The sequence below is a fragment of the Faecalibacillus faecis genome (genome assembly GCF_003024675.1).
GTDB lineage: Bacteria > Bacillota_I > Bacilli_A > Erysipelotrichales > Coprobacillaceae > Faecalibacillus > Faecalibacillus faecis.
This window is the reverse complement of the sequence record NZ_PYLP01000003.1, coordinates 1-230,686: the sequence shown is the minus strand read 5'-3', so window position 1 is coordinate 230,686 and position 230,686 is coordinate 1. Positions and strand designations below refer to the sequence as shown.

Here is a 230,686-nt window from a genome sequence, read left to right as displayed (position 1 = left end):
AGATTTTCTTTTAAAGTATCAATAGCTTCATCACTAATAAGTTTGGCACCACTTGTTGCCACCATCACAGGATCAACAACAATGTTTCGTGCATGATATTGTTTTAATTTTTCACTAATCGCTAAGATAACCTCTTTTTGTGAAACCATACCAATTTTAACGGCCATCGGATAAATATCTGTAAATACACTATCCATTTGACTTGCGACAAAAGAAGCATCCACATCATAAATCGCATCGACTCCTGTTGTATTTTGAGCCGTTAATGCAGCAATAACAGACATAGCATAAACACGATTTGCAAGCATTGTTTTTAAATCTGCTTGAATTCCTGCGCCACCACTACTATCACTTCCAGCAATAGTAAGACATGTTGGCATTTTATTAGAAACAATTCTTTGAATTTTATCTTTTAATAGGCTGCTTGCTTTTTGAATGTCTTCACTTCCAAAGATACTTGAAACAATCGCTACACCATCAAGATTAATTCCCATAAATTCTAAAACATTAACTTGATTGATTCCACCTATGGCAACTACAGGAATATCAACTTTTTGACAAATTTCATTTAATGTATTCATCGAAACATCTTGTGCATCATTTTTTGTTTGTGTTGAAAAAATAGCACCTACACCTAAATAATCTGCACCATCTTCATAAGCTTTCTTTGCTTCTTTCATATTATGGGCAGAAACACCAATGATTTTATCTTCACCTAAAAGTTTTCTTGTTTCTTTTAAATCTAAATCATCTTGTCCAATATGAACACCATCTGCATCAATTTCTTTACATAACTTTACATCATCATTAATTAATAAAGGTACATGATATTTTTGACATACTTCTTGTACTTCTAAAGCTTCTTGCTTAAATTCTTCATGTGACATTTCTTTTTCTCTTATTTGTATCATCGTCGCACCACCAAGAATCGCTTCTTCTACTAATTCACAAAGTTTTCTTCCATTTAAATAATGTGAATCAGTTACACCATATAACAATAAATCTTTTTTATCTAACTTCATTATTCATCCTTCTTTCTTTGTATTCCTCTTTTATTTCCAAGGAAATAAAAAGAGAGTCCTGATGAACTCTGTTAACGTTTATTTTCCTACGTTGGCATTATCCAAATCAGGTTATGGGTCTAAGTCTATCCTTACTCTCAGCAAAAGCTACCCGTTTCTTCTATTATAATTTTTATTTTAAAAATTGTCTATTTCTAATCATATTATTCTTCGTTTTGTTCAAACTATAAAAGGAGGTGTTTTCATGAAATTATGTATTACCGCAGGTAATTATCATATTTTTAAATTAATGATTAAAAATCATAAAGATTCTCGTATTCAATTAAAAAATATTCATCCTTTAGATTTTGATCTTGTTTTTGATGTTTATACATCTCTAGACCAAAAAACGGTTATTTCCATACTTAGCCATGAATTACGTTATTCCCCTTTTATGTATCTTTGTCCTGGTTTTAAGGTCATTCCTTTTAAAAAGAGAATTCCCCATGGTACCAAAGAACCAACTAAACCATTGAAACTTTCTTTTAATTGAATAATTTATATTAAAAAACAGTTTGAGATAAGTATCTATTTCAAACTGTTTCTTTTTTAATTAATAATTCTTAAAACATCGTCCTCATTTGTTACATTAAATATATTTAATGTAAGTTCATTTAGTTTTTCTAGCGATGTATTTGTAAGTTGTTTTTCTAAAGGTCTTGATAAGGTCCCTAGTTTTACTTTAAGTAGGTCTTTTAAAGTGTCTGATTTTCCTTTTTCTATCCCTTGATTTTCAAATCTTTGGCTTCGTAGGATTATAATGTCTGTTTAATAGATTTTTTAATTTGTCAGAGAAATCATGACTAACTGTTGTTTGAATATATGGCTTAATATATTTTGCTTTGATATTGTTTTCCTTCATGATCGAATAAACATATTTTTGACTTACCTTTTTACCCTTTTTGTTCAGTAGTTCTGTTATTTTTTGTAATCCATATATTTCATACGATTCCTTATGGATTTTCCTTAAAAATACGATCAATCCAATATTTTTGATTATCTAAGCGTTGTGCTTTACCACTATAACGAATCATTTGATAATTCTTTGTCATCGCACAAAGAGCAACATGATTATTTATTTTTAATTGTTTATAAAAATCTTTACCTCTTGCACTGCAAAAATAAAGTTTATTATTTTCTATAAGCATGACATCTATAATACGTACTTGAGGAAATCCTTTTTCATCTACTGTCGCAAATGAAACATCTTTGATTTCTCTCAATATATGTAAACATTCTTGTGCATTCATTTTCATACCTCCAATTCGTTTTTTATTATAATTTTATTTTGTAATATGAAAAGTACGCACAATATTGTGGTATAGTTACCAAAAGGAAACCATTAAAAAAAGACATGTTGCCATGTCTTATAAAAAATGAGTATTTAAAATAATCTGATATTTTAGTTTTAAACAAAAATAGTATTGGTAGTAACATTACCCATATATAAAATCCATGTGGTTTATGTGTTTAAAATAAATTTCATTATTTTCATCATTTTTTGATGTCATTAATGAATTTTTTTATTATGATTTACTTATAATCCTATAGAAAGAAAAAGGATAATAAACCATCCCGACCAAAGTTTGATTCATTATCCTGTCCATAAGAACACTATGATAATAATAGAATTTCACAAAAAAATCAATACAATTAATCAGAATATTTATTCTTCTGTCATTAGTTCCCTGGATTTTTCTTCTGTTCATTGTCCAAAGTGCAATGAATCCGGTCTAAAGGTTCATGCTTATTATTATAGAGCTTTTAAAAATAGTTCAATTAGAATCACCAGATTAATATGTCCTCACTGCGGTTCAACTCATGCAGTTCTTCTTTCTCCTATGATTCCTTTTATATCTTCTGTTTCATATGATGATATGATTAGTATTATTGTGCACAAAAATACCGATGCTGAAATTGATAATTCTCTCATTTCCTATTTCCACACCAGATTTGTAAACTGCTTTGGAGATTACTATCATATCTGTCTGTTCAATTCCAGAAATCTCTTTTTATCTTTCGTTACCACACATGATTTGTTTATTATTCCTCCCTTTTCATCTATTCCTGAATCATAAGGAGGACTTTCACTATGGAAAGCATTAATAACGACTATATTCTTAAACTATTTAACCTGGACAATAGAAAAATCAGCTCTATTGAAGTCCATCATCAGTTTGATGGCGTACATGTTCATGTGCTTTTGGCTGTCGAACCCTACAGGTGCCCTGTGTGTGGTACTGAAACATCAAAAACTCATTCATATACACACAAGAAGATTACGCATTCAATTCTTAGCGGGATACCTTGCTTCATCAATTATAAGGCCAGACGATATATCTGCCCCGAATGCTCAAAGACATTCTATGAGCACAATCCATTTACCACTGAAGGCATGAAGATTTCACTAACGACCGTATATAATGTCCTTAATGATCTAAAAAAGCCTAATGAAACATTTACTGCAGTCGCTCATAGATATCATATATCTCCAACTGCAGCCGCCTATATATTTGACAGACACGTCAATATATCAAGAAGAAAACTTCCTGAATGTATATGTATAGATGAAGTCTATGCATTTTCATCATCAAAAGGTGATTACGTATGCGTTCTTCTTGATTTTAATTCTCAGAATGTCATCGACCTGCTTCCTTCAAGAAGAAAGTATGATCTAATGAATTATCTTTCTCTTATTCCTCGTGAAGAAAGACTTAATGTTAAAGTCGTCTCTACTGACATGTGGGAAACATATAGAATAGTAACGAAACTCATGTTTCCTAATGCAGTCAATTCATTAGATAAATTCCACCTTGTCCAGGAATTCAACAGAAGACTTGAAAGAATCAGAATCGATGCAATGAACAGAGTCAAGCCTAATCCGAATTTCAAAGAAATAAACCACTCCTCCTGTGAAGTTACGAAGCACAGAGAAATGCAGAAGCAGTACTATGTATTGAAGAAATTCAACTGGCTTCTTCTCAAGAATGACGATAAGATATCTGATCCAGACATGGAGAAGAAATACAATCGTGTTCTTGAAGGATATTACAATTACTATGACCTTGTCGAGTATATGATCAAAACAGACAGTCAGCTCGAGGAGGCCCTATATCTTAAGGATGAACTTAAAAGATTCTTTGATAAATCCGATACAGATACCGCAAAGGACAATCTTAATGAACTTATTAGAGAATTCAAATCGAGCAGTATTCCAATCATGAATGAATTTGGGAATACAATGGTGAGATGGAAAAATGAGATTATAAACTCATTTATAAAAGTCAATCCTGAGAAGACAAAACGAGTTAATAATGGAATCATTGAAAACAGAAATAAAACCATCAAGAATATAAAGCATAATTCTAATGGCTATAGAAACTGGGAACGATTTAGAAATAGGGTTATGTATGTGTTAAATGATGACGCAACATATTATATGTATCCAAAAAAGAAGGACTAGATTTGCATCTAGTCCCTAATTGGTATTATAAACACCTTGTGATTAAGTTTTAAATTGTATGTGGTCATCTGAACCACAAATTGTCTTATTGGCCGAAACAATCTCAACCACAAGTTATTTTAAATTACCTAAAAAATTATTTATTTTGCGATATGTTTATTATTTGATAAGTCTATTTTTTGATCGTATTCTGATTGAACAATACCTTTTTTCTTTTGATACTTTGTCATAATTGTATATAAGACACAATAAAGAATAAGAGCAGCTATTACACCAAAGATAGCGCCTGAAGTATCAATCAAGCAATCCGTGAAAGCACCCGACCTTCCCGCTACAAAAGTTTGATGAAATTCATCAGTAAGAGCATAACCAAAGCTTGCTATAACAGCAATAGCCATTCTTAAAATCATCTTCATATTAAAAGTAAATAATACAATCATAATATTAATTGCGAGCACAAAATAAATAGACATATGTGCACACTTTCTTAAAAAAAGTTCAATCATTGAATAATGTTCGGGAGCAATAGTCATCATTAAATCTTTTCCCGTAAACTGATAAATTAGATGATTGATTAATTTGACACATGAATCTGATAATTCATGTGAAGAATTTCCATCATCCATAGAGAATCTAAAGATAACAATCATCCAAACAATTGTCATAAAAATCGCAATATAACGTAATATTCTTTTTAATTTAGGATTCACAATTTTCTCCTATAACGATCCTTTCCCATAAACTACACTTTTTATTGTCTTATATAAAATCGTAAAATCTAACCACACAGACCAATTATGATAATAGTAATCATCTAGCTTACAACGATAATCAAAGCCTACGTCACTTCTACCATTGGCTTGCCACATTCCTGTTACCCCCGGTTTACATTTAATAATTGAACTATAATATTGTCCCATATCTTCTTTTTCTCTTGGTAAATAAGGACGTGGGCCAATAAGCGACATTTCTCCTTTTAAAACATTGATAAACTGTGGCCATTCATCTAAAGATGTTTTTCTTAAAAATTTTCCAACCGGGGTAATTCTTGGGTCATTAACAAGTTTTTTATTTGTAAGATATTCTTCTTTAATTTTTGGATCTTTTTTCATTAAATCTTCAAGAATCTTTTCAGCATTTGGTACCATTGATCTAAATTTATAAATTTTAATCATTTTTCCATTTTTACCAATACGATTTTGACTAAACATAATATTATCAAAATCACCACTTTTTACATATTTATACTTTACAAAAGCCATGAGAGGTAATAAAGTCAAGCACCCCGCAACACCTGCACAAATATCAATTAACCTTTTTAGAATATTTGCGAGTGCCGACATTTCACTATTGGCTGTCGCAATAAGTAACTGTCCATCAAAATCTTGTACTTCCGATGAAAAAGTCATCGTTCCATTAACATCTGGTAGGTATTTTATTGTTTCTACTTTTCCATAAATATCTGACATAACCTTATCAATTACTTGTTCATTGGCTTCAGGTAGCGCTACAATAATTTGTTCAATTTTTAATTTTTCTATTGCCTCATCCAATTCCTCGTAACTATAAAGAAAACTATTTTTTATAATATTCTCTTGTTTAAAATCATAAAGTTGATTTGTCCAATTCGCATCAACATACCCTTCTACTTTCGTAAGTGCAAAACGATTATTATTAGAAATCTTACCAAGACGGGCTGCTTCATATCCTGTGCCAATAACCAACGTTCTTCTTGCAAATTGGTCTCTAAAAGCAATTCTTATATAACGATCTGCAAGCAAACAAATAAAAAACATAGCACCAACCATAATCGTTAAATGCATTCTCCGATCATATCCTGTGGAACGAGGTACAAGTACAAGTAAAGCTATATAAAAACAAAAACTTGATTTAACAAGTGCTCTAATTTCATCCCATATTAAACAAGTACTTAGTGAATAATGTCCATATATAAACAAAAATAAAAAATAAAGAATACCTGATCCTACAATTAAATCTATATCCATATGAAAATATAAACATATAAAATAATACATAATTACTTCGATAATAAATAACATAAACGGCATAATTTTTCTATTCATATAAACACCCCTTATATAAATTGATTATACAGTATTCTTTTTATTATTTCTATCTTTTATCATTTATAGTATAATGTCCATATATAAATAATAGGAGGGCATACGATGAAACATTTCTATGTGGGAATTAATAATTTTATTTATAAGCATCCTTTTATAAAATCTTGCGTTCATTTTTCATCGCTCTTTTGTCCATGGATGGTTGCTATTTTTTATTCATTATTTTTATTAAAGATTGTTATAGAATCCCCTAACGGTTTCTTTTACTTATTTAGTAAACCTATGATGGTTTTAATATGCACGGCTTTATTAAGAATTTTTATTAATAGGCCTCGCCCTTATGAAAAATATTCAATTAAACCTATCGGTGATAAAAGACAAAGCGGACATTCTTTTCCAAGCATTCATGCCAGTCTCACTCTCTCTATTGCACTTACCGTTATTAAAACTGGACCAAATATGGGATTATTATTATTTGCTTTAGCCTTTACCATTACAATTACCCGTTTACTTACAGGTGAACATTATTTAACCGATATAATTGCAAGTATTCTTATTGCTTTAGGTATTTATTTTATATCATAACCGCACCTAAAAGACGTGGTATGCACTCGCCCTAGAAGAGCGCGTTGTTGACAAAGTCTTCACTTGCTGAAGCCTAATAGCTGTAGTGCCTTTACTGGCTAGCCCTTAAAGGGCTTTTATTTTTTGTCTTTTTCCCAAGCCACTCATAAACAGGTCTATAAATTCTTTCATACTCATTTGATCATATCCTGCAATTGAGTTTGCATATATTCCATCTGTTTATTATTTTATTTTGCGGTATTATATTTTTTAATGTGTTTAATTAGCAGATTACACTAGTAGCCTTTTCTTTCCGTTTGATTTTGGTATATAAACTCTTTTGCCCGGTTGAGGTCTATATTTCTTTTCCAATATTTCCTTTTTGATTCTTTCTTTATTGTTTTGGAAATATATATCAATTTCATAAACGGTCATTTTATCAACTCCAGCTACACCCTTATTGCTCTTGACCCTCTTGACTGCTTCATTTAGACTTTCGTCATCTAATATCACTTCAATTAATCTCATGTCGTTGCTCCCTTCACTCGTAAATATATTTGAATTCATTCCCTCTATCTTCATCTTCATGGAATTACGATTTTCAATTATGAGACTATCCTCGATTTCGAACTGTTCAAACATTGCTTATGATAAGTAAACATCATATAAACATTAGGTCCTTCAGTATTGTGTGTCCTACCTACTATGACCTCAGCTAACTTCTTGTGACAAACCTTTTCCGACCAACGGTACCATTACTGTTTTTAAAGTTTACTGGAATTCGTTGTTCACAAGACCTCCCGGGGTAATTCACTAATCCTTTTTCTTTCACAACGTCTTGATTTACTGTCTTGGTTTTACGTTTACCTTTTGGACTTCGATTTGTAGTGCAATCTCATCCACCATTTATCCTTATATCAAGTTTCTGTTCGTACGCTCAAAAGAATCACTACACCACTTCCTCCATCCTTGCCATCACTGACAACGACTTGTGGTTCATTACACTTGGCGGTAACTACCTGTGGTTGGTTTATCTCCAACTGAATAAGCACCATGCCCGGCACACATAAAAAAACTGTTACGAATTAAACTTCGTAACAGTTTTTTAGTGAAAGACCATTTTTATCATAGTTGTAACTAACCGAAAAATTTTTTTGATTCTCTTGAAATTACTAATGTTATCTACTCAACATAAATTTTAATTTATGTGAATAGTTGTCTTTTATTTTTTATTCTCCACCATCTAATCCTTTAACATCTTTTTTAGATAGCTTGTCTCCTTCTTCTACACGATCAATTAATTTTTTAATTCTTTTTACCTTACTTTGATATGGTTTCATAACATAACATGCAGCGCCATGCATAGAATATGTATCTTCTGTGGTATACCCATCACCATCTATTTGAACATTAAATAATTCCCATTCAGCATTATCATCTAATTGCATATTAATTAATGATTTAATTTCTTTTGATGACATATTTGTTTCAAAACATCCTTCAATTGCTGAAAGAATATTTTGGAAATTAGTAATGATTTTTGGTGACATTGCTTTTTCTAACATTGCTTTTAATAAAGCTTGTTGATGTTGTCCTCTGACAAAATCTCCAGCCGCAAATGATTTTCTTTCACGAACGAAGCATAATGCCTTGTCTCCATCCATTTCCTGTTTTCCTTTTACGATATGGTAGTTACCATGTAATGTTGTAAATTCACGATCAGAGTCAACTGTTACACCACCAAGAGCATCGATAATATTTGTAATTCCTGCAAAATTTGTTCTTGCATAATAGTTTATTTTTAAATCCAAGAAGTCTTCGATTGTAGAAATTGTTTCTTCAACACCATAAATTCCCGTATGTGTTAATTTATCCATTTTTCCATTTTTATGAAGATTGATTTGACAATCTCTTGGAATACTTGTCATTAAAATTTGTTTTGTTTTTGGATTGACTGTAACTAACAAGTTAACATCTGTTCTCGATACAGTTGAAACACTTCCATAAGTATCAATTCCTGTAATATAAATAGTAAATGGTTTTTCTGTTACATCTGTAACTGCTGTGGTAACAGCTTTTGCTTTCTTTTCAAATTCATAAGTTTTAACAATACGTGTTTCATCATCAAAACCTTCATGATTAACTTCTAACATCGATTTATATTGTTCACCTACAACAATAACATCGACTTTACCTGTATATAAAGCATCTGATAATTGTGAATACGTATCAAAATTTGTATATTTTTGTGTATCGATCGTATCTTCCATTTGTGCTAATGCTTTATTTAAAGTTGATTTTTCTTTTTCATAAGATCTACCAAATCTTTTCCCTTTAAGATCTTTTAAAGCGGCACTTCCATATTTACCATCTTTTAAAACAATAACATTGATTGCGTATTTTTGCGTTGTTGTTTGAACATTATTTAAAAACGTATTCCCTCTTGCCGCAAATGTAGAACCAATGATTAATACAATAGAAACAAGTAAACTTAATACCTTAGAAATAATAATTCTTTTACTATGTTTATTTTCTTGTTCTTTTTTCTTACCTGATTGAATAATTCCCCAAAAAATAGCAATTAAAACAACTAAAACAGCCATCAAAAGTGCAAAGTATTTAACAGGTAATAATTGTGTTAAATAGACAAAATATAAAAATACACCTGATGCAACAACTTGTAATGTCAAAATAAGTGCTCGAGATGTCATGAACTTCATAAATTTATTTTGTTTCATAATTATCCTCCATATACTCGGTTAATTCTTGATTATCATAGCACAATCGACATTTTATAGCAAATCTTCATCATATTGTAAATAGCAACCTTGGATATATTTTTGGGGTTCTTTTTTCAAGAAAAGTTTACCATCATATTTTTGACAAATTCTCTTGATAATCTCAAGCCTTTTTAAACATTCACTATCCCATTTAAAATTATTTGTGCAGTTATTTTCAATCTTTATAATAATATGATATTCCTCATTTTCTATTTTGTAATGGATCGATTTTTGATTTGTTTTAAAACTAATATAAAAAGCATTTTCTAATAAGCTTTCTAAAATAATTAACAGGTCATAAGATGTCATTCCTATCTTCATATTTTGAGGATATGTCCCATAGAAATCTACTTGTTTTTCTTTAGAGAGTTCCATATATTGATTCATTGCATAATTTACCGCTATATGATTTGTATGAATGACTTCCTTAGGAAGTTCATCTGATATTGACTCTATTATCTTTCCTAATTCTTCATTGCTCTTATGCTCTTTAACAGCATTGATTAATTTTCTATAATCATGAACGATTTTATTATACTCTTGCATTTTTTGACAAATAACATCCACTAAAGTTTCTTCATATTGTAATGCTTGAATATGAATTTTTTCATTCATCAAATTTTGATAAAAATGTGTCATTTCTATACATACAACATAAATTAATATAATAACCAGAAACGATATAAAAAAAACATATGTAACAAGTATCGCATTCAATTCATTTTTCACATAATCATTAAAGATGAAGATATCTAAAAAAATAATTCCAACCAATACTGTCGCAATAAAATGCCACATATAGCTGCTCAATTGAAACTCTTTATCTAAATACTTTTTCAAATATAAATATTCAATTAATAATATGACAAATACCATAAACCCTATTAAATAACCAAAATAATGATTATTACAATATTCACTATACTTCAAAGGTTCATGATTCATTAAAAAGATACAAAGTTCATTAATAAAAAACAAATTAAAATTTATCCATAAAACCTTAACAAATAAACTACGAAATCTTCCCTTATAAAAATGTCTTGCATAAATACTACTTACTATAATTGTAAAAAGAATTTTAAAATACAAAAAAGAATGATTAAAAACAAATGCACTCACAAATAATATGAGAACAAGTAAGCTATTTCTTATTCTCATATCTTGATTATTCTTTAAAAAAATATTTAAATACATCACATAAATAACACTTTCAAAAAAAGCATATAAAGTATCCAATAAAAGAATCATTGTATTTTATACTCCTGATAAGCATTTTTTACCTTTGTTTTATATTTATAACTTAAAGATAACTGTGTATTATCAGCTAATATAATATACATTTCTTTAAGATTTATGTGTTTAATATAGTGCATGTTAACTAATATTCCATAAGAAATAGTAATAAATGTATTATTCTTTATCTTCTTTTCAATATCCTTAAATGTTGAACGAACCTTATATTCCTTATTACTATGAATAATAACGTAGTTTTTCTCTGTATGTATATATTGAATGGTTTCATAAGGAAGCGTCAAAATTTGATTAAAACTGCTGACAATCAAGCAACGATGATCTTCTTCTAGCCTTTTTAATAAACGTCCTACCTTATTAGACATATCTTCCTTTAAATTATTCTTTCTTACAAAATCAAAAATATTATAATCAAAACTTTTATAAACAACATGATCGTATTTAGTAATAATAATTTTCAAATATTTCATTTGTTTAGTCTGTTCAAAAAAATCAAATGCTGTCATTTGATCCATTTCATAATCAACATAAACACAATCATATTTTCTAATCTGTTTAATTAATTCATTTGGATCTATAAAATAATCCGTTTCTATTTGTGGGTAATCTTGAAAACATGAACTCAATTTCTTTAAAAAATCAATTTCATCATCTAGTAAAGCTATTTTATATGTCATTTCATGCTATGTACTAATTTCACATACTCTACAATCGTCTTATAAGCCTTTCTTGTTTCTTTGTTTTTCATAAACTCTTTTGGCATGTAAGTATGATCTTTAGTAGCTGCCTCTCTTTCATCTAATGGTATAGGTGTATTGATAAGACCTAAAATATAATCACTTGAAACATTAAAATATTTAGCTAGTGCAACAATCATGTAAGTTTCTGGGGTATTTCTGTTTTGTTCATAAAATTGGATTGTTTTTAATGATACTTTTAACTCCTTTGCCAGCTCCTTTTGTGTCATTTCTTTTTCCAATCTTAAATACTGTATTCTTTCTCCTATCATATTTAATCCTCCTTGAGAGGATTATAATTTGTGAATGACCGATTTCTTTATTAGTGTTATTCTACATAGTATTATATATTTTTTTATCCCAAAAAATGCAACGATTTTCCCACTATTTCTTCAATTTTCCCAGAAATATTTTTACATATTTCCTACTATCATCTTTTCTTTTTATCTTTTATAATAGAAATATGGAAAAATATTATACAACTGGACAATTTGCGAAAATGGCAGGTGTCACTTTAAGAACAATTCGATATTATGATAAAATAGGTCTTTTAAAGCCATCCTATATTTTAGAAAACGGCTATCGTCAATATTGTAATAAAGATTTAATCACACTACAAAAGATTCTTGCTTTAAAAGAACTCGGTTTTTCATTAGAAGAAATCTATCCTCTTATTATTGATAATGATAAAGAGAGCTTTAAAGAATCTTTAAAGCTCCAAACATCGTTGATCAATCAAAAAATGAATCATCTTAATAATCTAAAAACAACGATTAAAAGCACTGAAAAGATTTTAGAGCATGAGCAGATATCTTGGGAAAAAATCATTGAACTTATTAATTTAACCAATAATGATGAAAACATCATTCAACAATATTTTAATAGTCAAAATTTATCATCCCGCATTTATCTGCATGATCATTTTTCTATCAATAAAGAAAGTTGGTTCGAATGGTTATTTCACCAAATAGACTTTTCTCATGTTTATCAACTTTTAGAAATTGGCTGTGGTAATGGAAAGCTATGGGAGTATAACTCTTATAATTTAAGAAATCGTGAAATCTTTTTATCTGATATAAGTGAAGGTATGTTAGAAGATACAAGAAAGAAACTTGGTAATGAGTATAATTATATTGTTTTAGATGGACAAAATATTCCTTTTAAAAATTGTTTTTTTGATACGGTTATTGCAAATCACGTTTTATTTTATCTTCAAGATTTGAATCTTGGTCTATCAGAAATTTCTCGTGTTCTTAAGGATTATGGGACTTTCTATTGTACGACTTATGGTAGAAATCATATGAAAGAAATTATAATGCTTGTTAAAGAGTTTGATTCACGAATCCAATTATCTAAAAATAATCTTGTAGATCATTTTGGTTTAGAAAGCGGAAAAAATCTTCTAAGTCCCTATTTTAAACATATTGAATTAAAAAGATATGATGATTATTTAATTGTGGATGATGCCAAGGCCTTGATGAATTATATAATGAGTTGTCATGGGAATCAAAAAGAATATTTAGGTTATCGTTTAAAAGAATTTCAAGCTTATCTTGAAAAAATTATTGATGAAAATAATGGCATTAAAATTACCAAAGATTGTGGTTTATTTATTTGTAAAAAGTAGTCATACTTTAGATGTGATTACTTTTTTTATTGATAAAATGTATAAATTTTGTATTTTTTATTGACACTTACGTTACGTCATGGTTTATTGTTTAAGAGTAAACAAAAGGAGGTACTTCTATGAAAGGTATCGTATTAGCCGGAGGATCAGGTACAAGACTTTATCCTCTTACACAAGTAACAAGTAAACAATTATTACCAATTTATGACAAACCAATGATTTATTATCCTTTAAGTATTTTAATGGATGCAGGAATTAAAGATATTTTAATTATTTCTACACCTGATGATACTCCTCGTTTTAAAGAATTATTAGGTGATGGACATCAATTTGGTATTTCACTTCAATATAAAGTGCAACCATCTCCTGATGGATTAGCTCAAGCCTTTATTTTAGGTGAAGAATTTATTGATGGTGAAGCCTGTGCCATGATTTTAGGAGATAATATCTTCCATGGTCATGGTTTATCAAAACGTTTAAGAAGAGCTGCAAATAAAGAAGATGGTGCTACTGTTTTTGGATATTATGTTGATGATCCTGAAAGATTTGGTGTCGTTGAATTTGATGAAGAAGGGAAAGCTGTTTCTATCGAAGAAAAACCAGCAAATCCTAAATCAAATTATGCAGTTACTGGTCTTTATTTCTATGATAAACACGTTGTAGAATACGCTAAACAAATTAAACCATCAGCTCGTGGTGAATTAGAAATTACAGACTTAAATAAAATCTATCTTGATAAAGGTAATTTAGATGTTGAATTATTAGGTCAAGGATTTACTTGGTTAGATACAGGAACTCATGAAAGTTTAGTTGATGCTACAAACTTTGTGAAAACTGTAGAAACACATCAAAATAGAAAGATTGCCTGTCTTGAAGAAATTGCCTATAACAATGGATGGATTTCTAAAGATGAATTAAGTACTGCTTATGAACTTTATAAAAAGAATCAATATGGTAAGTATTTAAAAGATGTCATGGACGGAAAATTTATAGATCAATAAAAAAAGGAAGTATAGAAAATGAAAGTTATTGAAACAAAAATTCCAGGTGTTTTAATTGTAGAAACAGATGTTTTTGGAGATCACCGTGGGTATTTTACAGAAACTTATTCAAAACCTAAATATGAAAAGTTAGGTATTACCGTTGATTTTGTACAAGACAATATGTCATTTAGTGCACAAAAAGGAACTTTACGTGGTTTACATTGGCAAAACCCACCTTATGCACAATCTAAATTAGTATCTTGTACTAAAGGAAAAGTTATCGATGTTGCAGTAGATATTAGAAAAGGAAGTCCAACATTTGGTGAGTGGGTTTCTGTTGAATTAGGTGCTGAAAATCATCGTCAATTCTTTATCCCTCAAGGTTTTGCCCATGGATTCTTAACTTTAACTGATGATGTTGAGTTTAGATATAAAGTGGATAATGTGTATAATAAAGAATCTGAAGGTGGTATGCGTTATGATGATCCAACAGCCAATGTTGATTGGGGATCATTATTAAATGGTATTGAACCCGTTTTAAGTGAAAAAGATCAAATAGGTCCCACTTTAGAAAATTCAAATAATCAATTTGTATATGAAGGAGATAAATAAATGAAAATTTTAGTAACAGGTGGTGCAGGTTTCATTGGTGGAAACTTTGTACATTATATGGTTAATAAATATCCAGAAGATATGATCGTTAACTTAGATAAATTAACTTATGCAGGTAACTTAGAAACTTGTAAACCAGTTGAAGGTAAACCAAATTATAAATTCGTTAAAGGTGATATCGCTGATAGAGAATTTATCTTTGATTTATTCAAAAAAGAAAAATTTGATGTTGTTGTTAACTTTGCAGCTGAATCACATGTAGATAGAAGTATTGAAGATCCTGAAATCTTTGTTAAAACAAATGTTATGGGAACAACTACTTTATTAGACGCATGTAATGAATTTGGTATTAAAAGATATCATCAAGTATCTACTGATGAAGTTTATGGTGATTTACCATTAGATAGACCAGACTTATTCTTTACTGAAGAAACACCATTACACACATCTAGTCCATATAGTTCATCTAAAGCTTCTGCAGACTTATTTGTATTAGCTTATCATAGAACTTTTGGATTACCAGTAACTATTTCTAGATGTTCAAATAACTATGGTCCTTACCATTTCCCAGAAAAATTAATTCCATTAATTATTTCTAGAGCATTAAATGATGAAGAATTACCAGTATACGGTACAGGTGAAAACGTACGTGATTGGTTACATGTCTATGATCACTGTGTAGCTATCGACTTAATCATTAGAAAAGGTCGTGTTGGTGAAGTTTATAATGTTGGTGGACATAACGAAAGAACTAACTTAGAAGTTGTAAAAACAATCTTAAAAGCTTTAGGTAAACCTGAATCATTAATTAAATTTGTATCTGATAGAAAAGGTCATGATATGAGATATGCAATCGATCCAACTAAATTAGAAACTGAATTAGGATGGAAACCAAAATATACTTTTGATACAGGTATTCCTCAAACAATTGATTGGTATTTAAATAACAAAGAATGGTGGGAAAACATCATTTCTGGTGAATACAAAAATTATTTCCAAAACATGTATGTAGATAAAGGACGCGTTGAAGAATAATTATTAGAATCGACTTATTCATTGAGTAGGCCGATTTTTTATATTAATTTATGTATTCCATCAGATTTCATACTTTCATCCCTTTATATTTCTTGATTTTACTCCTTCACATTTTAAGAAATCATTCCATCATATTTTATATTTACATTCCTACATATTTTAAATATCTATTCCATTATTTTTGTAAATTTAATTATCATCTAATATAAAATATATTCAATTATGCAAAAAAAGGTAAGATTTTCGCTTACCTTGCATTTTATAAATTTTTAATATCTTGAACGACACGTTGTAAATCTTCTCTGATTTTAATAGATTGTGGACAAAGTTTTTCACATTTACCACATTTCTTACAAAATTCAGCTTGTGCATCTCCTAGATTTGTATAACGTCTTTTAGCTGTATCTTTAAGACCTAACATACCGTATTCATTCCATAACTTGAAGTTACCTGGAATATCAATACCAAATGGACAAGGCATACAATATCGACATCCTGTACATCCATTTTTAGTTTTCGCTTTAATCATATCAGCTACTTTTTCTACAAGTTTTTCTTCATCTTGATCTAATGGTTTAAAATCTTTAAAAGTAGCTAAGTTATCTTCTACTTGAGCATAAGTTGACATACCACTTAAAACAACTTTAACATTTGGAAGTGAAGCTACAAAACGTAAAGCCCAACTTGAAATGCTAACATTTGGATTATAGTCAGTAAAGACTTGTTCAATATCATCTGAAAGGCTAGCAAGAGCTCCGCCTTTAATAGGTTCCATAATAACTAATGGTACATTCTTTTCTTCTGTAAGTTTGTATCCTTTCATTCCTGCTTGGATATCGGTATCAATGTAATTTAATTGAATTTGGCAGAAATCCCAATCACGATAATTAATGATTTCTTCAAAGACTTCATAATCATCATGGAATGAAAAACCAAAATTTTTAATTCTTCCTTGTTTCTTTAATTCTTCACAATAAGGAATGATATTTAAATCAATGACTTTTTTCCATGTATCTTTATTTAAAGAATGTAATAAATAGAAATCAACATAATCGACATCAAGTCTTTTCATTTGTTCTTCAAAGATTTCTTTTGCTTGTTCCAATGAATCAATTTTAAAAATTGGTAACTTTGTCGCAAGATAAAAATCTTCTCTTTTATATTTCTTTAAAACTCTACCTACAAATGGTTCGCTTTCGCCATCATGATAAGGATAAGCTGTATCAATATAAGTCACACCACTTTCAATAGCATGATCTAACATTCTTTCTGCTTCTACTTCATCAATGGTGCCATCTTCCTTTTTAGGAAAACGCATACAGCCAAATCCTAATAATGAAGGATTGACATTAAGTTTATCAATCTTACTATATTCCATCCTTTTATCCTCCCTAAATTAACCTACATTTATTGTAAACCCTAAAGCTTGGTTTATGTCAAGATAGATTTAAAAAAGGATTTTTAAGAAGATTGATATATTTTAATTTTATTCATTTGTTCAATTATTTTATAAAGAATCTCTATATTATCTGTAAACTGAATCGACTTCGCATAGTTATATTTCTTACAATAACTTTTCCATAATTTGTGCATTGTTGCATCTGTAGCAATATTTGCTAGTATAACATTATATTCTAATAATAAATTTTTCGTATTTCTCTTTTCACAAGTTTTATCAAATGCTATCTTTATAATGGTTGTATAAAATTGTGACATCATAAAAATCTCTCATTCTTGTATTCAATATACTTCTAGATAGAATTGTTTGTAATTTTTCAGCAAGTAAAGTTTCTAAATTATATGACCATAAATTAATTGTTCTATTTTCAAGCAAAAGAGGATAATGGTAAACAATTTCCTTAGGTGTAATAACATCTCCTGTAGAAATATCAATTTTAATTGGTACCACTATTCTTTCTAGCCTAGCATTCATGTGTATACGTATCCCCGGATAATCCATATTATCCATGATATTTGATATTTCTAGTAATTCAAATTCGATATTATCTTCTAATTTAATATCTTTTATTTCCGTAATAATTTCATATATTTTTTCTTCATTCAAATTAAAATTCCTAATAGTAGTATCAATATCCATAGTAGAACGCAGTGAAATACCAATCATAGATGTAACAAGGATTCCTCCTTTTACAATAAAACAATCTCTATATTTTGAAAAAGCAATTCTCTCTAAAAATCTTTCCATCATGTATATACGTAATAAGGTAATTGGATCTGAATGATTCTGCTTAGCTATATTTTTTATTTTTCCTTTTATTTGTGCTGATGATAGATACATTACAAAAGTACCTCCATATATTGTCGAACTATTTTATCAATTCTAAAAGCTTTAGCATATTCCATCAATTTATTTAAATCTTTATCTTTTTTACTAACATATGTTTTGAGCACCGAATTAAAATCTTGAATTTCAAAATTACTTCTACTCCTTACCAAATCACATATCGTTCTTTCTAAATCATACATAGGGACTGTGTGTCCAAAATTATTAATTACCGTTGTTTTCCCTAAATCTAATAAATCTTTTTTTACAGTATAAATTTTATATCCTGAATTAGTTAACGATGAAGGATTATAACCAGTGTAAATCGTCATTGTATGAACAAGTGGTTCACGATCTACTAAACCATAATAATATAAAGCATCATCATGTGAGATGATTCCTCTAGGGCAACGTAATGACAAAGTATATGATTCATCTTCTAAAGTTTCTTGGGTGATATACATTCCCGGTCCAATTTTTTCCATATGATTTATTTTTATATAATCATAAATTGCTTGTCTTGAAACATCTCTTTTTTTTACGTTTTTAACAATTAAAATACCACTATCTATATATCCATCAATTTTGTTCATAAATATCGCCCCCCTTTACTTTACAATCTCGCTAATATTATATTTAATATTAGCAAGATTGTAAAGTGGTTATAAACATTTTTTCGAAACAACACATAATAAATACCTTTCAAAAAAACATGCAGCACCAATTACACAAACTTTTTCATCAAACTGTACATTAGATTGGTGTAAAGGATAATCGCCACGTTCATCCATAAATCCAGCATTTAAAAGCATATAAGCTGTCGGTATTTTTCAGCAATAATAGCAAAATCTTCTGATGCAATAGCTGTACTATTAGGTATTCCTTTTAATCCTTCAATTCCTATTTGTGACATATATTCTGCCATTTCTAAAGTTAGCTGCGGATCACACATAAGCGATGGTACTGTTGAAACCATTTCAATTTCAACTGTTCCACGATAGGTATCTGCAATTTTATGACATACTTCCTTCATACGACTTAATAAATTTTCTCTTGTTGAAACATTATTTGTTCGTAGTGTTCCTTGTAAAATTGCACTTAATTCTATTTTTTCTTGCGCACTTTTTTGTGTGCCTTTTGTTTTAAAATAGCATTACATCATTCACATTTTTTTTATACCAAAATTATCACTTATTTCTCTCTAAGTTTTCGAACCTACTCTACAAAAATAATTATATATCGCTTATTACCACCGTCAACTTCTTTTATATCCCCTTATCAAAAGTTAAAAAATTCATTTTCACTAATAAATCATCAAATTAAAAGGCACCAACAATTCCTATTTATCTAGGTTTATTAGTGCTCTTCTTAATTTTTTCATGTCCAACTTATTTATTGGTTTTGCTTTCAGCTTTTATATAATCACAATCGCTTTATTTTTTCTTCTTTTATATTATTGATAAATGAGTTCAAAATAACATAAGGTATATAAATTTTTATAAGGAAGGAAATATACCTTAGTCTAATTCTTCACCATTTGTTGTAATAACTTTTTTATACCAATAAAAAGAATCTTTTTTTATTCTTTTTAAGCTACCTTTACCTAAATCGTCTAAATCAACATATACAAAACCATATCTTTTTTTCATTTCTCCTGTTCCAGCAGAAACAATATCAATACATCCCCATGGAGTATAGCCAAGTACATCAACTCTATCGATTTCTATTGCTTTTTTTAATTCTTTTATATGATTTCTAATGTAAGAAATACGATAGTCATCGTGAATTTCATTATTTTTTAATATATCATCATTTCCCATTCCATTTTCTACTATAAATAATGGTTTTTGATAACGATCATATAATTCATTTAAAACAAATCTTAATCCTTCTGGATCAATTGGCCATCCCCAAGGTGTTTTTTCTAAATATGGGTTTGGTGATGCTTGTTGTCCACCAGTAGTTGTCGTATTAGGAGAAAAACGATCAAATGCAGTTGTTCGATAATACGAAAATGCAAGATAATCAGATGTATTTTCTTTTAACCATTTTTCATCCTCAGGTTCCATCTTTAATTTAAAATTATATTCATCAAAAATAGCTTGTGCATAATTAGGATAATATCCTCGACAAGTAACATCACTAAACATCAATGCTTTTCTTCTGAATTCATATGCTCCAAATACATCATCTGGATGACAAGTCGCAGGATAAATTCCAGAAAGTGCACACATTGTACCTAACATAAAATGTGGATTAATCTCTCTTGCCATTTTATTTGCCATTGCGCTGGCAACTAACATATGATGAATTGATTGAAACTTAATTCCCGCATCTTCTAATGGTGTTTCTCCTTGATTAGAATGAGCTCCAGTTTTACGATGATTCGAAGCTAATCCAAGTGTCCAATAACCACCCAATACATTTATTTCATTAACGGTAATCCAATAAGTAACTTTATCTTTCCATCTTTCAAAAAGAACTTTTGCAAATTTTAAATAAAAATCAATTAATTTACGATTGATCCATCCACCATATTTAGTAGCTAAATTTAAAGGCATATCAAAATGTAAAATTGTTACTAATGGTTCTATATTATGCTTTTTTAATTCATCAATAACATTATCATAAAAATGTAGTCCTTCCTTATTAGGTGTTTCATCATCACCGTTAGGAAATATTCTTGTCCACGATATCGAAAGACGATACGTTTTAAATCCCATTTCTGCCATTAAAGCAATGTCTTCCTTGTAGTGATGATAAAAATCTGTAGCTTGATGGCTTGGGTAATAATACCCTTCTTTTAAGAAACCAACATATCCATAAGGAATGCATTCTCCCATTTGGATTGTCACTTCATCACCTTGATCATTCTTACAAAAAATACGTCTAGGTTCATCCTTAGTTCCATTAGTTATTAAGTCGTGAACAGCAATTCCTCTGTCACCTTCCTGCCATCCACCTTCATATTGATTAGCGGCAGTAGCACCACCCCATAAAAAATTCTTTGGAAAACTCATATTTCATTTACTCCTTCTTCGTTTTACATTAATTAAACAATTTTTAAAGAACAAACTATTTTATTTTTGTTCAAGTTTGACTTGTTTATTAGACATCAAAACAAATGGAACCCAAATAATAAATGTAACAATTAAAATAATAGCTTGAACAATAATTCCATGAATTCCATAGCTAATAAATCCTGTTACAAATACTGGTAACCCTGGTGGACAATCAAGTACTCCACAAGTTAAAAACCCTATATTTGTAGCAACTACAGCAATAAATGCTGCAATAACTGAATTAAGTATAAATGGAATTGCAAAGATTGGATTTAATACTAAAGGTAAACCGAAAACTACTGGTTCATTAATACCACAAATACCAGGAATTAATGAAAATTTTGCAATAGATTTATGATCTTCACGTTTTGAAAAAATGAAAATTGCTATTAATAATGATAGAGTAATTCCTCCTCCACCAACAACAACGAAACTAGTCCAAAAACCTCTTGTTAAAATATTTGTTGCAACTCCTCCAGCTTGTACAGCAGAAATGTTTTCTGCAAGTCCAGCAGCAGATAAAGGACCTCTAACTCCTTCAATAACCATACCACCATGAATACCTAAAAACCAGAATAATTGATTTACTAATGCAAGAACAAGAATACCACCTGTTGTATTTGCTAACGCTTGTAACGGAAGTTGAATAATATTGTAAATCCAAACATTTAAATAATTACCAGTGAATGTATTAAATAAACATCCCCCAACTGAAAATGCAGTAATAATAATGAAAATAGGGATTAAAATATTAAATGAACGAGCAATTCCTGTTGGAACCGAATCTGGCATTTTAATTTTAAAAGCATCAATGTTAGTCAATAATCCAAAAAATTTTACAGCAACCATTGACATAATCATTGAAACAAATAGTCCTTGTGCTCCAATAACACCTGCACCTAATCCATTGACCACAACTGGATCTTTTAAACCTTCGACCACTGTACTTATTGTATTTGGACATACAGCTAAATAACTTAATAATCCAATTAACCCACTTTCTAATTGTGGTAAGTTTTCTTTTTCAGCAAGTTTATAACCAATTAAAAATGCAATTGGTAATGACATACAAGAAATAGTCACAAAATTTATCGCTGTAAATGCTGGAGATAAATTTGATAACCATGGAACCCATTGTGCCAAGCCATTAGCTCCAGATACTAATATATTTAACATACTACCAAATGAACCAACAATAATAAACGGTACAAACATCGTAAATGCTTCTTTAATCGAACCAAGATATTTATTTGTTTCGACTTTTGAGCTTATTGATAACAAAACATTTTGTAATTTATCTTTCATTTTTATTTCCTCTCTCTCTAAAAAATATAAGAATTTATTTCTGCAGATCTATCTATATCTTTCATATGTAATTATAAAACCTCTATTATAGAACTCAATGTATATAAATTCCATTTTATTGTGGAACTTTTCAAAATACAGAAAAAGAATTGATAAATTACCAATTCTTTTTCTATATTTTCAATTCAATATCATTAAATATTTTTATAATTTCTTCTTGGTCTTGTTTTTTTATAATTCTTTTTATATAGTTAGAATTATCCGCAAAATAAGAAAGCTCCTTATATAAATCTAAGATTTTTATCCCTATATTTTTACCAATAAGCGGTATAATAACAAGTTGTACTTTTTTCTTATTCCATAAAATAGGTTTTGATAAAATACCTATAATAATTTTTGTCTTTGGTTCATCAACACAACAAGATAAGATGGCGAGCATATTTTCTAATTCATAGTTTCCTATACAATCCTCTTCAATCAAATTTTTTGAAATACTTTCATTTCCTAAAGTATTTTTTATAATATAAGAAAGAACTCCTTCCTTTGTTTCTTCATTAATATTTTTTATTATTAAATTCCTCTTAATTACTTCTTGCATATGAAAACTATCTTGATCATCCAAAAAGGAGAGTATTCTTTTTTTATCATTATTATTTAAAAAATAATTAACTTCTATTACTGGTATAGGCAACTTATTTTTTATCGGTGTGCTCGTTATAAGAAAATCAACATCTTCAAAATCATAACTTTTAATTCCAATATAATCAACCGTTTGAATTTCATTTATAAATTTTCCGTACATTTCCTTTATCTGATACGCTAAAGTACTTGATGTTCCTCTTCCTACACCGCACATTACAAGAATGTTCTTTTTATCTTTTATTTTCTTTCTAAGAAGAGCAAGTTCTAAATGTAACGCGATATATCCTATTTCCTCATCACTTAAATTATTTCTATGATAATCTACAAGATGACTACATGCAGCAACAGCTAATTGATAAGCCAATATATTTTGTTGTTTTATTTTATCAATAAGCGGATTACGAAGAACTACATTATATCTTGAACGAACCTCTAATGGAATAAGATGTAAAAGTAAGTAATCTCTTAATTCATTATCATTAGAAAAATCAATGTGCCATTGTGATTGAATATTAACTAACATAGTATTTACAATTTGATTAACATCAAAATCTTTGATAATACGATGAATACTTTCATCAAAATTTCTAATAATTCTCTTTGATGCTAAATGTATTGAAAGAGACACAATTTCTTGATCACTCATCTCAATTCCTAAGTGTTTATGAATTTGTTTTGCTAATTCTACAGCAACAACACTATCAGTCCAACGAGAAATATCAATAATCATTTCTTCTGTAGCTTTCAATAAAATACCTTGTTTAATTCTTTTTAATGATACAAAAATAACAATAATAAAGTTTTGAACAGATACTTCTGACATTGAAATTTGATATTTGACCATTACATTTTCAAGAATTTGACTAATATTTTGAATCATTAACAAATCATTAGAATTAAACTGATTTCCTGGAAAATCATCGCGTTGATCAATATAAGAAATATATATTGCTGCTAAGCATAATCTCTTGTTAAATTCTCTTCCTTCTACTCTCATTCCATAATGTGGTTTTTGTACTAATTTTAAATCATATTTTGACAGTGATTTTCTAATTCCCTTTAGATTTTGCGATAATACAGAAGCAGAAACAAATAGCATTTCACATAATGTTTCTGATTTAACCCAATCATTAGACTCTATCAAATATTTTTGAATCCAATCTTCTCTTTCATTAACACTAAAAACAAAAGAATCTTGTAAAGAGCGATAGGAATTACATAAATTAATAAATTCATCAACATTATTAATAACTAATTTTAATCCTTGAGATGTTTTGACATCAATATAATTCTTTGTTGATTTCATGTCTTCATTTATTAATTTAATGTCTTTTAATATTGTTTTGGTACTTACATTACATAACGCACTTAGATTTTCTGAAGTCACATATTCGCCGTTCTCTTTTAAATATTTTAATATTGTGTAATTTCTTTCATTCATATTGCTATTATAATATTTTATCTAGAAATTTGTCTACTCATGCTTTTTAACATATTAAAACCAATTAGCTATAATATATACTTTTAATAAGAAAAGACACATCTAATCAATGATTTTTATACCTAAATAAGTACTATTTTAAGTATATTTATCATCAATAGATGTGTCTTATTTTGATGTGTTAATCACAAATTTAAAATCAAAAAAACGTTGATTTTATTGTTGTTTTATTTGTTTCTTGGCTTCATTTGAGGGAATAAGATAACTTCTTGAATAGATTCTTGTCCAGTTAATAACATAACTAATCTATCAATACCCATACCCATTCCACCTGTTGGTGGTAAACCATATTCTAGAGCTTCTACGTAATCTAAATCCATTTCGTTTGCTTCGTCATTTCCTAATTCTTTTTCTTTCAATTGATCAGCAAATCTTTCATATTGATCGATTGGATCATTTAATTCAGTAAACGCGTTAGCATATTCGTTTCCACAGATAAATAATTCAAAACGTTGTGTGAAACGTGGGTCTTCTAAATTCTTTTTAGCAAGTGGTGAAATTTCAATTGGATGACCATATACAAATGTTGGTTCAACAATTGTTTCTTCTACATATTTTTCAAAGAATTCATTGATAATATGTCCATAACCAAAGTGAGCTTCTACTTCAATACCATGTTCTTCAGCTAATTTTTTAGCATCTTCAAATGACATATGTTCATTGAAATCAATACCCGTTTTTTCTTTAATAGCTTCTGTCATAGAAACACGTTTAAATCCTGGAGCTAAAGAAATATGATGTCCTTTATAATCTAATTCATAAGTTCCATTAACTTCCATAGCAGCATTAGAAATAATACCTTCAGTTAAATCCATCATACCTTCAAGATCACTAAATGCTTTATAAACTTCAATAGTAGTAAATTCAGGGTTATGAGTCCTATCCATACCTTCATTTCTGAATAAACGTCCAATTTCATAAACAGCATCCATACCACCGACAATTAATCTCTTTAAAGATAATTCAGTAGCAATACGTAAATAGAAATCAGTATCTAATGTATTATGATGTGTAACGAATGGTCTTGCAGCTGCTCCACCTAAGATTGGATTTAATACAGGTGTTTCAACTTCTACATAGTTTTTACTATCTAAATAATGTTGAATTGAACGAATGATTCTTGGTCTTGTAAACGCAATTTTTTTAGCATCTTCATTCATGATTAAGTCAACATATCTTCTTCTATATCTTTCTTCAATATCACTTAAACCATGGAATTTTTCTGGTAAAGGACGTAATGCTTTTGTTAAATGTGTATATTCACTTACTTTAATTGAACATTCTCCAGTATTTGTCATAAATACTGTTCCTTTAATTCCAATGATATCTCCAATATCACCTTTTTTAACGATTTCATAAGCTTCTTCACCAATAGTATCTTTTCTTACATATAATTGGATTTGTCCATCTCTATCTTGAATATGCATGAAACATACTTTACCTTTACGACGTTTAGTCATAATTCTACCAGCTACAGATACTTCAACAGCCATTTCTTCTAATTCTTCATGTGTTTTTTCACCATATTGTTCTTTAATACCTTTTGAATAAGCAGTTACATCAAATCTTTGACCAAAAGGATCAATCCCTTTGTCGATAAGTTCTTGCATTTTTTCTCTACGAACAAGTTCTTGTTCACTAAACTTTCTTTCTTCCATAATTTCCTCCTAAAATATAAAAAACTCTCCATCCCATGGGACGAGAGCTAAATCGTGTTACCACCCAAATTCATTAATAGGTCACCCTATTAACCTCAATAACTATCTATTAATAGTCTTGCCTATAACGTGGCTTACGTCATCCTATCAAAAACATCCAAGATGCAGCTCCTAGTCTTTATTCATAATAGTTTCATTATCTTTTCCACCAACCAAGACTCTCTTTAAATGAAGGGCTATTATTACTTGTCTATTCATTGCCTTTATTTCTACTTCGTTATCTTAACTTAATTCAAATTTATTGTCAATATAAGCGATAAAATTAGTTTTAATAATGAAAAAATGTACTAGGTGCATTTTATTCATGAATCTTATTATTTAATTCTTACAAAATCAAGTTCAAAATGTTTAGCTCTTGATCCTGAATAACCCATATCTAATAATGAAATTTGTTTCATTTCTTCTTCATTTAATTCAAAATCAAAGATATCTATATTTTCTTTAATTCTTTCTATACGCGTCGATTTTGGTTCTCCATAAGCTTGATATACTGATTCTTCACATTCTTTTTATCTGATCAACTCCTACCATTGGCATTTTTAATTCTTTTTTCATATTTATCCCTAAAATAAATGCCACCTCGCTCTCTGACAGTGGCAAGGTGACATTTAGTATCTGATGGTATTTTATTGATCTTTTTAATCAAAACAAGTAATAATATTTTTCTTGTGCATCTATCACAAATATATAAATATTTCTATTTGTGCTCTATACACGAAAGTTTTTTCTTTAAAGAAATCGTTTGAATGATTTTATAAACAATAATGATAAACAATACAAAACATACAAAACTAAGATAAGTATAACCACCCCAGTAATATTCGTCCGTATTTCTTATTGGATAAATGATCCATTCTAAACAAATAAATAAAACTGTTAAAAAACCTGTTATAAAATAATTAAATATAATTTTATTTTCTATCTTTTCTTTCATCTTCATCACCATTATTTCTTGGGAAATAATTTTATCCATATCCACCATCTACATGTTTCCATTTCCCATTATTATTTCTTATCAATATCCACTGATAATCCTCATAATCACAATTTGAATTTAAGCCTATTTTCCATGCAAAATAATTTGTATGAAAGTTTGTTTTTAAAACAATTGCTTCCTCTCCTTGATATTGTTTTGCATAGCTTGTAAACAAAGCTTTATCATCACCAGCATAATAAATTTCCTTTAAAGTACAGCCTTTCCAATCTTTTGAAAATTCTTTTTTGATAACATCTATTGCCTCTTGAATTTCTTCTTCTGTATAAATATCCGAATAAATCGTTCTTACTTTAACTTCTTTTCTTTGACAACCCACACACATGATAAGTAATAAACAAAGAATAATTTTATAAAACTTTTTAGTAACCATGATCCACTTCCTGCCATTCACCTTGATGATTTCTTATAAGAATCCAAGAAAAATTTTCATAGGTACTATTTGGATTTAAAGAACCATCTCCAGCTGTTTTATCTACATTAAAAGTTGATTTTAAAACAATGGCTTCTTTACCTCCATATTGTTGTGTTATTTCTTTAAAGCGTGCTTCGTTATCTCCGGCATAATAGATTTCTTTTAAAGTACATCCTTTAAAGTTATCATTAAAATGATCAATCACAAGATTTATAGCAGAAGTAATATCATCATAATCATAAATAGAAGATGGTACTTCCTTTTGAACAATATAATTCTTTTCACGTTTTTCAATACGAACAAGCATATTAATATTTGTTTGAATGACGTATTCATAATTATCATCAACATATGCTTTATAATCACCACCACTATAATGAGAAGGAAGGATAACTTCTGTAAGTGGCAATTGTTGATTCATTAAAATATCTTGGGAATGTTTGATGATTTCTATTGGATCTTTTTCAATTGTTGATGTAATACTATCGGTAAAACCGTATTCTTTAGAAACATATTGGATAATTTTATGATTTTTATCATATGTGACATCCAGTCTTAAGGTTGGGTTATCTTTATCGTTATTGAAATTAAAATAGTTTTCTTTTTTATCTTCATAGACATAACCATTTTTCATAAGTTCATCTAATACTTCTTGAGGAAGAAGTTCTTTTAATTCTTTAATTGTTTCTGCTTCACTTAAAGTACTAAAGCGTAAGTATTTATTCTTTGATTGGTTTAATTCTGTATTAATTTCTGTACGTTTTGCTTTGCTTTTCTTAACAAACATTTGTCCTTTTTTATTAAAAGTAATTTCTATTTCAAAAAGTTTACTTTCTTTAGATTTATAATTCACTTCTATTCTAAAATAATCTGAAACATCTTTAAAACTTTCTTTATCAAATACATCTTCATCTGGCTTCCAAATAACTTTTAAATCTTTTTTTGTATGATAATACTTTTTATAAAGCTTATAAGAAAGCGTGGTTTCATTTTCATATACTTTATTACCTAATTGTATTTCTAAAGGATAATTTCCTTGAACAATACGTATCGACTCAATTGCATCACTTTCAACATCTACAGTAAAATAACTTGTTGTAAGATAACCATTCAAATAATAATTTCCTTCATAACTTTTTAAATCTAACTGTGATTGTTTAAATTCCACATTTTTAGAGAAATACTTTTCTTCATATTTCTTTTTTAATTGAACTTTATCTGCTATATCAACTATATCAACTCGATCATGAATTAAATAATAATCCATAGGTGTTGATTCCTTGGTAAGCGAAGTATAAGTTTGATTATAAGCAATGACTTCAAAAGTATCTTTATTTATTTGTTTGCTTTGTAAAACACAAACAAATAAAAGAAGACAACAAGAAAGAATCAAAATAGGTTTTAGATAATGATGTTTATAAGATTTTTTTTGATCAAGTAAATGTTCATCAACATGAACATGATCATAATAGTTTTCAAATGATTTATTTTTCATCAGACTCTATCTCCTTCCTTAATTTATTTCTTGCTCGATTAAGCAAAACACGAACATTGTTTTCTTTAATATGTAAGAGTTTTGCCATTTCTTTAGTTGAATATCCTTCATAATAAAATAAATAAAGAACCGCATTATATTTTTTAGGAAGTTTATTTAAATACGGTGTTAAATCAATTTCTTTCTTTTCAAAGATATAAGCTTGTTCATCTATTTCTTCTACCTTATTATTCCAAAACGATTTTAAAGATGTTTTACTACAATTAAGTGTCACTCTAATAAACCATGCTTTTTCATGTTCTAAAGATTCAAAAGTGGGTTTTCCTTTAAGATAACGATACATGACATTTTGAAAGATATCATCCGCTTGATCTTTTTGATGACATTGGCTAAAAGCAAGACGATAAACCAGATCTTTTTCACGTTGAATGACTTCTTCCATATTTAAAACCTCCCTTCATTAGTAATACTTTTTAAAATAGTTATTTGTTACAAAAATTATAGCATTTTTATAAAAAAGTACCTTGGTACTACCAAGGTAAATGTTTTATATTTAGTTTTTCATAATTTATATTTTGACTTTGATAATAGTGGACTTGATGATATTCGTTATCAAGAATTTTAATAATATTATGGTTAAGAATAACAATAATAACGATTGCTTTTCCTTTTTTATTACTAATATAAAATTCATATTGTTTATCCTGATTATCATGATTAATATAAGAAAAAGTTGGATCAAATGATCGTTCAGTTTTAATGGTTTTGATCTTTTTAAAATCATTAATATTTAAATAATCACAAAGTTGAATGATTTTCTTTTGTGTTAATAAATCTTCCTTTTTAACTATTAATGATGAAGGCTTGCGATAAGCAAAATCAAAGGAATGTCCTACATAATAATCACTACATAATCTTTAGATTATATTTTGATAATTTCTTTTATAGTCTTGTTGTTTTTGTACGTTGTACATTCCTATTAAACAAAGAATAAAAGACAGACAAACAATACAGATGATAGAAATATATTTTCTTTTTTTCTTTCTTTTTTGAATAATATATTCATTGCTTTGAAGAAGTTCTTCATAGTCTAGTTTTAAAATAGACGTTATCTTAGCAAGTAAAGTAATATCCGGATAACCTCTTCCTGTTTCCCATTTACTGATTGTTTTATTACTGACATTTAATAAATCAGCTAATTGACTTTGAGTGTACCCTTTTTTAAGTCGTGCATTTTTAATAGTTTGTGCAAATCTGACGTTATCCATATGCTTTCCCTCCTACTTCAACTATACATGAATCAAATTAAAATAGAAAGAAAAGAGCTATCTACTGATTGTAGACATATGAAATGTTTCCATTTTGGAAACATTTTTAATTTTATGAGTGAATACTTTTATAATGCTCGTTGAGGTGAATAAAATGAAGAAAAAAACGATAAACAGTGAGCTAGTATATCTGTTTGCTATAATCATTTTATCTTTTTCAATAGACTTAATGACTATTGCGAATATGGGATTATCTGCTATAAATGGACCAGCCTATATTTTAAGTAAAAAGATTGACTTACTTACATATGGTCAAGCAGAGTATATTGTTGAAGGAATTGTATTTATTATTTTTTGTGTTTTGATGAAGAAGTTTAAAATTACCTATTTAAGCTCTTTTATTACAGGTATTTTGTATGCTACGATGGCTGATGTTTGGAAAATAATTTTTCCTTTCTTTCAAAATCAATATGAAATATGTTTTCAACTACGAATCATTTATTTTCTTATAGGTTTTATCCTTTCAGCAATAGCCATTGCATTGTTTTATAAGTCTTATTTATATCCACAAATATATGATTTTTTTGTACAAGAAATGTCAAAAAAATATCATCTATCTTTAAAAGTTTTTAAAACTGGATTCGATTGTATTTTCCTTATTTTATCTTTCATTATGTCATTCATGCTGTTTCATGGAATCGTTGGTATTGGTATTGGAACAATGCTTGTTGCTTTATTTAATGGAATCTTGATTGATTTTTTTAAAAATTTTTTTGATAAACATTTTGTATGCATTCCAAAGCTTACAAAACTAGCAGAATATTTAAAATTATAAAAAAAACTATAAAGAAATTCTTAGTTAACCTGGATTTCTTTATAGTCTTTTTTATTCAGTAATCATGCCTTTATAGTTCATACCATAAAGTTTTGCAAAACGACTCATTGTATATTCACCAGCCACTAATTGTTCCTTAGTAGGTGCATATCCTTGGAAAACAAAATACATATCTTTTCCTTGAAGTAAGCTTTCATCTACATAACCATAAAAACGATCTAAAACATTACGAATAGCTCCTGACATACTATGCCAATAAAGTGGTGAACCAATAACAATTGTATCTGCTTGTTTCATTTGTTCAATAACTTCATCTAATTGATCATCTTCAAAGTTTTGACCATAACTGTAGATTTTATAATCAACTAGATTTAATGTTTTAAATTCTTGATCTTTTAAGAATTTTTTAGTAAGTCTTACAGTATTTCCATTTTTATTAGGACTTCCATTAATAAATAAAATACTCATTTTTATATCTCCCTATAACTTATATATAATTGTGTTTCATTTCTAATAATTTTATAGTGTTTAATAATATTAATTAATAAATTAATTTGATATTCTTCGATATCACCTATCAAATAAAGTTGTTCATTTGATAATAAGGGTTCAAAAGAATAATCATTAAGTTGTAATAGATTTATGATTTCATCTTTTTGTTTGCTTAGACAAACAATAATTGCTTTTTGCATTTTTTCACCAACTTTATTTATAAAATATATCTAATTTTTCAATTGCTTCTTTTACAACACTTTCTTTGTAATACGTTTGTATATGGGTTGCATCTTTAAGATAATAAAGTTCTTTTTCTTTTGTCGTAATCGCTAGTTCAAAAGCTTGTTCACTCATATAATTTGTATCAGCATGATCTCCAGCCATCATTAATAATGGTTGATCAAGAAGATACATAAATTGAACTGGATCATAAACCATTAAATCCATCAAGTTTCTTTGTAAAAAACATGAGTGACTATTAGGATGAAAATGTGTTTCTACATAATATTCATAACCTTCACGATACATTTCAATTGGTAATTGATGCCCTACTTCTGGTTTCATCTCTGTCATATTCGCATTATAAATCAAAGTATCTTCATTTAATTCTTTTTCTCGAATAGAAGCAACCTCATGAAGTCTTTTTAACACGGTATCAGCTTGACTGTTTTGAAAGCTTTCACATCTAACCGCTCCCGTATTAAACATAGAGACAGTAGCTATTTTCTTTAAACGTTTATCCATTTGTCCACATGAAAGCATATAGCCTCCACCACCGCAAATACCTAAACCATAGATACGTTGTGAATCAACGCCAGGAAATGAGAAGATAGCATCAATCATCCCTCTAATATCTTCTATGCGATAATAAGGAATATCTTGTTGTCTTGGCATTCCTTCACTTTCACCAAAAAACATGCAATCAGAGACAATTGTAATATATCCTTTTTCAGCAAGTCTTTGTCCATAAAGTCCAGCTGCTTGTTCTTTAACTGCTCCATTAGGAACAGCGATAACAATAGCAGGATATCGTTTATCTTTACTATAGTTTTTTGGTGTATAGATATTAGAAGCAATTTTTATGCCATTTAATTGATAAGTAATTGGATGTATTTGAACTTCATTTTCTTTATTTTCAGTTATTGCATTTTCATAAACCAATCCAAAAGGATTAGAAGAAAAGGGAAAAGCTTCCCTTTTATCTAATTGAATCATTAATGACCTCCAAATACTTTAAATTCCATTGTATTTAATTTATCATCAATTGTTTTAACTTCTTCTTGACCTAATTCAACATTACCTGCTTCAAAGTTAGATTGAAGTCTATCAAGTTTTCTTGATCCTGGAATTGGAATAATGAAATCATATTTATTAATCATCCAAGCAAGTGACATTTGTGCATTTGTTGCATGATGTTTTTCACCAATTTGAGAGACAACTTCTAATAATTCATTTGTCTTTTTAATTCCTTCTTCACTGTATTGAGGCATATCAGGTCTAAAGTCTTGTTCACCACTACCGAAAGCTTTTTTAGATTGATAAGCACCTGTAAGAGCTCCATTAGCAAGAGGAGAGAAAGCAACATAAGTGATTCCTAATTCTTTACATACAGGCATTAAATTTTCATGCCATCTAGCCATCATTGAATACCTGTTTTCAATAACAGTTACAGGACATACAGCATGAGCACGTCTTAAGTATTCTTCATTTGTTTCAGAAATACCCCATGCTTTAATTTTTCCTTCTTCAATTAATTCTTTCATCACACCAGCAACAACTTCTGGTTCTACTTTAGGATCAATACGATGTTGATAATAAATGTCAACATAATCTGTTTGTAATTTCTTTAATGATCCTTCTAAGGATTTTCTAATTGTTTCTGGTGAACTATCAAATTCAAGGTGATCACCCATATGTTTAACACCAAATTTAGTACATAAGATAATATCTTTTCTAAATGGTTTAACAGCTTCACCAACAACTTCTTCGTTATAAGCTGTACTTCCATCAGGATTAACTCCTGTATAACATTCAGCTGTATCATAGAAATCATATCCCATGTCATGTGCTTTTCTTAAAATTTCTACTGCTTCTTCTTTAGGCGTTGGAAGTCCACTGGCATGAGTTAATCCCATACATCCTAGTCCAATCGCATTAACATACATATCTGTTTTTCCAAGTCTTACTCTTTTCATCTTTCTACTTTCCTTCCTCATAATCACATGAAGCTGATACTTCAGCCCATTTATCTAATTCTGCAATTTTTGCTTCTAAAGTTGATTTAACTGCTGTTACGGCTGCTTTACCTAAAGTTAAAATTTCTGGTAAATCATCATTATGCACAACATCTACAATGACTTTACCAGCTTTATCTGGATCACCTGCTTGTTGATGTTTGTTTTCAAAGTTACCTGGTCTTGATTTACCCACGACTGCTTCATAATCACCAATTTGAGCTTTTGTTCCTTGTAAAGATTCACCATCATAGAATCTTGTTCTAAAAGCTCCTGGTTGAACAACCATTGCTTTAATTCCTAATGGAGCAAGTTCTTTCATTAAACCATTTGTAAGTAATTCTAAGGCTGCTTTACTTGAAGCATAATATCCTGAACCTACAGCGGATCTTGCTGCTGCAATCGAAGTCACATTTAAAATATAGCCTGATTTTTGTTCTCTCATTTTAGGAAGAACGGCTTTAATTAATTCAATTGGTCCAAATAAATTAGTTTGATATAAAGTTTGAACTGCTTCGATTTCTCCTTCTTCTACAGCACTACGATAACCATATCCTGCATTATTAACAAGAACATCAATTGTTCCAAATTTATCGTATGCTTCTTTTACAGCGTTTTTAATACTATCTTGACTACATACATCTAAAGAAACAGCTAAAGCCGTTTCTGGATAAGCTTCTACAATATCCATCACTTTACCTTTATTTCTTGCCGTAACAATTGCTTGATCCCCACTTTCTAAAACAGCTTTCGCAATTCCTTTTCCAATACCACTTGAACATCCTGTAATTAACCATGTTTTCATTTTTTAGTTTCTCCTTTTTACACACATATTTTATTTTTTTATTACTTAAAAGTACAATACCAATAAAGAAATGTGCTATAATTTAAACGCATAGTAGGAGGTCATTATATGATAGAACTTAATCAACTTGAACAACTTATTTATATTGCTGAAAATAAAACAATTTCTAAAGCTGCCAAAGAATTATTAATTTCACAACCAGCCCTTTCACGCTCTATGCAAAGATTAGAAAGTGATTTAGGAGTAGAACTCTTTGATCATTATAAAAATAAAATTGTTCTTAATAAAAATGGTGAATTAGCTGTTAAGCATGCTCAAAAAATCATTAAAAGTATTCAAACAATGATAAATGATGTACAAGATTATGATCAATCATTTCATCGTATTTCTATTGCAACTTGTTCTCCTGCACCCATGTGGGATATTGAACCTTTAATTAAAGAACTTTATCCACAAATAACAATTCAAACAGCCGTTATTAACAAAAAAGATTTACTTACAAAATTAAAAGAAAAAGAGTATCACCTTGTGATTACTCCTGAATATATTGATGATTCTCAATATTTTTGTATTCCTTATGTTGAAGAAGATCTTTTATTATCATTACCATTAAATCATCCTCTTGCAAGTAAAAAAGAAATTAAATTTCATGATTTAGATGGTCAAACCATGCTTCTTTATTCAAATATTGGTTTTTGGCATGATTTACATATGCAAAAAACCCCAAAAACTAAATATCTCTTACAAGAAGAACGCCTTACTTTTAATGAAATTGTCAAAGCATCAACACTTCCTTCTTATACTTCTAATCTTTCTATTAAAAGAGAGGGTAAGATGTCTGATCGTGTAATTCTTCCCATTAATGAAGAAGAAGCCCATGTCACTTATTATGTTGTGATGCTTAAAAAAAATAAGAAAAAATATAAAGATCTCATTGATAAGATTGAGCATTATTATGATTATTAAAAAAGAACAGTGCATTTTTATTTCTTACACTGTTCTTTGCTTTCTATAATAACATCTAACAAATCATTTATATGATTAATTTGTTCATTTGTAATTACTTTTGTTTCAATCGGTTTCAATAATTTACTTATATTTTTAAAATTATATCTAATTTGCGGCATAAGTAAAACTAAGTCATAATTACCTATTACTTTACTACAATCTTCTGTATGAAATGCTTCAACTTCTATGTTCAGCTGCTTTTTTTCAATTTCTTCTTGCAAAACATGACAGATATTTTTTGCTGAAATTGAAAACGAACAAATAATCGCAACTCTATACATCTTTTTCTAAAATATATAATGCATCTCTATTAAAATATGTCATTTTAATAATGCTTGTCTTTCCATTAATTGTTTGAAGTGGTGAAACATATCTTCTTGTTAAATCAATTGCAATTGCTTTATAGTTTGACAAATCTAAATTTAATTCAATGTCAATATTATGTGGAACATATAACACAATTTTATCATCTTTTCTAGCAATTCTAATTTCTGGATTTTCTTTTACAAGTAGTTCTTGTATAGCTTTTAACCCATATAAATCATAAGTTTCAAATATATATTTTATATAACCATAATCCCAAGCACCATCAAAACATAAAGCTTGTTGCCAACATTTAGGAGTCGCAAATCCTTCTCCCAACGAAGCTTCAAATCCTTTATTTGTAGTATGCCAACTATAGATTCCTGCCGCTCCATAAGTAATTCCAGCACTGGCTCCAGAAAGTAAAGACATCCATGCAGCTCTAATGATATCTTCTTTACTCCATCTTCCATACATTTGTCTGGAATATCCCATATCTTCATAACATGGTTCACTATTTATTACTGGTTTACCTTTATATTTATCTGCCATTTCTTCTGCAAGTAAGTAAGGCATTCCTAAGTTTTGAGCATTATGACCACTTTGATAAAAACATAAATCCAAATATGAATAAAGATTATCTGGTATATATGTATATCTTCCTTTTATGTGTGTTGTATATAAACAATTAGGTGCTAATTCTTTTATTTGTTTAGCACATTTAACATAATATTCAATACATTGTTCCGTATTAAAATCAGTATCTCCACTAATAATATAAAGTGGTTCATACTTTGTAAATGTTTCATGAATAATATTTATATAATTGTCAATACAATCTATTGGCATAAGACCTTTTGAATAAAATTGACTTGCCCATGTATCAGGAACAAAATTACACCACATTATAACAAGCGCTAATTCAAAGCCTTTTTCTTTAGCACGTGCGCACATTTTATCTGCATGCTCAAAATAAGATAAATTTAATTTTTTATAATTATATTTTCCATCAATAACTTCAAAAGGTTCATAACATAAATCTGTGGCGGATGCATCCCATTGAGGGAGGATGTTGATTTGTAATGTGTTAAAACCTTGTGATTTACGATAATCTAAATAATAATCCCAATCATTATCTTTAATATTTGTAAATGCAGACCAGCATGTATCTGCTAGGTAGAAAAATGGTTTCCCATTTTTCATTAGAATATTATTTTCTATTGTAAGTGACATAATTTTCCTCCTATTTATTTTCTGTTGTAAATACTATTCTGCGGTAGCTTCTAAACTTTGTTCTTGTTCATATCTTTGTTTATCAGAAACTTTAAAGAATGGATACCAAATTAAACATCCAATGAAAATACATACAACTTGTAAAATTGCAGCTTGCCAACCCCCAGCAAGTAATGGTTTTAAGATAATTGGCATACACCATGGTACTTGTACACCTGTAAATCTTGGTACTAAACCTATGTACATACTGAAATAAGCAACTAATGTTTGTACAACTGGTGTTAGAATAAATGGTATTACCATTAATGGGTTCATAATTAAAGGATAACCAAATACAACTGGTTCATTAATTGTGAATAACCCAGGAATAATACCTAATTTCCCCATTGTCTTATTTTGTTTTGATTTAGCAAATAATAAGATAACGATACATAATGATAAAGTACCTCCTGCACCACCAATTCCACTAAAAGTATCATAGAATGTATTACATAAAATATTTGGTAAGGCTTTACCAGCAGCATATGCTTCTAAGTTAGCTGTTGCCATAGGTAAATATACAGCAGTAATTACACCACTAATAACATTTGATCCATGAATTCCAAAGAACCATAAAAGCATTTGTACTAAAATTAAAACCACTAAAGACCATACACTTCCACCTAAAGAATTTAAAGGTGTCACAATAACTGTATAAACTAACTGTGTAAATGAACCATAAGGAGTAAATGAGAATATTGTAGCCACAACAATGAAAATTAATCCTACTAATATTGCTGGAATTAATGCTGTAAATGTATTAGCAATCATTGGTGGTACACCATCTGGCATTTTAATTTTTAATTTATCAACATTCATAAATGCACAATAGATTCTTGTAGCTATCAATGCAGCAATCATTGCACCGAATAAGCCTTTAGCACCCATAAATTCCATCATCAATCCACTATCTTTTGTTAGTGGTGTAGTAATAAAAAATGCAAAAACTGAAATTAATCCTGCTGGAATTTGATCACATTTAAAACTTCCAGCTAAACGATATCCAATTAAGAATGCTGCATAAATTGATAAACAGCTTGTTGTTACTGTTGATGCAGTTAAGAAATAAGTTTTAACTCCTATTTTTTCAATAAATTGTAAATAAGGATCAAATGGGAATACCCCTAAAAGACATCCAATTGAACCAATAATCAAGATAGGTAATGTCCCCATCAACCCTTTAGAAATAGCATCCAGATAAACATTTGATGCAACCTTAGATGATAGTTCCAAAGCTTTATTAACATATTTGTTATCCATTTTATTTTTCCTTCCATCTCATACATATTCTAGTAGTGTTGCAACTCTCTACAACCAAAAGTATAATGAAAGTGGTTTCATCGGTCAATACTCAAACTAAATTTTTATTTAAATTTTAACTAAATATTTTACTTATTTATTTAGTACTATCACGTTCTATTATTTCAGTACTTACCATTATTTTTAATGTATTTTCATTTTCAGAAAATTTCTCTATCAATCTTTTTACTGCAACTTCCCCTAGATATCTTTTATTTACTCTGACAGTTGTTAATGATGGTGTTGAATAACTTGCAAATGAAATATCATCAAATCCTGTTATTGGGACATTGACATTAAGCTCTTGCATAGCTCTTATAGCCCCCAATGCAATATAATCATTAACTGCAGCGAAGGCATCTGGCATCTCATCTTCTCCCTTTATAAGTTCTACTAAGTAATCCTTAAAATCTCTATAACTATCATCTATCGTTGGTTGAACAAAGGCTTCTAATTCTGGAACTACATTTAATCCATTATCCATCATAGCTTGTAAATAACCCATTTTTCTTTCTTTAAAGTTATTTATTTGATTAATAGAATTAATCAATCCAATTCTTTTATACCCTTTTTTAACTAAATAATTTGTTATTTCATACATCCCATCTCTATTATTAATAGATAAAAAATCACATTTTTGATTTGTATAAGCATTATCGATAATAATATAGGGTATTCTAAAATTTTCAAATCTTTCAACATCTTCTAACTGCATTTCTGTTCCTAAAAGAATTAATCCATCACTTTTTGAAACATCATCAAGTTGTTGTATTTCTCCTATCTGATCACTATCTATATATATAATATTTAATCTATAATCTTGTTTCGTTGCCTCATTTTCTAAACCTCTAATCAATTCAGAAAAAAAAGGTGTGTCTCCAACAACTCGCTCTTTTTTACTATAAATAACAAGTGTCAAAATACCTGTCCTTTTTCCAGTTTTAAAATAACCTAATTTTTCTGCCACTTCTATAATATGATCTCTTTTTTCTTTACTAATAGATCCTTTTCTATTATTAAGTGCATTGCTTACTGTTCCAGGAGAAACTCCTGCTTCTTTTGCAATTGCAGCTACTGTTACTTTTTTCAATATAATCACCTCTTCTTTGATTATATCACAATAAACAAATAACTAAATATTTATTATCTTTATTTACCTTTAAAATAAAAAAAGATATGATATTTTTAAGATTTCACTTTTTAAAAATTATCATATCCATTATTTCCTAATCTAAATCATTTCCATGAGATTCGATTACTTTTTTATACCAATAGAATGAGTCTTTTCTTCTTCTTGATAAATCTCCTGTCCCATCATCGTATTTATCAACATGCACAAAACCATAACGTTTTGCTGTTTCTCCTGTGGAAGCTGATACTAAGTCAACACATCCCCACATTGTATATCCCATTAAATCAACACCATCTTCATTCACTGCGGCGTCCATGGCTTTAATATGATCTCTTAAATAATTGATTCTATATGTGTCATGAATTGAACCATCTTCTTCGATTTTATCAAAAGCACCTAAACCATTTTCTACAACAAATAATGGCATTTGATAACGATCATAGAGTCTGTTTAATGCATTTCTAAGCCCTGTTGAATCAATTTGCCATCCCCAGTCAGATGCACTTAAATAAGGATTTTTTAAACCAAGCGATAAGTTTCCACCACCTGCTCCTTCATAATCTTCTGGATTATAAGCAGCTACTTGTGATATATAGTAAGAGAATGATAAGAAATCAACAGTACCTTCTTTAATAATTTCTAAATCTCCATCTTCAATTGGAAGTGTAATTCCTTCTCTTTCAAATTCTTTTAAACGATAAGATGGATAATATCCTCGACATTGTACATCTGTATAGAAAATATTATTATGTGTATTTTTCCATGCGGCTAATGTATCTTTTGGATTACATGTCATTGGATAAGTTAATGTATAAGCAAGCATACATCCGATTTTAAAATCAGGGTTGATCTGATGACCTAATTTAACAGCTTTAGCACTTGCGACAAATTGATAGTGTGCCATATTGATCATAGTTTGTTTATCTTTAGTAAGCACACCACCTTCCATCCATGGTGACATTTCTATACAATTGATTTCATTAAATGTAAGCCAATATTTAACTTTATTTTTATATCTATTAAAAACAACTTCACAATATCTTACATAACAATCAATTGTTCTTCGATCAGCCCATGAATTCCAGGCTTCAGTTAAAGCAAGCGGTGTTTCATAATGGGATAATGTAACTAATGGTTCAATCCCATATTTTAAACATTCATCAAAAACATCATCATAAAATTTTAATCCTTCTTCTAATGGTTGTTCACCTTCCATACCTCCATTAGCAAAGATTCGAGACCAGGCAATCGATAATCTAAAACATTTAAATCCCATTTCAGCCATTAAAGCAATATCTTCTTTATAATGATGATAAAAATCAGTAGCTTCATGATTAGGATATAAACAATCATCAAAACATTCAAAATGATCTACATCTTCATAATCAGCGCCTACAAACATCGGTGCTTTTACTCTTTCTCCGGATTTATTAACAAAAGTAATACAACGAGGTTCTGTGTGTGTTCCATTTGTGATAACATCATCACTTGATTTTCCACGTCTTCCTATGTTCCATCCACCTTCATATTGATTAGCAGCAGTGGCACCACCCCATAAAAAATCTTTTGGTAAACTCATTTATTTTCCTCCTTTTATCTTTATTTACACTATATCATGATTTGTTCAATAAACTTAATATTTTCATTTTTTTAACCATTTTTTTGTAAAAAAAAGAGATGAAAATTTCATCTCTATAAGTGTAAAACACGTTCCTTGATTTCTTGTGTTCTTCCTTGGTTCCAAAATTGAGTTCCAATATAACCACAAGTACGTCTAGCAACAGACATCATATCTTGGTTTTTATTTCCACAGTTTGGACATACCCAAATAAGTTTACCATTTTCATCTTTTTCGATTTGAATTTCTCCATCATAACCACAAGCCATACAATAATCACTCTTTGTATTTAATTCAGCATACATAATGTTATTGTAGATATGTTTCATAACTGCTAGGACAGCATCAATATTATCTTGCATATCAGGAACTTCTACATAAGAAATAGCTCCCCCTGGTGATAATTTTTGGAATTGAGATTCAAATGTAAGTTTATCAAAGGCATTGATATGTTCTGTTACATGGATATGATAACTGTTTGTAATATAGTTTTTATCTGTAACACCTTTGATTTTTCCAAAACGTTTTTGTAAACATTTTGCGAATTTATAAGTTGTTGATTCAATTGGTGTTCCATAAAGTGAGAAATCAATGTTTTCTTTTTCTTTCCATTTTGCACATGCGTCATTTAAATGTTGCATTACTTCAATCGCAAATGGTGTTGCACTTGGATCTGTATGTGATTTACCTGTCATATATTTAACACATTCATATAATCCAGCATATCCAAGAGAAATTGTTGAATAACCACCATATAATAATTTATCAATTGTTTCACCTTTTTTTAGACGAGCTAAAGCCCCATGTTGCCATAAAATAGGTGCCACATCACTTGGTGTTCCTTTTAAACGTTCATGTCTGCACATTAAAGCTCTATAACATAAATCTAATCTTTCATCAAAGATTTGCCAGAATTTGTTCATATCTCTTTTTGATGAACAAGCCACATCAACTAAGTTGATTGTAACAACTCCTTGATTGAAACGTCCATAGTATTTTGGTTTACCATTTTCATCAATATAAGGTGTTAAGAAAGATCTACATCCCATTGATGGATAACATTGACCATTTCCATTTTGATCAACTTTTAATTCTTTCATGACTTTTTCTGAAATATAGTCAGGAACTAAACGTTTTGCTGAACATCTTGCTGCAAGTTCTGTTAAATAATAATATTGACTATCTGGTTCAATATTGTTTTCTTGTAAAGCATAGATAAGTTTTGGGAATGCTGGTGTAATATAAACACCTTTTTCATTTTTAACACCTTTCATTCTTTGTTTAAGTGTTTCTTCAATAATCATAGCAAGATCATCTCTTAAACGTCCTTCAGGTACTTCATTTAAATACATGAAGACAGTAATAAATGGTGCTTGTCCATTTGTTGTCATTAAAGTAACAACTTGATATTGAATTGTTTGTACCCCTTTAGTAATTTCTTTTTTCAAACGTTCTTCAGCTAACGCATTAATTTTTTCTTCATCTAATTCAATTCCAATAGCTTTGAATTCTTCTTTAACTTCACTTCTAAATTTTTGCCTACTTACATCAACAAATGGTGCTAAATGAGATAAAGTAATACTTTGCCCTCCATATTGAGAACTCGCCACTTGTGCAATAATTTGTGTTGCAACATTACAAGCAGTTGAAAAACTCTTTGGTTTTTCAATCATTGTTTCTGAAATAACTGTTCCATTTTGTAACATATCTTCAAGATTTACTAAATCACAGTTATGCATATGTTGCGAAAAATAATCAGCATCATGGAAATGAATTAATCCTTCATCATGTGCTTTAACGATATCTTCTGGAAGTAAAATTCTTCTTGTTAAGTCTTTACTGACTTCTCCAGCCATGTAATCTCTTTGTACGCTGTTTACCGTTGGATTTTTATTAGAGTTTTCTTGTTTTACTTCTTCATTGGCACATTCAATCAAACTTAAAATTTGTTCATCTGTTGTATTAGATTGTCTAGCTAAAGCTCTTTGAAAACGATATGTAATATACTTTCTGGCAACAGAAAAAGCATTTAATTTCATTAATTCATCTTCTACTAAGTTTTGAATTTCTTCAACACTTAATGCTCTTTTGATTTTTTGACATTTATATTTGATATCATTTGTAATATTATCAATGTCTTCTTCTGAAAGTCTGTCTGTTTCAACTACTTCTTTATTAGCCGCAATAATAGCGTTGGTAATTTTTACTTCATCAAAAATTGCTTCTTGCCCATTTCTTTTTATTATTTTCACGCCAAATATCCCCTTTCGTATTTTTTATGTATTTGTATTATAGCCAATCAAAAAAAAAAAATATACTTTTATGCTCTATTGGCCCATACTTTTTTTTCGAATTATTTTACTTAAAATAATTCGACGTCCAACCCATTCTATCACAAATAATATTGATTTTATAGTTCTTTTACGTTTTTACAAAATAAAAAAATCCAATGTTTATATAAACAACGGACTTTGTAAAAAATATATTTATGATTTTTATAAATTCTAAAGAACATATAAGATAATACATAAAAAATGTAAGATAGAACCAACTAAAATCCATAAATGCCAAATACTATGCATATATTTAATCTTATTTTGTAATACATAGAAAATAACACCAATTGTATAAGCAAGTCCTCCTGAAACAAGTAACCAAATACCATTCATTCCTATTGCTTGTGGTAAGAGATTGATTTTAAAAATAATACACCAACCCATCACTAAATAACAAATCATTGAAAAAGTTTGATATTTTTTAATATCGATTGCATTTAACGTAATTCCAATCACTGTCATGATCCATATGACTGCAAATAAAATCCAAGCCCATTTAACATCAACCTCTCTTATTGAACAAAGTAAAACCGGTGTGTAAGTTCCCGCAATCAATACAAAGATACTGCAATGATCCATAATTTGGAAAACTTTCTTTGCTTTAAGCTTAGGTGATAAACCATGATAGATAGCTGACATTGTATAAAGAAGAATCATCGAAATTCCATAAACAATCCCTGAAAATAAGCCATAACCATCATGACAAAAGATAATACATAAAACTAATGCGGCTATTCCCATCGCCCCACCTACAATATGAGTTACCATATTAAATATTTCTTCACCCTTTGTATAAACAGGTAAAACACGATCATCTAATTTTGTTCTTTTCATACACATTACCTCTTTTAACTATCTTATGTAGTATTTAATACTATATCTTGTAATTTACATATATAATAACAATCTCCTAACCCTCTGTCAAGTGATGAAATTATTTATTTTCTTGTTTTCATTTTTATTCTATAATAGAAAAGTAAAAAGGAGAAAAATTATGAAAAAAATCGCAAAATTTGAAAAAGTATCATATAACCAATTTAAAAATGATTTCATGGATTCATTTCCTCAATATAATGAAAAAGAAGTAGAAGAAATCTATCATTCCATCCAACTTCCAAAACGTGCCACAAAAGGATCAGCTGGATATGATTTCTATAGTCCTATTGATTTTGAATTAAATCCAGGACAAACTATTAAAATTCCTACAGGTATTCGTGTACGTATTGAAAATGGTTGGGTATTAGGTTTATATCCTCGTAGTGGTTTAGGATTTAAATATCGTTTGCAACTTAATAATACAGTAGGTATTATTGATAGTGATTATTATAATAGTGATAATGAAGGTCATATGTTTGTAAAGCTTACAAATGATAGTAATGAAGATAAAACACTTTCTTTAAAAGCTGGACAAGGAATGGTTCAAGGGATTTTCTTTGAATTTGGAATTGTAGAAGATGATGATGTCACTGAAGAAAGAAATGGTGGGTTTGGTTCAACAACAAAATAATTATGTTTATATTGTAAGGTGTAGCGATCAAACCCTTTATACTGGTTGGACAAATCATTTAGAAAAACGTATAGAAGCTCATAATGCAGGTAAAGGCGCTAAATATACAAAGGCTAGAAGACCGGTAGAACTTGTTTATTTTGAAACTTTTGATAATAAAGGTGATGCTATAAAAAGAGAGTATCAAATTAAACAATTAAAAAGATCCGAAAAAGAAAAACTCATACTAAGAAAAAAGAAGATCTAACTCGATCTTCTTTTATTCATTTACTGTAAAAATGATTTGAGCAAATCTTGCAAGTCTATGCTTATCTTTATTTTTACCTTCTATAATAAAATGTAGTTGATCTTTATTTTTTAAATCAGTTGGAAGGTTAATACTTATAACATTATTATTTATATGTGTATCAATACATTTTTTATATGAAGAAGCATCTTGATAATATTTGATAAAGTAATCTACATTTTCTTGCATTTTTAAATGAAATTGTATTTCTTGTCCTTTTGTTACAAGGAAATCTTTGGATTCTTCAATTTCAACTACTGGTGGTTGTTCATCATTAATATTAGAAATACACCAATTAGCTCTTGCAGCAAAATCATTTTGAATATGTTCAACATATCCCCACATCGATTCTGTATAAACTGTTTTTCCATGAATATCTGTATAAGCATCATCTACAGGGTTCCAATAATTTAATAATTCACCCTTACTATTTTTTAGCGAATTATCTTTTTCAAATCTTCCTGATAAACTACCATAAGAGAAATTTTCTAAACCACGTAATCCCCATGGAAATAAACAAAAATAAGTTGGTGAATCTCCTTCAGATAAGAAATCATAATGAACATGCTCTCCCATTCCAGCTTTTATACCCCACCAATTTTTCATTAATTCTTTATTAACACCAAATTGGCATCTTTCGGGTTCTCCTTCATAATATTGTCCATCAGCCCATGTTGCATATTTATCTAATAACGCCCCATGATGTAAGATATTTTTCTTAAAGAAATCTGCTTTCAAATTTTCTTTACTATTACCTTCTGGCATCATATTCCAAGCATAGCCATAACTTTTCATTTGTAAACATTTGACAAATTGTATATTTGGATAAACTTCGGCAATATAATCTCTATAAGTATTATCTTGTTCACCACATGCTGTTATAACAACTTTCTTTTCAATTTTATTCTTTAAATCTTGCCAACAAGATGAATCCTTATATTCTTGTTCAATATCAAATAATGCTCTAGCTATTGTATTTGTTCCACCCCATACTTGAATATACAGCGTTCTTAAATCATCATCTAATATTCTTTCTTTTATAAGTTTTGAACCTTCAGTAGGGTTATCCATTTCTCCCGGATAACCAATATTTCCTACTTTGATTATTGAACGCAAATAATGTGGTGTAGGATAGTTTTTATCATGACAAATTAAGTTTTCATAAACTGATTCATAATTATCAATGACTTCATTCATCCAAGCTGTTCCTGTCCAACGGTAGACGTTATCATAATCAGGTTTATCTTCTGGGCCTTGTGTTCCCCTTTGACCAATCCAATGAAAAACAGAAGATGTTTGTATAATACCTTGAATTTCAATATCATTTGCATAAAGAAGAATATGACGTAACGAATTTTGATCATCTACTTCTGCATCTTGTGTAATTATTGTTCTTATTTTTTCCATATTACTTTTTTACCTTTAACTCAATAATATTTTCTTGTTCTTCTTTTTTACCATATTCCATAGGAATAATTTGATCATACGCTACTGTATTAGTAAGAATGACAGGAATAATATCATCATATCCTGCATCTGCAATTTCTTGTAAATCAACCTCTACTAATAAATCACCTTTTTTTACAGCTTGTCCTTGTTGTACTTTAACATCAAAACCTTTTCCATTCATATTTACTGTATCCATTCCAATATGAATAAGAATTTCTGCTCCATTGTTTGATTTAAGACCAATAGCATGTCCCGTTTTAGCAACCATGATTACTTTACCATCAACTGGTGAAACAACACGTCCACTCTTTGGTTTAAAAGCGACACCATCACCCATCATTTTTCTTGCAAATGTAGGATCTTTCACATCTTCAAGAGGAAGCATTTCTCCTTCTACAATGCTTGATAGTGTTTCATCTTTTAAAGTAATTTCATCATTTAATTGAGTATTTTCTTCTTTTTCTGAGTTTTTATTTAACATTGAATCATTAAATCCAAATAAATAAGTACAGATTGCTGATCCAAAATATGCAATCGCACATGCAATAACAAATCCAACAAATCCAGGACCAATATAACCTGGTAACGATAGTAATGAAGTTCCTAAAACTGTTGGTATCGCTGTTCCAGCAGCAGCTACAATCATTCCCGCAATTCCAGAAAAGATTGCTCCGATAATAAACGGTTTTTTATATGGTAATGTAACACCATAAATAGCTGGTTCTGTAATTCCTGCAAGAACGGCAGAAAATGCAGCTGAACCGGATAATTCTTTTAATTTTTTATCTTTTGTTTTTAAAAACACACCAAGTGTTGCTCCCGCTTGTGCCATATTATTAGGTCCAGTAATAACAAATAATGTATCTTTTCCTAAAGTTGCAATATTATTCATAACAATAGGAAAGAATCCCCAATGTAATCCAAAAATAACAGCCATAGGCCATAATAATCCAATTACTCCACCAGCTATAATCGGATTAATTCCAACTAATCCTGTATACCCTGAGGCAAGTAATTTACCAAATTGATCCATAATTGGTCCAATAACTAAAAATGTTGCAGGAACCATAATCATTAATTCTAATAATGGTGTTAAAAATAACTTACATACCTCTGGTAAAATCCTCTTCAATAATTTTTCAAATTTACTCATAACATAAATTGAAATGATAATTGGCATGACAGAAGATGTATAACTTACTAATGTTACTGGAATATTTAAAAATGTAAGTTTTTCTCCTCCAGAAAAAGCAGCTGTCATATCTGGATAAACTAATGACATTGCTATAGCCATAGCCACAAATGGACTACAGTTGAATTTTTTTGCAGCTGTATATCCTAAAATAATTGGTAAGAAATTAAAAACACTATCCGCGGCTGCATAAAGAATACGATAAGTTCCCATTTCTGGTGTTAACCATTTAAAAGTCGTACATAAAATAAGTAACGCTTTTAACATCCCTGCACCACACATAACACCTAACATTGGTGAGAAGATTCCAGAAATTGTCTCTAACAATGTATTTAATACGCCCTTTTTCTCACTTTTTGATTCATTTTGTATATCTGAATTAATATGTGAACACTTTAAAACAGCATCATAAACTTGATCTACTTTATTTCCAATAACAACCTGAATTTGTCCACCTGCTTCCATGGCAGTAATAACACCTTCTGTTTGTTTTAAAATATCAAAATTTACTTTATTTCTATCAATAACTTCAAATCTTAATCTCGTTGCACAGTGAACTAAAGAAATAACATTTTCATCACCGCCCACATTTTCAACGATTGTTTTCGCTAACAAAGTATAATCCTTTGCCATAATCTTATTCCTCCATGTTTTTTACTTGTTAAGTTAACTTACACTATTATCATATAGAATATTTGGTTTATTTAAAATACCACTATCCTACTATAACACTGTCAAAATCCTACTTTTCATGTTAAGATTAACCCGGTGATAAAAAATGAATAAATTAGAGTTTAGAAACAAGGTTATTCCTTTAACAAATAGAGAAAAATATTATAAAACACATCCAAGTCATACAGGTGATTATGTTAAAAACATAGATTTATTAGATAAAAATTATTCTTTTCAACTTACAAAACAAGATAAACTTGATTTAATAAATGGAAAACATGCTATTTTCTATGACAATCAAAAGATAACAGATGATGTATTGAATTTACCAATTTTTTGTACAAAACAAACACGCTTTTCTTTTATCCCTATTCATATTAGAAACTACATAGAATTGAAATATGTTTACTCTGGCCATTGTTATGCAATGGTTAATGACAAAGAAATTATTTTACATACTGGTGATATCTTATTATTAGATATTAATTCAAAGCATACAATTCTTCCACCTTCAGAAAACGATATCATTTTTAATTTTCAAATGAATCGATCATATTTTAATGAAGCATTTATTTCTAAATTTACATCTTCCAATCCAATTACAACATTTCTAACAAATATCATAGATCATACGGCTAAACATGAAGATTATGTTATTTTCAAAAACAGAGAGGATGATTATGAAGATATAAATAATTTAATTGAAAGTATTTTATGTGAGTATTTAGATCCTTCTTTATTCTTAACAACTATTATAGATTCTTATTTCTTACTTCTCTTTGTTAAAATGACACAAAGATATCAAGCCAATATGGAAGAACATTTTAGAAACAAAAATAAAAGTTATATTACAGAAATCATTCAATATATTCAACATCATTATCAATCATGTTCCTTAATAAAAACAGCCAAATGTTTTGGCTATAACCCTGACTATCTTTCAAGAATGATCCATCAATCAACTGGTCTATCTTTTAAACGTTTAATCAATTATTATCGAATGGAAGCTATTAGTAATCAGTTAATTAATACAAACAAACCTATTTATCAAATAGCGCAAGAAAATGGTTTTTCTAATTTAAACTATTTCTATAAACAATTTTCTTCACAATTCGGTGGCTTACCTGCTGATTATCGAAAACAATATCAAGAAAGCAAAAAGAAGATCTAAACTGATCTTCTTTTATGCTTTTTCTTCACTTAATTGATAAATCACTAAACCAGCAATAACAATCAAACAACCAAAAATCTTTGAAACAGAGAACATCTGATAAACAAAAGCATCAATCACCATGCCACTGATAAGCTGCCCAATAAAGCATAGTAAAGTAAGAATAACAGGAGATATTCTAGGAACAATAATATTTAATATCAAGATATTAAAAACCCCTATGATTCCCCCTAAATACATCATCAAATTCGTTTTATCTAAAGAAATATTTATATGTTGAACACCAACAATCATAAGCACAAGCATTAAAATCAAACTTGTCATAAATCCTGTAAAGTAATTATAAAACGTTCCTTGATAAGCACCCATTTTCTTAGAAAGTAAACCATTAACACTTCTACTTAAAACAATTGTAACTCCTGATAGAATAGAAAATATAATAGAAATCATAATAACATCACTCCTATTCCTAAACAAACAATGACTAATCCTATAATCTTTCCTTTATTTAATTTTCGAATAGATGTCGATAACCATCCTTTATTTTCTAATAATAAAGATGTCATCATTTGTCCTAATAATCCTAGTGCTGTCATTAAAGAAGCACCAATCTTTCCAATTGCAAAGACATTAAAAATAACAGTTAAAACGCCAATACATCCTCCACAATACATATATAAAGGAATTTGTTTTTTAAAACAAATTTTCTTATTTTTGATCTTCATAATGATTAAAAAAGTAACTAAACCAACTAAATGAATGATAACTGTAGACAAGTAGACTCCTGTATAATCTGATAATTGTCCATTAAATACATTCATTGTCGTTACAATAATCCCACATAATGTAGCTAATACAAAATTCATCAAGATCACCTCCAGAAAGAATTATAGTGATTAAACTTGATTATAAATACGACATATGTCATATTTGTAGTGGTGATTTAGATGAATTATTTAAATGAATTAAAAAAATTAGAAATTCTTCACGCTGATAATAATCAATATATTGAAATAATAGAAATAAATAAGGATGATTATTTATTACATCAAGGTGAAAAGCTTAATCATATTTATATTCTTTTAAAAGGAAAGGTCAAAGTAAATCATATCAACGCCAATGGAAATAGTATGTTATGTGGTTTTAATAGTCCCTATTCTATTATTGGGGAGTTAGAATTTATTACTCATTCTTCTATTATTAATAATGTGATTGCTTATGAAGATTGTATATGTGCAACCATTTCTCTTTCTAAATATCATGAAATATTAATAAATGATGTTTTCTTTATGAAAACCATCGCTAAAAATCTTGCCAGTAAGCTTTCTAAATCAAATCAGAATCAGTCTATTTCATTAAATTATCCAGTTGAAAATAGATTAGCGGCTTACTTTATTGTTTCTCATAAAAACTCTATTGTTCAAGATAATTTTGTAGTCGTTGCTGAATTGATAGGTTGTAGTTATCGTCAACTCCAACGTGTTCTTCAATTATTTTTAGATAAGAAATATATAAAGAAAATTAAACGTGGTACTTATCAAATTATTGATTTAAATGCTTTAAATCTATTAGGTGAAGATGTTTATCAGTTTTAAAAACCTTGGCAATGCCAAGGTTTTACTCTAAGGTAATATGTCTTTTTACTTTTTCTTCAGGATAAATATTATTTCTTCTTTTACCTGTCATGTCTAATACTTTTACACGGAAGACTTCTGTCATGGTAGCGACTTTTTCATTGAATTTAAAATCTTCTTCATGATAATGCCTCATTAAGATTTTTAACGCATTAATCTTATTTTCATCTTCAACAAATTCTACAATACCATGTCCAATGACACTTTCATAACCCATTGTGCATGACATTCTTTCATCATACATAATAATATTATGTTCACAATCCATTTCAAAAGTAACTTTATTATTTTTTCTTATTAAATCAAGTTTTGTTCCTTCTTTAGCACTATGGAAATATAGATAAAGTTGTCCTTCTTCTACATTTGTTCCAAAGTTTAAAGGAACGATATAAGGAAATTCATCATCAAATAGTGCTAAACGACAAGTATCACACTTTGCAATAATTTTCATCATTTCATCAAAATCAGTAATTTCTCTATCTTTTCTTCTCATACTATTTTCTCCTAGTCAATAAGATTAAAATGTTTTAATCCTTTTAAAATTCCTTCTTTTTCAACATCATCACAAATATAACATGCATGTTGTTTTACTTCATCACTGCCATTTTCCATCACAATAGGATAACCTACGACATCTAACATTTCAATATCATTATGCCCATCACCAAAAGCCATTAATTCTTCTTTTTGATAACCAAAATGTTTCGAAACAGCTTGAATAGCCGCTGCTTTCCCACCTGTTTTGGGAACAATATCATAAGCATAGTCATGCCATTTTGTGACTTTGACATGTTTGGTATTTTTTATAATTTCTTTTATTCCTTTTTCATCTACATAAGGATCTACTTGGTAAATGTTATCTATATTGATTTGATTACTTATTGGTGGAATCATTGTTGAAATAGATGCTTGAGCATCTATGACTCTTTTATTTACATGAGTAATATACATTTGATTGCTTTCAATAAATAAACAAGGATAATTATTTTCTTTTACAATCTTTACAATTTCTTTTAAATCCTCTTGAGCTATTTTATTATCATAAATAATTTGTGAACCTATTGTACAATAGCCACCATTTAATAAAAGATAGCCATCAAATTCAAACTGTTCAACAAGTTTTAATTCTTCTAGCTCTAACATATGTCTTCCACTGGCTATAAACAATTGAATTCCTTTTTTCCTTACCTGTTTTAATCCTTCAATCACTTCTTTTTTTATAGAAGGTCTTTTCCCTGAAATCAATGTTCCATCAATATCTAAAAATATCGCTTTAATCATTTTTCTACCTCTTCAACATATTCTAATTAATACTATATCATATTACTCTTCCATCTTATCAAATTTTGTTTTCTTAAAATAAATAAAGATCATTACTAAAGAAATCATTGTAGATAATGGGGCTGCAATTCCCATATGGAATAATGTTACGTTTGGTATTTTAGAAAATAATAAAGTTAAAGGAATTCTTCCAACAAAAGCTGCTACTAAACTATGTACCATCGTAAAGACAGTTCTTTCGTAACCATTTAAATACCCATTGATACAAAAGAGAAAACTTGTAAGTAAACAATCAATAGAATACGTTTTTAAATACAAGGCACCATTTTTAATAACATCTTGATTATTGGTAAAAATACGCGTAAGTATTGTTCCATCGATTTCACAAATCGTTGTTACAACAATTGCGAAGGCAAGAGAAATCATGATTGCATATTTTAATGTTTGTTTTGTACGTTTCTATTGTTCTGCTCCTACATTTAAAGCAATAAGAGAAGCTAAAGCACTTCCTAAGGCAATGGCTGATAACATTAAAAATCCCATTAATTTTTCAACAACACCTAAAGAAGCATAAGCAATTAAGTCCATTTGATTAGCAATAATCGTAATAATTAAAAATGATATATTAACAAGTACACTTTGTAATCCTAAAGGAAAACCTATTTGCATAATCTTTTGAATATATTTTGAAAAACAAATATCTTCTTTATAAAACGAATACCCTATTCCCTTTTTACATAAATAAACTAATGCAAAGAGAAAAGAGAATCCTTGGACTGATACTGTCGCAATGGCTGCTCCTTTAGCTCCCATATGAAAATATCCTACTAAAAAAAATCAACAACAATATTAATCATACATGCAATAAAAATAAATAATAAAGGCGTTTTACTATCCCCTAAACCTCTTAATATACTACTTACTACATTGTATCCTACAATAAAGATAATCCCCGCTGAACAGATACTTAAATAGCTTTTAGTAGCTTCGATAGCTTCTTTTGGTGTATTCATTAAAAGCGTGATCTCGTTATTAAAAGACAACATGACAAAAGTTAAACCCAAGGCAATGATTAAAAATAAAACAATAGCCCCACCAATGATCTTTGATAAATCACGATAAGATTTACTTCCTAGGCATTGTCCTAATAAAACCGTAACTCCTGTAGTCAATCCTAAAACAAGGTTTGTTATTAAAGACATGGTTTGACTTCCTATCGAAACCCCAAAAACATCAAAGGTATGTCCAAATTGTCCTACTACAAACATATCTACCGACCCATATAATACTTGTAGTAAGTTTGAAAACATATAAGGTAAAGCAAATATCATTAATGCTTTAAAAGTCTTTGTTCCATAATTTCCTCATAAAAAAACTGGATAAGGTCTAAACCTTATCCAGCATTGTCTTCAATACCCTCCGGTGCTTCTATATTATCATTTGTATCTTTATTGTCAAGTAATTGAAAAGCTTTTATAACATCTTGATAGTGAGAAATAATATAATCATAGTTTTCTTTTTGATGAGGTAAAGTACATCCACTACAGTCTTTTATATCTCCTATCATTTTATAATTGCCTTTACAATCTTTTAAAATATACAATGGACAATAACAAAACAAACAATTAATTTCATCCAATTGATGACAAGGATAATACTCACATTGTTTATGACTAAAGAATTTATAATGATCTGACATAGACTTTATACTCAGTATTTTGAATAACGATTTGATCTTTTAAATCATAAACAACTTGTGACATCACATATTCACCACCATTAATATAGATTTCAAAAACATGATGATCATAATAAAGTTCAATATCATAATGTCCTTGTAATTTAGGTGAAACAACATCATTACATACTTTATTTTCTTGAATAGAGACTTCTTCTCTATTCAAATGGAGACAATCATCTTGAATATCAATTTTAAAACCACCAAGATTTAAAGAACTGTCCTTATTAAGTGTTGTCTTTAATTGGAATGGTCGATCAAGTAAAATATCTTGAATTTCTTGATTAAATGAATTTTTTATTTCAGGATAAAGTTCTTGAATAATCTTACCCTCTTTTTCTTTTAAAACTCTTGGCATAATAAACATCCCAATCCATTCTTCTCCTTGAACTGGTTTTCTCATTCTAAGCCAACCAAGTAAAATTCTTTCATTATCTTTTGATAAGAACGTTTGTGGTGCGTAAAAGTCTAAACCATGATCTAAATAAGGCCAATCACCATGCTCTTTAATAGTAAGTGTATCTTCCTCAAAATCAATCGGCATATAGCGAGCATTACTATTTGGTTTTGGTGGTAGATCTGTATTTTCTGGTGAGAAAATCATAAAGAATTGATTATTGATTTTAAAGACATCTGGACATTCCCACATATTTCCAATAGTAGGTTCTTGGTAACTGTTTTTATATTCAAAATGAATTCCATCTTTACTTTCATAGAAAAGAGCTTTTCCACAATAGTCATCTTCATAAGCGATTTTACTACCAATGACCATGGCATATTTTCCATCTTGTTTTTTCCAAACCTTAGGATCTCTGGTATGACGGTAATCGCCAAGATAAGCTTCTTGAATCATTGGAATAATTTGTTTTTTATTTTTAATGTTATCAAAATGGATACCATCATTGCTTACAATAAGTGCTTGTGAAGCTCTTAAATCATCATCACTGTATTGATTATGAACATTGTTTGGATTTTCTTTAGCATATTTAATAGCTGTATAGTAAAGATACAGTTTATCATCGATTTCAATCGCTGACCCTGAAAAACATCCATTTCGATCAAAGTCTTTAGATGGATAAAGTGCGATTGGAAGATGTTCGAAATGAACAAAATCTTTTGTGATAGCATGTCCCCAATGCATTGTTCCCCATCTATTATCATATGGGAAATGTTGGTAAAAAATATGATAGTTTCCTTTATAGTAAATAAGACCATTAGGATCATTGATCCAATGATAAGGTGCAGTAAAATGTAATTTTGGTTTCATAGTCTTCCTCCTTGTTTTTTATATTATAGCACGGTTGTATTAAAAGTCTTTGTTATTCTAACACTCCTTTAACTTTTCTTTTAGTAAGACAACGTTCTTTTCTATTTGTAGATGCTTTTTTTCTTCCTATCTTTGATAAGAAAATAGCACACATCTGCTATTCAGGGTACTTTTGTATTCAATTTTATATTTTTAATACCCTATACTACTATAGAAAACATTAATATATTTAAAAGATTTTTTGAATAGTTCACATTCTCAAATTTCAACTCATCTTTTATTATAATATACCCACTGCGTATTAATTAACTTATTGTTAATGTTCTTAAAAGTATTGTTTCTCTTACTATACTTATGATTTATTGTATAAATATTTATTTAGTTTACAGTGTAAATTACAAAAATTAATTTTTCCTCATCGCATTTATTTTAAAAAATATATTTCTAATAAATATTTATAAAAATAAAATGAACTATCGTTGTTTTACCAATAAATAGTTCATTTTATTTTCATTAATAATTACCTTTTAAAATTTCTTTTATCTTTAAAATAACACCATCATTTTCATTACTATCAATAACTTGATAAGCAACTTCTTTAACTGGTGGCATGGCATTAGCCATCGCATAACCATATTTTACTGTTTGTAACATTTCATAATCATTCATTTGATCGCCAAAGGCTCCTGCTTCTTCTGGTTTAATCTTTAAGATTTCTAAAAGATGTGTTAAAGTTGTTCCTTTATTCACATCTTTATAAAAGATATCAAACCAAACATTACCTGTTGTTACTAATTTTAAATGTGGTTTTAGTTGTTTTTGAATCTTTTCAATTCTTTGTTCCATTTGATCATCAAAGCTTGCGATAGAAAATTTTAAGATATCATCTTCAATATCATCATAGCTTTCTACAAATTGAACATTTTTCATAAACAATGAAATAAAATCTTTTTTATTTTCAAAGCTTTTAGAAATATAAGCATGCTTGTCTCCTGAAACGACTAACATGCATTCTTGATCTTGTTTTAAAATATCTAGAATTTCTTTAGCATCTTCTTTCTTTAATGCTTTTTTATAAAGTGTTTTTCCTTGATAAACAATCTTTGTACCATTTTCACAAAGATAATAAAGATCATTTTTTATTTCTTCATCAAATTTACAAGCAAGGGCTTCATATTGATTGCCTGAAGCAATCACAAATTGAATTCCTTGTTTTAACATTTGCTTATATAAATCATTAAATTCTTCACTGTAGGATTTATCATCTCTTAGAAATGTTCCATCCATATCTGTTGCAAGTAATTTCATTTTAAACCTCTACTTATGTATTCTAATAGTGATTACATATTCCTCTTCTAAATCTTCTGTTTCTTGTTGAAGTGATGTTCCTGTTTTTTCAATCATTGTGATTGCTTGATTTAAGGTATTTAAAGCAATTTTCACATTTCTTGAAATAGTTTTTTTAACATCTGCTTCGGCTTTTTTCTTTTTAGGTTTTGGTTCTTTTTTGATAAGTCTTTCTGTATCGGCTACCGTTAATTTTTTCTTTAAGACTTCTCTTAAAACCTCTTGTTGTTTTTCTTCATCTAAAGAAAGCATGGCACGCGCATGTCTTTCTGTGATTTGTTTTTGATTTAATGAAAATTGAACATCATCACTTAATTTTAATAATCTTAATTTATTCGCAATTGTTGATTGTTTTTTTCCAACAATTTCTGCAAGTTCTGTTTGATTATAACCATATTCTTTAATTAAAGCTTGATAAGCTTTTGCTTCTTCTAATGGTGAAAGATCTTCTCTTTGAATATTTTCAATGATGGCAAGTGTTTGTGTTTGCTTATCTGTATAATCTTCAATGATACAAGGAACTTGTTTCATATTTAATAAGCGACAAGCACGATATCTTCTTTCACCTGCGATGATTTGATAAACACCATTATTCTTTCTTACAACGATTGGTTGAATTAAACCATTTTCTTTAATAGAAGCGGCAAGTTCATCAATCTTTGTTTCATTAAAAACCGTTCTTGGTTGATTAACATTAGCTTGTATTTTATTTATGTCTATATTCTTTAATTTATTATTAAACATTATACCCTCCTATAATGGACTCTTTTTTATTTTAGAAAACATTCTTGGATATTTTTTTGGTGTTTCTTTTACTTTTTTAATAATAATATTACTTCTAAAATCATCATGATTTGCAAGTGTAAAATCATGCGTACTTTCAATTTCCCCACCTAATAGTTGAATTCCCTTTGTAGCCTCTTTAACTTCCTCAGATGCTTGTCTTCCTTTTAAAGAAAGGAAATAACCCTCTTTTTTAACAAGAGGTAAACAAAGTTCATCAAGAATATTTAGACGAGCTACCGCTCTTGCCATGACGATATCAACACTTTCTCGATGATCTTTTGCATATTCTTCAGCACGAGCAGCTACTGCCTTACAATTATCTAATTCAAGTTCTTTAAATAAATGATTTAAGAAGGTAATTCTTTTATTTAAGGAATCTACAATTGTAATCTTTAAATTTGGATAAAGTATTTTTAAAGGAACTGAAGGGAAACCAGCACCAGCTCCTACATCAATGAGTGTTTGATCATTGAAATCAAAATCAAAGGCAATTGTAATTGAATCATAGAAATGTTTTAGATAAACATCTTCTTTATCCGTAATTGCAGTAAGATTCATCTTTTCATTCCATTCAACTAAGATTTCATAATATTTTTGAAATTGTTTAAGTTGACGTTCACTTACTTCAATTCCTTTTCCTTTAAGTATATTTTGAAATTCTAATTCATTCATTCTTATTCTCCGTTATATTTTTGTTTTAAATAAATTAATAAAACTGAAATATCTGCAGGATTAATTCCTGATATACGAGAAGCTTGTCCAATAGTAAGTGGTCTAATTTCTGATAATTTTTGTTTTGCTTCTAAAGCTAAATTTTTAACATCTTCATAATCGATATCTTCTGGAATATGTTTTTCTTCCATTTTGATTTGTTTTTGTGCTTGTCTTTTTGCTTTTTCAATATATCCTGCATATTTAATTAAAATCGTAATTCTTCTTCTTTGTTCATCACTTAATTCAGGTGCATCTATATAAGGTAACATCATATCATATGTGATTTCTGGTCTTGTAATAAGTTCTTTAGCGGAAACACCTTCTTTTAGAGGTGAAGAATTATTTTGTTCAAGCATTTCATTGATATCATCTTTTGGTGTAAAACGAATGGTACTTAAGCGTTCGATTTCATCATAGATTCCTTTCATTTTATTTTGATATCTTTGATATTCTTTATCTTTAACAAGTCCAATTTTATGACTATAATCATAAAGTCTTTCATCAGCATTATCATGTCTAATTAATAAACGATATTCCGCTCTTGATGTAAGCATACGATAAGGTTCTTTTGTTCCTTTAGTAACAAGATCATCAATCATGACACCAATATAAGCTTCATCTCTTTTTAAGACAAGAGGTGCTTCATTTCTTACTTTAAGTGTTGCATTGATACCTGCCATTAAACCTTGTCCAGCAGCTTCTTCATAACCACTAGTTCCATTGATTTGTCCAGCAGTAAATAAGTTTTTAATGACTTTGGTTTCAAGTGATGGCCATAATTGTAATGGATCAATCGCATCATATTCAATCGCATAAGCATATTTTAAGATTGTACAGTTTTCTAATCCTGGTAAAGTACGAATCATTTGTTCTTGAATATCATGTGGCATAGATGTTGAAAAACCTTGTACATAGATTGAATTCATTTCTTTTGATTCAGGTTCTAAGAAGATTTGATGTTGTGGTTTATCTGAGAATTTAACAACTTTATCTTCAATAGAGGGACAATAACGAGGTCCAATTCCTTTAACTAAACCACTATACATTGCACATTTTTCTAGATTATCATGAATGATTTTATGTGTTGTTTCATTTGTATATGTTAAATAACAAGGTGTTTGTTTTTCAATAGGAACATATTCATCAGTAGTAAAACTAAAAGCAAGTTTTGCATTTGTTCCTGGTTGTAATGATGTTTTTGAATAATCAATACTATTAATTTCAACACGTGGTGGTGTTCCAGTTTTTAATCTTTGAATTCTAAAACCATAATCTTTTAATTTTCCAGATAAGAATTTTGATTCTTTTTGTTGATCTGGACCACTGGCATGTTTACTATGTCCAACAAGAATTTCCGCTTTTAAATAAGTTCCTGTAGTTAAAATAACTGTTTTAGATAAATAAGTTGTTCCATCATCAAGAATGACTCCTTTAACTGTTTGATCTTCTATAACTAAATCTTCAACCATACCTTCAATTAAATCGAGGTTTTCTTGTTCTTTAACAACTTTTTGCATATAACGAGGATACGCTTTTTTATCTGCTTGTGCTCTTAAAGATTGTACTCCTGGTCCTTTTGCGGTATTTAACATTTTCATTTGTAAGTAAGTTTTATCCGCTGTTTTAGACATTTGTCCACCAAGAGCATCTATTTCTCTTACAATGATTCCTTTAGCAGGTCCACCAATAGAAGTATTACATGGCATAGATCCAATATTATTTATATTTGATGTGACAAGTAATGTTTTTAATCCCATTCTTGAAGGTGCTAAACTGGCTTCAATTCCAGCATGTCCCCCTCCGACAACTATTACGTCATACATATCACTTACACTCCCTTTCAATTCTTTTCCATTGTACACCAACATTGCTTTTTTGACGAGAAAAAAAGAAGAGTTTCATACGTTTTATCACTCTTTTTTCATAAAAAAACAGGATTATCTCCTGTTTAAAATCCATTGTTTTATTCTTTTATCTTTTCCTTGTTCTAAAATATAATCTATAACATTATTTTTAGATAAAACTTTATTAATGAATGATGGGTCAATTTCATTTAAAAATTCAATAATATCTTTTTTGCATAATTGATTTAAAGCTTTTATTTTCTTGGTATCTTCTTGTTTACGCTTTGCATCTTTTAAAGGATAGCCGATTCCAAAAGGTTCTTCAAATAATTGTTGAAGTGTTACCTTTAAGTTAATTTCACCAGACCATCCATAATTAAGTCCTAATGGTAAAGAAGCTACATTTCCATCATTGATACGTCCAAATAAATAAGCATCTTGTGGAGTTGGTAAATAACCACAAATTAAATTAGGCAAACTATTACAAGCAATCATCATTCCTTGTCCTGAAGAACATCCTGTTACCACAAAATCTACTGCTTGACTTGAAATCAACAAACAAATCTCTAAGGCAATTTCAACATAAGAATAGTTTTCTTCATTTTCAAAACAGCCAAAGTTAATAACTTCTCCATAATCTTTTGTACATTCATATAACATATTATTTTTTTCTATTTGCGATGAAGCTTGAATAACACCTATTTTCATTTAATCACCCCACAAAAAAAGTATACCTCGTTTGAGATATACTTGTCATCTATTTCCAAAAATTCTTGCCACTACCAACAGATACGATTTCAAATTGTGTATTACTAGATGAACCACCTCTAAAGTATTTACCTGCTTCAGTACCATTAAAAATATCAATATGATTTTTCTTAATTGCGCCACCGCGATCAACAACAATACCATACGCTGTTGATTCAATACCTAAGTTGTGATTTGTAATCTTGATAATTGTTCCAAAAGGAATTGATGGATCGGCTGCTAAACAATAATAACTTCCACCATTATAACTCAACTTCGCACTATTACTTCCTTTAACACCTGTTGTTGGTGATAAAGAAATTCCTGAGGATGAAGTTCCATTTCCTCCTGCACAATCGCCACCATAAGTTGTCAGTTTTCCAGTAAAATATGCCCCAGGTTGAACTGTACCATGTGCAATTATTGTATCAGTTTTTTCAGTTACGACTTCACTTGATAACAATTCTTTTTTGACGATTTTACCATTTTCATAAGTGACTTTCACTTTATTATTAATTTGTCCTTGTTGTCCTTGTTGAACAACTTCTGTTGTAAATAAATGTAAACCTGTTGTTTCAATTGTTTGAGAATCTACATATTGTACTTCTTCTACTTCTTCTTCACTAATACGATTAACTTGTAATAAATCTTTGCTTTGTACAATATAAGACATATCTTTATTGACAGTATCTTTATTTCCTAAGGTTACATCTAATTCTTTTAATACATTTTTAACACTATCTTGTCTAACTAAATAATCCTTTGCCTCTTGTGCGCCATCTTGATATTGGATTTCAATTGTTTCTTTGTATCCTTTAATTTCTTGAGTAGCGCCTGCTGTAATCGTTGTTGCCATAACCATTACATAGGCAATCATAATAACTAATACCCCTTTCAGTCGGGGGTCTGCATCTGAAATTATTTGTTTAATTGTTTTCATTAATTTTCCTCCTATTTAATACCAAATATTTTTTTGGCATTAAACGTTGTCTGACTTGCAACGCTTTCTATCTCCATGTTCTTTAGCTTCGCTATTTCCTGGGCAATATACACAACATTTGCAGGCTCATTTAAACTACCACGATATGGATGTGGTGTTAAATAAGGACAGTCGGTTTCAATTAATAAATGCTCTAAACCTATCTTTTCTGCCACATCTTTAGGAACTCTTGCATTTTTAAAAGTAACTGGTCCAGCCAAAGAGATATAAAAACCTAAATCAATAAATCTCTTAGCCATTTCTACCGATCCACTATAGCAATGCATAATTCCTGAATGTCCATTTTTTTTAAGCACTTCATAAGTATCTTCATAAGCATCTCTGCAATGGATAATTATTGGTTTTTGATGTTTTTTAGCAAGATCAACTTGTAGTTGAAAAATTTCTTTTTGTTTATCACTAGGAACATCATCCCAATAATAATCGAGTCCGATTTCACCAAGTGCTACGACTTTTGGTTCGTTTAAGTACTCATCGATGATTTGTAAATCTTGAGTAGTTGTGTTTAAACAGTCATTTGGTCCAATACCTACAGCAGCATAGATAAAGTCATATTCTTTCGCAATTTCGACTGCCTTTTTGGAAGACTCAAGATCATACCCTACAACAACCATCATTTCTACTTGATTGTCTAAAGCATGTTTTATAAATTCATCTCTGTTTTCATATAATTGTTCACTGTTTAAATGACAATGTGTATCAAAGTACATAAATCTCACCCCGGTGAATACTAACAAAATATCATAACTTTGTCAAATTTCTAAAAGATTTCATTCATTCAAAAAATATTTTAGTCCATTTTATCGGTTTTTTTTTAATGAACAAAAATATATTCTGTCATATTTTAGGATTTAAACAAATATATGCTTATAAATATGGTATTTTATAAAGGGCTCATTATACTATATGCTTCTTTTTATTATTTATGACAAAAAAAAGAAACCCTTGCGGATTTCTCATATTTTATTATTCAATACTTATTGTAGAAGTGTTTTCAATTTGTTTCATATCTGATTTAGGTACTGATAAACGAAGTACTCCTCCTTCATATTTAGCTTTGATATCTTCTTTTGGGATATCTCCTAAATAGAAGCTTCGTGTCATATTTCCAACATATCTTTCTTGTCGGATATAATGTCCTTCTTTATCTTTTTCATCTTTATCTAATCCCTTGCTTGTAGATATTGTCAAATATCCATTTTCATAGCTGACATTGATATCTTCTTTCTTGAAGCCTGGTAAATCGATATCTACTTCATAAGTCGTATCAGTTTCCCTGACATCTGTCTTCATCATATTTCTTGCATGTTTTCCATACAATGGATTTTTCTTTCCAAAGAAATTTTCATCGAAATCATTAAAGAAATCATCAAATAAGTTTTCTGTAAATAAGCTAGGCATCATCATAAGTCATTTCCCCTTTCAATATAAATGCTTAGTCATTAGCATCGTTACTTCAAGCGGTGTTAACTCTTGAAACTAGGATCTTTTTAATACCTTTCCTAATTTCTAAATACATTATAGTTCTTACTTTTAGCACTGTCAATAGATGAGTGCTAATTATTTGAGATTTTTTTTGCAAACCTTGATTTTACGAGGTTTGCAACACTTTTTCTTCCTTATAATCATCACTTTTTCTTGATTTGACACCATTTTGACACCAATTTTTTATTTTTGGTGTCAGCTAATTGCTACGCTTTCCAGCCTTGTGATTTCACTCTCAATTCTGGACATCTCACTTACATGGTTATATACGTCCATTGTTACATCTATATGGGCGTGTCCCATAATATATTGAAGAACTTTTACGTCTATCCTCTTTTCTGCCATTCTGGTACAAGCCGTATGTCGCATAATGTGAGCAGATACCTTTGGTAACAATTCAGCATTTCTATGTTCAGTCTTTGCAATTTGAACTTCTTTTTTGTTATATGCGTCTACAATATTATATAAGATATTGTTTATCGCATTAGGCATGAGCGGTCTGCCGGACTTCGCCATAAAAATGAATCCTTTATAACCATCTATCTCAACATCTTTTCCTTTTTGAAGCATGAAGTTTAATTTCTTTTGTTCTTCAAATGCTCTTTGTACATCTGATGTCATAGGGATAGTTCGGATTCCAGAATCTGTCTTTGGCGTGGAAATATGGAATTTATAGCCATCTCCTAAATCTTTATAAATCAACTGATGGTCAATACTTACCACTTTTGTTCTGCCATCTACATCTTCCCAAGTCAATCCAATCAGTTCTCCGCACCTTACACCTGTTCCTAACATGATTCTAAGCATTGGATAATAGGTATTGTATACTTGATTATTTTTCACAAATTCCAGCATTTTTTCCTGTTGTAAAACTGTTAAGGCAATACGTTCTTCTGCCTGTCTACCATAATCACTGATAGAAAACTTTGCCGGATTTTTGCGGATAATATCATCATCAACAGCCATTTCCAGTGCCGGATAAATCATATTGTTAATAAATTTTATTGTAGAATATGCGTATCCTGCTTTAGAAAGTTTTGAGTAAAACGATTTGATGTGTGATGGTAAAATCTGAACAACCTTGATGTTTCCAATTTCATCTTTGACACGATTCTCCCATGTTTTCAGATAATTTGCTCTAGTGGATTCTTTCAGCTCCCTAGTAGACATATATCTTTCAAACAATTTATTAAGAGTAAGTTTTTTGATTGCTCCATCCGTTAAAATGTTATCTTCCAAGTCTTTTGCAATCTGCTTTTCCTTTTCCCTTAATTCCGGTAAATCTCTTGCATATACTGTCAGACGCTTTCCGCTTCTTATATCTGTATAACGGTAACTGTATCTACCATCTTTACGCCAGCTTTCGCCCTCTCTTAATTTTCTTCCTTTATGGTCTTTTCTGCTATTTGCCATGAGAAACATTCCTTTCTGTAATAGCCCTCTTTTTGTTCTCATGACGTGGTTATGTCTGTAAATATTATACCATATATCACAAGAAACATAAATGAAAAAGGGTGTTATTCTTCCAGATATGAGAGGTAATTTTTAACTTTTTCTACCGAATAAAGAACCCTACGTCCAATCACAATTTTTGCTCCTGCCTGTTCTCCAATCTTTCTTGCAGTAGCATGACCACAAGATAACATTGCAGATAATTTATCTATATTTACCGTTATCGGCTGTGAGGTTGGTCTTTCTTTTGTTTTGTTCATCTGTCAGTCCTCCTTTTACCGACCTGTATTATCGTCATTTTCTGCACACCAGTAAAAGTATCACTCTCCTTTACCATGTGCTTTTTACAAGCAATCAGACGGCTTCGGCAAGCTCCGCTGGTATCTCAACCATTCCCATTCCTGTGGGCTGAACCGTGTCATACGGGTGTATCATTATCCTGTGTTGCAGGTCATGGCAGAACGACTTTTCCAACGGTCGCTCCCAGATCATTGCATGAATCGCTATCTCCCGATTGGAAAAGTCACGGCGTACAACCTCTGATGGCTCACTGCAAGCACAAACGTATCTGACTGCTTTATTCACTTGTCAAAGAACTGTTAGGCTCTTGTCAGCCTGTATCAATTCATTTTTACAAATGGACTGATACAGAATGGCAAGAAAAAGCGGAACAGGAAAGAGGGGAGTTTGTTAAATCATGCTCCGCTCAAAGATTATTTAATGTTCGTCTATTTCAAATTCACATATCATTTTCAAAAGGGCTTCTCTGATACGCCCCTTTAATTCCATATCAACCACAATGTATACGTTGCCGTATTCATCGTAAAACGGGCGTAAACAGCATTTTGATATGTAGGCTTCATAGAACAGCAACAGCTTTTCTATGGCGTTTTCGTTACCGTCCACGGTTGATGATATGAGAAAAAATGATGGAAGTGTGTGTTGCTTATTCTTCATTTGTTTTCTTCTCCTTTAACTGCTTTCTGATTTCTTCAAGTGAATTTCTTCTGTGCCTGTATGATGTACTTCGGTTGATGTTCAGCTTTTCGCCTATCTCCGAATCGCTCATATCCAAGAAGAAAAACATCAATACAATGTTCCGGCTCTGCTCCGGCAACTGTTTCAGTGCTTCTGCAAGTTCTTCGTCAAGTACACGGATTTCTGTACCGCACACATCGAATGTTGTATATTCACTTTCGTAATCGTCCCATACAATCAATTTCTCAACAACAATCTCTGGAAGCTCACAAAAGGATACTTCTTTTGCCTGTCGTCTGGCTAATTCCTTGCGGTAATTACGGACAATGCCTTTCACAACCTTTTTGAGCTTACAGTCAAATTGACACTGTATTGTCTTTTGGAAGTCTGATGGTTTCAAAATCACACCCCCTTTCGCTATGAAGTAAAAAGTATGTATCCCTCTTTCCGCACCATATCTGTACGGCAAGGTGTGATTTGTTGCAGGATTGAAAAAAATTTTTGTAAATATGAAAACAGCCTATTTGCACCAATAACAAATAGACTGTTTTTAAAACATCTGATATATGAGTTTTTAATTCATGTTCAAGGACTGATGATGTACTAAGAAAAAGACGGAATAAATTCGGTTGTCGGTATAGATTGCCTGTTTTACTTAGAATCACAAATTGCTCCTTGACCCGAGCAAGCCTGTGAAAATAGAAAAAGGACAGCTCTGGTTATACCAAAACCGTCCTAATATTTTTGGACATTATAAAACAGATTACCCACAGAACGGTTTTTTTTATTTACCGAACGAGGTAATATTTTTGTTTGAATTTACAATGCATATAATATGAGTTTTTAACACATTCTAATCACATGACATGAAGTATAAACTCATGCTAGGTGATTAAAAATGAGAAAAAAGAAAGATACACACAGCTTTGATTTTCGTCCTTTAGGACTGGCAATCAGAGAAGCCAGAGAGAAAGCAGGGCTTTCCAGAAATGATTTAGGCGATAAAGTCTTTTACGGAGAACGTCATATCGCAGATATTGAAAATATCGGGAAACACCCTAGCTTTCAGTTGTTCCATGATTTAGTTACCATGTTCAATATATCTGTTGACGAGTATTTCTATCCAGCAAAAAATATTGAAAAAAGCACAACCCGCCGTCAGATAGATTCGTCACTTGATTTATTGAGTGATAACGAATTAAAAATTATTCAAGGTACGATTGACGGTATCTTGAACAGCAGAGAGAATAAGAAGTAATTTGCTTCTTATTTTCTCTGTTTTTCTATACAGGTACTTTAACACCTATGAACATGAAAGGAAAAACTTACCTATTTCAAATCAAAGAGAAAAGTTTCATAGTCCTTTACATAGTACCGTATATTTTTTCGCCCTTTTTGAATAATAGTGTGTCCCTCTGATTCTAATTTTTCTTTTTGTGCCTCAATGCCATTTGGATATTTAGCATTCAGTTCTCCGTTCGCTTTTAATGTTCTCCAATAAGGCGTTTCATCTTCGGAACGCTGATAACTAGCCCATGCCACAATAGAAACAAAAATTCCTGCTGTAATCGGTTCTGTAAAATCTGCACCACTCAACTCCGCAAAGTATTCTCGTATTGTCCCAACAGTAATCACTTTACCATAAGGGACTTTTTTCATTACTCTGTCATAGTCAATTGGCGGAGCAAAATACATTTTACTTCCACCATATTTTTCAATGCTTTTCTGGTCTGTAATGATTTGAAATTTTGGCATATCCTTGTTATCGTGCAACATAGCATTAAAATCTTTTTTATCTTCGTTTGCCATTTCTGCCACCTCCTGCTTTAAGAATAATCTGTTTGTCATTCCTATGCAATGAGACTGTTTGAAAAATTTGTTGATTTTCGATTTGTATATTTCTTAATTCATGCTATATCATAACTAAACACAGAATCATGGAATTAAAAAATGAGCCGACAATCTATAAGTTACAATAACTTACAAATTATCGGCTCTGCGTCTTAGCGTCTGGCTCTCTGATAATTATATTTCCACGTTTCATATTGATTATAGTTTCTTGTTTGCACTTCGGACAGAATAACGGAAAATTTATCAATTCTGTATCGTTCCGTATTTTGGTTCGTGTCTTATTGTTACAAATAGGGCAAAACACCCATGATTGATTACTCATAAAAGCTCCTCTCATATTCGCTTAATCTTACAAATTTATTCTACAAATTTTATTTTTTCATAAAAAATAACTAGTCAATACCATTACTAAAGTTATCTCCAAGACATCAGCAATTTTAATATATATACGGAAAAAGTTTATATGTTTTTTCTTTATATAAGTTATATTCTTTAAAATATTTTTGTAAAACTGCTTCTTCAACATTTATTCTTATTTGATAGCAAACAAAGCTACAAATAGCAACTATCAATATAGCAGGGATATTCTTTAACGCAATACTCACGCCCAATAATGACAGAATACTTCCAGTGTAGGCAGGGTGGCGTACAAATTTATACATACCATTTGTTATTAGCTGTTGTTCTTTACTAATCTGAACATTTAATGTAAATGCCTTTTTTAAAGTTAAAACAGCTTTTATACGAATACAAATCCCGACTGCTATAATTAACATACCAATTTTTGCAAAGTAAGCAGGCAACGTCAATTCTCTTATGCAAAATGGAGCTTTTTGACTGATACATAGAAAACTAATTATCAAACAAAATACAAAATTTAAATATAACAACCATTTCGTTCCTAAATCTCTAGTGTCAATTTTTTCAGTTCTATTTTGCTTTGAACGTGTATAAAAGAAAATAAATATTTCGGAAATAAGTAAACACATTAGCAACACATTAAATATATAATATTCAATAGCACTATTAAATTTTGTCATATCGCCCATTACTATTACCTCTTATTCCTTAATTTTAAAAATTTGTTTATTTCATCAGCTTGTCTTTTGGAAATATGATAAAAATAGCAATGAATAGCTATCATAATTAAAATATAGACACATGAATACCATGTAATGTTAATTGCACTAAACGCAAACCATTTACCTATAAATGCCACACCAATGGTTATTGGATATAATATAATCATTTCAGCAATAAAGTGATATATATATTTGCTAAAATCTATAAATGATAGAATCCAATCGACAATCACTGACACCATAAGATAAACAAACACCTGCAAAATAAAGAAACAAAATCTGTCTTTAGAATATCCTGCTATAATATTGCTTATCGTTGCATACAAAATAATAAATGTAAATGCCATAGAAAATGCAGGAAGATATGTCCTTAAAAATTTATTCATAATAGCCACTCCTTATCTTATCTCTTAGAATAGGAATATATTTTCTTGAAACAATTAGATTTTCTTCATTGTTAAGTTCTGCCAATAATCTGTGGTTAGGGTAAGGTTTAACACAGACCAGACAAGAAATATTCAATAAGGCTGTTTTGCTTATCCTTACAACATTTGACCTTATTAAATCTTGTTCAATAGCAGAAAGTGTCTTTTTACATTCAAATATTTTTTGTTGAGTGTACATAAATGTTTTTTTATCAACAGTTTCAAAATACAAGACTTCATTTAATGGTATCTGATACAGCTTTTTTTCAAAAATTCCTTGTATAAGATATTCTTGTTGACGGATATATTGAACAATCCGATTTAAAGGTTGGGTCATACTTGAATATCGTATATCTATTTCCGGTTCAGCCAAATCTTTTTTTTCCAATAGTTGCAGTTTCAATATGCTTTCCTCCATGTACTTTAATAGAAGTTTAATATTTCTCCAAAACAGTCGCAAGCACTTTAAGTTCAAATACCCTTAACAGTATGTAAAATACCCACATTCCACTTTATTCAATTAAAGTTTTATTTCCTTTGTAATTTTATAGATATATTCCTCTGGCGTGGGACGCTTATTTCCAAACAGCTTTTTGAAATTCGCCTGTACCTCTGGGTCTGTACTGTTCATGGCTTCATCAATAGTAACCTGTATATTTTCCCTTAATTCCGATACAGAGACACCGCTTGCCTTTGCACCAGCCTTTAAGATTTTTTTCATATCTCCTTTTTTTAGTCCTATCATGTAATACCCCCATGTAATCTTATTTTCTAGCCATCACTAAATAACTGGATTTATTTTTCGATACTGTATAACTTTTATAATCTGTCATAAGTAAATCCCTTCCCGCTAATATCGTTCAATATTTCCATTATAGTTATGAGCTTTTTCAAGAAGTGGACCTTTCGCCCCCATTGTAAATGCAATATCGCTACTTCTAATACACAACAATTCATTTCCTATATCAAGATTCAACTGTTCTAATAGTTGTAATGTAAATTGAATACTACCATTTTCCTTTAGAGGAAGCCACGCATATTTTCGTCCTTTATATGTAACCAATGTTCCTTGTGGAATAGACTGTTTTTCTAACTGTGGACACTCATGTAAAATATGACTTAATTTTGACGTAGATAATAGAGGATATGTCGTTACGCAAAACCCACCCGTAACCTTACTTCCTGTAAAAATAATGATTTTATCATCATTGAGCACTTGATATTCTTCAAGTGCTTGCGTTGGAAATTGAACGGTTAAATCATCATGTATCAAAGATAGTCCAAATACGAATTTTCCACCTTTATTTAATTGTGGCATAAGCACACTCCTTTCTCTTTCATTTTCCAGATATTCGTGTTATAATTAAGCTAGAGTAATATAATATAATACTACTCTATATATAGAGTAGCTTAAATCATTGTATTTGTCAAGGAGTGTGAAATATATGTTATCAAAATCAGCTACTATGCTTTTAGGGCTTATTACTCACCAACCACTTAATGCCTATGAAATTGTTAAAACTTTAGACTACATGAATATCAAGTATTGGTTCAATATTGGAACGTCTACTGTATATGCCACAATTAAAACTCTAGAGAAAAAGCAATATCTCGTTGGTGAAATACAGAAGGACGGTAATATGCCCGATAAAACTGTTTATTCAATCACGGAACAAGGAAAAGCAGTATTTTTGGAGACTTTGCGAACTTCTTTTTTGAAGTTCGATTATGATACGAATATTTTTTCTATCACAGCATTTTTCCTTGATTGTTTACCAGAAAAAGAACAAAAGACGCTGTTAGAACAGCGTATGACCGTTTTACAAGAATATCTTGCTGGTATTCAAAAACAACATACAGAAGAATGGGAAAAACAAGTTAATCCATATCATGTTGCCAATCTACAACGTATGACGGATATTGTCTTAGCTGAAATTAGCGGTACAGAACGACTTTTTAAAGCTACAACAAAATAGAATATATGGAAAAAAGGCTTGCGGAGCATACTATATAGAGTATGACGCAAGCCTTTTTTTAGCATTTTTTACAAACTTATTCTACAATCTTCCAGTTATCGTCCTTATGAAGCACCAGCTCATACTGTGAGATTTGTGTCATTTTCGACTTGTTATCCAGATACTTCACAGACACACTGACCTTAAGATTATCGCCATCTTTGGTAAAAACAGGATTTACCAGCTCCGAAAATACATAATCGCCGGATACAGGAGCAAGCACACCATCTTTGACATAATAGGCAAGTTCTTTTTCCGTAGCTGTCGGATACAGCTTAAAGAATGTTTCCAAGAAAGCGGTAGCGTCCTTGACGGTATCGGAACTGACACTGACATCTGCTTCCTGTACTTTCGGTTCATACTTTGATTTCTGTACCGCCGGAGCAAGGGTTGGATTCTGGGTAATGACCATTGCACCGTCCTTATCCACATGAACGGTCACGGTGTAGTTTTCTGTGACTGCCTGTGTCTGTTCTCCCTCTTTTACCTGCTGATCTACTTCGTAGGCAACGGTAAAATCGTCCGTTCCAGACTGTTCTATATTCCAGACCAGCACATTTGTAACGGTCGCACTGGTTGGTATGTCCGTTCTGATGGTATCAGCGTTCAAGTCCTGTAATTCTTTGGTAAGGTATTTACTGATTTCTGTTGTCCTTGCTTCAATGGCTTCCTTGCTGGTATCCCATGAGTAGTAGGCTTTCGCAAAGTTCTTGACGAAATTCTCAATACCGTTGGTATCGTTCAATCTTAACTGAATGATTTCTTTTTCATGTACCGTGTGGGTGTCAATGGCGGTAAAGTTCTTATACACACCAAAGCTGGTGCTTGCCAGAAGCACCGCCCACAAAAGCAGAACAGATTTCTTATGTGTACCGACTTTCATGGTACGCACCTTCTTATTCTTAGGTGCTTTCTCTGTTTTTTCTTTTTTCTTAAACATATTTCAAGTCCTTTCTATTGTTTGATTCTTCCGGCACAAATGATGTGCTGTTGCCAGTAGGCAGAGGTCAAATCGGTATAGCCGATTGGATTTCCGGCATGATACATCTGATTGTTCCCTACATAGATTCCTACATGGGTAACATAGTCACTGGTATTGTAGGTGGAATGGAAAAAGACCAAATCGCCAGCCTGTGCCTGTGACAATGGGATATGCTGGGTTGCGTCATACTGTGCCTGTGCGGTTCGTGGCAGACTGATTCCGGCTTTTCCGTAGCACCACTGGGTAAGACCAGAACAGTCAAAAGAGGTGTTCGGGTTACTGCCACCGTAGACATACTTCCAGCCTTGATATTTCAACGCTTCATTCATAACCGCCTGTACCGTTTCATTGCTGAACTGTTTTATGTTCAGATATTGGTTGACCAGCTCCACATAGAACATGTTCCCGTAGTTATAACGCCAGCCACCATTTTTACTGACCGCTATCGGGTTCGTATAGGTCACTTTTGTACCGCCAGATTTATTCTTTGCGAAATTCTCCGCAAGATTGAAGCTGTGCTTTTTTCCGTTCTTCGCCACATAGTCTGCATAGCCACCACCATAGTTATAAGACTGAATGACCACGTTAATGTCATTCATGCCTTTGGCTTTACAGGAAGAAAGCAGGGACGCAAAATATTTACACCCCTGCTTTATGGATTCTTCTGTACTTAATGAGTTTGGCGGTAGTCCCAGACTTTCACTGGACTGCATGACATCAGTAGCCGTACCGCCACTTTCCACCTGTATGATGGCAAGCAGGACGTTCACATACTCCGAGATACCGTTTTCTCTGGCGTATTTTTCTACCATCGGCTGATGTTTGAGGACATCAGCTGACAGGTTCATGCCAGAATAGACAGGCGAATAGCTGTTTGAACTGTCGTCATCTTCGCCGGAAATCAATATCCCGAAAAAGAGGACGATGGAGAAAAGGACTGGAAATATCGTACCTATGATAAGGATACGCTTTAATCTCATTTCTTCCGTCCTTTCTCTGGTTGCTTCGTAACAGTCTTACGATTTTGTTTTTGGTTGACCTGTTTCTGTATGGTTGTTTTCTTTTGATTACTTCTGGATTCCACTACATTTGGCTGGTTCGTTCTGGTAACACCTTTGACCTGTTGTTCCTGTCTGATATTGGTTCGGACAGTTTCTTTTCCAGCCTTGACTTCTACATTTTTTATCACAGGAGAAGTAGCAGGACGCTTCATATCCGGCTTTATGACCGTATCGGTCTGTGCTGTTTTTGGAACAGGTGTGGCAACAGGGCGTTCATGGCTTCTGGTAGCTCCGGCTGTCGCTGATCCATTCGCATGAACTGTCTGCCTTGCTTCCTGTGCTTTCTGTAATTCCTGCTTTTTCTGTGAGATATTTTCCCTGTGCAGGTTGCGTTTCTGTGTACGCTGTTCCTGTCGGTTTTCCCGTTCTTCCACAACGCCACGCTTAAAGTCCGATACATTATCCTTTGCTTTCTGTTTGACAAAGTGGACGGCATAACCAGCCTGTGTCGGCAGGTCTTTCACATTTTCTTTCAGAGAGGAAGCATTGTCACGGACTTTATTTTTCGTATCCATCACAGCACCTACCGCAGAACCGACACGGCTTCCCATGCTGGCAGTAGTATTTTCACGTTTCTTTGGCGGTTGGTTCGTTGCTGGCTTTCCGGCTCTGGCAACACTTGCACCAGCCACTGCACCTGCAACACTTCCAGCACCGACAGCCCTTACAATCCTGTGTTCCATACGTCTTGCCCGATGTCGCATGAACACCATAGGTCTACGGAATATCCGGCGACCTATCTGCTGGCTGTCATTCGCATTAAGGCTGAACATACTCATTAGTTCTCCGAGCTTCATATAGATTCCGGCAAAGCAGATTATCTGCAAAAACGCCACCATGAAGAACGGATAGTCCGTGGAAATGTTGTAGAACATACTGGAAATCGAAAATGCTACGGTCACAATCAGAGTGATTCCGGCTCTTGTCATAATGGCATTGAACACACGGACAACTGCCTGTTTTGCCATGTTCTCATAGGTCGGTATCATGGACATTAAAAAGCTGATAGGCAAAAACATGGCATATATGATAAAAAGTATCTGGGAAAATAACATCATGCCGGTAAGCAGGAAGATAAATATTGTGATACCGAGATTGAAAATGAGCAGGAAGAACACCATGCCAAGACGGTTGACGACCTGTGGAATGGTAAGGTTGTCATTGTCGTTATCCTCAATCTCTGTTTTCACAACATTTTCCCTTGTTTCCCCATCTTCGTCTGACGGGCTGGCAGATACCAGAGCTTCCACACGGTCAGCCCCGATTTCTTCGGTATCGCTGTTCCCGAACTGTAATAACAGCCACGGTTTTTCTACCTGTATCGCAAACAGGCTGTCACGGATAAGGTCTACACTGTCCTTGCCTTTGCTTTGTGAATCGGGGAGCATGATTTTTGTCCCCAAGTCCAGAGAAGCGGTGCTGATGTCCGAACTGAAATCATTGATTTTCTGGATATAATTGGGAGCATAAGCAATAAAGGACGCAGACACAATGAACACCACCACAAAGTTGATAACAGCGTGAAGTGCTTTGCTTGTTTCCCGTTTGAGAAGCCCTGTATAGGCGGTGTAAACACCTACAATCAGAATGATAATGAGCAGGAATCCCACATAGAATCCACTGCTGGAAAATCCGTTTTCGGTCACTCCGGCAAGTGTCTGGATACTTTTCCCGATACTGTCTGCCATGTCATTGATGAAGTCCAGCTTATACGCCTGTTGCACCACATATCCTGTGGCATTGCTAAGATACAGGCTGATTGTCCAGACAAAATTTGTGATACAGTAAAGCCCGTACTGCACCGATTTTCCAATGCCGTCCAGCCAGTTCCACGGTAGCCAAGACCAGCTATTGTCCACATAGAAATCAAGCTGATAGTTGGAAAGCGGATACTTTGAATACAGGTTGTCTGCATTGACCGTATCATCGACCAGTCCAGACGCATGAGCTACCGTCCCAAGCAGGGACAGCAGTACCAGCGTAACGGTCACGGCAAGCAGTACCAGTTTCAGTACATGGAATACCTTTTCTCTTGTGATAGATTTTATCATTCCAAATCCACCTCACTTTTTATCGGCGGTCTGGTATCAAAGGCATGGAGCAGTTCTACAAAGACAGGGTGTATCTGTACCACACCGACACGCCCGTATAAATCCTGCATTAAGCATTGTCCGTTCTCCAAATCCCTCAACCGTTTCTGGTTGTTTTCGTCCTCACTGTCCAGCCCGAAAAACTCTAAGGTCTGCTTGATTTCATTGGTATCTGTGGAGCGGAAAGCAAACTTTAAACCGATGTTATTTTTCAGACTTTCTTTCGATACGTCCCCAGAGGATTGTGTCACGAAATAAACTCCGGCGTTCATGGCTCTACCAGCACGCACCAGCTTGTTTGAGAGTGTTTCTCCTTGTGCCACATTTAAGAACGCCCATGCTTCGTCCAAGTCTACAATTTTAAAAATACTTCGGTCACTGTGAATAAAGTCAAGGGCAAAGGTACTGATAACAATTAAGATGGATACCGACAACAGCTCAATGGTCGTGTATTCCTCAAAGGTGGTATCCTTATCCGGCAGAACCAAATCTGCAACCTGTATGATATTGAGCTGGTTATCCAGACTGATTGCATTTTCCACCGAACCGTCCGAGAACAGAAGCTGTGTAAAGTCATAGTCGGTAAAACTTTCGATATGGTCTGCAATGTTACGGGATACGGCGGTATCCTCTTTTCGCAGTTCCTCAATGACCTGTAACAGCCCGTGGTTCTGATTCTGGGATACCGTACGGACAGCTTTTCTAAGGACAGGGAATTTTTCGCCGTCCCTTGAAGAAATTCCTGTAAGAAATGTCAGAATGTCGATGGCAAGACTTTCAGCGTCCTTGACATCTTTCATAATCACATACGGGTCTAACAGCCCTTGATTGCTGGAATCACTGGTAATGTTTACAATGTTGATTTCCTCTGCAATCTCCGGCAGTGTTTCTTTCCAGTTTCCACGCTCACTTTTCGGGTCTAGGATAACTGCCTGTCCACCGAACAGAACGGAATAATACACCAGCAGATTATTACAGAATGATTTTCCACCACCAAGCGAACCCACAAAGGCAGAAGCCAACGCATTTGTGACCGTACCTTTTACCCCTTGACTGGCAAGGGACGGTTGCAGGTAGACATTTCTTCCTGTATCCACGGAATATCCGATATAGATTCCTGTATTTTCTCCCAACATCTGGGTAGCACCGAAACCAAGTCCGGCTAAAAAGTCGGATTTCACATACTGGATATAATCATTGATATAACGTTTGCTGGCTGGAAGAAACTCTCCATGCAGTCCCATCATATCTCCGGCAGGGCGAACCAGCTTCACATTCAAATCATCGTAAAAGTCCTTGACTTCATCACAACGGCGTTTCAGTTCGTCAAGATCGGGTGCAGATACCCGTATGACGTAACTTAACTTGTACATACTTTCCTTGCTCTGGTCTAAATCTGTTTCCAGTTCATCGACACTGTCTAAGGCTTCCACCACATTTGAACTTGTTTCATTTCCGGCTTGATAGGCGTGATTGTCCAAGTCCTTTAATTCCTTTTTCTTATTACGGACAGTGGTTAAGGCTTTTTTATTTCCGACAATCTCAACATTCATGGACGTATCCACAGGGAATGTGAACTGCTGTTGCTGGAAATAAAAGATTTCCGATGATGGGAAGTCCAGTTCTCCGACAATCGCATTGACCGTAAAGTAGGATACATAGCTTTCGCTGTCCTCATGTTCCAGACGCAAATATCGCTGGCTTTCTTCCACCACACAACGGGTAGGACGGATAAGGTCATAATACTTAATCAGTGTTTCCCTTTTTAATTTTCTTTTTGGCAGAGGATACACATAATCTTCATAAGCTATCCCGTCCCTGCCGTAGAGGTGTTCCATCAGATAGGCAAAATCTTTGGCTTCCAGTCGGCGGATTTTGAATCTACGGGAGATTTTGTTTTCCAGCAGTTTTTCCATCTTCGCATAACGGTTGATTTCATCATTGCTCATGGAAACAAAGTCATTCATCAGCGTGTGCCTTACCTCATTCAAAAACTCACGGAATGTCAGAAATACCGATTTTTTGATGTTCTTCAGATTGACTTCGTCCTCTGTGACCATGAGCTTGAATCCCAGAAAGAAACGGTAATCTACTTGATTGTCGCCTATCATGGATACAAGGGCTTCGGTCTGGTCATCTATTTTCTGATAGGCGACTTCCTTTAATTTCCCCGTTACCAGCTTCTTTGACTGTTCCTGTATGCTTCGGATTGAGCTTTCGGTTGCAATCTGCAACGCATGAATCTTTCCCTCACGGGACTGTGCTATAAGCTGACGGAAGCTGTCATGCACAAGGTATTTCTGCTCTGGGGATAAGAATGAATAATTGTACGGTATCAGCTCATAGTAGGCGAACACCTCATTGTCCTTATTCCAGACAAGGTTATTGTCGATATATTTAATCGGGAACATAAGTCACACTCCTTACTGCCGTGATAGTTTCCTCAAATTTCTGCTTATGCAGGTTCACGGCTTTTCCGGCATAAGTCACTTTGGGACGCAGGGCATACAGAACCATCGTCTTGATGTAACTGTATGGCTTTTTCCCGTCAAAGGTTTTCTGTGACATAAACCATGTAAGGGCAACGGGAATCCCGAAATATTTCAAAAACGCACCCTCAATCATGGAAAGTGGCGGTACATCTGCAAACAGAATGATGATAAATTCCGTCAGCACGAACCATGTAATCTGGGTAAAGGTCACAGGGAATGGCAGGTTTACATCATTGATGGCATACAGTACCTTTTCCACATTCCAGATACTTGTATAACTTCGGATTTTCTTCACTTGTAAATGCTCCTTTCTTTATTTTCCTAACAACAGGGACAGCCGGATTTTCCAGACTGCCCCAAGAGAAAAGCTGACAGTAGCACCAGTGGCGGTGCTGATCTGCCAGCCCTTAACGCAGTACCTCACAGATACCAGCGTTTGTTGCAATAAATGTCCCCTCTATATCGAGGTCACGCCCGTAGGCTTCATAGTCGATATAGTTCTGTAAAGAGGACGGGATTTCTCCGAGTACCTGTTCTTCATCAATCAGATAGTAGGCTAAATCGGTCATCGTTTCACAGCCGGAATACAGAATGATGTCGTCCTTATGTTCCACCAGTTCTTCCAGACTCCCATAGCAGGATATAAAACTGTCCAAGTCGTCCAGCAGGTAATCCGGTAATTCTTCCAACTGCTCATAGATACGGTTCAGTTCTTCGATGGAAATGTATTCGCTAATCTCCATCGGGAAGTTGTCCGTATCATGGATTGCGTATTCTTCGTACTCTGCATTTAAGCCGATACGTTCTGCAATCACTTCTTCGTCTAACGGAAAAGAGAACCAGTCCCCGACCAGTTCTCCCTCATTGTACTTGCCAAGATTGGCTATATAGACTTGCATATCATCAATCATAAGTGGTTCACTTCCTTTCGGTGTCTATCAGAGCTTGAACATACCGTTTTCACTGACAACATAACGTCCTGTTTCTTCCAGCTCCTGTGCATAGGCTTCCAGATTAAAGTATTTTTTCCCTTTTTCGGAGAGGGCAGAAAATTCAATGTTATGTTCCAGTCGGTAACGGGCAACGTCCATGATGTTGTGACACTCTGGATAAAACCGAAATTCTTCTGATTTCTGTAATAAATCCTCAACACCGCCACAATAGGAAATCAAGTCATTGTATGCCTGTTGAACTTCTGGCGGTAACTCCATGTAAGCAAAGTACAGCTTATTCAATCGTCTGACGCTGGTTGTTCTTACAATATCGCCAGCAAAAGGGAGTTTCATATCTATAATCTGATAATCGCCACTGTCAGCTTCCACACCGAGCAGGTCATGGAACAGCTCATAATCAATGGGGAGATTGAACCAGCGAGAGGTTTTATCCTCTGCTGGCAAGGTACTTTCTATCAATACGCTACATTCTTCCATAGGCTTACGCTCCAATAATCTTATTGAATAGCTGTAACAATACGTCTTTTACGCCGGACGCATTGAATACAAGACCAACTGCTACTAAGGCAACTACCAAGAATCCGATGAGTTTGGAAAACTCACGTTTGAATCCCAAGTAGATACCGATAACCACAATCGCCATCAGCACAAGGCTCTGTGCATTGCTTAAAAACCAGTTATAAAGGTTCTGTCCAAAATTCATGCTTTCTTTTCTCCTTTCAGTTCCATCATTTTTCTGTCAGACTGTCTGCCAGCCTGTAAAATACACATGGCAATCACGCCAACTGTTCCCCCTAAAGAGAAGAACAGGAAATCAAATAATAATCGTTGCATTTTTCAATTCTCCTTTTCCAAAATCACATCTTCGGTAGCTGTGGTCTGCTGTTCGATTATCTTGTAGTGCTTTTCCGTCAGTTTCGTGGATTTACGGATTTCTTTCAGATAATCAATCCCTGTTTTCGCTGTGATTGCTTCCAGCATTTTGAGTGTCGGGTCAACCTGCCGTTGAATCCAGCGTAGGGTTCTGTCCAGTGTGTAGGGTTCGGGTTTGGTCGTGAGCTTTAACGGCTCTCTGTTTTCCCCGATGAACCACGCCCATCGGACAGATAATTTCCAGTCGCTCCGTTTCTTGTCTGCTTCCTTATCCACGAAGCGTACATAACGGTTGATAATAGAAAATGCCGTCCGTTCAGCGTCATAGTAGGTCAGCAGGTCACGGACAGCATAATAAGCACGTTCATTTTTCAACCGTATTTCAAATCTGTTTTTTATCGGTGCTTCCTCAATGGGTATCCCCAGTTTGATGTACTGCTCATAGCTTTTTTCATAGACACAGAAGTACACCTCACTTTTCAATGAGCCGATATAAAGCGTGTAGCCCATACCAGCCTTGTCCTGTTCCTCATGCTTGACCAGTTCGCCGGAAGCATAAGACTTAAAGGAACGGAACACCGATACACATTCCTCATTCCGGCATTTTTCGGTCAGTTCTGGAATATCCAACATTCCCGTATGGTCATTGATGGCAAGGTCAAGGCGTTTCATCACACCGCCGTCCACCAGAGCGTCCATAAGGAAGTCATACCAGCTCCGTTCCTGTGCCAGCAGATAACTTTCAAACTGGCGACAGCCTTTTCCTTTCAGTTCCAGCAGGACACCTTTTTCTTCATCTGGGGAAGTATATACGAAAATATCTCCGATGTAGTAGTGTTCTGTGTAGCTGTAATGCCCGAAGTCCTCATGTATCATGTACTGGATATTGAGCAGTAAGATGTCCTTAATGATGTGTCCAATATCCAGTGTCGGAAACCGTATCCTCACATAGTCAAACAGCATGGTAAGCGGTGCTTCTGGATTGAATTTTTCCAGAGCTTCCAAAAGTTTCACTTTCATTTCTTCTGTGACCGCCACCTTGCCGGATTCGATACGGCTTAAATGTTCACGGCTGATTCCAGCCATGACCGCAAGTTTCGTCTGGGATACACCGTACTGCAAACGCTTGTCTGCAAAATCCTGTATCCACTCTGTATCATTCAGTGCGATACCCCCTTTACAAAAAAACTGTGACATTTTTTATCCGATGTCACAGCAATAAAAAAAGCTACCAAACGCTTGATTTCAGCCAAGAATCGGTAACTTTTGTGTATGTTTCCTTGTGATTTGTGCCCCTCTGTTAGATACCGAGGGGCTTGATATATGCTGGCGTGGCTACCGCCACACCAGCAAGGCTAGTCCGTACCTGTGGCTTTCGCTCCGCACGCCACCTGTCCGTCCTGCCTTATGTGTGCAAGTTTCCCAATCGTACCTAAGAAATCATAGCCTTTGGGTACAAGGGGAGTGTAAAATTCAGATATGACGCTTGTTCCCACATCACAATATCCACGCCCTTTGATTCGCTTCTGGAAAAACTGTTTTTTTACATCACTTCCAAAGAGCATACCATAACCGAGTTCACTCATGCGACCAAGTCCCACACGGAAGTTGAAATTATCTCTGATACCGTCCCCAAAATACTTTGCGTCTGGACGCTGGCAAGCTACAATCAGAAAGTATCCAGCCTGTCTGCCGAGCATGACAATTTTCTTTAGCTGGCTTAACAGGGCGGTGCTTTCTTTTGTCGTGAGCATTTCTAGGAAAGCCACGTATTCATCAAAGATAAGGAACTGTGGAGCAAGCCCCAGATAGGCATAGTTTTCCCCTGTACGGTAGTTCGGGTGCAGTTTCATTTCTTCCGAGCGTGTGACCATGCCCTCATAAAAGGCATTGACGCAGTCAATCATATCGTCTTTCGTTTGGTAGACATTTCCCATGACTGTTCCCAAGTCTGCAAGGTCAGCGTTCTTCGGGTCAAGAATGTATAAATCCGCATTGGTTCTAAGCAGAGCTTCAATGATGGTCAGCAGAAAATAGGTCTTTCCACCACCTGTACCACCGCAGATAAGAGCATGGGGAAGTGAATCATATTCCCACACCAGATTTTTCATTAACCGCAGACCGCCGTTTTCAGCAATCACTTCATCAATCGAAATACGGTTCGCTATCATATCATAGAGCAGGGTGTATTCGATGTATCCGTCATGCAGTGTCTTGTCGGTCAGTTCACAGTACAGCCCCGATTCCAGTTTATCCTCTAAGGACAGGAGCTGTTCTTGATATTTTCCCATTGTGATTTCACACAGGATATGGAGCAAGCCATTATCCATCTGATAATAGATTTTTGGAAACCATACGATTTTTTCTCTTGATCTGCTTTGCAGGTCAGTGAAAAAAACGTTGTTTTTGGTAGTTTCTGCTTCGTACCATTTATTTTCCAGTACCATACGAGCCAGCTTTTGGCGGTGTAACAACCGCTTGATATGGTCGTATCGGTAGCGGTAGCGGTAGTAAAGAAAAGCGACCAATGCACAAACACCAGTCGCTATCAGAACCGTAATGGAATTGTAGGCAGTCCAAGTAATTCCAGCATGGAGCAGGTTAAAATCTTTCCAGTCGGTAACAAGGAGCTGTCGCAGGTTCAGTAGCAGGAATACCGCAACGAACAGGAGCAACAACCAGCCGATACAGAAATGATAAACCAGTGATTTGTCACTGGCACGAATCCTATTACCTTTAGATTTTTTCCATACTTGCATTAAAACTCCTTTCTTCGGGTATAAGAAAAGCAGTCAATCGTGTAGACTAACTGCTTTGTGAATATAAGTATTAAATTGTAGAACTAGAAGTTGTCTGGTCTTCATAAAGTGTTTTCAATACAATTTCATTAAATCGAGAAAACTCTGGTTCAGCTTCAAAACCGACAGAATTAATATCCAATGACAATGTTTCTCCCTCAACATCAGCAGTTTCTATCACTTCACTTAAAAACCCAGTTCGTTGTAGACGCTTAAATACGGAATCAACATCTCTGTTTGGAAAATTTTTCCTAAATTCCGCACAAAATTTTCTCCAATTTTGATATACTAATCGTCCTTTGTATTCATTCGAGAACTCTTTAAAAAATGACAAATATTCTAATTCTCTATAGGAAAGTGTGTTTATTAATTCTATATATTCTTCAAACTCGTCTGTTGATATTTTATCATTTCCATTCAAATACCCGTTTATTAGCAAATTTCCATAGAATTTTACCTTATCTCCATTCAACGCCTTATTGACAGCATTCTGTGTTTTTGCGAAACTCATAATAAATTCTACATCATTTACCATGTCTGATGTAACTGACCCAACAGATGCATTATTAATAACTTCTAAAAGTTGTTGTTGCTTTTTATTTTGAAAATCTGTCAAAGTATATTCTAAAGAATCATCTATTAAATCACCGAAAAACGGAACTGTTTTTATTGATGAAACAAATGCTGAAATTACTGGATTATGTTTTACATCTATCACTGTATCTACATTTTGAAGATCGAGTTTTACATTTTCTATCTTTTCTTTTGAATGTATATTGTTATCCTCATTTTTTTGATTTTTGTTATATCATACCATTTTAGATTCAACACCTAAAAATCTGACATGATTATATAATGCATTATATCAATTACCTCTGAGCAATACAATGAGAATCTAAATTATGAATCTATTTCTTCGGCGGTTGCTGTAGGGCGTTGTTCTGTGGATTTCCGGCATGAGTACCTTTGTTCTTCGGAACAATGTCATCTGCCTTTACATACCAGTCCACATCTGCACCACGGTAATTTGCATTGGCTACCGTATCCGCAACAGGGTTGATAAGTTCCACTTCGGCATTGTAGTCATAGTCCTTTAATGGAACAGTCGCCGGAACGGATACCTGTATCATGCGTCCCTGTGTGTTGCACTTCAAATCGTAAGTGCGTTCCTTGATTTCTTCACTGACTGTTCCATCTTCATTCTGTACATGAACCTCACGGCGTAATGCGGAGAACTTCAACACTCCAAAAGTCTTTTCTTTATCAATGACGATTCCATTTGCTAATCTCATAATCTGAATACCCCCTTATTTATTTTCTGCTGGTAACATATCGTCTGCAAGTAAGATGTAATTGACAAATCCACGTTCTCCGATTTTATAGCCATCAGTAGTGATTCGTGGGTTGATAAGTTTTACTTTCTGCTCCGGCGAGAAATGCTTTTCGCCAGCTTTGGCAGGAAGTGTCACAACTACATCATCGGCTCTCTGCACATCGGAATACAGGTTGTAGCTTCTGGTAATGACAGCCATACGCCCGTTGATTCTCTGCTGTTCCGTAGTATTTTCTCCGGCAAACTCCAAGTTCCCGAATGTCTTTTCCATGTTTGGTACGACAAATCTTAATTCCATAAATGATTGACCTCTTTTCTTTCTGTTTTATTTTCTTTCCTGCTGTACTTTGTGGGGAGCTACACTCCCCACGCCCCTAGTGGACTTCACGCTCCCGTAAATCAGAGCTTCACGGGAGCGTGAAGTTACAAAAAGGGTGGCGACCTTGAACGCTCTACCAACCGCTACATTACCGCCTTATGATTTCTTTCTACGGCGTTTGAAGTAAAGCATACCGCCAAGCCCTACGCAGGAAAGACCGAGCATGGCAAGATAAGCATAGATATTGGTATTGTCGCCTGTTTTTGGACTGTCACTTGTCTTAGTAACCGTAGATGGTGTATCCGGCGTGTCGGTATCCTTTGATGTGTCTGGGACTTCCGGCACTTCCTTGATTGTCACAGTCTGTCCATCGTCTGTGATGTCCTTATGTTCTGTCACTTTCTTTGGTTCGTCTGGATTGGTCATATCGTATAATTCCTCAAATGTGACAAGGCTCTTGCCACCAAGAGAAGAACCATCAAAAGTAAATGCAATCTCAACTGTCATTTTTTCATTGTCGGCTGTAAACTCATAATCATTGGATACTTTCTTTCCATCAATCAGAAGTTCTGCATTTTCCTCTTTTAACATCTGCCAGCCGGAAAGTTTGTATTTTGTTCCAACTTCCAGCCCATCTAATGTGACTTTATCCACAATCGTTACATCTTTTCCGGCTTCGATTTCTTTCTTGCCGTTCTTGTCCGTAGCGGTCGTATGGATTTTGATGATACGTTCTGTGATAAGAACAGTCTGTCCATCATCGTTGATGTCTTTATGTTCGGCAACCTTGACAGGCTCTTTCGGATTGCTTATATCGTACAATTCCTCAAAAGTAACAAGGTTCTGACCGCCAAGAGCTGAACCGTCAAAACTGTAAGTAATCTCAACCGTCATTTTTTCACTGTCAGCAGTGAAAGTATAATTACTGTCTACACGTTTCCCGTCAATCAGAAGTTCGGCGTTTTCTTCCTTTAACATCTGCCAGCCGGAAAGTTTATATTTTGTTCCAGCTTCCAAGCCATCAAGTGTGACTTTGTCCACGATCTTGATGTCCTTTCCGGCAACAATCATTTTTTCGCCTGTTTTCTTGTCGGTCGCTGTGGTATGGATTGTGATTTCTTTTTCGTATTCATCAGTAAGTGTCCCTAAATCTACGGTCACTTTATTTCTGGATACGACCACCTCAAAAGCTGGAATCAGCTTAAATCTGGCGTTGGAATCACACTTTAATTCCTCAATCACATAGGTATCATAGAGTAATGCACCTTTGCTGTCGTCTGGTTCAGATGTACCAAACCATACACCGTCCTCACTGGATTTTCCGGCATTGGTATTGACCTTGTGGGAAGCCCAGCTTGAAGCAGTGGAGAACTGACCGTTTTTGTCAGTAACTACGATGTGGGATTCTCCCGTTGTCTTGCTTGTGATTCTGAACGGAACACCTGCAAGGCGTTTGTGTGTACCTGCACCGATTTTTACACCCTCAATATCGCCACGTTTAATCTGGTTGTAGACAGAGTGGGATTTATCGGTCAAGTCCACGATTTTTCCATCTTCCGTGATAGAAAAGTCGATTGCTTTTGCACCGTCTGTTAAGTAGCCCTCTGGTGCTTTGCTTTCTTCTAATCTGTAATTTCCGTAAGGGAGTAAATCAGCAGAAGTAGAAGCAATTCCATCAATGCCTGTCTGAATCTTCTTGACAGTTTCATTCTTGTTGTATAGTTTTCCCTCAACCAGTACAGGACTGTCATTTAAGGAAATGATATTAAATTCTGTGTACTGTAAGGTTGCACTTCCTTGTGCTTTGGTATCCTTTGTTTCAAGGTCACGTTTCTGGATTTTTACACCGCCACGGATAACCTTGTCAGATACGGAATACTGGTTGCTTCCAGAAAGTACGGCAAGTTCGCCATCTTCGGAAATCTGTGTAAGGTATGTTCCCTTAATCTGTTCAGAACTTCCGTCAGCCTGCATATATGCACCATCTAATAAGTAGCCGTTTGGTGCTTTCGTTTCTGTGACAGTGAGTGTACCAAGTGGCAGTACATTCTTACCGTCCTGTGTATAGAAGCTGTCGCCGGATACTTTGTAGCTGTCGGCAAGTCTGGATACATAATGGATAGTTCCGTCACTGTCTTTTTCGGCAACGGTTTTGGTTGTCCATGTACGGGTAGCCTTTGCAGGAAGATTGTCTGCATTGTAGTAACCGTCATAATAGCTCCATGTGAACTCTGCACCCTCTAAAGATGCATTTCCCTGTGGAGTGGATTTTCCTGTTTCCATGTCAATTTTGAATAAATCAATCAAAGTCTCTGTGACCTTTGGAGTGTCAGCAACAGTTAATGTCGCTGTTTTTCCAACTTCCACATTTAAGGCATGGACAGTAGAATCCAGCTTGTAACCCTTTGGAGCAGAAAGTTCTTTGATGTAAACTGTTCCGGCTTTTACCTCAACTTCTTTGGTATCGCCGTTTCCATCGGCAGTAAGTGTGGCAAGCTGGCTGTTACAGCCCTTATCAGAATAGACACCAAATGTCGCACCCTCAAAGGAATAGTTGGCATTTCCATCTGTGACCGTGGGATTGGAAGAAGTCTTTTTGACCTTTGCATTTCCCACATTTAACTTCGCCCAGAACTGTCCGATGTCCTGTCCTTCGCCAGTATAAATGTAACCGCCACATTCATAACGTCCCTTGTTTGCTTTCACAAATGCTTTCGCACCAGCGTACACTTCATTCTGTACCGCCTGTGAAATTTCATTATAGGAAGCTCTGACGTTATCGCACTGCCAGCCGAGCTGTTCACTCAATCTCTGCCAGACAACACACTGTTCCAGCAAGTATCCCTGTTTGTAATTCAAGTTCGTATGAGAAGCGGTATATTGCTTGACGTACTCTAAGGAAAGAGCAACGTCCGCAATTTGATCGCTACTCATACGGGTGCTTGCGTCAGAACGTGTTTTATATCCATTCTTAAAACTGGTATTGATGTCCACACAGTAGGCAGTTTCTCCCTCAACTTTCATGTGTCCCTCATTGAATGTAGATTTGATAGAACCGTCATTCATAACGTGTTCAATGTAGCCGACACGTTCTGCTGATTCTGTCCAGTATTGATTGCCGGAAGCATGAACCGCCGTCACTGGTAATGCCGTAAGAATGGTTGCAAAAGCAAGCGTTCCTGTCAGCAATCGCTTTACTAGCTTATTCATATTTTCTCTTTCTCCTTTCGATTTTGGGTATGAAAAAAGCCGTCCATTTCTGAACGACTGGAAATAGAAAAGGAACGCCAAAAGTGTACGTTCCATAGTCTATAAAATATTTAATTTTTCTCTCTGGTGTGCTATCTGACGCCAATTTTGACCCCAAATTTCTGAAAAATGACGATTTTTGATGAACAGCTACAAATTTTTAAAATCCGTGAAACCCTTGTAACTAGGGCGTTACGGGACTATATGAAACTAGACAAAACCAACGTCACAATAACAAGTGGTAAGTGCTAATTATTTTATGAAGCCTTGATTTTACAGGCTTCATAAAGATTTTTAACTTGCTTTCACACTTGATTTGACCACATTTTTACGACAATAACTTATAGTTTATACCACAACAGGTACGGTTTCTAACAGGTTCATTTTAGACATCTCATTCTCCACATGAGACTTTTCTGCAATATGATTGTTTCCTTACAAACTGGAATTTCATGAATTATCGCTTGCCTTAAACTTGCTGACACAAATCATTTAGTTTCCAATCCACTCAAATAGAATTGATATAACAAATACACCAGAGAAAATATACCAATTAACAAATACGCCACATTTTCTTTTAAAGATACTAGATACGATGAGAATACAACAAAGCCAATAACCTTGATTACCGCTTTAATTTTTCGATTTTCAATCTTATCAATTTTACAACAGATAAAACGTACTCCAATAACCATAGGAGAAAATAAGATTGCAATCAAAATTAATATAATATTTTGCTTATTAAAAATAAGCTTTGATAACTGTTTTTTCTCATTATCCTTGATATCCAAATACTGGTATAGCAATATAAGAGAGGCTTGGTCAGGAACACTTTTTCCCAATTCCCATTTCGAAATTGTCTGTCGCGTAACAAAGACAACATCAGCCAGTTGTTGTTGGGTTAAGCCCTTTTCAATTCTGGCTGATTTAATCAAATCTGATATTTCCATAGTTGTACTCCATTTATTATCTGTTTTTAATAGTGTCGCATAATGCTATTGCTAAACAAGCAACTAAACAAGCAACTATTACAAGAAAACTCATCTGATGTTTAATAACAACGCAAAATAGGCTAATTGCCAATAACATACCAATAAAAGCAATCATACTATACTTGTATATCCTAGGATGTTTTTGGGATAATGCATTCGATATTTTTACAATTACTGCTATCATAGGAATAATTAATACCCCCATAACACCAAATAAAATTCCAGTTGCAACAACACTCATTTTGTTTTTCTTTAATTCCTTCAACATAAAAAGAACCTCCTTTGTTTTTGATACTTTGATATTAAAATAGAATTCTTTTTATGTCACGCAACGCTTGTGAAAACAGGCGCAACGGTAACGATTTTCATTCTGGTCATCGAAAGCAAAATTCCAATTTACAGATTTCTCGTATATATATTTTACCACATAGTTTTTCCAAAACACAGATTTCTCAACCCTTTTCATCTCTGCTATTATACATTCCTCCCTCTAACTCTCTTCACAACACCTGATACGCTGAAGTTCGATGGTTCTCCAGATAATCTCTGCGTAAGAATCCATACTTACCAAGTTGCTCCATCTGCTCACTGGATTTATAAGTGAGATTCGGGATCAGCTATCCATTTATATTTGTATATGTTAATTTCATGTTATTAAAAAAGCAGATTTCTCTGCTTATTGAAGATAATTACGATATTGTTTTGTAAGTTTTGTAAGTCTTAAGGCAATCAGTAGGTTTCCTATACCATTAACAAGGAACAAAATACCAATGACAAAAGATGATGAAATCACTGTACTTGGTGCTAAGAAGAACATCACAAGTCCTGTGAAAATTAAAATAGTTACAATGAAATAATCAAAGGTAATAGATGATGTAATCATCGATTTCATAAACGTATAGGCTTCTAAACAATAGAGTGCACTAATAATAATATATAAACTAAAGATATATGAGAAAAATATTGTCATAAGTGGTATATGGGTTAAAACAAAGATTCCTAAGGTACATTTCAAAAAACCACTTAATAACGTATTCTTCATAAAATAAATATCAAGCCAACCATTTAAATAATAAATAAAATCAATAATTCCTGTTGCGGTAATAATAATTCCAGCAATGATGGTAACGACTTCAAAAGATTCTTGAGGATTGATTAAAAATAAAATACCAATCACAATAGCACTTAAGGCATTGATTCAAATACTCATTTTTACTTTATTTAATGTTTTCATATTTATCACTTCCTACTTATAATATAGTCCTCTTTTATCTATTATAAAATGGACAAAAAAGAGAAAATAACTAAAAAACAGACTTATAATAAAGTCTGTGATGAATTATCGATTAAATGATAGATTTTTTCTACAAATAATTTTAAATCATAATCTCCTTGGCATTCTAACCAATCAATTAAAATACCAATCATTAAGCATTTATAAAAATGTGTCAATGTTTCTTTTTCTTCATTACTTCTTGTTACATAATGAGAAGATTGCTTCATAAACATTTTAACAATATGTAAAGCAACATGATTCGTATATGTAATAAATTCATCTTTTTGAGTTGACGAATAAAGATGTTGGAAAGCTTTTTTATGTTTTATAAATTCTTCTACCAAAGGAGAAAGACACGTCATTGGTGAACCAAATTCATAATTGTTTTGAATGATTTCATCTGCCCATAATTTTACTGTATATTCAGCAAGATTTGGGATATCTTGAAAATGATAATAAAAAGTATTTCTATTTAATGCACAACGTTCAACAATGTTTTGAACTGTTATTTTATTAAAGGTTTTTTCTTCTAATAATTGCCAGAACGCATCAATAATTATTTCTTTTGTTTTCTTCATATCTTTACCTCATTTACCCCATTATAGCAAAAAAAAGGAAATTGTATATGAACAATTTCTTCTTAAAGTAAATGATATTTATGTTCCCATTTACTGTTTACAAAATAATCTGCTGCTTTTTTAGCTTCTTCTAAATCCATAAAAGTATAGTTCCCACATTCTTCTTCCTTCGCTCCTGGAATTTCTTGATTCCATGAAGCAATTTGTGTGTAAACATCTTTTACAATTCCTTTAATTATTTCTAAATCTAAATCTCTTACGATTAAATAAAAGCCTGTCATACAGCCCATTGGTCCAAAATAAATCACTTGATCTTTATAATTTCCATTTCTAAGTAATGTTGCCCCAATATGTTCAATGGTATGTGCTGCTTCTGGTTTTAATGCAGGTTCAACATTTGGTTGTGTCATTCGAATATCGTATGTAATCAAGTCTCCATCTATTCTTGAGACATAAACTCCTTTTGTAAGTTTACGATGATCAACGCTAAAACTTGTTATTCTTTCCATATTTTTATTTTCCCCCAAATTTTATTTTGTAACAGTTTCTTTATTTTATATAGAATTAATATGCTATAAGGATATTCTAATCCTATTTACCTGTCAAGGAAAAAGGGGCATTGCCCCTATACAGTAAATACATAGGGTTGTTTAGATAATTGTGTCATCTTTAAATCAATCCCATAGATTTCTCTAATAACTTCACTTGTAATCACTTCATTTGATTTTCCTTCTACAATTATTCTTCCTTTTTTTATAGCTATAATATTATCTGAATATTGAATTGCTTGATTAATATCATGTAAAACCATAATAATCGTTATTTTATATTTTTGATTTATTTCTTTAAGTAATCTTAAGAGTTCTAATTGATATCTTATATCTAAATACGTTGTCGGTTCATCTAATAAAAGATAAGGTGTTTTTTGGGCTAAAGCCATAGCAATCCAAACACGTTGTTGTTGTCCACCTGATAAGCTTTTTAATGTTCTGTTTTTGTATTCTTTTAGGTTGGTTACTTCTAAAGCCCAATCTATGATTTCATAATCTTCTTGGGATAATTTTTGTGAATAATGGAGGTAAGGTAATCTTCCATAGCCTACAATTGTTTTTACGTCTTGATCACCATTAATTTGATTTTTTTGGTGAACAACAGCAACCTTTTGTGCAAATTCTTTTATTTTATAATTTTGTATATTTTGTTGATTAATTTCTATAAAGCCTGTTTGTGGTTTATAGATACGACTTAATAACATAAGTAAAGTCGATTTACCACTACCATTCGATCCAATAATTGTCGTTATTTGGTTTTCTTTAAATTCTATATTTAAATTTTCTATAAAAGGGTTTTGATGATAACTAAATGATAGATTTTTAACTTTCATGCATAGAACTCCTTTTTAATAAGATAATAAATAATGGACCACCAATAACAGCCATTAAAATAGCAGGTGTTATTTCATAAGGAGCAATAATGACTCGCCCTAGGGTATCAGCTATTAAAAGAATAAGAGCTCCTAATAAGCCACTTGTCGGTATTAAATAACAATGTTTATTTCCTACAAATAAACGTGAAAGATGTGGAATCAATAAACCAACAAAACTTAAAATGCCTGAAATTGATACAGAAATACTACATAAAAGAACAGCTAATAAAGAAAGAATAAAGCGATAAAAATTAACATTTATTCCTAAAGATAACAATGTACGATCTTCTAATCCTAATAAATCACATGCTTTTGTAAGAAAGCATAAAATAATTAAAATAGGTAAAATATAAACTATCAATAATTGAACATCATTCCAGGTATATAAAATAACAGAACCTACCGATGATGAAATAGATGAAGAAATACTTTCAATAAATGAAATGATTGCTGTTAAGGTATAATGAATTGCAACACCGACAAGAATAATTCTTGTCGTCTTTAAACCTGATTTCCAAGATAAACTATAGATTAAAATAAATGTAAGAAATCCTCCTAAACATGTTAATAGAGGTTTTACCGTATAAAACTCAGGTAAAAATATACCTACTAGTATACTCACTAATTGAGCTCCGGCACTAATACCTATAATTCCTGGATCCGCTAAAGGATTTTTTAAAACAACTTGAAATAATAACCCTGATAAAGCGAGCGCACATCCTACTAACATTATCACAATAACTCGCGGAAAACGTATTTGATAAACACTTGCGACATCTTTGTTGTATTCAATAAATAAACCTTTTAATAATTGAATAAAAGATACTTTGATTGTTCCAGTATTGATAGCAATAAAGAAAACAATTCCTAATAAAATAATTAAACTTACTATAAAGAGATGCGCATGTTTTTTAATTGTTTTCATATAAAATTCCTTCTAGATCTTCAAATCCTTTTTGATAATTAAAATTAGCACTCATGCCAAAATATTCATTATTTAAATCATATACTTTATTATTTTTAACGGCATCAAATTGTTGCCATGTTTCATTATTAGAAAATTCTTGTTGGAAGTATTCTTTTACTTGTTCAGGCATTGCATGAGAAGTTCTTAAAATAAGATCTGGATTTTGTTTTAACATATCTTCTACACTTACGTTCACAAAATCTTTTCCATCACCATCTCCGTAAATATTTGTTCCACCAGCTAATTTAACCAAATCACCAACATAACTCGATTCTGTAGCAACAACATAACTTCCTCCTGGAAGTCCCATTAAAATCAAAACACGTGGACTAACATTATTTTTATATTTTTCTCTAAAAGATGTCATGTAATTTACATATTCATCTATAAGTTTTTTTGCTTGTTTTTCTTTATTAAATAATTTTCCTAATTCTTCAATACTTTTATACATTCCTGATAAGTTCTTAAGATTTAAAAAAGTTGAACTTATTTTTAATTTTTCATATTTACTTGCAAGATCACTTTCTAATGAATTAGGACTTAAAATAAGGTCAGGATTTAAATTAGAAATCTTTTCCATATCAGGTGACATAGCATTACCCACTTTTATTGCTTTTTGATATTTTTTAGGAACAGTATAACTATCACTTTGAGGGATACCAATAACTTGATTTTTCGAAACACCTAATTGATCAAGTATTTCTGTAACCGCAATAGAGGTTGCAACAACAGAAATTTCTTTTGTATTTTGAGTTTGCTGGTTTTGGTTTACACATCCTGTTATAAGTGATAGTAAACAAGCAAGTAATAAACTACTTTTTAATTTTTTTAACATAAATGATTCCTCCTAAAATAATCACAATACCAATACTTATAAACAATGGATAATAATTTTTTGTAGTCTTTTTCTCTTCTGTGTGCTTCTTTAAATTTTTTTTATTGAGTTTTAAGTTTTTATCTACTTTCCCTTTAGAATTAATTAGATGATTACTTAATCCTGTTGCATTAGACATTAAAGATTTTTTCGTAATCGTCCCTACTGTTGTTTCTTCTGTTGGATTTGTTTCAATGGATGTGCTTGTTTCTTTTGTTTCCTTTTGGCTTGAAGAATTCAATGTTGCGTTATTTTCTTTTTCGTTTTGACTAGAAGTGGAGGTTGATTCTTGAGAAATCATTTGACTGCTATAAATTCCTGTTCCCACTATTGCCGAGGAAATATTTGGTTTAATGAAGAATTGTACATCCCTACCCATTGGATTAACATATATGATTGGGCTTATATAAAGATCAAGTGAGCTTACTTGTAGGCGATAATGATTAACTGAATCTCCATTTGCGCTACTACTTCCTGTTTTTGTAGCTGAAACAGAACTCATAGAACCACTTGAATTCATTACTTTAAAACGGATATTACTTACATTAGAAGCTAAACCCAAACCCACTGTGATATAGTATTTTCCATTCGTTTGTTCAACCAATAATTGGCTTTCAACAATATTGCTTACCATACTTTCACCTAAAGCAATATTTTCTCCACCATCTTCTGTTTTCCCTGTTAAAGGATTGGTATAGCTTGTAGAACGACTTACTAAATAAGCTCCATCACTTAAAGCATGAATAGGTGTCATAAACATAAATAACATCATTAATAAAATATTTATTTGTAATATTTTTTTCATAATTCCTCCATAAAAATATGAGGCATTTTTATGCCTCATGTTTTTTTCTTAAAATAACTCCTGTCATAACTGAAGAAATAATCAATAACATTGCCATTATATTAATAGCTGTTTGATCACCAGTTTTAACAACTTTATTTTCATTGGTTTGATTATTAGTTGTTGTTTGATCCTTAGAATTTGTATTTTCAACTGAATTGTTTTCTTTTTGATTATTTCCTGTATTTGTTTCTAATTCTGTTTGGGTTGAAACATATGTTAAAGTCGTATAATCTACTTTAATTCTTGCACCTAAATCCATATTACCCATCATCGCAACATGTGGATTCATCATGACATCGATATATTCATTTTCATGAGGTAATACAAAGGACCATAATGTTGGATTTCCTTGTGCATCTTTTTCAATAATTGTAGCACTATGATTTTTATAATCACTAGAGCTATTACCAATATAGAATTCTTGCAAGCTAGCTTTAATTGTTCCAAATGTCATTTCTTTAGTAGAAATATACATTGTTGCTTTTCCATCTTTAACAATAATTTTTGCTTTATTATTTAACGCATCTGCAGCCATTGATTCTTTATCACTTGTTGCATTCCATAAAGCTACATTCACTTCATATGTACCATCTTTACTAAAACGAGTTGTTACTTCTTCCTCTTTTTTATTTTCTTCTTTTATATCATCATTATCATTTTTAGGTGTTTCTGGCGTTGGATCTACTTTTGTAAGACCATCTAATTTTAATTGTAATCTTGCAGTAGAAGCTCTTGAACTTCCACCATAATAAAAATTAACATTTATCAGTTCTTTGTTTTCATCTAATCTAAATTGAACTTTTGTTGGATGACCATTTTCTTCTTCAATAACAGTTACTTCTTTATAAGTACCATCTTTAAGTTGATATTCCATTTTATCAACTGAAGCTGTTTGTCCATATATTGTCATTTCTTTTAACTTTAAAGTAACAACAACTTCATTATTTTTAACAGTCAATTGTGCTGAGTCTATAGCTTTTGCAGCCATTGATTGATCATCACTATTTTCTTTTAATACATCAACAGGAACATCATAAGTACCATCTTCTAATGTATATTCTTTTTGTAGTACTTTCGCATTTTCTAAATCTAATGTTAAAGATACATTTGTAGGATAATCTTTACCATTCCCCATCAAAGCATTCATAAAATCAACTGTAATTGGTAAAACTGTTGAATTATTTTCATCTAATTGCATTAACTCAAAAGAAATCTTTTCAGGAACTTCTGTTTCTACTGTTGGTCCATTCATTCCTTGGGTAGATTTTTCTACTTTTGTTGAAAGTGTTATTCCATTAGAAATAGTTAAAACATTTGCATAATATTCTGATCCCATGTTAATAATCATATTTTGTAACGTAGCAACTGCTTGCATTTTTCCATCTTTATCTACCGTTACTTCTAATGTATCACCAAAAGCATTTGCAAAGGCTTTTTTTACTACTGGCATTGATGCACTACTTGTTAAACTTTTTATAGGAATTTGATAAGTTCCTACTTTTGATAAATCACTATTTAATGCGTTGACTGCATTTAATGATGTCAGTTGCAATCCTAAAGCCATCATTAAAGCAAGTGTTATCTTTAATAATTTTTTCATTTTGTCCTCCCTTTTAATTTAAGTTAGCCTTGACTAACTAAAGAGAGTTTAACATTTATATTTATTTTTTCAATTTGTATTTTTGTTTCACTTATGTAACAAAATATTCTTTTTTATTCTATATTTGTTGAATTTATTAACTTTTTACGTGTTTCACAAAAGAAACAAAAAAGCCTTCACAATGGAAGACTTTTTAAATTTATATTATTTTTCGAAATCAAATTCTTGGAAAACATCACTTACTGGTAAATTATTTTCAATACTTTCAATTGTTTTAGCAAGTAATGATGCTACTGAAACAACTTTTAATTTATCGAAATGTTTTTCTTTAGGTAAAATAATTGTATCTGTAACAACGACTTCTTTAGCTGCACAGTTTTTCAATCTTTCTACTGCAGGTCCAGAGAATACTGGGTGTGTACAGGCAACGAAAACATTTTTTGCACCTTTTTCAATTAACATATCGATACCTGCAACAATTGTTCCACCTGTATCAATCATATCATCAATCATGATACAGTTTTTACCTTCAACATCACCTAAAACACCCATAATTTCAGCAACGTTAGGTTTTGGTCTTCTTTTATCGATGATTGCTACTGGACAATCTAAAGCAACTGCCATTTTACGAGCACGAGTTGCTCCACCATGGTCTGGAGAAACAACACAAATATCATCTAAGTTTTTATTTTTGAAATAATTACAGATTAATGGTAATGCTTGCATATCATCTACAGGAATATTGAAGAATCCTTGAATTTGTGCAGCATGTAAATCAATTGTTACAACACGATTAACACCAGCTGTTGTTAATAAATCAGCAACAAGTTTTGATGTAATTGGTTGTCTTGGTTTTGCTTTTCTATCTTGTCTAGCATATCCAAAATATGGCATGATTGCTGTAATTTCTCCAGCAGATGCTCTTTTTAAAGCATCGGCTAAAACTAAGATTTCCATTAAGTTTTCAGTAACAGGATTAGATGTTGATTGAACAATGAAGACATCTTTTCCACGTACTGATTCATCAATTTCAACTAAGATTTCTCCGTCAGCAAAATGGTGAACTTTTGATTTTCCCATTTCACATCCTAAATGATCACAAATATCTTGTGCTAATTCTACTGATGATGATAAAGCAAATACTGTAATTTTGTTTTTCATTTTTTCTTTTACCCCTATTTTCCTATTTTATTTCTTTTTTCTTCTAATACTTTACTATAACCTTCTTTGTTCACTTGTCTACTTCTTGCAATTGCAAAAGCATCTTCATGAACTTCATCTGTAATTGTTGATCCAGCTGCAATAAATGCATTTTTACCAACAGTTACAGGTGCAACTAAATTAGAATTGCAGCCAACGAAAACGTTGTCTTCAATTACTGTTTGGAATTTATTTTTGCCATCATAGTTGCTTGTAATAGTACCACAGCCAATATTTACGTTTTCACCAACTGTCGCATCTCCAATATAGCTTAAGTGCGCAGCTTTACTTCCTTTACCAAAAGTTGCTTTTTTCATTTCCACAAAGTTACCCATGTGGACATTTTCTAAGATATGACAATGATTTCTAAGTCTTGCATATGGTCCAATATCAACACCATTTTCAATGATAGAATCAGCAATAACAGAAAATTTAATTTCTACATTATCTTTGATTTCTACATTATCAAATTCACAATAAGGTCCAATATGACATCCATTACCAATCACTGTTTTACCTTTAATAATACATCCTGGTTCAATTGTTGTATCATGACCAATAATAACATCTCTACCAATATAAGTATTCATCATATCTACAATATTTACACCATCTAATAAATGTTTTTTATTAATACGGTATTGTAATTGTTTTGTTGCTTCTTGCAATTCAAACTTATCATTAATTCCACCGACTTCTGATAAGTCATCAATTTTATAGCCACCAACATTTAAGTTTTGATGATTCATAATTTCAATTACATCTGTAATGTAGTATTCATTTTGCGCATTGTTATTTGTGACAGATTCTAATGCTTTAAATAAAGCAGCATTATCAAAGCAATATTCTCCAACGTTCATTTCAGGAATATTTCTTTGTTCATCTGTGCAGTCTTTATATTCAACAATTCCTTTTACTTGATCATTTTCACGAATGATACGACCAAATTTCTTATCAAGGTCACAATCACATGTCATGACTGTTCCTTTCATTTGATGTTCATTATGATATTGAATAAGACCTTGTAATGTTTCTTTAGTGATTAATGGTGCATCACCATTTAAAACAATGGTAGTTCCTTCTTTATCACCTAAAACATCTTTTGCTTGCATTAAAGCATGTCCAGTTCCTAATTGTTCTTTTTGCATTACAAACTCAACACCATCAACAAGTTTCATAACTTCTTCAGCTTTATGTCCTACAATAACATAAATACCATCTACACCTAAACCTTTTAATTCATCAACAATATGACAAACCATTGGTTTATATAGTACTTCATGTACAACTTTAGGCTTGTCGGATTTCATTCTTGTACCTTTTCCGGCAGCCATTACTACTGCGTAAGTTTTCATTGTCACACCCCTCTACGACGACATTCTAACAAAATATAGCTCATAATTAAAGATGAATAAGACAATTTATTACAAATTCCTTCATCTTTTCAACAAAAAATAAAATCATATCACAGATTTTCCTCTTTATTTAATATTTTTGATTTTCTAACAAAAAAATAACGTTTTCTAAAGAATTCATATCCTTTATTTAAGATTTCTTGATCTCTTGTAATTCCAAAAACACAAGAACCACTTCCTGACATTAAAGCACCATCAAATCCTAACTCCTTCATTTCTTTTTTGATTTCTTTAATTTGTGGCACCATTTTAATAGATGGTAGTTCTAAAGTATTTTGCAGATTATCAATAACTGTTTGATAATCTTTTTCTTCAATTCCCTTTTTCATTGCTCGACAATCTTGATGAATAACTTTAGATAAATCTAAAGTTGTAAATGCCTTTTTAGTAGAAACACCTTTTTTAGGTTTAACTAACAGTAAATAGGCTTCAAAAGGTTCCTCAATAAAATGAAGTTTTTCCCCAACGCCTTCCACAAAAGCTGTTTTTTCATAAATGCAAAAAGGAATATCAGCACCTATTTCTTTCCCTAAAGCTGCCATTTCTTCATAAGATAAATTCAAATGAAAAAGTTTATTCATCGCTTTGATGACTGCAGCTCCATCAGCACTTCCCCCTGCAAGTCCTGCTTGCGTTGGAATATGTTTGTAAACAAAGATCTTAACTCCTTTTTTGAGACCATATCTTTCTTGCATCAACTTTGCAACTTTATACATGATATTTCTTTGATCTGTTGGAACGATCTTACTATTGGATTCAATTTCAATTCCTTCATCAATCACATTAATATAGATAAGATCATGTAAAGTAATTGGTGCCATGATCATCTCTAAATCATGATACCCATCTTCTCTTTTTCTAACAACATCTAACGCTAAATTTACTTTTGCATATGCTCTTATTTTCATTTGAATCACCTCGGATATAAATTTCTTGCAACCCCTCTGGTATCAATACCACCAACACCCAATTGTTTATAAGAGGTTTTTTCTATAACTTTTTCTAAATCAACGTATTCTTTTATATTTGTACTTGCAATTTGACTTGTAATAATGACCGGATCAAGGGCATGAATATTTTTTCTTGATGGACTTGAAGCAAAATTTGCGCCACTTGCAACTAAGAGTTCATAGTAGGATTGACACGCTCCTGCAAAGATGACCAAAGCATCTTTATCTGGTTGAACAAGACGTGCTTGTTTGATAGCCTCGACAAAATCTAAACTATGCAAGTAATCTTGACTATTTCTTTTTTGTCCATTTTTTTTCAAAGCATCGTGCCCCGTAATAACAAGTAAATGTGGATGATGCTTTTTTAACAGTTCTTGTATATGACTCGCAAATTCTTCTTCTTTAAAATAATATCCATAAGCATGGATACCATACTCTTGATACTTTTTCATACACATTTTTAAATAAGCAGGATCCCCATCTAAATGAAGGACTGTTCCTTTTAAACATTTTTCTTGGGGTAAAGCAACATCTTCTACTTTTCTTATTTCGTGGACAAGTTCTAAATCTTCTTTTTCACTATCCGCTATTAAACGATATTCTATTCCTCTTAAATAATAAATATTATCTTTAATATCAATAATTTCAAAAGAAATATCTTGATGATATTTTTTTCGACAAACAATATCACCGATTTTCATTTTATCACCACTATATCGTATGTTTATAAAATGATTTTGTGAGTGCTTTATAATCTTCTAAAGTAAGCTGTTCACATCTTAGTTTTTGATCGATTTGATTTTCATTTAAAACATCTAAAACATCTTGATAATCATTCTTTAAATTATTATAAATTGTTTTTCTTTTTTGTTTAAACGCACTATTTAATACTTTATATAAATTTAAATCTGCGGGTCGATCAATTGTAATCTTTAAAATAGCACTATCAACATGTGGTGCAGGAATAAAGACATTTTGACTTACAGTAAACATATACTCTATTTTACCCATATCTTGAATCATAAAAGTAAGTGGACTTTTATAATCACTGGTATATTTTAAAGCGACTTCCTTTTGAACCATCACAACAATTTCATCAATGATTTTACATTCGGTTAAAACTTTTTCAATGATTTGAGTTGTAATATAATAAGGTAAATTAGCCACTAAAATAACTTTTTTATATTTTTCTTTTAAAGATTCTAAAGTTGTTAAATCAATTTTCAAGAAATCATCAAAAACAACATCAATATGATCTTCATTTAAAAATTCTTCATAAACACCTTTAAAACGTGTATCAATTTCATAACTTCTAACATAACCTGCATAACGTGCAAGGACTTGAGTTAAAGCCCCAATTCCTGGTCCTACTTCAATAACGGCACATTCTTTATCCACACTTGATGAACAAACAATCTTTTCAACAATACGAGGATCAATTAAAAAGTTTTGTCCATATTTCTTTTTAGGATAAAGATCATATTTTTCTAATATATAGTTTGTTGTACTTTTAGTCGCTATATCCTTCACTTTCTAATTTCTCCTCTATCATTTTCTTTGTAATACCTACCATATTTAATCTTTTAAATAAGGTTTTCGCATTACCATAGCCTAAATGAAAGAAATCATAAACTTTCATTCTTCTTTTTTTATCTCCAATAATATCTAATGATATAAACTCTTGCCAGGTAATACTTTCTGCATGTTTTGAAAATGTCACAACATTTTCAATAGCTTTTTTAACGGCTTCTTTATTAGCTTCCGCGATTCCTAACTTCTTTTTACCGATTGCATCCTTTTTATCAACAAAAGCATGCTTACAGTTATCAACTACTTGATCCACTTGATTTCTTATTTTAAGGCCAGGATAATCTGGATCCGTTAATACAATAACGCCTCTTGTAAGGCTTGCTTCTTTAATAAGTTCTAGCGTTTTATCATTTAAAGCTAAACCATGTGTTTCAATTGTATCCACATCATAAAGCTCTTTTAATAGTTGTGTATCTGTTTTTCCTTCTACGATTACAATTTCTTTAATTCTTTTCATATTATTACCATCTCAAATAAATTGTATGAAACCTTTCATCATCTATATATTTTATTTCTCTATCATTACTTACATCAATTATTTTATACACATCTCCTTGACTTACAAGTCTATTTTTTGCATATTCATAAATTTCACTTGAAAATTGAAAATGACATTCATTTTGTGAAAGATTAATTTTTTGTTTTAAGTCATCAATACGATAATAATCAAAATAATATCCCTCTTTTTTATAATACGTATTATTGCCATTTGTTGTGTCTTCATAAGAATCTTGTATTTGATAATTTTTATTCATTTCTTCACTTGAAAACATTAGATAATCATAATTGATTGTCTCAAATTCATTATTTACTAAATCACCCCATGTCGCATCAACATAGTAATAATCATTGTCATATTTTACCATATTCCATGCATGATAATCATTGTTACCACTAGAAACATCTGACATTCCTGTAAGATAAGTAGCTTCAATTCCTACTTCATGTAGTAAATATTGTAATGCCTTCGCATAACCACTACATACTGTTTTATGATAAATAAGAGAACTGATAATTTCTTGATTATAATCTGCCTCTTCAAGATACTCACATTGTTGGATAAGATATTCATAAATATATTTTATTTTTTCATAATCATCGAGTTCTTTGGTATTATCTTTGATTTGTTGAGTAATGGTATTTAATTGTTTTTGATAATATTTTATTTTTTTGTTACTAAAAGAATATTTAAAGCTAAAATTACCATTTTCCGTAAGAGACCATTCCTCAATATAAAAAAGTTCTGGATGATCTTTCAACACCTTTTCTACAATTGGTGTTACTTTATCCATATCAGTTTGTCCTATTTGTATATCTTTTTCTTGATCATAAGCAATATTATAAATCTTTTGATAAAGTTGTTGTTGTTTTTTTGTTAGATGTTGATAATGATAGTTGTAGCATGTATCGTTTTTAAAATTATTTTCTATCGTTTTAGGTGTTGCGGGTAAACAGCCACAGAGTAGAAATAAAGAAAGACAAGTAATGGCCTTTTTCATTTTAAAAAAAAATCTAGCAATGCTAGATTAATCTTCTCTCAATTTATATTCAAAATAACTTTTACCAACATAGACAACACTACCCGCTAAAAGCATCATTAATAATCCTAAGCACATAATAAACATCCCCTCTTTTATCTATATCATACCCTATTTTAATTGATTATGCAAATCATAAGAAAACTCCTTTTTTCTACAAATAATGTATACGATTCAGTATAAAATATTATTAAAGAAATAAATATTTTTAAACTTGTTCAATGATTCAAAAGAAGGTAAAATTATTATATAGTAGGTGATGTCAAATGAATGCAGATCGATTATTTATGCTAGTTGATACATGCGCTAATTTTGATGAAGTTAAACATGAGTTTCCTGATTTAGATTTTTTAACTTATTTTTATGCTTTATTAGGATATTATCGTATTCCAACAATTCAACTTTATAACAAAACAACAATTGATGAAAATGACTTGAGTAAAATTCTAAATGGAAGTACAACACCTCAAAGAGATGATATTATTCAATTTGGTCTCGCTTTAAATATTGATTTAAAGAAAACAAACTTTATGTTATCTCTTGCTGAGTGTGAAACTCTTTCTTATAAAGAAGGTAGAGATAGTCTTATTATATGTGCTATTAAAAATCATTATTCTATTAATAAAACAAATACGATGTTGTCAACTTGTAATTTAATCAAAATATAAGCAGTGGTTTCACGTGGAACCACTGCTTATTTTATTCTTTATCTAGGTTTTTAAAAGCTGTTGAAAGCATTAATTTAATACGATTTAATTGGTTAACTTCACTCGCACCTGGATCATAATCTACCGCTACGATATTACTTTGAGGATATTTCTTTCTTAAAGCTTTAATAGCCCCTTTACCTGTAACATGATTTGGTAAACATCCAAATGGTTGCATACATACAATATTTGGTGCTCCACTTTCAATAAGTTCAATCATTTCCCCTGTTAAGAACCAACCTTCACCTGTTTGGTTACCGATTGAAACAACTTCTTTCGCTTTATCAGCAAGATGTTCAATGGAAGCTGGTGGATCAAAACGTTTTGATTTTTCTAAAGCTTTGATCATATCTTTTCTTAAGAAATCAACGGCTTTAATAGCAAATTCACATAACTTCGTTGCTTTAGCAGTCGCATTGAAATGTTTTCTTTCAAATGTTGTTGAATAGAAACAATATTGGAAGAAATCAATTAAATCTGGCATAACCGCTTCTCCACCTTCTCTTTCAATAATATCAACAATTTGATTATTAGCAGTTGGATGGAATTTAACAAGGATTTCTCCTACTAAACCAACTCTTGGTTTCTTGATATCCAATAAAGGTAATTCATCAAAATCTTTTACGATTTGATAAACATTTTTCTTAAATTCTTTCATGCTACCTGTTTCAATATTCTTCATACATTTTTTTACCCATGATTGGTAAAGTCTATTGGCACTTCCTTTTTCTTTTTCATATGGTCTTACACGATAAAGAACTCTCATGAATAAATCTCCATACATTGCACCAATAATAACTTTCTTTGCAAGTGGGTAAGTAATTTTAAATCCTGGGTTTGATTCAATACCTTGTAAATTGGCACTAATTACTGGTACTTGTTCTAAACCGGCATCTTTTAAGGCTTTACGGATAAATCCAATATAGTTTGTGGCACGACAACCTCCACCTGTTTGTGAGATGATCAAGGCTGTTTTATTAACATCATATTCACCACTTGTTAAAGCTTCCATCATTTGTCCAGCGACAAGGATACTTGGGTAACATGCATCATTATTAACATATTTTAATCCTGCTTCTGTAGCTCCTTTATCTACTGATGGTAAAACTTTTAAGTTATAACCACTTTCTTGCATTGCCTTTTCAACAAATTGGAAATGGATTGGTGACATTTGTGGACATAGAATTGTCCAACGATCATCTTTCATTTCTTTAGTGAATGGTACTTTCACTGGTTTATATTTTTTAGATAAATCAATTTCTTTATTTTCTTGTTTATCAATTGTTGCTTTTAAAGAACGGATACGGATACGAATAGCACCTAAGTTACTTCCTTCATCAATTTTAATAAGTGTATAAATCTTGTTTCTCGCATTTAAAATTTCTGCAACTTGGTCTGCCGTAACAGCATCTAATCCACAACCAAATGATGTTAATTGAATTAATTGTAAGTTTGGTTGAGATGAAACAAAGGATGCTGCATGGTACATTCTTGAGTGATATGTCCATTGATCCACAACACGTAATTCTTCTAATTCTTTATCTAAGTGACAAACACTGTCTTCTGTTAAAACAGCCATGCCTTCACCAGTAATTAAATCTGCTAATCCATGGTTGATTTCTGGATCGACATGATATGGCCTACCTGATAAAACAACCCCTGTCATATTATTTTCTTTTAAGTAAGAAAGAACTTTTTCTCCTTCTCCTTGGATATCTAATCGACATTGTTGTAATTCTTCATAAGCATGTTCAATTGCTGCTTTTAATTCTTTATCACTAATTCCAAATGATTTAAATTCATCTTTTAGGTTTGTAAACATTGTTTTTCGATTACTTAAATCCATGAATGGATTTCTAAAAATGATTTCATTTGTTTCTAAGTTATCTACGTTATTTCTAATAACTTCCGGATAAGAAGTTACTACTGGACAATTGTAATGATTTCCTTGAGTAATATTTTCTTTTCTTTCATAAGCAACTGAAGGATAGAAAATATATTTAATTCCTTTTTCAATTAAACTTTCAATATGTCCATGTGATAATTTAGCTGGATAACATACACTTTCTGATGGAATCGATTCAATTCCTTTTTCATAGATTTTTTTACTTGAACGTGGTGATAAGACTACTCTAAATTTTAAATCAGTAAATAATGTGTGCCAGAAAGGATAATTTTCATACATATTCAAGACACGAGGAATACCTACTGTTCCACGTTTTGCTTCTTTTGCAGTTAGTGAACGATAATTGAAAACTCTACGATATTTATAATCATATAAGTTTGGTAATTGTTTTGATTTAGGAGGTAAGTTAGCTCCTCTTTCACATCTGTTTCCACTAATATGTTCACTACCATCATTAAATGAAGAAACGGTTAACATACAATGATTCGTACATTTTTGACAATAACGAATTGTACTTTCATAACTAAAAGCATCTATTTGTTCCTTATTAAGTAATGTTGTTCCTTGTCCTTGATATCTTTCTCTTGCAATTAAAGCAATACCAAAAGCACCCATTAATCCAGCAATATCTGGACGAATAGCTTTGATTCCTGTTTCTTGTTCGAATGCTCTTAAAACAGATTCATTATAGAATGTTCCACCTTGTACTAATACAGATTTACCTATACTTTCAGGTGAACGTAATTTAATAACTTTATATAAAGCATTTTTAATAACAGAATAAGCTAAACCTGCAGAAATATCTTCAATCTTTGCCCCTTCTTTTTGTGCTTGTTTTACCTTAGAGTTCATAAATACTGTACAACGTGAACCTAAATCAATTGGTGCTGTTGATTGTAAAGCAAGATTAGCGAAATCAGCAACATTATACCCTAATGATTTTGCAAATGTTTCAATAAATGAGCCACATCCTGATGAACAAGCTTCATTTAATAAAATATCTTGAATAATACCATCTTCGATCTTGATAGCTTTCATATCTTGTCCACCGATGTCTAAGATAAATGAAACATCATCTTTAAAATATTTAGCGGCTGTAAAGTGAGAAATTGTTTCTACTTCACTGACATCCATTTTAAATGCAGATTTAATTAAAGCTTCACCATATCCAGTTGACCCAGCATGAACAAGTTCAACTCCTTTAGGTAAGATTTCATAGATTTCTTTTAAAATCTTACGAACAACTTCAATTGGGTTACCTTCATTAGATGAATAGAATGTATATAATACAGAACCATCTTCATCAACTAATACAGCTTTAGATGTTGTCGAACCAACATCTACACCTAAGAAAGCTTTTCCTTGATATGTATTTAAATCTCTTTTCTTTACTTTTGTACTGTAGTGTCTATTTCTAAATTCAATACGATCTTCTTCTGTTTCAAATAATGGTTTCAAAGTATCTGTTTCATCAGAAATACCATCTTTTAATGAATCTAAAATATATACAAGTTCATCAATTGTTGTTTTATTCACTTTATCTTCTCTAGCAAGTAAACATGCTCCCATAGCTACGAATAATTGTGAGTTTTGAGGAAAGATAACATCTTCATCTTTTAAGTTTAATGAATCAATAAAACGTGCACGTAATTGATCTAAGAAATAAAGAGGTCCACCTAGAAAAGCAACTTTACCACGAATAGGTTTACCACAAGCAAGACCACTAATTGTTTGATTAACAACTGCTTGGAAAATAGAAATAGCGATATCTTCTCTAGCTGCCCCTTCATTGATTAATGGTTGGATATCTGTTTTTGCGAAAACACCACAACGAGAAGCAATTGGATAAATTGTTTCATAGTTTTTAGCAAGTTCATTTAATCCAGCAGCATCTGTTTGTAATAAGGAAGCCATTTGGTCAATAAATGCTCCTGTACCACCTGCACAAGTTCCGTTCATTCTTTGTTCAAGAGTTGATTCAAAATAAGTGATTTTTGCATCTTCTCCACCTAATTCGATTGCAACATCGCATTCAGGAATATATGTTTCTACTGTCTTTGTACAAGCAATCACTTCTTGAACGAATTCTACATTTAAGTGTTTTGATAAAGAAAGCCCACCTGATCCTGTCATAACTACTTTAACTGGTAAGTTTCCATAGTGTTCTTGAACTTCTTTAATTAGACTTTCTATTGCTGGTTTAACATCAGAATAGTGTCTTTGATATTTTGAATAGATACATTGATGTTCTTGATCTTCCACATATAATTTTACTGTTGTTGATCCAACATCAATTCCCATGTAATATAATTTATCCATTTTTTGACTCCTTTACTAAATTAAGTGTCATTTTAGAAATCGTATTTCTAAATTGTTTCACTTCTTTTTCATCAATTCCATCTAACATAATTTTTTCTAATTGAATAACATGATTATCAATCTTTTCTACTGTACTATACGCATGTTCAGTTGCTTTGATTTTTTTCATACGTTTATCATTTTCAACAGGTTCTTTTGTGATATACCCGTTCTTTTCTAAAGAATTTAAAAGACCTGTTGCAGTTGATCTTCTAATATTAAAATATTTTTCTATGTCTTTTTGATAAATTTCTTCATCATTTTCACATAAATAAATAAGAATTAACCCCTGCGGTCCTGATAACATACAATCAATACCATGAATATCATCTAAATAACGTCCCATATATTTAGACAAAACACGTATTTCCATTCCTATTCGATGTTCCATAAATGTCTCCTTTTTTGTTCGGCTGCTAACATTATACGCTTTTGTCACACTATGTCAAACTATTTGAAATTAATTACTAAAACAAAAAAATAGATATTTTCATACCTATTTAAATAATGCACTTCCTACACGAATCATTGTAGAGCCATGATTTAAAGCCTCATGATAATCATTAGACATTCCCATGGATAACTGATCTAATTGATACATTGGGTATTCTTTTTGAAGTCTTTGTAAGAGTTCTTGTGTCATCTTAAAATACTTTTCAGTTTCACTACTTTCAATATGTGGTGCCATCATCATAAGTCCTCTTACTTTCACATGAGGATAATCTTTAAGATTACTAAACACTTCATCAATTTCTTCCACTTCAAAACCGTGTTTACTTTCTTCTTTAGCGATATTTACTTGAATTAAAACAGGCATTTCTAAATCTCTTTTAGCGGCTTGTTTTTCAATTTCTTTTAATAAAGAATAACGATCTACTGCATGAATTAAAGTCACTTTATCAATAATATATTTTACTTTATTTGGTTGAAGTGTTCCAATAAATTGAAACTCACCATTTCCATGATAATTTTCATACTTTTCTAAAAAAGCTTGTACTCTATTTTCTCCAAAACATGTAACTCCTAATTTTTCTAGTTTTTCAATTTCTTTTACATCTACATATTTTGTAGCGGCTACTAATTTTGCAGGCTTTACTTCTTCTAATATTTTCTTTACTGCTTCTTCATTTACAATCATAAAATCTTCCTTTCATGATAAATTTCTTATTTCATTATACTCTATTTTATTGAATAAAAAAGAAAAAACAAGAACTTAATCTTGTTTTAATTTCATTCTTTCAGATTCTTTTTTAAATACCTTAATAAGAATAGGTGCACATATCAAATAAAAACAAAAATTACCTACAGCATGGAATGTATCAAATAACAATCCAGCCATATAATAAACAATATATAAAGATGGTCCACCTAACATTAATTGTTCTAGAGAAACAACAATACCAAAGACATATCCCATAAAAAAGGAAAAGATAGCCATTGGAAATAACTTAGGTTCTTTGCCTATTTTCTTTAAGAAATCCATTAAAAATTGAGTAATTAAACAAATAACAACCCAAGCAAGTATTTGAAAAAACGTCCACGTTCCCATTCCTAAAAACAAATTAGAAACAACAGTCGTTACAACACTTAACTTCACACCAAAAGCTAAACCAAATAACATAACAGAAATAATAATAATTGATGTTACAGGTTTAATATTTGGTAAAGCTTGTAAATAAATACGTGAAGCGATATTAACTGCAGCCAGTATTCCTATTAAACTTATTTCTTTAACTTTGTTTGATTTCATTACTTTAATCCTTTGTATAGTCTGTAGTATAGTACCATTTGATAGTGTCACCATCATTAAGTTTATAGCTGTATGCACCATAATTTGGTTTGACACCATTTACCATATATAACCATCCAGAATTGCCACCATAATCAAATTCATACAATCCACCTATTCCTCTAACATAAGTAGTAGAGCCAAACCCTGAAGTGGAAATACTTACACCTTGCTGTGATGCAAGTGTTTTTAAAGCACTATAAACACTTGTATTTTTTTCTAAACTTAAACTCCCACTCATTAGCGTACTATCAACACCAATAACTTGTACGCTTACAGTAATTTTATTATCATTTTGGTTTTGTGTGGTATTTGATGTAGCTTTATTATTATTTTCCGTTGTTGTATTTGATGATTGATGTGAATTTGATGATTCCTGTGTACTTTCTGTTGATTTTGTTGTAGAATAGGCTGTACTTTGATTTGTACTCTTTGATGTTTCATTCTTTGTTTCTTTTTTTGATGAATCATCTTTTTTTGTTTTATCTTCTTGAGTAGTATTTTCCTCTTTATTTGTACTTTCTTCTTGTTGCGTAGATTCCTTTTGTTGAGTATTTGTATCTTCTTTATTTTCTTGTTTTTCTACTTTATTCTTCTTAGTATTTTTTTCTTTCGTTTCTTTTATTTGAGTAACTTGTGCAGTATTTCTATTTTGATAATTTCCAGAAATTCCATTATAGAAAGAAAATCCTGCTATAAAAACAAAAGAAATTGTAATAAATAATATTACAATTCTTTTTGCTTGATCTAATTTTTTAAACTTATTAATGAGCTCTTTCATATTCTTTCTTTAATACTAAGAATAAACCGGTTGACATCATCGATAAAGAAACATAAACAACAACATTTGTGTCATCTCCTGTTTTTACCGCAGTTGCTTTTTTATCAGTTTGTGCAGGAGTAGTTGTTTGTGTTGGAGTTGTATCTTTTTTAGGTTCAACTGGAGTAGTTGGTTCAGTTTTTGGCTCTTCTTTTACTGGATTAACCATCGCATCATAATCCTTTTGAGCTTTCAAGAATAATGAACCATTTTTATATGTTCCAACACATCTTGTTAAATCTGTTGTTGCTAGTGAATTATACATTACTTCAAAAGTTGGATATGTTGCAATTTCTACACTACCATCTTCTTTTTGGAAATCAATAAGTACTTTAAAAATGTTTGCATCTTGTGTGTCATATTTTCCATTTAAAACACCTTCACGATCGTAAGTTAATAAACCTTCAATGACAGCACCTTGCGTATCTGCATTTGCACCCCAATCACCGTATGATCCATCAGATTGTTTTTTACTTTCTAAAAACTTAATTGCAGATGTAATACTTGCTTGATATTTTTCTTTATTAGCAATTGTTAAAGCTTCAATTCCCCATCCAGTTACATCTTCACTAGTATAAGGTCCTGCATACCAGAATGCACCTTCACTACCTTCAATGTTATTTTGAGTAGATAATTTATCGGCAACGACATCTACTTTAGATGATGAGACAGTTTCTAATGCAAATAATACCCAAATATCATAATTTGTTCCGTTACTACCTTCAATTGATCCATCTTCTTTAACTTTATTTTCAAGAATTTCTACTAAATTGTAATTATTGAAATTTCTTGGATCATTTTTTGTTAAAGCAAGTGTAATAATAGTTTTAGATAAATCACCTAATTTAGCTTCATTATAATTTACTTCTTTAAAAGCATTTAATAGTTCTGAGATATCACATTGATCTTCTACTTCAACGCCTAAAGACTCTGCAGCAAAAACTTCGTCAGGTGATTCAAGTGTTCTACCTTTATAGAAATTAATTGCTCTTTGAACTGCTGTATCAATATTAGCAGTTGGATATGTATTTGCTGCTGATACACCAGATATTGCAGTCATGAAACATAATACTGAAATCATAAGACTACAAATAATTTTTTTCATTTTCATATTCTTTCCCCTTTCAAATTAAATAACTTCTAAATAAAAACTAGGCATAGTTGTCCTAGTTCATCTAGAAGAACTACTTTATACTCCGTAAAGTGTATCCTTAGATATAGGCAAGTATTCCGACTCTGTTTCTTTGTTTAAGCGTCTTCCCAGTTTCCCAGTGACTTTATGCTTATCCTCCACATTACGGCGGCGGGACCGTCCAGGTTTTACACCTGATTCCTTTTTAATTTAAATATAAAATATTCAAAACCTATAAATATTATTCAATTTTACTTTGTACTTGGTTATTATATTATAGATGTTAAAAAAAATATAGATGAAATAAAAAAAATCGCATGAAATCATGCGATTTTAGATTATCTGATTGTTGTGCCTACTGGTAATTCTCCTGCATCTACAACACCTAATACTTTTTTATCTCCACCAGCAAGAACCATACCTTGAGATTCTACACCCCTTAATTTAGCTGGTTTTAAGTTAGTTACAACAATTACTTTTTTACCAACAAATTCTTCTGGTTTATAGACATCAGCAATACCACTAACAATTTGTCTTGGTGTTTCTTCACCTACATCAATTTGACTTACTAATAACTTATCAGCATTTGGATGTTTTTCACATTTAATAACTTTTCCAACTTTTAATTCAATTTTAGAGAAATCATCAATTGTAATTTCTTGTTTAGCTTCTGTTTCTTGTTTTTCTTTAACTGCCTTAATTGATGCTTTTTGTTTTGCTTCAATAACTTCTACTTTTTTAGCAATTTCTTTTGGATCTAATCTAGCAAATAACATTTCTGGTTTTTCAACAACTTTTGTACCACTTGCATATTTACCAAATTCTTTTAAACTTTCAAAATCACGTTGATCTGTATTGATTTGATCTAATATTTTTGTAGCTGTTGAAGGCATATATGGATATAACATAACAGCAGAGAAACGAATTGATTCAATTAAGTTATATAATACTGTAGCTAAACGATCTTTTTTAGTTTCATCTTTAGCTAATACCCATGGCATTGTTTCATCAATATATTTATTTGTTCTTCTTAATAAGTTAAAGATTTCATCTAAAGCATTTGATGCTTTCAATTCATCCATTTTAGCGATAGCTTTACCTGGCATTGCAAGAGCTAAATCTTTTAATTCTTGATCTACATCTTCACATACATTTTTATTTTCTACAATACCATCAAAGTATTTATTAGACATTGCAATTGTTCTATTAACTAAGTTTCCTAAAACATTGGCAAGATCACTATTAATTCTTTCTACTAATAAATCCCATGTAATACTTCCATCATTATCATAAGGAATTTCATGTAATACGAAATATCTTACTGCATCTACACCAAAGATATCTACTAAATCATCTGCGTAAATAACATTTCCTTTTGATTTAGACATTTTGCTTTCACCTTGTAATAACCAAGGATGTCCAAATACTTGTTTTGGTAATGGAATATCTAAAGCCATTAACATAATTGGCCAATAGATAGTATGGAATCTAACAATATCTTTTCCAATTAAATGTAAATCAGCAGGCCAGAATTTTTTATATAACTCACCATGATTTCCATCCGCATCATATCCTAAACCTGTAATATAGTTTGTTAAAGCATCAATCCATACATAAACAACATGTTTAGGATCAAAATCAACTGGGATAGACCATTTAAATGATGTTCTAGATACACATAAATCTTGTAATCCTGGTTTTAAGAAGTTATTCATCATTTCATTTTTTCTTGAAACTGGTTGAATAAATTCAGGATGATCTTCGATATGTTTAATTAAACGATCTTGATATTTAGATAATTTAAAGAAGTATGCTTCTTCTTTAGCATCATGAACATCTCCCCCACAGTCAGGACATTTACCATCTACTAATTGTGATTCAGTAAAGAATGATTCACATGCTGTACAATATTTACCTTCATAATGACCTAAGTAAATATCACCTTTGTCATATAATTTTTTAAAGATTTTTTGTACTTGTTTTTCATGGTATTCATCTGTCGTTCTCATGAATCGGTCATAGGATGTATCCATCATATCCCAAATATTTTTTACAACGCCAGCAACTTGATCAACGTATTGTTTTGGTTCAATTCCAGCTTCTTTTGCTTTAATTTCAATTTTTTGACCATGTTCATCTGTTCCTGTTTGGAAACGTACATTATAGCCTTCTTGTCTTTTAAATCTTGCAATTGCATCAGCTAAAATAATTTCATAAGTATTACCAATATGAGGTTTACCTGATGTATAAGTAATTGCAGTTGTAAGATAATAATCTTTTTCGTTTTTCATCTTTTAATCTCCTTTACAAAATAAAAAAACGCCCTATAAAAGGACGAATAATCGCGGTACCACCTTTTTTACACATTGCTGTGTCACTCAAAACTTTAACGCAGTTAACGATTATTTCTAACTATTCGAAATAACTACTCCTGGACCATCCCTTAAAGTTCAATATACTGATTTTCACCATCCATCAGCTCTCTAAATATCTTCCTTTAACATCTTCCAATCTTCGTATTTTTGTATCCTTAATAACTTTATCAAACCCTTAATCTATTGTCAATGTGTTTCAAGAAAAAGAAAATGTTTCACGTGAAACAAAAATAGTATAGCCGAAACTATACTATCTATATTCACTATGACCTTTATATTTTATTAAATCAGATACAGTCACAAATTGATAACCTTCTTTACTTAATTGATCCAGAGCCATTTCCAAACCAGCTATCGAGTTTTCGTGAATATCATGAATTAAAATAATATTACCATCACCACTTTTTACTTTTGCATCAGCAATAATATTATTACATACTGTTTGTGCACCATCTGGTTTCTTACTATATCTCCAGTCTTCAGTATCTCCATCCCATAATATCATGTTCAAGCCATAAGAATGAAAAGCATTTTTTACATTATCATTTTTAGCTCCATAAGGAGGTCTTATCAATGTTGGTTCAGTTCCTGAAGCTTTAAAACATGCTTCTTGCGTTCTATTTATTTCAGCATCAAGTGTTACAGGATCCAATTTTGTAAGTTGTGCATGACTATATGTATGACTTGCAAGTTCATGTCCTCTTTCATAAACTTCTTTTACAATATTTGGATAAATTTCCATATTTCTTCCTAATTCAAAGAATGTTGCTCTTCCATTATACTTTTCAAAAGCAGCCATTGCTCTTTCTGTTAAGGTTTTATGTGGTCCGTCATCTAATGTAATTGCAACCATTTTCTTTTTAGGATCCACTTTCATTAATTTTGGTGCTTTTATATCTAATGGTGCATTTGATGGAATATTTTTATTTGCTAATTTAATATAGTCTTTATTTTGTTCATAATTAACAACAATTTTATTTTTCAATTTTTGATCACTGTAATAAGTAAATGATTTTTTACCAACTTCTATCGATGTAGAATCTTTGTTAAATTCACCTATTCCCATAGAATTTAATAAATCACCATATTTGCCACGCAAACAATCTTTTAAGGTAAGCAACTGATTTGTTTTACAATCATATGTCATTATGTATTTTAATTGATCTGTTTTCTTTTTATTTTCGCTTACCCTTTTATAATCTAATTTGACCACAATATATTGTTTATATATTTTCTTACAAGAGTAATCTAAATATAGTATATCTTTTTGGTCTTTTTTCTTTCTTTGTGATTTTAAATAATTATTATTTGATTCTTTTATAATTTTATTTAAGTTCTTTTCTTTTACCTTTGGATAATAAAACGATACATAAAAGTGATCATTTTCTTTTTCATAACGTTCTACAGTACCGTATTGTTTAGTGTTCTCATCATAAGAATTATACTCCTTATAATTTCTTTCACCATTAAACAACAACACAAATGAACCTATTATAATTACAATCACAACCACAACTGCAATAAATATAGGTACTTTTGATTCTCTTTCATAATAATTTCTTCTTCTATTCATATTCCTGCCCTCCACTATCCTTACTATATCATATTTTAATATTTATTAATATGTTTCACGTGAAACAAAAAATACCATTATTTTGAATGGTATTCTTGATAAACACTATTTTTATTTAACCCTCTTTGTTTTGCTACTTCCTTAATAGCATCTTTTGTAGACATTCCTTTTTCAATATACATATCTACATCTTCTTTGATTGTTGTTGTAAATACAATCTCTTCTTGTATTTCATTAGAACCCTCTACAACAACAACCATTTCCCCTTTAAGTTCATCTACAATAGAAAGAACTTCAGAAATTTGTCCTCTAATAATTTCTTCATGCTTTTTTGTGATTTCTCTACATAAAGCAATATTTCTATCACCTAAGATATCTAACATCAAAGAAAGCGTTTTTTTAATTCGATGTGGTGATTCATAAAAAACGACTGTTTCTTTATATTTTTTTAAATCTTGTAGTTCCTTTTTCTTTTTCTTATCTAAGTGATCTAAAAAACCATAAAATAAGAATGGCTGTGGAGCTATCCCAGAAACGACTAATGCATCTAAACATGCATTACATCCAGAAATAGGTACAACATTAATATCTTTTGAAATTGCTTCTTTTACAAGTTCATATCCAGGATCAGAGATTGCTGGATAACCAGCATCGCTTACTAAAGCAATATCATTTCCTTCTTCTAATAAACTTATTAATTTAGGGATAGATTGTTTTATATTATGTTCATGATGTGAAATTAGTTTTGTTGAAATATTAAAATGATTAAGTAATTTAACTGTATTACGTGTATCTTCGGCAGCAATATAGTTTACTTCATTCAATATATTAATAGAACGATATGTCATTTCATCTAAATTTCCAATTGGTGTTGCTACTAAATATAAAGTTGGCTGATTATTTTCAAAACTCTTTTGTCTATTCATCTATTTTCTCTCCAAACATCTTTCTTACTTCATTACTATAACTTCCATCATCATTATGAGCATATAGAGGTGATTCAATTTTAATACCTTTTTTTCCTTTATACATACCTTCTACTAATAAAACATGTGACTCTCTATTCATTTTAGGATATACAAAGCGTATACGTTTTGGTTCAATATCATATTTTTGCATTAAATTTAAAATATCAATCATACGATCAGGGCGATGAACGATTGCAAATCGTCCTTTATTGTCTAATAGATATGCTGCAGAAGAAATAATTCCTTCTAAATCTATTTTTACTTCATGACGAGCAATTGTTAAATATTCATTTTCATTAAGATTACTATCCTCTCCTACTTTAAAGAATGGAGGATTACAAACAATCAATTGTGCTTTTGGGAGATTTTTAACAACTTCTTTAATATCACCATGAATTATTTCTATTTGTTCCTCTAAATCATTCATTTGAATGTTTCTTTTTGCAAGTTCAACTGCCTCTTCTTGAATTTCAATACCTGTAATTTTTTTAGGTGTTCGTTTAGAAAGAAGTAAAGGAATTGCAGCATTATTTGTACCAAAATCTACTATGTTTCTTACATCTTTATTAATTGTACAAAATTGAGATAATAAAACAGTATCCAAAGAAAAGTTAAACATATCTTTTCTTTGGATAATCTTTAAATCATTATGTGCTAATAAATAATTAACGACTTCTTTGTTTTCCATTTTTCTTACCTGCATGATTAGATTTATCGAATTTTATTTCATCTAATCTTACAAATACAATTCCATTTTTATTCTCAATTTTTACTAAATCATTAATGACATTTAATCCTGTAACTTTTGCATCTGCCCCTTGATAGATAACATGTGATCCTATTTTAGGAAATCTTTCTTTTTCAATTGAATAAACTTCATCTTCGTATTTTAAGCAACAAAGTAATCTTCCACAAGCACCTGAAATTTTATCAATATTAATGGCAAGCATTTGATTTTTAGCCATGTTAATTGAAACACCATTAAATTCTCCTAATAAAGTAGAACAACATAATGGAAGTCCACATGTCCCTATTCCACCAATAACTTTTGCTTTATCTCTTGGTCCGATTTGCCTTAATTCTATTCTGCATTTAAATACAACAGCGAGTTCTTTTAACAACTCTCTAAAATCAACACGATCATCAGAAGTATACATGAAAATAATTTTTGCTTTATCTAGAGTGTATTCACAATTTGTAAGTTGCATATTTACATCATAGCGCGAAACGATTTCTTTACATGTTACCAATGCTTGTTTAGCATCATAAAGATTTTTTTGATAATTTTCTAAATCTTTTTTAGATGCTTTTCTTAAAATTTTTTTTAATTCTGTATCTAAATTAAATTCTTCTATACTTTTTAACTCTTGTGAAATTTCACCAAGTTCTAATCCTCTTGCTGTTTCTACTACAACAAAATCTCCTTTTTCTAAGTGATGATTTGTAGAGAAATAATATACTTTCCCAGCACTCTTAAATTTAACACTCGCTAGTTTTAATTCTTCCATATTAATCCCTTCCTGTTATTCTATACATCATACTATCCATCAATAATGGAATATTAACATTTGTATCAAGTAAATACAATGTTTCTAGTAATATTTCAATTTTCTTTATGATATCATCATTATTATAGTGTAATGAGTTAAAAAAATCCACATGCTCACAATAGACAGGCGTTTCATTATGTTTCACGTGAAACATATCTTTGAGCCCAAGAATAATTAAATTAATAAACAAACGTATATCTTGTTTATCTTTATAATCCTTTAACATATGAATTTGTGTGTTTATAATAAGATTTTCTTTATATAAAAATAAATCCTCTATAAAATTAACTGCTTGTAATGTTATATTATCAAACTTATCTAAATCCATTTCTTTTAATTCTTCATCAGTTTTTATAAATTGAGATAGCAACGATGCCTTTTCTTTTTCATAACCCTTTTCAATAAGAGAATTCTTTATTGTTTCTTTATTATCTGGTTTTAATTCTAAAACTTGGCATCTTGAAATGATTGTAGGTAAAATCTTATTAATATTTTTTGAAGTAAATATTGCATATATTCCTTCTTCTGGTTCTTCTAAGATTTTAAGCAATGAATTGATTGCTTCTTTTGAAGAATTCTCAATATTTCTTATAATATATATTTTTGCTTTACCTTCCAATGAAGACTTCTTAAATGTTTCTTGAATGTGTTCAATATGTTTTTTCTTGATACTTTCCTCTTGTCCATTGTATTCAATGATATCTGCATATTGATGATTCATAATTTTTTGACAATCAATACATTTTTCACAGGCAGTTGTTTCATCACAAATAAGTGACATTGTCAGATAGTTTAATGGCTGTTCAACGTGTTGCCCTACTAATAAAAAAGCATGTGGGATTTTATTGGATTGAAATTCGTTTTCAATGATGCGTAAAAATAACGGTTGATTTTTTTTTAAGTATTCTTTGATCATAATATTTTTTCTATTTCCTTCATCGCATCACTTACAACGTGATCAACACCTTGATCTGCATTGATTTTAACGATTCTATCTTTGTACTGTTCACAAATTTCCATATATCCTTCATAAACATTTTTATGAAAATCATTTTTTTCTAAATCTAATCGATTCGTTTCTCTTTGATTAACTTTAATTCTTTCTAAACCTTTTTGATAATCAATATCAAAGAATAATGTTTTATCAGGCATAACATCATTGATTGCGAATAAATTCATTTCATAAACTTCTTTAATTCCTAGATGACGAGCAACACCTTGATAAGCAAGTGAACTATCAACAAAACGATCACAAATCACAATCATTCCTTTTTTTAAAGCTGGAATAACTTTTTCAACAAGATGTTGCCTTCTTGCTGCAGCATAGAGTAAAGCTTCAGTTTTAGCATCCATACTTGTATTCTTTTTATCTAAAATGACATTTCTGATTTGTTCAGCAATTTCAACGCCACCAGGTTCCCTTGTAAGTAACACTTGATATCCTTTTTCTTCTAACATTTTAACAATTCTATTTGAAACAGTAGTTTTTCCACTGCCTTCTGGTCCTTCTAATGTAATAAATTTACCTTTCAATTTACTTCCCCTCTTTCTTTCCTATTATATCTTATTTTTTAGAAAAAGACCTTATAAATAAGGTCTAAATTTTCTTTCTTCCTTCTAATGATTTTAATAAGGTTAATTCATCAGCATAATCTATATTACTTCCAATAGGTAATCCATTAGCAATACGTGATGTTTCAATATTTCTTTTTGCTAAAAGCTTGGCAAGAAATAAAGCAGTTGTTTCTCCTTCTCTAGTAGGATTAGTTGCAAGAATAACTTCTTTGACACCATCTAATCTTTCAAATAAAGAAGAAATATTTAAATCATCAACTGTCGTTCCGTCAATCATTGAAATTGTTCCATGTAAAACATGATACAACCCATGATATTCTCTTACCTTTTCCATCGCAAAAACATCTTTTGGTGATTCAACAACACAAATTACCGATTGATCTCTGGTTTCATCTTGACATATTTCACAATAATCACCTTCACAAATATGTCCACACTTTTTACAATAATGAATATTATCTTGAAAATTCATTAAAGTATGTGCAAATTCTTGAACATATTCTTTATCCATTGATAATACATAATATGCTAATCTTTCTGCTGACTTACCACCAATACCTGGTAGTCTTTTAAAGCATTCAACTAAATCTAAAAATGATTTTGGATAATTCATACAGCTCTCCTATTCTTCAAACTCAACAATATCACCAAACATATCAATCGCATATTGTTGGGCATCTGTTAATTCTACAACCGGTTCTTTGTATTCTGCAATATGATGTAATTGAATTGGTTGTGGTTTCGGTAACTTCTTTTCTCTATTCAATTGAATAAATTGATTTCTCATTTCAGGCCATTTTGATTCTAATACAGCAATAAAATCATATTCTGAACCTAATACTTCTTTTAAGAAGTTTTTTAATGGATAATAATTTTCTGTTAAGTTGATATTATTTACTTCTGGTTGATATTTCAACGTTACAATAAATGCCTTTTCCCCTGCCGCAACAGGTTTTGCTTCAAATAACATATTGGCATATTTAGCCGTATTTAAATTATAACAGTATCTTTTAATAACTGGCCATTTATCTTGAATATCAGTAAGCACTGTTCTTTTGGCTTGAACAAGAATATTTAAAATATCATTGAAATCTACTTCAATATTAGTCGCTATATGTTGTTGTACTGGTTCTTCATGAACTTCTTCTGTTGGTTCTTGAATTGGTTCTTCTTGTACTGTTTCAATCGGTTCTTCTTTTATTGTTTCAACAGGTTGTTTTACTTCTTCTTCAACAGTTTTTTCCTCTTTAACTTCTTCAATAATTGGTGGTTGAAATGATAAAACAGGTTCTTCTTTAATAACTTCTTGTACCGATTCAACGATTTTTTCTTGAGCTTGTGGTTTAACTGTTTCTACAACGACTTCTTTTTTATTTTCTTCTTTTACTTGATTACATATTTTTAATAAAGCAAGTTCAAAGTATGTTGAAGAATCAACCGATTGACCATAATGACCACTTGCATCCATGAAGATATCAATCATTTCAAAAGCTTCTTCTACTAAAATATATGGAATGATTTGTTGGATATCTGATTTATGTAAAACAAATAATAAAGATAAATCTTCTGTATTTTTATATATAACAATATCTTTTAAAACATCTATTAAATCTTGTGTGAGTTTCTTTAAATCAATACTTGTACTTAACATATGATCTAATGTTTTTAAAACACCTTTCATATCTTTAGTAAGTAATAATTTAATTAACCGTATTTTTTCATCATTTGATAACAAACCATAAACTTTATTAATATTTTCTACTGTTAAATGACGATCATAAGCAAGACATTGCTCTAAAATACTTAAAGCATCTCGCATTCCCCCGTCTGCAAGTTTTGAAATAATTGCTAGAGCTTCTTCTTCATAGTCAACTTTTTCCTCTTCTAAAACATATTTCAAACGTGTAATAATATCATTTTCATCCACTCTTTGGAAATCAAAGCGTTGACAACGAGAAATAATCGTAGGAAGTATTTTATGAGGTTCTGTTGTTGCAAGAATAAAAACAATATGTGCTGGTGGTTCTTCTAATGTTTTTAATAAAGCATTAAATGCTTCTGGTGTCATCATATGAACTTCATCAATAATATAAACTTTATATTTTGCATTAATTGGGGCATATTTAACTTTATCTATTAATTCTCTAACTTCATTAACCCCATTATTACTTGCTGCATCGATTTCAATAACATCAGGATGATCTCCTAAAGTAATTTCTTTACAGTTAGAACATTCATTGCATGGTGGATTTTCCCCCGTACAGTTAATCGCTTTTGCAAAGATTTTGGCAATCGTTGTTTTTCCTGTTCCACGAGGTCCTGCAAATAAATAGGCATGGGCAATTCTATTTTCTTTAATTGCATTTTGTAAGGTTATTGTAACATGACTTTGTCCGGCAACATCTTCAAATGTTTGGGGACGATATGTACGATACAAGGCTTTATAAGACATAATATCAACTCCTATCTATTACATTATACACGAAAAAAAGATATGAGTAATCATATCTTGCTACGTTTCTTTTTAAAATAATCTTTTATTAATTTTGAACATTTATCTTTTAAGATATCTGATTGAATAACAGGTATATAATTAAGCATTGGACTAGGTAAATGAATTAATTTATCTAAAGACATCCATCTTGTATCACTTGCACCATAGACAACTCTTTGAATATGGCTTTGAATAATAGCTCCTGAACACATTAAACAAGGTTCTAAAGTTGTATAAAGCGTACACTCGTCTAAACGCCATCTTCCAATTTTTTGACAAGCTTTTTCTATTGCTAACATTTCTGCATGTCCATATGTTTGATTTAAGTGCTCTCTTTGATTATAAGCTTTCGCAATAATTTCATCATCTTTAACAATAATACATCCAATAGGAACATCGTCATATTCTAATGCTTTTAAAGCTTCTTGATAAGCTATTTCCATGTATTCTTCATCATTCATCTTTTTTTCCTCTAAAAATAAAGACCATCACACATAGACGGTACTTCTTAATGCTGCTACCTTCCGGTCCTGACATGGTTCGAAGCCGCCTATTGTAATGGCAAATATGATTATAACGTATTTTATATTTTTAATCAATATATAAATTCATTAAAAGTGCATCATAATATTTTTGATTGACATAAAACATTTGAGGATATCTACCGATTTCTTTAAAATTAAACTTCTTATAAAGATTAATAGCCGATAAATTATCTTCTTTTACTTCTAAATCAAGAATTTTTAAAGAAGTTTCTTTAATCATTTCTAAAGCTTCTTCCATCATCATCGAAGCAATCCCCATATTCCAATATTCCTTTTTAACAGTAATCGCAAAATGTCCTATATGTTTTAATCTCTCTTTTTGTTCGCCTTGAATTGATAATAAAGAAACAAGTTCATCATCAATAAATCCACATAATAGTAAACTGTTTTCTTGATCGATAAAATCTTGAATAACTTCCATTTCTTCAAATTCATTTAAATAACATTCATTTAAACCATAGGTTAAGTTATTACTTTCTCCCCCTACTTGATTTAAATAATCAATAATCATTGAAGCATCTTCAATTTCTGCTTCACTTATAAATAATTCCATTAAACTCTAACCTTTCTATAAAAAAGAGTCACCGGAGTGACTATTTTTTAGGAATAATAATATCTTTTCCACCCATATAAGGACGTAATGCTTCAGGAATATTAATAGATCCATCTTCATTATAGTTATTTTCAATAAAAGCAATAACCGCTCTTGTTGAAGCTAAAACTGTATTATTTAAAGTAGAAACATAATAGTTTCCATTTTCACCTTTAGCACGAATACCTAAACGTCTTGCTTGAGCATCTCCTAAAGTTGAACAAGAACCAACTTCGAAATATTTTTGTTGTCTTGGTGACCAAGCTTCAACATCACATGATTTAACTTTTAAATCAGCTAAATCACCTGAACAACATTCAAGAGTTCTTACTGGGATATCTAAGCTTCTAAATAATTCAACTGTATATGACCACATTTTGTCATACCATTCCATAGCTTCTTCAGGTTTACATAAAACAACCATTTCTTGTTTTTCAAACTGATGAACACGATAAATACCACGTTCTTCAATACCATGAGCTCCTACTTCCTTTCTAAAGCATGGTGAATAAGATGTCATGGTAATTGGTAAATCTTCTTCTTTAACGATTTGATCTTTAAATTTACCAATCATACTATGTTCAGAAGTTCCAATTAAATATAAATCTTCACCTTCAATTTTATACATCATCGCATCCATTTCATCGAATGACATAACTCCTGTTACAACATCACTACGAATCATGAATGGTGGAATACAATAAGTAAATCCTTTATCAATCATGAAATCTCTCGCATATGAAAGCATTGCTGATGATAAACGAGCGATATCACCCATTAAATAATAGAAACCATTTCCACTTGTTCTACCTGATGCCTCTTTATCTAACCCATCAAAACGAGCAATAATATCTGCATGATATGGAATTTCATAATCAGGTACAACTGGGTCACCATATTTTTGAATTTCTACGTTTTCAGAATCATCTTTTCCAATAGGTACAGAATCATGAATGATATTTGGAATTTTCATCATGATTTCTTTTAATTCTTTTCCATAATCCTCTTCTTTTACTTCTAAATCTTTTAATTCATCTGCCATAGAAGTTACTTTTGCTTTAATTTCTTCAGCTAAATCTCTTTTACCTTCTCTCATTAAAGCACCAATTTCTTTAGAATATTTGTTTCTTAAACTTCTAATTTCACTTGCTCTTGTTAATACTTCACGATAATCTTTATCTAATTTATAAGCTTCATCTACTAATCCCACTTTGGCTTCTTGGAATTTCTTCTTCATATTTTCTTTGACTAAAGTAGGATTTTCTCTAATTAAATTAATATCAATCATTTTCTTTCCCCTTATATATATTTCTACTGCCTTGATTATACATCAAGCCTATTTCCTTTGCAATTCTCTTTTAATCCAAGACATAATCACTTGAACGATCATCTCTTGTTGACTGTCATCTAACTGGGTATGTGGTTTTATATGATACCATTTATATAAACATCCTCGACAACATGTAGCTGTAGCATGTTGTGCAATAAATACTGGATGATTTTTCATCGGTGTCTGCTTTCCATCATTTAAAATAACGGCTGGCGCAATTCTTTTAGAAATAAAATCTCGTGCATGTTGTTCAATGACATCCAATCCTTTTTCATTACAATACTCTTTATATTTTTTAGTAAGATGAAAAGAACTTCTAAATTTTGAATGATCTAAACGCTCAAATAATCTTTTTAACTCTTCATTATTCATGGGTAAAAGAGTCAGATTACTCTGACTCTTCTTCACCTTCTTCATCGTCTTCTTCATTTTTAGCAACAACTTCTACAGAAGAAACCTTGCTATCATGAACTTTAATAAGTCTTACACCTTGAGTTGCACGTCCTGCGGTTTTAACTTGTTCCATAGGTAAACGAATCACAATACCATCATCTGTAATAATTAATAAATCCTCATTACCTTCTACCGCTCTAATCGCCACAATTTGTCCATTACGTTCAGTAACATTAATTGTCTTAACACCTTTACCACCACGGTTAGAAACACGATATTCATCAATTGGTGACATCTTACCATAACCTTTTTCCGTAACAACCATAATTAATTGTCCTTCACGGTTTGTTGTCATACCAATAACTTTAGAACCATCAACATTAATACCTCTAACACCACTTGCAGTTCTTCCCATTGGTCTTACATGACCTTCAGAGAATCTTACAAGTTTACCATTACTTGCTGCAATTAAGATTTCATCATCCCCTTTAGTTAATTTAACACCCACTAAAGCATCATCTTCTTTTAACTTGATTGCAATCTTACCAGTTTGTCTAATATTTTCAAATTCTGAAATATCGACACGTTTTACTAAACCTTGTTCAGTTGCAAAGAATAAATACCAATGTTTATCTTCTTCAATCATTTTCTTATTAATATTAATTAATGATTTAACACTTTCATCTTTATCAAGATTTAATATATTTACAATTGGTAAACCTTTAGCTGTTCTACCAAATTCAGGAATATTATATCCTTTCAAACGATAAACTTTTCCTTTATTTGTAAAGATCAATAAATCATCATGTGTTGACATATGAATAAGTGAACTAATGACATCATCTTGTGTTGTTGCCATACCTTTGACACCACGTCCACCTCTATTTTGAGATTTATAAGTATCTACTGGCATACGTTTTACATAACCATTATTAGTAAGTGAAATGATAACATCTTCTACTGGAATTAAATCTTCATCTTCAATATCAAATGTACCTTGGATGATTTCAGTACGACGTTTATCTCCATATTTTTCTTTCATTTCTAATAATTCATTTCTAATGATTTCTAAGATACGTTCTTCATTTGCAAGAATATCTTTTAAATCCGCAATAAGAATTAATAAATTATTTAATTCTTCTTCAATCTTTTCTCTTTCCAAACCAGCAAGACGTTGTAATTGCATTTCTCTTACAGCTTTGGCTTGTTTATCAGACATACCAAATTCATCCATCAATCTTTGTTGAATGATTTCAGTTGTTCTACTTGTACGAATTAATTGGATGATTTCATCAATATGATCTAAAGCTTTCTTTAAACCTTCTAAAATATGCGCTCTTGCTTCTGCTTTATTTAATTCAAATTGTGTTCTACGACGAATAACTTCTTCTTGATGAGATAAATAATATTGAATTAATTCTTTTAAAGTTAAAGTCTTAGGTTCATTATTAACTAAAGCAATATTATTAACACCAAATGTTGTTTGTAAAGAAGTTAATTTATATAACTGATTTAAAACAACTTCAGCTTGAACATCTCTCTTTAATTCAATAACAATACGAATACCTTCACGGTTTGATTCATCACGAACATCACTAATACCTTCAACGACTTTATCACGTGCTAAATGCGCAATCTTTTCTACTAATCTTGCTTTATTGACTTGATAAGGAATTTCATAAGCAACAATTCTTTGTCTTCCCTTATGTTCTTCAATTTCTGTTTTTGCACGCATAACGATTAAACCATTACCTGTTTCATAGGCTTTTTTAATCGCACTCTTTCCTAAAATATATCCTCCTGTAGGAAAATCAGGTCCTTGAATATAATTTTCCATCAATTCCATAACAGAAATATCAGGATTTTTACTTACCGCAATAACGGCATCAATCACTTCACCAATATTATGAGGTGGCATATTGGTTGCCATACCAACCGCAATCCCTGTTGTCCCATTAACTAATAAGTTAGGAATACGACAAGGTAATACCGATGGTTCTCTTTCTTCACCATCATAGTTTGGAATAAAATCAATGGTATCTTTATTGATATCTCTCATTAATTCCATTGAAATTTTAGACATTCTTGCTTCGGTATAACGCATAGCGGCAGCTCCGTCACCGTCAATTGAACCAAAGTTTCCATGCCCATCCACAAGCATATAACGATATGAGAAATCTTGTGCCATTCTGACTAACGCTTCATAAATGGAAGAATCTCCATGAGGATGATATTTCCCCATAACTTCCCCAACGATACGTGCTGATTTCTTATACGCTTTATCACTATAACATCCAAGTTCATTCATACCATAAACGATACGTCTTTGAACTGGTTTCATTCCATCTCTTACATCAGGTAATGCACGTGCTACAATAACTGACATAGCATAATTCATGAAAGAAGTTTTCATTTCTGATGTTAATTGAATTTTTCTTATTCCTTTTTCTTGATTATCCATTTTCTACTCCTTCTAAATATCTAAATCAGTTACATATTTCGCATTTTCTTGAATAAATTCTCTACGAGGTTCAACTTTTTCACCCATTAAAACATCAAAAATCATATCTGCTTCCATTGCTTCATCTAACTCAATACGATTTAAAATACGATGTTCAGGATCCATTGTTGTTTCCCATAATTGATCCGCATTCATTTCTCCTAAACCTTTATAACGTTGAATTGAATACTTCGCACCTTCACCAAGTTTTGTTCTTAAATCATCAAGTTCTTCGTCACTATATAAGTAATGTTCTTCTTTTCCATGTTTTAATAAATAAAGTGGAGGTTGAGCAGCGTAAACAAAACCACCTTCAATTAAAGGTTTTAAATAGCGATATAAGAACGTTAACATTAAGATACGGATATGACCACCATCGACATCGGCATCGGTCATGATAACAATTTTATGATAACGTAATTTATTAATATCAAAATCTTCACCAATACCTGTACCAAAAGCAGTAATCATACTACGGATCGTATCACTTGATAAAACACGATCTAAACGTGCTTTTTCAACGTTTAAGATTTTACCACGAAGTGGTAAAATGGCTTGAATACGACGATCACGTCCCATCTTTGCACTACCTCCGGCAGAATCCCCTTCGACAATGAAGATTTCACATTCGCTCGCATCTCTTGATGAACAGTCCGCTAATTTTCCAGGCAATGATGTAATTTCCATTCCTGTTTTTCTTCTTGTCATTTCACGTGCTTTTTTCGCAGCTAAACGTGCATGAGAAGCAACAATTGCTTTTTCTACAATAATTTTGGCAGTATCTGGATTTTCTAACAAGAATTGATCTAATGATTTAGAAATAATACTTGAAGCAATTTTTCTTACTTCCGCATTTCCTAATTTTGTTTTTGTTTGTCCTTCATATTGTGGATCAGGGTGTTTAACTGAAATAATGGCTGTTAACCCTTCACGACAGTCTTCTCCTGATAAAGCATCATCTTTTTCTTTTAAGAAGTTTCCCTTTCTTGCATAATTATTGATGACACGTGTAAGGGCTAAACGGAACCCTTCTTCATGAGTCCCACCTTCATGAGTATTGATGTTATTACAGAAAGAATAGATGTTTTCTTGGTAACCATCATTATATTGCATAGATACTTCAATCTTAATATCATTTTGCATATCTTCTACATAAATGATTTCATCGTGGATCGGTGTTTTATTTTTGTTGATATAAGCAACGTATTCCTTAATACCACCTTCATACATATAATCATGTTCACGATTTTGACCATCTCTTAAATCTGTTAAACTAATTCTTAACCCTTTATTTAAGAAAGCAAGTTCTCTAATTCTTTGTCTCAACACTTCATAATCATAAGTTGTTGTTTCTTTAAAGATTTCAGCATCTGCTTTAAAAGTAACTTTTGTTCCTTGTTTATCTGTTGGACCTACTTCTTTTAATGGTGCAACAGGTGTTCCCCCATTTTCAAATCTTTGATAATATTCTTTTCCTTCACGATAAACATTAACTTCTAACCATGAAGATAAGGCATTGACAACAGAAGCCCCAACACCATGTAGACCACCGGAAACTTTGTAGCCACCGCCACCAAATTTCCCACCAGCATGTAATACCGTAAAAATTGTTTCTACTGTTGATTTACCAGTTTTGGCGTGTTTTCCTGTTGGCATCCCACGTCCATCATCGATAACTTCAACGACATCATCATCTTTTAAAATAACTTTAATATGACTTGCATATCCCGCTAAAGCTTCATCAATCGAGTTATCTACGATTTCCCATACAAGGTGATGTAACCCACGAGATGATGTTGTTCCTATATACATACCTGGTCTTTTTCTTACGGCTTCAAGTCCTTCTAAGACCTGAATGTCAGATTCATCATAGCTATGTTGTACTTTATTTTCTTCTGCCATTATTGTTTCTCCTTGCGATTTATATTAATCTTCTTTGCTTCTTTGATGACATGATGTTCTATTCCATCAATAGAAGTTGTTGTAATAAAAGTTTGAATACGATTATTCAAAATATCTAACAATTTCGTTTTTCTTTGATCATCAAGTTCTGATAAAACATCATCTAATAAAAGAATTGGGTATTCCCCTATTTCTTCTTTTATCAATTCAAGTAAAGCAATCTTGATACTTAAAACAATTGTTCTTTGTTGTCCTTGAGAAGCATATTGATGTGCACTTTTTCGATCAATCATTATTTTCATATCTTCTTTATGAATTCCATGAGTCGTACTTAAATACTTTAAATCCCTTGAAAATTCTTTTTTATATAATTTTAATAATTCCTCTTTATCTTTCTTTTTAATAAAACAAAGATAATGCAAATCAACATATTCCTCATTATCAGCAATAGATTTATAAACATCTTTTACATTTTTAGAAAGACGTTCAATAAAATTTTCTCTTTTTTCTATAACCTTTAATTGAACATCTACCATTTGTTCATCTATTGTTTCTAGATAATCATCATATTTTCCGTTTTTCTTACTTAATAATTTAAGATACTGATTTCTCTCTTTTAATAAACGATTATACTTAGCAAGATAAAAAGCATAAATAGGTGATATTTTAGATAATTCTAAATCAATAAATTTTCTTCTGGTACTCGGTGATCCTTTTACTAAAGAAAGATCATCTGGTACAAATACCACCACATTTAAATAACCGACATATTCAGATATCTTTAAAACATCTTTTCCATCAATCTTTGCTTTTTTATTTTCTTTAGATAAAACAAGCTCTGCTTGATGATTTCTTTGATTAGAATAAATATTTCCCTTTACCTTTGCAAAATTATAATCAAATTGAATCATTTGATCATTGATATGAGTTCTAAAAGATCTACAAACAGATAAAAGATAAATAGCTTCTATAATATTTGTTTTTCCTTGTGCATTACCACCAATTAAAATGTTAATACCTTTATCAAATTCAATAAAAAAATGATCATAATTTCTAAAATGAGAAAGTTCTAAATTATTGATAAGCATTTATAATATAATGTTCTCCATTTACTTCCACTTCATCTTGATTATGAAGTTTCTTTCCTCTTCTTAATTCAACTTCACCATTTACTTTTACTTGACCATCTTTAATGACTATTTTTGCTTCAATGCCACTTGATACCACATTAACAAATTTTAAAAATTGGTCTAGCTTAATATATTCATCTCTTATTGGTATTTCTTTCATAATAACCCTTCTTTTCTATATAATTGTACTCAATAAGTATATCATAAAAATGACAAAAATTCAAAATTTTGCGTTATATTCGTTATTTTTATTTTCTAACACAAAAAATCATTTTCTATAAAAAAGCTCTTAAAATAAAAATTAGTACCACTAGAAACAAAGATACCCTAAAAAAACTAAAAAAAAGAAGCTTTCGCTTCTTAATATGTTCTTACTGGTAAAACAAGTTGTAATAATTCATCAGAATCAAAATCTTTGATAATGAATGGTTTCATTTCTCCAGTAAATGAGATCTTAACTTTTTCTCCACTAAATGATTTAATCGCATCATTTGCATATTTACTACTAAATGAAATCGTAAGTGGTTCACCTTTATAGAAAGATGTAGATAAGTTTTCTTCTACAGATCCAATTTCTTGTTGATAAGAAGATAAAATAACTTGTTCATTAGACATATCTAATTTAACAATATTATTTTGTTCATTTAATAATAAAGAAACACGATCAATCGCATTTAATAAATCAGAACGATTAATATCTAATTCATAATCAAATTCTAAAGGAATTAAACGTGTTGTATCAGGATAAGATCCATCAATCAAACGTGTTTGAATAATATTTTTACCTAAAACAAATAATACTTTACGATCAGAAACATAAAGTTCAATAGATTCATCAACTTCAATAATCTTACTAATTTCATCTAAACTTAATTTAGGAATAGTGATATTAAAAGTAACATCTTCATCAATAGAAATAATTTTCTTAGCTAAACGATAACTATCTGTAGCAACACATTCTAAAACATGATCATGAGCTTTAAAGTTAATACCAGTTAAGATAGGTCTTGTTTCTTTATCACTCGCTGCAAATTTTGTTTCACCAATAATATTTTTTAAAACAAGTGAACTCATAATAAAATGTGTTCCTGTTTTGCTTAAATCAATTCTAGGATATTCCACTGCATCTGTTCCATTTAAGCTATATTCAATTTGACTTCCTTTAATACGTGTAAGTAATCCATCAATAATTTCAATTTCAATATCATCACTATTGATTTTTCTAACGATATCAAAAATATAACGGCTATTTAAAACAACAGCCCCTTCTTTAATAATTTCTAAATCATCATCTTGATCAATAATTGTTTGAATTGTAATATCACTATCACTACCTGTAAGAATTAATTGATCAGATTTTAAATCAAATTTAATTCCTGTAAGTACAGGTAAAGGACTACGAACAGAAACGGCTCTGGTTGCTTTAGATAAAGCGTTTAATAATTTTAATCTTTTAATTTTAAAATGCATACTGACCTCCTATATTTATATAATTAAAAAATAAGTTATTACTACTATTAGCATGTGAACAATGTGAACAAATACAAATTATCTTGTATTTATCAATGTTTTTTATATGAATAGTAATGTGCATTTCATGTTGATATTGTGCACTAGAGTGTGCCTAACTTTTGTTTGATCTTATCAACAGCAAGTTTATAATCTGGATCTTTCTTGATTTTAGTTTCTACTCTTTTACAAGCTTTCATAACGGTTGAGTGATCTCGGTTAGAGAAAGTCACACCGATTTCACTAAATGTGACATCAAGTAATTCTCTCATTAAATACATACATATTTCACGAGGAGTTACTAAGTTACGGGTTCTATTTTTAGAAATAATTTGACTAATTGTAAGATAGTAGAACTCGGCTGTTGTTTTTAAGATAAATTCTTTTGTAAGTGGTTCTTGTGCTTTTTTTATAGTTTTTTGATCTTTGAAGACTTCAGAAGCAAAATTCATATCTATGTAATTTGTTTGTTCCATGATACTACAGAAGAATAAACGTTTTAATTGACCTTCTAAAGAACGAATATCATTACAATAATTCATAACCATGAAGTCTAAAACATCATCTGTAATAACTAAATCTGTATTACCTAGATTTTCAATTTTCTTTTCTAAGATTGCTTTTGCAGTTTCAAATTCTGGTGGATCAATTCCAAAGGATAAACCAGATTTAAAACGACTGATTAAACGTTCTTCAATACCTTGTAATTCGTCAGGCATTTTATCGCTCGTAATAACGATTTGATGATTACTATTAATAATTTCATTAAAGATATGAAAGAACATTTCACTACTTTTTTCTTTACCAAATAAAAATTGAATATCATCAATTAATAAAATATCAATATTACGATAATAACTATAAATATCATCAGTTGTATTTGTTTTAATTGAATTAATGATTTCATCAACAAAATCTTTAGAAGTAATATAACGAACAACTAAATCAGGATTTGTTTCTTTCGCACGATTTCCAATAGCGTTCAATAAATGAGTTTTTCCTAGTCCTGGATGACTATATAAAAATAATGGATTGAAGTTCTTTCCAGGATTTGTGGAAACAAGTAAAGCCGCATTTTGTGCCATACGGTTTGAATTACCCACAATAAAGTTAGAAAAAGTCATATCTGGATGAAGATGACTATCAATTTTAGGAACTTTCTTTTGTTTTAACTTCTTTTTATTATATTCTTCTTTTGAAAGAACATTAATTGTGATCGGTTTAGAGAAAGAATTAGAAAGAATCGATTCAATTTCTGATTGCTTTTCTAAAATAGGATCAATATTCCATTGTAAATCTGTTGTTATTGTGACTTTATTATCTTCAATTGCTTCTAGAGTTGCTGGTCTAAATAGTGAATCTAACATAATCTTATCTTCAACTATGTTCTGTTTTTCTAAAGTGTCTACACAAGATGTCCAAATTTTGTTTAAATCTTGCACTTTTTTCAACTCCTTTTCGCCTCAATTATATATAAGAAAGAACAACTTTGAAAGCAAAAAAAACCTGTCCACAGTTCGTGCACAAGTTTGTTCACAAAAAAAGTGACCTATAACAACAATTTAAAGTACTTATTCACATTATTCACAAAATAAAAAATTCATATGAATTTTATTCTTTGTGAACTTTGTGCATGATGTATGGAATAAAAAACAATGTGCACAGGGAAGTTCACAAAGAAAAAGTGCTTGATATCATCATAATTTTCACTCATTCACATGTATGAATAACTTCATTCACCCTGTGAATTAAAGCGTGAATAACCAAGAAGATTGTCGAAGTGTTAAGAAATTGTAAATTCACATTGTGAATTTTATAAAAAACGCGTATTTTAGGCAAAAAATGCACTTTTCTTAATACCAGTAAAGTAAACATTTTTATATAAAGTCACAATTGAATGTGCACATTGTTGTGTCTCTAAGAAAGAATTGTGAATTTATAATAGAAATCAAGCTTTTTTAAGGTTTTTTTTGTAAAGTTTTAAATTTAGTACAATTTTGATATGTGAATTTAAGAAAATTTGTTAAGAAAAGATAAATTCACAATGTGAATATTTAAAAAAAGTGTGTCTTTTTGGTTATTCACACTAAAAATAAGTATGTGATTATGAAAATGAAGTTAAATTATACAAAGTTCACATTTAGAAAGTGAATTTCTTTAGATAAAGAGAGTGCACCAATAATTGTGAACAACTTTTCAAGGATGAAAATAAAGTAAGGAAGCAATGTAACGATAAAAAAAGTAGAATAATCGGTTAGAAATATAGAATTTAGAATTGACTTGTCACAATAATTCATATAAAATATGAGGGCATATGTTATTTGTATAAAAAGAAAATGAATTTTGGAGGTGTAAAATATGAAAAGAACATATCAACCAAATAAAAGAAAAAGAGCAAAAACTCATGGTTTTAGAGCTAGAATGGCAACTGTTGGTGGAAGAAAAGTAATCGCACGTCGCCGTAAAAGAGGAAGAAAAGTATTAACTGCTTAATTTAAAATCCACTTTACGGTGGATTTTTTTCTAAAATTTTATGAAAAAAGAATTTAGAGTAAAAAGAAATGAAGATTTTAGCAAGATCATTGCTAGAAAAAAGAGTTTTGCGAATTCTTGTTTTATTATTTATAAAGATGAAAATCAAATGGGCCACGGACGCGTTGGTATTTCTGTAAGCAAGAAATTAGGAAATGCTGTTACTAGAAATAAAATCAAAAGACAGTTACGCATGATGATTCAAGAATGTTTTCATTTTGATGAAGAATTTGACTATATAGTAATTGTAAGAAAAAGATTCTTAGATAATACATATATAGAAAATAAAAAAGAATTAGAGTATTTGTACAAAAAAGTAAAGAGAAAGGAGATCAGCAAATGATCTTAGATAACAAAACTAAAAAATATTTTAAAATTATTTGTTTAGTTTTATTTGTTGTAGCCCTAACTGGATGTACAGCAAATCTTGATTCAAGTGGTAAACTGATTGCTAAAAGAGCAATTAATTTAAACACACCATGGTCTATGAAGTCAGGAATTTTTGATTTCTTATTAGTTATTCCTATTTCTAAAAGTATTATTTATTTAGGAGATGTTTTATTAAATAATATTGCTTTAGGTGTTGTATTAATTACTATTTTAATTAATATTATCATTTTACCAATTATGATTAAATCGACAGTATCTCAACAAAAGATGCAATTGATTCAACCAGAAATGGAAAGAATTCAAAATAAATATAAAGGTAGAAAAGATCAAACTTCTCAAATGAGAATGTCTGCAGAAATTCAAGCTTTATATAAGAAAAATGATGTCAGTATGTTGGCTTCATTTACAACATTCTTAACATTACCAATTATGTTTGCAATGTGGCAAGCGGTTCAACGTATTGAAATCTTATATCAAACAAATATGTTTGGTATTAACTTAGGTGCTAAACCAATCGATCACGTATTTAAATTCGAGATTGCCTATATTGTATTACTTGCCATTGTTGCTTTAACTCAATATTTTGCGATGAAAATCAACACAATCATGTCAAAAAGAAATCCAAAATATAGAGAAACATCACAAATGCAATCAATGAACATGATGAATAATTTCATGACATTATTTATCATTTACTTTGCAGCAATTATGCCTGCAGCAATGTCACTTTATTGGATGACAACAAACATTATTACAATTGTTAGAACATGGTATATTTATATTTACCATGTTGAAAAAGCGCAAAAAGAAGTTGATCAAGCAAATACAAATTATTTAACAAAAAGACAAAATAAAAAATAAATAGAGGTATTTATATGAAAACTTATACTGGAAAAACAGTAGATGATGCTGTAAGTAAAGCATGCCTTGATTTAGGTGTAACAATTGATCAATTAAATTATGAAGTTACTTTAGAAACTAAAGGTTTATTTAGTAAAAAAGCTGAAATTGCTTGTTGGACAGTAGAAATGGTTCAAGAATATATTGAAAATCTTATAAGAAAAATCTTAACAGATATGCAATTTGAAGTAGAAACTGTTTCTTATGTTCAAGATGGTAGAATTTATTGCAATATTAATACAAGCAATAACTCTATTTTAATTGGTAAAGCTGGTGTTATTTTAAGAGCAATTAACTTAATTATCAAAAATGCTGTAAGTACAACATTTAAAAAACGTTTAGAAGTAAGTGTTGATATCAATGGCTATAAAGAAGAACGTTATAAAAAAGTTGCAAGTATGGCAAGAAAATTTGGTAAAACAGTTTTAAGAACAAAAGCTGATTTAAAATTGGATCCTATGCCTGCAGATGAAAGAAAAGTGATGCATCAAGAAATTGCGAAGATGGATCATTTAAAGACTGAATCTAAAGGTGAAGGAAAAAATAGATATATGACAATCTCATATGTAGATTAAGCCGCAAATGCGGTTTTTTCTTTAGGGAGGAAATAATGGAAAATTTAATTTTTAGTTTAAATGCGACCGTGCCTGTTTTTGCGATGATTGTATTAGGAATGTTTTTTAAGAAGATAGATATTATTGATGACGTTTTTGCTTCTAGAATGAATAAGTTTGTTTTTTTAATTCCCCTACCTGTCTTATTATTTAAAGATCTAGCAACTTTAGATTTTAAGACAATTTGGGATACGAAGTTTGTTCTATTTTGTTTTTTCATTACAATTTTAAGTATTTTAATTGTTACTTTACTTTCTTTTTTATTAAAGAATAAACAAAATCAAGGGGAATTTATTCAAGCAAGTTATCGTAGTTCGGCAGCTTTACTCGGTATTGCCTTGATTCAAAACGTCTATGGAAAAGCAACCATGGCGCCTTTAATGATTATTGGGAGTGTCCCTTTATATAATATTATGGCCGTTGTCGTCCTTTCTTTCTTTTCACCTGAAAGAAAAGGATTAAGTAAAGAAGTTTGGCTTAAGACAATCAAAGGTATTTTGACAAACCCAATACTTATTGGAATTGTAGTTGGTATTCTATGGTCTTTACTTCATTTACCAATGCCAACGATGTTAGATAAGACCGTGACTTCGATTGGAAATGTAGCTACTCCATTAGGTTTAATGGCGATGGGAGCAACTTTTAATTATAAAGAAGCCCTGGGTGATTTAAAACCAGCATTATGTGCTGCATTCATTAAGTTATTCGGCTTCTGTGCAATGTTTCTACCCTTAGCTATCTATTTAGGGTTCCAAGGAGAACAGCTCATAGCTATCCTTGTTATGCTTGGTTCAGCAACGACTGTTTCATGCTTTGTTATGGCTAAAAATATGGGACATATAGGAATACTTACTAGTACAGTAGTCATGTTAACAACCATCTTTAGTGGATTTTCTATAACAATGTGGCTTTATATTTTAAAAGGAATGGGACTTCTTTAGAGGCTGTAACGAAATAAAATATTGATATAGTCCAGCAAAAAAGACAATGTTGCCAGTATTATACTGATGTACATTGTCTTTTTTTGTAGTGTGCCGGGCATGGCACTAGATAAACCAACCACAGGTATTTACCGCCAAGTGTAATGAACCACAAGTTGTTGTCAGTGATGATAAGGATAAAGGAAGTGATGTAGTGATTCCTTTGAGCGTACGAACAGACTTCACAAGAAGAGGATTGAAAAATACAAAAATGGAATTTCTCGTTGTATATTTGGGTTATAATTTGAGAAAATATCATAAATATAGATTGAAGAAAGAAAAATCAACATAATCAAAAGGTCTTCTTAACTAAAAAGTATGTACTTACAAATAAATAAAAAGTATATAAAAATCAGGTTACATCTCGCTAAAATAGCTGAAGATGTTTTTTTATACGAAAAACAAAGAAAAAGAAGCCAAACGAAACGAAATTAACTTCTTAAAAAATTATTTCGTTACAGTCTCTTTTATTTTTGCAATAAATGGACATAATATATATGTATTAATAAATAATAACAATAATTATTACTATTTATATTGATAATTCTAATTTTTAGTGTTATGATAAACACATAAGTTAGCAAGAGCTAACCAAGGAGGAGATTATATGTCATTAATTAATAAAGAAGTAAATGATTTTGAAGTTAAAGCATTTCAAAATGATGAATTTAAAACAGTTAAAAAAGAAGATATTTTAGGAAAATGGAGTGTATTTTTCTTTTATCCAGCAGATTTTACGTTTGTTTGCCCTACTGAATTAGAAGATTTATCAAACAAATATGAAGAATTTAAAAAAGTAGATTGTGAAATCTATTCAGTATCTACTGATACTCATTTTGTTCATAAAGCATGGCATGATAGTTCAAAACGTATTTCTAAAATTGAATACCCTATGTTAGCAGATCCTACTCATGCCTTATCAAAAGATTTTGAAGTATTAATTGAAGAAGACGGTTTATCTGAAAGAGGTACATTTGTTGTTAATCCTGAAGGTAAAATTGTGGCTTATGAAGTCAATGCTGGTAATGTTGGTCGTAATGCAGACGAATTATTGAGAAAAGTGCAAGCTTGCCAATTTGTTTATACTCACGGAGATGAAGTATGTCCAGCAAAATGGGAACCAGGTAAAGAAACATTAAAACCAAGTTTAGATCTTGTAGGACAATTATAGTTTATGGAACAAACAATTTATGATGCCATTGTTATAGGTGGAGGGCCTGCAGGTTTAACTGCAGCTCTTTATTTAGCAAGAGCAAATAATCGTGTTCTTGTTATTGAAAAAGAAACATTTGGTGGACAAATTACTATTACATCTGATGTTGTTAATTATCCTGGTATTTTAAAAACAAGTGGAAAAGAATTGACAGAATCGATGAGACAACAAGCTCAAGATTTTGGAGCTGATTTTGTGTTAGCTGAGGTTCAAAAGATTGAAGATGATGGGGATTTTAAACAAGTAAAAACGACAAGAGGAACATTTAAGTGTTTTGGTATTGTTATAGCGACAGGTGCTCACCCAAGAAAAGCAGGTTTTATTGGTGAAGAAGAATTTAAAGGGCATGGTATTGCCTACTGTGCAACGTGTGATGGTTCATTTTTTGAAGGAAAAGAAATATTTGTTGTAGGTGGTGGCTATGCTGCTGCAGAAGAAAGTGTTTTTCTTACCAGATATGCAAAACATGTCACTATTTTAATAAGAGAAGATGACTTTAGTTGTGCTTCTTCTATTGCTTCGTTAGCAAAAAATCATGAAAAGATAACTGTTTATACAAATGTTGAAGTACTTGAAGTCAGTGGTCATACGTATTTAGAATCTTTAAAGTATCATAATAAAAAAACAAATGAAGTGATTGAATATCATGCAAATGAAAATGATACTTTTGGTGTTTTTGTCTTTGCGGGTTATCAACCGAATACATCTCTTGTAAAAGATATTGTAGAACTCAATGAATCTGGTTATATCGTTACTGATCAAAATCAAAAAACAAATAAAGAAGGTATCTATGGAGCTGGTGATGTTTGTATTAAAGAATTGCGTCAAGTCGTTACAGCGGTAAGTGATGGTGCAAAAGCAGCCACATCATTAGAAAAATATGTTGAAAAAATGCATCAAAAAACGGGAATAATACCAAAAATTCCTCAAGTAAAAAAGGAAGAACAGGTAACTGTTAATAACGATTCATTACTTGATGAACACATGCTTTCACAATTACAAGCTGTTTTTTCACGTATGGAAAATCCAATTATTCTTAAATTATTACTCAATGAAAGTACGTTATCCAATGAATTAAAAGGATATATGGAAGCATTAGCATTACAAACCGATAAAATAAAAATAGCTATAGAAAAAACAAATCAAGAGATTCCTTCTGTCAATATTTGTTTAGAAGATGGTACATGGAGTGGCTTAACTTTCCATGGTGTACCTGGTGGACATGAATTCACCTCTTTCATTCTAGGAATTTATAATGTTGCAGGACCAGGACAAAAGATAGAACAAACTTATTTAGAAAGAATAGATAAAATAAATAAAGAGATTAATATAAAAATTATAGTTTCTTTATCTTGTACGATGTGTCCAGAACTCGTTACTTCAGCTCAAAGAATAGCTTCGTTAAATAAACAAATAACAACGGAGGTCTATGATATTCAACACTTTAAACAACTTAAAGATCAATATCAAATCATGTCAGTACCATGCATGGTTATTAATGATCAAAAAGTCGTTTTTGGAAAAAAGAATATCGAACAAATTTTAGAAATCATTGAAAATGTATAAAAAAAACGAGCATTGCTCGTTTTTTTATTGTGCTGTCGTTTCTGAGGGTTCAATCGTTGTTTCAGGTTGAGTTGGTTCAGTATTTGGAGTCGTTTCAGGGGTTGTTTCCTCCGGTGTAGAAGGTTCTGTTGTTTCAGGTGTTGTTTCTTCTGGTGTTTCTACCTTCATTGTACCAACAGCAATTAAAGCATCATGACCTTTATAATAACTATTTGCTTCTTTAGTTTTAGAAATCAGATTTCCATTTTTATCATAAACAAGACGATAAGAGACAGCTCTTCCCCCGTTTGAACCAGCTGTTCTTGTTACTTGTTGACCTTCTGGAATAGTATCATCATTTTCATATTTGGTATTAAAACCAACATCTCCAGTTTTTTCACTGGTAAATTTTACGTAACTTCCATCGACATCAGTTCCAATAATTTTACAAGTTAATTTACTTTTTGCATAACTTGCTTCAATTTTAATTGGATAATCACGATTATTTTTAAATTTAAAATCAGGACCACCCCATGATACAGTAGCATCTCTACCAATTGGAACATAACTTGAAATATATGTGTGATTTGATCTTTTTGTTACTTTTAAATTAGCAAGAACAACAGCGTTATATAAAGTTGAAGAAGTTTGACAAACCCCTCCTCCTACTTCTTGGACTGTTTCTCCATTTAAATAAGCACCTGCTTCACCAAAACCATTTTCTTTTGTTCTTTTTCCAACAGTTTGGTTATAAGAGAATTCTTCCCCTGGAAGTAAAATAACATTACATTTTTCTCCCGCTAAACGTACATTATTTTTTCTTACCGAAGAACCACTTACATTTGTTGTATATTCTCCTAAAATATCTTTAAATAAATTCTTTTCTAAATCTTCTTTTGTAATAGAAGGAACAATTGCTTTACAAGCTATTGTAAATTCTTCTCCTTCTTTTGCTTTATTAAAAGCTTTAATAGAATCATCTAGATTATATTTAGCGCCATATTGTTCAGCTACAATTTTATAATCATTATCTTTATCTAAAGTCGCATTCTTTCCTTCTTTAGATAAAGATTTATAAATTGTTTTCATAACACTTTCATTTTCAGTTACAGATGAAGGTTCAATTGTGAATGTCTTTTTAAAATCATAATTATTTAATGCTGTTTCAATAGCATCATAAACATCTTTTTGTTGAACAGCTTTTCCACTTTTACCTTTAGTAAAAATGACTTTTGTTTTTTCTACTTTATAAGATGTAGGAACTAAAGTAGAATCTTCTAATATTTTAGAATCTTTGATAGCTTGATTAAGTGTTTTTTTATCTTTTATATTAATAGAAATATTTTCATTATGATTTAACAAATAATGATAACCTTTCGTAAAGAAGTTATTATATTTCTTTTGAATAGCAGATACTTCTTTATCAATATCGATTGTGACATTATTTGTCATATCAATTTGATATTTCTTACCATCAGCTTTTAAATTAAATAAAAGATATTCTTGATCTTTTTTATATTGTTTTTCAAGAAGACTAACGACTTCATCTTTAGACATATTATTCACTTTAATGCCATTGATAGTCATATTTTTGATAAAACCATTGCCAGATGCTAGAAAACATAAAATGATATAAATAACTAATATCACTCCTATAACAGCACCTCCGATTATAGGAACTTTTTTATTCAGCTTTTTCATTTTTTCACCCCTATTTGTACATAATAATATATGATTAAAATATAGAAATCAATCGAAAAAAATCATATATCAAAAATAAAAAATATTTGTTATAATGAGGGAGTTATTTATTGATAAAATCAACAAATTAAGATAGTATCAAGAAGAAAGGTGGTATGAAAATGAATGATGATATTATTGTTGCAGTAGCAACATCAAGACTAGAAGCAGCAATTTCAATTATCCGTTTATCAGGAAAAGATGTTATTGCATTTGTTCAACAGTTTTTTACAGGAAAGATTATAAATAAAGAGAGTCATACCATTACATACGGTTATATAAAAGATAATGGTGAAAAAATAGATGAAGTATTAGTAAATATCTACCGTGGGAAAAGAACTTTTACTGGAGAAGAAATGGTTGAAATCAATTGCCATGGTGGTGTTTATATTACAAATAAAGTAGTTGATCTTTGTTTACATCATGGAGCAAGACTGGCAGAACGTGGTGAATTCAGTAAACGTGCTTTTTTAAATGGGCGTATTGATTTATCACAAGCAGAAGCTATTAGTGATATTATTACGGCTAAAAATAGTTATGCTTCTTCTCTTGCTTTAAAAGGAATTCAAGGAAGTATTAGTCATTTTATTAAAGATTTAAAAGAAGATTTAATTCAAATTATTACGCAAATTGAAGTCAATATTGATTATCCCGAATATGAAGATGTAGAAGAATTAACAGCAGATAAGCTTTTACCAATGTCTACTTCTTTGATTGAAAAGATGAATAAAATCATTGAAGATTCTAAAAATATTAAATTATTAAAAGAGGGAATTCAAACAGCTATCATTGGTAAACCCAATGTTGGTAAATCTAGTTTATTAAATGCGATGTTAAAAGAAGAAAAAGCGATTGTCACAAATATTGCTGGAACAACAAGAGATGTCGTTGAAGGATCAGTAACAGTAGATGGTATTTTATTAAATATGATCGATACAGCAGGAATTAGAGAAACAGATAATATTGTAGAAAGTCTTGGGGTTGAAAAATCAAAAGAAATGATTAAAAAAGCAGATCTTGTTTTATTAGTTATTGATGGAAGTAAAGAACTTGATCAAGAAGATCAAAAGTTACTTGAACTTACAGAAGATACAAATCGTATTATTATTATTAATAAAGCAGATTTAGGTAAGAAAGTTGATTTAGAAGGAATTGAAATATCGGCTAAAGAACAAGATATTTTAGCGCTTACTAAAGAAATTAAAAAGAAATTTAATTTAGGACTTATAAGTAATCAAGAAGAATATTATCTTACTAATGCTAGACAAACACAATTATTAGAAAAAGCAGCTTCTTCTTTACAAATAGCAATTGATGCGATGAAGATGTCTATACCATCAGATCTTATTGTAGAAGATCTTTATGATAGTTGGTCTTGTTTAAAAGAAATATTAGGAGAACAAGCAAAAGAAGATTTATTAGATGAATTATTTAAACGCTTTTGCATCGGTAAATAAGATGAATACAAATGAAATATTAGCACAAAGATTTTATCGTTTTTTTAAGTATACAAGGAATGTAGCATTAATTGCGTTTATTGTTTTCTTTATATTAAATGCAATTAATACAGGAAATAGTATGTTATATTGGATTTGTTATGGATGTTTAATGGTTTCTATTGTAGGAGCAATGCAATCAGTTTTGTTGTATGTTCTTTCAAAGTATTATAAAAAGAGGTAATTTGAATGGAAAAAGTATTTGAACAAATTGATAATTTGTTTGTAAATGGGGTTATTAATGGCATTATTTCAATTATTATTGCTGGGATTGTTTTAATTGCAATCAATAAATTATTAAATAAGTTTATTAAAAAGAAATGGCCTGATAATTATGTTTTACAAAAAAGAATTAAAAAGATTATTCTCATTACAATCTTTTTAGCAATTGTATGTAGTGAAGTGAAGTTTTTAAAATCATTTGCGACTGCCTTACTTGCATCTGGAGGAATCTTTGCCGTAGTTATTGGACTTGCCAGTCAAGAAGCTGCAGGTAATCTTATTAATGGTGCCATGATTATGGCTTATAAGCCTTATAAGATTGGTGATTTTATTGTTGTTACAGGGCATAATGTTAGAGGAACTGTTATTGATATTTCACTTAGACATAGTGTTATTGAAACATTAGAAAAAACGCAAATGATTGTTCCTAATGATATTATGAATAAAGCAATTATAGAAAATATTTCACAAATTGAACATGTTAAAGCAAATTATCTTTATATCGATATTTCTTATGAAAGTGATATAGATCAAGCAATCAAAGTGATTCAAGATCTTGTTGTAAAACATCCTTTATTCATTGATGGAAGAAAAGATAAAAAGGATCCATTAGTCCCTGTGATTGTTTCTGATTTAAAAGATAGCAGTATTCAATTAAGAGCAACAATTACAAGTGAAGATAATGTACAAGGTTTCCAAATGCTGGCAGATATTCGTAAAGATTTAGTCACTGAATTTAAAAAGGAAGGTATTGAAATACCTTACCCTCATATGCATATTGTAAAATAGTGTAAAAAAGGAGAAAACATGGATTATCATGCTATTCTCCTTTTTTTTAATCTCCCCATACTTCTTCAGCAATTTCTTTAACAAGTTTAAGTTTAGCCCATTGTTGTTCTTCTGTTAATTTATTACCAATCTCACATGAAGCAAAACCACATTGAGGACTTAAATATAAACGTTCTAAAGGAATATATTTAGTTGCTTCATAGATTCTTCTTTTAACAAGTTCTTTATCTTCTAAATCAGGTTTCTTTGTTGTAATAAGACCTAAAACAACTTTCTTATCTCCTGATACTTTCTTTAATGGAGCAAAACCACCAGAACGATGATCATCATATTCTAAGAAATAAGCATCTACATTTTCTTCACCAAAGAGTAAATCAGCTACACCATCATAAGCTCCTGAACTAAAGTAAGTAGAATGATAATTTCCTCTACATACATGAGTATTAATTGTTAAATCTACAGGTGCACTTGCAACAACTTTATTATTTAAATCTAATAGAAGTTGTTTATATTTTTCTAATTCTTCTCCTTTTCTTCCTGTTAAACTTACAGCAAGTTCAGGATTAACCATACCACCCCATACACAATCATCAAATTGTAATTGACGGCATCCAGCGTGATAAATTTCTTGAACAAATTCATTGTATGCTTTAACAACATCATCCCCAAAAGCTTCTTCACTACCATAGATTTCTAATGCTTTATCTAATAATTCAGCTCCAGTGAAATAAGCATAGAATTGACCAGGTGAAGGAATTGTTTGTTTAGCTACAGTATTTTCATCTTCTAACGCTTTAACAAATTTAAAATGTTCAACAAAAGGATGATCTTTACAAGAAATCTTTCCTGTCATAAAAGTATCATCAATCATAGCAGCTTCACCATCAAACGTTTGATTGCCATCTACAGTCTTTTTATGTTCAACCCCTTCAAATCCCCACATAAAGTCTAAATGCCACGTAGAACGTCTAAATTCACCATCTGTGATGGTATGATAACCTAATTCTTTAAGTTTATTTACAAGTTCTACAATACATTCATCTTCTACTTTAGTAAGTTCTTCTTTAGTTATATTATTTAATTCATAATTTTTTCTAGCTTCTTTTAATCTTTCAGGACGTAAAAAACTTCCTACAAATTCATATCTATTTAATTGACTCATATCATTTATTCCTTTCAAACTATATTTTTATTTTATCAATCAAAACATAGTTTGAATAATATAAATAATAGGTACTTTGTTATAGTTTTAAACTATATTCACCATTGTGCATTATGCACAAATGTATGCAATATTCTCATAACCTCAACACATATAATTTTTAAATTTTCTTACATATAATATAAGTAACAAAAGGGATATAAAATATTAAGGAGGAACAAAAACATGTGTGTAAACTACTATTCATATTTAACAACTAATCAAGCAGATTCTCAACCAGGTTGGGCTAAAAAAGACAGATTCGATTCAAGCAACACAACATTATCAAAAATTAAAAATCACGTTGTTAAAAACTATTTCTCTAAACTATTTAAATAATATATAATATTGAAAAACCTGCACGAGATGCAGGTTTTTTAGTACATAATTATGTACTAAGTAATTAAAAAGATAAGTAGCGCATATGTTAGATGTCTCTATTAGAAAATGTAAGGACATTTAATTAAAAATTTTATAATAATTACGCATCGTTATTGAAATTATATGCTGTGTAATTAATCATAATTATTGAAAAAATATAGTGATTATTATAAATTTGTAAAGAAAAATTTAAATATTATTTTTTGGAGGAATAGAAGTGGAAGATAAAGAAAATGATAATGAATTTAATATAATTGACGTAGGAAGATTAATTGTTTCATCTTTAGAGAGATATACTGAGCTTATAGAAACTATTAGGCAAAACACAGAAAAAATGATGATTTCTTTACAACCTTTTTTAAAAGCTCTTTCAGAAAAAGTCGTTAATATAAATTTTAAAGGTTTAACAGATGCTCTATTAAAGTTTTCTGAAGCATTAAATAATCCAAATAGCTTTTTTAGTTATGAATCATATAAAAATGATTTAGAAAACTACTACTGGGTTTGGCCATACAAAATGGATGCAGTTCAATTAAAAGAAATTTTAACTAATAATAAAGATGAAACATCTTTTGACAAAATTATGATTAAATATTTTACTAAAGAGAAAACAAATCAAATGATAACGGATATTTCAAATAATCTTCCAAAAAAACATAAAGTAATATTCAAACAAGCGATTAATTCATTTAATAATAAAGATTTTGCAATTGCTAATATGGTATTTTATTCTATTATTGAGGATTTATTAGCCGGTTATACACAAAATAAAGGAAACAACACTAGAAATACAATTCTTAATCCAGTTGTTGATTATTATTGCCGATATCAAATAAATGAGGTACCGTTCATATTCGAATTATGCTTGTTATCAAATTGTATAAATTACATTTATAAGCAATATGACTTTAATAGTAATGAGCAACCATCTAATCATAAAAAGGTATCTAGACATTTATCTCAACATGGAAAAAAATATTCAAATCAAAAAATTGATTGTTTGTTACTATTAAATTGTATATATAAGATTATTTATTTTGAAGATATTTTAAAGCCATTTAAAGGATTACTTGTGAGAAATAAAGATAAGTCTAAAAGAGATGAAAAATTTATGATTAATAAGGATAAAATGAATTTACTTGATAAGAGAGTTCATAAATTTTTAGATATAACAAAGAAGGATGAGAAACAATAACATTTATTCATGATAACGATTATTTTTGTGCATAATGGATGTTTATCTGATAGAATATTCAAATAGAAGGTGATAACGATGGAAGTAAAATTTGAAGATTTAGGTAAGATGGACCTTATAGTGGATACAATATATAAAGGTGGTAAAAATGGTAATACTGGTGATGATCCATTATCTAAAATTTTTCCAAAATTAGGTAATATGAGCGGTTTTAGAAAAGTAAAAAGAAAAGATGATCCTACAAAGTTTGCATACTGTGTTTTATATACATCAATGTCAGAATTGGAATGGCCAGATTATTTAGATGAAGAAACCGGTATATTTAGATATTATGGGGATAATAGAAAACCAGGAAGACTTTTAACAAATACTAAACAGGGTGGAAATAAATTGTTGGAACAAGTATTTTCTAATCTTAATTTTAATAAAAATTTAAAAGATATTCCGCCTTTCTTTATATTTAAAAAAGCAACAGAAGGAAGAGATGTCCAATTTTTAGGATTAGCAGCACCTGGAAATCCTAATATTTCACCTGATAAAGATTTAATTGCATTTTGGAGAACTATAGGAGATAACAGATTTCAAAATTATGAATCATACTTTACTATTTTGGATACAAAAGATGAATCTATCAGTTATGACTGGCTGGTAGCATTATGTGAAGATTATGAAAATAGTATAGAGAAAGCTCCAGAAGCATGGAAAAAATTTCAAAAAAACGGAAGAAATGGAATAGACGCTTTAAAAGCACCGAAAATTTTTAAGATTCCAAGTAGATACGAACAATTGCAATGTGATGAAGAAGGTAAGCTTTGTATAGAAAAAATATTAAAACATTACAATGATAGACCGACAGAATTTGAGCTATGTGCAACGCATATAGTTTCAATGATGGATAGAAATTTTGAAAGTTTCTCTTTGACAAGACCATGGAGAGATGGAGGCAGAGATGCTATAGGATACTATAGTATAAGCACAGGAAATAAGGCCAATTTCCCTTTAAAAATAGACTGCGCATTAGAAGCTAAATGTTATTCACTAAATCATGGAGTTGGTGTAAAAAATATGTCACGTTTAATTTCTCGAATAAGATATAGACAATTTGGAATATTGATAACAACAAGTTACGTAGATAGTCAAGCTTATAAGGAAGTTGTTGAAGATGGTCACCCAATTTTGATTATAACTGCTTCTGATATAGCTTATATATTAAGGAGAAATTCGATAACTAGTGATAATATCGATGGTTGGTTAAATAGTATTGATAATAGCACACAAAGAAATTATCAATTATAAATATAAAAAGCAAGTGCGACTGTACTTGCTTTTTAAACATTTCTATCTTCAATTGTATAGATTATTTCATCTATACATTGATTACAATACTTTATTACATCGTTACTCCAAAAATGTATTGGATACCAATCCATTTGTCTTAATAATTTATCATTTCTTAAATCCCTATCAATATTTTCTTGTATTTTTTCAATCCAATAATCTTTATTATTTTTTAATTTATTTTTTCTTTGTTCAAAATCTTTACCATGCCAAAATTCACCATCTATAAAAATTGCTATTCTATATTTAGTTAAAGCAATATCTGGAGATCCAGGCAATGCCTTATAATTCAATCTGTATCTATATCCTCTATGCCATAAAGACTTAGCTATCATAACTTCAGCAGAATTTCTTTTAGTTTTGACATGAGACATTCTTTTAGAAATTTCTGGAGATGTTTTTAATTGTTGATGTTTCATAAATAGATTTTTTTATTCGAAGGGATTATACAAGTATTCATTGATGATAGTTATTTTTTTATGCATCTCTTTTTTTAAGATATCGATTTTATTAGAAATATCATTCATGTTTTTTACAGGTTTTATAATTTCCATATCGATTGAATTTTCATAAGCTTCTTTTTCTTCTTGTAATTTTATTAATTCTTCAAAATCATCATTATATTCATTGATCATTGTATGAACTGCATCAAAGGCATTTTTGTAGTTGTTTTCTGTAAAACTATTTTCGTCTATATCTATAGGTATAATCATAACAGGAACGGTAATATTATGATTGTTTACATTTTCTTTGAATTCTTTAATAGCTTTATCTAAATAAACTATTTGGTCACTTAATAATGTTTTTAATAAACCAGTCGAGCAAATATAAACATATAAATCGATTTTTGCACCTTTATTCATAGCGGCAACTAACCTAAACATATCTTTGTAAAGCATTGCCCAGTTTCCAAATTGGATTTCTCCTATAATATTAAAAGAAGTTGAGGGAACGATTAGGTCTTTTGTGTATTTGTCATTTTCATATTTAGACATATATCTTTCCCATTCTTTTTTTCTTTCTGAGTCACTGAAATATTTTTCAAAAATTTCAGGACCTTTTTTTCTGGCTTCTAAACCGTAACAATAATTCCAAAAATTATAATAATTAGTTTCCTTGTCATAAATAGAAAAATCAAAATCTGATTTTTGACTTAAAGGAATAAAACTACCATTAATAACTGATGTTTCAAAATTTATATCTTTGATAATTGACATACTTTTTCTAATGGAAGTATTTAAGGATTTAGCATTAATACCAATAGGTGCACTGACTTTTTCTCTTTCGTTGATTCCTAGTATCAATGTTGAGTTAAGAGAATCTATAATCTGATTTATACTTTTTTTGTGAAGAATATAAATATCTTCACCCCTATTAAAATATTGAATTTTATTTTTGACAACATGTAGCTCAACGCTTCCTTTTAAATATTTATTTTTTTTAGATAACTTTTTTAAATCATTCATAATTTAACTCCTTTACTTATATTTTAGTTGCTTAAGTATGTAATCGTTATTGATCCAAAAACTATGTGTAGTCATCCATTGACCGTCTGGTAATTCATTAGCATCTCTATTAATATTTCCTTGAGAATATCCATTGTTTAATTTGAAAGCTGCTTTTTGAGCATGTGGACGTATATGGATAATAGGGTTATCAGATTTTTTAGGTAAATCATTTTTAATACAATTACTTGTTTTTGTAAATGTAACACCTGTTATGATTTTTTCTTGAATAGCTAACCATCCGTTTTTTACTGTTTCTTCTAGGTCATTATAAGGCATGTTCCACATTTGTGCGCCTAAAAGATTATATGTTTTTCCATTTGATTTAAAGATTACAAATAAGAATTTAGTTGTTGAAAAATACTCATGAATAAAAGAAGTCTCCCATTTTTCATTTGCTAATTCTTTGTATTTAAATGTTGGGAAAGATATGCTTTCTCTATTCTTTCCGTTTTCCTCTAATCGAATAGCTTTTACTTTGACATTAGCCTTTTCAAATTCTTCTGCATGATTTCCTTTGATACCTAGCATACGGTAGGATAAATCAATCCATTGAGATTTGTTATTGTTATATTCTCTATCGAATAGAGAACATAATTCTTCATCGGTTTTGTTTTTATAATGATTGATTTTATTAATAATTATTTGTTCAAAGGATAAATGTTTAAGTTCATCTATATTTTTAATGATAGATTCATTTTCTAATTTATGAGTTAAAACATAGTCTTGTAACACATGTGTCATATAACTATTTTTTAAACAAAACGCTCTCTTTTTAGCAGGTATATGGTTTCCATAATATTGTTCGCGCCAACTACTTTGGGCTGTACTCCCTTTTGTACATGCTCCTAAATAATATGTATCACTTTCGCTTAATTCATGAGCTTTTCCCTCTTTGATTTTTTGAGTTATAACTTTATAGTCATTGATAATGATTTCTAAATCTTCAGGAGGCGGTGTAAATAAATTTACATACTTGATTCGATTATCTAATCTATTTTTTGATTTATCTCTTATGTATTGTACAAGAAGAATATTCTTTATTTTTTCATATACATGACTTTTATAAAAATCTTCCTCTACAGGATCAGTATAAGAAATCATGGTAATAACTAAACGTTCCCCTGCTGTTAGAGTTCCATCTTTTTTTATATCGATAGGTGTTTGTTTGATTTCTACACCTATTTTATCTAAATCAGCATTTTGATTAGAATTTGGTTCATATCCAAAATAAAATTTTTCAATAATATTTCCTAATTGTCCTTTTGAATTTTCTGATGTTAATAATTTATCGTTTTTTAAACTATTTATAAATTCTAAAGGGCGATTCATTTTTTTGCCCTTTTCAGCATCAGCAAGATATTTTTTACATTCAACAAGAATATCTCTAAATGTTAAATCTTCTATTTTTTTTGCATAATTCAAGACGCTGTTTATATTAGTGTCATCATAATCGAAAAGCATTTTTATCACCTCAGTAAATATTCTTATTAGTTAATTATATTATACAATTATTGAAAAAAATATAGGAAGTATAAATTATAAAAAGAATTAGAAAAAATTGATTTAATGCGAAAAATACAATTATTTTTAACTTCTGGATATTTTATGAATTTTAATCAATAGTTTTTTAAGTAACTTAAAGATTTAAAATTTGATAGCTTGTTCATGAGAACAAATTCTCCCCTTTAAATATTGAGTTACTGCCATAATAAAAAATAGAAAAGGATCTTTACAAGGATATAAAAATGGGTTATTATATTCGAGAAAGATTGTTTGATGATAAAAAGAAGAGGTAAAAAAAGTGAAGAAAACAGTTTGCGAATTGTTTGCCGGAGTAGGTGGTTTTAGATGTGGACTTAATAATATAAGAACAGTAGAAGATTATGGCAAAGAAGAAAAGTGGGATACAGTTTGGTTTAGTCAATGGGAACCTTCAGAGAAGAAAACACAGTATGCACATGACTGTTATGTATATCGATTTGGTACTCGATTAGATAAAAATGGCGAAGATACTACTAATTATAATATTGAAGATGTAGACAAAACAACAATTCCTGATTTTAACTTATTAGTCGGAGGTTTTCCATGCCAGGACTATTCAGTAGCGTCTTCATTAGCTACATCCAAAGGATTGGAAGGTAAGAAAGGTATTTTATGGTGGTCAATACGAGAAATATTGGAAATAAAGAAACCGCCATTTGTTTTACTAGAAAATGTTGATAGATTGTTGAAATCTCCAGCAAAACAAAGAGGAAGAGATTTTGGTGTGATTCTTGCGTGTTTTCGTGATGAAGGATATACAGTTGAATGGCGAGTAATCAATGCTGCGGAATATGGATATCAACAAAGACGTCGAAGAACATTTATTTTTGCATATAAAAATAATACAAGATATGCAACAAAAATTTTAAATACAATAGGATATACAGATACACTCGAGGAAGAGAACAAGGAAAAATGTATGGAAAGTGTTATTTTAAATGATGGATTTTTTGCAGAGACTTTTTCTGTAAATAAAGCAAAATCCGCTAAGATGAAAGTTAAGAGGCTTTCGTCAGAAGTAGGAGAGGTATCTGATACGTTCCAATGCTTATTTGAAAATTCTGGAATAATGAAGGATGGGATAATATATACAATAAAGACTGTTCCAAATTATCATGGGAAACAGATAACACTCGGTGATATTATGGAGACTGAAAAGGTCGAAGAACAGTATTTTATTCCAGAAGAAAAATTATACTATACAGATCCAATGATTACACATAGTGATGAAACGAAACAGCGTCTACCAAAAGAAGATAGACAGACATGGCAGTATCTAAAAGGTGCAAAAAAATTGTTGCGTACAAGTTCAACAGGTCATAAATATGTATTTTCAGAAGGTGCTATTTCTATGATTGATCAAGAGGATAAACCTGCGCGTACAATGTTAACATCAGAAGGCGGATTCAGTAGAACAACTCATATTGTGAAAGATAAGATGACAGGAAGAGTAAGGTTACTTACTGCTACAGAAGCAGAGAGAATACAAGGATTTCCTACAAATCATACAAAGTATTGCTTGGTTAAAGGAGAAAAGGTAGAAATGCCATTGAGAAAGCGTAGATTTATGATGGGAAATGCATTAGTGGTTAATTTGATAGTAGATATGGAGAAAACACTAAATGATATATTTGATGAAGAATGAGATGGTGTTTGAAATCTATATATAAAAAATTCATTGATAAAAATTATTTCTGATAGAGGGACCGGCAGGAAAGAATTCAATTTTGAGAACCTTTTCAAAATGATTTTTTTCTAGCTACTATTAATTAAAATATTAGAGATAATTATGTTTTTATTTTCATGTTTAAAAATTTCATACTATCATATATTTATATAGTTCCTTTCATAGTATCTAGACAATATCAATGATAAACGAACTATAAAACGAAACAACAGCTAGAATTCTAGCTGTTTTTTTTATGACAATTAAATTATCAGAAATACATCCCCAAAAAATTGAGCTCCATGAGTTATTTTATAACCCTTAAAAATATAAAATAAAACCAATATATCTTCTAGATATCAAAAATCATGAGGATATGTTTTTTATATGAGAGATATATCAAAATATAATATCAATTTTGTTTTCATTTTCGAAAATTTCTACATTGATATCTAACCAGTTTTCTAAACCATCCAATTTCTTTTTTATTTTTTTAAATATTTCATTATTTTTAAATAATAAGGATATGTGTTTATAATTAAATACACATTCTATACTATTTAAAACTTCTATTGGTTCAATGTTTAATCCATAATCGGGATCACAACAAGTTTTTATAGGTTCTAATGTATCAGCTAGAGCCAAAATAAATAACAAAGGATTAGTATTGAATGATATCGATTGAGCGTGTGGTGGAATCAATTGTTCTAAACCACATTTTTCATATAATTCTATTGTTCCGTAATCAGTTGCAAACCACATATTATGAGAAATAATACAATCAGCTAGATATGCAAATATAGGAAATTGATTAACACAAAAATGAAGATTATTTCTATTTAAATCATATATGTCTTTTTGACTATCTTTTTATATCTTCTTAAATGTCCGCAAAGCCTTATTTTATAGGCTCTACGGGCATTTTGCTTTTGTGGTAAACCTCACATATCTAGGTCTATCTTCTTATATTTTCGCTATCAAGCGTGGTTAAAATCGTGGTAAATACTTCTTATGCGATTAGACGCTGAACCTCTGATTTTGCGGTATCTATGGACGCATGAGCATACCAGTTCATTGTGATACTGATGTTTGAATGTCCCATGATATACTGTAAATCTTTCGGGTTCATGTTCTTGCTTGCCAGTCTTGTGCAGAACGTATGGCGTAGCGTATGTGGTGTGATATGTGGCAAGGGGTTATCCTTGTGGTGTTTGTTATATTTCTTTACCATACGGACAAATAAGGCGTTGTAATCAATCGCAACTTTAGGATTGCCTTTCGGATTGACGAACAGAAAATCTTTGTATCCGTCTATCTCTATCAGTTTCCCTTTTGTGCGTTTCCTTATGACCCGTTGAAATGCCTGTATCGTTTCTCTGCTTAATGGCACTTGCCTTGTTCCACTCTTTGTCTTAGGCGTTTCAATATAATAGCCCTGTTCCTTGCTCTTTAATAACTGGTGGTCGATAACCACAACCTCATTCTTGAAATCAATATCGGCTACTGTCAGTCCGCACAGTTCCGAGATACGAAGTCCTGTCTTTAACAGTATCAGCACATCATCATAATACTTGTGATACACGTTATCCGTCTTGATGAATGACAGTAAGGCTTGTTCCTGTTCCTCTGTCAATGCTACTTTCTCTTTGGTATCATTTTCTATGATTTCACTTAACTTGAAATTAAAAGGGTTTTTCCTTACACAATCGTCTTGTATGGCGATATAGAATGACGCTTTTAACGAGCGTTTATGGTTGTTAATAGTGTTATAGGAAAAGCCTTTGTCTTTCATGCGTAACGCCCATTCTTTAGCGTCAGAGGGTTTTATCGTATCAATGCTCCTAGCACCTAACTTGTCCTCTTTCAATAACCGCATGAGTTGTTCCCGTTGTTTCTGTGTGCTTTTCTTCACATTTGCCCTCTGTGCGTTCTGTTTGGCGTAGAGTTGGCAAAGCGTCATTTTCTTGCCTGTGCTGTCGATACCGTCCTCAATATCCCGTCTTATCTGCTGTTCCAGTTCACGAAGTGAGGGTTTTTCCCGTTTTCCCTTTGGTGTCGGGTCTGTGGGTGTCAATCTCCAAGCATACACATATTTTGTGTTTCCAAATGCGTCTACATATTTATATAAGTATTTTCCGTCTGTTCGTTGGCTCTCTCCAGTATGCAGGATACGTTCTTTACTATCCCGTCTTTTTTCTTTCATGGTGTCTGCTCCTTTCCTTGTTGGAAAGAGCCTTGATATGACTTGTATTCATCATAACACATACAAGGCTCATTTGCATTAGATTGCGTCCAATTTATCAATGACCTTTTCAAACTGTCGGCGTTTAATCTGTATGCGGTTGCCATTCATAATGAGCCAGCCAGCGTCCTTGTTTTCCTCTGCCAAGCGTCTTAACTTGTTTTCTCCGATACGGAAATACTTTGACGCTTCTTCAATGGTAAGGGTGTATTTTTCCCATACGGGAATGTCGTTGTTATTCATCAGATACCCCCTTTCCCATGTTTCGTGTCATACTGGATATAGGGGATAAGGTCGGTGCGGTCTATCCTCTGTAAGTGGGCGGTTAATTTACTGGAAAGGGAACTGCTGTATCTTGCCCTGTCAAGCATAGTTCCCACTTTTTCCAGTCCACCTAATGCATCATGTTCTTCTAAGAAATAAAAACTTTTGACAGCAGAAATCACGCCACCCTCTGTGAGCCATTGCTGTGTTTCCTCAAGGGAATTATGTAGTTTCGGTACTTGCAGTTTCAAGACTTCCACAGCCCCTAAAAATCGTTCCCAAAACCGACACGTTTTCCATCTGCTCTTATTACTTTCATTTCTGTTTGGCACGACAAAGCGTAGGTTGTTTGCTAATAACCCGAAAGCCAGTTCCCCAAGTTCCAACGGTCTGTCTTTGAATGTCATGGCAAAAACATGAGCCTTATCATCACGCAGTTGCATTTCTGTCCGTTTCCAACTGCCGACTTCATCAAGTGTCTTATTATGTTTTGAACAGACTTCCTTATCCTTATCATAAAAGCGGTAGGATAATCCCGATTTACCAGCACCGATATAAACAGTCTTTGCGGTGTCGAAATCATCAAACTTGCTTTCGTCAAAGTGGTAGCCCTCACTATTAGAAATAAATTCCTCTTTTTCGCATTTCTTCTTTATCTGCTCTATGGTAAAGAATGGCTTTTCGTTCTTATCATCAATGGCAATATCAAGTCTTGTGAAATGAAAGTTATCCAGTCCGTATCTTCGCTCACAGCGTCGAAACATATCCCCAAAGGTATAATTCCTACTGTCGAGAATACGGAAAATATCATCACAACCTCTGCCGGTCATAACAAGATAACAGCCTAGCCCCTGTGGGTTATCCTCTGTCTTTCTTGCGTCCCCCGATACATAAATATCTCCAATCTGCCAGCGTGCTTGATAAGTCTTGAATTTTATCATTGCTGGATAAACATTGAAAATGTCAGTCGGTAAATCTAAAATGTGCATGATTATATCTTCAGCGGTTGCAGTATCAAATACAATGCTGATGTAATCAATCTTAACGGATAAATTTTTGTGTGTAGTTATAGTGCATTGCTCCTTTCGTATGCCCCGTTTTTTGCGGGTAAAAATCGTGTTTTTTCCTTTATTTATCACAGTTTCTAGGTACTATGACATGTATACGCAGGGCGGTGTTACATATACGCCCTTTACGAACGCCTAAAGGCGTTCCCTTTCTTCCTGTGTCTGCCCCGTTCTTAACGCTCACGAGCCTTGTAAGGCTCGTGGCTAAACGGAACAGCCCCAGTCAGAAACCTTATTTTCGGTCTGATAGTCCATGCTTATTCATGCTATCAAAGTGAAAATATATATTTTATATGCTTACTCAAGCGTGTGATTGACCCTAGCGTGCTTAATCACTCTGTCTAATACGATAATAACTCCATTAGAATTACTTGTCAAGAAGTTTTTGTTGACTTTTAGATATAGATTAAGTATGATATGCTTATAAATACCAAGAAAAGCAACGAAAGGAGCGGTTATACTAAGTTATGGAGCATTATGAAAAGAAAATCAGTTTCTTAGGAGAAAACATACAGACCATAAGAAAACACAGAGGAATGAAACAACAGGAACTTGCGGACAAAATCGGTATCAATATGCAGAGCCTTTCCAAGATTGAACGTGGCGTGAATTATCCTACCTTTGATACGTTAGAGAAGATAATGGACGTGCTGGGTGTAACGCCCAATGAATTATTGTCGGGAGAATGGAAGTATATTGACCACACCGAGCCCTATATCATGGATATTATCAAACGGGAACAAGACTTCAATGTTTCCTTAGATTACCTGTCTGAAAATGAATTTTTCGATGATGAAAAAGAATGCACATTTTACAAGGCATATAAACTCATACAGTATATCCATAACTACATTACCAATGAGGTTACGGAGTTGGAAGAACTTATGGAAATCAAGCAGTTGATACAGCGTCAAAAACTGGAACGCATGATAAAAGTGCATAAGGAAATGCGAGGGTTAGACCGATACAGAGAACAGCCCAAAGAGTATAAATACCATGACCCTTATGATGATTGGATATTTCGTCAGCTTGCGGATATAGACAACAGAAACAACATTCCCGACACTTCTCCACAAGTAGACTTCAATGAAGCAGACTATGAAGATTATCTAAAGGCGAAATGGAACAGAGGTCTTTAATTTCCTCTTGCATGGAAGATACAGCAAACAAAAAGCCCAGTAAAGAGTGCAAAGCACCACCAATGGTGGCAAGGCTCTTGACAGGGCTTTTTCTTTTCTGTTGTGGGGTAATCAAGAGGAAGAAAGAAAAAGTGTGCATTTTTGTTCCATAAATGCTAAGGGTATGCTGATTTTTATTGTGGCGGATATATGGAACTGTTATAATATGGATATGAAGAAAGCGACAAATTTGAAAGTGTTAATAATTTTCAAACAGCCTCATTGCATGGAAATAAGAAACAGACTATCCTTAAAGTAGGAGGTGGCACAAATGGCAAATGAAGATAAAAAAGATTTTAATGCTATGTTGCATGATAGTAAGGATATGCCAAAATTTCAAATTATCATAGACCAGAAAAGTATTGAGAAATATGGTGGAAACAAAATGTATTTTGCTCCCCCGATTGACTATGACAAAGTAATGAAAAAAGTTCCGTATGGTAAAGTGATTACGGTTGGAAAAATACGAGAACACTTTGCAAAATTGAGTGGTGCAGATTTTACAGAGCCGATTACAGCGGGTATATTTGTTTCTATTGTAGCGTGGGCGAGTTATCAGCGTTCCGAAGATGAAACACCCTATTGGAGAACATTAAAAGCAAACGGAGAATTAAATGCTAAATATCCAAATGGTATTGAAGCACAGAAAGAAAAATTAGAAGCAGAGGGACATACCATTATTCAAAAGGGGCGTAAAAATATACGATACTATGTAAAGGACTATGAAAATTCTCTTTTTGATTTGAAATAGGCAAATTCTATTTCACAATTTCATATCTCTATACACAAAGCAGTTAGTCTTAGGATTGACTGCTTTTTTCATACCTAAATTTCAGATTGGAGTGATGAAATGGTGTTTGTTAGAGCTGTTCAATAAGATTATCGGTGCATAAAATTTTATTGTGGTGCAGATATGAAAATGATATAATGTGGATATGAAGAAACGGACAAATTAGAATTTGTCGAGCTGGTTAGTTCGAGATAATTTTGAGTTTGTTAAGATGTGGTGCACTTGATGGAATCACAGGTACGACATCATATTATGGAGGATGAAATAGATGATAGGTTTGATTGTTGCGAGGTCAAAGAATAATGTTATAGGCAAGAATGGTAATATACCATGGAAAATAAAGGGAGAACAAAAGCAATTTAGAGAGTTAACAACGGGTAATGTGGTTATTATGGGGCGAAAGTCTTATGAAGAAATCGGTCATCCGTTGCCTAATAGAATGAATATTGTTGTTTCCACCACAACAGAGTATCAAGGAGATAATTTAGTTTCAGTTAAATCATTAGAAGATGCATTATTATTGGCTAAAGGACGAGATGTATACATATCTGGTGGATATGGACTATTTAAGGAAGCTTTGCAAATAGTAGATAAAATGTATATCACAGAAGTAGATTTAAATATTGAAGATGGAGATACATTCTTTCCAGAATTTGATATCAATGATTTTGAAGTTTTGATAGGGGAAACACTTGGTGAGGAAGTGAAATATACGAGAACATTTTATGTAAGGAAAAATGAATTGAGTAGATTTTGGATTTAGGGTGTTTTCATAAATATATTGCTTTTTATGCATATATAAATTGTTGTAAGACAAATTCCAGTTTGACAATTTCATATCCATACACACAAAGCAGTTAGTCTTAGGATTGACTGCTTTTTAAAAAGACACCATTTAGGTGTAATGATGTCTTTTGGGTGTTATTTTATAGGTCATATCAAGGCTCATTCAATCGTGGTAAAATCGTGGTAAAATGAGTTTTTTCTATACTTCAAAATACTTGAAAGTATAGTGTTTATGCGGATAATCGAAAATTAGATATAAAATTTATATAGAAATTTTCTATATTTTTGCTATCATCATTTAATGAAATATAAGATAAATAATAATTTTTTACTAAGCTATCATATAACCATAGCCCACCGACTATTCCATGATCATAATGATTGATATCTTCATTCATTTTGCAATATTCTAAATAATTAAAAATGGTAGATTTAGAATACATACTTCTAGTTATTATAGTTCCATTATTGAAAATAATGCTATTATTAGAACAAGGATTATTTCTAGAATTAGTTATGCTACATGGCTTTATAGGATTTATTCTAAAATAACAAGGAGAAGAATAAATAATTCCCAAGTCATAGTATGTATTATAGTTATGGTATTTATTGAATTTGTTAATAGGCTGATTATTTATTCTCATGCGATTTTGAAAATCTTTGGATTTTTTTCTATATTCAAATTTATATGTCCAATCCTTTTCTTGAACATAACCCATATCATGAAATAAAGAAACTAAGAACCAAAGATAGTTAAATTCAAAAATTTCATTTTGATTATCATCAATTATTTCTAAGTCATGATATGAACTGCTTTTAATAAGTAAACCAATACAGAAAACTGATAAAGTATGATTTATTCTAAGTGGTTCACATTCTTGTATTATGTCATGTATTAAATAACCCTTTCCACCATATGCAAAAAAATCTTTTATAAAATTTTTAGCATCATTTATATTTTTAGGAAGTTCTAATTCATTTAAGTAATAATTCCAATCTATAGGATTATTTTTAAAATAATCAGACATTGTTTGATATAAGTTTTTCATATTAATCTCTTTTCTATAAATATTTTATAGGTATATTTTAACGTATTACATTAATTTAATCATTAGGTTTTATATATGCACATTAAAAGCTGTTTAAATAAGTAAATGAAATTTGTTATGTTGCATTATTTAAATAGTCCAAAGAAATTATATAATCGTGATTTATCAAATCACGATTATATAAAAAATTAAAAATAATAAAAGAAAAATAGAAATGAATGGCGTATATATTAGTGAAGGGATATACTATTGATTGTAGTAATGTATGATAAAGATAAGAGGTGGATATATATGTTGATGGAAATTTATTTAAGTGAGGAAAAAGCAAAAAAGAATAATATAGATTTAAATGAATGTTATCAAAAGATAGATAAGTATTTTAAATCACGAGGAGTAGAAATTGTATCAAAAGGTATTTATAAAGGCGTAAGAAAAGATTTTGATACTTTTGCTATTGCACAAGGATCATTACCTGATACAAATTGGTTTTTAAAAGTAGTAGATCAATGGTATATAAGTTATTTTGGAGATGGACCTGAAAGTCCTGAATATAGAGAAGATGCTTTAAGATGTTATTATGAAGTAGAAAAACGTAATAATGGATTCTTTAGAAAGCAAAAAAGCGCTCAACTTTGATTTAAATGATTCTCTATTAAAAAAATACTACCCTTCAAAAAATTATAAAAAAGGATGGAGTGATCTTAAAAAGTATTTTATTAATAATGGATTTAAACATAGACAATATTCAGGTTATGTTTCTTTATATCCTATTTCAATGGCTGAAGTAGTACAAATAATTAAAAAATTATCTTCAAATTATACATGGCTAAAATATTGTGTTAAAGAATTTGATGTAACAATTGTAAGTGATGAATATAGTATGAAAAGTTATATTCAACCAGTAGACGTTTTTGATTGATGATGTGAGGTATTTGATATATGTTGATGGAAATCTATTTAAGTGAAGAAAAGGCAAAAAAGAATAATATTGATTTGAATGAATGTTATCAAAAGATAGATAAGTATTTTAAATCACGTGGTGTAGAAATTGTATCAAAAGGTATTTATAAAGGTGTTAAAGAAGATTTTGATACTTTTGTAATTGCTCAAGAGCAATTGCCTCAAACAAAGTGGTTTTTGAAAGTAGTAGATCAATGGTATATAAGTTATTTTGATGATACACCAGATAGCCCAGAATATAGAGAAGATGCTTTAAAGACATATTATCAAGTAAAAGAACAAGTTAAAAATTATGTTAAAAAACATCGTATTTAAACAAATAAAGTAAATAATAGAAGTTATCGGCAATAAACATAAATTTATACGTTGTTAAAATGTATAGTTTTTGCCGATAACGGCAATAAAAAGCCCTCTAGTTTATCACTAAAGGGCTGTTATTATTTTTTGATCATAATAAATTGATAAGGTTTTAAGGTTGTTGGGTTGTAATTGTTGTAGTTATCTAACAAAATGTTTCCTTGAGTTTCAGGAATTGGTTGTTCAGTGTTTGTAAAGTTACATAAACAAATAATTTCTTGTCCTTGATAAGTACGTTTATAACCAATAACATCATCTACAGTATTTACTTCTTTAAAATCTCCATAAACAAGAATATCTTCTTGTTTTCTAATAGAGATCATTTTTTTATAGAAGCTATAGATTGAATTTGGATCATTGAATTGACTTTCAACATTGATTTTATCTTGGCTTCCTGTCATTTTTAACCATGGTTCATGATTACTGAATCCAGCATATTCACTACTATCCCATTGCATTGGTGTTCTGGTATTATCTCTACTTCTAAGGTTAAGGAAATGCATGGCTTCTTCTTTAGTAAAGCCTTCTTCTAAAGCTCTTTGATATTGTCCATGACTTCCAATATCATCAAATTCATCAATGCTTTCTCTTTCAAAGTTTTCCATACCAATTTCTTCACCTTGATAGATAAATGGTGTTCCTCTTAAATTAAAGAACATACCAGCAAGCATTGTTTGAGAATAATAATTATGATTTTTCTTATCTAACACAAATTTATCGATTGCTCTAGGTTGATCATGATTTTCCAAGAAACTAGCAATCCATCCAAGTTTTTGTACTTCTCTTTGGCTTGTAAACAACAATTCTTTAAATTGTTTAACAGTCCAATCATTTCTTTTAAACCATTCTTCATCTTCACTAATATCAAAATTACAATAATTAAAATCAAACATCATTGAAAAACATCCTTGTTCACCAATAAAAATACCTAAATCCTTATATTGAACCCCTACTGCTTCTGCAACAGTCATACAATTATGCTTTTCAAAAGTTTCTTTCTTTAATTCATCAAAGAATACTTCAATACCTGGTTGATTTCTCGCAAAATCAAAACAAGCACTTAAACCATCTTGTCCATCAACAGGACCATCTAAATATCTTTGATCCTTTTTAATAAAGTTAATTGCATCAACTCTAAATCCCGCAATTCCTTTATCTAACCACCAATTAATCATTTTATAAAGTTCTTGTCTTAAAGTTGGATTTTCCCAATTTAAATCAGGTTGTTTTTTAGAAAAAGCATGGAAATAATATTCATCTCTACCTTCTACCTTTTGCCATACTGAACCTCCAAAAACAGATCTCCAGTTATTTGGTTCTTTACCATCTTTAGAGGATTTAAAGATATAATAGTCATGATAAGGACTATTTGGATCTTTTAAAGCTTCTTGAAACCAAGCATGTTCATCTGAACTATGATTGATAACGAGATCCATAATAATCTTAATTCCTTTAACTTTAGCCTTTTCAATCAATTCTTCTAAATCAGCCATTGTTCCAAATTCAGGATTAATATCATAATAATCAGAAATATCATATCCATTATCATCCATAGGTGATTTATAAATAGGACATAACCATAACAAAGTCACTCCTAAATCCTTTAAATAATCAAGCTTTTCAATAATCCCTCTTAAATCACCAATTCCATCTCCATTAGAGTCCTTAAAACTCTTAGGATAAATTTGATAAGCTATCTCTTTCTTCCACCATTCATTACTCATTTTCTTTTCTCTCCTTTAAAATATATAATTTAGAATAATAATCTCCACAACCATCCTTATTTTCACCACAAGAACTATCACTTATAATAAGTCCCACATTCATCAATTCATCTCCATATAAATCTAAATCATTAACATGATACATCTTATCTTCATCTAAACCTAATAAAGGTAAACGACGATAACCTACATTAACTTCTTGTAAAGGTCGATAGTAACCAACAATTGCTTGTGTTTTATCATGAGAGACAACCATCCAAGCTGTTTCGTTTGATGTAAATGGACTTTTTAAACGATAAAATGTTCCAAATTGAAATAAAGAACGATATTGTTTCATAAAACTAATTTGTTTTTTAATAATTTCTTTTTCTTCAAAGGTTAATTGATTAACATCTAATTCATAACCAAAAGTACCAAAATAAGCTACATTAGCACGTGTTTCAAGTGGTGTATTTCTAAATGTTTGATGATTAGGAATTGCTGAAACATGTGATTCCATTGAAGAAAGTGGGTAAACAAGAGAAGTTCCATATTGAATCTTTAATCTTTCTATTGCATCTGTATCATCACTGGTCCAACATTGAGGGGCATAATAAAGCATTCCTGGATCAAAGCGTGCTCCTCCACTTGCACAGGATTCAAAGAGTATATCAGGGTATTTAGTTGTTAGAACATCGTATAAATGATAAACACCTAGGATATATTCATGCATGACTCTTCCTTGTGATGAAACATCATGAGTGCTTGAATAGACTTCTGACATACAACGATTCATGTCCCATTTAATATATGAAATACAGGAATCATCAATCACATTCATCATTGCCTGGGCAATATATTCAACAACTTCATGATTAGAAAAATCTAAAATATATTGATTTCTTCCATGACAACTCTTTCTATGAGGAGTTTTTAATATCCATTCAGGATGATTTCTATATAAGTTAGAATTTTCATTGACCATCTCTGGTTCAAACCATAATCCAAATTTTAAACCTAAATCATGAATTCTCTTTGATAGACCACGAATTCCATGAGGCAGTTTATCTAAATTAGGGAACCAATCTCCTAATCCTTGATGATCATTATTTCTATTACCAAACCAACCATCATCTAACACAAATAACTCAATTCCTAATTCTTTTGCTGTATTAGCCATTGAAACAATCTTATCTTCATTAAAATCAAAATAAGTTCCTTCCCAATTATTCACCAAAATAGGTCTTACTTGATCTCGATATTTTCCTCTAGCAAGTCTTTTTTGATAAAGTTGATGATATGTTTGTGACATCTTATTCAGTCCTTGATTACTATAAACCATTACAACTTCAGGACTTTGAAAAGAATCTAAATGATCTAATAGATATTCAAAACCATGAGGATGAATTCCCATAGATACACGTGAGACATGATAATTATCGACTTCTACTTGGGCCAAAAAGTTACCACTATAAACCAAACTAAAACCTAAAACTTCACCACTTGTTTCTTTACAATTTTCTCTTTTTAAAGCAATAAAAGGATTAAATTGATGAGAAGAACAGCCTCTTAAAGAATAAATACTTTGAATACCTTCAGTAAGTTTTCTTGTTTTAATAGAACGTTCTCTTGCCCATGATCCTGTAAGTTCAATCATTTCATAATCTTGATCAGGTAAGTCTAAAGACATAGACATCATCTGATTAAGTCTTAATTTTTGTTTTCCTTCATTAATAATAAAAGCATTTCTTGTAATAACAGGTAAATCATGATAAATGGTATAACTTAACTGTAATTTTGTATCAATAACATCATCATATAGGGTAATGATCAATGTTTGTGCTTCATCTTCTTTTTCTACATAAGTTGCAGGTAAATGATCTAATTGAGGTTTACCTTGAATTATTTGATGATTTACATATTCAAAGTTTAAAATATGACTGCCATTTTCTTGGGTGATGTCGATTGCTGGATGACGTAAATCACCAGAACCATAAACAGGATATTCTTGTTTAATATGTTCTAATGAAAAAGTGAGATCACCTTCATAGCTACAAGATGACATTGGTCGAGGACTTGTTTCAAAAAGGTGATCAAAGTTATCTCGATCATGAATTCTTTTCCCATAATAGAGTTGACCTAATTGATTGTTTTTTAAGATTTTAAAGATATAACTGATTTGATCATTATATAAATGAAAAGTTTTACTTTCTTCATGAAATTGAATCATAAATTTCTCCTACTCACTAAATAAAATTTTTAAAACATCTTCTAATCCATCATCTACAATAGATTTACAAACAATATTTGCTTTAGCTTTTAATAAATCACAGGCATTTCCCATGGCAACCCCTACACGACAAAATTCAATCATTTCTAAATCGTTTTCTCCATCACCAAAAGCGTATGTGTCATCTTGATCTAAATGATAATAATTAAGAACTTTTTGAATACCTGTTGCTTTTGAAATTGTTGGTGAATAAAATTCAAAAGCATTATCACTACCATGTTCATCAAAATTAATGACATAACCAAAATCATTTTTAATATAGTTTTCAATCTTTTCACGATCGTTATTTGTGACATTTGCTTCTATTTTAATCGCTCTTTTTAATACCTCATTACGATCAAACTTTGTTGTAAATAGATCTTTAAAATGTCCATTTTGAACAAAGAAGTTATAAAGTTCTTTATAAGAAGGATCAATGTATAAATGATTCGCTGTCGCAATCATATAATCACAATGAAGGTCTTCTAACATATTTGCTGTCTTTAAACATAACTCATAATCCATTCTATTTTCATAAATAGATTTTCCATCAATTTCTACATAACCACCATTATTTAAAACATAACCATCAAAAGTACCATCCCACCACTTTTGATCTAACATGGCTTTAGGACGTCCACTACAAATAAAGAGTTTATGTCCTTGTTCCTTTAATCTTTTTAGTTCTTTTTGTACACCTTGAGGAATTTCTTGAATACCACCATAAGACCATATTAATGTTCCATCAATATCAAAAAATAATACCTTTTGTTTCATAACGTTTCTCCTTTCGTTAATTATATCACAAATTAATAATCAATAATTTTCAAGAAAAGAAAATAGACAAATACGTAAGAAAGTACGCAAGATAATACGTATGATAGTACGTATGAAAAGGAGAAGTTAGAAATGAGTTATCAACCACCTTATACCATCACAAATCAAATATTAGCCTATGTATCTTCTATTTCTGAAAAAATAGGAAACATTTCAGCTACGCATAATTTAGAATCAAAGCCCCATTTACGAAGAAATAACCGTATTAGATCAATTCATTCGTCTTTAAAAATAGAAGCTAATTCTTTGTCTTTAGGACAAGTAAGAGATGTTATAAATGGTAAAATTGTTTTAGGTAAACAAAAAGAAATTCAAGAAGTAAAGAATGCTTTTGATGCTTATGAAAGAATAAAAGAAATAGATCCTTATGATATTGAAGAATTAAAAAAGTCTCATGGTATTATGACAAAATATGTTGTTGATATATCAGGTGAATTTCGTAATAGTGATGAAGGGGTTTTGATGATCGAGGACGTTGTATTTTTATTGTGCCATCCCCATATCTTGTTCCTTCACTTATGGATGACTTATTTAATTGGATGCAAGATGAAAAAGATAATACGCATCCTTTAATATTAAGTTGTATATTTCATTATGAATTTGTTTTTATTCATCCCTTTTGTGATGGAAATGGAAGAATTGCAAGATTATGGCATACAACACTATTATCTAAATGGAAACCAATCTTTGAATATATTCCACTTGAAAGTCAAATAGAAAAATTTCAAGATGATTACTATAGTGTAGTAGCTAAGTGTCATGTATTAGGAGAATCAACTTTATTTATTGAATTTATGTTAAGTCAAATAGATAAAATTTTAGATGATATTTCTAAACAAGTTAATGAAGATATTGAACAAATAGATCCTAATATAAAAAAATTACTAGATGTTATGGAAGATGATGTTTCCTATTCTAGTAATGAGCTTATGCAAAAACTTAATTTAAAAGCAAAAGAAGGATTTAGAAGAAACTATCTTCGTCCTGCGATAGATCAAAATTTGATTTATATGACAATACCAGATAAACCAAAAAGTAAAAATCAACGTTATATCAAAGTATAGTAAAAAAAGGAATCTTGCGATTCCTTTTGAATTAATCATCTAAAATAGAAGATCCATTTGTAGCGATCACTTCTTTATACCAATCATATGATTTCTTTTTAGAACGTTTATAAGTTCCATTACCATAATCATCAACATCTACATAAATAAATCCATAACGTTTAGACATTTGATTTGTAGAGTTAGATAATAAATCAATTGGTGCCCAAGTTGTATAACCCATTAATTCAACACCGTCTTCTTCAATAGCTTTATACATTTGTCTAATATGTTCTCTTAAATAATCAATACGATAATCATCATTAATAGACCCATCTTCTTCCACTGTATCTTTCGCTCCTAAACCATTTTCTACAATAAATAATGGTTTTCTATAACGATCATATAAATCAACACATGAAATTCTTAAACCGATTGGATCAATTTGCCATCCCCAATCAGAACTTGGAATATATGGATTTTTAATAGCTGTTTCTGTATTACCTGCACTCATTTCTAAGCCTTTTGTATCAGCAGCTACACAACTAGATGAATAGTAAGAGAATGAAATGAAATCAACAGGATATTTTTTCATGATTTCTAGATCTTCATCAGTCATTTTAATATTGAATCCTTTATTTTTATACATTTGTAATAAATATTTAGGATATTCACCATGAACTTGTGTATCGCTATAACAATAGATTTGTCTCATTCTTTGTTGTTGTTCTAAAAGGTCTTCTGGTTTACAAGTATATGGATAGTAAGTTAATTTTGTAAGCATACAACCTACTTTAGCGTCAGGAATATTTTCATGTGTCATTTTTACCGCTAAAGCACTTGCCACAAATTGATGATGCATTGCTTGATATTCAACTTCTTCAAATTCTTCTGGTTTGAATCTTGATTCAATAAGTCCCCCTGTCATAAATGGATGTCTAATGATTGAATCAATTTCATTAAATGTTAACCATAATTTTACTTTATCTTTATATCTTTTAGTAATAACATCAACATAACGTGTAAAGAATTCAATGGAACGACGATCATACCAACCATTATAGTCCATACAGAATGCTAGTGGTGGTTCATAATGGGACATAGTAACTAATGGTTGCATCCCATATTTTAAACATTCATCAAAGACATCATCATAGAATTTTAAACCTTCTTCATTTGGTTCTAATTCATCCCCTCTAGGGAAAATACGAGACCAAGCAATAGACATTCTATAAACTTTAAATCCCATACCTGCAAGTAAAGCAATATCTTCTTTATAATGATGATAAAAATCAATCCCATGGCGTTTAGGATAATAAACTTCATCATCTGTACTTAAAGCTTTTTCAATCATTTCATCAGAAATATCACATAAACCATGTGTATTTAATAAATCTTTCATAGATTTAGGATCAGTGAATAATTGTACATCACTACAACTTACACCTTTTCCGCCTTCTTTCCAACCACCTTCATATTGGTTAGCGGCAGTAGCTCCACCCCATAAAAATCCTTCTGGAAATTGTTTCATATTATGTTCTCCTCTTTTTATCTTATTTTCCTAATTTTATTATATCTAAATTACTTTTTATTTGTTTATTTTTTCAAAATATAAAAAGATATAAATTCTACTTATAAGAGGTGTTGTTTTCTATTTAAAATGATATGATTTGATTAAAGGAAGTGGTCATATGGATCTTATCAAAATAGGTAAATATATAGCTTTTAAAAGAAAAGAACAAGGCTTAACACAAAAACAGCTTGCTGAAAAGTTAAATATGTCTGATAAATCTGTATCTAAATGGGAAAGAGGTATTTGTTTACCAGACGTAACAGTCTATCTTGAATTATGTGAAATATTAGGAATAAGTATTAATGAGTTTCTGGCTGGCGAAGATATACCTAAAGAAACAATTGAACAAAAAGCAGAAGAAAATATTATTCAGATTACAAAAGATAATAAAAACAAACAAAAGTATCTAAAGAAAATTATAAGATTATTAATAGTTATGCTTGTTGTTTTCATATTTATTACAAGCATATTTATCTACCAAAAATTAACACAACCACAAAACTATATAGAACCTTATTTAGAAAAAAGCACAGAAATGCAAACGGCAAATATGCTTTCTAGTCATCCAGGGAATATTTTGTTATTTCATTATAATTCAAAAAAGAATTATGATTCATTAACTATGTATTTAACCCAATATCAAAAAGGTAAAAAGATATCTGATAAAGAAATCTGTACATTTTATAATAATCCTTCAAAAGGAACAAATACCGGAAATATTGCTTTAGTAGTTGATTATGAAGCTTCTACTTTGAAGATTATAGATGCTTTTGAAGATGGGTATTATGTAGCTGAAGGTATTTCATTTTTAGAAAACATTAGTAACTATGATGTTTGGGATTATGATAAAATTGAAGAAAAAACATCTATTAAATATAGTAAAAAACAAATGTTAGTGGCATTATCTTATGGAAAAAATCATGTCACATCTCTTCCTATAAAAGGGTTAGAAACAAACAAAAAGATAAAGAATGATTATACATGTATTCTTTCAATTAAGTTTAAGTAAAAACGTCATCACTTGGATGACGTTTTAATAATCAAATTTATTTTTTTTCTTCATAATGATAAAAATACTTACACAAATAATTGCTGATAAAATAGAACCTAATGCTGGTGTAAGACCCATAGGAAGCAAAGTATCAGGGAAAAGCTTAGAAGTAATATAAGCCCCAGGTACTCTTATTAAAACAATAGAGATTACATTATGAATAAATGAAATCATAGAATAACCATAAGCTGTAAAGAAACCACTAAAACAGAAATGAATAGAAGCAAAGACACAATCTAAAACATATCCTTTTAAATATTGACTACCATACATAATAACTGCAGCTTCACTTGTAAATAACGAAAGAATTTCCTTGGAAATAAATTGACAAGTAAGCGCAAAGAAAATTCCAAATCCTAAAGCAATAAAGCATCCATAGCGTAAAGTTTGTCTTGCTCTTTGATGTTGTTTTGTTCCAACACATTGTGCACAGATTGCCGAGATGGCAGATAACATACTTGATGGTACTAAGAATAAAAAGCTAATGATTTTTTCTACAACACCAACTGCCGCGGCAATATCAACGCCACGGCTATTGGCAATAATCGTAATAATAATGAATGATATTTGAATCAAACCATCTTGCATAGAAATAGGAAAACCAATTTTAAAGATATCTTTAATAATCTTTTTATGTAATTTAAAATGGTGTCTATGGATGACAATCAATTTTCTTTTAATAATTGCAAATAAAGCAACAATTACACTCATAAGTTGTGAAATCACTGTCCCAAATGCTGCTCCAACGGCATGCATATTGAAATAACCAATGAAAATAAAATCTAACACGATATTAAAAAAACAAGCAACTGCCACAAAATACATAGGGCTTTTAGAATCCCCTAATCCCCTAAAAATAGAACTAATAATATTGTAAGCAGTAATAAAAGGAATTCCGATAAAACATATTTTTAAATAAATCGTTGTTTCTTGAATCGCTTCTACAGGTGTAGACATAATAGAAACAATCGGATTAATAAAGAATAATAAAATCAAAGTAACGATCAGAGATAAAATCATAAAGATAATGATTGTATTTCCTACAGTCATCCTTTTTTCTTCTTCTTTTCTTTCACCAACATAACGGCCAATCATGACCGTTGAACCCATTGCAATTCCTACAAGCATAACAGTAATCATATGCATGACCTGACTTCCAATAGAAACCCCTGATAAAGAAGCGGCTCCATTGTATTGACCGACAATAAATAAATCAGCCATGCCATAGAATGTTTGTAAGAAATTAGCAAGTAAAAAAGGTAATGAGAAAGTAATAATATTTTTTAAGGCACTGCCTTTTGTTAAATCTTTTTGCATAACATCAACTCCTTGCTTTGTATTATATAGGATAAATGTTAAAAGATAAAACGAAAAAAAATGCTTAATCTAGCACTTTTTTTCATGGATATGTTGCAATAATAGATTTAAGTTCTCTGATTTATTTTGTTTTAAATAAACAAGATCTATTTTTTCAAGATCCGCAAAGTATTTACTAATATCCTCTAAATAGAACTGATTTCTATTTTCTACTTCTTTGGTAGGAAGGATTGAAAAACCTCTAGATAGATTAAGTAAAAGAAGTTGTTTAGGAAATTCTTTAACGTATTCTACTTTATTAAAAGTTGTATGATAAATTTTATAAAGTTCATCTTTACATAATTGATGATAGTTTTGATCTGTTGCTTTTGTAATATAGGGAACAGATTGAATGACCTTTTCTATTGTATGATATTTATGGATCAGTTCTTTTGAACAAACAAGAGAAACGTTTTCTTTAGATAAGGTTGTTGTTTCAATTGGATTGTTTTTGTAGAAAGAGAGCATGCTTGGAGAAATTAACGCATCGAGTTGATGCGCTTTTAGGCCTTCCATCAATTCATTTTCTTCAAGATAAGAATAAGAAATAGAAAGATGTGGGTATTTCTTTTCAAAGCTTTCAAGAATTTCAAAGTCTGTAAAATCTGTTGTTTTCATTCCTATATGTAAAGTATTCGTTTGTTGAATATTTTGACATAAAGTTTGATAAGAAGTATAAATGTTTTTCATTCCTTCATAGAACTGTTTTCCTTGCTTAGTAAGAGTTAATGTTCTATGTTCTCTTATAAATAGCTGTGTTTGGAGTTCTTGTTCTAAGACAGCAATGTATTTAGACATGGTTGTTTGTCCAATATGACAAGCGTTAGCTGCTTGCGTAAAGTTTTTATATTCAACAGCTTTAAAGAAATAATGTATTTTATTTAGATCCATAATATCACCTCTTTCATTATAACAAAAAAAAGGAGCAATGAAGCTCCTTTGCTCAATATTTATTTACGTTTGAATAATGATTTTAAACCACGAGAGATTACTTGAAAGAAACTAAGAGAACGAACCATATTATTTGGATCAACATAATTTCTAACAGCTCTTAATGTCTTTTTATTATCTCTTGTCGAAAAGATAAAGTTTCCGTTGTTTTTCGTAACAACTGCAAAACGAGGAATCCATTTTCCTTTAAACATGACACTTGCCATGATTTCTGTTACTTCAGACCAAGGAATTTGAATATAATCATTGACGTTTTTATCATTGTAATATTCAAAAGCTTCATCCCCGACTAACACTTTACCATAGTTTGCCATTCCTAAATAAGAAGTAGCATTAATTGTTAAATCGACTTTTTTATTTAATGATTGTACCATATATTCCCTCCATAAATATTGAACTTTTTAAATTACATAATTCCAGCTAAACGAGCTAAGATACCAACGATAAATAATGCAACGATAATAACGATTGGTGAAACTTTTTTCTTTAATAACCAGCAGCAAAGTAATGTAAGTAATAATGCTGCAAGACCAGGAATTAATTGATCTAAGTTTTGTTGTAAAGTAGTAACTTTAATTTTATCTAATCCAGTAGCTCCAAGGGAAGCATATTGAGATAAAGCTGATTTAATACCTTCAGCCCCACCTTTGATTTGACTCCAATCAATATAAGCACCTTCAGATTGAGTAACTCTAGAAACAACAGGAGTAAATGAAATACTTACCCAACGTTGAACTAAAGAACCGATAATGAACATACCTAAAATAGAAGCACCTTGAGTAATTTTACCTAATAAACCACCAGATAAATCTTTTGCGATAGAAGTACCAACTTTATATCCAAATTCTTGAGTATACCAAATAAATGCCATACGGATAATATTCCAAGCAAAGAAGAATAATAAAGGACCAACAATACTTCCACCTAAAGCAAGAGAAGCACCTAAAGCACCTAAGATTGGTCTTAAAGTGAACCAGAATACTGGGTCTCCAACCCCTGCAAGAGGTCCCATCATACCAACTTTAACCCCTTGAATAGCTTGATTATTGATTTCAGCACCATTAGCTCTTTCTTCTTCTAAGGCTAATGTAACACCCATAACTGGAGCTGAAACATAAGGATGTGTATTATAGAATTCTAGATGTCTTTTTAAAGCATCTGCTCTATCTTGTGGATCTTTGTATAATTTTTTGATAGCTGGGATAATTGAATAACACCAACCACCATTTTGCATACGTTCATAGTTCCATGATCCTTGAAGGAACTGATGACGCCAAGCAACTGATAAACGATCTTTTTTACTTAATTGAATTTTTTCTGCCATATTTCTTTCCTCCTTCAAGATTAATAGTCATTTAAAATATCACCTAATGGATCACCAGAACCAGTAGAACCACCATTACCAGAACCACCGTTTTCTTTTAATCCTAAGTAAATTAAAGCAATAGCAACACCTAAAGCACCTAAAGCGATTAATGTTAATTCGCTTAATGCAGCTAATACGAAACCGATAGCAAAGAATGGCCAAGTTTCTTTAGTTGACATCATATTAATAACCATTGCATAACCTACAGCGGCAACCATTCCACCACCAACAGTCATACCACCTGATAACCAAGCAGGCATTTGATTTAAAACACTAGTTACTGATTCAGCAGGAACGATACATAGTGCAGCAGCAGGAACTGCGATTCTGACACCTTGTAATAAGATACCTAAAATTTGATAGATTTCAATTTTACGGAAATCTCCTTTTTCAGCAGCACCATCCATTAAGTGAACTAATGGGATAGCGATTGTACGACAAATCATAGTTAAGAATAAACCAGCTACTGATAAAGGAATTGCAACAGCAATTGAAGTAGAGATAGCTGTTTGTGTATTAACAGTACCACCATTTAAACCTAAAACCATGATAATTGCAGAAGCAACAGAAGCTAAAGCAGCATCTGGAGCAACAGCAGCACCAACGTTTGCCCATCCTAAGGCAATCATTTGTAAAGAACCACCTAAGACAATACCTTCACTTAGATGTCCTGAAACTAAACCAATTAAAGTACACGCTACTAGTGGTTGATGGAATTGGAATTCATCTAAAATCCCTTCCATACCTGCTAATAATGCTACTAAAATAATTAACATAATAGTAATTGCAGACATTAAATTTTCCCCCTATTTCATATTTTGAAGTTCAGTCTTTGCTTTTTTAAGAAGACTGTCCATATTTTCTTTAGAATCAGCAGGTACTTTACGAACATCGAAAGTAACACCCATTTCTTTTAATTTTTCTAAAGTTTCAACATCTTTTTGATCCATAGCAATGGCTTTATTAACAACTACTTTACCAACTGAGTGAGCCATAGAACCAATATTCAACTCTTTAATATCAACGCCACCTTCAATAGCTCTTAAAGCATCTTGAGGAGTTTCAAATAACAATAAAGCTTTAGTAGCACCAAAACGAGGATCTTTAGCGACTTCGATCATCTTTTTGATTGGTACAACGTTTGCTTTAACACCTGGTGGTGCAGCTTGTTCAATCATTTGTTTACGTAATGCATCTTGAGATACTGCATCAGATACAACAATGATACGAGTTGGTTGAGTTGATTTTGTCCAAGTAGTAGCTACTTGACCATGTAATAAACGTGTATCAACACGAGCTAAGACATATTTAATATGTCCATCTCCAAGAACAGTTCCTTCAGGAATAGCCCCAGCAGGTGCTGGTTTTTCATCTTTTACTGCTTCTTCCTTTTTAGGTTCTAATTCTTCTGGACGAATGTTAACTCCGTCTCTAGCAACTTCACAGATATGAGTTGCGATTTCATGTGCGCTGTCAGTAGACATACGCATTGCATATGCTTCAATAAGCATTGGTAAATTTAACCCAGTAACGATTGCCCAATGATCTTCATGACCGTTAAGTAATAAGTTTGCTTGGTTGAAAGGAGTACCACTCCATAAATCAACTAAGAAAAGAACTTCGTCTTGATTTTCAAAAGTGGAAATAGCTTCTTCCATTTTTGCTCTTAAATCATCAGGACCTTCACTTGGTTGTAAAGTCACAGCTTTTACATCTTTTTGTTCACCGAAAATCATAGAACCAGATTGTAAAATTCCATTAGCGAATTCACCATGACTTGCAAGAATAATTCCTACCATATTTTTCCTCCCTCTCTTTAATTAACATTGAATAACAAAAAAGTAGGCCAACTATTTAAAAGAAGATACAATAAAGCTATTGCTCTTTTTTAAAATAGTTAATGCCTACTTAAAGTTACACACTATTGAATATTCAATTTAATTACATTGCTATACTAACACCAAAAAATGTAAGCGTCAATCATTTTTTTACATTTTGATGTTCTTTCATTATTTTTTATCATACAAAAAATAATGAAAAGAATAAAATATAATATAAAACAATCACAATTTATCAATAAATAAAAAAAGGAGTTTCCTCCTAATTTTGAAATGCACTTGATAAAATTCTTTCCAAATGTAAAGCAAGATAACCAACTTCTGATTCTGGTAATTCTTTATGAAGTACCTTTGATAAATTATCACACATTCTTATTGCTTGTTCATAAGCAAAAGGAAATTTATTTTTTGTAAATTCACTAATATCCATTTGTAATTGTTCATTAGTATTTAAACGAATGATTAGGAATTTAATATGATTCATTAAACGGGCATAAGAAATAGATTCAATATCAATTTTCATATTTAAATCCGTTTGTAATTTAATAATACTTTCATGAACAATACGAGCAGCTTCCATGGATTCTCCTACTTTATTAGAAGAAATTGCCGAGTGAATATGTAAAGTAATGAAACTTACTTCATCATTGTTGATTTCTTTATTAATAAAAGATTTAATTATTTCTTTTGATTTTAAAGCAACTTCATATTCATCAGGGAAAAGAAGTCGTATATCATAAGTAAATGGATTACTAGGCATGATATTTTCATCCATACGTTTGATTGTAAAATGAATATGATCAGCAAGTGGAATAAGAATATCATGATTTACTTTTTGAAATTTATTAGTTGCTTCTTTGATGATTTCAGCCGCAATTTCTAAATAAACCGGATTAATATAATCAATAACTTTCTTTAACTTATCTTTGGCTTGATAGTTTTTTTGCATCATATATTTTTTAGCTTGAGGTGGAATTTCAAAATGATCATTTACTTTTTTACCAAAACCAATTCCTTTAGCCAAAATAATAATTTCATTATTACCTTCTTTAGCAAGAATGGTATTATTATTTAATATTTTTAAGACTTGATACATTTTGTTCACCTACTCTCTTATTTTTAAAACTGTTTCGCCAATTTTTTTATTTCCATAAATCTTTTCAAGAGACCCTTGTCCTTTGGTTACGATCATTAAAAGACAATCATCTACCGCATTTTCTTTAATATAATGCAAATCTGCATTCCATAAAAGATCTCCTTTTTTGACCTTTTGATTTATTTTAACAAGAAGTTCAAACCCTTGTCCATTTAATTTTACGGTATTAATACCAAAATGAATCAATAATTCCATTCCATTATCCAATTCTATACCAATAGCATGTTTTGTAGGATAAAGCATGGAAATCGTTCCATCACAAGGAGAAACCACTACACCATGAAGAGGGCGAATCATTAAACCATCTCCTAGAAGTTTATGGGCAAAGATATCATCACTACAATCTTCAATTGGTAAAACTTCGCCATCAACAATATTCCCAATTTCTAAATCTGTTGTATGATAAACAATTGTTTTTTCTTCATCATAAGCTTCGGGGACGTTTTCAAGATAATCATCAATCTTTGTTTTTAAAGAAGAAGCTTTAGGACCAAAAATAATTTGAATTGCATTTCCCTGTAATAATACAGCTGCAGCCCCTGCTTGTTTTAAAGAAGCTTCACTTACTAATTCAGGTTCTTGTAAGGTTGCACGTAATCGCGTAATACAACAATCTAGCTCTGTAAAGTTATGGCGACCACCTAATCCTTTAAGAATCATTTGAACTTGAGGATCAATTAAGGATTGATCAAAAGAATAATCCATTTTCTTTTTATTAAAAATCGTTAATTTATTATCATCTTCTCTTCCTGGTGTTTTTAAATCAAATTTCTTAATTAAAAAACGGAATGAAAAATAATATAGGAAGAAATAAATAAGCCCAAAGATTACAATAAAAATCCAATGAGTTTTACTATTGCCTTGTAATACCCCAAAAATAACAAAATCAATCAAACCACAAGAAAAAGTAAAGCCAATTGTCACTCTTAAAGCTTGTGCTAAAACAAAAGCCGTACCCGCTAAAAAGACATCCACTACAAATAACATAGGTGCTACAAAGATAAAGGCGAATTCAATCGGTTCAGTAATTCCAGTCAATATACTGGTAAGAGCCGCTGATAAAAAGAGACTTCTTACAACTTTTTTTGATTCATCTTTAGCACATTGATACATCGCTAAAGCAGCACCTGGTAAACCGAAAATCATAATCATAAATTCACCAGAGAAATATTTTGCTGCTTCAACACTGAAATGTTTTAGGTTTGGATCAGCTAATTGAGCAAAGAAAATATTTTGAGCACCATGAACCAAGACCCCATTAACTTCCATTGATCCCCCAATAGCGGTTTGATAAAAAGGCGTATAGAAAACATGGTGTAAACCAAAAGGAACAAGAGCTCGTTTAACAATTCCATAAACAAAAGTACCTCCATAACCACTACTGGCAATCAATTGTCCAATCTTAAAGATACTTGATTGAATACTAGGCCAAATATAAAACATTAAAAAACCAATAAAAATATAAACAATTGTTGAAATAATTGGGACAAATCTTTCTCCTTCAAAGAAAGACAAAAAATTAGGTAATTGAATTTGATAGAAATGGTTATGTAAATAACTCACACCTAAACCAACAATAACCCCACCAAATACGCCCATTTGTAGTGACATTTGTCCACATACATTTATCAATGTTCCATCTACGGCATCAACTAAAACTTTATTACCATTAATAACACCATTAAAAGTAAGTAAACTATGAATTGTTGAATGCATCACAAAAAAAGCAATAATCGAAGATAAAACAGCGACTTCTTTTGATTTCTTAGCCATTCCTGAAGCAACAGAAGCGGCAAAAATTAACGGTAGATTATCAAAAATAGTTTGTCCAACAGCCATTAATAACGTTAATATTTGATTTAAAATTGTTCCATTTCCCAAAATACTTTCCATACCAAGTGAAGCAATCGTTGCTTCATTTGTAAGTGAACTTCCAATTCCTAAAAACATCCCTGCAATTGGAAGAACAGCAATAGGTAACATAAAACTACGTCCTATTCTTTGTAAAACACCAAAGACTTTTTTTCTCATATATTTCCTTTCCCATGGTTTCTTTGAAGAAACTATATCACTTCAAAGTGCGTATTTATATAAATATCAGTAAAAGTATATACTTTTTTTATACAAAATGATAGGAGAAAAAAGATGATTGCAGTGGATTTATTGAGTGAAATTTTTATTTTAATTGTATTAGGAATTTATTTGAAAAGGAATAACGTTATTGATGGACATACAGTGGATCAATTAACTGATTTAATTGTAAAAATATGGTATACTCACATACAATTTTGGGATATGAAAAAGATGGAGTTAAGCGCTTACATATGTTACTATATATCTAGGAGGATTTTTTATGGGAAAATTGGATAATAAAGTGGCAATTATTACAGGAGGAAATGCTGGCGTAGGTAAAGAAATCGCTAAATTGTTTGCAAGTGAAGGAGCAAAAGTTGTTATTTCAGCAAGACGTCAACAAGTCTTAGAAGAAGCAGCAAAAGAAATTGAAGAAGCAGGAGGAACTGTTTTATGTGTTCCTACTGATATTTCTAAAGTGGGTGATGTTAAAAACTTAGTAAGTAAAACAGTTGAAACTTTTGGTCAATTAGATATTTTAATTAATAATGCAGGTGTTTTAGATAAAGGATTAAATGCAATTGATCAAATTGATTATGATGATTTAAATAGAGTTATTGATATTAATCAAAAAGGAACAATGTATTGTATGTCAGAAGCTTTAAAAGTGATGAAAAGTGGAGCTTCTATTGTTAATATCTCAAGTGTTGCTGGACAATATGGTGCAGGTGGTGCTGTTTATGTATCTACTAAAGCAGCAATTATTGGGGTAACAAAACATGCAGCAATGCGTTTTGCTAAAGAAAAAATTAGATGTAATGTTATCTGTCCAGGAAGTATTACAACAGATATGGCAGCAGGATTAACACCTGATACAATGGATATGAAAATGATGGGTGCTATGTCAGCTCATAGTGATTTAACACTTCAACCTTGTAGTCCTTTAGATGTTGCAAAAGTAGCACTTTTCTTAGCAAGTGATGATGCAGCACCACTTACAGGACAAGTTGTTGTAAGTGATTATGGAGTAGATTTATAATATGTGAAACCGCACAATGTGCGGTTTTTAATTGATTTGTTTTTTAATCATTATATGAATGTTCTCCTCATGTCTAAAGACAGGGGATTATTGTTACCTGCCAACATTGTTGGCAGACAAGTTCATTTATGATAGTTCGTAGTGCAAGATAGGGGTATGCCATTACCCTTCCTAGAGCAGAATACAAGTTAGTGTATCTACAATTAATTTCATAATAGCAACATTACTTACCTTTTGATCATTAAATACGACTTCTTTACCCGCTACATTTTTCATGATTAATTGTAATTCTAACTTCTTTTTTCCTTATCTTCTATCAATTCAATATGACCTTTTCCCATAATATTTTGATATTTCATAGAATATTGACATGATGTTTTTCTTTCAACGAAATATATTAAATCGAGTTTCTTTCCTACTTTTGCAACATGAATGTTTATTATTATAAGTATAACAATAATTTAAATGAACAAAACACTGCTTTGATCTATAAAATCTAAACGGCAACATTGATTATTTTCAATGATTTCTTTTATTTAAATCTGTAATTTCTCGTTCTGTTCGTCGCATAACTATGCTCCAAAATGATCTTTTTTAAAATGTTTATAATAAATAATAAAGAGAAAGGAAGTTGTAAACCAAGTGATTGGATAAGAAATAACAACACCTTTTAATGTTGGATAATGAGGAGAAATAAAGGTTACCCAAGCAACACGCAAAACACAAATACCAATACAGACAAGAAGCATTGGTTTAAAAGATTCCCCACAACCTCTCATTGTTCCAGAAAAAATTTCTACACAACAGTAAGAAAAATAGAAAGGCATTAAAAAGAGTATTAAACTTTGACATTGATTAATGATGGCTGGATCAGATGAAAAGAGTTTTGTAATATAACTTCCCCCAAAACATAAGATCACACTTAAAGAAACTGCCATTGTTAAGGCAATCGCTAAAGCTGTTTTCGCTCCTTTTTGAATACGATCATAAAGATGAGCACCATAGTTTTGTCCTACAAAAGTTGTAATGGCGGCACCAATGGCTGCCATAGCCATCCAAAATAAAGCATCAATCTTTACATAGACTGACCATGAAGCAATAGTTTGAGTTCCAAAGGCATTAATATGTGTTTGTAAGACGATATTGGCGATACTATACATTGTTGATTGAATTCCAGCAGGAGCTCCAATTTGGACAATTTTCTTTAATACAGGTAAATGAAATTTAATTTTTGATAATGTAAGTTGATAGACATTTTTAGAAAACATTAGTTGAATTGTGACTAAAATAGCACATACTGTTTGAGCAATAAAAGTCGCAATCGCTGCCCCAGCAATACCTTTATGTAAAATAACAACTAAAACAAAATCAAAAACAACATTAACAATACTACAAATAATTAAATAATAAAGTGGTCTTTTACTATCTCCTACAGCTCTTAAAATTCCTGAACCAATATTATAAATAGCTCCAGGAATCATCCCTAAAAAGTAAAGTCTCATATAAAGACTGGCATCATTTAAAATATCATGAGGAACACCAATAGCATCTAAACATTGATAAGAAAAGAATAAACCAAAAAGCATCATGATAATTCCACTAACAATAGCAAGCATATATGAAGTATGGACTGCTTGATGTATCTTATCTTTATTATGAGCTCCATAATATTGAGCAATAACAACAGAAGCTCCAGTTGATAAACCAACATAGAAGTTAACAACTAAGTTTGTCAAATTCCCTGTTGAACCAACAGCAGCAAGAGCATTTGTCCCACAAGCTTGACCAACAATAATGGTATCAACGGTATTATATAGTTGTTGAAAAAAGCTCCCAATTAATATTGGAAAAAAGAAAAAAAGTAATTGTTTCCAAATAACTCCTTTCGTAAAATCTTGTGTTTTATTCATAGATTACCCTCCCTCTATAATAAAAAACACCAAAAGGTGCATTGTTTGAAATAATGGTATCACATAATTTTTGACAAAACAACCAAAGAAGAAACATCAAAAAGTCAAATAAAGTTCATATTTCTTCTTTATGATAATACACGAAAGGAGGAACAAGAACTTACTTAAACAAAACTTAATTATAAACTTCCCTTTTTAAAAAAGATAATAATAGATAATAGTAAAAAGCAGATCTTTTCCCTTCCCTTGGATCTGTTTTTTTGTGCATAATAAATACCTTTTATATAAACAACATTCATTGATTATGGTACAATAATTAAAAGGACATTTTGAATATGAAAGTAAATTGAAATGAAAGAATTTTTGTATGTATAAAATATTAAAAAGATACAAAAATCGCAAATTCTAATGACTATAATAGGAGATGTTAATAAGAGAAAATGATGAAGTTAGAGTTTTAAACATGATATTATTTTAAAGATGGGAGAAGAAAGTATGAGTAAAAAAACAGTTCAAAAAAGTAAGAAAAGAACAACAATAGCCAATAAAAAAAGAACAACGGGTGTAAAGGCCAATACGGTTGTTAAATCGGCATCAGTTACCAGTGAAAAGGTAACTGAAGTCAAACCAGTAGAAGTACCAAAAAAAGTTGATATTGTTGAATCAACACCAAAGACAACTGTTCAACCAAAAGAAACAAGTGAAAAAGTTGTTGCTGAATCAGCACCAGCTGTAAAAACAGCGCATGCTAAGAAAGCGACTACTAAAAAGACAACAACTGCTAAATCAACAACAGCTACAAGTAAAAAAACAACAACTGCTAAACCAAAATCTGTAAAAAGTGAAACACCTGTTGAAGCTAAACCAACAGAAGTTATTCAAGAAGTTCCTGTTGAAAAATCTCAACCAATTGATTTAGGACCTCGTAGAAGTGTTGCCTTTATTGGTTCAGAATGTTATCCATTTGTAAAAACGGGTGGATTAGGGGATGTTATGTCAGCTCTTCCAAAGAGTTTAGCTAAATTAAATATGGATGTTAAAGTTATTATTCCTAGATATAAATGTATTCCTCAAAAGTTCCAAGAAAAGATGGAATATAAAGGATCATTTTATATGGAGCTATGTGCAGATGGAAAACAATATTATGTAGGTATTATGGAATATCAAGAAGATGGTGTTGTTTATGATTTTATCGATAATGATGAATTCTTCTCGTGGGGAAATCCATATACGAATCTTATCGATGATATTCCTAAGTTCTGTTATTTTAGTAAAGCAGCTCTTGCGGCACTTAATTATTTAAATTGGACACCAGATATTGTACATTGTCATGATTGGCAAGCAGCTTTAGTTCCTCTTTATTTAAGAACAAGCTTTAAAGATACAAATGTAGGACGTGCAGGTGCTGTTCTTACAATTCATAACTTAAGATTCCAAGGTATCTATGATCGAAAAACAATTCAATATTGGTCAGATCTTCCTGATTATGTCTTCAATAAAGATTGTATGACACAAAATTGGTTAGATGCGAATATGTTAAAAGGTGGTATCACTTATTGTAATAAATTAACAACAGTAAGTAATACGTATGCTGGAGAAATTCAAACAGAAGAGTATGGTGAAGGTCTTGAAGAACATTTAAGATATCATAGTAGTAAGATTTTAGGAATTGTTAATGGTATTGACACAGATATTTGGAATCCAGCAACAGATAAACTTTTAGCTGCTCAATATGATAGCCAATCTGTTATCAAGAATAAAAAAGCGAATAAAAAAACACTTCAAGAATCCTTAGGATTAGAAGTTGATGATCATAAAATTGTTATCGGACTTATTTCGCGTCTTACAAATCAAAAAGGCCTTGATCTTGTTAATGATGTTATTCCAAGTATTATGGATGAACATACACAAGTTGTTGTTTTAGGTACAGGTGATGCGATGTATGAAGATGCTTTCCGTTATTATGAAAATAAATATAAAGGAAACTTCTGTGCATATATTGCCTACAATGAAAATGTCGCCCACAATATTTATGCAGGCTGCGATGCTTTACTGGTACCATCAAGATTTGAACCTTGTGGACTTACACAACTTATTAGTATGAGATATGGTTCTATCCCAATTGTAAGAGAAACAGGTGGACTTAAAGATACTGTTCAACCTTATAATCTATTTGATAATACAGGTAATGGCTTTACCTTTGATCGTTATGAAAGTGGACTTCTTTATGATGCAATCAATCGTGCTAAAACACTTTATTTTGAAAATAGAAAATATTGGGATGAAATGGTTGTTCGTGATATGAATAAAGATGTTTCTTGGCAACAAAGCGCAAAACAATACAAAGATATGTATGTAGAATTAACACCAAAATATTAAAGCAATTTAAAAATGCAATGTTATTTAACGTTGCATTTTTTTATCCCATAATTTTTGACAAAACAAACAAGAAAGTAACATGAAAAAGTTAAATAAAGTTCATAAAACTTATCTATGATAATACACGAAAGGAGGAACAAGCACTTACTTAAACTCAAAACTTAATTATCAATTTCCCTTTTTAAAAAATAATAATAGATAATAGTAAAAAGCAGATCTTTTCCGTTCCCTTGGATCTGTTTTTTTGTTGTAATAATAAAAATTGCATTGTAACAATCTAATTGTTACAATGCAAAAACTGATGTTACAATACTAAAATACCAATAAAATCAAATGATACACAACAAAAGAGGCAAGCCAAGCAATAAGGCATTGTCCAAAGACAACAATCAATGCCCATTTCCCATTAAGTTCTCTTTTGATTGCAGCAATCGCTGCAATACAAGGGGTATAAAGTAAACAGAAAATAAGTAAAGATAAAGCAGCTGGTGTTGTAAGTGACATCAACAATGATTGGGTTGAACCATAAAGAATAGATAATGTCGAAACAACACTTTCTTTTGCCATAAAACCTGAAATAAGGGCTGTTGAAATGCGCCAATCACCAAATCCTAATGGGTTAAAGATTGGAGTGATATATCCAGCGAGAATGGCTAGAATACTCTCTTTAGATTCTGCGACGATATTAAATCTTAAATCAAAGGTTTGTAAGAACCAAATAATGATTGTGGCTACAAAGATGACAGTAAAAGCACGTTGTAAGAAATCTTTGGCTTTTTCCCATAATAATTGACAGACGTTTTTAGCGCCAGGCATACGATAGTTTGGAAGTTCCATGACAAAAGGAACAGGTTCACCTTTAAAAAGGGATCCTTTTAAAATCAAAGCAAAAATAATACCAGTCAAAATACCAAAAACATATAAGAAAATCATAACGAATGCGCCCTTACCTGGGAAAAAGACAGAGGTAAAGAAAGCATAGATTGGAAGTTTTGCTGAACATGACATAAAAGGTGTTAGAATAATTGTCATTTGTCGATCTCTTCTTGAAGAAAGTGTACGACTTGCCATAACGCCAGGTACTGTACATCCAAATCCAATCAACATAGGGACAATACTTCGTCCAGAAAGTCCAATTTTTCTAAGGAGTTTATCCATAATAAAAGCAACACGAGCCATATAACCACTATCTTCTAAAATAGATAAGAAGAAAAATAAAGTAACAATAATTGGTAAGAAACTTAAAACAGTTCCTACCCCATTAAAAATTCCATCTATAATCAAAGAATGTAAAGCTACATTGATTTGTGCTTGGGTTAGAAGAGTATCAACATAATTTGTTACAATAGATACACCATTTTCTAAGATGCCTTGTAAAAAAGAACCAATAACATTAAAGGTCAAAAAGAAAACGATACCCATAATTCCAATAAAGGCGGGAATACCTGTATATTTTCCAGTTAAAAATTGATCAATTTTTTGACTTCTTAATCTTTCTTTACTTTCATGAGGTTTTTTCACAGTTTGTCTACAAATATTAATGATTGAATGAAAACGATCACTAGCAATAGCTGCTGAACAATCAAGACTACTTTCTTCTTCAAGCTGTTTGCGAATGTGTTCTAAAATTTCCTTTTCATTTTGACTTAAATCAAGTTGTTCTAATAAAAGAGAATCATTTTCTGCAAGTTTACTTGCTGCAAAACGTAAAGGAACTCTTGCTTTTTTTGCATGATCTTCAATAAGATGTTCAATTGCATTAATACAACGATCAAGAGCTTGATTATCAAAATATTGTAAAAATTGAGGTTTTTCTTGATAATAAGCAACATGTAAAACATGACTGACCAATTCATCAATACCTTCTCCTTTAGCGGCTGAAATAGGAACGACAGGAACTCCTAAATGATCTTCTAGTTCATTAATAAGAACTGTTCCCCCATTTCCTGACATTTCATCCATCATATTTAAAGCAACAACCATAGGCATATTGAGTTCTAATAGTTGCATTGTTAAATAAAGATTTCTTTCAATATTTGTTGCATCAACAATATTAATGATTGCTTTTGGTTTTTCTTTTAATAAGAAATTTCTAGTCACGATTTCTTCACTACTATAAGGTGACATTGAATAAATTCCTGGTAGATCCGTTATAAGGGTATTTTTATAGCCTTTAATTACACCATCTTTACGATCAACAGTGACTCCTGGAAAATTACCAACATGTTGATTAGAACCAGTTAGTTGATTAAATAAAGTTGTTTTACCACAGTTTTGATTACCAACTAAGGCAAAAGTAAGTAGATCACTTTCATGATAGATTTGGTGATTATTGATTTTATCGTAACTTGATTCACCATACCCTGGATGTTTTTTATATTTAAAAATAATGTTTTCATTTTTTAATTCTTCTTTTTTAGTAATTTCTTTAACTTCTATTTTTTGAGCATCTTCTTTCCTTAAAGTAAGCTCATAATCATGTATTTTAATTTCAATAGGATCCCCCATTGGTGCATATTTTACCATGGTTACTTCTACACCTTGGATAAGTCCCATATCTAAAAAGTGTTGTCTTAATGCTCCTGTTCCTCCTACAGAGACAATTACAGCACTTTTTCCTATAGCCAAATTATCTAATTTCATATTTTATCCCTTCTCTTTCTTTATAAGGGTAACTTTAAATAATAAGAAAAGCAATAAAATATATAATGTATAACCCTTTTTTTACATAATTATTCCGTTTTATGGATATACTTTTTCTTTATATTGAAGATGGAGGTAGAAAGTATGATAAAAAACGCACTTTTAAGTTTAAAGAAAAACATAGGAAAAACGATTTTATTATTTGTAATAATTGTCGTTATTACCAATCTCGTCATTGCTGGTTTATCCATTCAATCAGCAACACAAAAATCAATGGATCAAATTCGTAGTAGTTTAGGAAACGATGTAACTCTTTCTGTTGATTTTAGAAACATGATGAAAAATAGAGAACCAGGTGAAGCCGTAAGTAATGAGACATCATTAACAACAACCATGGCAGATAGTTTAAAAGATTTAAAGTATGTAGAAAGTTATAATTATCAAATATCTACATCAGCTGATAGTGATTCTATTTCAGCGGTAGAAACTGAATCGGATAATAGTAATAATCAACAAGATACAAATAAGCCAAATGATCAATCAGAACAAGCTTCAAATCAAGGTGATTTTACGATCAGTGCTAATACTACAATGGAATATTTAGATTCATTTACAAACAGTAATTATACCTTAACAGATGGTCGTTTGCTTACAAGTGATGATGCAAATACAAATAACTGTGTCATTGAAACCAATCTTGCAAGTGATAATGATTTAAGTGTTGGTGATACTTTTACTATTACAACCACAGTTAATGATGAAACAATTATTCAAGAACTTACAATTGTAGGTATTTATGAAATTCAAACAACAAATGAAATTGGTGGTGCCCATTTCAATAATCCAGTAAACACGATTTATACTGATTTATCAGTTGGGCAAACACTTACTGGAAGTAGTGAAAACATTACATCAGCAATTTATTATTTAGATGATCCAGAAAATGCAGAAGCTTTTGTAAAACTTGCAAAAAAGCAAAGTGATATTGATTTTGATACATTCTCATTAGATGCCAATAATCGTCTTTATCAACAAAATGCTTCTTCTCTTGAAAGTATGCAATCATTCGCAAAGATGTTTGTATGGATCGTAGTGATTGCTGGTAGTGCAATTCTTTGTTTAATCTTAGCTCTAACAATTAGAAATAGATATTATGAAATTGGTGTTCTTTTATCACTTGGACAAAGTAAAGTTAAAATTATTGCTCAACAACTTATTGAAATAGGTTTAATTGCAGTAGTTGCTTTTGTGATTTCTTTAGGTACAGGACAATTAACATCTCATTATATGGGTAATATGTTAGAAAGTAGTTCTTCTTCAAATGTCATGCAAATGGATCAAAAAGGTGATCAACCAAATGATAATCAACAAAAAACTAATAAACAAACAAAAGAAAATTTCCTAGGAAATATGATGCAAGGACCATCAAATCAAGAATTAGATGTTTCAATTACAGGTGAAAATGTCGTTCAACTTGCCGGTGTTACAGCAGCAATCTGTATTGTTTCTATTGCTGTACCTGCAGCCTATGTATTAAGACTTACACCTAGACAAATCTTATCTAGAAAGGAAGGTTAAGATGGAAAAGTTATTAGAATTAGAAAATGTAAGCTATAGTTATCAAGATGGTAAAGAAAAAAATAAAATTTTAGAACATGCTTCTTATTCATTTGGAAAAGGTAAAATATATGCTGTTGTTGGTGCGAGTGGAAGTGGGAAAACAACAACTCTTTCACTTTCATCTGGTTTAGATAAACCAGATGAAAGAAAAGTCTTATTCAAAGGAAAAGATATTCAAGAAATAGGTTTAAATAAATATCGTCGAGAAGATATCTCTATTGTCTTTCAATCATATAACCTCATTTACTATATGAATGCTTTAGAAAATGTTATGTCTGCTTTAGAAATTGCAGGGATCAAAAGAAAAGATAAAAAAGAATATTGTTTATCTATTCTTGAACAACTTGGACTTTCCAAAGATGAATGTAAAAGAGATATTCGACAACTATCTGGAGGACAACAGCAAAGAGTTGCGATTGCACGTGCTATTGCAAGAGAAGTCGATTTGATCCTTTGTGATGAACCCACAGGTAACCTTGATGAAAAGAATTCATTGGACATCATGAATACTTTCTTAGATTTAGCACATATTCATCATAAATGTGTTATTTTGGTAACCCATTCACCTACTCTAGCAAAGATGTGTGATGTATCTTTAAGAATTAAAGAAGGAAAAATAGAAGCAAAACGTTAGAGTTTTGCTTCCGAATTGATTAAAAAATTTTAATTAATAAAAACACCTAAGAGAATAGTATCTTAGGTGTTTTTATTAATTTCCTTGAGGCGATAAATTGCGCAAATGTAAATATACAGTATTTTTTGAAATGTTTAATTCGTCTGCAATTTTTGGAACAGAATCTTTTATTTGGAAAATACCCCTATCATATAATTGAGAAATTATAGCCTTGTTTTTATTAGAATATGAAATTGAAGAATCTTCGTATACTTCGTTCTTTACATATTCCAAAGTAGATAAAATCATTTCATCTACGTTACTTGCAAAAGTTTCAGTAACAGATTTGATTTGTACTTCTTCTTGTTTTTTAGGAACATAAGATTGAATAAAATCGTTTAAACTAATATTCATATAATAGTTCATACATAATAATCCAATAATTCTATTATTTTCACCACGAATTGCAATAGTAGTACTTTTTAATGGTTCACCTTTAGCGTTTGTAGAAAAGTAAGTTTCACTTGATTCACCGCTATCTTTTAAACGACTAAGCATTTCTAACGCTTTGTCTGTAATAGGAGCCCCTATCTTACGGCCAGTATGTTCACCGTTTACTATATTTATGACTGAGTGTTCATAACTATCTAAGCTATGCAATACAATTTCATAACCATATCCTAAATATTTTTCTAAGCCTTCTAGTAGTGTACTGTAACTTTTTAAAATTTGTTGATCGATTAATGTAAGTTGAATTTCTTTGAATTTCATAGTTACCTCCAATACCTATTATAACATAAATTAAATAAATTGAAAATAAATAATGAAAAATATTTCATTTAATAAATATATTTAATATAATTAAGTTAAAAATAAGCGCTAACATTTTATAAAATAGTAAAAAATAGTTTATAAAATTAAAGAAAGTTTATTGACTAAAATAAAATAACATACTACAATGTAATTGTGAAAAATATTTCATTAGAGAGAGGAGCTAAGAAAATGAATAGTGAAATTAAAACAAAAGAAGCCCCAGCAGCAATTGGGCCATATTCTCAAGGAATTATAGCTGGTGAATTTGCATTTGTTTCTGGACAAATTCCAGTTAATCCTAAAACAGGATGTGTGGAATCTGATAATATTGAAGGACAGGCTAAACAGTCTTTAGAAAATGTTAAAGCTGTTTTAGAAGAAGCTGGTTTTAAATTAAGCGATGTTGTTAAGACAACATGCTTTATTGCAGATATGAATGATTTTGCGACTTTCAATAAAGTATATAGTGAATATTTTAATGGAATGTGTCCAGCAAGATCTTGTGTGGCTGTTAAAGAACTTCCAAAACAAGTGCTTTGTGAGGTAGAAGTAATTGCTCATAAATAATAAAGAAAGAAAATAGGTGAAGAAATATGAAAATATTATTGATGTGCGGTGCCGGTGCTTCGAGTGGGTTCATGGCTCAAGCTATGCGTAAAGCCGCAAAAGAACAAGGATTAGATGATATTGATGTTATTGCAAGAAGCGAAGCTGAGATGACAAATAATCTAAAAGGAACAGACATTATTATGTTTGGACCACACTTAGCTTATAAGAAAGATGCTTTAGCAAAAGATTTAGAACAATATAATATTCCATTTGCTTTTATTGATAAAGATGCATATGGAGCTATTGATGGTGCAGCAACTTTAAAACAAGCAATGGATGTTTTAAAAGGTGCTAAACCACAAGAAGTAGAAAAAGAACCAGTAAAAGAAGTAGAAAAAAAAGAAGTTAAAGCTGACAAAAATGTTGAAAATCAAAAAGGTTTTATGGGTTGGATTACAAATTCATTAGCACCTAAGTTAGATAAATTAACACAAAATGTTTATATTATGGCAATTCAACAATCAATCATGAGCATTTTACCAATGATTATGATTGGATCGGTATCTTCAATTGTTGGTGTATTTAGAAATTTTGAAGCATTGAGCTGGATTCCAGACATTTCACAATTGAATACTTTCTCATTTGGATTAATTGCTATTTTCTTAACAATATTAGTTCCAATGAAAGTATTAGAAAAAAAGGGAAATGAAAAATTAAAAATTTCCGCTATGTTATCAAGTTTAGCATTATTCTTTATTATCACTATACCAAATATTGCAGATGGTAATATTTCATTTGTAATGGATAAAATTGGTACTGGAGGTATGTTGACGGCTGTTGTTACTGCAGTATTTACTGCTTGGATTTTCAATGTAGCATCAAATCATTCAATGTTTAAAAAAGATACAGTTATGCCTGATATGGTTGTGGCTTGGATGGATGCACTTGTTCCAGTTACAATTACATTGGTTATTGGTTTAGTTATCATGAATACTGGATTTGATTTACCATTATTTATTCGTGGATTATTCTCTCCAATTTCAGCATTTGGTCAAACTTGGTTAGGATTAATTGCGATTACATTTTTTACATGTTTCTTATATTCATTTGGATTTACTTGGATTTTATTCCCAATTGCATGGGCAATTTGGATGGAAGGTATGGATGCTAATATGGCAGCTGTAGCTGCGGGACATGTTGCACAAAATATTAACTTAATGGAAACAGTTATGGGATTAACTTATATCGGTGGTCAAGGATGTACATTAGCATTAGTTATTATGTGTATGCGTTCTAAAGTAAAACGTTTAAAAGCTATTGGAAATGTATGTGTTTTACCAGCAATTTTCAATATTAATGAACCAATTGTTTTCGGTGCACCAGTAGTTTGGAACCCAATTTTAATGATTCCATTATGTTTAAACTCAATTGTCATTCCTAGCATCATGTATTTAGTTATGAGAATTGGATTAGTGCCTGTTCCTAGCGCACCAATGCAAATGTGGTATTTACCAAATATCATTCAAGGTTATTTAACAACAGGAAGTCTTGCTGGAGTTGTTTTAGTAATCGTATTGTTTATCGTTTCATGGTTTATTTGGTTACCATTCTTTAAAGTTTACGAAAAACAACAATATTTAGAAGAAAACAGTAAAAAATAAAATTAGAGTAGAAATGAGGGAATAAAATGAATTTAGAACACGCACAAACAGCAATGAAGATTATTTTACATGCAGGAGATGCTAGAGAAAAAACAATGGATGCTTTAAAAGCTTTGGATACATTTGATATAGAAAATGCAAAAGAATTATTAAAGCAAGCAAATGAAGCTATTGTACAAGCTCATCAAGTACAAACAGATGCTTTACAAGCAGAATCTCGTGGAGAAGAATTAGAATATTCAATATTATTCTCTCATGCACAAGATACATGTATGTGTGCAAGTAGTGAATTAAATGTAGCAATGCATTTAGTTGATTTGTTTGAAGTTATTGATAAAAGATTTAAAAAATTAGAAAATAAATAATTACTTATTTGGCAGGAATATATTCCTGCCAAATTTAGAAGATAGGAGATGAATATATGTCATTTTTTGATGATGAAAATGTAAATTTAAATGTATTAAAAAGAAAAGCGTACAATTTGCGTTGGGCAGAAGTTGAGGAAGGAGTTATTCCATTAACAGCTGCAGATCCTGATTTTCCTTGTCCACCTATGGTAAAACAAGCAATGCTAGATTATATTTCTGATGGGTATTTTTCATACACACCAAAAACAGGATTTGATGATTTTAAAATTGCTTTATCGAATTATGTTAAAGATTTAAAGAATGAAAATATTCCATCAAAAAATGTATTACCGGTAGATAGCGCAGCACGAGCAATGTATATTGTAGCAAAAGCATTTTTAAAACCTGGAGATGAAATGATTGTTTTTGATCCTTGTGATTTTTTATTTAGAGAATCATGCTTAGCAGCAGGAGCAACACCAGTATATTATTCTTGTGGAATTGATGAAAAAAAAAGAAAAATGGATCTTTCTAAATTAGAAAGTTGTATTACTGAGAAAACAAAAATGATAGGATTATGTAATCCACATAATCCTTATGGATTGACTTATACAAAAGAAGAATTAGATTATATTATGTCACTTTGTGAAAAATATGATCTTTATATTATGAATGATGAAATTTGGTCAGATATTGTTTATCCAGATGCAAAATTTGAAAGTATTTATTGTTTAGGAAATGAACGATGTCACCGAGTTATGTCTGTATTTGGTTATTCAAAAAGTTTTGGACTAGCAGGTCTTAGAGTGGGATGTGTTTATACTACAAATGATGATGCATTTGATAAATTGGTAGAAGCAAGTGATGTTATGTCTACTGCAGGAGGTGCAACTTCAATTTCTCAAGTAGCTGCCATTGCGGCAATGAATGATTCTAGAGACTGGGGAAAAGAATTTATAAAACATTTAACAGAAAATAGAGACTATGCGGTAAACTTTATTAATAACAATATTCCTCAATTACATGCATATAGACCTAAAGCAACTTATTTGTTATATGTAGATATTAAAGATTTAAACTGTACAGCAGTTGAATTAGTTGATTTCTTAAAGAAAGAAGTTAAGCTTTCAGTTGTTCCAGGCGGACATAATTATTTTGGTAATCAATCTGAAGGACATGTTCGAATTTGTATAGCTACAAGTAAAGGAATATTACATGAAGGATTAAATCGTTTAAAATTAGGTGTAGAAAAATTTGTTAGTCAGAAAGGATAATGCTTATGAATAATAATGAATTCCCAAAAGGCTTTTTATGGGGAGGTGCAACAGCAGCTTACCAATGTGAAGGAGCATGGAATGAAGATGGAAAAGGATTTGCGATAACTGATTTATTAACAGCAGGAACACGTAGAAATCCTAGAAAATTAACAACGAAAGAAGAATCAGGAGTTTATTATCCTGCAAAAATAGGTATTGATCATTACCATCGTTATAAAGAAGATATTAAATTATTTGCTGAAATGGGATTTAAAGTCTATAGAATGTCAGTTTCATGGGCGAGAATTTTCCCAAATGGAGATGATGAAAAACCAAATCAAAAGGGATTAGATTTTTATAGAGATGTATTTAATGAATGTCACAAATATGGAATAGAACCATTAGTATCAATTATGCATCATGATACACCAATGGCATTAGCTATTAAACAAGATGGTTGGTTATGTAAAGATACAATTGGTGCTTATGTTAAGTATGCTAAAACTTTATTTAATGAATATAAAGGTTTAGTTCATTATTGGATTACATTTAATGAAATTAATATGACAATGAACTATTTTGGTGATGTTTATGGTGCAGGTATCTTATCAAATCAAACAACGGTAATTGATATTAATAATGTAAGTGATGATTCAATGTCTAAAGAAAAACAAAATAAACGTTTTGCGGCATTACATAACCAATTTTTAGCTAGTGCTTTAGTGGTTAAAGCAGGACATGAAATTGATCCATCAAATAAAATTGGTTGTATGATAGCATCGGATGCACATTATCCATATTCTTGTAATCCAATTAATATTTTAGCTGCACAAAACTCAATGCGTAAACTATGGTATTGTGGAGATGTGCAAGTAAGAGGTGAATACTCTTACTTTACAAAAAGCTTCTTAAAAGAAAAAGGTGTAACACTAGAAATCACAGAACAAGATAAAAAAATTCTCAAAGAAGGAACTGTGGACTTCTATTCATTAAGTTACTATACTTCTGGAACAGATTGCTTAGATCAAAAAGTTGATACAGATTCAGGAAACTTTAATTTAGGAGCTGCAAATCCCTATTTAAAAAAATCAGAATGGGGTTGGGCTTTTGATCCTGATGGATTACGTTGGGTATTAAATGAAATTTATGGACGTTATCATATACCATTATTTATTGCAGAAAATGGATTAGGTGCAATTGATGAAGTGAGTGAAGATGGTAAAGTTCATGATCCTTATCGTATTGAATATTTAAAAGCACATACAAAAGCAATGAAACAAGCGATTGATGATGGTGTAGACTTATTTGGCTATACTTGGTGGGGACCTATTGATTTAGTAAGTGCTTCAACAGGAGAAATGAAAAAACGTTATGGGTTCATTTATGTAGATTTGGATAATGCTGGAAATGGAACGTTAGAAAGACAAAGAAAAGACTCATTCTATTATTATAAAAAATTAATTGAATCGAATGGAGCGTGTGTCTTTGATGAATAAAAAAGCAATTTGTTTTAAGACGATTGAAACACATACTTTAGGAGAACCTACACGTATTGTTACTGAAGGTTTTCCTAAGCATAAAGCAAAATCTATGATGGAATATAAAGAGTATTTAGAAAATAATTATGATTAATATCGATCAGCACTTATGTGTGAACCTAGAGGTCATAAAGATATGGTTGGAGCACTTCTAGTAGAACCAATTTCTAAGGAAGCGGATATAGGTGTCATTTACATGGATGCCAACCGATGGATAAATATGTGTGGGCATGCTACTATCGGAGTATCTATGACATTGGTTAATGAAAATCTAGTTAAAGTTGTAGAACCTGTAACTCATTTAACTTTAGAAATGCCAGCTGGACTTATTCATGTAGATGTAGAAGTTGAAGATGGAAAGACAAAAAGTGTTTCTTTTGAAAATATTCCTTCTTTCTTATTTGAAGAAAATTGTCTCGTAAATAATATCCACTTTGATATTAGTTATTCAGGATCATTTTTTGCTTTGGTAGATGCTGATCAATTAGACATAGAAATCAATATTAATAATGCAAATAAATTTAAAGAACTTGGAGTAAATTTATTGAGACAGATTAACGAAAAATATGATGTGAAGCACCCTACTTTACCGATAAATCGAGTGGTTAATGTAGAATTTTATCATAAGACAGATGATGGACAAAAAAATATTGTTATTAGTGAAGAAGGCATGATTGATCGTTCCCCATGTGGTACAGGAACTTGTGCAAAACTTGCATATATGTATAACACAAATAAATTAAAGTTAAATGAAACATTTATTAATCAAAGCTTTACTGGGGTTTCTTTTAAAGGAAGAGTAATAGAAGAAACTAAAATAGATAAATATAAAGCTATTATATCAAGTATTACGGGAGTAGCCTATATTGATGGATATAGTACATTTTTAATAGATGAAGATGATCCGTTAAAATATGGATTTGTTATTAATTAACATGATGAAAATGTGATTTTCCTTCCTTGTATACATTAACATTTTAATTGTTTAATATAATCAAATCTTTAAAAAAAAAGAGAGAGATTTTTAAAATGGACCCTGTAAAACGGACACAAGAAAAAAGTACTTTGGTGCTTAGTCCTGTTTTACAGGGCTTTTATTTTGTGTATTATGATTATTAGAGAAATGGTGGTGTATTTATGGGAGTTAATTATTTGACAGATGAACAGCTTAGTTTATCAGAAGAAAATCCCTATGTAATAAAAGCATAACCTATTCAGAAGAATTTAAAGAACTTCTGCTTGAATTGGATTGATTATCAAAATAGGATGCAGCCAATAGAGATATTTAAAAAATATGGATTTGATCCCTATGTTTTGGGATTAAGAAGACGAAATAATTTTACGAATCGTTAAAAAGGTTGTAAGAGAAGATGGCTTCAAAGACACAAGAAGCAAAAATTGTAGTAGACCATCTACCAAAGACTTATCTTTAGAAGAACAACTGGAATAAGAACAAAGTTCTCCAACAGGAGAATGATTTTTTAAAAAGAGTGAGATCTATCAACAGAAAACAAATTACAAAACAATTGAAAAACAAACAGTAAGAGAAAAATATGAACTTATTGATAGAACGTTAAATTCACCAAAAAATGTATTAACAGTGTCATATATTTGTGAAAAAGAACAGAACATAGAAATATGTCTATCCTTAACTTAATGATATTTCTTTACAGCTTTTTTTATTCTCGCATTGGCACAAGTTTTCTGACAATACGATGACATGGATGATTGACATAATATGATGTGTTGGAAAAACCTACTAAATGACTATTTCTAGAGCTTAATAGATTTTCAAATAACTCCTTAATTAAAAAAGATGATATATAATTATAAACGTAATCCTTTAATATCTTTAATACGTGAGAGAATAATATTACAACTACAACTAGTAACCCCTGGTAACGTATCAATAGTAGTATGTAAGAAATGTTCCATTTCACTATTAGAAGCAGCAACAGCATGTACATGTAATTTGTTTTTTCCTGTAACACGATAAATTTGAGTAACAATATTATTTTGATTTAATATTTCTATAACATCAGTAAACGAATTTGACAATGTTTCAATTTCAAAATAACAAGATATAGCGCCACTGATTTTTTGAGGATTGATAATTGTTGTATATTCTTCAATAACCCCTTTTTTTTCTAATGCTTGAATTCTAGCTTTTACAGCAACTCTAGAAATCCCTACCTCTTTTCCAATATCCGAGTAAGAAAGACGTGCATTTTTTATTAATAATTGAACAATTTTTTGATCTAATTCATCAAGTCCATTTAAATACATAATCATTCCTCCGTTAATCATTTATTTAATACTATCATGCTCCGTATTATAAGTAAATCTTTTAAAAATTAGAGATATTGACTGAAAATAAATATTTGATTATAATACTTACGAAACGTAAGATAAATATTACGAAAGGGATACAAGAAGATGAATAGAGATTTAACAAAAGGTTCAGTTTTAAAGTCTATGCTTCTTTTTTCAATTCCAATGATTTTAGGTGATTTACTTCAACAATGTTATAACATTGTTGATACATTGATTGTTGGTCAATTTCTTGGTAAAAATGCTCTAGCAAGTGTTGGCTCATCGTTTACCTTAATGACATTTATAACATCTATAATCCTTGGTTTATGTATGGGAAGTGGAGCGTTGTTTTCAATTAGATATGGACAAAAAGATGAAAAAGGATTACGGGAAGATGTATGTGCATCATTTTTCTTTATTGCACTCATCACGTTTATACTAACAGTAATATCTTATATTTTTCTTAATCAGCTTTCTGTTTTTTTACATGTTCCACATGAAGTGTGGGGAGATATGAAAGGCTATCTTATTATTATTTTTATAGGAATACCCGCTATTTTTTTATATAACTATTTTGCTTCTTATTTAAGAGCTATTGGTAATTCAATGATTCCACTTATATTTTTAGCTATTTCGGCAATACTTAATATTATATTAGATTTATTTTTTGTAATTGTATTAAAATTAGGAGTTGAAGGTGCAGCTATTGCTACGGTGATTTCCCAATATCTTTCAGGTATTGGCATCAGTATTTACTCACTTATAAAAAATATACAAGTACGAGCAATTATGAAATTACAATATTTTCATTTAAAGAGGGTTCATAAAGTGATTTCGTTTTCAGTTCTTACATGTATTCAACAATCAGTAATGAATTTAGGTATTTTAATGGTACAAGGGTTAGTGAATAGTTTTGGAACTGTAGTTATGGCAGCATTTGCTGCTGCTGTTAAAATTGATGCTTTTGCATATATGCCAGTACAAGATTTTGGAAATGCATTTTCTACTTTTATTGCTCAAAACTATGGTGCAAAAGAAAAAATGCGTATTCAATCAGGATTAAAATCAGCAGTTTGTCTTTCTATGGGATTTTGCATAATTATTTCAACTATTGTATGTATTTTTGCTAAAGATTTAATGACTATTTTTATAGATGCAAAAGAAACAGAAATTATTATGGAAGGTGTCAAGTATTTAAAAATTGAAGGTGCCTTTTATTGTGGAATTGGTTGTTTGTTTTTGTTGTATGGTTTGTATCGTGCTTTAGGGAAACCTGGTATGAGTGTCGTTCTTACAATATTTTCTTTAGGGACACGTGTTGTGTTAGCTTATGTTTTATCAGCAATTCCAGCGATTGGTGTTACTGGTATTTGGTGGTCTGTTCCTATTGGATGGGCACTTGCAGATTTAATAGGATTAATTTATTATAGGTGTAAAAAAAAGGAATTGCTTTCTTTTAATATTTAGGAGGATTATTTATGAACAACAAATGTGTTTTATTAAATACCAAAAAAAATGAATTTTGATGGAAAATTAGATTTATCAATACTATCATCTGATTTAACAGTATACGATGATACAACCCCTCAACAGCTTTTAGAAATGATTCAAAATGCTAATATAATAATTACTAAAGAGATGGAAGTGAGTGGAGAGATGATACGTCAATTTCCAGATTCTGTAAAATTAATTTGTGAAACTGGAACAGGTTATAACAATATAGATTTTAATGAAAATAAATGAATATCAAAAACTAGCTATGTCAACTTTAAATAAGGAATTAGATAAAAAGGATATTTTGATTTATAGTGCAATGGGTCTATGTGGTGAATCAGGAGAAGTTATTGCTATTGTTAAAAAATGGCTTGCCCAAGGGCATGAGTTAGATAAAGATCACTTAGCAAAAGAACTTGGTAACTACATAAAAATGCTTGAGCACAGTTGAAACCTTGGTTATGTAATTCTCTTACTTTTTCTTCTCTTTGAATCATCACCCTCACCTCACATCCATTAGTTTATTGATTTTAAAAAGTTTTGAAATATAAAAAAATGTAAACGGAGAGACGTTTACATTTTCTAATTTATTATTTAATTTTTTTGTAAATAGAATTTACATCAAACACAAATACATAAAATAAAGTCCATAACATAAAAGCATAACGATTCCACAAGGTTTCCTTAATTCTTGATGTTTCATTGTACCAAACCAGAGAACTAATCCAGCTATTACTGCAATCATAGAATCAATCATAAACTTACTTTCAAAAGGAACGCTACAAATAAGAGATGTTGTTCCAATAACAAAAAGAATATTAAAAATATTGCTTCCTACAATATTGCCTATCGCAATTCCTGCATTACCACGTTTTGCAGCTGTTACAGAAGTGACGAGTTCAGGAAGTGATGTTCCAAAAGCAACAATTGTTAAACCAATAAAGCGTTCACTCATACCAAAATAACGAGCAATGGCACTGGCCCCACTTACCGCAAAGTCACTTCCTTTAACAACAAGGATTCCTCCAATGAGAATAAAGAGAAGACATTTCCAAACGGGAATATCTTTTTCTTCTTCTTGAGTTTCACTATTTCTTGCCATGATAAATAGATAAACAAGATAAGCAATAAAAAGAATCCAAAGGAAAACACCTTCAATAAAAGTAATTTTCATATCTGTCATACCAAAGATCATGAGGATGATTGTTATAAAAATCATAAAGGGAATTTCATAACGGATGGTTGATTTTTGTATTTTTACATTGGTGATCAAGGCTGTAATACCTAAAATAATAAAAATATTTAATATATTACTACCTACCACATTTCCAATAGTAATCCCTGCATTTTGTTGCATGGCAGCCGTAATACTTACAGCAGCTTCAGGCATACTTGTTCCCATAGCAACAATTGTAAGACCAATGATTAGTTGGGGAATACCCATTTTTTTAGCAATGCTTGCCGCCCCGTCTACAAACCAATCAGCTCCTTTTACTAGAAAAATAAAACCTACTAATAAAATAATAATTTGTTGAATCATAACGATTACTCCTTCCTTTTATTTTGCAGTAGGTATAAAAAAAAGCGGACTCCTACTGCATTGCAGTAAAAGTCTCGCTATTCAATCACTTTCCGAGTTATAAATCTTATAACTGTACTGACGAAGAAGTGAACCAAGTGCTTGGCAAGCTACTCCCTTTTATGAATTTATTCTATCAAATAATATTTATTTAAGCAACTTTAAATTAATTTTAAATATTTAAAGGCATTGTATAAACCATCTTCATTTACATCATCAGTAATATAATCAGCGGCTTCTTTAATTTCAGAACCACCATTACCCATCGCAACATTATAAGCGCAACATTCAAACATCGACAAGTCAATTTTAGCATCACCAAAAGAAATCGTCTCTTTAGGATCAGCATGTAAATAATCTAATAGGACTTCAATAGCATGCCTTTTAGTAATACCTGTAGGTCCTAAATCACCAAATAATGCAACTTCTCCTTTACCTCCCCAAGTATTCGCAACTAAATGAGGGAAGTCTACTTTAGAATCTAAATGGTCTTGATATGTTCTTAAAATGAAACTGATTTTATTAACATCGTCACGGTATAACTCATCTCCTTGTAAATGAATGAAACCATCAATAAAATGTTGAGCAGAACTTTTGGCATTCTCTAAGCTTGCTCCTTTACCTTTGGCGTATTTTACCATGGTTTCAGGTCCTTGTTCTAACATATAATCATTACAATACATACCACTATTAGCTTCTAAATAAAAACCAATATGTCTTTCATTACACCAATCAACAATATTTTTTACATCTTCTTTAGACAAACCTTGATGCATTACAACATGATTATTATCTTCAACATAAGCACCATTTCCACCAATCATTCCATCTAAATCACATAAATTTCTTTGTAATATTTCTGCTTTTGAACACCCTGTACAAATATAAACTTTATGGCCATTAGCTCTAGCTTGATCAACAGCTTTTGCGGCTGAAGCAGGTAATTTTGCTTCATAATCAATTAATGTTCCATCGACATCTAAAAATACAATTTTACTCATACTTTTCTCCTTTTTCTTATGACTTCATTGTACTAAAAATGAAAGGGAAAGTCATTGATAATATTGTTACAAATTTAAAAGCATAAAAGAAAAGGTTAGAGCTGCAATTCTAACTCTTTCTCTTTAATAAGAACCTTAACATGTAAATATGAATTAACTATTTCTTTTAATAAAACCTGTAAAATTTTTAATAAAGTTTATATTTTTTTTAAAATGTGTTTTTTGACTATGATTTTAATAAAATAATAAAGACAAGCAATAAATACAATAAAAAGGAAAAAGAATGGAATAGGATCTATATTTGCAAATACAAAAAATGCTTGAATTGAATCAAAATTGTATTTGATTGTTAATAATAACATACCTATAAAAAAGTTAGAAAAAAATACTAAAAAGTATATCTCGTCTCTATCAATCAATTTTCTATTTTCCATATTATTTACCTCATTTTTAAACTCTTCTATATGAACATTATATAGGATATAAAATAATTAAAATAGAATTAAGAAAATATAGATATTATGGTATAATATAAGATTTAAAAGGAACTATTTATTGAATATTAAAAATGATAAAGTTTATATTTTTTATCGTTGATAGTCTTAAGATGCAATGCTATAATGTTGATGAAGTTTAAAAACATGGAATATCACAAAACGAAAAGGTTAGAGCGGCAACTCTAACCTTTTCTTGTTTTTTAGCGTGAACACTAACACGAGGCTAGTTATCGTTTGAAAAATCTGTCTAACCCTTTGCATATGTAATAAGTCATTACGCCTGCCATGACAGAACAAACTAAGTTTAAAACCATGAAATACCACCTCCTTTCAAGGAGGGTCCGATAACACTTTTATTATATCAAAGTCTTTTACTCAATTTGTCTCAAATTTGTTTCAAATTTAAGAAGTGATATAATAGAAATACACAGGAGAATTATATATATGAGAAAAGATTTAGGAGATAAAATGCAATTTATGCCTTTACCTGTTTTAATGCTTGCAACATATGATCAAGATGGTAAGGCCAATGTTATGAATGCTGCGTGGGGTGGTGTTTATGATTATAATCAAGTTTATGTATCACTTTCTAAACATAAAACAACAGATAATTTAGAATTAAAGAAAGCTTTTACTTTATCTTTTGCGACAAAGAAAACAGAAAAGATTTCTGATTATTTTGGTGTTGTTTCTGGAAATAAAGAAGATAAGATTGAAAAAAGTGGTGTCCATGTAACACCTTCAAAATATGTAGATGCACCAACTATTGAAGAATATCCACTTACTTTAGAATGTACTGTTGAATCTTTTGAAGATGGAAACTTAATTGGAAATGTTGTGAATGTTTCTATTGATGAAGATTATTTAGATGAAAATGGTAAGATAGATGTCGATAAAATGGAAATTATTGCTTTTGATATGATCAATAATACGTATCGTGTTTTAGGAGAAAATGTTGGTAAAGCTTTCAAAGATGGTTTTGATTTATAAAAAATAGTGCATCGTTTGATGCACTACTTGTAGTTGTGATAGTAGCGTTCTGGTAAAGAAGCGTGTTTTTTATAGTTTTGAATATATAAAGGAAGATAAATAAGAGCTTCTTTTAAGGTTTGTTGGTAGATTTTGTCAAGAATATCATTATATTTTTCCATTTCTTTATTATGATGATAGTTAATAATTAAACCTTGGAGTTTATGAAAATTGAATGTGAGATGGAAACATCCATAAATAAGCCCCCTTTTTAAAAAGCTAGGGGCTTTTAATAAATGATCAATTCTTTTTAATCCTTTAAGAGCTTTTTTAATATCTAAATAAGATAGTTCAGGGAAAAAGGATTGAATAGTACATATTTCTTTTTCTTTAAAGCGAATATGTTCATAGATTTCTTTATGCAATGGATCTTGATGATTTCTTTTTAAAAGAAGACGATCGTAATCAGATTCTATTTCAAAATGATCCATATTTGTATTTTTAATCATCCTTTTAATATAAGGGTGCATTTGACTATCTAATAAATAATGACAAATAAAACCAAGAATATAAGCAAGTTGTGCTTCACTTTGAATAATATCTTGTGCCTTTTCAAAGAAAGTATTGGCTTTTTCTTGATGCATCTTTCTTGCTATTTTATTCCATCTTTCATAAAAGAAAATATCTGGACCATGAAGACCAATTAAAAAACAATTTTCATTTCTAAGTAATAAATCTTTAATATTTTGATCATCAAGATGTTTATAAACATCTTTACCAAAACAATAATGTGTATATCCAGCAGGCATTAGAGAAGTTCCTTATATTGTTCTTCTTTAAAACCAACAAGAACTTTGTCTTTCGTTTCAAGTATAGGTCTTTTAACAAGCATTCCATTAGTAGAAAGCAGTTCTAATTGTTCCTCTTCACTTAAAGTCGGTAAAATATCTTTTAAATGTTTTTCTTTATAAAGATTACCTGACGTATTAAAGAATCTTTTAAGTGGTAAACCACTTTTTAAATAAAGTGCTTTTAATTCATCTTTATTTAGTTTTTCTTCAACTATATGTCTTTCATCAAATTCAATTTGATGATCCGTTAAGAATTTTTTAGCTTTTTTACATGTAGAACATTTTGGATAACAAATAAATAACATAAATATACCTCCTGAAACCATCATATCAAAATTACTGTTAAATGAAAAATAATAAGGCTTATTATTGTATACTATTTAAAGATGTGATAAAATCTATTCAAATAAAGATAGAGGCGCAAGATGTTATGAGATTATTATTATTTGATGCAACAAGGTAATGAAGGAGGAGCACTTGCCGAAAGATTGTATCTATTGCATGAGGTATAATCTTGGGTGTCTAGGGAAGACCTATTCAACTGTCATTATCTAAAGGTAATGGGGAGCTATCATTGATAACGAATTTTTTGTTGCAATGATACTCATTGCAATTTTTTATTTGTCACTTTTTATAAGAGGATGAATAAAATATAGGGAGGAAATTATGAACGATATTATTGAATCTATAAGTTGTGAAAAAGAAATTATTCAACTTAAGTTATTAAATGTACCAAAACATCCTAAAATGATTGCGAAAATCTTTTCTATATTAAAAGATGAAGAAATTAATGTAGACATGATTTCACAAGTTACTGTTGATGATTTTGTACAAATTGAAATTACATTAGATCAAGAATTCCAATTAAAACTAAATCAAGCAATCATGAAATTAAAAGATGAATTTAAACAAATTCAAATTTATCAAATTAGAAAATATGCTAAAGTTGCGGTTGGGGGAAAATTGGTGGAAACAACACCAGGTTTAGCAGCTGAAGTATTTGATGTCTTAGGACAAGCTAATATTCATTTTTATCAAATTACGACAAGTAAAAGAACAATTTCTTTAGTTATTGATAAAGAGAATTTAGATCAAGCAATTCAATTATTAAAAGAAAGATTTTATATCAAGGAGGATAAATAAATATGACAATTTTTGAAGGAAGTGCAGTTGCACTTGTATTACCAATGTTTGATAACGGAGACATTGATTTTGAAGGATTTAAAAAACAAGTTCAAAGAATGATTGATGGTGGTGTACAAGCTTTACTTGTAAATGGAACAACAGGTGAAACAGCAACCATTACAATTGAAGATGAATTTAAATTATTAGATCTAACACTAGAACTTGCGAAAGGAACAGGTGTTAAAGTTATTTGTGGAGCTGGTTCAAATGATACACAAACAGCTTTAAAGAAAGCACGTTATGCTAAAGAAAAAGGGGCAGATGCGATTCTTGTCGTAACACCTTACTACAATAAAACAAGCCAAAGAGGTTTAATTCAACATTATACAACAATTGCTGATGCTGTTGATATTCCAATGATTTTATACAATGTACCAGGAAGAACAGGATTAAATATTTCGGTTGATACTGTTGTTGAACTTGCTAAACACAAAAACATTCAAGCAATGAAAGATGCCACAGATAATATTGCTTATGCTATGGAAGTATTAGCTAAAACAGCTGATTTAGACTTTGATTTATATTCAGGATGTGATGATAATATTCTTCCATTTATGGCAGCTGGAGGAAAAGGAGTTATTTCTGTTACTTCTAACTTATATCCAGAAGCGGTAGAAAAATTAACACAATTAATTTTAAAAGGAAATATTAAAGAAGCACAACCATTAGCTTATGCTTTAGATCCTATTTCACGTTTATTATTTATTGATGTAAACCCAATCATGCCTAAAGCAGCTCTTGCTAAAATGGGTGTTTGTGGAGAATATTTAAGATTACCGTTAATTACAACAACTGATGAAAATAAAAAAGCATTATTTGATGCAATGGATGAATTTGAAAAATTGGGGTATTAGGATGAAAGTATTATTATACGGATATGGTTTGATGGGTAAGAAAGTTGCTCATCAATTAAGAGAAAAAGATGAATTTGATTTAATTGGTGTGGTTTCTTATGAATTTGATGAAAAAGCACCAGAAGCGATGTATAGTAATTTAACAGAAGTTCAAGATTGTGCGGATGTGATTATTGATTTTTCACATCCAAACAATCTTGATGATATTTTAGCTTACGCTAAAAAGAATAAAACAAAAGTTGTTTTCGCAACAACTGGTTTTTCTAAGGAACAATTAGATAAAATTGAAGAAGCTTCTAAAGAAATTGCTATTTTCCAATCTTATAATACAAGCTTTGGAATTCAAATGGTGACTAAAATCTTAAGACAAGTTGCTAAAGAATTCTATGATAATGGATATGATATTGAAATCTTAGAAAAACATCATAATCAAAAAATTGATGCACCATCAGGTACAGCAAAACTTTTATATGAAGTAATGGAAGATGAAATTCAAGGAACAACACCTGTCTATGATCGTAGTTCACTTCATGAAAAAAGAAAAAAAGAAGAAATTGGTATTCAAGCCCTTCGTGGTGGAACAATTTTTGGTGAACATGAAATTATGTTTGCAGGATTAGATGAAATTATTGAAATTAAACATACAGCTTTATCAAAAGATGTTTTTGTTCAAGGCGCTTTGGCTGCAGCTAAAGCTTTACAAGATAAAGAAGTTGGTTTATTTACATTAAAAACACTTTATTAGGGAGAAAAGAAATGGTTTTACAAACTGAATTTGCACAAATTAAGGGAAATGATTTATACATAGATGATGTGAAAGCAACTGATTTGGTAAAACAATATGGCTCACCACTCTATGTTATGTCAGAAGGGCATATTAGAAAACAATTTAATACATTAAAAACAAAAATGATTGATAAATATGAAAATACATTACCATTATTTGCTTCAAAATCATTTTCGTGTAAAGCAATCTATAAATTAGCTATGGAATATGGAGTAGGAATTGACTGTGTTAGTGCAGGAGAAATCTCTGTTGCTTTAAAAGCAGGATTTGATCCTAAAAAAATCTATTTCCATGGAAATAATAAATTACCTTCAGAAATTCAATACGCATTAGAAAATGGTGTAGAAAACTTCGTTATTGATAATTTCTATGAAATTGAACTTGTTGAAGAAATTGCTTCAAAATTAAATGTCATGGTCAATGGTTTAGTCAGAATCACACCAGGTGTTTATGCGGGCGGACATGATTATATCCGTGTTGGAGCCAAAGATACAAAATTTGGTTTTTCAAGTCATGATAATACATATTTAAAAGCAATTAAAAAAGTTATTGATGCACCACATATCAACTTTGATGGAATTCATTGTCACGTAGGTAGTCAAATTGAAGAAATTCAAGCTTATGTACTTGCAATGAATAAATTTGTAGATATCGCTTATGAAATCTATGATATCTTTGGAATCGTTATTAATAAATTAAATGCTGGTGGTGGTTTTGGTATCCAATATACAGCAAGTGATCATCCACTAGAATTCGATGATGTTGTTTCCACAATCATGGATATTATTTATAAAGGTTTCGATAGAAGAAATATGAAACGACCAATGGTCTTGGTAGAACCAGGACGTTATTGTGTAGGTAATGCAGGTATTACTTTATATACGGTAGGTTCTTATAAATATATTAGAGATATTAGAGATTATATTAGTGTTGATGGTGGAATGACAGATAACATTCGTTCATCATTATATAACGCTAAATACGATGCTGTTATTGCTAATAAAGCAGGAGAAAAAGCAGATCATTTAGTAACAGTTGCTGGTAAAAACTGTGAATCAGGAGATATTTTGATTAAAGATATTATGTTACAAGATCCTCAACCAGGTGATATTCTTGCAATGTTCTCTACAGGAGCTTATCATTATTCAATGTCTTCTAACTACAACCAATTACCAAAACCTGCTGTTGTCTTTACATACCAAGGTCATTCTAAAGAAGTTATTCGTAGACAAACTTTTGATGATTTAGTAGCATATGATGTAGATTAAAAATATATAAATAGCCTCTAGGTTCACATAACCAAGGGGTTTTTGATTTTATGACTATAAAGTGTACGGTGATAGAATCAAAGGCATATTATAAAATAATTTTTATAATATGCCGAGATGACCGCCGAAAGACCGCCGAAAGACCGCCGAAAGACCGCCAAGAGGTTTATTATAAATATATTTTTTAGAAAGCACATTAAAATAATGTGTTTTTTTGTTACCTTTTTTCATTATAAAACGTATTATAAGTGAAAGAGCTCTTGAGGAGGATGTTATGAAATTAGATACAGAAAAAGTAATTGAAAAATACAAAGATCGTATTTTTGCGATAGGCTTATCCATCTTAAAGGATCCTGATGATGCCGAGGATGTTGTTCAAGAAACTTTTCTTAAATATCATACATATAAAAAAGATTTTGAATCAAAGGAACATATTCAATCTTGGCTATATAAAGTAGCTATTAATAAAGCAAAAGATATTCAAAGAAAGTTTTGGCGAAGAAAACAGGTATCGATAGAAGACTATATGGCTACTATTCCTTTTGATACACCACAGGATGAAGAATTATTTCAAGCTGTGATGGCTTTGCCATCAAAGTATAGTATTGTTATTCATTTGTATTACTATGAAGATTATTCAATCAAAGAAATTGCTCAACAATTAAAATTAAATGAAGGAAATGTCAAAGTAAGACTTTCAAGAGCAAGACAATTATTAAAAGAACAACTTAAGGAGAACTGGAACGATGAAGAATAAAGAAGCGTATAAACAAGCATTTAAACATGTTCACTATCAAAAAGAAGTTAATTTAAACAAAAAAAGAATTTCTAAACCACTTGTAACTATTATGACTTCATTCATTGTATTACTTTCTACCTTTACTGTAGCTTATGCTTTTGATGTAGGAGGTATTCAAAGTAAATTAGAAGTATGGTTTCGAGGAGAAAAAAGAAAGGTTCAATATAAGGAAGAAGATAAAAATGCTTATCATTTCTATACAACAGATGAGGACGGTAATGTAGTTGATATGGGTATAAACATGGGATTTAAAGGATCACTTACAGGAATAGAACCAATGAGTGGTGATGAACTTGCAGAAAGTATGAATGATGATAGTGAAATTGTTTATGACGAAAAAGAGGATAAATATTTATTCTATTATCAAAATAAGGTAGTGGATATTACTCATATGTTTGATAAAGAAAAGGAATGTTATTTAGTGATCAATAATGGTGAAAAAGATATCTATTTTGTTATTAGTTATAAAGATAAAATAGATGAGGATAGCACTATATCACAGTATAGTGATGAAAATGCAGAAGTTATACAAGGCGTAAAGGTTAAAGATATCAAAGATCATTTTGTAAGAATTAAGTAAAAATGGAGGATTTTCCTCCATTTTTTTGATAAAATAAGATAAAGGAGCTGATCTTATGGAATTACTATTTGTTTTTGTAATGATTCTTATTGTTCTTTATTACTTTTATCAAAAAAGACCTAAAACACATTTTCCAACAATCCCTTATCAAGATCATAAAAAACATGTACTTAACTATAAAAAGATAAAACCAAATAATAAACAACCACAAGATTTACAATATACAACCTATTTACTTTCATTAATAAATGAACTTCCTCAAGATGAATTTATTCTTATTTATGCATGTTTAAAAAAATGGGAAAAACAAAAAGAAATTACTTTAGAAGAAAAAGAGGGAGAACTCAACATTCATTTTAATAAATCTTATACAAATAATTATGTTGAAGATCAATTGTTTCAAATGCTTTATCGTTTAGAAATTGATCACATTGTAGAAAATAAAGTTATTAGTAAATGGATGGAAGCAGATTTTGATAAGGTTGTTCAATGGAAAAAAGCTTATCTAAAAGATATGCAAAACAAACTCAAACAAGAAAATAAATTTGTAGATGGAAGATATAGTTTAGAAATCTATCATAATTTAGAAAACATATTAGGTTATAAAAAATATTTAGATGCTTATAGGGAAATAGAAACAGAAGAAGAAAATATCTATGCAATGTTATTTGGATTAAAGGAATGTCCTTATCATATGTATACTTTCTTTATTATGAAAAACGATGACGATAAGCCAATGATAAATAGCTCATTAAAATAGAATCAGATTTTGTCTGATTCTATTTCTTTCATATCATGAAAGTTACGAAAATATTAATTCCTTTTTGATAAGATAAAAGTAAGAAAAGAGGGATACTATGTATAAAATTATAGCATGTGATTTGGATGAAACATTGTTGAGTGATGATCGTACTATTTCTAAGGATAATGTTGAAGCCATTGAAAAAGCAAAAGAATTAGGAGTTAAATTTGTTCCAGCAACAGGAAGAGGCTTTAATACTGTTGGAGGAACACTAAAAGATTTAGGATTGTACGATTTAGAAAATGAATATGTTATTTCTTATAATGGCGGAGCCATTACTGAAAATAAAGGAAGTAAGTTACTTCATTTTGAAGGAATTTCTTTTGAAAAAGCGAGTGAACTTTATAAAAGAGGTTTAGATTATGACGTTTGTATTCATGTTTATACAAAAGATATGGTTTATGCTTATAAATATGTCCAAGAAGAAAAAGATTATTTGGCAGGAAGAATGGAAGTCACTGAAATCTTTGATGATAATATTGATTTTTTAAAGGGACAAGAAATTGTGAAAGTCTTGTATATGAATACGGATTATCAATATTTAAAAGGCATTGAAAATGATTTAAAAGAAATAATTGGTGATTTAGATGTCAGTTATTCATCTAATCGTTATATTGAATTTAATCATCAAGGAGTTAATAAAGGACAAGGATTAAAGCACCTTGTAGAGTTATTACATGTAGATATGAAAGAGACAATTGCGATAGGTGATAACTTTAATGATTTATCCATGATTAAAGTGGCAGGTCTTGGTGTAGGTGTACAAAATACAGTTGAAGAAATGAAAAAAGAATGTGATATCATCACAAAGGCAACGAATAATCAAGGAGCTATTGCAGAAGTTATTAATCAATATATTTTAGGCACAAATTAAGTTTTGTGCTTTTTTCTTTCTTGGTATAATGGAATAAATACGAAAAGAGGAATCCTATGAAATCATTTTTTACCGAAACAATATTAAATAGAGGAAAAGCTTATTTTGAACAAAATAGAGTTTTTTCTGTAAATCAATATGATAACCAAACCTATACAGGGATTATTTTAGGAAATGAAGCTTATCATACTAAAATTACTTTAGATGAACATTATGATGTCATGTCTGCGTCGTGTGATTGTCCTTATGCAATAGAAGGAAAACATTGTAAACATGAAGCAGCACTTTATTTTGCGATTGAAGATCGACTTCCTAAAGATGAACAACAATATATTGATATCAATGCTTTATTAAAAGATATTCGTAGAAGAACACATAGTAGTTTTATGTTAAAACGTGAATTCAATCAAGAATTTAAAAAATATTTAAAACGTATTATTCAATTAAATGAACAAGGAAATTTTCATATTACCAATTATCAACGAGTCGTTGATGAATTCTTAAGTTCTAATTATCCTAAAGATTACTGTCATGAAATACTTCAAATCATGTTTCAAGGTTATAGTAAATTACTTACAAGCACACATAATAAAGAACTCACAACCCGTTGGCTTAAAGAAAATATGAAATATCAAAGATATGAAAATGCATTTAGCTATATTATGATGATTATCTATCAATTAGATGTCAAAGATCAAATAGATATTATTAGAGAAGTGCTTTTAATGAAAAGAAAAGTATCTTTATTAAATACATACTTTAAAATTATCAATGATCATCATTTAGACATGAAAAAATATCTAGATGATATTCAAATTTATAATAATAATGAAGATTATATTACAGAAATGATACGGTATTATGTAGACCATCAACAAGTAGATCTAGCTCGTCTTTACTATAAAAAACATGAACAAAATATTAGAAAAAAAGAAACCAAGGCAAAACTTGATTCATTGCTTGATCCTGAACATGAAGATGCCTACTTGAATTATATTTATTCTAAATTAGATTATTATAATTCATCGCATATTCCTGTTTATTATGAAGATTTAAAACAATTTTATGGAATTAAGTTTGAAGATTATTTACTAGATTTTATGGATGCAATTAAACCTATCTATGATGATTATGAATTAGCTTTAATGTTTAGACAAAATCAAGATGTTAAATATTTAATCTATGTTTTACTTCAAAGACCTAATATGACACTTTTTGAACAAACAAAAGAAATCATTAAAGAATATAGTTTAGAAATGTATTTAATGGGTTATGTAGAATGTATAAAAAAATATATAGAAAAAGGAAATTCAAATTATTATTTTAAAGGATACATTTATGAACTTTTTAGAGATTTAGAAAAAATGTCAAAAATAGAATTTGTTGATATGATAAAAAAAGAATTTCCAAGAAGAAAGAAAATACACGAAATGTTAGATGAATGTTTAGAAGAAGGTGATGAAATTGAAATTTAATATTAATTTAAATGTTGTAAAAAGTAAAAATAACTTAGAGATTGCCAGAAGATATCATCACTATGATAATGTAGAAAGTATGCATATTACTTTAAAAGATGATCTTTATCATATCGATGCAATAGTTTCAGTTTTTAATCACATGCAAAAATGTTCATTAGAAATCAAAGACAATAAAATTGTTTCTTATAAATGTGCTTGTCCATTTAATGATCAAGATTCTATGTGTGGTCATTTAGGGGCTGTTATTATGAAACTTAATGAATTAGAAATCAATGATTTTCCTTTTGATTATCAAAGTGAAAAAGTAGAAAAAATGAAAGAAATTGAAAAAGAAAATCAAAGACAAAGAAGAAAAGCACAACTTAGACAACTAGCCCATACTTCATCACGTCTCATTGATTTAAGTAAAAATCAATATCAAACAGAATTACAATTATCTATTAATAATGAAAAATATGATTTAACACCTTTTATTTATCTTCAAGGTGATGAAATAAATGTAGAATATAAAGTTGGAAATGAAAAGAAGTATGTTGTCAAAAACATTACAGATTTTATTGATCGAATCAATCATCAAGAAAATTATAAATATGGTAAAGCATTAGAGTTTGTCCACAGTGAAAAGAATTTTACAGAAAATGCCTTAAAACAAATTGATTTCATGAAAAAAGCTATTTTCTTTAGAAGTCAAGATATAGAAGACTATAACTATTACTATGAACCCATTAAAAGAAATATTCCGATTGATAAACGTTTACTCGATGAACTTTATGAAATCAATAAGGATAATCTTTCTTTTGGTGAAATAGAACCTGATCTACATTTATATATAAATAAAGAAGAAGATTTTTATGTCATTAGAGTAAGTATCAATCAACAAATGTATATTGGAAATAAACATGGTTATCGTTATGAAATGAATAATGGAAAGTTTTATATGGAACGTATAATTCTTGATGAAGAGGGAAATATTGCCCGTTTTTTAGAAAGCATTATCGAAAATGAAGGACAACTGATTGTTTTAGAGGAACAATATCATGATTTCTACAAATATGTTTTATTACCAATTCTTTCATATTTTGAAGTCTTCGATCAAGGTCAAGAAGAGATACCAACCTATGATGAAATTAAAATCTATGGGGATATTGATGATAATCAAATGATTTATTTTCAACCGGTCTATGTAGATGAAAATCAAAATAGAGTGTATGGCTTCAATAAGCAATTGATGACAACTTATCAACAAGATTTAGTAGAAAAATATATTGAAAAATATGCAACATCTATTGATACAGAAAAACATCGTGCTTATTTAGATACCAATAGTCAAACAACCTATGAATTTATTTTTGAAGGTTTAGATTATTTAAAACAATATGGGGATGTTTATGTATCAGATGCTTTAAAAAGAATAGGAAAGAAGATTTCTTATAATTTACATGTCGGTGTTCGTATTGAAAATGAGCTTTTAAAATTTGATATTTCTTCTCATGAAATACCAAAGAAAGAATTACAAGAGGTTTTAAATCAATATCGCCGTAAGAAGAAATTCTATCGTTTAAAAAATGGAGAACTTCTTTATTTAGAGTCACCTGATTTAGAAGAATTAAGTCAATTTATGGATGATTATCATATTGATGTCAAAGATATTGATGATGGTGAATTCTCTATGAATAAACAAAGAATGTTGGCGATTGATGAAGAAAAGGATTTTGAATATGTTGAATTAGATAGAGAAGAAACTTTTGTAGAAACATTAAATCGTTTTAAATCAGCAAACCAAAAAGAATATCCACTTTCTAAAGACTATGAAAATATTTTAAGAGATTATCAAAAAGAAGGGTATGTGTGGCTTCATACCTTAAAAGATTATGGCTTTAATGGTATTCTTGCAGATGATATGGGATTAGGAAAAACACTACAAATTATTACGTTATTAGATTCTTTAGAAACAAAAAGACCGAGTCTTGTTGTTTGTCCTTCATCCCTTATTTATAACTGGGAAGATGAGGTTCATAAATTCTCTAAAAAATTACCAGTTACTTGTATTACAGGGAATATGCAAACAAGAAGTGAATTGATTAAAGAAATCAAACAAGGATTATATGTAACTTCTTATGATTATATGCGTAGAGATTTTGAACTTTACCAAGGAATTGAATTTGAATATGTTATCTTAGATGAAGCACAATATATCAAAAACCAAAAAACTAAAAATGCCCAATCAGTTAAAACCTTAAAAACAAGACATAAATTAGCTTTAACGGGAACACCAATTGAAAATAGTTTAGCGGAATTATGGTCAATCTTTGATTTCTTGATGCCACAATACTTATTTAATTATCATTATTTCCAAAAACAATATGAAAATGACATTGTTAAAAACAATGACGAAGAAAAAACAAAACAACTTAAAAAACTAGTCACACCATTTATTCTAAGAAGAAATAAAAAAGAAGTCTTAACAGAATTACCAGATAAAATTGAACAAAATATGATTTTACCATTTAATGATGAAGAAGAAAAAATCTATGTAGCTAATCTTGCTAAAGCCAATAAAGAATTACAAGAACTTTATGATTTAGAAGGTTCTGATAAGATGCAAATCTTAAAGCTATTAACACGACTCAGACAACTTTGTTTAGAACCACGTCTTGTTTATGATAATATTGATCAGCCTTCTTCTAAATTAAAAGCTTGTATGGAATTGATTAAAACAATGCAAGAAAATAAACAAAAAGTATTACTCTTTTCATCATTTACTTCTGTTTTAGATTTAATTGCCGAAGAGTGTCAAAAGGCAGGAATTACGTATTATATGCTTACAGGAAGTACGAATAAAGAAGATAGAAGAGAACTTGTCTCAAGGTTCCAAAAAGATGATACAACACTTTTCTTGATCTCTCTTAAAGCAGGAGGAACAGGTTTGAACTTAACTTCAGCCGAAGTCGTTATTCACTTCGATCCATGGTGGAATGTTTCTGCTCAAAATCAAGCGACAGACCGTGCTTATCGTATAGGACAAAAGAATAATGTTCAAGTCTTTAATCTTGTGATGAAAGATAGTGTTGAAGAAAAGATCATTGAATTACAAAAACGCAAAAAGGAATTAGCTGACATGTTTGTTGAAAACAATAGTGGTGGTTTATCACAAATGTCCAAAGAAGATATTTTAAGTTTATTCACAATGTAAAAGACGGGCTCCCCGTCTTTTAATTTAGTAATGATGTATCAATAATTTGATAATTTGCGCGATGAATATAAAGAGCTTTACCATCAATCATTAATTTTGTCATCTTTGGTAATTTTTTAGGAACAGTCCAATAAACCTTATCCCCTGAATAAGCCGTAATTGGTTGCCCTAATTGAGATTTAATCACGACCACTCTTGATTTACCAAACTTATTTTTATACTTATTGATAATATTCGCAATATATGTATTATTTGAAAGTTTTCCATTATCATTACTTTCAATATCTTCTTGAGTAAAATCAACATTTGGTTCTAAACCTTTTTGTGTAAAGATACAAGTATCCCCACAAGATTCAATTTCTTGCCCATCAATAGTAATAGTAATAACAGAAGATAATTCATAACCTGTAATAATACTTCCATCACTATCATAAGAAGTTGTTTCTACTGGATTTCCTTGAATATTTATTTTATCTCCAGTCGTTGTCATGACTCTTTTTCCATAGTTATCGAAAGTATCAATAGTATAGCCATTTCCTACAAGATTCCCTTTAATATCACTGATTTTTGATTCAAACATCGCACATCCTGTTAAATTCAGTGCCATGACACTAATAATTAATAAACTTAATATTTTCTTTTTCATTTCATTCTCCCCTTTTATCTAAATTATAACAAATTTTGTTATAAAGAATGAATAAAATACGATAAAATAGTATATAAGAGGTGAAGACCATGTTACTTAAACAAATGAAATATTTTATTACCATTGTTGATTGTCATAGCTTTACCGAAGCAGCAGAACAATGCTTTATTTCACAATCAGCAATTTCTCAACAAATTAAATCATTAGAAAAAGAATTAGGCATTCGTTTATTTGAAAGAAATAAAAGACAATTTTCTTTAACTCCTGCAGGAGAATATTTTTATCGTCATGGAAAAGTGATTTTAGATGAAATCGAAGATTTTAAAGAAGAAACAATTCGTCGAGGAGAAGACCAAGAATTGAATCTAACAATTGGTTATCCTAAAAACTTTAGTACGAGTGAATTTCATCAAGCTATTGTTGAATTTAATCGTATTTATCCAGAAGTCAATATCTCAGTAGTAAGTGGAACTCATGAAGAATTATTCGAACTTTTAGTCCAACATCATATTGATGTTAAAATCAGCGAACAAAGAAGAACATTTAATGAAGATTATTACAATTATGAATTAAAACATAGCGAATGTTTTGTAGAAATATCATCAATGAATCCACTTTCTAAAAAAGAAATTCTTACAACGGATGATTTAAAAAATATGTCTTGTATTCTTGTTGTTTCTAAAGATAAAGAAGATTCAGAAAGAGAATTTTATGAGAAATCACTTAATCTTTCAAGAAGATTTTTGTATGCTGATTCATTAGAACAAGCACGTTTAATGGTGGCGAGTCAAAGAGGATACTTACCAATTGATCAAATCGGACATTTACCAAAACCAATGGAAGGTATTGAAAGAATTACCTTGCATTATAAAGGAAAACCAATCCAAAGAAATTATTTTGCATGTTGGTCTAAAGAAAATACCAATTATTATATTGAAGAATTCGTAGAAATGTATAAAGGACTTTTAAATAAGTAAAACTTATGAAGATGATTAGGAATTGAAATTGTTTCAAGTCCTAATTTTTTTTATTATATAGGTGAAAAAAGGAGAGAGCACGATGGCACAAGTTCTTATATTAATGAGTAGTCCAAGAAAAAATGGCAATACCGATCGACTTGCAAATGCTTTTATAAAAGGTGTAGAAGAAAATGGATATACCACAGAAAAGGTCTGCGTCAACTATCAAAATATTAAACCTTGTTTAGGATGTAATGTATGTCAAAAAACAAAACAATGTGGACAAAAAGATGATAGAAGCAAACATAATTATCTTTGCTTTACTTGTGTATTTTTACACATTTAATGGTTCAATGAAGTTATTAATTGATCGTACATTCACAATTGAAAAAACAGATGTAATAGAAAAAGCATATCACATGACAAAGGAGATAAAAATCAATGAGTAAAAGTTTAATTGTTTATTTTTCGCATAATAAAGAAAATTATTTCTCGGGAAATATTGTTAATTAAGAAAAAGGAAATGTACAAGTCATTTCTGAAGCATTATCAACAATGATTGATGCAGATATTTATCAAATTAAAGAAGTGGATGAATATCCATTTGATTATCATGAATGTACATTGCGTGCAAGTGATGAACTTAAAAATAATGCCCGTCCACAAATATTAGATCCATTAGAAAGTATTGATGAATACGATACAATTTATTTAGGTTATCCAAACTGGTGGTCGACAATGCCAACGATTGTTATGACATTTTTAGAAAGCTATGACTTTACAAATAAACATATCTATCCTATTTGTTCACATGAAGGAAGTGGTATGGGAAGAAGTGAAAGTAATCTTAAAAAACTTTGTCCAAACAGTATCGTGTATAAAGGATTAAGTATTTATGGAAGTCATGTGGATGGATGTAGACAACAATTAGAAAGAGGATTAGGAGGAAAATAGAATGAATGATTTTCAATTTCAAAACACAACAAAAGTTTATTTTGGTAAAGATCAATTAGGTCATTTACATGAAGAAGTTTTAAAATATGGAAAGAGCGTCCTTGTTGTTTATGGTGGTGGATCGATTAAAAAAATTGGACTTTATGATAAAGTCATGAAAGAATTAAAAGATAATAATGTAGAAGTTTATGAACTTGCAGGTGTAGAACCAAATCCAAGACATACAACTGTCAATAAAGGAGCAAAAATCTGTAAAGAAAACAATATTACAGCTGTTTTAGGAATTGGGGGAGGATCTACTATTGATGCTTCTAAAGCCATCGCTGCTTTAACTCTTGTAGATACAGATAATATTTGGGATTTAGTAGAAAAGAAAGTAGCTTGGCATGATGCTTTACCTGTACTTGCTATGCCTACAATTGCTTCAACAGGAAGTGAAATGGATAAATCATGTGTCATCGCTAATGTAGAAAAAGGTGTTAAAAGTGGAATCAATGGAGATATCTTAAGACCAAGAGCATCTTTCTTAGATCCTACTAATACATTTAGTGTTTCACCTAAACAAACAGCTTGTGGTGGTTTTGATATCATGGCTCACTTATTTGATATGAACTATTTTGTAAATAACGATAAATATCCGTTACAATTCAATGTTGTAGAAACATTATTAAGAACAGTTCGCCAACAATTACCAATTGCGGTGGAAGAACCAGAAAACTATTCAGCGAGAGCAACAATGTTATGGGCTGCTTCATGGGCTTTAAATAGTTTCTGTACATCAGGATATAAGACACAAGCTCAACTTCATGCGCTTGAACAATTCTCATCAACTTATGATATGACTCATGGTTTAGCCCTTGCAATCATTACTCCTAAATGGATGACTTATTTATTAAACAAAGATGAAACTGTTGCAGGAGACTTTGCTCGTTTTGGTTTAAATGTGATGGGTATTCAAGATCAAGGTGATGACATGGCTAATGCGAAAGCAGGAATTGAAGCTTTACAAAACTTCATCAAAGATGAACTTCATTTACCTACAACACTTAGTGAAATGAATATTACAGATGAAAAATTTGATAAATTAAAAGTTAAAGCATGTTATGGCCAAGATTCGCTGCCAAGAGCTTATCGACCATTAAGTCAAGAAGATTGTTTAAATATTTATAAAATGTGTTTATAAAAGACAAGACCTCAGATTTCTGAGGCCTTTTTTATTAAGAAACACATTGTGTTTCTTTTTTTACATAAGAGCGAATATGCTATAATAAATAAAAGAGGTGATACTATGAATAATGTTGTACACTTTAATATGATTCTCGAAATCAATCAATTGCTTAAAGAAAATAATATAGAATATTCAATTCATGGTGTTGGTGGATGTACATGTTGTGGTTTAGAACTTAGACAAGAAGGTAAAAGTTATCCTACAGATAAGATTTTAGAAGTTATTAATGGTTATTTAAAAAATCATTGGATTTATGTTCAAGAAAATAAATATCAACCGGGATTTCTTACAATTCATTCAAAATTTGATAAAAAGCCTTGACTATAAAGCCACTCTATAGTGTTAGATAAAGTTAAGGAAGGGGTGTTATTTATGAAAACACACGAATTAGAAAAAGAATTAGGGATTTCAAAGCATACAATCTTCTATTATGAAAAAGAAGGGATCGTTACACCACAAAGAGATGAAAATGGTTATCGTAGTTATAGCCAAGATGATTTACAAAAACTCATCATGGTAAAGTTCTTACGTAACTTAAATATTTCGATTGATGATGTAAAAGCAATCTTAAACAATGAACTTGATTTTAAAGAATGTTTAGAAATCAATCAGATTCATTTAGAAAAACAAATTAAAAGCTTAGAAGAAGTCCAAGAAAATATCGAGATGTATGTAAGAAAAGATCTACCAATGTTACCAGCTTTACAACAAATCCAAAGAGAAGCGAAGAATTATAAATTAGGTTATCAAAAAACAACAGATACTGTATCTCTTGGAAGAAGACTTACAAAGAAACTTGCATTAAGAAAATTCTTATATAAGATTCCTGCCGCAATCACCCAATCATTTATTATGTGGATTTGTGCTGCTTCCTTTTTTGATGAAAACCTTGAAAAGACAACAGCTTTAATCATTATCTTTGTTTTATTAATGATTCTTTTTATAAATATCTTTGTTGCGACAGAATTTCAATTTTCACAAATATGGTTAAAAATGCCATTAGATCAAACAATGAATCAATCGGTAGAATTTTTAAGTGATGGGATTCGTTATTATCAATTTCATGGATATCTTAATAATTTAAAATATTACTACGGTGTTTTATTTAATAAAGCGGAAAAATATATGCAATCTTATAAGTATGAAGATATTCAAAGTGTTGAATTGATTCTAAATCATCGTTATGAAAGTTATGGAACACCGATTGCAAGAGATTGGTATGTTCTTGATTATCGTTTTGAATTTAAAGATGGAAATCACTTCTACTTCTATTGGCCTTTTACAATTGATGATGATGCACGTTTTATTGGAATGATTTTAGATGAAAAGGTAGAAAATGTGATTGATAAAGATCATGTCATTGAAGCTTTAAAAAATGGTATTCATTTAAATGACTACATGAAAAAGACTGAAGATTAATTCAGTCTTTTTTTAATAAATTGATCTATTGCTTTAATTGTTTGACTTTGTTGGTTTTTTTCGAGAAATAGTGGCTTTAGCATCATCTTTTTGATGACCATAGTTGCCAAAGTTAGTATGGCTACCAGAAAATATTCTTTTTCATGCTGGTATTTAAAGAACCATAGAATGTCCACAAATATGCCAATGTTTTATATTTGGATACTTATCCATAATTTTATTAGCTGCATTTAGCCATCTTAAAAGGCTTATTAACTAAATAACAGCTATAACCTTTCCTTTCTAGTTGTTCAAGTAAAGGAAGATAAGCTGTATTTTCTACTTTAGCTCCAGGGTAGAAAATAATACCCACATCACTTGTCTTTTAAGGAGATAAAGTAATAAGATTGGAATTTACTTGTTTTACTTCTTGATGCTTTAAGATTTCTAAAGCATCAGTTTGTGCATGATAATAATCATTTACATAAAAACCAAAACCACTATACAAAGAATCAAAATAATTGATAAAGTAATGAGTATTTTCTTTTTCACTTCTAATAATCTTCATGACTATGTTTATAGTATTGTTGGATTTGTGGTGGAAGTTGATTGAATGAAAGTGCTTGAACATAAGCTTCATCATTTTTTTCAATAGCTTGATCATAATACCAACATTTATAATTGAGCATAGAAAGAACTTTTTGAAGTTTTTCCATTTCTTGTAAGACTTCTTCTTTTTGTTTTTCAAAGATTGCTTTTCTTTGTTTTAAAGTTGCATTTCCTAAAGAACATAAAGCTATATATTCTTTTATATCTTTAATTTCTAAGCCGGATTTTTTTAAACAATCAATAACACGTAATGTTTCAATTTCAATTTCACTAAACTGTCTTACACCATTCACTCTTTTTAAATGGGGGAATAATCCTTCCTTATCATAATAACGAAGAGTTGAAATAGGTAATTGAAACATTTTTGAAATTCCACCAATAGAATACATATGATTTCCTCCTTAATACTTGACCTAAAGTTAAGTTTAGATGTTATGATAAATGTAACATAGATTTCATGAATATTCTAATCTATGGTAGGAGGAAAAGGAAAATGGCTAAAAAATATGTGTTATTAAAACGAGTTTAAGATATAACAGTAATTCTGATCAACTGGCAGATGCTTTTATTCAAGGAGCAAAAGAAAGCGGAAATAGTGTTGAAGAAATAAGTTTAAAAGACAAAAATATTGCCTTTTGTAAAGGGTGTCTTGCTTGTTTGAAATCAGGAGAATGTGTCATCAGAGATGATGCTAATAGTATTACTGAACAAATTAAACAAGCAGATGTTATTGTATGGGCAACGCCTATTTATTATTATGAAAAATCAGGACAAATGAAAGTTATGATTGATCGTGCAAATTCACTTTATGAAACAGATTATCAATTTAGAGATGTTTATTTACTTTCAACAGCTGCTGAAAATGAAGATGGTGTTGATCATCGTGCCATCAATGGGTTAAAAGGATGGGTTGCGTGTTATCCTAAATCTCATTTTGTTGGAAGTGTTTTTGCTGGTGGGGTTGATGAATCAAATACGATTAAAGATCATCCTGCTTTAAAGAAGGCTTATGAAATTGGAAAAGCAATTCAATAATGAAAAAGTTTATTTTAGTAATGGTTGGTTTATGTCTTTTTATAAATAAACCGATTTATCGAAAGAATATAAAAAAGAAGGAGAGTGAAGCGATGTTATTAGAAGTTAATGGTTATACATTTGAAGTAGAATTAGAAAATAATACAAGTGCTAAAGCTTTAAAAGAATATGTTTCTAAAGAAAAAAGAACACTTTCTTTAGATGATTATGGAAACTTTGAAAAAGTAGGAGATTTAGGAATAACTCTTCCACGTAATGATGAAACCATTACGACGAAAGAAGGGGATCTCATTTTATATTTAGGTAATAAATTATGTCTTTACTACAATCAAAACACGTGGGATTTTACTAAGTTAGGCCATATTAAAGATACAACACATTTAAAAGAAGTATTAGGAAAAGGAAGTGTTCAAGTAACACTTTTAATGAAATAAAAATGATTAAGAAGATATTAAAAATCATAGGTATTGTGATTGTAAGTATTGGTATTGTTGGTTTGTTGTTTATTAAATTTTGGCTGAGTTTAGGTGGAAGTGTGACAGAGGATGACCAAAAAGAATATAAAGCAAGAAATTCATTATATGAAAAGGGAATATTTCATGGAAATCCTGAAATTAAGTTGATGACAGGACAAAAGAGTGAATATAAAAATGAAGAAAAGGTTCCTAAGGGTGAAATACCTGTTCATCAGTTAAAGAAAATAGAAAAATCGAAGAAAGATGAACTTAAATGGATTTGGTTTGGACATTTAAGTTCATTGCTTGAAATAGAAGGAATGAACGTATTAATGGATCCTGTTTTTTCAAATTATACATCACCGATTCCTTTTATTGGACCAAAACGTTTTTCTAAATTACTACAAGATCACAAAAGGAAAACTTAAATTTGGCAACATCAAAGATTGATGATATTGTTGATTATCATCCAATAGAAACCTATCAAGAACATTGGTGGGAAATTGTAGAATAGTTTTTTCATTTTCTGAAAGAAATTTAAGTGATTTTCCTTTATAATGTTTATAGAAAAATTATATGGAAACAAGGAGGTAATGAAAATGGGATTTCCTAAAGGTTTTTTATGGGGTGGAGCAGTAGCTGCTAACCAATGTGAAGGTGCATATTTAGAAGACGGTAAAGGTTTATCAGTACCAGATATGTTATTAGGTGGAGATGTTAATACACCAAGAACATTTTTACCAAAAACAGATCCAGAAGCTTTTTATCCTAGTCATGAGGCAGTAGATTTCTATCATCATTATAAAGAAGATATTGCTTTATTCGCTGAAATGGGATGGAAAGTATTCAGATTATCAATTAACTGGGGACGTATTTTCCCAAATGGGGATGATGAAGAACCAAATGAAGCAGGTTTAGCTTTTTATGACAAAGTATTTGATGAATGTCATAAACATGGTATGGAACCATTAGTTACTTTATGTCACTATGAAATTCCTTGGAACATTGTCACAAAATATAATGGATTCTCAGATCGTAGAGTTATTGATATGTTCGTTAAATACGCTACAACTTGTATGAAACGTTATAAAGACAAAGTTAAATATTGGTTAACATTCAACGAAATCAATATTGCATGTATGGGTGAAGGTGGAATTGGTAATCTTTATGGACTAGGATTAATGGATCCAGAAGATGTTAATGCAGATCATAGAATTCCATTGAATGAATTAAAATCAAATGAACAAATTATGTTTGAAGCATTACACAATGAATTTGTAGCAAGTGCAAGAACGGTTATTGAAGGTCATAAAATCAATCCTGATTTCATGATAGGTAACATGATTGCACATACAACTTTATATCCACTTACACCAAATCCAAAAGATATCTTAGCTGCATTTGATGAAGATAACTTTAAAAATAATTTCTGTGGAGATGTACAAGTACGTGGAGAATATCCATCATTTATCTTCAGATATTTTAAAGAACATAATATTGATACTTCTTATATTACAGAAGAAGATAAAAAAATCATTAAAGAAGGTACAGTTGACTTCTATACATTCTCATATTACATGTCAAACTGTGTAACAGTAGATGAAAATGCTGAAACTACTGCAGGTAATATGTCTAAAGGTGCTAAAAACCCTTACTTAAAAGCATCTGATTGGGGATGGCAAATTGATCCTGATGGTTTAAGATATACATTAAACTTATTACATGATCGTTATCCACATACTCCATTAATGATTGTTGAAAATGGTTTTGGAGCATTTGATACAGTAGAAGAAGATGGATCAATTCATGATGATTATCGTATTGATTACTTCAAAGGACATATTCATGCAATGAAAGAATCTATTGAAGATGGTGTACCGTTAATTGGATATACAACATGGGGACCAATTGATTTAGTATCAGCTGGAACAGGACAATATGCTAAACGTTATGGATTTATTTATGTAGATAGACATGATGATGGAACTGGAGATTTCTCTAGAAGTAAAAAAGATTCATTCTATTGGTATAAAAAAGTTTGCGAATCTAACGGTGAAGAAATTTAATATAATAAAAGGACGGTGCGTACGCATCGTCCAATTTTTTAATTATTTTTAATATAAGGATTATGATAGAAAGAATAGACGAGTTGAACTGTCATTACACACCAGATAACCGGTTCACAGAAGATAACAGCCATATATTGAAAACGTGGAATTAAAAAGATAACAAAGATAATCTTTCCAAAGAATTCAATCACACTTGAAATTAAAGGAAGAAGTTTTTGACCAATTCCTTGAAGAGCATAACGTGTTTGCATCAATATTCCAAGCACGGCATAGAAAGGACCAACAATTGTAAGGTAAAGTGTTCCATTATGTAAAACAACTTCTTTATTTGAGCCTGATATTAATTTCACTAAAGAAGAACCAAATAATAAGATAATACAAGTTACAATAGCTGCACCAATAATGTCATAGATATAAGCATAACGAAGTGCTTTTTTAATTCTATCTTTTTGATTAGCCCCTTTATTTTGAGAAACAAAAGTTGAAATAGCAAGAGCCATCGCTGTAAAAGGCATATTAAAGAACATGTAAAGTTTTCTTGCAGCAGTATGTCCAGCGATAATTAAATAACCTAAATTATTAATACCATATTGTAAAATGACAGAACCAGCAGAAACAATACAACTCATAAACCCCATTGAGAACCCTTGTCCTAATAATTCTTTATAAAGATCTTTATCAACTTCAAAATGTTCTTTTTTAGGAAGTAATAAAGGTGTCTTTTTAAACATATAAATAATACATAAAATAACGGAAGTTCCTTGAGAAATAACAGTTGCCACCGCAGCCCCTTGAACTCCCATATTTAATTGAGTAATAAATACTAAATCTAAAATAATATTTAAAACAGATGAAACAACTAAAAAAACAAGAGGCATGACACTATTACCAATCGCTCTCATTAACCCTGCACATAAGTTATAGGCAAACATTACAATAATAAATAAAACAATAAAGAAAATATAACTATAAGCTTCATCAATAATGTTTGCAGGCGTATTTAATAAATGAAGAAGTGGTTGTAAGAAAATTAAACCAATAAGTGTTAGTCCAATTGAAACAACAATTCCAATAACTAAAGAACTAGCAACTGATTTCTTTAATAATTTTTCATCTTTAGAACCAAAACTTCTTGCAGTAACAATAGCAAGCCCATTTCCAATCCCTAAAGCAAAACCTACAAGCAAGTCATAAATGGAAGTACATGATCCAATCGCTGCTAAAGAAGCATCTCCTAAAAAGTTTCCAACAATCATGGTATCAACGGTATTATAAAGTTGTTGGAAGATATTTGATATAAATAGTGGTAATGCAAAGATGATCAGTGATTTAAAGATTGGTCCATGAATTAGATCAACATTTGCATTAAATGATTTACGTTTTATCGAATCCATATTTCTCTCCTATTCTGTAATGTTACGATTAAAAATTTCAACAAGAGTAAAGATACCATTTTCATATTCATATTTTTGAATACAACAATTATAAAATCTTTCGGTTTTCTTTACTTTTGCATGTTCTTCCCATGCACGATAGAACTGGGCACAAGCTGCCCCATGAGAAACTGCTAAAACAACTTGATGATCATTCTTATTCATGATTTCGGTTAATGTTTTATTCATACGTTCTCTAAGTTCAAGTTCACCTTCACCACCAAATTGTTTAAAGAAATCCCCATAGGGTAGTTTAGGGTTTAAACATTCATCTTTTCCTTCAAAAGCACCAAAATTCCATTCTTTTAAACCTTTTAATCTCGTATAAGGCATATCTGTAATGATTTCTAAAGTATCAGATGCTCTTTCAGAAGTAGAAGCATATGCATGATCAAGAGTAATTTGATTATTCACAAAATATTCTTTTGCCATTTGTGCTTGTTTAATTCCTAAAGGTGTAAGAGGCGCATCACACCAACCTTGAATTTTATGTTGCAAATTGAACAAAGTCTGTCCATGTCTCATTAAATAGAGTATTTTTTTCATGATAAATCCCCCTTTCAAGTATACTGTAATCGTTAATATTATAAAATTACAATACCTAAATAGCAATCTACTATAACTAAAAAAATAGTAAAAAAATCTAGATTATTGAAACCAATAATCTAGATAATCGTATTTAAAGACACGGTAAACGAATTTACCACCTGTCGTTTTAAATGTTTTTAATAAAGTTCCATCCTGACTGTATTCGCTCCAAGACATTGCGATACCACTATCAATAATCACATTTCCATCTAATTCTTGGACACTGCTTACATATTCTGAATAAGCAACAGGGATACTACGTACAAGTTCAACGGTACGTGTATTTTCATCAACTAAATATTTGTAGTAATAGGATGTTCCTTTCTTTAAACTATAATAAGTATTTGAATAATTTGAATCATTTTTCCAATCATAATCAGATTGAGTTGTACTTACAGCAAGGTTATTATAAAGATAGAGATAATATTGTCCTTGAGGTAGAGAATTATCTTCTACATAAGTAACACAATGTTGACCGGCTTGCATTGAAAAATCGCTTGTTTTATTTAAGAGTAAGGAATCATAGCCACTTTCTTTCCAAAAGTGATCAGAACCAATCATATAATCAATAGATGGATTTGAATAAATATTATCTAATTTAATAATTGTAGATGTTTCTCTTGAACTGATAATTAAACTTGTTTTATCAACAAAGGCTAATGAATTGATATGCATCCAATCAAGATTTTCTGCACCAGCAGGTAATGAAGTTGTTGAATAATAATTAGGTAATAAATCGATAAGATCTGCAAGTTCGGTAATATTACCAGAATCTTTTTCAATCATAATAATTTTATCTTCACTTGTCTTTGCGTTTTTCTCACTTGCAAGAACAAGAAGATTGTTATTGCCATCAAAGATGTAATCATGATGTAATTTATAATTACCTGTATCATAAATTTTAGAAATATAACCTGTTTGATCCATACCAACGATCTTTGTACTAGAAATACTAAAGTACATTGTATTATCTTCGAATAAAATACGATGACTACGATAAGAAATAATTGGAATTTCACTGCGGAGAATGCCGTCGTTATCATAAAGTCTCATGTAAGCTTGTTCTTCACTATCTTCAGTTACATCATTTCCTAAAACGGTATAAAGACCCTTGGATAAGGATGAAGCGTTTGAATCATCACAATCTACTGTCAAATATTGGTCTCCACCTTGTAAAGAAGGAGCGTTATATGACCAAGATAATGTATCAACAGGTTTTCCTTGTTTATTAGTAAGAGTTACGGTAATCGTATTTATTTGCCCAGGAATAGCGCCAACAAGAAGATATTCATGATTTGTTGTGTAACCACTTAAAGTATTATTGTTAAGTGTACGGGAAAAATCATTGTATCCTTCACAATGAATTGTGTAAGTAGCTTGCAATTCATCGCTTGTTTTAAAATACATATAAACAGAGGTTGTATTTGTACCATAAGGATTCGTAATTAATAAAGGATGTTCAATTGTATAATTTTTATACTTTTTGAGTTTAGCGATTTGATTATAAATTTTATTTTGATAGCTAGTTGAATAAATTATAGATAGATTAGTGCTTGTGTTTTTTAGATGAACATAGTTAATAGAATTATTATTATCACTAGAAGCTTCTATTGAAACTTGATTTGTAAGTGAAAAAAGAAAGCACCTAATGAAATAATGGTTAAAAGAATAATAGATTTTTTTAATCGTTTCATATAATTACCTCCTGCCTTGTATTTTTAGCAGTAAATTATGTGAAAAATACAGGAAAATAAACAATTAATGTCAAATATATTTACATATAATAGGGATAAAAGGGAAAAATATTAAGAAAATGTTGCGCTTACCACAAAGGAAGTGTAAAAGTAAGTTCAACTGTAAGAGTAAAATCCAATGAAAGTATGTGAAAGACTAAAAGCAACTTTGACATATCTAAAGTGGAATTTAACTTTTCACTTTAGAAAATTAAAAAAAGAATAAAAAAGTATTGACTGTGGAAGAATATAAGTGTATTATATACGAGTTGGCAGGAAATGACCTGCAGATGAGGATATTGAAAACTGAACAGGAAAGAATAAAACACAACGTCAATTTAAGTTTAAAAGAAAAAAGAGCTAAACAGACCAAAGTTGTCTGAAGAGATAGAAGGACAATGGAGAGTTTGATCCTGGCTCAGGATGAACGCTGGCGGCGTGCCTAATACATGCAAGTCGAACGCTTCACATATGTGAAGAGTGGCGAACGGGTGAGTAATACATAAGTAACCTGGCCTTTACAGGGGGATAACTRTTGGAAACGATAGCTAAGACCGCATAGGTGTCATAACCGCATGGAGATGATATGAAATATGCTACGGCATAGGTAGAGGATGGACTTATGGCGCATTAGCTAGTTGGAGGGGTAACGGCCCACCAAGGCGACGATGCGTAGCCGACCTGAGAGGGTGACCGGCCACACTGGGACTGAGACACGGCCCAGACTCCTACGGGAGGCAGCAGTAGGGAATTTTCGGCAATGGGGGAAACCCTGACCGAGCAACGCCGCGTGAAGGAAGAAGTAATTCGTTATGTAAACTTCTGTCATAGAGG

General features: G+C 30.6%; 238 protein-coding genes, 1 rRNA gene, 1 other RNA gene, 1 pseudogene, 2 riboswitches and 2 other annotated features (1 of these 245 cut by a window edge). Of the genes and pseudogenes, 76 read left to right on the top strand and 165 right to left on the bottom strand.

Annotation, left to right across the window (positions count from 1 at the left end; all coding sequences use genetic code 11):
* Positions 1–1,022: the 5' portion of a bifunctional hydroxymethylpyrimidine kinase/phosphomethylpyrimidine kinase gene (thiD, locus tag C7U55_RS14315; protein WP_106987536.1), read on the bottom strand. 412 nt of this gene lie to the left of the window's left edge; 1,022 of the gene's 1,434 nt are visible here — the first part of the coding sequence; it begins with the start codon at positions 1,020–1,022; its stop codon lies beyond the left edge, outside the window.
* A gap of 244 nt (positions 1,023–1,266) precedes the next feature.
* On the opposite strand from thiD, the gene C7U55_RS04570 reads away from it, so the two are divergent.
* Positions 1,267–1,554, top strand: a complete 288-nt coding sequence (locus C7U55_RS04570; RefSeq protein ID WP_106987535.1) for a hypothetical protein — start codon at positions 1,267–1,269, stop codon at positions 1,552–1,554.
* Positions 1,555–1,610: 56 nt separating this feature from the next.
* On the opposite strand, the gene C7U55_RS14230 is transcribed toward C7U55_RS04570, so the two are convergent.
* Genes C7U55_RS14230 through C7U55_RS04555 form a run of 3 tightly spaced genes read right to left on the bottom strand, consistent with a single transcriptional unit; the run spans position 1,611 to position 2,311 of the window.
* Positions 1,611–1,784, bottom strand: coding sequence for a hypothetical protein (locus C7U55_RS14230; RefSeq protein WP_396129980.1), 174 nt, complete (start codon positions 1,782–1,784; stop codon positions 1,611–1,613).
* A gap of 10 nt (positions 1,785–1,794) precedes the next feature.
* A complete protein-coding gene (locus tag C7U55_RS14225; RefSeq protein ID WP_162297405.1) occupies positions 1,795–2,043 on the bottom strand; it encodes an IS3 family transposase in 249 nt (82 codons plus the stop codon).
* Positions 2,015–2,311, bottom strand: coding sequence for a pyridoxamine 5'-phosphate oxidase family protein (locus C7U55_RS04555; protein WP_106987533.1), 297 nt, complete (start codon positions 2,309–2,311; stop codon positions 2,015–2,017). Before C7U55_RS04555 ends, C7U55_RS14225 begins: the two co-directional genes overlap by 29 nt.
* Positions 2,312–3,153: 842 nt before the next feature.
* Between C7U55_RS04555 and C7U55_RS04550 the strand changes: the two genes are divergently transcribed.
* Positions 3,154–4,524, top strand: coding sequence for an ISL3 family transposase (locus C7U55_RS04550; RefSeq protein ID WP_191492211.1), 1,371 nt, complete (start codon positions 3,154–3,156; stop codon positions 4,522–4,524).
* 140 nt (positions 4,525–4,664) lie between these two features.
* On the opposite strand, the gene C7U55_RS04545 is transcribed toward C7U55_RS04550, so the two are convergent.
* Positions 4,665–5,234 carry a VanZ family protein gene (locus C7U55_RS04545; protein ID WP_106987532.1) on the bottom strand — a complete coding sequence of 190 codons (570 nt, stop codon included), beginning with the start codon at positions 5,232–5,234 and terminating at the stop codon, positions 4,665–4,667.
* Between the two features lie 9 nt (positions 5,235–5,243).
* On the bottom strand, positions 5,244–6,608 hold the full coding sequence (locus C7U55_RS04540) for a sugar transferase (protein ID WP_106987531.1): 1,365 nt from the start codon (positions 6,606–6,608) through the stop codon (positions 5,244–5,246).
* A gap of 105 nt (positions 6,609–6,713) precedes the next feature.
* On the opposite strand from C7U55_RS04540, the gene C7U55_RS04535 reads away from it, so the two are divergent.
* On the top strand, positions 6,714–7,193 hold the full coding sequence (locus tag C7U55_RS04535) for a phosphatase PAP2 family protein (RefSeq protein ID WP_106987530.1): 480 nt from the start codon (positions 6,714–6,716) through the stop codon (positions 7,191–7,193).
* Positions 7,194–7,463: 270 nt separating this feature from the next.
* On the opposite strand, the gene C7U55_RS04530 is transcribed toward C7U55_RS04535, so the two are convergent.
* The 5 genes from C7U55_RS04530 to C7U55_RS04510 all read right to left on the bottom strand — a co-directional run bounded on the left by C7U55_RS04530 (position 7,464) and on the right by C7U55_RS04510 (position 12,212).
* On the bottom strand, positions 7,464–7,700 hold the full coding sequence (locus tag C7U55_RS04530; RefSeq protein ID WP_106987529.1) for a hypothetical protein: 237 nt from the start codon (positions 7,698–7,700) through the stop codon (positions 7,464–7,466).
* Positions 7,701–8,401: 701 nt separating this feature from the next.
* The gene (locus C7U55_RS04525) at positions 8,402–9,910 is read right to left on the bottom strand and encodes an LCP family protein (RefSeq protein WP_106987528.1); all 1,509 of its coding nucleotides are present in this window, start codon (positions 9,908–9,910) and stop codon (positions 8,402–8,404) included.
* A 54-nt stretch (positions 9,911–9,964) separates the two neighbouring features.
* The gene (locus C7U55_RS04520; protein WP_106987527.1) at positions 9,965–11,200 is read right to left on the bottom strand and encodes a GHKL domain-containing protein; all 1,236 of its coding nucleotides are present in this window, start codon (positions 11,198–11,200) and stop codon (positions 9,965–9,967) included.
* Positions 11,197–11,880 (bottom strand): LytR/AlgR family response regulator transcription factor, encoded by a 684-nt coding sequence (locus C7U55_RS04515; RefSeq protein WP_106987526.1) that lies wholly within the window; start codon positions 11,878–11,880, stop codon positions 11,197–11,199. The genes C7U55_RS04520 and C7U55_RS04515 overlap by 4 nt, the downstream gene beginning before the upstream one ends.
* Positions 11,877–12,212: a helix-turn-helix domain-containing protein gene (locus C7U55_RS04510; RefSeq protein ID WP_106987525.1), complete on the bottom strand. Its 336-nt coding sequence runs from the start codon at positions 12,210–12,212 to the stop codon at positions 11,877–11,879. Before C7U55_RS04510 ends, C7U55_RS04515 begins: the two co-directional genes overlap by 4 nt.
* Before the next feature lie 191 nt (positions 12,213–12,403).
* Between C7U55_RS04510 and C7U55_RS04505 the strand changes: the two genes are divergently transcribed.
* From C7U55_RS04505 to rfbB, 4 genes are all read left to right on the top strand, one after another.
* Positions 12,404–13,567 (top strand): MerR family transcriptional regulator, encoded by a 1,164-nt coding sequence (locus tag C7U55_RS04505; protein ID WP_106987524.1) that lies wholly within the window; start codon positions 12,404–12,406, stop codon positions 13,565–13,567.
* Positions 13,568–13,686: 119 nt separating this feature from the next.
* Complete coding sequence (rfbA, locus tag C7U55_RS04500) at positions 13,687–14,568, top strand: glucose-1-phosphate thymidylyltransferase RfbA (protein WP_106987523.1); 882 nt, start codon at positions 13,687–13,689, stop codon at positions 14,566–14,568.
* A gap of 18 nt (positions 14,569–14,586) precedes the next feature.
* Positions 14,587–15,162, top strand: coding sequence for a dTDP-4-dehydrorhamnose 3,5-epimerase (gene rfbC, locus C7U55_RS04495; protein ID WP_106987522.1), 576 nt, complete (start codon positions 14,587–14,589; stop codon positions 15,160–15,162).
* The gene (rfbB, locus tag C7U55_RS04490; protein ID WP_022001319.1) at positions 15,163–16,197 is read left to right on the top strand and encodes a dTDP-glucose 4,6-dehydratase; all 1,035 of its coding nucleotides are present in this window, start codon (positions 15,163–15,165) and stop codon (positions 16,195–16,197) included.
* A gap of 259 nt (positions 16,198–16,456) precedes the next feature.
* On the opposite strand, the gene C7U55_RS04485 is transcribed toward rfbB, so the two are convergent.
* The 14 genes from C7U55_RS04485 to C7U55_RS04420 all read right to left on the bottom strand — a co-directional run bounded on the left by C7U55_RS04485 (position 16,457) and on the right by C7U55_RS04420 (position 30,881).
* Positions 16,457–17,575, bottom strand: a complete 1,119-nt coding sequence (locus C7U55_RS04485) for an aldo/keto reductase (protein ID WP_106987521.1) — start codon at positions 17,573–17,575, stop codon at positions 16,457–16,459.
* 83 nt (positions 17,576–17,658) lie between these two features.
* Positions 17,659–17,916 carry a hypothetical protein gene (locus tag C7U55_RS13895; protein ID WP_239985158.1) on the bottom strand — a complete coding sequence of 86 codons (258 nt, stop codon included), beginning with the start codon at positions 17,914–17,916 and terminating at the stop codon, positions 17,659–17,661.
* Positions 17,873–18,496 carry a nucleotidyl transferase AbiEii/AbiGii toxin family protein gene (locus C7U55_RS04480; protein WP_239985157.1) on the bottom strand — a complete coding sequence of 208 codons (624 nt, stop codon included), beginning with the start codon at positions 18,494–18,496 and terminating at the stop codon, positions 17,873–17,875. Before C7U55_RS04480 ends, C7U55_RS13895 begins: the two co-directional genes overlap by 44 nt.
* The gene (locus C7U55_RS04475) at positions 18,496–19,074 is read right to left on the bottom strand and encodes a type IV toxin-antitoxin system AbiEi family antitoxin domain-containing protein (protein ID WP_239985156.1); all 579 of its coding nucleotides are present in this window, start codon (positions 19,072–19,074) and stop codon (positions 18,496–18,498) included. The genes C7U55_RS04480 and C7U55_RS04475 overlap by 1 nt, the downstream gene beginning before the upstream one ends.
* Positions 19,075–19,283: 209 nt before the next feature.
* Complete coding sequence (locus C7U55_RS04470; RefSeq protein ID WP_106987520.1) at positions 19,284–19,514, bottom strand: hypothetical protein; 231 nt, start codon at positions 19,512–19,514, stop codon at positions 19,284–19,286.
* Positions 19,515–19,998: 484 nt separating this feature from the next.
* Positions 19,999–21,501, bottom strand: a complete 1,503-nt coding sequence (locus tag C7U55_RS04465; protein ID WP_106987519.1) for a glycoside hydrolase family 1 protein — start codon at positions 21,499–21,501, stop codon at positions 19,999–20,001.
* 60 nt (positions 21,502–21,561) lie between these two features.
* Positions 21,562–22,848, bottom strand: coding sequence for a PTS sugar transporter subunit IIC (locus C7U55_RS04460; protein WP_239985155.1), 1,287 nt, complete (start codon positions 22,846–22,848; stop codon positions 21,562–21,564).
* 172 nt (positions 22,849–23,020) lie between these two features.
* Positions 23,021–24,931 carry a BglG family transcription antiterminator gene (locus tag C7U55_RS04455; protein ID WP_106987517.1) on the bottom strand — a complete coding sequence of 637 codons (1,911 nt, stop codon included), beginning with the start codon at positions 24,929–24,931 and terminating at the stop codon, positions 23,021–23,023.
* Positions 24,932–25,158: 227 nt separating this feature from the next.
* Positions 25,159–26,649 (bottom strand): lysine--tRNA ligase, encoded by a 1,491-nt coding sequence (gene lysS / locus C7U55_RS04450; RefSeq protein ID WP_106987516.1) that lies wholly within the window; start codon positions 26,647–26,649, stop codon positions 25,159–25,161.
* Positions 26,650–26,682: 33 nt separating this feature from the next.
* Positions 26,683–26,916, bottom strand: a binding site (T-box leader).
* A 490-nt stretch (positions 26,917–27,406) separates the two neighbouring features.
* A complete protein-coding gene (locus tag C7U55_RS04440; protein WP_106987515.1) occupies positions 27,407–27,682 on the bottom strand; it encodes a hypothetical protein in 276 nt (91 codons plus the stop codon).
* Complete coding sequence (locus C7U55_RS04435; protein WP_106987514.1) at positions 27,675–28,076, bottom strand: hypothetical protein; 402 nt, start codon at positions 28,074–28,076, stop codon at positions 27,675–27,677. The genes C7U55_RS04440 and C7U55_RS04435 overlap by 8 nt, the downstream gene beginning before the upstream one ends.
* Positions 28,066–29,613: a hypothetical protein gene (locus tag C7U55_RS04430; RefSeq protein ID WP_106987513.1), complete on the bottom strand. Its 1,548-nt coding sequence runs from the start codon at positions 29,611–29,613 to the stop codon at positions 28,066–28,068. Before C7U55_RS04430 ends, C7U55_RS04435 begins: the two co-directional genes overlap by 11 nt.
* Positions 29,603–30,055, bottom strand: coding sequence for an RNA polymerase sigma factor (locus C7U55_RS04425; protein WP_106987512.1), 453 nt, complete (start codon positions 30,053–30,055; stop codon positions 29,603–29,605). The genes C7U55_RS04430 and C7U55_RS04425 overlap by 11 nt, the downstream gene beginning before the upstream one ends.
* A 475-nt stretch (positions 30,056–30,530) precedes the next feature.
* Positions 30,531–30,881, bottom strand: coding sequence for a helix-turn-helix domain-containing protein (locus C7U55_RS04420; RefSeq protein WP_106987511.1), 351 nt, complete (start codon positions 30,879–30,881; stop codon positions 30,531–30,533).
* Between the two features lie 154 nt (positions 30,882–31,035).
* On the opposite strand from C7U55_RS04420, the gene C7U55_RS04415 reads away from it, so the two are divergent.
* Positions 31,036–31,716: a DUF6198 family protein gene (locus C7U55_RS04415; RefSeq protein WP_106987510.1), complete on the top strand. Its 681-nt coding sequence runs from the start codon at positions 31,036–31,038 to the stop codon at positions 31,714–31,716.
* Between the two features lie 51 nt (positions 31,717–31,767).
* Here C7U55_RS04415 and C7U55_RS04410 read toward each other — a convergent pair whose 3' ends face one another.
* The 5 genes from C7U55_RS04410 to C7U55_RS04390 are packed head-to-tail and all read right to left on the bottom strand — an operon-like array spanning position 31,768 to position 35,250.
* Complete coding sequence (locus C7U55_RS04410; protein WP_106987509.1) at positions 31,768–32,184, bottom strand: flavodoxin family protein; 417 nt, start codon at positions 32,182–32,184, stop codon at positions 31,768–31,770.
* A 2-nt stretch (positions 32,185–32,186) separates the two neighbouring features.
* A complete protein-coding gene (locus C7U55_RS04405; protein ID WP_106987508.1) occupies positions 32,187–32,408 on the bottom strand; it encodes a hypothetical protein in 222 nt (73 codons plus the stop codon).
* Positions 32,409–32,421: 13 nt separating this feature from the next.
* Positions 32,422–33,426 (bottom strand): alpha/beta hydrolase, encoded by a 1,005-nt coding sequence (locus tag C7U55_RS04400; RefSeq protein ID WP_106987507.1) that lies wholly within the window; start codon positions 33,424–33,426, stop codon positions 32,422–32,424.
* Complete coding sequence (locus C7U55_RS04395; protein WP_106987506.1) at positions 33,426–34,406, bottom strand: aldo/keto reductase; 981 nt, start codon at positions 34,404–34,406, stop codon at positions 33,426–33,428. Before C7U55_RS04395 ends, C7U55_RS04400 begins: the two co-directional genes overlap by 1 nt.
* Positions 34,407–34,410: 4 nt before the next feature.
* Complete coding sequence (locus C7U55_RS04390; protein ID WP_106987505.1) at positions 34,411–35,250, bottom strand: oxidoreductase; 840 nt, start codon at positions 35,248–35,250, stop codon at positions 34,411–34,413.
* A gap of 108 nt (positions 35,251–35,358) precedes the next feature.
* Here C7U55_RS04390 and C7U55_RS04385 point away from each other — a divergent pair, with 108 nt between their 5' ends.
* Positions 35,359–36,216: a LysR family transcriptional regulator gene (locus tag C7U55_RS04385; protein ID WP_106987504.1), complete on the top strand. Its 858-nt coding sequence runs from the start codon at positions 35,359–35,361 to the stop codon at positions 36,214–36,216.
* A gap of 17 nt (positions 36,217–36,233) precedes the next feature.
* Here the strand turns inward: C7U55_RS04385 and C7U55_RS04380 are convergent, their stop codons facing one another.
* The 7 genes from C7U55_RS04380 to trhA form a co-directional block, all read right to left on the bottom strand.
* On the bottom strand, positions 36,234–36,539 hold the full coding sequence (locus C7U55_RS04380) for a PTS sugar transporter subunit IIB (RefSeq protein ID WP_022002470.1): 306 nt from the start codon (positions 36,537–36,539) through the stop codon (positions 36,234–36,236).
* Positions 36,532–37,794 carry an apiosidase-like domain-containing protein gene (locus C7U55_RS04375; protein WP_106987503.1) on the bottom strand — a complete coding sequence of 421 codons (1,263 nt, stop codon included), beginning with the start codon at positions 37,792–37,794 and terminating at the stop codon, positions 36,532–36,534. The genes C7U55_RS04380 and C7U55_RS04375 overlap by 8 nt, the downstream gene beginning before the upstream one ends.
* Positions 37,795–37,827: 33 nt before the next feature.
* Positions 37,828–39,093 (bottom strand): PTS sugar transporter subunit IIC, encoded by a 1,266-nt coding sequence (locus C7U55_RS04370; RefSeq protein WP_106987502.1) that lies wholly within the window; start codon positions 39,091–39,093, stop codon positions 37,828–37,830.
* A 136-nt stretch (positions 39,094–39,229) separates the two neighbouring features.
* Positions 39,230–40,222, bottom strand: a complete 993-nt coding sequence (locus tag C7U55_RS04365; RefSeq protein WP_106987501.1) for a LacI family DNA-binding transcriptional regulator — start codon at positions 40,220–40,222, stop codon at positions 39,230–39,232.
* 136 nt (positions 40,223–40,358) lie between these two features.
* Entirely contained in the window at positions 40,359–41,843 is a 1,485-nt protein-coding gene (locus tag C7U55_RS04360) for a glycoside hydrolase family 1 protein (RefSeq protein WP_106987500.1), read from the bottom strand.
* Positions 41,844–41,956: 113 nt separating this feature from the next.
* Entirely contained in the window at positions 41,957–44,134 is a 2,178-nt protein-coding gene (nrdD, locus tag C7U55_RS04355; protein WP_106987499.1) for an anaerobic ribonucleoside-triphosphate reductase, read from the bottom strand.
* A gap of 252 nt (positions 44,135–44,386) precedes the next feature.
* Complete coding sequence (gene trhA, locus C7U55_RS04350) at positions 44,387–45,052, bottom strand: PAQR family membrane homeostasis protein TrhA (RefSeq protein WP_106987498.1); 666 nt, start codon at positions 45,050–45,052, stop codon at positions 44,387–44,389.
* A gap of 160 nt (positions 45,053–45,212) precedes the next feature.
* On the opposite strand from trhA, the gene C7U55_RS04345 reads away from it, so the two are divergent.
* Both C7U55_RS04345 and C7U55_RS04340 read left to right on the top strand, forming a co-directional pair.
* Positions 45,213–45,725, top strand: a complete 513-nt coding sequence (locus C7U55_RS04345; protein WP_106987497.1) for a dCTP deaminase/dUTPase family protein — start codon at positions 45,213–45,215, stop codon at positions 45,723–45,725.
* A complete protein-coding gene (locus tag C7U55_RS04340; protein WP_239985154.1) occupies positions 45,679–45,972 on the top strand; it encodes a GIY-YIG nuclease family protein in 294 nt (97 codons plus the stop codon). Before C7U55_RS04345 ends, C7U55_RS04340 begins: the two co-directional genes overlap by 47 nt.
* Positions 45,973–45,984: 12 nt before the next feature.
* On the opposite strand, the gene C7U55_RS04335 is transcribed toward C7U55_RS04340, so the two are convergent.
* Together C7U55_RS04335 and C7U55_RS04330 are read right to left on the bottom strand one after the other, a co-directional pair.
* Positions 45,985–47,418 (bottom strand): DUF1593 domain-containing protein, encoded by a 1,434-nt coding sequence (locus C7U55_RS04335; RefSeq protein ID WP_106987495.1) that lies wholly within the window; start codon positions 47,416–47,418, stop codon positions 45,985–45,987.
* A gap of 1 nt (position 47,419) precedes the next feature.
* Complete coding sequence (locus C7U55_RS04330; protein WP_106987494.1) at positions 47,420–49,285, bottom strand: beta-glucoside-specific PTS transporter subunit IIABC; 1,866 nt, start codon at positions 49,283–49,285, stop codon at positions 47,420–47,422.
* Between the two features lie 145 nt (positions 49,286–49,430).
* Here C7U55_RS04330 and C7U55_RS04325 point away from each other — a divergent pair, with 145 nt between their 5' ends.
* Entirely contained in the window at positions 49,431–50,495 is a 1,065-nt protein-coding gene (locus tag C7U55_RS04325; protein WP_106987493.1) for an AraC family transcriptional regulator, read from the top strand.
* 12 nt (positions 50,496–50,507) lie between these two features.
* Here the strand turns inward: C7U55_RS04325 and C7U55_RS04320 are convergent, their stop codons facing one another.
* Both C7U55_RS04320 and C7U55_RS04315 read right to left on the bottom strand, forming a co-directional pair.
* Positions 50,508–50,945 carry a DMT family transporter gene (locus C7U55_RS04320; protein WP_106987492.1) on the bottom strand — a complete coding sequence of 146 codons (438 nt, stop codon included), beginning with the start codon at positions 50,943–50,945 and terminating at the stop codon, positions 50,508–50,510.
* Positions 50,942–51,361: a DMT family transporter gene (locus C7U55_RS04315; RefSeq protein ID WP_106987491.1), complete on the bottom strand. Its 420-nt coding sequence runs from the start codon at positions 51,359–51,361 to the stop codon at positions 50,942–50,944. The genes C7U55_RS04320 and C7U55_RS04315 overlap by 4 nt, the downstream gene beginning before the upstream one ends.
* An 81-nt stretch (positions 51,362–51,442) precedes the next feature.
* On the opposite strand from C7U55_RS04315, the gene C7U55_RS04310 reads away from it, so the two are divergent.
* Complete coding sequence (locus C7U55_RS04310; protein ID WP_106987490.1) at positions 51,443–52,090, top strand: cyclic nucleotide-binding domain-containing protein; 648 nt, start codon at positions 51,443–51,445, stop codon at positions 52,088–52,090.
* 22 nt (positions 52,091–52,112) lie between these two features.
* Here C7U55_RS04310 and C7U55_RS04305 read toward each other — a convergent pair whose 3' ends face one another.
* From C7U55_RS04305 to C7U55_RS04220, 19 genes are all read right to left on the bottom strand, one after another.
* A complete protein-coding gene (locus C7U55_RS04305) occupies positions 52,113–52,622 on the bottom strand; it encodes a pyridoxamine 5'-phosphate oxidase family protein (protein ID WP_106987489.1) in 510 nt (169 codons plus the stop codon).
* Positions 52,623–52,633: 11 nt separating this feature from the next.
* Positions 52,634–53,410, bottom strand: a complete 777-nt coding sequence (locus tag C7U55_RS04300; protein ID WP_106987488.1) for a Cof-type HAD-IIB family hydrolase — start codon at positions 53,408–53,410, stop codon at positions 52,634–52,636.
* 42 nt (positions 53,411–53,452) lie between these two features.
* Positions 53,453–53,836: an MATE family efflux transporter gene (locus tag C7U55_RS13890; protein ID WP_239985153.1), complete on the bottom strand. Its 384-nt coding sequence runs from the start codon at positions 53,834–53,836 to the stop codon at positions 53,453–53,455.
* A 33-nt stretch (positions 53,837–53,869) separates the two neighbouring features.
* The gene (locus C7U55_RS13885; protein WP_239985152.1) at positions 53,870–54,223 is read right to left on the bottom strand and encodes an MATE family efflux transporter; all 354 of its coding nucleotides are present in this window, start codon (positions 54,221–54,223) and stop codon (positions 53,870–53,872) included.
* Positions 54,224–54,237: 14 nt separating this feature from the next.
* Positions 54,238–54,678 (bottom strand): MATE family efflux transporter, encoded by a 441-nt coding sequence (locus C7U55_RS13880; RefSeq protein WP_239985151.1) that lies wholly within the window; start codon positions 54,676–54,678, stop codon positions 54,238–54,240.
* A gap of 125 nt (positions 54,679–54,803) precedes the next feature.
* Complete coding sequence (locus C7U55_RS04290) at positions 54,804–55,109, bottom strand: cysteine-rich small domain-containing protein (RefSeq protein WP_106987487.1); 306 nt, start codon at positions 55,107–55,109, stop codon at positions 54,804–54,806.
* Positions 55,093–56,415 carry a glycoside hydrolase family 32 protein gene (locus C7U55_RS04285; protein ID WP_106987486.1) on the bottom strand — a complete coding sequence of 441 codons (1,323 nt, stop codon included), beginning with the start codon at positions 56,413–56,415 and terminating at the stop codon, positions 55,093–55,095. The genes C7U55_RS04290 and C7U55_RS04285 overlap by 17 nt, the downstream gene beginning before the upstream one ends.
* 513 nt (positions 56,416–56,928) lie before the next feature.
* Positions 56,929–57,723, bottom strand: a complete 795-nt coding sequence (locus tag C7U55_RS04280; protein ID WP_106987485.1) for an HAD family hydrolase — start codon at positions 57,721–57,723, stop codon at positions 56,929–56,931.
* A 9-nt stretch (positions 57,724–57,732) separates the two neighbouring features.
* Positions 57,733–58,506, bottom strand: a complete 774-nt coding sequence (gene noc, locus C7U55_RS04275) for a nucleoid occlusion protein (RefSeq protein WP_106987484.1) — start codon at positions 58,504–58,506, stop codon at positions 57,733–57,735.
* Positions 58,507–58,515: 9 nt separating this feature from the next.
* Positions 58,516–59,220: a 16S rRNA (guanine(527)-N(7))-methyltransferase RsmG gene (gene rsmG / locus C7U55_RS04270; protein ID WP_106987483.1), complete on the bottom strand. Its 705-nt coding sequence runs from the start codon at positions 59,218–59,220 to the stop codon at positions 58,516–58,518.
* Positions 59,221–59,222: 2 nt separating this feature from the next.
* Positions 59,223–61,085: a tRNA uridine-5-carboxymethylaminomethyl(34) synthesis enzyme MnmG gene (gene mnmG / locus C7U55_RS04265; protein ID WP_106987482.1), complete on the bottom strand. Its 1,863-nt coding sequence runs from the start codon at positions 61,083–61,085 to the stop codon at positions 59,223–59,225.
* 114 nt (positions 61,086–61,199) lie between these two features.
* Complete coding sequence (locus tag C7U55_RS04260) at positions 61,200–61,814, bottom strand: RpiB/LacA/LacB family sugar-phosphate isomerase (RefSeq protein WP_106987481.1); 615 nt, start codon at positions 61,812–61,814, stop codon at positions 61,200–61,202.
* Between the two features lie 49 nt (positions 61,815–61,863).
* Positions 61,864–62,793, bottom strand: coding sequence for a 3D domain-containing protein (locus C7U55_RS04255; RefSeq protein ID WP_106987480.1), 930 nt, complete (start codon positions 62,791–62,793; stop codon positions 61,864–61,866).
* Between the two features lie 11 nt (positions 62,794–62,804).
* Entirely contained in the window at positions 62,805–63,563 is a 759-nt protein-coding gene (locus tag C7U55_RS04250; RefSeq protein ID WP_106987479.1) for a TatD family hydrolase, read from the bottom strand.
* 256 nt (positions 63,564–63,819) lie between these two features.
* Positions 63,820–64,260 carry an Hsp20/alpha crystallin family protein gene (locus tag C7U55_RS04245; RefSeq protein ID WP_106987478.1) on the bottom strand — a complete coding sequence of 147 codons (441 nt, stop codon included), beginning with the start codon at positions 64,258–64,260 and terminating at the stop codon, positions 63,820–63,822.
* Between the two features lie 273 nt (positions 64,261–64,533).
* On the bottom strand, positions 64,534–65,751 hold the full coding sequence (locus C7U55_RS04240) for a tyrosine-type recombinase/integrase (RefSeq protein WP_106987477.1): 1,218 nt from the start codon (positions 65,749–65,751) through the stop codon (positions 64,534–64,536).
* Positions 65,752–65,855: 104 nt separating this feature from the next.
* On the bottom strand, positions 65,856–66,050 hold the full coding sequence (locus C7U55_RS04235; RefSeq protein WP_005423220.1) for a hypothetical protein: 195 nt from the start codon (positions 66,048–66,050) through the stop codon (positions 65,856–65,858).
* Positions 66,051–66,507: 457 nt separating this feature from the next.
* Positions 66,508–66,747 carry a helix-turn-helix domain-containing protein gene (locus C7U55_RS04225; RefSeq protein WP_106987476.1) on the bottom strand — a complete coding sequence of 80 codons (240 nt, stop codon included), beginning with the start codon at positions 66,745–66,747 and terminating at the stop codon, positions 66,508–66,510.
* Entirely contained in the window at positions 66,737–67,168 is a 432-nt protein-coding gene (locus tag C7U55_RS04220) for an RNA polymerase sigma factor (RefSeq protein WP_044925118.1), read from the bottom strand. The genes C7U55_RS04225 and C7U55_RS04220 overlap by 11 nt, the downstream gene beginning before the upstream one ends.
* 498 nt (positions 67,169–67,666) lie before the next feature.
* Here C7U55_RS04220 and C7U55_RS04215 point away from each other — a divergent pair, with 498 nt between their 5' ends.
* On the top strand, positions 67,667–68,026 hold the full coding sequence (locus C7U55_RS04215; protein WP_055158670.1) for a helix-turn-helix transcriptional regulator: 360 nt from the start codon (positions 67,667–67,669) through the stop codon (positions 68,024–68,026).
* A gap of 71 nt (positions 68,027–68,097) precedes the next feature.
* Here C7U55_RS04215 and C7U55_RS04210 read toward each other — a convergent pair whose 3' ends face one another.
* The 7 genes from C7U55_RS04210 to C7U55_RS04180 all read right to left on the bottom strand — a co-directional run bounded on the left by C7U55_RS04210 (position 68,098) and on the right by C7U55_RS04180 (position 71,444).
* A complete protein-coding gene (locus tag C7U55_RS04210; RefSeq protein ID WP_055158669.1) occupies positions 68,098–68,577 on the bottom strand; it encodes an MGMT family protein in 480 nt (159 codons plus the stop codon).
* A gap of 178 nt (positions 68,578–68,755) precedes the next feature.
* Complete coding sequence (locus C7U55_RS04205; RefSeq protein ID WP_081021270.1) at positions 68,756–68,941, bottom strand: cysteine-rich KTR domain-containing protein; 186 nt, start codon at positions 68,939–68,941, stop codon at positions 68,756–68,758.
* A gap of 115 nt (positions 68,942–69,056) precedes the next feature.
* Positions 69,057–69,668, bottom strand: coding sequence for a methyltransferase family protein (locus C7U55_RS04200; protein WP_055158668.1), 612 nt, complete (start codon positions 69,666–69,668; stop codon positions 69,057–69,059).
* A gap of 5 nt (positions 69,669–69,673) precedes the next feature.
* Entirely contained in the window at positions 69,674–70,087 is a 414-nt protein-coding gene (locus C7U55_RS04195) for a hypothetical protein (protein ID WP_106987475.1), read from the bottom strand.
* Positions 70,080–70,529 carry a LytTR family DNA-binding domain-containing protein gene (locus C7U55_RS04190; protein WP_158293293.1) on the bottom strand — a complete coding sequence of 150 codons (450 nt, stop codon included), beginning with the start codon at positions 70,527–70,529 and terminating at the stop codon, positions 70,080–70,082. The genes C7U55_RS04195 and C7U55_RS04190 overlap by 8 nt, the downstream gene beginning before the upstream one ends.
* 117 nt (positions 70,530–70,646) lie before the next feature.
* Entirely contained in the window at positions 70,647–70,871 is a 225-nt protein-coding gene (locus C7U55_RS04185) for a hypothetical protein (RefSeq protein WP_055158614.1), read from the bottom strand.
* 105 nt (positions 70,872–70,976) lie between these two features.
* On the bottom strand, positions 70,977–71,444 hold the full coding sequence (locus C7U55_RS04180) for a hypothetical protein (protein ID WP_106987473.1): 468 nt from the start codon (positions 71,442–71,444) through the stop codon (positions 70,977–70,979).
* A gap of 127 nt (positions 71,445–71,571) precedes the next feature.
* Between C7U55_RS04180 and C7U55_RS04175 the strand changes: the two genes are divergently transcribed.
* The gene (locus C7U55_RS04175) at positions 71,572–72,102 is read left to right on the top strand and encodes a PadR family transcriptional regulator (protein ID WP_055158612.1); all 531 of its coding nucleotides are present in this window, start codon (positions 71,572–71,574) and stop codon (positions 72,100–72,102) included.
* Positions 72,103–72,178: 76 nt separating this feature from the next.
* Here C7U55_RS04175 and C7U55_RS04170 read toward each other — a convergent pair whose 3' ends face one another.
* The 33 genes from C7U55_RS04170 to C7U55_RS04000 all read right to left on the bottom strand — a co-directional run bounded on the left by C7U55_RS04170 (position 72,179) and on the right by C7U55_RS04000 (position 103,505).
* Positions 72,179–73,081 (bottom strand): conjugal transfer protein, encoded by a 903-nt coding sequence (locus tag C7U55_RS04170; protein ID WP_106987472.1) that lies wholly within the window; start codon positions 73,079–73,081, stop codon positions 72,179–72,181.
* A 14-nt stretch (positions 73,082–73,095) separates the two neighbouring features.
* Positions 73,096–74,103 carry a bifunctional lytic transglycosylase/C40 family peptidase gene (locus C7U55_RS04165; protein WP_106987471.1) on the bottom strand — a complete coding sequence of 336 codons (1,008 nt, stop codon included), beginning with the start codon at positions 74,101–74,103 and terminating at the stop codon, positions 73,096–73,098.
* Positions 74,100–76,235, bottom strand: a complete 2,136-nt coding sequence (locus tag C7U55_RS04160; protein ID WP_106987470.1) for a CD3337/EF1877 family mobilome membrane protein — start codon at positions 76,233–76,235, stop codon at positions 74,100–74,102. Before C7U55_RS04160 ends, C7U55_RS04165 begins: the two co-directional genes overlap by 4 nt.
* A complete protein-coding gene (tcpF, locus tag C7U55_RS04155; protein WP_106987469.1) occupies positions 76,232–78,685 on the bottom strand; it encodes a conjugal transfer ATPase TcpF in 2,454 nt (817 codons plus the stop codon). The genes C7U55_RS04160 and tcpF overlap by 4 nt, the downstream gene beginning before the upstream one ends.
* On the bottom strand, positions 78,672–79,061 hold the full coding sequence (locus tag C7U55_RS04150; protein ID WP_005611098.1) for a conjugal transfer protein: 390 nt from the start codon (positions 79,059–79,061) through the stop codon (positions 78,672–78,674). Before C7U55_RS04150 ends, tcpF begins: the two co-directional genes overlap by 14 nt.
* Positions 79,062–79,173: 112 nt before the next feature.
* Positions 79,174–79,677, bottom strand: coding sequence for an antirestriction protein ArdA (locus tag C7U55_RS04140; RefSeq protein WP_005423194.1), 504 nt, complete (start codon positions 79,675–79,677; stop codon positions 79,174–79,176).
* A gap of 27 nt (positions 79,678–79,704) precedes the next feature.
* Positions 79,705–80,196: an antirestriction protein ArdA gene (locus C7U55_RS04135; protein ID WP_106987468.1), complete on the bottom strand. Its 492-nt coding sequence runs from the start codon at positions 80,194–80,196 to the stop codon at positions 79,705–79,707.
* 4 nt (positions 80,197–80,200) lie between these two features.
* Positions 80,201–80,422: a hypothetical protein gene (locus C7U55_RS04130; protein WP_004844214.1), complete on the bottom strand. Its 222-nt coding sequence runs from the start codon at positions 80,420–80,422 to the stop codon at positions 80,201–80,203.
* The gene (locus C7U55_RS04125) at positions 80,419–80,553 is read right to left on the bottom strand and encodes a DUF3789 domain-containing protein (protein ID WP_005611092.1); all 135 of its coding nucleotides are present in this window, start codon (positions 80,551–80,553) and stop codon (positions 80,419–80,421) included. Before C7U55_RS04125 ends, C7U55_RS04130 begins: the two co-directional genes overlap by 4 nt.
* Positions 80,554–80,556: 3 nt before the next feature.
* On the bottom strand, positions 80,557–81,789 hold the full coding sequence (mobT, locus tag C7U55_RS04120; RefSeq protein WP_106987467.1) for a MobT family relaxase: 1,233 nt from the start codon (positions 81,787–81,789) through the stop codon (positions 80,557–80,559).
* Positions 81,790–81,947: 158 nt separating this feature from the next.
* Positions 81,948–83,351, bottom strand: coding sequence for an FtsK/SpoIIIE domain-containing protein (locus tag C7U55_RS04115; RefSeq protein WP_106987466.1), 1,404 nt, complete (start codon positions 83,349–83,351; stop codon positions 81,948–81,950).
* A gap of 70 nt (positions 83,352–83,421) precedes the next feature.
* Entirely contained in the window at positions 83,422–84,108 is a 687-nt protein-coding gene (locus C7U55_RS04110; protein ID WP_106987465.1) for a hypothetical protein, read from the bottom strand.
* Between the two features lie 190 nt (positions 84,109–84,298).
* The gene (locus C7U55_RS04105; RefSeq protein ID WP_106987464.1) at positions 84,299–84,682 is read right to left on the bottom strand and encodes a YdcP family protein; all 384 of its coding nucleotides are present in this window, start codon (positions 84,680–84,682) and stop codon (positions 84,299–84,301) included.
* 15 nt (positions 84,683–84,697) lie between these two features.
* Complete coding sequence (locus tag C7U55_RS04100) at positions 84,698–85,021, bottom strand: YdcP family protein (RefSeq protein WP_005334875.1); 324 nt, start codon at positions 85,019–85,021, stop codon at positions 84,698–84,700.
* A 177-nt stretch (positions 85,022–85,198) separates the two neighbouring features.
* On the bottom strand, positions 85,199–88,252 hold the full coding sequence (locus C7U55_RS04095) for a VaFE repeat-containing surface-anchored protein (RefSeq protein WP_106987463.1): 3,054 nt from the start codon (positions 88,250–88,252) through the stop codon (positions 85,199–85,201).
* Positions 88,253–88,779: 527 nt separating this feature from the next.
* Positions 88,780–89,241, bottom strand: a complete 462-nt coding sequence (locus C7U55_RS04085) for a helix-turn-helix transcriptional regulator (RefSeq protein WP_007887521.1) — start codon at positions 89,239–89,241, stop codon at positions 88,780–88,782.
* A gap of 16 nt (positions 89,242–89,257) precedes the next feature.
* On the bottom strand, positions 89,258–89,551 hold the full coding sequence (locus C7U55_RS04080) for a hypothetical protein (RefSeq protein ID WP_106987462.1): 294 nt from the start codon (positions 89,549–89,551) through the stop codon (positions 89,258–89,260).
* A gap of 232 nt (positions 89,552–89,783) precedes the next feature.
* Positions 89,784–89,897: a TnpV protein gene (locus C7U55_RS14220; RefSeq protein WP_396129979.1), complete on the bottom strand. Its 114-nt coding sequence runs from the start codon at positions 89,895–89,897 to the stop codon at positions 89,784–89,786.
* Between the two features lie 62 nt (positions 89,898–89,959).
* Positions 89,960–90,460 (bottom strand): DUF308 domain-containing protein, encoded by a 501-nt coding sequence (locus C7U55_RS04070; protein WP_162297404.1) that lies wholly within the window; start codon positions 90,458–90,460, stop codon positions 89,960–89,962.
* A 140-nt stretch (positions 90,461–90,600) separates the two neighbouring features.
* Positions 90,601–91,137, bottom strand: a complete 537-nt coding sequence (locus C7U55_RS04065; RefSeq protein WP_106987460.1) for a TetR/AcrR family transcriptional regulator C-terminal domain-containing protein — start codon at positions 91,135–91,137, stop codon at positions 90,601–90,603.
* A 62-nt stretch (positions 91,138–91,199) separates the two neighbouring features.
* Positions 91,200–91,646, bottom strand: a complete 447-nt coding sequence (locus tag C7U55_RS04060) for an S-ribosylhomocysteine lyase (protein WP_106987459.1) — start codon at positions 91,644–91,646, stop codon at positions 91,200–91,202.
* A gap of 116 nt (positions 91,647–91,762) precedes the next feature.
* Positions 91,763–92,521, bottom strand: coding sequence for an ABC transporter ATP-binding protein (locus C7U55_RS04055; protein ID WP_106987458.1), 759 nt, complete (start codon positions 92,519–92,521; stop codon positions 91,763–91,765).
* The gene (locus C7U55_RS04050) at positions 92,511–93,488 is read right to left on the bottom strand and encodes a FecCD family ABC transporter permease (protein WP_106987457.1); all 978 of its coding nucleotides are present in this window, start codon (positions 93,486–93,488) and stop codon (positions 92,511–92,513) included. The genes C7U55_RS04055 and C7U55_RS04050 overlap by 11 nt, the downstream gene beginning before the upstream one ends.
* Positions 93,475–94,365 carry a heme ABC transporter substrate-binding protein IsdE gene (isdE, locus tag C7U55_RS04045; RefSeq protein ID WP_106987456.1) on the bottom strand — a complete coding sequence of 297 codons (891 nt, stop codon included), beginning with the start codon at positions 94,363–94,365 and terminating at the stop codon, positions 93,475–93,477. Before isdE ends, C7U55_RS04050 begins: the two co-directional genes overlap by 14 nt.
* Complete coding sequence (locus C7U55_RS04040; RefSeq protein ID WP_227213297.1) at positions 94,343–95,209, bottom strand: heme-binding Shp domain-containing protein; 867 nt, start codon at positions 95,207–95,209, stop codon at positions 94,343–94,345. Before C7U55_RS04040 ends, isdE begins: the two co-directional genes overlap by 23 nt.
* A gap of 28 nt (positions 95,210–95,237) precedes the next feature.
* Entirely contained in the window at positions 95,238–96,851 is a 1,614-nt protein-coding gene (locus C7U55_RS04035; RefSeq protein WP_106987455.1) for an NEAT domain-containing protein, read from the bottom strand.
* Between the two features lie 204 nt (positions 96,852–97,055).
* On the bottom strand, positions 97,056–98,012 hold the full coding sequence (locus tag C7U55_RS04030) for a ribose-phosphate diphosphokinase (protein WP_048924130.1): 957 nt from the start codon (positions 98,010–98,012) through the stop codon (positions 97,056–97,058).
* 14 nt (positions 98,013–98,026) lie between these two features.
* Complete coding sequence (gene glmU, locus C7U55_RS04025; RefSeq protein WP_106987454.1) at positions 98,027–99,406, bottom strand: bifunctional UDP-N-acetylglucosamine diphosphorylase/glucosamine-1-phosphate N-acetyltransferase GlmU; 1,380 nt, start codon at positions 99,404–99,406, stop codon at positions 98,027–98,029.
* Positions 99,407–99,516: 110 nt separating this feature from the next.
* Positions 99,517–100,374, bottom strand: a complete 858-nt coding sequence (ispE, locus tag C7U55_RS04020) for a 4-(cytidine 5'-diphospho)-2-C-methyl-D-erythritol kinase (protein ID WP_106987453.1) — start codon at positions 100,372–100,374, stop codon at positions 99,517–99,519.
* A gap of 5 nt (positions 100,375–100,379) precedes the next feature.
* A complete protein-coding gene (locus C7U55_RS04015; protein WP_106987452.1) occupies positions 100,380–101,117 on the bottom strand; it encodes a sporulation peptidase YabG in 738 nt (245 codons plus the stop codon).
* A 10-nt stretch (positions 101,118–101,127) separates the two neighbouring features.
* Positions 101,128–101,946: a 16S rRNA (adenine(1518)-N(6)/adenine(1519)-N(6))-dimethyltransferase RsmA gene (rsmA, locus tag C7U55_RS04010; RefSeq protein ID WP_106987451.1), complete on the bottom strand. Its 819-nt coding sequence runs from the start codon at positions 101,944–101,946 to the stop codon at positions 101,128–101,130.
* Positions 101,927–102,463, bottom strand: a complete 537-nt coding sequence (gene rnmV / locus C7U55_RS04005) for a ribonuclease M5 (RefSeq protein ID WP_106987450.1) — start codon at positions 102,461–102,463, stop codon at positions 101,927–101,929. The genes rsmA and rnmV overlap by 20 nt, the downstream gene beginning before the upstream one ends.
* Before the next feature lie 4 nt (positions 102,464–102,467).
* On the bottom strand, positions 102,468–103,505 hold the full coding sequence (locus C7U55_RS04000) for a transglutaminase domain-containing protein (RefSeq protein WP_106987449.1): 1,038 nt from the start codon (positions 103,503–103,505) through the stop codon (positions 102,468–102,470).
* Positions 103,506–103,810: 305 nt separating this feature from the next.
* Between C7U55_RS04000 and C7U55_RS03995 the strand changes: the two genes are divergently transcribed.
* A complete protein-coding gene (locus tag C7U55_RS03995; protein WP_048924124.1) occupies positions 103,811–104,212 on the top strand; it encodes a hypothetical protein in 402 nt (133 codons plus the stop codon).
* A 31-nt stretch (positions 104,213–104,243) separates the two neighbouring features.
* On the opposite strand, the gene C7U55_RS03990 is transcribed toward C7U55_RS03995, so the two are convergent.
* From C7U55_RS03990 to dnaA, 26 genes are all read right to left on the bottom strand, one after another.
* Positions 104,244–108,476 carry a 2-hydroxyacyl-CoA dehydratase gene (locus tag C7U55_RS03990; protein WP_106987448.1) on the bottom strand — a complete coding sequence of 1,411 codons (4,233 nt, stop codon included), beginning with the start codon at positions 108,474–108,476 and terminating at the stop codon, positions 104,244–104,246.
* A complete protein-coding gene (locus tag C7U55_RS03985; RefSeq protein WP_106987447.1) occupies positions 108,469–108,906 on the bottom strand; it encodes a MarR family winged helix-turn-helix transcriptional regulator in 438 nt (145 codons plus the stop codon). The genes C7U55_RS03990 and C7U55_RS03985 overlap by 8 nt, the downstream gene beginning before the upstream one ends.
* 105 nt (positions 108,907–109,011) lie before the next feature.
* Positions 109,012–109,653 (bottom strand): YggS family pyridoxal phosphate-dependent enzyme, encoded by a 642-nt coding sequence (locus C7U55_RS03980; RefSeq protein WP_106987446.1) that lies wholly within the window; start codon positions 109,651–109,653, stop codon positions 109,012–109,014.
* A 75-nt stretch (positions 109,654–109,728) separates the two neighbouring features.
* Complete coding sequence (locus tag C7U55_RS03975; protein WP_118536223.1) at positions 109,729–110,265, bottom strand: hypothetical protein; 537 nt, start codon at positions 110,263–110,265, stop codon at positions 109,729–109,731.
* Between the two features lie 4 nt (positions 110,266–110,269).
* Positions 110,270–111,085 (bottom strand): DUF4430 domain-containing protein, encoded by an 816-nt coding sequence (locus tag C7U55_RS03970; RefSeq protein WP_106987444.1) that lies wholly within the window; start codon positions 111,083–111,085, stop codon positions 110,270–110,272.
* Positions 111,069–112,235 carry a prenyltransferase/squalene oxidase repeat-containing protein gene (locus C7U55_RS03965; protein ID WP_106987443.1) on the bottom strand — a complete coding sequence of 389 codons (1,167 nt, stop codon included), beginning with the start codon at positions 112,233–112,235 and terminating at the stop codon, positions 111,069–111,071. The genes C7U55_RS03970 and C7U55_RS03965 overlap by 17 nt, the downstream gene beginning before the upstream one ends.
* 92 nt (positions 112,236–112,327) lie before the next feature.
* Positions 112,328–112,507, bottom strand: a riboswitch (cobalamin riboswitch).
* An 87-nt stretch (positions 112,508–112,594) separates the two neighbouring features.
* The gene (metG, locus tag C7U55_RS03960) at positions 112,595–114,547 is read right to left on the bottom strand and encodes a methionine--tRNA ligase (RefSeq protein WP_106987442.1); all 1,953 of its coding nucleotides are present in this window, start codon (positions 114,545–114,547) and stop codon (positions 112,595–112,597) included.
* A gap of 36 nt (positions 114,548–114,583) precedes the next feature.
* Positions 114,584–114,780, bottom strand: a binding site (T-box leader).
* 101 nt (positions 114,781–114,881) lie between these two features.
* On the bottom strand, positions 114,882–116,204 hold the full coding sequence (locus C7U55_RS03955; protein ID WP_106987441.1) for a polysaccharide deacetylase family protein: 1,323 nt from the start codon (positions 116,202–116,204) through the stop codon (positions 114,882–114,884).
* A gap of 77 nt (positions 116,205–116,281) precedes the next feature.
* Complete coding sequence (gene rsmI, locus C7U55_RS03950; protein WP_048924117.1) at positions 116,282–117,130, bottom strand: 16S rRNA (cytidine(1402)-2'-O)-methyltransferase; 849 nt, start codon at positions 117,128–117,130, stop codon at positions 116,282–116,284.
* Positions 117,123–117,860 carry a tRNA1(Val) (adenine(37)-N6)-methyltransferase gene (locus C7U55_RS03945; RefSeq protein ID WP_106987440.1) on the bottom strand — a complete coding sequence of 246 codons (738 nt, stop codon included), beginning with the start codon at positions 117,858–117,860 and terminating at the stop codon, positions 117,123–117,125. The genes rsmI and C7U55_RS03945 overlap by 8 nt, the downstream gene beginning before the upstream one ends.
* Positions 117,838–118,680 carry a PSP1 domain-containing protein gene (locus tag C7U55_RS03940; protein ID WP_106987439.1) on the bottom strand — a complete coding sequence of 281 codons (843 nt, stop codon included), beginning with the start codon at positions 118,678–118,680 and terminating at the stop codon, positions 117,838–117,840. Before C7U55_RS03940 ends, C7U55_RS03945 begins: the two co-directional genes overlap by 23 nt.
* 1 nt (position 118,681) lies before the next feature.
* On the bottom strand, positions 118,682–119,638 hold the full coding sequence (locus tag C7U55_RS03935; protein ID WP_227213302.1) for a hypothetical protein: 957 nt from the start codon (positions 119,636–119,638) through the stop codon (positions 118,682–118,684).
* Positions 119,635–120,255 carry a dTMP kinase gene (gene tmk / locus C7U55_RS03930; protein ID WP_106987438.1) on the bottom strand — a complete coding sequence of 207 codons (621 nt, stop codon included), beginning with the start codon at positions 120,253–120,255 and terminating at the stop codon, positions 119,635–119,637. The genes C7U55_RS03935 and tmk overlap by 4 nt, the downstream gene beginning before the upstream one ends.
* A gap of 64 nt (positions 120,256–120,319) precedes the next feature.
* On the bottom strand, positions 120,320–120,910 hold the full coding sequence (recR, locus tag C7U55_RS03925) for a recombination mediator RecR (RefSeq protein WP_048924113.1): 591 nt from the start codon (positions 120,908–120,910) through the stop codon (positions 120,320–120,322).
* A 9-nt stretch (positions 120,911–120,919) separates the two neighbouring features.
* Positions 120,920–122,749: a DNA polymerase III subunit gamma/tau gene (dnaX, locus tag C7U55_RS03920; RefSeq protein WP_106987437.1), complete on the bottom strand. Its 1,830-nt coding sequence runs from the start codon at positions 122,747–122,749 to the stop codon at positions 120,920–120,922.
* Between the two features lie 50 nt (positions 122,750–122,799).
* A complete protein-coding gene (locus C7U55_RS03915) occupies positions 122,800–123,252 on the bottom strand; it encodes a nucleoside deaminase (RefSeq protein ID WP_106987436.1) in 453 nt (150 codons plus the stop codon).
* A gap of 16 nt (positions 123,253–123,268) precedes the next feature.
* Positions 123,269–123,357, bottom strand: an RNA gene (gene ffs, locus C7U55_RS03910) — signal recognition particle sRNA small type.
* A gap of 25 nt (positions 123,358–123,382) precedes the next feature.
* The gene (locus C7U55_RS03905) at positions 123,383–123,889 is read right to left on the bottom strand and encodes a GNAT family N-acetyltransferase (protein ID WP_048924110.1); all 507 of its coding nucleotides are present in this window, start codon (positions 123,887–123,889) and stop codon (positions 123,383–123,385) included.
* Between the two features lie 40 nt (positions 123,890–123,929).
* Positions 123,930–125,216, bottom strand: coding sequence for a serine--tRNA ligase (gene serS / locus C7U55_RS03900; RefSeq protein WP_106987435.1), 1,287 nt, complete (start codon positions 125,214–125,216; stop codon positions 123,930–123,932).
* Positions 125,217–125,264: 48 nt separating this feature from the next.
* Positions 125,265–125,630, bottom strand: a complete 366-nt coding sequence (locus C7U55_RS03895; protein WP_106987434.1) for a DUF4186 domain-containing protein — start codon at positions 125,628–125,630, stop codon at positions 125,265–125,267.
* A 16-nt stretch (positions 125,631–125,646) separates the two neighbouring features.
* Entirely contained in the window at positions 125,647–128,112 is a 2,466-nt protein-coding gene (gene gyrA / locus C7U55_RS03890) for a DNA gyrase subunit A (RefSeq protein ID WP_106987433.1), read from the bottom strand.
* A gap of 12 nt (positions 128,113–128,124) precedes the next feature.
* Positions 128,125–130,053, bottom strand: a complete 1,929-nt coding sequence (gene gyrB / locus C7U55_RS03885; protein ID WP_048924107.1) for a DNA topoisomerase (ATP-hydrolyzing) subunit B — start codon at positions 130,051–130,053, stop codon at positions 128,125–128,127.
* Positions 130,053–131,141, bottom strand: a complete 1,089-nt coding sequence (gene recF / locus C7U55_RS03880) for a DNA replication/repair protein RecF (RefSeq protein WP_106987432.1) — start codon at positions 131,139–131,141, stop codon at positions 130,053–130,055. The genes gyrB and recF overlap by 1 nt, the downstream gene beginning before the upstream one ends.
* Entirely contained in the window at positions 131,128–131,343 is a 216-nt protein-coding gene (locus C7U55_RS03875) for an RNA-binding S4 domain-containing protein (protein WP_106987431.1), read from the bottom strand. Before C7U55_RS03875 ends, recF begins: the two co-directional genes overlap by 14 nt.
* A gap of 200 nt (positions 131,344–131,543) precedes the next feature.
* A complete protein-coding gene (gene dnaN / locus C7U55_RS03870; protein ID WP_106987430.1) occupies positions 131,544–132,653 on the bottom strand; it encodes a DNA polymerase III subunit beta in 1,110 nt (369 codons plus the stop codon).
* A 143-nt stretch (positions 132,654–132,796) separates the two neighbouring features.
* The gene (gene dnaA, locus C7U55_RS03865; RefSeq protein ID WP_106987429.1) at positions 132,797–134,134 is read right to left on the bottom strand and encodes a chromosomal replication initiator protein DnaA; all 1,338 of its coding nucleotides are present in this window, start codon (positions 134,132–134,134) and stop codon (positions 132,797–132,799) included.
* A 916-nt stretch (positions 134,135–135,050) separates the two neighbouring features.
* Between dnaA and rpmH the strand changes: the two genes are divergently transcribed.
* The 7 genes from rpmH to C7U55_RS03830 all read left to right on the top strand — a co-directional run bounded on the left by rpmH (position 135,051) and on the right by C7U55_RS03830 (position 140,887).
* On the top strand, positions 135,051–135,185 hold the full coding sequence (gene rpmH, locus C7U55_RS03860) for a 50S ribosomal protein L34 (RefSeq protein ID WP_022002045.1): 135 nt from the start codon (positions 135,051–135,053) through the stop codon (positions 135,183–135,185).
* Positions 135,186–135,225: 40 nt separating this feature from the next.
* Positions 135,226–135,567: a ribonuclease P protein component gene (gene rnpA, locus C7U55_RS03855; protein ID WP_106987428.1), complete on the top strand. Its 342-nt coding sequence runs from the start codon at positions 135,226–135,228 to the stop codon at positions 135,565–135,567.
* Positions 135,564–136,475, top strand: a complete 912-nt coding sequence (locus C7U55_RS03850; RefSeq protein ID WP_106987427.1) for a YidC/Oxa1 family membrane protein insertase — start codon at positions 135,564–135,566, stop codon at positions 136,473–136,475. Before rnpA ends, C7U55_RS03850 begins: the two co-directional genes overlap by 4 nt.
* A 14-nt stretch (positions 136,476–136,489) precedes the next feature.
* Entirely contained in the window at positions 136,490–137,089 is a 600-nt protein-coding gene (locus C7U55_RS03845; protein WP_048924101.1) for a Jag family protein, read from the top strand.
* A gap of 35 nt (positions 137,090–137,124) precedes the next feature.
* Positions 137,125–138,069, top strand: a complete 945-nt coding sequence (locus C7U55_RS03840) for an AEC family transporter (RefSeq protein WP_106987426.1) — start codon at positions 137,125–137,127, stop codon at positions 138,067–138,069.
* A 646-nt stretch (positions 138,070–138,715) separates the two neighbouring features.
* Complete coding sequence (gene ahpC / locus C7U55_RS03835) at positions 138,716–139,279, top strand: alkyl hydroperoxide reductase subunit C (RefSeq protein ID WP_106987425.1); 564 nt, start codon at positions 138,716–138,718, stop codon at positions 139,277–139,279.
* 3 nt (positions 139,280–139,282) lie between these two features.
* Positions 139,283–140,887 (top strand): FAD-dependent oxidoreductase, encoded by a 1,605-nt coding sequence (locus C7U55_RS03830; RefSeq protein ID WP_106987424.1) that lies wholly within the window; start codon positions 139,283–139,285, stop codon positions 140,885–140,887.
* A gap of 24 nt (positions 140,888–140,911) precedes the next feature.
* On the opposite strand, the gene C7U55_RS03825 is transcribed toward C7U55_RS03830, so the two are convergent.
* Entirely contained in the window at positions 140,912–142,567 is a 1,656-nt protein-coding gene (locus tag C7U55_RS03825; RefSeq protein WP_106987423.1) for a VanW family protein, read from the bottom strand.
* A gap of 161 nt (positions 142,568–142,728) precedes the next feature.
* Between C7U55_RS03825 and mnmE the strand changes: the two genes are divergently transcribed.
* Genes mnmE through C7U55_RS03810 form a run of 3 tightly spaced genes read left to right on the top strand, consistent with a single transcriptional unit; the run spans position 142,729 to position 145,113 of the window.
* Complete coding sequence (gene mnmE / locus C7U55_RS03820; RefSeq protein ID WP_106987422.1) at positions 142,729–144,063, top strand: tRNA uridine-5-carboxymethylaminomethyl(34) synthesis GTPase MnmE; 1,335 nt, start codon at positions 142,729–142,731, stop codon at positions 144,061–144,063.
* Positions 144,029–144,286: a hypothetical protein gene (locus C7U55_RS03815; RefSeq protein ID WP_239985150.1), complete on the top strand. Its 258-nt coding sequence runs from the start codon at positions 144,029–144,031 to the stop codon at positions 144,284–144,286. The genes mnmE and C7U55_RS03815 overlap by 35 nt, the downstream gene beginning before the upstream one ends.
* A 5-nt stretch (positions 144,287–144,291) precedes the next feature.
* Positions 144,292–145,113, top strand: a complete 822-nt coding sequence (locus C7U55_RS03810) for a mechanosensitive ion channel family protein (protein WP_106987421.1) — start codon at positions 144,292–144,294, stop codon at positions 145,111–145,113.
* 46 nt (positions 145,114–145,159) lie between these two features.
* On the opposite strand, the gene C7U55_RS03805 is transcribed toward C7U55_RS03810, so the two are convergent.
* A complete protein-coding gene (locus tag C7U55_RS03805; protein ID WP_106987420.1) occupies positions 145,160–146,275 on the bottom strand; it encodes a 5-methyltetrahydropteroyltriglutamate--homocysteine S-methyltransferase in 1,116 nt (371 codons plus the stop codon).
* Between the two features lie 225 nt (positions 146,276–146,500).
* On the opposite strand from C7U55_RS03805, the gene C7U55_RS13510 reads away from it, so the two are divergent.
* The 3 genes from C7U55_RS13510 to C7U55_RS03795 all read left to right on the top strand — a co-directional run bounded on the left by C7U55_RS13510 (position 146,501) and on the right by C7U55_RS03795 (position 149,186).
* Positions 146,501–146,653, top strand: a complete 153-nt coding sequence (locus tag C7U55_RS13510) for a hypothetical protein (protein ID WP_155522374.1) — start codon at positions 146,501–146,503, stop codon at positions 146,651–146,653.
* Positions 146,654–146,912: 259 nt separating this feature from the next.
* Positions 146,913–147,890, top strand: coding sequence for a hypothetical protein (locus C7U55_RS03800; protein WP_106987419.1), 978 nt, complete (start codon positions 146,913–146,915; stop codon positions 147,888–147,890).
* A gap of 78 nt (positions 147,891–147,968) precedes the next feature.
* Positions 147,969–149,186 (top strand): restriction endonuclease, encoded by a 1,218-nt coding sequence (locus C7U55_RS03795; RefSeq protein ID WP_106987418.1) that lies wholly within the window; start codon positions 147,969–147,971, stop codon positions 149,184–149,186.
* Between the two features lie 32 nt (positions 149,187–149,218).
* Here C7U55_RS03795 and C7U55_RS03790 read toward each other — a convergent pair whose 3' ends face one another.
* Genes C7U55_RS03790 through C7U55_RS03780 form a run of 3 tightly spaced genes read right to left on the bottom strand, consistent with a single transcriptional unit; the run spans position 149,219 to position 152,197 of the window.
* Positions 149,219–149,647: a very short patch repair endonuclease gene (locus C7U55_RS03790; protein WP_106987417.1), complete on the bottom strand. Its 429-nt coding sequence runs from the start codon at positions 149,645–149,647 to the stop codon at positions 149,219–149,221.
* A 12-nt stretch (positions 149,648–149,659) separates the two neighbouring features.
* The gene (locus tag C7U55_RS03785; RefSeq protein WP_106987416.1) at positions 149,660–150,694 is read right to left on the bottom strand and encodes a hypothetical protein; all 1,035 of its coding nucleotides are present in this window, start codon (positions 150,692–150,694) and stop codon (positions 149,660–149,662) included.
* A gap of 12 nt (positions 150,695–150,706) precedes the next feature.
* Positions 150,707–152,197 (bottom strand): Sau3AI family type II restriction endonuclease, encoded by a 1,491-nt coding sequence (locus C7U55_RS03780; RefSeq protein WP_106987415.1) that lies wholly within the window; start codon positions 152,195–152,197, stop codon positions 150,707–150,709.
* Positions 152,198–152,537: 340 nt separating this feature from the next.
* Between C7U55_RS03780 and dcm the strand changes: the two genes are divergently transcribed.
* Entirely contained in the window at positions 152,538–153,923 is a 1,386-nt protein-coding gene (dcm, locus tag C7U55_RS03775) for a DNA (cytosine-5-)-methyltransferase (RefSeq protein WP_106987414.1), read from the top strand.
* 420 nt (positions 153,924–154,343) lie between these two features.
* On the opposite strand, the gene C7U55_RS03770 is transcribed toward dcm, so the two are convergent.
* The 4 genes from C7U55_RS03770 to C7U55_RS03750 all read right to left on the bottom strand — a co-directional run bounded on the left by C7U55_RS03770 (position 154,344) and on the right by C7U55_RS03750 (position 157,490).
* Complete coding sequence (locus C7U55_RS03770; RefSeq protein ID WP_106987413.1) at positions 154,344–154,706, bottom strand: hypothetical protein; 363 nt, start codon at positions 154,704–154,706, stop codon at positions 154,344–154,346.
* A 247-nt stretch (positions 154,707–154,953) separates the two neighbouring features.
* Positions 154,954–156,147 (bottom strand): site-specific integrase, encoded by a 1,194-nt coding sequence (locus C7U55_RS03760; protein ID WP_017143963.1) that lies wholly within the window; start codon positions 156,145–156,147, stop codon positions 154,954–154,956.
* A 78-nt stretch (positions 156,148–156,225) separates the two neighbouring features.
* A complete protein-coding gene (locus tag C7U55_RS03755) occupies positions 156,226–156,429 on the bottom strand; it encodes an excisionase (RefSeq protein WP_002610247.1) in 204 nt (67 codons plus the stop codon).
* The gene (locus C7U55_RS03750; protein ID WP_347005501.1) at positions 156,429–157,490 is read right to left on the bottom strand and encodes a replication initiation factor domain-containing protein; all 1,062 of its coding nucleotides are present in this window, start codon (positions 157,488–157,490) and stop codon (positions 156,429–156,431) included. The genes C7U55_RS03755 and C7U55_RS03750 overlap by 1 nt, the downstream gene beginning before the upstream one ends.
* Before the next feature lie 494 nt (positions 157,491–157,984).
* Between C7U55_RS03750 and C7U55_RS03745 the strand changes: the two genes are divergently transcribed.
* From C7U55_RS03745 to dfrF, 3 genes are all read left to right on the top strand, one after another.
* A complete protein-coding gene (locus C7U55_RS03745) occupies positions 157,985–158,656 on the top strand; it encodes a helix-turn-helix domain-containing protein (protein WP_002322214.1) in 672 nt (223 codons plus the stop codon).
* 310 nt (positions 158,657–158,966) lie between these two features.
* A complete protein-coding gene (locus C7U55_RS03735) occupies positions 158,967–159,446 on the top strand; it encodes an MGMT family protein (protein WP_002322212.1) in 480 nt (159 codons plus the stop codon).
* A 307-nt stretch (positions 159,447–159,753) separates the two neighbouring features.
* On the top strand, positions 159,754–160,248 hold the full coding sequence (gene dfrF, locus C7U55_RS03730; protein ID WP_002322211.1) for a trimethoprim-resistant dihydrofolate reductase DfrF: 495 nt from the start codon (positions 159,754–159,756) through the stop codon (positions 160,246–160,248).
* Between the two features lie 253 nt (positions 160,249–160,501).
* Here the strand turns inward: dfrF and C7U55_RS13505 are convergent, their stop codons facing one another.
* On the bottom strand, positions 160,502–161,320 hold the full coding sequence (locus tag C7U55_RS13505; RefSeq protein ID WP_106987412.1) for a hypothetical protein: 819 nt from the start codon (positions 161,318–161,320) through the stop codon (positions 160,502–160,504).
* Between the two features lie 291 nt (positions 161,321–161,611).
* Here C7U55_RS13505 and C7U55_RS03720 point away from each other — a divergent pair, with 291 nt between their 5' ends.
* Genes C7U55_RS03720 through C7U55_RS03710 form a run of 3 tightly spaced genes read left to right on the top strand, consistent with a single transcriptional unit; the run spans position 161,612 to position 162,595 of the window.
* Positions 161,612–161,956 (top strand): hypothetical protein, encoded by a 345-nt coding sequence (locus C7U55_RS03720; RefSeq protein ID WP_106987411.1) that lies wholly within the window; start codon positions 161,612–161,614, stop codon positions 161,954–161,956.
* Positions 161,919–162,239: a VapD family protein gene (gene vapD, locus C7U55_RS03715; protein WP_106987410.1), complete on the top strand. Its 321-nt coding sequence runs from the start codon at positions 161,919–161,921 to the stop codon at positions 162,237–162,239. Before C7U55_RS03720 ends, vapD begins: the two co-directional genes overlap by 38 nt.
* A 20-nt stretch (positions 162,240–162,259) precedes the next feature.
* Positions 162,260–162,595 (top strand): hypothetical protein, encoded by a 336-nt coding sequence (locus C7U55_RS03710; RefSeq protein ID WP_106987409.1) that lies wholly within the window; start codon positions 162,260–162,262, stop codon positions 162,593–162,595.
* A gap of 122 nt (positions 162,596–162,717) precedes the next feature.
* Here C7U55_RS03710 and C7U55_RS03705 read toward each other — a convergent pair whose 3' ends face one another.
* Genes C7U55_RS03705 through C7U55_RS03695 form a run of 3 tightly spaced genes read right to left on the bottom strand, consistent with a single transcriptional unit; the run spans position 162,718 to position 167,386 of the window.
* Positions 162,718–164,361, bottom strand: coding sequence for a glycoside hydrolase family 13 protein (locus C7U55_RS03705; RefSeq protein ID WP_106987408.1), 1,644 nt, complete (start codon positions 164,359–164,361; stop codon positions 162,718–162,720).
* Entirely contained in the window at positions 164,354–166,570 is a 2,217-nt protein-coding gene (locus C7U55_RS03700) for an alpha-galactosidase (protein ID WP_106987407.1), read from the bottom strand. The genes C7U55_RS03705 and C7U55_RS03700 overlap by 8 nt, the downstream gene beginning before the upstream one ends.
* Positions 166,571–166,579: 9 nt before the next feature.
* Complete coding sequence (locus C7U55_RS03695) at positions 166,580–167,386, bottom strand: HAD family hydrolase (RefSeq protein ID WP_106987406.1); 807 nt, start codon at positions 167,384–167,386, stop codon at positions 166,580–166,582.
* A 132-nt stretch (positions 167,387–167,518) separates the two neighbouring features.
* On the opposite strand from C7U55_RS03695, the gene C7U55_RS13750 reads away from it, so the two are divergent.
* Together C7U55_RS13750 and C7U55_RS13745 are read left to right on the top strand one after the other, a co-directional pair.
* Positions 167,519–168,019, top strand: a complete 501-nt coding sequence (locus C7U55_RS13750; protein ID WP_204638394.1) for a Fic family protein — start codon at positions 167,519–167,521, stop codon at positions 168,017–168,019.
* Complete coding sequence (locus tag C7U55_RS13745; protein WP_239985160.1) at positions 167,965–168,510, top strand: Fic family protein; 546 nt, start codon at positions 167,965–167,967, stop codon at positions 168,508–168,510. Before C7U55_RS13750 ends, C7U55_RS13745 begins: the two co-directional genes overlap by 55 nt.
* 31 nt (positions 168,511–168,541) lie before the next feature.
* On the opposite strand, the gene C7U55_RS03685 is transcribed toward C7U55_RS13745, so the two are convergent.
* Positions 168,542–170,020, bottom strand: a complete 1,479-nt coding sequence (locus C7U55_RS03685) for a 6-phospho-beta-glucosidase (RefSeq protein ID WP_106987405.1) — start codon at positions 170,018–170,020, stop codon at positions 168,542–168,544.
* 160 nt (positions 170,021–170,180) lie between these two features.
* Here C7U55_RS03685 and C7U55_RS03680 point away from each other — a divergent pair, with 160 nt between their 5' ends.
* Positions 170,181–171,071 carry a helix-turn-helix domain-containing protein gene (locus C7U55_RS03680; protein ID WP_106987404.1) on the top strand — a complete coding sequence of 297 codons (891 nt, stop codon included), beginning with the start codon at positions 170,181–170,183 and terminating at the stop codon, positions 171,069–171,071.
* A 24-nt stretch (positions 171,072–171,095) separates the two neighbouring features.
* Here the strand turns inward: C7U55_RS03680 and C7U55_RS03675 are convergent, their stop codons facing one another.
* The 8 genes from C7U55_RS03675 to C7U55_RS03640 all read right to left on the bottom strand — a co-directional run bounded on the left by C7U55_RS03675 (position 171,096) and on the right by C7U55_RS03640 (position 179,811).
* The gene (locus tag C7U55_RS03675; RefSeq protein WP_106987403.1) at positions 171,096–172,430 is read right to left on the bottom strand and encodes an MATE family efflux transporter; all 1,335 of its coding nucleotides are present in this window, start codon (positions 172,428–172,430) and stop codon (positions 171,096–171,098) included.
* 69 nt (positions 172,431–172,499) lie between these two features.
* Entirely contained in the window at positions 172,500–173,360 is an 861-nt protein-coding gene (locus C7U55_RS03670; RefSeq protein WP_106987402.1) for a LysR family transcriptional regulator, read from the bottom strand.
* 59 nt (positions 173,361–173,419) lie between these two features.
* Entirely contained in the window at positions 173,420–173,794 is a 375-nt protein-coding gene (locus C7U55_RS03665; RefSeq protein ID WP_022002075.1) for a DUF956 family protein, read from the bottom strand.
* Positions 173,795–173,826: 32 nt separating this feature from the next.
* Positions 173,827–174,744 carry a PTS system mannose/fructose/sorbose family transporter subunit IID gene (locus C7U55_RS03660; protein WP_106987401.1) on the bottom strand — a complete coding sequence of 306 codons (918 nt, stop codon included), beginning with the start codon at positions 174,742–174,744 and terminating at the stop codon, positions 173,827–173,829.
* Positions 174,745–174,764: 20 nt separating this feature from the next.
* Positions 174,765–175,580, bottom strand: coding sequence for a PTS mannose/fructose/sorbose transporter subunit IIC (locus C7U55_RS03655; protein WP_106987400.1), 816 nt, complete (start codon positions 175,578–175,580; stop codon positions 174,765–174,767).
* A gap of 12 nt (positions 175,581–175,592) precedes the next feature.
* Entirely contained in the window at positions 175,593–176,585 is a 993-nt protein-coding gene (locus C7U55_RS03650; protein WP_106987399.1) for a PTS sugar transporter subunit IIB, read from the bottom strand.
* Positions 176,586–176,886: 301 nt separating this feature from the next.
* Complete coding sequence (locus C7U55_RS03645; protein WP_106987398.1) at positions 176,887–177,720, bottom strand: PRD domain-containing protein; 834 nt, start codon at positions 177,718–177,720, stop codon at positions 176,887–176,889.
* 9 nt (positions 177,721–177,729) lie between these two features.
* A complete protein-coding gene (locus C7U55_RS03640) occupies positions 177,730–179,811 on the bottom strand; it encodes a PTS transporter subunit IIABC (RefSeq protein WP_106987397.1) in 2,082 nt (693 codons plus the stop codon).
* 114 nt (positions 179,812–179,925) lie between these two features.
* Here C7U55_RS03640 and C7U55_RS03635 point away from each other — a divergent pair, with 114 nt between their 5' ends.
* Positions 179,926–180,150 (top strand): hypothetical protein, encoded by a 225-nt coding sequence (locus tag C7U55_RS03635; protein WP_106987396.1) that lies wholly within the window; start codon positions 179,926–179,928, stop codon positions 180,148–180,150.
* Positions 180,134–180,892, top strand: coding sequence for an SDR family NAD(P)-dependent oxidoreductase (locus C7U55_RS03630; RefSeq protein ID WP_106987395.1), 759 nt, complete (start codon positions 180,134–180,136; stop codon positions 180,890–180,892). Before C7U55_RS03635 ends, C7U55_RS03630 begins: the two co-directional genes overlap by 17 nt.
* Positions 180,893–181,464: 572 nt before the next feature.
* On the opposite strand, the gene C7U55_RS03625 is transcribed toward C7U55_RS03630, so the two are convergent.
* Positions 181,465–182,802 (bottom strand): MATE family efflux transporter, encoded by a 1,338-nt coding sequence (locus C7U55_RS03625; RefSeq protein ID WP_106987394.1) that lies wholly within the window; start codon positions 182,800–182,802, stop codon positions 181,465–181,467.
* A gap of 495 nt (positions 182,803–183,297) precedes the next feature.
* Between C7U55_RS03625 and C7U55_RS03620 the strand changes: the two genes are divergently transcribed.
* Positions 183,298–185,181, top strand: a complete 1,884-nt coding sequence (locus tag C7U55_RS03620; protein WP_239985149.1) for a glycogen synthase — start codon at positions 183,298–183,300, stop codon at positions 185,179–185,181.
* 312 nt (positions 185,182–185,493) lie between these two features.
* On the opposite strand, the gene feoB is transcribed toward C7U55_RS03620, so the two are convergent.
* The gene (feoB, locus tag C7U55_RS03615; RefSeq protein WP_106987393.1) at positions 185,494–187,824 is read right to left on the bottom strand and encodes a ferrous iron transport protein B; all 2,331 of its coding nucleotides are present in this window, start codon (positions 187,822–187,824) and stop codon (positions 185,494–185,496) included.
* A gap of 144 nt (positions 187,825–187,968) precedes the next feature.
* Between feoB and C7U55_RS03610 the strand changes: the two genes are divergently transcribed.
* Together C7U55_RS03610 and C7U55_RS03605 are read left to right on the top strand one after the other, a co-directional pair.
* Entirely contained in the window at positions 187,969–189,402 is a 1,434-nt protein-coding gene (locus tag C7U55_RS03610; protein WP_106987392.1) for an ABC transporter permease, read from the top strand.
* A gap of 1 nt (position 189,403) precedes the next feature.
* Complete coding sequence (locus C7U55_RS03605; protein WP_106987391.1) at positions 189,404–190,078, top strand: ABC transporter ATP-binding protein; 675 nt, start codon at positions 189,404–189,406, stop codon at positions 190,076–190,078.
* Positions 190,079–190,153: 75 nt separating this feature from the next.
* Here C7U55_RS03605 and C7U55_RS03600 read toward each other — a convergent pair whose 3' ends face one another.
* Positions 190,154–190,828: a helix-turn-helix transcriptional regulator gene (locus C7U55_RS03600; RefSeq protein ID WP_032091063.1), complete on the bottom strand. Its 675-nt coding sequence runs from the start codon at positions 190,826–190,828 to the stop codon at positions 190,154–190,156.
* Positions 190,829–191,059: 231 nt separating this feature from the next.
* Between C7U55_RS03600 and C7U55_RS03595 the strand changes: the two genes are divergently transcribed.
* The 7 genes from C7U55_RS03595 to C7U55_RS03570 are packed head-to-tail and all read left to right on the top strand — an operon-like array spanning position 191,060 to position 197,155.
* Positions 191,060–191,437 (top strand): RidA family protein, encoded by a 378-nt coding sequence (locus C7U55_RS03595; RefSeq protein WP_032091062.1) that lies wholly within the window; start codon positions 191,060–191,062, stop codon positions 191,435–191,437.
* 26 nt (positions 191,438–191,463) lie between these two features.
* Positions 191,464–193,080: a PTS transporter subunit EIIC gene (locus C7U55_RS03590; RefSeq protein ID WP_032091061.1), complete on the top strand. Its 1,617-nt coding sequence runs from the start codon at positions 191,464–191,466 to the stop codon at positions 193,078–193,080.
* A gap of 26 nt (positions 193,081–193,106) precedes the next feature.
* Positions 193,107–193,445 (top strand): PTS lactose/cellobiose transporter subunit IIA, encoded by a 339-nt coding sequence (locus tag C7U55_RS03585; protein ID WP_032091060.1) that lies wholly within the window; start codon positions 193,107–193,109, stop codon positions 193,443–193,445.
* Positions 193,446–193,501: 56 nt separating this feature from the next.
* A complete protein-coding gene (locus C7U55_RS03580) occupies positions 193,502–194,701 on the top strand; it encodes a pyridoxal phosphate-dependent aminotransferase (protein WP_106987390.1) in 1,200 nt (399 codons plus the stop codon).
* A 5-nt stretch (positions 194,702–194,706) separates the two neighbouring features.
* On the top strand, positions 194,707–196,179 hold the full coding sequence (locus tag C7U55_RS03575; RefSeq protein ID WP_048924278.1) for a glycoside hydrolase family 1 protein: 1,473 nt from the start codon (positions 194,707–194,709) through the stop codon (positions 196,177–196,179).
* A complete protein-coding gene (locus tag C7U55_RS14175; RefSeq protein WP_317233022.1) occupies positions 196,172–196,315 on the top strand; it encodes a proline racemase family protein in 144 nt (47 codons plus the stop codon). The genes C7U55_RS03575 and C7U55_RS14175 overlap by 8 nt, the downstream gene beginning before the upstream one ends.
* A gap of 15 nt (positions 196,316–196,330) precedes the next feature.
* A complete protein-coding gene (locus C7U55_RS03570; protein ID WP_318025905.1) occupies positions 196,331–197,155 on the top strand; it encodes a proline racemase family protein in 825 nt (274 codons plus the stop codon).
* 893 nt (positions 197,156–198,048) lie between these two features.
* Here C7U55_RS03570 and C7U55_RS03565 read toward each other — a convergent pair.
* Positions 198,049–198,507: an Lrp/AsnC family transcriptional regulator gene (locus tag C7U55_RS03565; protein WP_106987389.1), complete on the bottom strand. Its 459-nt coding sequence runs from the start codon at positions 198,505–198,507 to the stop codon at positions 198,049–198,051.
* Positions 198,508–198,657: 150 nt separating this feature from the next.
* Here C7U55_RS03565 and C7U55_RS03560 point away from each other — a divergent pair, with 150 nt between their 5' ends.
* From C7U55_RS03560 to C7U55_RS03550, 3 genes are read left to right on the top strand one after another with little or no spacing between them, the layout of a single operon-like run.
* Positions 198,658–200,001 carry an MATE family efflux transporter gene (locus tag C7U55_RS03560; RefSeq protein WP_106987388.1) on the top strand — a complete coding sequence of 448 codons (1,344 nt, stop codon included), beginning with the start codon at positions 198,658–198,660 and terminating at the stop codon, positions 199,999–200,001.
* Between the two features lie 48 nt (positions 200,002–200,049).
* The gene (locus C7U55_RS03555) at positions 200,050–200,277 is read left to right on the top strand and encodes a Rossmann-fold NAD(P)-binding domain-containing protein (RefSeq protein WP_204638392.1); all 228 of its coding nucleotides are present in this window, start codon (positions 200,050–200,052) and stop codon (positions 200,275–200,277) included.
* Positions 200,264–200,479, top strand: a complete 216-nt coding sequence (locus C7U55_RS03550; RefSeq protein WP_204638391.1) for a nucleoside triphosphate pyrophosphohydrolase family protein — start codon at positions 200,264–200,266, stop codon at positions 200,477–200,479. Before C7U55_RS03555 ends, C7U55_RS03550 begins: the two co-directional genes overlap by 14 nt.
* A gap of 165 nt (positions 200,480–200,644) precedes the next feature.
* On the opposite strand, the gene C7U55_RS03545 is transcribed toward C7U55_RS03550, so the two are convergent.
* The 3 genes from C7U55_RS03545 to C7U55_RS03535 all read right to left on the bottom strand — a co-directional run bounded on the left by C7U55_RS03545 (position 200,645) and on the right by C7U55_RS03535 (position 203,042).
* Positions 200,645–201,568 (bottom strand): calcium/sodium antiporter, encoded by a 924-nt coding sequence (locus tag C7U55_RS03545; protein ID WP_106987387.1) that lies wholly within the window; start codon positions 201,566–201,568, stop codon positions 200,645–200,647.
* Between the two features lie 200 nt (positions 201,569–201,768).
* Positions 201,769–202,608: an HAD family hydrolase gene (locus tag C7U55_RS03540; protein WP_106987386.1), complete on the bottom strand. Its 840-nt coding sequence runs from the start codon at positions 202,606–202,608 to the stop codon at positions 201,769–201,771.
* Between the two features lie 197 nt (positions 202,609–202,805).
* On the bottom strand, positions 202,806–203,042 hold the full coding sequence (locus C7U55_RS03535) for a hypothetical protein (protein ID WP_106987385.1): 237 nt from the start codon (positions 203,040–203,042) through the stop codon (positions 202,806–202,808).
* 507 nt (positions 203,043–203,549) lie between these two features.
* On the opposite strand from C7U55_RS03535, the gene C7U55_RS03530 reads away from it, so the two are divergent.
* Positions 203,550–204,095: a flavin reductase family protein gene (locus C7U55_RS03530; RefSeq protein ID WP_106987384.1), complete on the top strand. Its 546-nt coding sequence runs from the start codon at positions 203,550–203,552 to the stop codon at positions 204,093–204,095.
* A gap of 23 nt (positions 204,096–204,118) precedes the next feature.
* On the opposite strand, the gene C7U55_RS03525 is transcribed toward C7U55_RS03530, so the two are convergent.
* Together C7U55_RS03525 and C7U55_RS03520 are read right to left on the bottom strand one after the other, a co-directional pair.
* Positions 204,119–204,883, bottom strand: a complete 765-nt coding sequence (locus C7U55_RS03525; RefSeq protein ID WP_106987383.1) for a zinc dependent phospholipase C family protein — start codon at positions 204,881–204,883, stop codon at positions 204,119–204,121.
* Positions 204,883–205,230 carry a Spx/MgsR family RNA polymerase-binding regulatory protein gene (locus tag C7U55_RS03520; RefSeq protein WP_106987382.1) on the bottom strand — a complete coding sequence of 116 codons (348 nt, stop codon included), beginning with the start codon at positions 205,228–205,230 and terminating at the stop codon, positions 204,883–204,885. The genes C7U55_RS03525 and C7U55_RS03520 overlap by 1 nt, the downstream gene beginning before the upstream one ends.
* A 100-nt stretch (positions 205,231–205,330) precedes the next feature.
* Positions 205,331–205,504, top strand: a riboswitch (Lysine riboswitch).
* A gap of 87 nt (positions 205,505–205,591) precedes the next feature.
* On the opposite strand from C7U55_RS03520, the gene C7U55_RS03515 reads away from it, so the two are divergent.
* The 10 genes from C7U55_RS03515 (at position 205,592) to C7U55_RS03470 (ending at position 216,745) form a co-directional block, all read left to right on the top strand.
* Positions 205,592–206,068, top strand: a complete 477-nt coding sequence (locus C7U55_RS03515; RefSeq protein WP_106987381.1) for an ACT domain-containing protein — start codon at positions 205,592–205,594, stop codon at positions 206,066–206,068.
* A 2-nt stretch (positions 206,069–206,070) separates the two neighbouring features.
* Positions 206,071–206,964, top strand: a complete 894-nt coding sequence (gene dapA / locus C7U55_RS03510) for a 4-hydroxy-tetrahydrodipicolinate synthase (RefSeq protein ID WP_106987380.1) — start codon at positions 206,071–206,073, stop codon at positions 206,962–206,964.
* Between the two features lies 1 nt (position 206,965).
* Complete coding sequence (dapB, locus tag C7U55_RS03505; protein WP_106987379.1) at positions 206,966–207,709, top strand: 4-hydroxy-tetrahydrodipicolinate reductase; 744 nt, start codon at positions 206,966–206,968, stop codon at positions 207,707–207,709.
* A gap of 11 nt (positions 207,710–207,720) precedes the next feature.
* On the top strand, positions 207,721–209,019 hold the full coding sequence (gene lysA, locus C7U55_RS03500; RefSeq protein ID WP_106987378.1) for a diaminopimelate decarboxylase: 1,299 nt from the start codon (positions 207,721–207,723) through the stop codon (positions 209,017–209,019).
* A gap of 274 nt (positions 209,020–209,293) precedes the next feature.
* On the top strand, positions 209,294–209,776 hold the full coding sequence (locus C7U55_RS03495) for an RNA polymerase sigma factor (RefSeq protein WP_106987377.1): 483 nt from the start codon (positions 209,294–209,296) through the stop codon (positions 209,774–209,776).
* Positions 209,766–210,398 (top strand): hypothetical protein, encoded by a 633-nt coding sequence (locus tag C7U55_RS03490; protein WP_106987376.1) that lies wholly within the window; start codon positions 209,766–209,768, stop codon positions 210,396–210,398. The genes C7U55_RS03495 and C7U55_RS03490 overlap by 11 nt, the downstream gene beginning before the upstream one ends.
* Positions 210,399–210,453: 55 nt before the next feature.
* Entirely contained in the window at positions 210,454–211,158 is a 705-nt protein-coding gene (locus C7U55_RS03485) for a hypothetical protein (RefSeq protein WP_106987375.1), read from the top strand.
* 97 nt (positions 211,159–211,255) lie between these two features.
* The gene (locus tag C7U55_RS03480; RefSeq protein WP_106987374.1) at positions 211,256–212,074 is read left to right on the top strand and encodes a Cof-type HAD-IIB family hydrolase; all 819 of its coding nucleotides are present in this window, start codon (positions 211,256–211,258) and stop codon (positions 212,072–212,074) included.
* Between the two features lie 56 nt (positions 212,075–212,130).
* On the top strand, positions 212,131–213,549 hold the full coding sequence (locus C7U55_RS03475) for an SWIM zinc finger family protein (RefSeq protein ID WP_106987373.1): 1,419 nt from the start codon (positions 212,131–212,133) through the stop codon (positions 213,547–213,549).
* Entirely contained in the window at positions 213,533–216,745 is a 3,213-nt protein-coding gene (locus C7U55_RS03470) for a DEAD/DEAH box helicase (protein WP_239985148.1), read from the top strand. The genes C7U55_RS03475 and C7U55_RS03470 overlap by 17 nt, the downstream gene beginning before the upstream one ends.
* 19 nt (positions 216,746–216,764) lie before the next feature.
* Here C7U55_RS03470 and C7U55_RS03465 read toward each other — a convergent pair whose 3' ends face one another.
* Positions 216,765–217,391, bottom strand: coding sequence for a DUF5052 family protein (locus tag C7U55_RS03465; protein ID WP_106987371.1), 627 nt, complete (start codon positions 217,389–217,391; stop codon positions 216,765–216,767).
* An 89-nt stretch (positions 217,392–217,480) separates the two neighbouring features.
* Here C7U55_RS03465 and C7U55_RS03460 point away from each other — a divergent pair, with 89 nt between their 5' ends.
* The 6 genes and pseudogenes from C7U55_RS03460 (at position 217,481) to C7U55_RS03435 (ending at position 221,951) form a co-directional block, all read left to right on the top strand.
* A complete protein-coding gene (locus C7U55_RS03460) occupies positions 217,481–218,368 on the top strand; it encodes a LysR family transcriptional regulator (protein ID WP_106987370.1) in 888 nt (295 codons plus the stop codon).
* A gap of 82 nt (positions 218,369–218,450) precedes the next feature.
* Positions 218,451–218,696, top strand: a complete 246-nt coding sequence (locus C7U55_RS03455; RefSeq protein ID WP_106987369.1) for a flavodoxin family protein — start codon at positions 218,451–218,453, stop codon at positions 218,694–218,696.
* 185 nt (positions 218,697–218,881) lie between these two features.
* Positions 218,882–219,304: pseudogene (locus C7U55_RS03450) on the top strand (flavodoxin); the annotation flags it as partial.
* A 1-nt stretch (position 219,305) separates the two neighbouring features.
* Positions 219,306–220,487 (top strand): iron-containing alcohol dehydrogenase, encoded by a 1,182-nt coding sequence (locus C7U55_RS03445; RefSeq protein WP_106987368.1) that lies wholly within the window; start codon positions 219,306–219,308, stop codon positions 220,485–220,487.
* Between the two features lie 105 nt (positions 220,488–220,592).
* On the top strand, positions 220,593–220,853 hold the full coding sequence (locus C7U55_RS03440; protein ID WP_106987367.1) for an RDAC family protein: 261 nt from the start codon (positions 220,593–220,595) through the stop codon (positions 220,851–220,853).
* A gap of 51 nt (positions 220,854–220,904) precedes the next feature.
* On the top strand, positions 220,905–221,951 hold the full coding sequence (locus C7U55_RS03435; RefSeq protein WP_106987366.1) for a MerR family transcriptional regulator: 1,047 nt from the start codon (positions 220,905–220,907) through the stop codon (positions 221,949–221,951).
* Between the two features lie 33 nt (positions 221,952–221,984).
* On the opposite strand, the gene C7U55_RS14215 is transcribed toward C7U55_RS03435, so the two are convergent.
* The 4 genes from C7U55_RS14215 to C7U55_RS03415 form a co-directional block, all read right to left on the bottom strand.
* Positions 221,985–222,086 carry a hypothetical protein gene (locus C7U55_RS14215; protein WP_162297407.1) on the bottom strand — a complete coding sequence of 34 codons (102 nt, stop codon included), beginning with the start codon at positions 222,084–222,086 and terminating at the stop codon, positions 221,985–221,987.
* Positions 222,087–222,171: 85 nt separating this feature from the next.
* Positions 222,172–222,303 (bottom strand): alpha/beta hydrolase, encoded by a 132-nt coding sequence (locus C7U55_RS14210; protein WP_106987364.1) that lies wholly within the window; start codon positions 222,301–222,303, stop codon positions 222,172–222,174.
* Positions 222,304–222,315: 12 nt separating this feature from the next.
* The gene (locus C7U55_RS03420; RefSeq protein ID WP_106987363.1) at positions 222,316–222,498 is read right to left on the bottom strand and encodes a hypothetical protein; all 183 of its coding nucleotides are present in this window, start codon (positions 222,496–222,498) and stop codon (positions 222,316–222,318) included.
* A complete protein-coding gene (locus C7U55_RS03415; RefSeq protein WP_106987362.1) occupies positions 222,485–222,928 on the bottom strand; it encodes a MerR family transcriptional regulator in 444 nt (147 codons plus the stop codon). Before C7U55_RS03415 ends, C7U55_RS03420 begins: the two co-directional genes overlap by 14 nt.
* Before the next feature lie 115 nt (positions 222,929–223,043).
* Here C7U55_RS03415 and C7U55_RS03410 point away from each other — a divergent pair, with 115 nt between their 5' ends.
* The 4 genes from C7U55_RS03410 to C7U55_RS03395 all read left to right on the top strand — a co-directional run bounded on the left by C7U55_RS03410 (position 223,044) and on the right by C7U55_RS03395 (position 226,095).
* Complete coding sequence (locus C7U55_RS03410) at positions 223,044–223,574, top strand: flavodoxin family protein (RefSeq protein ID WP_106987361.1); 531 nt, start codon at positions 223,044–223,046, stop codon at positions 223,572–223,574.
* Complete coding sequence (locus C7U55_RS03405; RefSeq protein WP_204638390.1) at positions 223,574–224,008, top strand: cyclophilin-like fold protein; 435 nt, start codon at positions 223,574–223,576, stop codon at positions 224,006–224,008. Before C7U55_RS03410 ends, C7U55_RS03405 begins: the two co-directional genes overlap by 1 nt.
* A gap of 2 nt (positions 224,009–224,010) precedes the next feature.
* Positions 224,011–224,457, top strand: coding sequence for an MBL fold metallo-hydrolase (locus C7U55_RS03400; RefSeq protein WP_106987359.1), 447 nt, complete (start codon positions 224,011–224,013; stop codon positions 224,455–224,457).
* A gap of 171 nt (positions 224,458–224,628) precedes the next feature.
* Positions 224,629–226,095 carry a glycoside hydrolase family 1 protein gene (locus C7U55_RS03395; protein ID WP_106987358.1) on the top strand — a complete coding sequence of 489 codons (1,467 nt, stop codon included), beginning with the start codon at positions 224,629–224,631 and terminating at the stop codon, positions 226,093–226,095.
* Positions 226,096–226,133: 38 nt separating this feature from the next.
* Here C7U55_RS03395 and C7U55_RS03390 read toward each other — a convergent pair whose 3' ends face one another.
* The 3 genes from C7U55_RS03390 to C7U55_RS03380 all read right to left on the bottom strand — a co-directional run bounded on the left by C7U55_RS03390 (position 226,134) and on the right by C7U55_RS03380 (position 229,526).
* Positions 226,134–227,492: an MATE family efflux transporter gene (locus C7U55_RS03390; protein ID WP_106987357.1), complete on the bottom strand. Its 1,359-nt coding sequence runs from the start codon at positions 227,490–227,492 to the stop codon at positions 226,134–226,136.
* Between the two features lie 9 nt (positions 227,493–227,501).
* Positions 227,502–228,077: a histidine phosphatase family protein gene (locus tag C7U55_RS03385; protein WP_106987356.1), complete on the bottom strand. Its 576-nt coding sequence runs from the start codon at positions 228,075–228,077 to the stop codon at positions 227,502–227,504.
* A 102-nt stretch (positions 228,078–228,179) separates the two neighbouring features.
* Positions 228,180–229,526: an aryl-sulfate sulfotransferase gene (locus tag C7U55_RS03380; protein ID WP_239985146.1), complete on the bottom strand. Its 1,347-nt coding sequence runs from the start codon at positions 229,524–229,526 to the stop codon at positions 228,180–228,182.
* 721 nt (positions 229,527–230,247) lie between these two features.
* Here C7U55_RS03380 and C7U55_RS03375 point away from each other — a divergent pair.
* Positions 230,248–230,686: ribosomal RNA gene (locus tag C7U55_RS03375) — 16S ribosomal RNA — on the top strand; the annotation flags it as partial.

Coding starts and splice junctions, on each gene's coding strand:
- C7U55_RS04405 (WP_106987508.1), bottom strand. CDS start 32,408: ATGCAAAAAGCAATTATTGTTTGTCTAAGCAAACAAAAAGATGAAATC.
- C7U55_RS03555 (WP_204638392.1), top strand. CDS start 200,050: ATGAATTTTGATGGAAAATTAGATTTATCAATACTATCATCTGATTTA.
- C7U55_RS03965 (WP_106987443.1), bottom strand. CDS start 112,235: ATGAAAATGAAAAAAATTATTTGTAGTCTTATGATTTCAGTATTATGT.
- C7U55_RS04390 (WP_106987505.1), bottom strand. CDS start 35,250: ATGAAAACATGGTTAATTACAGGATGTTCAAGTGGTATTGGAAAAGGA.
- C7U55_RS04465 (WP_106987519.1), bottom strand. CDS start 21,501: ATGAGTTTTCCAAAGAATTTTTTATGGGGTGGTGCTACTGCCGCTAAT.
- C7U55_RS03850 (WP_106987427.1), top strand. CDS start 135,564: ATGATCTTAGATAACAAAACTAAAAAATATTTTAAAATTATTTGTTTA.
- C7U55_RS04325 (WP_106987493.1), top strand. CDS start 49,431: ATGAATAAATTAGAGTTTAGAAACAAGGTTATTCCTTTAACAAATAGA.
- rfbA (WP_106987523.1), top strand. CDS start 13,687: ATGAAAGGTATCGTATTAGCCGGAGGATCAGGTACAAGACTTTATCCT.
- C7U55_RS04485 (WP_106987521.1), bottom strand. CDS start 17,575: ATGGAATATAGTAAGATTGATAAACTTAATGTCAATCCTTCATTATTA.
- C7U55_RS04165 (WP_106987471.1), bottom strand. CDS start 74,103: ATGAGATTAAAGCGTATCCTTATCATAGGTACGATATTTCCAGTCCTT.
- C7U55_RS14175 (WP_317233022.1), top strand. CDS start 196,172: ATGAATAAAAAAGCAATTTGTTTTAAGACGATTGAAACACATACTTTA.
- C7U55_RS04395 (WP_106987506.1), bottom strand. CDS start 34,406: ATGAAAAGAGTAAGACTTGGAAAAACAGATATGTATGTTAATGCGATT.
- recF (WP_106987432.1), bottom strand. CDS start 131,141: ATGCTTATCAATAATTTAGAACTTTCTCATTTTAGAAATTATGATCAT.
- C7U55_RS04375 (WP_106987503.1), bottom strand. CDS start 37,794: ATGTCACTTACAATAGAAAATAATATTCTAATGAAAAATGGGAAACCA.
- C7U55_RS03675 (WP_106987403.1), bottom strand. CDS start 172,430: ATGCAAAAAGATTTAACAAAAGGCAGTGCCTTAAAAAATATTATTACT.
- C7U55_RS04245 (WP_106987478.1), bottom strand. CDS start 64,260: ATGATGATGCCTAGCTTATTTACAGAAAACTTATTTGATGATTTCTTT.
- C7U55_RS03390 (WP_106987357.1), bottom strand. CDS start 227,492: ATGGATTCGATAAAACGTAAATCATTTAATGCAAATGTTGATCTAATT.
- C7U55_RS04530 (WP_106987529.1), bottom strand. CDS start 7,700: ATGAGATTAATTGAAGTGATATTAGATGACGAAAGTCTAAATGAAGCA.
- C7U55_RS04550 (WP_191492211.1), top strand. CDS start 3,154: ATGGAAAGCATTAATAACGACTATATTCTTAAACTATTTAACCTGGAC.
- C7U55_RS03650 (WP_106987399.1), bottom strand. CDS start 176,585: ATGGTAGGAATTATTCTTGCAAGTCATGGTGAATTCGCTAATGGAATT.
- C7U55_RS03590 (WP_032091061.1), top strand. CDS start 191,464: ATGAAAATATTATTGATGTGCGGTGCCGGTGCTTCGAGTGGGTTCATG.
- C7U55_RS04085 (WP_007887521.1), bottom strand. CDS start 89,241: ATGGAAATATCAGATTTGATTAAATCAGCCAGAATTGAAAAGGGCTTA.
- gyrB (WP_048924107.1), bottom strand. CDS start 130,053: ATGGCAGAAGAAAATAAAGTACAACATAGCTATGATGAATCTGACATT.
- C7U55_RS04175 (WP_055158612.1), top strand. CDS start 71,572: ATGTTATCAAAATCAGCTACTATGCTTTTAGGGCTTATTACTCACCAA.
- C7U55_RS13510 (WP_155522374.1), top strand. CDS start 146,501: ATGTGTGTAAACTACTATTCATATTTAACAACTAATCAAGCAGATTCT.
- C7U55_RS04385 (WP_106987504.1), top strand. CDS start 35,359: ATGATAGAACTTAATCAACTTGAACAACTTATTTATATTGCTGAAAAT.
- C7U55_RS13895 (WP_239985158.1), bottom strand. CDS start 17,916: ATGATGTCACAATTTTATACAACCATTATAAAGATAGCATTTGATAAA.
- C7U55_RS03495 (WP_106987377.1), top strand. CDS start 209,294: ATGAAATTAGATACAGAAAAAGTAATTGAAAAATACAAAGATCGTATT.
- lysS (WP_106987516.1), bottom strand. CDS start 26,649: ATGGAAGAAAGAAAGTTTAGTGAACAAGAACTTGTTCGTAGAGAAAAA.
- mnmG (WP_106987482.1), bottom strand. CDS start 61,085: ATGTATGACGTAATAGTTGTCGGAGGGGGACATGCTGGAATTGAAGCC.
- C7U55_RS04170 (WP_106987472.1), bottom strand. CDS start 73,081: ATGTTTAAGAAAAAAGAAAAAACAGAGAAAGCACCTAAGAATAAGAAG.
- C7U55_RS03875 (WP_106987431.1), bottom strand. CDS start 131,343: ATGAAAGAAATACCAATAAGAGATGAATATATTAAGCTAGACCAATTT.
- C7U55_RS04460 (WP_239985155.1), bottom strand. CDS start 22,848: ATGAAAGATAAATTACAAAATGTTTTGTTATCAATAAGCTCAAAAGTC.
- C7U55_RS04050 (WP_106987457.1), bottom strand. CDS start 93,488: ATGAAAACAATTAAAAAACATGCGCATCTCTTTATAGTAAGTTTAATT.
- C7U55_RS04225 (WP_106987476.1), bottom strand. CDS start 66,747: ATGAAGAATAAGCAACACACACTTCCATCATTTTTTCTCATATCATCA.
- C7U55_RS03470 (WP_239985148.1), top strand. CDS start 213,533: ATGAAATTGAAATTTAATATTAATTTAAATGTTGTAAAAAGTAAAAAT.
- C7U55_RS04525 (WP_106987528.1), bottom strand. CDS start 9,910: ATGAAACAAAATAAATTTATGAAGTTCATGACATCTCGAGCACTTATT.
- C7U55_RS03575 (WP_048924278.1), top strand. CDS start 194,707: ATGAATAATAATGAATTCCCAAAAGGCTTTTTATGGGGAGGTGCAACA.
- C7U55_RS04215 (WP_055158670.1), top strand. CDS start 67,667: ATGAGAAAAAAGAAAGATACACACAGCTTTGATTTTCGTCCTTTAGGA.
- C7U55_RS03975 (WP_118536223.1), bottom strand. CDS start 110,265: ATGAAATCAAACAAAGTTAAAGAAATAAGTTTAATAGGAATACTGGCT.
- C7U55_RS03810 (WP_106987421.1), top strand. CDS start 144,292: ATGGAAAAAGTATTTGAACAAATTGATAATTTGTTTGTAAATGGGGTT.
- C7U55_RS03905 (WP_048924110.1), bottom strand. CDS start 123,889: ATGGAATTATTTATAAGTGAAGCAGAAATTGAAGATGCTTCAATGATT.
- C7U55_RS04555 (WP_106987533.1), bottom strand. CDS start 2,311: ATGAATGCACAAGAATGTTTACATATATTGAGAGAAATCAAAGATGTT.
- C7U55_RS03940 (WP_106987439.1), bottom strand. CDS start 118,680: ATGGAAGAATTAAAACTAGCGAGTGTTAAATTTAAGAGTGCTGGGAAA.
- C7U55_RS04305 (WP_106987489.1), bottom strand. CDS start 52,622: ATGAGAAGAAAAGATAGAGAAATTACTGATTTTGATGAAATGATGAAA.
- C7U55_RS04185 (WP_055158614.1), bottom strand. CDS start 70,871: ATGATAGGACTAAAAAAAGGAGATATGAAAAAAATCTTAAAGGCTGGT.
- C7U55_RS03955 (WP_106987441.1), bottom strand. CDS start 116,204: ATGAATAGAAGAAGAAATTATTATGAAAGAGAATCAAAAGTACCTATA.
- dnaN (WP_106987430.1), bottom strand. CDS start 132,653: ATGCATTTTAAAATTAAAAGATTAAAATTATTAAACGCTTTATCTAAA.
- C7U55_RS03705 (WP_106987408.1), bottom strand. CDS start 164,361: ATGAGTAATGAATGGTGGAAGAAAGAGATAGCTTATCAAATTTATCCT.
- C7U55_RS04435 (WP_106987514.1), bottom strand. CDS start 28,076: ATGGTTACTAAAAAGTTTTATAAAATTATTCTTTGTTTATTACTTATC.
- C7U55_RS04210 (WP_055158669.1), bottom strand. CDS start 68,577: ATGGCAAACGAAGATAAAAAAGATTTTAATGCTATGTTGCACGATAAC.
- C7U55_RS03405 (WP_204638390.1), top strand. CDS start 223,574: ATGAAAAAGTTTATTTTAGTAATGGTTGGTTTATGTCTTTTTATAAAT.
- C7U55_RS04400 (WP_106987507.1), bottom strand. CDS start 33,426: ATGATTCAATTAGATAAAAGGGAAGCTTTTCCCTTTTCTTCTAATCCT.
- vapD (WP_106987410.1), top strand. CDS start 161,919: ATGGATTCTTTAGAAAGCAAAAAAGCGCTCAACTTTGATTTAAATGAT.
- C7U55_RS04315 (WP_106987491.1), bottom strand. CDS start 51,361: ATGAATTTTGTATTAGCTACATTATGTGGGATTATTGTAACGACAATG.
- C7U55_RS13885 (WP_239985152.1), bottom strand. CDS start 54,223: ATGGGAGCTAAAGGAGCAGCCATTGCGACAGTATCAGTCCAAGGATTC.
- C7U55_RS04160 (WP_106987470.1), bottom strand. CDS start 76,235: ATGATAAAATCTATCACAAGAGAAAAGGTATTCCATGTACTGAAACTG.
- C7U55_RS03455 (WP_106987369.1), top strand. CDS start 218,451: ATGGCACAAGTTCTTATATTAATGAGTAGTCCAAGAAAAAATGGCAAT.
- C7U55_RS03600 (WP_032091063.1), bottom strand. CDS start 190,828: ATGAAATTCAAAGAAATTCAACTTACATTAATCGATCAACAAATTTTA.
- C7U55_RS03625 (WP_106987394.1), bottom strand. CDS start 182,802: ATGAATAAAACACAAGATTTTACGAAAGGAGTTATTTGGAAACAATTA.
- C7U55_RS03610 (WP_106987392.1), top strand. CDS start 187,969: ATGATAAAAAACGCACTTTTAAGTTTAAAGAAAAACATAGGAAAAACG.
- C7U55_RS03695 (WP_106987406.1), bottom strand. CDS start 167,386: ATGAAACAAAAGGTATTATTTTTTGATATTGATGGAACATTAATATGG.
- C7U55_RS04255 (WP_106987480.1), bottom strand. CDS start 62,793: ATGAAAACAATTAAACAAATAATTTCAGATGCAGACCCCCGACTGAAA.
- C7U55_RS04345 (WP_106987497.1), top strand. CDS start 45,213: ATGAAAAAAATCGCAAAATTTGAAAAAGTATCATATAACCAATTTAAA.
- C7U55_RS03895 (WP_106987434.1), bottom strand. CDS start 125,630: ATGAATAATGAAGAGTTAAAAAGATTATTTGAGCGTTTAGATCATTCA.
- C7U55_RS04200 (WP_055158668.1), bottom strand. CDS start 69,668: ATGGGCGATATGACAAAATTTAATAGTGCTATTGAATATTATATATTT.
- rsmG (WP_106987483.1), bottom strand. CDS start 59,220: ATGAATGAATTAGAATTTCAAAATATACTTAAAGGAAAAGGAATTGAA.
- C7U55_RS13880 (WP_239985151.1), bottom strand. CDS start 54,678: ATGTTTGTAGTAGGACAATTTGGACATACCTTTGATGTTTTTGGGGTT.
- C7U55_RS03680 (WP_106987404.1), top strand. CDS start 170,181: ATGGATCTTATCAAAATAGGTAAATATATAGCTTTTAAAAGAAAAGAA.
- C7U55_RS03525 (WP_106987383.1), bottom strand. CDS start 204,883: ATGCCTGCTGGATATACACATTATTGTTTTGGTAAAGATGTTTATAAA.
- C7U55_RS03435 (WP_106987366.1), top strand. CDS start 220,905: ATGAAAACACACGAATTAGAAAAAGAATTAGGGATTTCAAAGCATACA.
- C7U55_RS04000 (WP_106987449.1), bottom strand. CDS start 103,505: ATGAAAAAGGCCATTACTTGTCTTTCTTTATTTCTACTCTGTGGCTGT.
- ispE (WP_106987453.1), bottom strand. CDS start 100,374: ATGAAAATAAGAGCATATGCAAAAGTAAATTTAGCGTTAGATGTTGTT.
- C7U55_RS03440 (WP_106987367.1), top strand. CDS start 220,593: ATGAATAATGTTGTACACTTTAATATGATTCTCGAAATCAATCAATTG.
- C7U55_RS04195 (WP_106987475.1), bottom strand. CDS start 70,087: ATGAATAAATTTTTAAGGACATATCTTCCTGCATTTTCTATGGCATTT.
- rnmV (WP_106987450.1), bottom strand. CDS start 102,463: ATGAAAAGAATTAAAGAAATTGTAATCGTAGAAGGAAAAACAGATACA.
- C7U55_RS04260 (WP_106987481.1), bottom strand. CDS start 61,814: ATGAAAATAGGTGTTATTCAAGCTTCATCGCAAATAGAAAAAAATAAT.
- C7U55_RS03970 (WP_106987444.1), bottom strand. CDS start 111,085: ATGAAAGAGCTCATTAATAAGTTTAAAAAATTAGATCAAGCAAAAAGA.
- C7U55_RS04205 (WP_081021270.1), bottom strand. CDS start 68,941: ATGAGTAATCAATCATGGGTGTTTTGCCCTATTTGTAACAATAAGACA.
- C7U55_RS04060 (WP_106987459.1), bottom strand. CDS start 91,646: ATGGAAAGAATAACAAGTTTTAGCGTTGATCATCGTAAACTTACAAAA.
- C7U55_RS03670 (WP_106987402.1), bottom strand. CDS start 173,360: ATGGATCTAAATAAAATACATTATTTCTTTAAAGCTGTTGAATATAAA.
- ahpC (WP_106987425.1), top strand. CDS start 138,716: ATGTCATTAATTAATAAAGAAGTAAATGATTTTGAAGTTAAAGCATTT.
- C7U55_RS04420 (WP_106987511.1), bottom strand. CDS start 30,881: ATGGATAACGTCAGATTTGCACAAACTATTAAAAATGCACGACTTAAA.
- C7U55_RS03490 (WP_106987376.1), top strand. CDS start 209,766: ATGAAGAATAAAGAAGCGTATAAACAAGCATTTAAACATGTTCACTAT.
- C7U55_RS04135 (WP_106987468.1), bottom strand. CDS start 80,196: ATGGAAGAATGTAGCGTATTGATAGAAAGTACCTTGCCAGCAGAGGAT.
- C7U55_RS03395 (WP_106987358.1), top strand. CDS start 224,629: ATGGGATTTCCTAAAGGTTTTTTATGGGGTGGAGCAGTAGCTGCTAAC.
- C7U55_RS04440 (WP_106987515.1), bottom strand. CDS start 27,682: ATGGATAAAATTATTTCCCAAGAAATAATGGTGATGAAGATGAAAGAA.
- C7U55_RS04470 (WP_106987520.1), bottom strand. CDS start 19,514: ATGAAGGAAGTATGTCATAAAATTGCAGATACCTATCGTGGAACAGTT.
- C7U55_RS04055 (WP_106987458.1), bottom strand. CDS start 92,521: ATGAAAGTTAAAAATCTATCATTTAGTTATCATCAAAACCCTTTTATA.
- dapB (WP_106987379.1), top strand. CDS start 206,966: ATGAAAGTATTATTATACGGATATGGTTTGATGGGTAAGAAAGTTGCT.
- rfbB (WP_022001319.1), top strand. CDS start 15,163: ATGAAAATTTTAGTAACAGGTGGTGCAGGTTTCATTGGTGGAAACTTT.
- C7U55_RS03840 (WP_106987426.1), top strand. CDS start 137,125: ATGGAAAATTTAATTTTTAGTTTAAATGCGACCGTGCCTGTTTTTGCG.
- C7U55_RS04455 (WP_106987517.1), bottom strand. CDS start 24,931: ATGAATGAAAGAAATTACACAATATTAAAATATTTAAAAGAGAACGGC.
- C7U55_RS04310 (WP_106987490.1), top strand. CDS start 51,443: ATGAATTATTTAAATGAATTAAAAAAATTAGAAATTCTTCACGCTGAT.
- C7U55_RS03535 (WP_106987385.1), bottom strand. CDS start 203,042: ATGGAAAATAGAAAATTGATTGATAGAGACGAGATATACTTTTTAGTA.
- C7U55_RS03605 (WP_106987391.1), top strand. CDS start 189,404: ATGGAAAAGTTATTAGAATTAGAAAATGTAAGCTATAGTTATCAAGAT.
- C7U55_RS03830 (WP_106987424.1), top strand. CDS start 139,283: ATGGAACAAACAATTTATGATGCCATTGTTATAGGTGGAGGGCCTGCA.
- C7U55_RS03755 (WP_002610247.1), bottom strand. CDS start 156,429: ATGAATAACAACGACATTCCCGTATGGGAAAAATACACCCTTACCATT.
- C7U55_RS04080 (WP_106987462.1), bottom strand. CDS start 89,551: ATGTTGAAGGAATTAAAGAAAAACAAAATGAGTGTTGTTGCAACTGGA.
- C7U55_RS03790 (WP_106987417.1), bottom strand. CDS start 149,647: ATGAAACATCAACAATTAAAAACATCTCCAGAAATTTCTAAAAGAATG.
- C7U55_RS04415 (WP_106987510.1), top strand. CDS start 31,036: ATGAAGAAAAAAACGATAAACAGTGAGCTAGTATATCTGTTTGCTATA.
- C7U55_RS13505 (WP_106987412.1), bottom strand. CDS start 161,320: ATGAAAAACTTATATCAAACAATGTCTGATTATTTTAAAAATAATCCT.
- C7U55_RS03665 (WP_022002075.1), bottom strand. CDS start 173,794: ATGGTACAATCATTAAATAAAAAAGTCGATTTAACAATTAATGCTACT.
- C7U55_RS04340 (WP_239985154.1), top strand. CDS start 45,679: ATGTCACTGAAGAAAGAAATGGTGGGTTTGGTTCAACAACAAAATAAT.
- C7U55_RS03660 (WP_106987401.1), bottom strand. CDS start 174,744: ATGGCAGAAAAAATTCAATTAAGTAAAAAAGATCGTTTATCAGTTGCT.
- C7U55_RS04235 (WP_005423220.1), bottom strand. CDS start 66,050: ATGAACAAAACAAAAGAAAGACCAACCTCACAGCCGATAACGGTAAAT.
- C7U55_RS04510 (WP_106987525.1), bottom strand. CDS start 12,212: ATGATAGGAGAAAGAATACAGTATTTAAGATTGGAAAAAGAAATGACA.
- C7U55_RS03580 (WP_106987390.1), top strand. CDS start 193,502: ATGTCATTTTTTGATGATGAAAATGTAAATTTAAATGTATTAAAAAGA.
- C7U55_RS04300 (WP_106987488.1), bottom strand. CDS start 53,410: ATGATTAAAGCGATATTTTTAGATATTGATGGAACATTGATTTCAGGG.
- C7U55_RS03780 (WP_106987415.1), bottom strand. CDS start 152,197: ATGCTTTTCGATTATGATGACACTAATATAAACAGCGTCTTGAATTAT.
- C7U55_RS04535 (WP_106987530.1), top strand. CDS start 6,714: ATGAAACATTTCTATGTGGGAATTAATAATTTTATTTATAAGCATCCT.
- C7U55_RS04480 (WP_239985157.1), bottom strand. CDS start 18,496: ATGTATCTATCATCAGCACAAATAAAAGGAAAAATAAAAAATATAGCT.
- C7U55_RS03530 (WP_106987384.1), top strand. CDS start 203,550: ATGAGAAAAGATTTAGGAGATAAAATGCAATTTATGCCTTTACCTGTT.
- C7U55_RS03545 (WP_106987387.1), bottom strand. CDS start 201,568: ATGATTCAACAAATTATTATTTTATTAGTAGGTTTTATTTTTCTAGTA.
- rfbC (WP_106987522.1), top strand. CDS start 14,587: ATGAAAGTTATTGAAACAAAAATTCCAGGTGTTTTAATTGTAGAAACA.
- C7U55_RS03990 (WP_106987448.1), bottom strand. CDS start 108,476: ATGGATAAATTATATTACATGGGAATTGATGTTGGATCAACAACAGTA.
- C7U55_RS03520 (WP_106987382.1), bottom strand. CDS start 205,230: ATGTTATTTATTTGTTATCCAAAATGTTCTACATGTAAAAAAGCTAAA.
- isdE (WP_106987456.1), bottom strand. CDS start 94,365: ATGTTAAAAAAATTAAAAAGTAGTTTATTACTTGCTTGTTTACTATCA.
- C7U55_RS04140 (WP_005423194.1), bottom strand. CDS start 79,677: ATGATTGATGATATGCAAGTCTATATAGCCAATCTTGGCAAGTACAAT.
- C7U55_RS03565 (WP_106987389.1), bottom strand. CDS start 198,507: ATGTATTTAAATGGACTTGATGAATTAGATCAAAAAATTGTTCAATTA.
- C7U55_RS03770 (WP_106987413.1), bottom strand. CDS start 154,706: ATGTGGTTTGCAACTGATTACGGAACAATAGAATTATATGAAAAATGT.
- C7U55_RS03945 (WP_106987440.1), bottom strand. CDS start 117,860: ATGGAAAACAAAGAAGTCGTTAATTATTTATTAGCACATAATGATTTA.
- C7U55_RS13890 (WP_239985153.1), bottom strand. CDS start 53,836: ATGATTTCTCTTGCCTTCGCAATTGTTGTAACAACGATTTGTGAAATC.
- C7U55_RS13750 (WP_204638394.1), top strand. CDS start 167,519: ATGAGTTATCAACCACCTTATACCATCACAAATCAAATATTAGCCTAT.
- C7U55_RS04240 (WP_106987477.1), bottom strand. CDS start 65,751: ATGGCAAATAGCAGAAAAGACCATAAAGGAAGAAAATTAAGAGAGGGC.
- gyrA (WP_106987433.1), bottom strand. CDS start 128,112: ATGGATAATCAAGAAAAAGGAATAAGAAAAATTCAATTAACATCAGAA.
- C7U55_RS03720 (WP_106987411.1), top strand. CDS start 161,612: ATGTTGATGGAAATTTATTTAAGTGAGGAAAAAGCAAAAAAGAATAAT.
- C7U55_RS03825 (WP_106987423.1), bottom strand. CDS start 142,567: ATGAAAAAGCTGAATAAAAAAGTTCCTATAATCGGAGGTGCTGTTATA.
- C7U55_RS03630 (WP_106987395.1), top strand. CDS start 180,134: ATGGGAAAATTGGATAATAAAGTGGCAATTATTACAGGAGGAAATGCT.
- C7U55_RS04290 (WP_106987487.1), bottom strand. CDS start 55,109: ATGTCAGATCATTATAAATTCTTTAGTCATAAACAATGTGAGTATTAT.
- mnmE (WP_106987422.1), top strand. CDS start 142,729: ATGAATGATGATATTATTGTTGCAGTAGCAACATCAAGACTAGAAGCA.
- C7U55_RS03980 (WP_106987446.1), bottom strand. CDS start 109,653: ATGATTGTAAATGAAGAAGCAGTAAAGAAAATATTAGAAGAAGTAAAG.
- C7U55_RS03645 (WP_106987398.1), bottom strand. CDS start 177,720: ATGTATCAAGTCTTAAAAATATTAAATAATAATACCATTCTTGCTAAA.
- C7U55_RS04030 (WP_048924130.1), bottom strand. CDS start 98,012: ATGAAAAACAAAATTACAGTATTTGCTTTATCATCATCAGTAGAATTA.
- C7U55_RS03995 (WP_048924124.1), top strand. CDS start 103,811: ATGAATGCAGATCGATTATTTATGCTAGTTGATACATGCGCTAATTTT.
- trhA (WP_106987498.1), bottom strand. CDS start 45,052: ATGAAAAGAACAAAATTAGATGATCGTGTTTTACCTGTTTATACAAAG.
- C7U55_RS03685 (WP_106987405.1), bottom strand. CDS start 170,020: ATGAAACAATTTCCAGAAGGATTTTTATGGGGTGGAGCTACTGCCGCT.
- C7U55_RS13745 (WP_239985160.1), top strand. CDS start 167,965: ATGGATGACTTATTTAATTGGATGCAAGATGAAAAAGATAATACGCAT.
- C7U55_RS04040 (WP_227213297.1), bottom strand. CDS start 95,209: ATGAAAAAAATATTACAAATAAATATTTTATTAATGATGTTATTTATG.
- C7U55_RS04065 (WP_106987460.1), bottom strand. CDS start 91,137: ATGAAGAAAACAAAAGAAATAATTATTGATGCGTTCTGGCAATTATTA.
- C7U55_RS03795 (WP_106987418.1), top strand. CDS start 147,969: ATGGAAGTAAAATTTGAAGATTTAGGTAAGATGGACCTTATAGTGGAT.
- rpmH (WP_022002045.1), top strand. CDS start 135,051: ATGAAAAGAACATATCAACCAAATAAAAGAAAAAGAGCAAAAACTCAT.
- mobT (WP_106987467.1), bottom strand. CDS start 81,789: ATGTCACAGTTTTTTTGTAAAGGGGGTATCGCACTGAATGATACAGAG.
- C7U55_RS03760 (WP_017143963.1), bottom strand. CDS start 156,147: ATGAAAGAAAAAAGACGGGATAGTAAAGAACGTATCCTGCATACTGGA.
- C7U55_RS04280 (WP_106987485.1), bottom strand. CDS start 57,723: ATGAAATTACTTGCAACAGATATGGATGGAACATTTCTAAGAGATGAT.
- C7U55_RS03570 (WP_318025905.1), top strand. CDS start 196,331: ATGTGTGAACCTAGAGGTCATAAAGATATGGTTGGAGCACTTCTAGTA.
- C7U55_RS04570 (WP_106987535.1), top strand. CDS start 1,267: ATGAAATTATGTATTACCGCAGGTAATTATCATATTTTTAAATTAATG.
- C7U55_RS03710 (WP_106987409.1), top strand. CDS start 162,260: ATGTTGATGGAAATCTATTTAAGTGAAGAAAAGGCAAAAAAGAATAAT.
- C7U55_RS03845 (WP_048924101.1), top strand. CDS start 136,490: ATGAAAACTTATACTGGAAAAACAGTAGATGATGCTGTAAGTAAAGCA.
- C7U55_RS04100 (WP_005334875.1), bottom strand. CDS start 85,021: ATGGAATTAAGATTTGTCGTACCAAACATGGAAAAGACATTCGGGAAC.
- glmU (WP_106987454.1), bottom strand. CDS start 99,406: ATGAAAACTTACGCAGTAGTAATGGCTGCCGGAAAAGGTACAAGAATG.
- lysA (WP_106987378.1), top strand. CDS start 207,721: ATGGTTTTACAAACTGAATTTGCACAAATTAAGGGAAATGATTTATAC.
- C7U55_RS04520 (WP_106987527.1), bottom strand. CDS start 11,200: ATGATTCTTTTATTGGATACTTTATATGCTTTTTTTGAAAGTGTTATT.
- C7U55_RS04360 (WP_106987500.1), bottom strand. CDS start 41,843: ATGAGTTTACCAAAAGATTTTTTATGGGGTGGTGCCACTGCTGCTAAT.
- C7U55_RS03655 (WP_106987400.1), bottom strand. CDS start 175,580: ATGTCTGCAATTACTATTATGTTAATTATTTTAGTAGCATTATTAGCA.
- rsmI (WP_048924117.1), bottom strand. CDS start 117,130: ATGAATAGACAAAAGAGTTTTGAAAATAATCAGCCAACTTTATATTTA.
- C7U55_RS03785 (WP_106987416.1), bottom strand. CDS start 150,694: ATGAATGATTTAAAAAAGTTATCTAAAAAAAATAAATATTTAAAAGGA.
- C7U55_RS03485 (WP_106987375.1), top strand. CDS start 210,454: ATGGAATTACTATTTGTTTTTGTAATGATTCTTATTGTTCTTTATTAC.
- C7U55_RS03635 (WP_106987396.1), top strand. CDS start 179,926: ATGATTGCAGTGGATTTATTGAGTGAAATTTTTATTTTAATTGTATTA.
- noc (WP_106987484.1), bottom strand. CDS start 58,506: ATGTTTAATAATAAATTAAAGAATATAGACATAAATAAAATACAAGCT.
- tcpF (WP_106987469.1), bottom strand. CDS start 78,685: ATGTTCCCGATTAAATATATCGACAATAACCTTGTCTGGAATAAGGAC.
- C7U55_RS04505 (WP_106987524.1), top strand. CDS start 12,404: ATGGAAAAATATTATACAACTGGACAATTTGCGAAAATGGCAGGTGTC.
- C7U55_RS03935 (WP_227213302.1), bottom strand. CDS start 119,638: ATGATCAAAGAATACTTAAAAAAAAATCAACCGTTATTTTTACGCATC.
- C7U55_RS03380 (WP_239985146.1), bottom strand. CDS start 229,526: ATGTATTTTAAAACAAGCGATGAATTGCAAGCTACTTACACAATTCAT.
- C7U55_RS04095 (WP_106987463.1), bottom strand. CDS start 88,252: ATGAATAAGCTAGTAAAGCGATTGCTGACAGGAACGCTTGCTTTTGCA.
- C7U55_RS03385 (WP_106987356.1), bottom strand. CDS start 228,077: ATGAAAAAAATACTCTATTTAATGAGACATGGACAGACTTTGTTCAAT.
- C7U55_RS03465 (WP_106987371.1), bottom strand. CDS start 217,391: ATGAAAAAGAAAATATTAAGTTTATTAATTATTAGTGTCATGGCACTG.
- C7U55_RS03700 (WP_106987407.1), bottom strand. CDS start 166,570: ATGATTCAATTTCATGAAGAAAGTAAAACTTTTCATTTATATAATGAT.
- C7U55_RS04330 (WP_106987494.1), bottom strand. CDS start 49,285: ATGGCAAAGGATTATACTTTGTTAGCGAAAACAATCGTTGAAAATGTG.
- C7U55_RS03735 (WP_002322212.1), top strand. CDS start 158,967: ATGGCAAATGAAGATAAAAAAGATTTTAATGCTATGTTGCATGATAGT.
- C7U55_RS04540 (WP_106987531.1), bottom strand. CDS start 6,608: ATGAATAGAAAAATTATGCCGTTTATGTTATTTATTATCGAAGTAATT.
- C7U55_RS04320 (WP_106987492.1), bottom strand. CDS start 50,945: ATGATTTCTATTATATTTTCTATTCTATCAGGAGTTACAATTGTTTTA.
- dfrF (WP_002322211.1), top strand. CDS start 159,754: ATGATAGGTTTGATTGTTGCGAGGTCAAAGAATAATGTTATAGGCAAG.
- C7U55_RS03595 (WP_032091062.1), top strand. CDS start 191,060: ATGAATAGTGAAATTAAAACAAAAGAAGCCCCAGCAGCAATTGGGCCA.
- C7U55_RS03915 (WP_106987436.1), bottom strand. CDS start 123,252: ATGAATGATGAAGAATACATGGAAATAGCTTATCAAGAAGCTTTAAAA.
- C7U55_RS03985 (WP_106987447.1), bottom strand. CDS start 108,906: ATGGAACATCGAATAGGAATGGAAATACGTGTTTTGTCTAAATATATG.
- C7U55_RS04015 (WP_106987452.1), bottom strand. CDS start 101,117: ATGAAAATCGGTGATATTGTTTGTCGAAAAAAATATCATCAAGATATT.
- rnpA (WP_106987428.1), top strand. CDS start 135,226: ATGAAAAAAGAATTTAGAGTAAAAAGAAATGAAGATTTTAGCAAGATC.
- C7U55_RS04035 (WP_106987455.1), bottom strand. CDS start 96,851: ATGAAAAAATTATTAAAGATAACACTTGCTTTAATGATGGCTTTAGGA.
- C7U55_RS03620 (WP_239985149.1), top strand. CDS start 183,298: ATGAGTAAAAAAACAGTTCAAAAAAGTAAGAAAAGAACAACAATAGCC.
- C7U55_RS03515 (WP_106987381.1), top strand. CDS start 205,592: ATGAACGATATTATTGAATCTATAAGTTGTGAAAAAGAAATTATTCAA.
- recR (WP_048924113.1), bottom strand. CDS start 120,910: ATGAATTATCCAAAATCATTTTTAGATTTAGTTGAATGCTTTAAAAGA.
- C7U55_RS03445 (WP_106987368.1), top strand. CDS start 219,306: ATGAATGATTTTCAATTTCAAAACACAACAAAAGTTTATTTTGGTAAA.
- C7U55_RS03745 (WP_002322214.1), top strand. CDS start 157,985: ATGGAGCATTATGAAAAGAAAATCAGTTTCTTAGGAGAAAACATACAG.
- feoB (WP_106987393.1), bottom strand. CDS start 187,824: ATGAAATTAGATAATTTGGCTATAGGAAAAAGTGCTGTAATTGTCTCT.
- C7U55_RS04475 (WP_239985156.1), bottom strand. CDS start 19,074: ATGAACAAAATTGATGGATATATAGATAGTGGTATTTTAATTGTTAAA.
- C7U55_RS04250 (WP_106987479.1), bottom strand. CDS start 63,563: ATGTACTTTGATACACATTGTCATTTAAACAGTGAACAATTATATGAA.
- C7U55_RS04410 (WP_106987509.1), bottom strand. CDS start 32,184: ATGAGTATTTTATTTATTAATGGAAGTCCTAATAAAAATGGAAATACT.
- C7U55_RS04115 (WP_106987466.1), bottom strand. CDS start 83,351: ATGCAAGTATGGAAAAAATCTAAAGGTAATAGGATTCGTGCCAGTGAC.
- C7U55_RS03640 (WP_106987397.1), bottom strand. CDS start 179,811: ATGAGAAAAAAAGTCTTTGGTGTTTTACAAAGAATAGGACGTAGTTTT.
- C7U55_RS04130 (WP_004844214.1), bottom strand. CDS start 80,422: ATGAATTTTGGACAGAACCTTTATAACTGGTTTTTAAGCAATGCACAG.
- C7U55_RS03415 (WP_106987362.1), bottom strand. CDS start 222,928: ATGTATTCTATTGGTGGAATTTCAAAAATGTTTCAATTACCTATTTCA.
- C7U55_RS03560 (WP_106987388.1), top strand. CDS start 198,658: ATGAATAGAGATTTAACAAAAGGTTCAGTTTTAAAGTCTATGCTTCTT.
- C7U55_RS04335 (WP_106987495.1), bottom strand. CDS start 47,418: ATGGAAAAAATAAGAACAATAATTACACAAGATGCAGAAGTAGATGAT.
- C7U55_RS04430 (WP_106987513.1), bottom strand. CDS start 29,613: ATGAAAAATAAATCATTTGAAAACTATTATGATCATGTTCATGTTGAT.
- dnaX (WP_106987437.1), bottom strand. CDS start 122,749: ATGTCTTATAAAGCCTTGTATCGTACATATCGTCCCCAAACATTTGAA.
- C7U55_RS04180 (WP_106987473.1), bottom strand. CDS start 71,444: ATGCCACAATTAAATAAAGGTGGAAAATTCGTATTTGGACTATCTTTG.
- dapA (WP_106987380.1), top strand. CDS start 206,071: ATGACAATTTTTGAAGGAAGTGCAGTTGCACTTGTATTACCAATGTTT.
- serS (WP_106987435.1), bottom strand. CDS start 125,216: ATGATTGATATTAATTTAATTAGAGAAAATCCTACTTTAGTCAAAGAA.
- C7U55_RS04125 (WP_005611092.1), bottom strand. CDS start 80,553: ATGCAACGATTATTATTTGATTTCCTGTTCTTCTCTTTAGGGGGAACA.
- C7U55_RS04370 (WP_106987502.1), bottom strand. CDS start 39,093: ATGGATAACAAATATGTTAATAAAGCTTTGGAACTATCATCTAAGGTT.
- C7U55_RS03585 (WP_032091060.1), top strand. CDS start 193,107: ATGAATTTAGAACACGCACAAACAGCAATGAAGATTATTTTACATGCA.
- C7U55_RS03420 (WP_106987363.1), bottom strand. CDS start 222,498: ATGAAGATTATTAGAAGTGAAAAAGAAAATACTCATTACTTTATCAAT.
- C7U55_RS03815 (WP_239985150.1), top strand. CDS start 144,029: ATGAATTATTTAAACGCTTTTGCATCGGTAAATAAGATGAATACAAAT.
- C7U55_RS03400 (WP_106987359.1), top strand. CDS start 224,011: ATGATTAAGAAGATATTAAAAATCATAGGTATTGTGATTGTAAGTATT.
- C7U55_RS03550 (WP_204638391.1), top strand. CDS start 200,264: ATGAAAATAAATGAATATCAAAAACTAGCTATGTCAACTTTAAATAAG.
- C7U55_RS03475 (WP_106987373.1), top strand. CDS start 212,131: ATGAAATCATTTTTTACCGAAACAATATTAAATAGAGGAAAAGCTTAT.
- C7U55_RS03460 (WP_106987370.1), top strand. CDS start 217,481: ATGTTACTTAAACAAATGAAATATTTTATTACCATTGTTGATTGTCAT.
- C7U55_RS04380 (WP_022002470.1), bottom strand. CDS start 36,539: ATGTATAGAGTTGCGATTATTTGTTCGTTTTCAATTTCAGCAAAAAAT.
- C7U55_RS03540 (WP_106987386.1), bottom strand. CDS start 202,608: ATGAGTAAAATTGTATTTTTAGATGTCGATGGAACATTAATTGATTAT.
- C7U55_RS04425 (WP_106987512.1), bottom strand. CDS start 30,055: ATGGAAGAAGTCATTCAACGTGAAAAAGATCTGGTTTATCGTCTTGCT.
- metG (WP_106987442.1), bottom strand. CDS start 114,547: ATGAAAAACGAAAAAGATTATTATCTTACAACTGCAATTACTTATACA.
- C7U55_RS03480 (WP_106987374.1), top strand. CDS start 211,256: ATGTATAAAATTATAGCATGTGATTTGGATGAAACATTGTTGAGTGAT.
- C7U55_RS03805 (WP_106987420.1), bottom strand. CDS start 146,275: ATGAGTCAATTAAATAGATATGAATTTGTAGGAAGTTTTTTACGTCCT.
- C7U55_RS04515 (WP_106987526.1), bottom strand. CDS start 11,880: ATGACATATAAAATAGCTTTACTAGATGATGAAATTGATTTTTTAAAG.
- C7U55_RS04105 (WP_106987464.1), bottom strand. CDS start 84,682: ATGAGATTAGCAAATGGAATCGTCATTGATAAAGAAAAGACTTTTGGA.
- C7U55_RS04285 (WP_106987486.1), bottom strand. CDS start 56,415: ATGAAACCAAAATTACATTTTACTGCACCTTATCATTGGATCAATGAT.